The organism is Fodinibius sp. GM108, assembly GCF_058386985.1.
In genome coordinates this window covers 173,015-403,700 of sequence record NZ_JBYEIR010000001.1, presented here as the reverse complement: position 1 = coordinate 403,700, position 230,686 = coordinate 173,015, and the positions used below count along the sequence as shown (strand labels likewise).

Genomic DNA, 230,686 nt, shown 5'->3' with positions numbered 1-230,686 from the left:
AATTCCGTATCAATCTTCTTCTGCGACATATTGTTCAAGTTACTTTACCGGATATATTCTTCACCAAAATAAAGATGAAATTCGGGAAAAGATACAGGATCTGCTAAGACTATTATGCACGTTTTTTGTGAGCTGTCCGGCGAATAGCAAGGAGATTGCATGTTGTTTCAAGCGTGGACGCTTGAAACAAAACGGGGATCAACCTCACCACTCGTGCCATTTCGAACGAATCCCGAAATATTTCGTATGAAGTGAGAAATCTTTGTTTTACTCCTACATCAAAACAAAGATCTCTCCCTCCGGTCGAGATGACAGGTTAGTTTAAATCTGATGTTAACTCTAAAACATCCCCTCTTTATCCTCTTCGCAGACATCTTCCACGATCTGGGCTACATTTTCGGCCACACGCTCGTCAAAAGCACTGGGAATAATCTCTTCAGGGGTAGGATCGTCTACGCAATTAGCAATGCCGTACGCCGCTGCCACATACATTTTATAAGAAAAATTTTCAGTTCGAGCATTCAGGGCTCCACGGAAAAGTCCGGGAAAAGCAAGAACATTATTGATTTGGTTCGGAAAGTCCGAACGTCCTGTAGCCACAATACCCGCTCCGGCATCATGGGCATCCTGAGGCATAATTTCAGGAACCGGATTGGCCATCGCAAAGATAATGGGATTGGGCCTCATTCTCTTGATCATATCTTTGGTCAACACATTAGGCACCGAAACACCAATAAATACGTCCGCATCCTCGAGAGCAGTTCCAAGTTTCCCTTTTACCCGCTGACGGTTAGTAATTTCAGCCATCTCCTGCTTTACGTCATTCATCTCTGGACGTCCACGATACAGGATACCGCGACTGTCACACATCAAAATCTCATGCACACCTACATGCTGCAATAGTTTAACAATAGCTACACCAGCAGCTCCAGAACCGTTGATAACAATTTTCAAATCATTAAGATTACGTCCTGTCACCCGCATCGCATTGATCATGCCGGCCAATGTTACGATAGCTGTTCCGTGCTGATCATCGTGCATAACAGGCACGGGCAGTTCTTTTTTTAGACGCTGTTCAATTTCAAAACAGCGCGGTGATCCAATATCCTCCAGATTTATACCACCATAAGTTCGTGCGATAGCTTTTACAGCTGTGATAATTTCATCCGGATCTTTTGTATCTAAAACCACCGGCACAGCATCTACGCCTGCAAACTTCTTAAAAAGCACACATTTCCCTTCCATAACAGGTAGCGAAGCTTCGGGGCCAATATCCCCCAGTCCCAGCACGGCAGATCCATCCGTAACAACTGCTACGGTATTGCCTTTCCACGTATAATCATAGGCTTTGTCGCGATCCTTATAAATTTGGCGGCAGGGTTCAGCCACTCCCGGTGTATAGGCGATACTCAGATCTTCGCGGGTATCCAATGGCATTTTGGATTTGATGCTTATTTTGCCACTATATTTTTTGTGTGCTTCAATGGAGAGCTTATCGTAATCTTTTTCTTCAGAAGAAGACATAAAACGTAATTTACTACTTTTTAACAATAACGATGCCCGGGTTGGGCATTCCTAAAGTAAGAAGTTTTTAATTTGGAAGAGTGTAAAAATTTTTGATCGTGGAAGGTAAGCAGAGTATGAAAAAAGAAAAAGCTTTTTAATGATTTAAAAGCCCGGGATTACTCCCCGGGCTTCAGGCCTATGAGCCTTATTCTGTACTGAATTGGTTCATATATTTATCAAGATTAATGATATTATTCTCACGGTTTATATCAGCCATTCGTTTTGATGGATCAATCTCTATGCTGTGTATATCAGAAGATGGTCTGTCAATTTCGAGCGTATATGTTGGATTTACCCATGGCCAGTCGGGCTTTATCGTACGCTGAACATCCGGAAATTCATTGGGTTTATTGTTCCTCATAATTCTCATTGGGATATAAACAAGCTCTTTGCTGCCATCTTCATAGGTTACCATCAGGTCGATTGGCATAGGCATTAAATCTTTACGCTCAAGCGTTACATAAGTAGATTTATCATCGCTGAGAACAGAGACAATGCCATAGTCAATCGTTTTGGTGGTTTCAATAAAATACTCGTAATACCAGTCCAGAATCATACCTGATTCCTCTTCGGCAATGCGCAGAAAATCGCGGCCGTCGGGATGTTTGAATTTCCAATCCTGAAAGTAGTGGTTCATTGTTTGGTTGAGAGTCTTATCGCCGATAATATATCCCAGCTGATGTACAAAGATAGCGCCCTTGGAGTATGAGGCCACACCATAGGCCCGGTTTGTCTCAAAATGATCTGCATGAGTATCAAGCGCTTCTTCCTGTCCATCTTCAACAATATTAAAATAGGAACGATACGAACCCTGGTGCGGATCACCATTTTGTCCGCCATTGAATAGATGATTCATTGTCTTTGATGAGACATAAGAAGTAAATCCTTCGTCCATCCATGCATAGCGGCTTTCATTAGTGGCCAGCACTCCCTGATACCAGGCATGCAACAGTTCATGCACGCTGACCCCAACCAAACTCCGTAGCGATCGATTTCCGGTGATCAGAGTCCCCATAGGATATTCCATACCTCCATCACCACCCTGAACAAAAGAGTACTTGTCATAGGGATATTCACCATAGTTTTCACTTACATACTGGAAAGCCTGTGAAGCATATTCAGGTAGTTGCTTCCAGTTTTGCAGCAATTGTTGCTGTCTGTTAGCATCGGCATTTTCAGCAACGGGATCGGTCTGATAGAAAAAGTGCAGCATGGGTCCACCCGGTACCTGTTTTTGAGTATGCGTAAAATCAGGATCGGCGCCCCAGAAAAAATCGTGCACGTTTTCAGCCTGCCAGTGCCAGGTTAATTTTTGGGATTGAGGACGTTCATAGTCATCGGCATAGCCATGGCCAATTTCTTCGGGATTTTGCAGATGACCTGTAGAACCAATTACATACGAACTGTCGATAGATATTTTTACATCAAAATCGCCCCATACACCATGAAATTCACGAGCTATATACGGGTTGGGATGCCAGCCATCTTCGTCATATTCCGAGATTTTGGGATACCACTGACTCATCGAAAATTCTACACCCTCTTTATTCATCCATCCGGTACGACGTATCTGGCGCGGCACCTGGCTTTCAAAATCCATATTAAATACAGCAGATTCACCCGGTTGAATAGGCTCAGCAAGCGTAACTTCCAGAATAGTACCCTCTACATCGTATTCAACTGATTGACCATTTTGCTTAAGACTGTTGATATGATGATAGCCAATCTCATCATCCGGCAGTTTCTGGATGCGATCCATAACCCGGCTGTCGGGATCCTCAATTGTACGCGACCGCACATCCATCATGCTGTTTGGTTGAAAAGCATTGAAATAAAGATGATAAAAAACGCGATTCAACGTATCCGGCGAATTATTATAGTACGTAAGCTCCTGCGTGCCGGTAAATTGATGATTTTCCACATCGACATCAATCTCCATGTCGTATTCAACACGTTGTTGCCAATAATTCTCATCCTGAGCATATCCGGCAATAGAAATCAAGAAGAATAAGATACAGAGGGTAATAGCTTTGATTTTCATGCTAAAATATTTTGTTTCGATTTATTAAAAAGTATTGCGGCTGGCAAAAGCTCGTCCAAGCGTGGCCTCATCAATAAACTCGAGTTCCGTTCCCATCGGAATTCCATAAGCGATTCGCGTGACCTTTACGCTGTCAAACGGCTTCAGCAATTTATTGATATAGTACGAAGTGGCTTCACCTTCGGAGTCGGGATTAAGAGCCAGGATGACTTCGTCGATCTGCTCGTCATCGTCATTGATACGCTGCATCAGTTGTTTTATGCGTACGTCATCCGGCCCGATATTATCAAGTGGTGAGATAACCCCACCGAGTACGTGATATCGCCCCCGAAACTCATTCGTTTTTTCAATCAAGAAAACATCTTGCGATTCCTCAACCACGCATATTTGCCCCGTCTGCCGTTTGGCATTGCTGCAGATAGAGCAGGGATCACCGTCACTGATGACCCCGCATGTTGAGCAACGGGTAATCGACTTTTTAAGGTTCACAAGTGCCTCGGCCAGCTTCATAACAGATCCTTCATCCTGTTTGAGCAAATAAAGTGCAATACGCCGCGCCGATTTGCGTCCCGTACCCGGGAGCTTGGCCAGCTGCTCAATGGCCTGCTCCAGTATTTCCGAAGTTCCTTCCATATATCTAGTTAAAGGTTGAATGTTACATGTTGAAGGTTAATGTAACCTTCAACTTTAAACGTGCAACATTCAACAATTAGAGTCCTAATTTGCTGAGATCCATCCCGGGAAGTCCGCCGCCGGGCATCATATTTTTATAGGTATCCTGCATTTTCTGCTGCGCAGCCTCTTCAGCTTTTTCCAGCGCCTTATTAACACCGGCCACGACAAGATCTTCCATCATTTCAGCATCATCGGGATCAATAACATCCTCATCGAGCTCAATACTTAAAATTTTGCGCTGTCCATTGGCTCTGACTTTAACCATACCGCCGCCCGCTTCAGCTTCAACTTCGAGCTTCGAAAGTTCCTGTTTTGCTTCTTCCACTTTTTCTTGCAGTTCGGAAAACTTCCCGAACATGTCGGCCATATTCTGATTCATAACACTAGGTTTTAGATTAATAAGACTTTTTAAAACTATATCATCCTGATTTTATTTCAGTTCTTCTATCCCCCTAAAAACCAAAACAATTTCAGCATGGTATAGATCAATATTTAGAACTATCGAGTTATTACTGGTTCAAATTGTAATCAAGTTCGGCTCCAAATAGTTCAACGAGCTTTTTAATTTTCGGATCGCGTTCCTGGAGCTGTTTAAAGCGCTCATAGGGACTCATATTCTCTTCCGCATCCGATTCTTCTTTTTTCACGATGGATCTGAAATTCAGAAAAGCCCCTATTTCATCCTCTAAAAACTTACCGAGACGTCGTTTATTCTCATCCACAATTTTCTTCGCAAAATCATCATTGCAGCGCAAAACAAGCTCTCCCTTTTCCAGCTTAATGGGATCCACCCGCTGCATCTGGAAATATAACATTTGAGGCACATGCTGTCGCAGATCATCCAGATAATCATCCCAATATTCTTCAATCTCCTCAAGTGACACATCCTTCGGAGCCCGCTTTTCAGCCGTTGCCGTCTTCGTTTCGGGCTGTTGATTGGCTTTCGATTTCGATTTAGATCCATTTGAAGATTCATTACTTTCCAGAGACGATTTCCCAAACAGATTTTTAAAATCATCATCCTCATCTGTTTGCTCCTCTTCAATCACATGTACGCTGGAATCATCTGTACTGCCTACAGCTTCCTCAGTACTTTGATTACCATTCGTATCTTCCTGTGTTTTAGGATTAGACGGAGCTTTTCCAGATGTATCAGCTTGATTTACCGATTGTTGTGACGGCTCCTCAGCAACCGATGGGGCAGAATCATTCTTTTCTGATGATGAAGAAACTGTCGGTTTTGGCTGATCCTGATCTATTTCAGTCGTTGCTGATTCGAAATCCGGATCAGATGAAGCTTTTTGTTGCTCCTCTGTGGAGTCAGGAGATGAGCCATTAGAATCCGAATCTACTAATTCTTCCTGATTATTGAGCTTTTTTTTTAAATCCTCAAGCCCCGTCAGCAGCGTATTGAGATTCTGCGTCCGCTCCATATGAATGAGCTTCAGCAATGTAATTTCGAACTGTATTTTCGGCTGATGCGCTTCCTTGATTTTGTACTGTGCCTCACTAACGATATGCAGCATGCGCATCAGATCATCCTCAGAAAAAGCTTCGCAGGCCTTTTTATACCGCTTTTTGGTTTCGGGTGAAGCCTCCACCAAGTGCATCTTTGCGGAACTTCGCGCCACATACAAATTTCGAAGGTGTTCAGTTAATCCCACCAAATATTCCTGGATATCATATCCTTCCTGCAGTAGTTCATTGATGAGATCAAGTCCCCGGCTGGCATCCTGCTCTTCAACAGCGTCCATAAAATCGAACATACGCTCGGTGCTTACCACGTTCAGGGCACGCAGCAACTCTTCATGCTGAATTTCATTACCACAAAAAGCAATGGCCTGATCCATCAGTCCCAGAGCATCGCGCAGTGCGCCGTCGGCCTTTTTCGCAATTACATGCAGCGATTCTTCATCGATATTGATGTTTTCTTTCCGGGCTACCTCATCAAGATGTTCTACAATTTGATCTACGCTGATGCGCTTGAAGTCAAAACGCTGAACGCGCGACAGTATAGTTGGAAGCACTTTGTGTGGCTCGGTCGTGGCAAAAATAAAAATCACATGATCAGGCGGTTCTTCCAGCGTCTTCAGCAGGGCGTTAAACGCCGACTTGCTGAGCATGTGCACCTCGTCAATGATATAAATTTTGTATCGCCCGTTTTGCGGGGGAATGCGTACTCGTTCACGGAGATCACGGATATCATCTACGCTGTTATTCGAGGCAGCATCAATCTCAACGACATTAAGCGTCTGATTGAGTGATTCTCCATCTACCTGCTGATCTATTTCGTTTACCGTACGCGCCAGTACACGCGCCATCGTTGTTTTACCCACGCCCCGCGGACCGCAAAACATATAGGCATGGGCCAGCCTGTTTTTCTTGATCGCGTTTTTCAACGTGCTGCTGACGTGCTCTTGCGATACAATCTCATCAAACGATGTGGGGCGATATGTGCGAGTTAACGCGCGATAGTGATCAGACATCCGGAGATCTTGTTGAGCTGGAAGTTATTGCTATAAACAACGGATTAATCTACAAAAAATGAAGCCCAATTTCGCGGTAAATTTGGTGCTGGAATTGATCAATAGGGCTTTGCAAAAATACCTAAGTGAATCTGTTATCCAATCCGGCAAGGCGGCGGATCGTGGGTCTATAGCAATAACACGATCTTAAGAATATGATTTAAGAACAATGATTAACGATTGGTAATTTAAGAGGTACCAAATCTCTAAATCGTTATCTTCAATCCGGCTGACTCTGCGCCCCCCCCGATTGTTCCACGTGGCTGGCGGTCATAGATCACCAGATGCAGAGCGTCTTCCCCTTTGTTCCGACGCAGAGCATCAGAACGAGATAATTTATCATTTGGGCGAATAATCTATTGGAAGATCATTCGCCATTCTGCTATCCGCCCAATCCTCAAAAACTCGTACAGAAGCAGGGTCTTCTAAGATTCCACCTTCTTTCAGGTAAAATAAATTATCCTTTTTTGCAGGTTCGATCGCCGCTTTTTTTCGCAGTCGACTAGATACGGACTCTTCACCAACCTGATACTTTAGAATCCGACTATATCTGATTTCGACTCTTCCATTCAATCTGTAAGCTTTCATCCCTTTTGGCAAACTATATCTTCCTCTTCCGGATGAGAGGAATTCAGATTTTAGCTTACTTTCTGATATTCGATTCAGGTTATGATCATATCTAAGAGAAAAGCGACTATCTTCAAGAGCATTTTTGTAAAGAGCTTTATAAAAGTGAGATTTAGAACCGTAATAGGCCGATACCCTGTTCCTTATCCACTTTATCTTTTCATCTTTATTCTCAGGCTGCAGCTCCTCAAACTGAGTATAAACTTTATAAATGCCCGTCCGTCTTCTGGTATCCCATTTAAACTGGACAAGTTCGGTATGGATTTTATATCCCAAAGCACGATTTATGATGACCAGCGGTTGTTGGGCAGTAGCGGTTAATGTGTTGTTGCTCCTATCAAAATCTAAAACCCAAGGATTTGTAATCTCTGTTTGATTTGAAAAATCGGTTATTCCAATAAACTCAGTTTCAAAATATTTATAGTCTTGCTTCCATTCTTTATTGGAAGAAACAACTTTTAATTCCTCTAAATTTACTGTCTGGGGCTCCAGCTGGCTATCAAAGCTAAGGGTGTCCCCCTTACTGACTTCAACTGTTCGTGAGTCCGTTTTGTATCCCAGGAAACTAAAAACCAGCCGTTGATCACCAGTCAGAGAGGTGTGAAAAGTGTACTTGCCTAATGAATCTGTCGAACTACCAGAAGTACTACCGTCTAAGAAAACATTGACGCCCTGTAAAGGCTCCCCTGTTTTGGAATCAGTAACAGTACCGGAAAAAACAGAAACGGAAGTTTGGGCCGACAGGTTTGAGGAGATTAAAGTCAGGAACGACAAAACTATGGCTACTCTGATGATTAGCATATAAGAAGGTTCTGTTCATTGGCATACAAAAGAGTACTTAAATACAGGAACTATATCAACGAACAGTCTTTGGAATCCGCAGCACTATAATCTCAAGCAACCTCAGCGGGGTCCAAGGCTTGAATTTTGTGATATTTTCCTTCTGTAAGCACATGAAATTCCTGTTCGGGAACTCCATATTTTTTTCTGGCAGCAGCCAAGTCTTTAATCGGCTCTTCCATTCCATCATCAGCCATTGGAAAAGTACCGATATGCATTCCAAAGCTCTGTTGCGACTGCAATTCACGATGGGCTTTTACGGCCTCTTCAGGCGACATGTGAATCGACTTCATAAACCAGCGTGGCTTATAGGCCCCAATAGGCAGTAGTGAAGTAATCATGGGACCAAACCGGTCTCCAATCTCTTTTACAAAATCATCATAACCTGTATCTCCTGCAAAATAGATATTACCACGCGAGGCATGCAGCACATATCCGCACCAAAGAGTCTGGTTCCGGTCAAACAATCCACGACCGGAAAAATGTTGAGCCGGCACTGCTGTCAATGGAAGGCTATTGCTTATTTCATGTTTGCCCCACCAATCCAGATGAACCGTTTTGCTAATCCCGTGGGAGTGCAAAAATTTCTCAACGCCCAGCGGTACAATAAACTCCGGATCGTGTTGTTGCTGAAGCCGCTTTATGGTCGTTATATCAAGATGATCGTAATGATTGTGGCTGATTAGTACTGCATCTACAGGAGGCAGATCATCGAAAGCAATACCCGGTGGACGCATTCGCTTGGGGCCGATCCATTGATAGGGACTGGCACGGTAGCTCCAAACAGGATCGGTAAGTATATTAAGCCCATCCGCCTGTAACAAAAAGGTCGCATGATTGACAAACGTAATTCGGTATTCGCGTCCGTTGACCTTTTCTTTTGGGGATTCGAACCGGGGCAGATTGTGCTTTTCCAGTTTTTTCCACACCCCTTTATCATTACCGCTGAACCACCATTTTAGCACCTCACCGAAGTGATGGGTTCCGTTTTCATTGGGATTTTCAAATGTTCTGCCATTAAAATGGTCAGACGTATCATCGACATATTTCGGCGCAGAGAGTAGCATATCCACTACAAAAAGCGCAACCACTACAGTACCTACAATGGCAAGAGAGAAAGTCATGTACTAACTAATGTATACTAGATTATTAAGAAACAGTTAAAACCCTTAATTATTGTTATTTGGTTCCAGTCGGCATCATTGTGCTCGAAGTACTGCGAAGGTGTTCTTCAAAGAATTTATAAATGCGCGTATACTCATCGTACCAGGCATCGGAATCTCTAAAACTGTGTCGTTCGGATGGGTACATCATCATATCAAAATTCTTGTCACCGGCATTTATCAGCTCATCAATATATTGGGCTGCATCCTGAAAGCCAACATTATTATCGATCAGTCCGTGTAAAATAAGCACCGGATCTTCCAGCTCATCAACGTAACTTATGGGGGAACTGCGTTCATAATTCACTGAATCTTCTTCAGGTATCCCTAGTCGTGGTTGAGTGTACCAGGGATTGGTGTGATAATAATTCTCCCAATTAGTGACAGCACGCAAGGCCGCAGCGGCATCAAAATATGAGGGCTCTGTGCTGGTGGCATAGAGTGCCATAAATCCGCCGTAACTGCCACCGTAAATTCCGACACTGCTGGTATCAGCATCAGGATGATGTTCCGCCAGATATTCTATGCCGTCCACAATATCCTGCGTTTCGTATCTGCCCATCCAATTGGTGACATCTTCGCGGAAATCACGTCCGTACCCGGTGCTGTGGCGGTAATCCACTTCGATCACATAATAGCCGCGAGCATTCAAAAACTGGTGGAACATATATTCGCGGTAGTAGTTGTTCGACCATCCCTTGTAAACGTTTTGCAGCGAGCCGGCGCCGTGCACAAAAACAACGACGGGATTCTGCTCCTCCTCCTGACAATCATGCGGTTCTAATACTGACATAGAAAGTTCGGTTTCACCATCGCGACCGGTAAACCGGATGTAATCTTCTTGCTGCCAGTCAATATCATAGAATCGCTCGGGAATAGTCTGCGTAAGACGAGTCTCTTCTTTGGGATTCTGCAGATTCAGTGCATACAGCTCAAATGGTTCGTTGAAGTAACTGTACACATATACCAAATGCTGATTATCACGACTGAGTTTAAAATTCTGACGAAAACCTGTCATCGTCGTCAGCTTGCTGACGCTATTATTTTTAATATCCAGCTCGTAGATATGCCGTTCCCCGGGATCCACTTCCGTAGATGCAAAGATAACTGAGTTGGGGCCTGTCCATTCTGCCCATGGTACTTCATAGTTCCCTTTCGTGTGCTGCCTGAGATTACTGCCATCGGCATCGACGGTATAAATATGATTCCAGCCGTCTTTTTCGGATTGGATCATCAGCTTATCACCCTCGGGTGCAAATGCCAGATCGGTGCCGAAGAGCCAGCCATCAGTGGAATCCTCAAAAACAGTAGTCCAATTGCTTTTTTCGAAGTCCAAAATCTTGGTCGTGCGTTTTTTCATCGACGGACCCATGGCATCAACAGCCAGATAGTTACCGTCGGCACTTATGCTGGTGTTCACGTATCCTTTTTTTTCATATAGCTCTTCAACGACATTTGTATCGAGTTTTGCTACTGAAATAATGCGGCGAGATACGCCCCGGCGTGTTGTGCCAGGTTTAACATATTTACTCACGTACTCAGGAAAGTAATATTCTTCATAATCCGAAGTATCGCTCTGCGAAAGAATAAGCTTATTTTCTCCCGCCCAGTCAATAATGCTATAGCTGGGATCATCATCTGTTTTGCTGGTAACCTGGATAAGCATGGCAGAATCAATATCAATAATCCAGACATCGCCGTTCTGGACAAAAGCCAATCGCTGACTGTTGGGTCCCCAGGTAATACTATATTCCCGGGATTCAGATTTTACGAGCTGCCTTTTGTTTTCAAAATTCGGATCAGCCAGCCAGATATCTCCCTGTTCGGTGTAAGCAAGTTTTTTCTTATCGGGAGATATTCTATATCGATAGTTGATATCTTCAGGCGCCTTTTCTCTGTTTTGCCCCTTCAGATCAACTTGGTAATATACTTCTTTTGACATTGATGAATCGTTAGCCTGATAATAGACGCGAGATAAATCCGGAGAGAAAGTAGTAAAATCCGGTCGGTTGCCTGCTAATAACGGATCATAAAATATTGATTCCAGACTAAGCGTATCGAGCCCGGCCTGTCCGTTACTAGTACTGGTGAATGATAATAGCGCGAAGAGCGCCAGAAAAAGTGTCGAGAGCTGTTTCATTTGTTGTCCATCCGTTCTTTTTGTAACGGAAATAAATAAAGGATTTGTGAGAGGGGCAAGGAAGCAACAAATTTTTACCAGGGTATCTTCTAACTTTGAGGGAGCTGCTCCGGCGATTGTTTTAACCAATTGGGAATGCAAAAGTAAGAGCTGACAACATAGGAATGAGGAAATTTAAACGCTGGTATAATCCTGAATAGGATTTAAAGTTATTGCCGTACGAGATTGCGGATCACCCCCACCGAATACACCATGTCCGCAATGACCCCCAGGAGAGAGAGCGTTTTTTAAGGGAGCTCTGCTCTCGCTTTCACTCAAGCTGGAATTTTGAAGCTACCCATTCTCACCCACGGATGAATCCGTGGGCTAAGAATTCATTAAAAGCTCACTAAAGTGAACTTCGGTTTTGCTTCTTAGCCTGATGATTCATCTTCAGGCGTTAAAGCTACAATCTCGTCACGACGCTCTGCCCCAAGACGAAAGCATAACACGTTTATGTTTTGCAGCGGAGCAGCACAACGAGATAAGGTTGTTATCTCCTCTCGTCCCGATGCTCTCATATGTTAGAGAGGGAGAAGCATGTTGCGCTCCGCATAATAATAGTCTATCTTAAAAATTAAATGATAGAACGCAGAGCGTTCTTTTAACCTTCAGGCGCAGAGCGACTGAAGGGAGATAGGATGGGTTATAGTTTCCGCAATAGTACCCAAGAGAGATCGTCGTTTTGAGGGAGCTCTGCTCCGGCTTTCAGATATTCAGCACAAGCGAACGCTTGCACCCGAGTGGGTTTTATTAATGAGCTTAAAATTCTACTAGTCCAGGCGTCCACGCCTGGACTCTACCGCAAGGAAACGAAGGCGAACCATCCACCTCCTGAATTGAAAACTATTTTAACCTATCCAAATAAGTGGCATTGCCCAGAAAATCCATATACTGTAGTACCCACATCCGCCGCTCCATCATATAATTTGAGGGATTTGCCAAATCGTACCGTTTAGGTGCCGGAAGGGCGGTAACCATCAAAGCACTTTGCCATTCCGAGAGCTCTGCAGGAACGGTATCAAAAAAAGCTTGGGAGGCAGCCTGTACGCCATAGATCCCATCGCCAAATTCAATAATATTCAGATACATTTCCAGAATCCGCTCTTTCGGCCAAAATAATTCCATGAGAAGCGCAAAGTAAGTTTCAATACCTTTTCGAAGATACGACTGACTCGGCCAGAGAAATAAATTCTTAGCTGTTTGCTGTGTAATAGTGCTCGCTCCACGCAACCCCTCTCCGCGTTCATATTCATCAATCGCCTTTTGAATAGAGTTGATATCTAATCCCCAGTGTACAGCAAAATTTTGATCTTCGGAGGCGATGGCGGCCATTTTTATAGCCGGTGAAATACTCCCCCATTCCGTCCACTGATACTGCAGTTCAAAATCTTCTTCTGCCCTCCAGGCTTCGATTTGACGCTGAACCATAAATGAGGTTGTAGGCGGATCAATCCAGCGAAAAGCCAATACAAGAAGTATCGATAATAAAAAGAGGAAGAGTGCCAGGGAGGTTAATCCTGAAAGAAACTTATGCATATAAGACTTTTCATCTATAGCAGGCCGAAAAGTCGGAGAGCTAGCTTGGCTGAATCCTTGCAAATCACTCATAGCATCCGGTAAGGTTCTAATCACTCCTTTAACGAAGATACTCGCTACCGATAAAATACCTTGTCTTTTTTATCAGTAGCAATCATGGCAGCCCCTACGATACTGGCATCATTTTGAAAACTGGCTGGTTTAAAAGTAGTCGTAATTTTTATATACGGAAATGTCTTTTCGGCTTTTCGACTTAGTTGTCCGCCCAGGATAAAAAGATTGGGATGAAATATTTTTTCGAAATGCTCAAGTACAAGCTGTAGTCGTTTGGCCCACGTTTTTTTTCGGATGCCTTCTTCTTTCCGGGATTTATTGGATGCTCTTTCTTCGACTGTAATTCCTCTGATCTCCATCAAACCAAGCTCAGAATTGGGTACCAATCGTCCATCCATAAAAAGTGAAGAGCCAATACCTGTACCCACAGTAAGTACAATAGTAAGACCATCTTGCTTCTGTCCGGCACCAAAATTCATTTCAGCAATTCCAGTGGCATCGGTATCATTAATAACTGAAACAGGATTATCGGTAATCTCGGAAAACAGCTGTTCGGCGTCGGCATCCACCCAGGAATCATTTATCCGCTTGGCAGACAGTACAATTCCCTTGTTAACCGGAGCCGGGAATGCACAACCGACGGGTCCATCCCACTGAAACTCCTTTTTAACAATCTGGTGCATCTTTGCCAAGATTTTATGCGGCGTGGTATCCTGAAGTGGCGACGTACTTTTTCGTTCAGATATAATTTCACCCTTTTCGGTATCTACAATGCATCCTTTGATACCATAACTGCCAATATCTATTCCAAGTACCTCCATACGTTAGTACACTCAACTATTTCTCAATAAGCACCCAGCTGTCATCTTCGATCATACGCTTAGCTTTTTTCCATTTTATATCGATGACTTCGCCGCTGCTCATATTCTGAATTTTTACATAATCGTTACGGCCCGGTTCTTCTTCCACTGTCACCGGTTGTGGTTTTTGGTCGCTTCGCTGTTGCTGTTGTTGACCACCGTTCTGCCGTTCTTGGGCATTTGTTTTGAAGCCCATATTCGTAGCATCAGAATGTTGTGTTTCGGCTCTGTTCATATCTACTTTGGCGCGTTCCTGGGGTGCTTTTTTCAGTTTCTCCTGGTCGGCCTGCATTTCAGGGATAGCTTTCCAGATCAGTGAAATAGCTTCCTGATTGATTTCATCGAGCAGCTGCTTGAACATCTCAAACGCTTCGCGCTTGTATTCCAGGAGCGGATCTTTCTTACCGAAAGCACGCAAACCGATACCCTCCTTAACGGCATCAAGTTCACGCAAGTGATCCATCCATTTATTGTCGATTGTAGAGAGTACAGCTGTTCGCTCAAGTGCCCGGGCGACCTCACGCCCCTCGTTTTCATAAGCTTCGTCTACATCAACAACTACACGCATACGGCGGATGCCGTCGGTAAAGATAACTTGTACCTTTGAGGGTTTATCTTCGGCATCTGAATTCTTAATGTTTTTAATGACCTCGTAAAGAGGTTTTGAGATCATTTCCTCTTTCTGGCGGTACACTTCAAATGCCCGCTCAATAATATGGTCGATAAGCATGTCCGGACCTTTTTGTCCCATCTCTTCTCGGTCGAGCTGAATATCGACAGCCAAAAAGCGTAAAATTTCATCACGAAGCTGATCTAACTCGCCTTGCGGATAATGCTGTTCAACCACGCTTTCGACGAGATCTTCGAGCATGTCATAGATATCGCTGCGCAATTCGTCACCCTCCAGCGCGTGCTTACGGCGTTTGTAAATAACTTCACGCTGATTGTTAAGCACATCGTCATATTCCAGCTGCTTTTTACGAATGCTGAAATTGTTCTGCTCAACTTTAGACTGTGCGCGTTCCAGTGACTTAGTGATCCATGAGTGCGTAATAACTTCGCCCTCTTCAAAGTTGAGACGATCCATGACACTGGCTACACGATCCGATCCGAACAGCTGCATCAGGTCGTCCTCAAGAGAGACAAAAAACTGCGATTCACCGGGATCTCCCTGACGACCGGAACGTCCGCGCAGCTGCAGGTCAATGCGCCGTGATTCGTGACGCTCTGTGCCTAGAATTGCCAGCCCACCTTTCTCTTTGACGCCGGGTGCCAGCTTAATATCGGTACCACGACCAGCCATGTTGGTAGCCACCGTAACGGCACCGGGCTGACCGGCATTTTCTACAATTTCGCTTTCGCGCGCATGATGTTTTGCGTTTAATACATTGTGAGGAATGCTTTCACGTTTCAGCATTCTGCTAATGGTCTCCGACACATCAACGCTGGTTGTACCAACAAGCACCGGTTGACCTTTCTCGTGATATTCTCGAATCCGCTCAATTGCAGCATTGTACTTTTCGCGTTTAGTGCGGAATACAAGATCCTCTTTATCATCGCGTATAACCGGCTCGTTTGTCGGAATGATAACAACATCCAGATCATAGATCTCCTGAAATTCTCCTTCTTCAGTTGCAGCCGTACCGGTCATACCGGCAAGCTTGTTGTACATTCGGAAATAATTTTGCAGCGTAATCGTAGCGTATGTTTGTGTTGCCGCTTCAACGCTTACATCCTCTTTGGCCTCAATTGCCTGGTGTAAACCGTCGGAATAACGGCGACCGGAGAGAACACGTCCGGTATGCTCATCAACAATCTGAACCTTGCCTTCCTGCACGATATATTCCTCTTCACGCTCAAAAAGCGTGTATGCTTTCAGCAGCTGATTTACGGTGTGAATTCGATCACTGCGCTCTGCAAAAAGCCGGTGCAGCTCATTCAGACGCCGCTCCCGCTCTTGTTCCATTTCCTGTTCAACATCTTTAATCTTCTTCTCTTTATACTCGTCGCTGAACTCGTCATTATCTTTTATCTCCTGGATCTTCTCTTCTTTGAGCTCATCGATTTCCTCATTGAGATCAGTTGTTTCGGTACCGAGATCGGGAATTACAAAAAAGTCTTCACTTTCATCGGATTTTGTTATAAAATCCTGTCCTTTCTCCTGTATCTCGATGTTATTCATTTTCATGTCCACCGAGTAGTAAAGCTCTTCGTCAACTTCGGGCAGTCGGCGCGCATTATCCTGCAGATAGAATGATTCGGTTTCCTGTACCAGCTTTTGATTAGCCGGTATCTGCATCATTTTACGGAACTTTTTGTTTTTTGGGAATCCGCGCTGTGCACGGTAGAGCGCAAGACCGGCCTTTTCTCTGTTGCCGTTATCCAGTGCTTCCTGTGCTTCTTTTACAAAATTGGCGACCAGCTTTTTCTGTGCTTTTACCAGAGATTCGACTCTCGGTTTTAGCTCCTCAAATTTCTGGGATCGCGTATCTTCTGGTACCGGACCAGATATAATAAGCGGTGTACGGGCCTCGTCAATAAGAATTGAGTCAATCTCGTCAATGATAGCAAAGTTATGATCGCGCTGTACCAGCTGTTCAGAATTCACAACCATGTTGTCGCGCAGATAGTCGAACCCGAATTCATTGTTGGTACCATAAGTAATATCAGCTTTATAAGCCTCGCGACGCTGTTGTGTGTTAGGATCATAGAGATCAACACAATCTACTTCGAGCCCATGAAAATTGAACAATGGTTCATTCCATTCGGCATCTCGTTTTGCCAGGTAATTATTCACGGTAACGATATGCACGCCGCGACCGCTCAGTGCGTTCAGATATGCAGGCATGATAGCGGCCAGCGTCTTACCCTCACCTGTTTTCATTTCGGCAATTTTTCCCTGGTGCATAGCTATAGCCCCGGCCAGCTGAACGTCATACGGTACCATGCCCCACTCGTTCATATTGCCACCTACCATCCACTTTTCACCCAAAAAACGACGGCAGGTATCTTTCATTACAGCGAATGCTTCGGGAAGAATCTCATCGAGAACATCTTCGATAGTATCCGTCTTCTCTTGTTCTAGCTCTTCCAGTTCTTCGGCTAGTTCGCGCCGGCGATTAACTGAAAGTTCTTCACTGCTGTTCAGCGTATCTTTTATAGCCTCAATATCCTGGGCAATTTCTTCTGTGGCTTCACTTATCTTTTGACGAAAATCTTCTGTTTTCTGCTTGAGCTCTTCATCAGAAAGCTCCTTCATGCCCTCGTAGTGCTCATTAATTTCTTCAACGATGGGCCAAAGCCTTTTCAGGTCCCGTTCACTTTTACTTCCGAAAATGCTGGTAAGCAAATCACTTACCTTATCACCAATAGTATCCAACATAGAGATAGAGTATTACTTGACTCGTGCAATTTTTATGATTTATGAAAGTTACAGTATAAGCAGAGCCTGTTCAAATTTATTAATTATAAAGACGGCTTCTTGCTGTTCCTTACTGGCTCCACACTCTATTTAACCGATAATTAATGGTTCTTATTGTCTAAATTTATTTTTATGTTATGGGACTGTTTTGAGAACTGGATATTTAATAAAAATTATCACCTATGAAACGCACGTATCAGCCAAGCAACAAGAAGCGCAAGAAAAAGCATGGTTTTCGGAAGCGTAAGAAAAGCAAGAACGGAAGAAAAGTGCTGAAGAACCGTCGCAAGAAAGGACGTCACAAGTTGACAATTAGTGATGAAAAAGGGCCGAAGTAAACGTCCTTTATTTTCAAAAGATGATTTAAGCTTACCCAGAGCAAAGATCCTGCGGGGCCGGAAGAATTTTAAGCGTCTGTTCGAGCAAGATGCACATATTCACAGACGCGGATTGGTAAATTTACGATATCAAATTGTTAATAAGTCATCTTTCGGTCTCCTCATGGGATTTATCGTAAAAAAAAGTCTGGGTAAAGCAAATAAGCGAAATCGTATGAAACGGCTTCTCAAAGAAGCATACCGCAAAAATCAACACATGTTATCTGCACCTTTGCAGGAAGCCCAAATAACATTTCATGGGGCGTTGATGGCCACCACGGTGGGGGCAACCTACGCCGAAGTGGAAAAAGATGTTGTAGCTTTACTAAGTGAAGTTAAAAATCAACTCCCTGCCATTTCTTCTGGTAATTCATGAAGTATTTATTTATAGGACTTGTCCGACTTTATCAGCTGGTCATATCACCCTGGATGCCCAGCAGTTGCCGCTATCATCCTACATGTAGCCAGTATAGCATTCAAGCGTTTCGCGAACACGGAGCGTTAAAAGGACTATGGTTGACTATAAAACGTATCGGGAGATGCCATCCCTGGAGTAAGGGCGGACATGACCCTGTACCTAAGCAAAAAAGTTAAATTAGAATTTAGACTGAGGATTTCTTTTGGATCGTAATACCGTAACTGGATTAATTTTAATTTTTATTGTCATGGTTGCATGGGCCTATTTTACCATGCCATCGCAAGAAGAATTACAGCGTCGACAGGCCGAACAGGCTCGTCAAGATAGTATTTCTGCTGCCCAAGCCGATAGTCAGGAACATGAGGTGGATACACTTGCGGAAACACAGAAAGCTGGAGAGCAGCAAACAGAAGAGAACGAACCAGAATCACTGCGTCAGGAAGGAGAAGAACAGCAGGAAATGGGAATGTTTTCTGCTGCCAGTATCTCGGATACTTCCAAAGTAACTGTAAATACACCACTGTATGAAGCCACATTCACAAATGTAGGAGCCGGCCCTTCAAAAATCCTTTTCAAGGATTATGAAACCTGGAATCATCAACCTGTTCAGCTCATTAAAGATACGACCGAGTCTACTTATTCACTGGGGTTCCTTACGACCGAAAATTATAACGTGGAAACTGATGAGCTGGTTTTTGAACAACTGACGCCGGAGAACGAATTGTCGATCGGCGAAGACGATTCTGCGCAAGTGCGATATGCGCTGAATATCAGCGACAATAAGCGGTTGGTTTATACCTACACCCTGTATGGCGACTCACATCAGATGGAGCTCGATATATCCTTCGAAGGGCTCGAGCAAGATATTATCGGTCAGGAGTTCGACTTTGGTTGGAAATCGCCGCTCAACTTTACAGAAAAGAATCCCGAAACAACGGAAGCCACCTATGCTTCTGCGTATGTGTATACCGGTGGCGTAATGGAGCAGCTTAAGCTCAGCGAAGCCGGACGTAATACCCAAAACTTCAATGGCACTATTGACTGGGTGGCAACGAGGACAAAGTTTTTTGCTCAGATTATCAAAACACCTAATCCTACCCAAGGCGCCCTGCTGGTTGGAGAACAATCCGGGGCTACTGATCTTTCTACCACCGACCACCGCTATCAGTCGTTTATCACGACAGATATTTCGCAACAGGGCAGTGCCCAGTTTGATCTTTTCGTAGGTCCGCTGGATTATCATTCACTACAGGCTTATAACGGCAGTACATATGATATGGTCGATACCGGCTATAGCTGGATTAGCTGGATTTCTGATCCTATAGTTAAATACTTGATCATCCCCTACTTTGGCCTTGTAGATAACTACATGGGATACGGACTGGCAATTATCCTTTTTGCTATCCTGATTAAGATGGTGCTCTATCCGCTGACCAAAAAGAGCTATCGCAGTATGGCGGCCATGAAAGAGCTGCAGCCCAAGATGCAGGAGATCAAGGAGAAGTACGAGGATGACCCAGAGAAGCAGCAGAAAGCTACCATGAAGCTGTACAAAGAAGAAGGGGTGAATCCGCTGGGCGGTTGTCTGCCGAACCTGTTACAGCTACCTATTCTGATTACACTGTGGCGATTCTTTCAGAACTCTATCATGATACGTCAGGAGGAGTTTCTATGGGCTAGCGATCTTTCAGCTCCGGACTACATTTTGAGCCTGCCGTTCAGCGTTCCGTTTCTGGGCGATCAAATTGCCGGATTTGTTTTGTTAATGACCGGCGCGATGATCGCACAGAGTAAACTAACCGGTGGTATGGGTCCCGGAGGCGGTGGCGGAGCTGCTCCCGGGGGAATGAACATGAAGGCGCTACAGTATATTTTCCCATTTATGCTGTTATTTATCTTCAACAATTTTGCAGCGGGGCTCAGTCTCTACTACCTAATCTACAACGTTGTTTCAATTGGACAACAACTGATTATCTATCGGCAGATGGATAAAGAGAAAGAGGCCAAAGAAGCAGCTGCGGCGTAATTTTGTTAGAACGCAGATAACACAGATTCTACAGGTTTCCACAGGCTAAGTATCTGTGGTCATCTGCATTATTAGTGTTATCTGTGGTCTATTGCTTTGTTGGCTGTTCATAAAACATTCCTATCTTTGGCTTATGAGTATTGCTACACATAACTATCCCCGGATTGTATGGCGTGATCGAACAAAAAAGCTATGGAATCCCATCCACAAAAAAGCGCTGAAAAATCGCCCCGAAGAACGGGTACGCCTGCGTATAATGGAGTCACTTATTCAGCGGGGATGGTCTCGGCACCGTATCTCTACAGAGGAAGCTATCGGTGCCCTGGGAGACAAATCGATGCGAACGGATATTATTTGCTATACCCAGCAATTTGAGCCGCGGCTCTTGGTAGAATGCAAGGCAGAATATGTACCCATATCATCCAAAACAGCCGAGCAGGTGGCGCGTTATAATCAAAAAGTAGGGGCCCCCTATCTGTTGATGACCAACGGTGTGGCCGACTACTGGTATGCTATTGATGAAGAATCAGCAAAGATCAAAGAACTGAACCAGAGCCCCGGAATTCTGGATGATAATCCGGGAATTCCGGGATATAACCTGGAAGATTGGAAGGAACGTGGCTTTATGGGATCAAAAGCATCGCCCGACCTCCGTGTTTGGCTGGAGAAAATCCTCCCGACAATTTGGTTTCCTGAAGAAGCTAATGCAATCAGGTTTTTAAGCTTCAGCAATAGCCCGTCTGATGTGGATCTGAATCATTATTACCATGTCAAATCTGTTGCTGATCAACGCCGGCTTGCCCTCACAACACTATGTACTGTTTATGGAGGCAACCGAATGATTATCATTTTGAATAGAAATGGAGAAAACCGAGCCGTGCTGGAAATAAACCTGGATCTATTGTTTGCCGATAAAAAAGGAAACAGTTCTATTTATTCCAGGGAAGGCATCCGCACTTTCGATTTAAATAATTATCTTGATTTGACCTCTATGGAGAATATTGGACAGATTTTTAGTTCCGCAGATAAATTATTTACCGAGTATATTGAATAATTATCACTCGCTGTTTACCGACTATATTTTTTCCTGTAAATTCAATGACTCATTTTCATAAAATTATTGCTTATGCATCATTTACACCGTCAAAAACTTTTTTCTCTGCTCGATGAAGAAAAATCCGGAATTGTTTACATGAAAGGGGCCGAGCTTATGTATCGCTACGATACAGATTATGAGTTCCCCTTTCGTCAAGAATCGAACTTCTGGTATCTGACGGGAGTGAATGAACCGGATTGTCATCTCATTTTAGATCTTCAAAAACAAGAATATCACTTGTTTGTCCCTAACCGGGACGCACAGTATGCAGTGTGGCACGGACGCGTGAAGTCTAAGGAACAGTATCAGAAGGAGTATGAGCCCGATCATCTCCATTACGAAGGGAAACTGCCCGAAGTGCTTAAGGATTTGAATCCCGAAAAAATTTACTGCATAGATGAAGAACAGGCAGAATTTATTGAAGAGTTTGAGCGGGATCTGCCGATAGATCTGGATGCTTTGGATGAAGCCATCACGCATTGCCGTGTGTTTAAAACCGACTGGGAGCTAGATCAGATCCGTGAGGCGGCACGCGTTAATAACATTGCTCATAAAGCAGTGCTTGAGGCACTGGAGCCGGGTAAGTACGAACACGAAATGAAAGCCGTCTTCGACTATCATCAAATCAAGAATGGCCTGATGCAGGATGCTTATAATGGTATTTATGCATCGGGAGAAAACAGCGCTATCCTGCACTATGTAGAGAATAACCGTGAAATTAAGGATGGCGACCTCTTTCTCATCGATGCCGGATATGAATGTAATGGATATGCTTCTGATTTTACGCGGACATATCCAGCTAACGGAGAATTTACGAACACACAGGCTGAAGTTTATGAAGCCGTACTGGAAGCTTTGAAGCAGGTACTTGAGACAGCTAAGTCGGAGGTTAAAATGGAGGATCTCCATATACTGGCGGCTCGCATAATGATGCAGGGACTAAAAGATGCCGGAATCGTGAAGGGTACGGTTGATGATCTCATGAAAGAAGATGTATTTGCCTTATTCTTTCCCCATGGCTTAGGTCACTTCATTGGTCTTGACACCCATGATGTGGGTGGATATCCGAAAGGTGTAGAGCGGAGCGATCGACCAGGCATTAAGTATCTGCGGACACGCCGCACTCTGCAACCGGATATGGTGCTGACCATTGAGCCGGGGCTCTATTTTGTACCCGCGTTGCTGAAACCAGCCCTGGAAGATGATGACGTTTCTCAATTTCTAAATGCCGATAAACTTAACGATATGATGGACTTCGGCGGCATTCGTATCGAGGATAATATCATCATTACTGAAGATGGGTGCGAAAACTTAACGACAGTCCCGAAAGAGCGTGAGGAAATTGAAAAGGTGATGGCTGGGGTGTAATTGTTGATTGACTGACTTGTTGAATTGTTGGTTATTATCCAATCAATAATTCAGTCACTCAAACCTTCACTCAAACAATCCTTCAACCATTCAATCATTCATTAAACGTGTCCGGCAAGTCATTTTCATACAGTACCACATCACCTTTTTGAGCGTAATCCTGCATTACACGATTGGCCTCGTAAAGGCTTCGTACAGTCTGTACTTTTTCCATATCAAAACCAGTTGATTTGATTCCTTCCTTAATAGCTTTTGTCTGGTTTTCTCCTACGAGAAGGACCAAATCCAGACCGGCTTCTCCTATTTGCTGACCAAACTCCCGGTTTTTTTCTTCCTGAAGCTCACCCAGCTCAATCATACCGGGTGTAATAATAATTCTGCGTCCACTGTTGAATTCAGCAAGCATTTCAACAGCATTTTTTGCACCTACCGGATTAGAGTTAAAAGCATCATCAATAACGGTGATATCCCCCTGCTGTTTCAGCTCCAGACGATGTTCTACCGGCTCCATCCGTGCGGCGGCCATTGCCATCGTGGTGAGGCGGAGCCCCAATGATTTAGCTACGCCTACCGCAAACAGCATGTTCTGGGCATTATGAGCTCCCAGAAGCTGCATAACAAACTTTTCATCCTCCTCACCTGTAGTTACGGTAAATGTCATTCCATCAGGCCCGTATGCTATATTCTCGGCACGAATATCTCCCGACTCCAAACCTACTTTGGTGATCTCCAGATCATCGCGCAAATCCGCCATTGCTGATACACGCTCGTCATCCGCATTGAGAACAGCTTTACCACCAGATTTAGCCCGCCTAACCAGTGTGGATTTCGTTCGTGCAATAGCATCCTGAGAGCCAAACGTTTCGAGATGCGCTATGCCGACATTTGTCACAACGGCAATATCAGGCTCGGCGATGTCGCAAAGCTCATCGATATTTCCTTCGTAACGCGCGCCCATTTCGAGCACTAACACCTGGTGACGCGCCTCCAGGTCGTTATTAATAACTTTGCAAATTCCCATGGGAGTATTGTAACTGCCGGGTGTAGAACAGACTGCATAGCGTTCACTTAGCAAGTCGCGAATCATAAATTTAGTACTTGTTTTACCGTAGCTTCCTGTGATGGCAATAACGGTAAGATCCGGCATCCGGGCCAGTTTATCCTTGGCCAGCTTTATAAAATGACGATGAACATACGCTTCGACAGGTTTCATCAACAATCCCGCCAGAAAAATAAAGAAAGGGACCAATGCATTACCCAACACCCACCCAAAAGCAAGCAGGTAAATATCCGCTGCGTACAATACTGATTGTTCGATCTGGTACGGAGTAAACGGAATATGCCCGGTATAGGCGATATAAGTAGCAAATACAGGAATAAGCAGAATAAAAATAGCAAAAGGAATTGTCAGACGAATCATCCTCGGCGTAAACACGAGCGGTTTTTTGGTTTCTTCGCCGCCATAATAATTAAACGGACCAAACCAGAAGAAGCCGAAAGTGGACAAGATGATAATAGCGGCACTGCCTGTAATCACGTTCGACATGAAGAAAAGCAGCACAAATATGATGATGTTGTACAGCACGTGCTCAGGTGTAATCACCCGCTGATTCCAGTTATCAAAAAGCCAGTGCCAGTATTCGTTGAATTTATATCCCTGCTGCTGAAAGATGTGCAAAAAATAACGTCCCCGAAGAAAAGTATGCCGCGCCAGGACAAGGACAAAGGCCAGAATCAGGATATCTACAAAATCTGTGTACCAGTTCAAATTAGATGTTCTTCATTTATGAGTATTGCAGTGAGGAGCGGTCGCTAAAGTATGGAACTTCCGTTATATTAACGCGCTAACAAAATAGGTAAACTTTCATCTAAAATTCGTTCAAATATATGAAATTAATAATCCCAATGGCAGGCCGAGGTACAAGAGTCCGGCCCCATTCGCACACCGTTCCCAAACCATTATTGCCCGTCGCCGGAAAGATGATAGTGGAACGAATCGTAGAGACGTTTGCACGCACACTTGATCGCACTATTGATGAAATCGTATTTATTCTTGGTCCTGATTTTGGTCAGGAGATTAAAGATGCTCTTAAAGCTATGAGCGACCGCCAAAATGCCGAGGCGCGATTTCGCGTCCAGGAATCGGCCGAAGGAACAGCTCATGCTGTATACTGCGCCGAAGAAGATCTTAGCGGCGAATGTATCATTGTATTTGCGGATACTATTTTTGACATGGAAGGTTCCGTATCCATTGAGGATGCCGACAGCGTTGTCTGGTTAAAAGAGGTAGATGATCCTTCGCGTTTTGGCGTGGCCGTCGAAAAGGATGGAAAGATTACAGATTTTGTAGAAAAGCCCGACGAGCCAATATCAAATCTGGCCATTATCGGGGTTTATTATTTTAAAGAAGCTGAACAGCTCAAAAAAGAGATAGAATACCTGCTCGAAAATAATATTCGTGGCAAAGGTAATGAATTCCAGCTTACGGACGCGCTAGACCGGCTGCTTAAAGATGGCAAGCTGTTCCGAAAGGCTACCGTCGATCAGTGGCTTGATTGCGGCACCCTGCCGGCCTGGCTGGAGACGTCGGGTATCATTACCGAAAAAGAATACGAGGAGATCGATGAAGACCGCTTCCCCGATACGAAAATTATTCCTCCCGTATATATTGGGAATGAGGTTGAGCTTGAAAATTGTATTGTGGGTCCGAAAGCCAGCATTGCCGAGGGCACCACACTCAAGAAGTGCACTATTAAAAACAGTCTGGTTCAGGAACAGTCACACCTTGAAGATTGCAATATCGAAAATTCTACGATCGGCCGACATGTTGAATTAAAGGGTGTTGATCAGGAAGTGCATTTGGGTGATCACTCGAAGATCGGAATTGAAGTTTAATAGTCTTGAGTCATGAGTCTTGAGTTATGAGTTTTTGTAAACCTATCCTCAAGACTCACGACTCATAACTCACTACTGCAGTTAAATAAAATCCTCGAGCGGACGGTTTTGGTCGGCGTCTTTTAGTGTATCATGTACATCTTTATGATGGCCTTCTGGTTCGAGATGAATAGTAACAATTACATCGCCGTCAACAGCATTGATGAGTCTTTTTTCCAAGAGCGTAGCATCGCTATGTGCTTTTTCAAGATCTACCTCTTCCTCAAAAACCGCATGCAGCTCGATCCATGTGGTGTTACCGGTCGTACGGTGTCGGAGATTGTGAACGTCTGTCATTGCCCCGGGCAGCTCTTTATTCAGCTCTTTTCGTATAGCTTTATCCACCTTCGGATTACGCGAATCCATAAGCCCATCGACAGAATATTTTAGCAGCTTAAAGGCTTCGTACATGATGTATAAAGCAAGTATAGCCGCAACAATGGAATCGAGCAGAATGAAATCGGTAAATCGAATGATTAACAGCGTAGCCACGGCACCGGCACTCGTCCAAACATCGGTCAACGTGTGTTTCGCATTGCTGATAACCATCATGTTATTTTCGCGGCGACCAACTCTAAGCAGATAGTTGCCGAGAATGAGATTGACAACCCCTGCTCCACCAATTAAGTAAACTCCGTTCATCAACTGCTGCAAATCATGTCCATACAGATAGTTAGTTACCGACTGATAAATAATTGTGATGCCGGCTAACGTAATGACGGCCCCTTCAATCCCTACGGATAAGAATTCAACTCGCTCGTGACCGTATAGATGCTTTTCGTCGGCGGGTTTGTTGCTGAGCAGTAATCCGTAATACACAAATGAAACAGCAAGAACGTGAATCACCGATTCTGCTGCATCAGAAAGGGCAGTAGTAGAGCTGGTAATCCAGAATCCGCTGACTTTGAGTCCCAGCGAAATAAATGAAACCAGCAGGCTAATGCGCAGCGCAGCTTTGGCGGGAGACGATTTCACAATTATTTTTTGTTCAAATAGTGATTAAAATATTATGCAAACAATACCTGAAAGCAAGCTTATTTGTTATTATTTTTACGCTCGTTTTCAGCTGACATATAACCAACGAATTTGACGTGCAAGATATTCATCCTGAACATAAAAAAGTATTTGATGTTATCGCTGATGCCGGCGAAGACGTAGGGCAAGATGTATACGTTGTGGGAGGCTATGTGCGGGATTTTTACCTCGACAGAACTAAAAACGCCGAAGATCTGGATATCGATTTTGTGACGATAGGGTCGGGTATTGAACTGGCCCGAAAGGTGGCTGAAAAGTTAAATACTGACAACTTTTCAATCTTCAAACAGTTCGGCACCGCGCACATCAAATACCAAAACATGGACCTGGAATTTGTCGGCGCACGCAAGGAAAGTTATCGCAGCGACTCCCGTAAGCCAATCGTTGAAGACGGTACGATGGAAGATGATCAAATGCGTCGCGACTTTACCATTAACGCGCTTTCATGGTCGCTGAATAAAGAAAATTATGGTGAACTCATCGATCCCTTTAAAGGTATACAGGATCTCAAAAAACAGCTGATTCGAACGCCGGTAGATCCGCTCGAGACGTTTGAGGATGATCCCCTGCGGATGATGCGTGCTATACGTTTTGCTACCGAACTGCAGTTTGATATCGAGCCGCAGACATATAAGGGAATAGAGGAGATGGCCGAACGGATTGAGATCATCTCCAAGGAGCGGATTATCGAGGAGCTGAACAAAATTATAATGGCACCGAAACCTTCAATCGGTTTTGATCACCTTTTTAAAACAGGACTGCTGCACCATTTCTTTCCGGAGATGGTAGACCTGCACGGTGTGGAAGAAGTGCGCGGGGTTCGTCACAAGGACAACTTTTGGCATACGCTGAAAGTACTCGATAATGTAGCTGAAATGGGCGGTGACCTTTGGCTGCGATGGGCGGCCATCATGCATGATATTGCCAAGCCGGCGACGCAAAAATTTGTCCCCGGCACCGGTTGGACATTCCACGGTCACGATGCTCTGGGGGCAAACTGGGTAGAGCCGATATTCCGTCGCTTAGGGCTTCCGCTGGATGAACGGATGCGATATGTCCGTAAACTCGTTCGTCTCCACTTGCGTCCGATTGCGCTGGTTTCTGACGAAGTGACCGACAGCGCAGTGCGGCGTCTGATTTATGAGGCCGGTGACGATATCGACGACCTGATGATGCTGTGCCGGGCCGACATCACCAGTAAAAATGACTATAAGGTTAAGCAGTACAATAAAAATTTTGATTACGTAGAGAAAAAAATCGAAGAGGTCGAAAAGAAAGATCGCATTCGTAACTGGACAAATCCAGTGAGTGGTGATGAGATTATGGAAGCTCTCGATCTTGATCCTGGTCCGGTGATCGGAGATATCAAAGATGCGATTAAAGAAGCAATTTTAGAGGGCGAGATCCCCAATGAACACGATGCCGCTTTCGATTACATGATGGAGATAAAAGATCAGTTTTTAGATCAGGAATAACTTTAAGAGCTTTGAAAAAAATGTGTGTCATCCTGAATTTATTTCAGGATCTACAGATAAAACATGATTTAGAAGCTATAAATAAAATTTAGCAATAGATGCTGAACCAAGTTCAGCATGACATGGTATTTTTTTAAAGCTCAGATGCTTGATTCAGCCTTAAATGCAAAAAAGTTAAAATGAGTAACGAAACTTGGATTGCCGATTCTTATGCCAAAATCAATCTTGGATTGCATGTGCTGGAGCGCCTTCCCACCGGCTATCATGCGATAGAAACGGGCTTCTGCTTTCTCGACTGGCGCGATCATTTTGAAGTGCGTAAAGCCCCCGAAATGAAGCTTGATCTCAGTGATGAAGAAATTCCCACCGATGAAGGCAATCTAATTAACAAGGCTATAGAAGTGCTCGATCGTTATGTAGGACTCAAAAGCAATTACCTGATCCGTGTAGATAAACGAATACCGGCCGGCGCGGGACTCGGCGGCGGCAGCAGTAATGCCGCACTGACGCTCCGAATGCTCAACAAGATAGAACAGATGGGATTAAGTGATGACGAGCTCATCGATTTGAGCCGGGATTTGGGTGCTGATGTGCCTTTCTTCATCAAAGGGGAAACCGGCATTGGCAAAGGCATAGGTCATCAAATAGAAGAGCTCGATATTCAACCCAATCACTGGATTGTGGCCTGCTACCCGGATGAGCCAAGCAGCACAGCCGAGGCCTACAAATATTGCCAGCCGAACCCGGAACCGGATTTTGATCTCAAAAAAACGCTTACGGAAACCGAGATTGACGAGTGGCAATATATGCTGACCAATGACCTGGAGAAATCGGTATTTCCACGCATTCATGTGGCAGGCAATCTCAAGGATCAGATGTATGAGTTTGGTGCTGTTTACGCCTCCATGACCGGTAGCGGATCGGCGGTGTACGGTATTTTTGAGCAAGGCTTTGTAGCCACTGATGCATATAAAGGATTTCTTGATCTTGATCTGCCATCCAGCCTCACTAAACCCGGATTCAAACCTGATTACGGCATCTACCGCAAAGGGTAAAATCTAACACACCTATATCCTTAACCCTTTTCCCTCATACCCACACCTCCTACAGAAATGCCCAAAATTCTTCTCTTTTAATTTTAATAATTTCATCATTACTTACTGCATAAATTACTTCAGCAATTTAACCACCACGTAATGCCTACAGATACTACCGTCAACCCCCGCACCGGTATGGATGTCGATTCGTTTCGGGAAGATATAAAACAACATCTGCACTTCACGCTGGCCAAAGATGAGTTTTCATCCACCGAATGGGACCACTACCGCAGTGTGGTAATGGCCGTAATGGATCGTCTTCATGAACGCTGGATAAAAACCCAGCAGCGGTATTATCAAAATAAATCAAAACGGGTGTATTATCTGTCGATGGAATACCTGATTGGCCGGCTGTTGGATAATATGCTCATCAATCTGGGACTGCAGGATGCCGCTGCCGATGCGATGGAAGATCTCGGCCTGGATTACGACAAAGTTCGTCAGGCCGAAGTGGATGCAGGACTTGGCAATGGCGGACTCGGTCGCCTGGCGGCTTGTTATCTTGATTCAATGGCAACATTGGGAGTTCCGGCAATCGGCTATGGCATTCGCTACGATTATGGCATTTTTGATCAGGATATCGAAAATGGTTGGCAGATCGAAAAGCCGGACCTGTGGCTGCAGTATGGCTATCCATGGAGCGTCGTTCGCCCCAAAAAGAAGTTTAGCGTCCCATTTTATGGAGAGGTGCATACGAGTAAGGGAGAGAATGATCGTCTGCATTTTGAGTGGGTGAATACGCACAATGTGATAGCACTGGCTTATGACACCCCCATCCCCGGTTTTCGTAATGAAACAGTGAATCATTTGAGGCTTTGGAAAGCTACCTCTGATGAGGGATTTGACCTCAAAAGCTTTAACCAAGGCGATTATATTGATGCGGTGCGAAATAACCTGCTCGAAGAAAATATTTCGCGTGTGCTGTATCCCAATGATAAGGTGTTTAAAGGTCAGGAGCTGCGCCTGAAACAGGAGTATTTCTTGGTTTCGGCCTCGCTGCAAGACGCGATGAATCGCTTTAAAAAGCAGTTTGATGATTTTCGCAAGATTCCGGACCAAATGGCCATTCAGTGCAATGATACCCATCCCAATTTGGCTGTGCCCGAACTTATGCGTATGCTGATGGATGAGGAAGGCCTAAAGTGGGAACCGGCCTGGGATATTGTCAAGCAGACGATAAATTATACCAATCATACGCTAATGCCGGAGGCACTCGAAAAATGGCCGCTATCGCTGATGTCGAATCTGTTGCCCCGTCACGTACAGATCATCCGTGAAATTGATCGCCGCTTTTTGGACAGCATAGAAGTTAAAAGTGAAAATGATAAGCGGGATAAGAAAAACCGGATGCGCATTATCAGTAATGAAATGGATGCACGAATCCGGATGGGTAACCTGGGAATAGTGGGCGCCAATAAAGTGAATGGTGTTTCAAAGCTGCACAGCGACCTGATGAAAAAGACGATTTTCAAGGATTTCAGCGACCATTATTCCGATAAGTTTACCAATGTAACCAACGGCATTACACCCCGGCGTTGGCTGCGACAATGTAACCGGGAGTTGGCTGATCTTATTACCGATCGAATTGGAGATGATTGGGTTACGCATCTGGATCAGCTGAAAGAGGTAGAGCAGTTTGCCGCAGATGAATCTTTTCAGGAAGAGTTTAAAGCCATTAAGCTTCGTAACAAGCAGAGCCTGGCCGATTACATCAAAGAAACACAAGGCATCACGGTAAATCCGGAATCGATCTTTGATATACAGATTAAACGAATTCACGAGTACAAGCGTCAGCTGATGGCAGTAATGTACGCTATCACGCTGTACAACCGCATCAAGGATAATCCCAATGCGGATATTGAACCTCGTACACTGTTGTTTGCTGGAAAAGCTGCACCGGGTTATACAATGGCAAAGATGCATATCAAGCTTATTAATAATGTAGCCGATATTATTAATCACGACCCGGAAGTTGCGGACCGATTGAAGGTGGTATTTTTGCCAAACTACAGTGTGTCGCTGGCTGAAAAGATGATTCCGGCTGCTAACCTGTCAGAGCAAATTTCGACGGCAGGAATGGAAGCCTCGGGCACAGGGAATATGAAGTTTGCACTGAATGGTGCGCTCACGATTGGCACGCTTGACGGCGCAAACATCGAGATCCGCGAGCAAGTGGGCAAAGAAAACATCTTTATTTTCGGACATACCGTAGATGAGATAGAAGATGTCCGTGCCCGGGGTTATAATCCCCAGGATATATATGAAAATGATGAAGAGCTTAAACGCGTAATCGACCAGATTCACGACGGTTTCTTTAGTCCCGATGAACCGGATCTCTTTCATCCGATTACCAATGCGCTCTTAAATCAAGGCGACTATTTTATGGTGCTGGCAGATTATCGGCGTTACGTGGATAAACAGGAAGAAGTAGCAGCCAATTATCGCAATGAATTTGATTGGAATAAGAAAGCCATAATTAACGTCGCAAATATGGGACATTTTTCCTCCGACCGCTCAATCCGCGATTATTGCGAGCGGATATGGGATGTAGAGGTATGATTGAGACTTCGTCGGACGACTGGGTTTGTCGTCCGATGAATAATAACTAACCCGTTTGCACCAGAGATATGTAATTTGATAACCTTAGAGCGCGCTTAGTGCCTTAGTGGTGAAATCATCAACCGCCCCGAATCGCTTTGATCCGCTCGAGCACGGGGGGATGCGAATAATTCTGAAACACATAAAACGGATGCGGCGTCAGATTCGACAGGTTATCTTTGGATAGCTTCTTTAGGGCATTGATCATCGGCTCTTTTTTGTAGGTGGTAGAGGCAAACTCATCAGCCTCAAACTCATATTTTCGCGATAAAATCTGCATGAATACCGACACGATCATATCGATAGGTGCATAGAGCATCCCGAAGAAAATAAGCCCGGCATAGACCGACATCTGCTCCATGTAGAAGGCATCATACAATCCTTCTGAATTCAAGAATATGGAGAGAAGAAAGAACATGATTCCTGTTTGAGCGATGCTGATAGACATATTTTTTATGATATGCTTCTTTTTATAGTGGCCGATTTCATGAGCCAGCACAGCCACCAGCTCATCCTCCTCGTGATTTTCGATCAGCGTGTCGTAGAGCGCAATACGTTTATTTTTACCAAAGCCGGTAAAAAAGGCATTTGATTTACTACTTCTCTTGGATCCGTCCATTACATACACCCCTTCCATAGCAAAATTTACCTTGTCGGCATATTCGCGAATTTTCTTTTGCAGGTCACTCTCTTCGAGCGGCTCAAAATCATTGAAAATTGGCATGATCCAGGTGGGGGCAATGAACTGGATAAAGAGCGTAAAGGCAGTCACCGCTGCCCACGCGTACAGCCAGGCATACTGATCAATGAAGGTGAAAAACGCGAGTATTCCCGCCAGCAGCGGACCTCCGAGCACAATACTCAATCCTAACCCCTTTACTAAATCCAGCACAAACGTTTTGGGCGTGGTTTTGTTAAAGCCGTACTTTTCTTCAATCACAAAAGTTGAATAGATACTGAATGGCAACGACAGGATGCTTTTGGCAAAAATCAAAATCCCGATATAGACCAAGCCGGTCCAGATAACACCAAGCTCCCAGCTGCGGACGATCTCATCCAGCCATTGAAATCCACCGGCAAACCAAAATACCAGCAGTACCGCCAGGTTAAAGGCGGAAGTAAAGATACCAAATTTCGTGCGCTCCTTTGTATATCGCTGGGACTTGTCATATGTCTCCTCGTCATATACATCACTGAATTCATCGGGCAGTCCCTTATCCAGCGACTGGAGATTCAGATAGTCACTGACCAAGTTCAGAACAAAATCGATGGCCAGAGTTGCTAAAATAATTACCGCAAAAATATTCATATTTAGGTATTCAGTATTTAATCTTCATTTGGTGTTACACTTCATAAGTAAACAAATGCAAGTCATCCACTCGTTCAAAATCCTTATCCGCAGATAAAAAAGGTAACTGCTCGGCAATAGCCGATCCCGCAATAAGTGCATCCGGCAGCTTCAGATCAGTATTCTTATGGATTGCAATCGCCTGTTTCTTAATGGGAACAGTAATATCAATAATCAGACAATCATCTATGAACTGTTCCATCTTCCTCTGATTATCGCTTGTTAATTCAGGATAGGAAAGCAGCTCCAGCTCTGAGACAAACGACAAATGCAGAACCACATTATCAAGCAGACCAGCTAATTTCGGATCTCCGCCTAACAAGTAAAGAGCGATATTGGTATCAATGAGCAAACTCACTTAATTCCACTCATTTCTCTTTTCCTTCTGATAGACTCTCGGATCCTCCCTTATTGTTATAGAGCCGGAATATTTTTCAGTACTAATACCACCCATATCTTTTTGAGCACGCTGAAGCTTTCTATTCAATTGCTCAATAGTTTCATCTTTCCTTAGATAAATGACCTTAGCCATACAGATTTATACTTAATTCGCACCACCATCTAAGTCAAGCACAACTGTTCCCCATCCATCATAATTGCCGTTATTGCCGGCCGCCAGCTTCTCCAAAAAATTGCCCAGTTCAACCAGCCGCTCTGTTTTGGGTTTGATCTTCTTTGTTGCCAGGCACAGCCATTCATCAGAATGATCAGAATAATTCACAGAAGTATTAAACTGCAGGTTTATCAGTTGTGAAGCTGCCACATAAGCATCCCACTCAGTGGGGAAGTACAAGAAAAACTCCATGGGACGATTTTGATCCGGGCCAGCTCCCAGTGCGTGCATTTTTTGGAGAGCGGCATCTTCCGCTTTTTCTCTGCTCGACATAAAAATGGATTTTTAAGTAAGATTATAGCTTACTATCTGTCATTGATACCAGAAACAAAGGTACTGAAATATATAATAGGATTAAATGAAACATTCCTATCGTTTCCCGTAGTAATCCATGCTGCTATACAGCCGCTTCATCAGCTGAATTTGTCCGATATGATAGGCGTCATGTACCGTAATCCCAACAAGCAGCTGGCTGTAAGTCCACTCTTTTCCCGAATCAATTTTGTCATATAATCGACGCTCTGGAAACGAATGGATAGCCAACATCAGCTTATCATGTTCCTTATTTATCACAAGCTTATCCTTTTTCCAAGCTTCTTCGGACCGGTCGCTTATTTCGGGAAAGTTGGCTGGCGAACGCGGAAATCCTTTTTCCGAATCAGGGTCGAAATAACGTCTGACCCTGTACCTCCAGTAGGCAATATGCAGAGCCAGCTCCCATATGGAGTGCCGATCCGGCGCCGGCTTCCATGCGGCCTGATCAGCCTTTACACCACGCAGAGCGCCCGACAATGTTGGCCCGCCGTGCCAGGGTTTAAAACCGGGCGGTGGATTCAGCGTTTCTAAAACATCTGTTAAATGAGAATCATCCATGGATTTATTCTTTTAAAAAGAAGATATATAGCATAATACTATTTCTATTAATCAAAAGAACTCTATTATCGGTAAATCAGTTGTGATCTGTGTTAAAATTTGTAGTTTAACAGCTTTCGTAATTTTCATCCTAATTAGTTCCTCACAACTGCTTTTATGGCTGAACAAACAGGAGATCAAGAACTTGCCCGCGACCTGGGTTTTCTGGAAGCCTATACCATTGGTGTAGGCACAATGATTGGCGCCGGTATTTTTGTGCTGCCGGGTATTGTAGCAAACAATGCCGGTCCTGCAGGCATGATTTCATTCGCAATCGGTGGAGTTGTATCACTATTAACAGCCCTTTCTCTCTCCGAATTAGCTACCGGAATGCCAAAAGCGGGAGGAAGTTATTATTATGTAAATCGTGCCATGGGTAGCTTCTTTGGGTCTGTCGTTGGCTGGAGTATGTGGGCAGGCCTTATGTTTGCGACGGCTTTTTATATGCTGGGCTTTGGGCAGTATCTGACTTTTTTCTACGGCAATATTCCTGTTGCCTGGTCAGCTCTGGGAATGGCGGTCTTGCTCATTGCCGTCAATTATCGCGGGGTAAAAGAGGCCGGCGTTCTTCAAAATCTTATTGTGATCCTTTTGATCGGATTTATCCTCGTTTTTCTGGCTTTCGGCGTCTTCAATATCGACTGGAGCGTCTTTCGCCCGTTTAATCCAAATGGATGGGGAGCAGTAGCATCAACAGCCGCTACCGTATATGTTTCATTTATCGGCTTTGAGGTAATCGCCACCAGTGCCGAAGAAATAAAAGATCCAGGCCGAAACCTGCCGCTATCAATGATCGCCTCGGTACTTACCCCAATGGTATTTTATGTTTTGGTGATGTTGGTCTCTACAGGAGTGTTACCTGTCGCCGAACTTGCCGACTCTTATATTCCGGTGGCCGATGTGGCTAGTGAATATCTGGGCACCATCGGAGCATTAATGATGGTTATAGGAGCTCTGTTAGCCACCGTTTCGAGCGCAAATGCGTCTATACTTTCCGCGGCCCGGGTTAATTTTGCCATGGGACGCGATAAAATTCTGACGAGCTGGCTTAACAAAGTTCACAGCAAGTTTCGTACTCCATTTCGTGCTATATTAATCACCGGTATAGTCATTCTTGTGCTGATAGGAATGGGAGTAGGTATCGAAACCCTGGCTGATGTGGCCAGCTTTCTCTATCTGATCACTTATGCGCTTGTACATGTAGCAGTTATCGTACTGCGCAGAGCCGAGCCGGAAGATTATAATCCGGATTTCAAATTATCTTCCTGGGCTTATCCTACTATACCTCTGCTTGGGGCGATATCTTGTCTGGTGATTGTGGCACAAATGCGCCCTATTGTTCTTATGGTCGGCGGTGGTATCGCCATTGTTGGAGTACTATGGTATTTCGGTTATGCAGCCAGCCGGGCTATAAAACCAAGCCTTGTAGGTGATGCCATTGCAGCTCGTACTCGAACTCCTGCTCCCAATGAACGATACCGCGTTGTTGTTCCAGTGGCCAATCCTGATACAGAACAACATCTTATACAAATAGGCGGTGCTATTGGTGCCAGATATGGGGAAGCTGAAATTGTAGCGGTTAGTGTGCTGGAAGTGCCACGTCAAACATCGCTTGAACAGGGTATTCAATACGAAGATGAGCGGGTTCAACGACAACAGAAACTTCTTTCGAAAGCACGATCGACGGCTGAAACAGCCGGAATGGGCCTTCGAACCCGATCCATAGTTGCACACAGTGTTAGTTCGGCGGTACTCAATGTGATTAGTGAAGAACGGGCACAGCACCTGGTGTTGGGTTGGAGCGGCAGAAGGAAACCCTATCAACTATTTTAGGCTCGAATATTGATCAGATTGTGAAAGATGCCAGCTGTGAAATTACGTTGGTTAAGGCCGGTAATAAACCGATACAAAATATCATCGTCCTCGTAGGTACCGGACCCAACTCGGCCTTGGCGGTAAGACGTGGCCAACAGCTAGCTTCGAATTTTGAGGATTCTTCTCTTACACTTGTAACGGTGCAATCTCCACAGACAGATGAGCATATTGATGCTGAAAAAGAAGGGAAAGGGCTCATTACATCCCTTGCTCATGAAGTTGGCTTGCAACCTGAAAGCTATTCCGCAGAAGTCATTGTATCTGACGATGTAAGAGGGTCACTTTTAGAAGCTGTGAAAAACTATGATACGATATGCATTGGGGCCACCCGCAGTACAGCGGTACGACAAGCCTTGTTTGGATCAATTCCCGAAGAAATAGGAGAAAAATCTGACGATACCGTGGTTATAACGCGGGGACGAGAATATAAACCACGTACTGTAACGGAGGGCATTATTGAACGGCTTTCTCGGTAATCAATCTACCTTATTCTCTATATTCCTCCATAAACTTCTTCTCATCATCAGTGGTACCGACCAGTACCAACTCACTTTGATCAGGAATCTGGAAATCAGGTTTGGGGTTCACAATCTGCTCACTGTCTTTTCTAATGGAAAGAATGTTACAACCGGTATGTTGCCGAACATCAGATTCCTTAATCGTTTTTCCAACTAATTCCGAAGGTGCATTGACAGTAAATACATTTAAGCCCTCTGCTACAATGGCGATGTCATTGCGTTCCAGAATATTAAAGATCGCATTTGCTCCCATCGTTGCATAGGAAAGTACAAAATCGGCCCCGGCCCGATGCAATGTAGAAACATTACGCTGCAATGTTGAACGACTGATAATTTGAACATTGGGCCTCAAATTCCGCGAATAGATCGTCAGATAAATATTCATATCATCATCATCATGTGTGGTAATTAAAATACATGGGGCTTCGCGGATGCCCGCTTTCTCCAAAACGCTAAAGTCTTCGGCCGATCCCAGGATGTAGCGATCATCATCTTTTATACGATCCGGATTTTTGTCAACAATCCGGTAGTCAATCCCGCGCTCATCAAAAGCCTCGGCAATGCTACGCCCCACACGCCCGGCTCCGATAATGATAACCGGATTTTCGCTCGACCGGTAGATCGCCATGCTTTCATCATAGCTTCGGAGCTGATCAGCAGAACCCGCCATAATTAGAACACTTTCCTCTTTGATTTTCAGCTCGGGATGCGGTTTTATAAATTTTCCTCTTTCCCATATTCCAACCAGATTGATACCTATCTTTTCTCTTAATCCGCTTTCCAGCAAAGATTTACCAACAAGCGGCGTTTGGTAGGCCATTGCTTCGGCCACAACCAACTGATCAAAGCGTCCGATTACGTGAACACGACTGTCTTGCCCAATTGTTCTGCGGGATAGAGCCCGCCCCAGCAAATCTCCCATGCGAATAACATGATTACATCCGGCCATCTTGAGCAGATCGATGGAATCGTGAGAGTCAGCCGTAGCTACAATAATAACATCCTCATCAAGTTCACGAACGGTATTTGAAAGATTTGAATTCACCATATCTGAACCCATCACAACTACCATAGCAGCCTGCCTGACCCGTACCTTCTCATAGGTTTCCGGATCATCTATCTCTCCAAAAACCACGCTGTATCCTTCGTCATGATATTCAAGAGCTTTTTCCAGTTCATTTGCCAGAAGGACATAGGAATAGTCATACTGTTCCAACTTTTCCATTAAAGCTCGAGTTACTGGATTATAATGAGTAATAATAATATGATCCTGGGTTTCCTCGGGCAATTCCCTCGGGGCACGTGCTTTTGATTGCGCCTCCAGCCAGGGTGCGTAGAAAAATTGAATAAATGTAAAAGGAAGCAGTACAAGAAGTGATAACATCCCGGTTACAAGAACCAACACTGAAAATGCCCGTCCTAAATCAGAGGTAAAGGTAATATCACCAAATCCCAACGTAGACATTACCGTTAGAGTCCAGTAAAAACCGGAAATCCAGCTGTAATCCCGCCCCTCGTATTCCATTATAAAATGGAAAAGGACCGTATATAACAGAATGATAAATAGTAGAATGGCCAAAAAGCGCCCCAGCCGTTTAAGGTTATACCGGGTATCAGGACTGGATATAATATGAGCAAGTTGTGAAGTAAAAAATTTCAATGATCAGCGTTACCTAAATGGTTGAATGTTGTTTATCTTATCTTCATTACTCTCGATGAGTAGCATAAATATCAACATACATAACAAGTAATTTCCTCTCAATACCTAGTTTCTTAGTAATTTTATAGAAAACATGTAAAACTGATTATCTTTTTAGGGATAAAGACCATCCATTAACAGAAAAATCTTTTAAAGTATGAGGGTTCAACCAGGCATCAATTTTCTCCTAACAAAAGTACTAATCCTTTCCCTTGTTTTGCTCGGTATTATATCCTGTACTCAGAACAACAAAAGTACACTCGGCGAAAAGCAAAAAAATGATCAGGTAACTGATACCTTAGATTTTATATCATATAGCTCAGAAGCGATTAGTGGAGAGACAGTCTACGTTCCTGTTTACTCTCATATTTATCAACGTAACAGACAACGTACTTTTAATCTTACAGCAACTCTCAGTATTCGAAATACCGATTTAGAATCTTCTATAACTATTTCCAAGATTTTTTATTACGATTCCGATGGAAATCTGGTCCAAAGATACCTTGATGAGCCTGAATTATTAGCTCCTCTCTCATCTACTTCATATGTAGTAGAAGAAGAGGACTTACGGGGTGGTGTTGGAGCTAACTTCCTGGTGCTTTGGGAGGCTGAACAGACTGTAAATAAACCTGTTATCGAAGCAGTTATGATTAGTACAGCCAATCAACAGGGAATATCATTTATAAGTGTGGGAAGAACGATAGACAGTGTGAGCCAAAATCAGTCTGCCTCTTGGTAATTTTTCCAACAACTCTAATTTGTTTCCATCATCTTATCTACGTCATCTTTATGTCCTACTAACAACAACCGATCCTTTTGATGGATCTCAGTAGTGGCATCGGGAATACCTATGGGACGATATTTCTCGGGTAAACCTATTTTCTTATCGCTTTCGCTAAGCCGTTTTATCGTAATCAGATTCAATTGATATCGCTTTCTTAAATCCAGCTCAGAAAGAGTGTATCCCACCATTGAATCCGGAGCTTCAACCTCGAATATCGCCAAGCCTTCACCAAGATCGAAGACATCCGACATGCCACGCCGGACCAGCGAAATGCCCATACGCTCGGCCACCTGCCGCTCGGGATGGATGACATCGGTAATGCCTATCTGCTTGAGAATCTGCTCCTGGGTGTAAGAACCCGCCCGGCCGTACACTTCTTTTACGCCTGCATTTAGCAGGTGCATAGCTATAAGAACAACCGGCTCAAATGTCTCTCCAATCGAAATAATAGCTACATCTACGTTGGTAATTCCATGCTCTTCCAGCAGGTCGGGATCTGTACCGTCAAAACAGATGGCATCCGACACATAATCCTTTACCTGCTCGATATGCTCCATATTATTATCAATAGCAATAACGTATGCTCCCTCTTCAGAAAGTTTCTTGGCCAAAGCACTGCCAAAGGCGCCAATTCCAATAACTGCAAACTGCAATTCAATTCGTCTTTTCATATGTAATTCATTTAATGATGAAGAACTTTGAAAAATGAAAATGTCACCCTATTCGCCAACTGACCCGTAGAACCCTTCGGATGTTCCATGAGGCTGACAGATCATGGTCTGTTGCAAACTTTTAGCTTTAAAGAGTAATTGCTTCAGATGCTGAAACAAGTTCAGCATGACATAAAGCTTTTGCAAAGTTTTTTGATGTTTAATGTTACGAGACCATAATGCTTTCCTCTGGGTAACGATACTTCCGGTTGTCAGCCCTGCTAGCAAAAGCCGCCATGAAGGTCAAAATACCTACACGTCCCACAAACATCGACATTATAATTATTGCTTTACCCCAAGAGGTCAAATCACCTGTAATACCACGGGATAATCCCACCGTGGCAAAAGCCGAAACCTCTTCAAACAATATATCTATAAAAGCATGATCTTCTATAATCATCAGCACAATGGTACTTATGCTGATCCAGGAAACGGCCAGCAGAATTACCGTCATTGCCCGAAATATTATAGTGTGGGGAATGGTACGTTTGAATATCTCCATACGATTTTTGCCCCGGAGTGTCATTGTCATTGAACGGATGAGTACTGCAAATGTCGTAGTTTTGATACCGCCCGCCGTTGATGCCGGCGATCCGCCAATCAGCATTAAAATGAGCATTCCCAAAATAACCGGTATACCCATAGCTCCGGTATCTACGGTATTAAAGCCCGCTGTTCGTGTGGTTACGCTTTGAAAGAGCGACAGTAATATTTTATCGAGAGCAGAATGACCTTCAAGCGTACTATTCCACTCCAGCAAAAGAATAACGACTGTTCCCACAGCTATTAAAATGAGCGTAGTAACTACCACGATCCGTGCATGAACAGACAGACGGCGGCGCCAAAGCTTTTTCTCTGTTTTGCGCTGAATGATCTCCCAGATAACCGTAAAACCGAGCCCGCCAAGTATAATCAGTAAAATCGTGGTGATATTGATTCCCCAATTTGTAGCATTATGAGCATCGGCCAGGCTGTTGGTAAACAACGAAAATCCGGCATTACAAAAAGCAGAAATAGCATGAAAAACTGAGAATAGGAATCGCTGCCCCTGGGATGAGAACTGCATATCCCAAAAAATATAATACGAGACAACGGCAACAGCTTCCACCGCAAATGTAAAACCAACAACTTTTTTCAATGTGGCGGTAACAAGATTGGTGTTCTTTTCCGCCACCATATCTTTAAGAGTATTCATCTGTCCCACGCCTAACCCGCCGCTGATAAAAATGAACAAGAAGGTAGCAAAGGTAATAATGCCGATACCGCCGAGCTGAAAGAGCGTCATAATCACCAGCTCCCCAAAAAGCGTAAAATGCGTAGCGGTATCCACCACAATAAGACCTGTCACACAAACGGCGCTCGTGGCGGTAAACAGGGCATCGATAAAGACCAGCCCCTGTCCATCCTGCGTGGCTCCGGGCAGCATCAGCAAAAGAGTACCCGCGGCTATGAGCGACAGAAAGCTGTAAACCAGAAATCGCCCTGTATTTTTTTGATCCTCGAGAAGCTCGGGCAGGTACTGGACAAACTTAACAATGACAATAAATAGCAGATATCCTTTTAAAAACTGCAAGAACAAAGCATCGGGATCTGCAGCAAAAAAGAAGAGCAGTTCAACGACTGGTACCGTAGCAATAATATCAACCAATATTAATGTCGAAAAAATCGAAAGCACGCCCTCGAACCAACGCTTTTGCAGGAAATCACCACGATTGCTGGTTAATATCAACCGCAACAGAAAGTTGAATACAAAACCGAATAAAAGCCATCCTTCAATCTGCTGATTCAACTGTCGCATTTCGGGTGTTACCTCAAAACCCAGCGGGATAAGCAGACTGGCGATAACCAGCAAAATAAGCAATCCGGAGAAAGCCCGAAGATAGGGCTGGGCAACCTGATCTATTTCATAAAGATCATCCTGGATGTGGTGAAAGAAAAGATTGGCTCTTTTTTTAAAATCGCGCCAGCGCTTAAGTAGCCGGATCCACTTCTGTTTCCAGTCATGAGGTATTTTCATAGAAACCGAAGATAGGAAAAATTAGCAAATCCTAAATAACTTAATTCAGTGATCATCAATACTAAAATGTGCTGGTAATAATCACACTTTTTTAATTCTTATAGCAGTCTCTGAATCCGACTGATCGTTTTCCGCTTGCAGTATACAGAATGTCTGGATGGGCTGATTCTCGTTTGAGTATTTAGAAACTTTTATACTGACACCGGCTACCGGTATTAATTTTTGGGCTTGCAGCTCGAGTGCAGAAAGCTGGCGCTCTAATTTCATAGTCTTAACTTCAATTTGCCGGAGCTTATCCTTGTAATTATTCAACTTTTCTCCAAACTCAATGGATTCTTCATAGGATAAGTTCTCTTTTTCACAAATGGGTTTTTCTTTCTTTAGCTCCTTTTTCCGATCTTCAAGTTCATCGAGCTGCCTGCGAAGATCAATAATTCGCTGGGCCTTTTCCGCCAGTTTGTGCTCGTTATACTGCACATCGTCCATAGTTGCTAACATACTTCGTTTGGTAAATAAAGTAGTTTCTAAATTGATTCGAATGACTTTAAATCATGTTCGATCAAATAACGATCGATTTTCTTTTTGATTTTTTTCACCGCTTGTTCCCGGCTTGGGGCCTCTTCTTTAAAATCAATCTGCAAATTTTCCTGATCAGAGCTCACTGCCTTCGCTACGATTTTTGATTCTAACAATTGCTCTTCGGAAACCTCTGAACGGACAACTTCAAAAATATCTGCCCCCCGATATGTTTCTAATGGTTTAATCACTGCTTCAAATGCGATTGACTTATCTCTATAACACAATAAGAAAATACTGTGCCACAACAATGTCTTGCGGCAACAGAAACAAAAACAGGATGGTAAATGGCAGATGTTTTTTTACTCTCCCATTATGAAAGAGTCGAATTTTCAAAGTGGGATACCTCTACAGCTCTCCAAGTTTATCACGGCTCATCTCGTGATCTTGCAACATTAGATATTGTACTCCTCGATCTTTCGATACAGCGTACTAGTACCGATATCCAGGATTTCGGCTGCTTTTGTTTTGTTGCCATTCACCTGATTCAACACCCGTTTTATATGATTGCATTCAACCTGTTTCAGGGAGCTTGAGGATGAAACAGGTGTGGCAGAGGTATCATCATGATGAAATTCGGCAGGCAATAAATCCGGTGTGATCACAGATCCTTCGGCCAGGATGGCCGCTCGCTCGATGATATTTTTGAGCTCGCGAATGTTACCCTGCCACGGATACGAGATCAGAAGTTCCATGGCAGCTTCATCAATCTGCTGAACCCTTTCATTCAGTCGCTGAAGAAAGAAATTTGCCAGCAGAGGTATGTCGCCGTCCCGATCACGAAGGGGCGGTATCTCGATTTTGAATCCCGCCAGACGATAATAGAGATCATCCCTGAAAGTGCCTTCCCCCGCCTCCTTTTTTAAATCTTTATTGGTGGCGGTAAGAATGCGAATATCGACTTTCCGTTCTTTGGTCTCTCCGAGTTTGGTAAACTTCTTATTCTCTAAAAAACGAAGCAACTTGGCCTGCAAATCTATATCCATTTCACCAATTTCATCTAAAAAAAGCGTGCCGCCGTCGGCCTCCTCGATTAATCCCTTTTTGGATTCGGTGGCCCCTGTGAATGCGCCTTTTTTAAATCCAAACAACTCCGACTCCAGCATATCTTTGGGAAATGCACTACAGTTGAGTGCCACAAACGGCCCTTTTTTGCGGGGGCTTGCCTGATGAATAGCCTGTGCAAACAGCTCTTTACCAGTTCCTGTTTCGCCCTGCAGCAACACGCTCATATCAGAGGGCGCTACTTTTTTCGCCATCTTGATGGCTTCTTTAATCTCTTCTGATTCTCCCACTATATTTTCGAAACCATATTTGCTTTCAACTCGCTGTTCCAGATGCTGCAATTTTGCATTCATGGATGCTTTTTCAGCGGCCCGTTCAACCACCACATGGATATGATCGTCCTCGTCGCCTTTGGTGATGTAATCAAACGCTCCCTGTTTCATGGCATTCACCCCATCCTGAATAGTGCCAAAAGCGGTAATTAATATCACTTCTATCAGCGGATATTCCTTTTTTATCCGCTCTAAAAGGTCCATTCCATTTCCATCCGGCAGTTTTACATCCGTAACCACCACGCTTACCGGCTCCTCATTCAGAATATTGAGTGCTTCCTTCACATTTTCAGCCTGTAAAACTTCGAAACCTTCCAGTCCTATAATTCTGGATAAAAGCTTCCTGAATCGTTCTTCATCGTCAATAACTAATATTTTTTCACTCATAATTACTTCACGGCTGTAATTCAGTCTGTTTAATGTAAGACCCTTACAGAATTCCAAAATTCAGAAGCCAAAATTCCGTTTTCTGCCCCAAATGTGTAATAAATGTAAGATCCATGCCACTCAGACTTTGGGAAGTGTAAAATAAAACGTACTTCCCTTGCCAAGTTCGCTTTCAACTCCAATTTCTCCGCCCTGTGCATTGATAAATTCTTTAGCGATAGCCAGTCCCAGACCGCTGCCTCCGGCACCGTCCTGTTCGCTGTGTATCTGGAAATATTTCTGAAAAACTTTCTCGCGATATTCTTCCGGAATGCCTTTACCATTATCGATAACCGAAAATCTAACAACCCGCGGCTCATCTTCAGCTTTCATTGAGATCGTACCTTTCGGCGGACTATAACGCACTGCATTAGAAATCAGATTAACCAGCACCCAAACCGTTTTTTGCAGGTCTGCTTTCACTGCAGAAAGATCTTCATCACCGATTATCTCGATAGAGATATCTTTTTGATTGGCTTGCATAATCATAGTTTCCAGAGCATATTCCATAAGATCCATCGGACGAGCCCGTTGGCTGTTCAAATGAATATTGCCTGTTTCAATCTTAGAAATATCCAGCAGTTCTGCTGTTGTTTTTTTCATTCGTCTGACATCGCTTTGAATGCTGCTGACAAGTTCAGATTGTTCTTCGTTCAGTGATCCAATCCGATCATCCTTCAGCAGCCGCAAGCTCATATTTATTGATGAGATAGGGGTTTTAAGTTCGTGTGATACCACCGATATGAAATTTGTTTTGGCCTCACTCATTTCCTGAAAGTGAGTCACATTTTTCAAGGTGATAATCGTACCAATCTTTTTCTTCTCATTATCTTCATCATTCATCAATACCGGGAGAATCTCTTTAGAGTAATAAACAAGACGATCCCCAGCCTCAACTTTCAGCAGATTTGGTTCTGCATTTTGAGTTTCATCATACTCTGCTGTGTCAAAATCTTGTATTAGCTTCTTCATCAATTCATTTTCCGAAGCTATTTCCGAGACAAACTCACCAATTAGTGCCTCCCGATCAATTCCGATAAGTTCTTCAGCCTTGGTATTGATGAAAAGTATATGATAATCCTTGTCCAACCCCACCACAGCCTCATTCATTTGATTAATGATCGCTTCGATGCGCTGTTTTTCATTTTTCAGCTTAGCCAAATTGCTTGACTCATATTCCTGGAGTCGTGTTGCCATGGTATTAAAGGCTTTTGCCAATTCTTCATATTCATCACCAGTCTCAAATTTCAGCTGCTGATCATAGTTTTGATCCGCAATTTTCTTGATTCGATCGATCAGTTCACGGATTGGATCTATAATATAATTGGGATACTTAATCAGAAGACCCGATGCCAGCAACGTACTAACGATTCCGATAATCGTCATATACCAAATCACATTAGAAGCTGTCTGCTGAGCCCGCTCATTCTTTTGATGGATGGCATCCAGGTTTAGATAGGTTATTTGCGCCAGCAAATCCTGTATTTTACTGTAATTTTCAGTCATTTCATGGTAGGGATCAAGATCAGAAGAGCTACTCGCTTGAAACCGGTCAAACTGCTCAAAATATTTCAGAAGCCTTTCCTGTAATTGATTGCTAAGATCAGCTTCTCCTTCTTCAGTAATATTCTGTTGCTGACTCTTTAGATTAGTAAACAGTTGCTCTTTAAGCGAATCTACATTCCATTTCTTCAGATTAATCTGCTCATCTTCAAATTTCTCAGATGCAATAAGGTGAACATGCGTTAATGCCTGCTCCATATTCTGCATATAAGTTACTGTACGATTATTATTCCGGATAATCGCACCTGAATTCTCAGCCAGCGTATTAATAAAAATCAGGCTGCTGCTCCATAGCAATACTATTACCAGTGCCAACAGGCCCAGTCCAATATAAAGTTTAGTTTTAATATTAAGATTCATCAATATGAGTTCCTTCAGACCCTAACCATAACTATTTCTGTAATGTAGCTTTTTGTATCTGTTTGACAACTAACAATAAGGATAACTCTATTATTTATAGCTTTATAACGTTAAACCAATTGTATTTATATTCTATTAAACAACCATCAGATACTATTGTATAATAAGCTTATCCTTTCAACGATTAAAAATATGTTGAAACCCTTTTAAGAAGTGGATACGTAGCCTGTATGAAGATTGCAAGCCCTTAGTTATCGGCTGTTCAAAAAATATTTGTGCTGGCAAGTTAGCTGTTTACTGGCCGGCTAGTGTTAACTGTCTTCGATCCTTCTAAATAGTATACGTTAATACAACTCTCAACTCCGGATAATCATCTATTTGTTCTTTTGCACATTGATTATATTATTCTCTCATCCAGCAAATAATTAATTTATTCTATCTCAGCTGTAGTTACTTTGTTAATAAACTCTGCTCCACAAGGATTTCAACTGGACAGGCAGTATCTCTCTTAAGCTGGAATAAGAATTTTACAGAAATGCTCTTCAAATAAATAGTAACTAATGATTTTTGCCGTAAATCTCCCCTTTTTGACCGAACTTGTTTCCCTTTTTACGGTTAGTGTTTTTATCGCCTACCTCTGTTACCGTTTTAAGATCGTGCCTATAGTAGGATTCTTGATTGCCGGCGTGATTATAGGACCTAATGCATTGGCGCTGGTGCAAGATCAGGAGCTGGTGGATATATTGGCCGAAATAGGAATTATCCTGCTGCTGTTTACTATTGGGATAGAATTTAGCCTGGAAAAGTTATCACGCATAAAAAAAGCAATCTTTCTGGGCGGCGGGCTTCAAGTGGGTATTACCACAGCATTGGTGGCACTATTGCTTTCATTGTGGGGAGTTGACTGGAATGCGGCTATCTACACCGGCTGCCTGGTAGCACTCAGCAGTACGGCTATTATTCTGGGATTATTAAGCGACGAAGATAAAACCGATACGCCTTCCGGACAACTTTCGCTGGCGGTACTTATTTTTCAGGATCTCATAATTATTGCGATGGTTTTAATGGTTCCGATCTTAGCGGGGGAATCACAATCGCTTGCAGGCATAGGCTTAATCCTGGGTAAAGCAGCATTACTGATAGTACTGATACTGGTTTTAGCCCAGCGCATTGTCCCCTGGATTCTGGAAAAAGTAGCGAAGACGCGCCGCCAGGAACTCTTTTTGTTAACCGTTGTCGCCATCTGCTTCGGTACGGCGGCCTTAACAAACATGGTAGGCGTAAGTCTGGCCTTGGGTGCCTTCTTGGCCGGACTTGTGGTGAGCGAAAGCCATTTCAGCGAACAGGCTATCAGCGAGATACTGCCTCTGCGAACCATCTTTAACGCTGTCTTCTTTGTCTCCGTAGGCATGTTGCTGGATCTTAACTATGTCCTCGAAAATCCTTTGATTATACTGGGTACGGCACTGGCAGTGGTTGCCATAAAATTCATTATTAATACAGCAAGTTTATTAACGCTCAAATATCCCATTCGGATCGTGGCTGCTTCTGGATTTACGCTGGCTCAAATCGGCGAATTCTCTTTTGTGCTGGAACGTGTGGGACGTGCGGCGGGAATATCTCCGGCGGGAATGGGTGAGCCGGGAGCTCAGACCTTTATTGCCGTTGCCGTGCTTCTGATGATAGGCACTCCTTTTATGCTGCACAAAAGCACTATGGTTGGTGATCTATTGCACAAAACTCCGCTCCGCCATTTAGCCAGAGCCACAAAGTCTAAATACAAGTCTGAAGAAGAGAAAGTAAAATTAGAAGACCATGTTATTATTGTCGGGTACGGACCTGCCGGTCGTCATCTGGTACAGGTATTGCGAGATACCGGGATTCCATTTGTTGTCATTGAAATGAATCCCGATTCGGTAGAGGAGATGCACAAAAATGATATTCCTGCCATTTTTGGAGATGCAAGCCGCCAACACATATTAGATCTGGCATCGGTTAGAAGGGCAAAGCTTTGTGTAATTGCCACCAACGACCCGGAATCCAGCCCGCGTATTGTACAGCGGGCGCGGCACTTAAATCCCACACTACAAATTATTGTCCGAACCCGCTATCTGAATGAACTCGAGAAGTTCGAAAATCTCGGTGCTGATGTTGTTGTCCCCGAAGAGATGGAAACAACAGTGCGAATTTTTTCACACGTGTTGGGTGCCTATCGTATTCCGGAGCAAGAAATAAATGAACATGTGCATTCCCTGCGCGCCCATGATTATGAAATTGTACGCGGAAGCATACAGGAAGCACATCTGATGGTGTTGCAGGGACTCGATGAAGAGGGCCTGCATACCAGGGCCGTGGCAGTACGGAAAAATTCTGCAGCTGCCGGCAAAACACTCCAGGAACTCAAACTGCGCAACCGCTACGGATTAACGGTACTGGCGGTAAAGAGAGATGAAAAAACGATAGGAAATCCCTCAGCTGACTTTGAACTTGAAGCCGATGATCGCCTTGTACTAATGGGTGATGCCGATCAATTTGTAAAGTGTGCAGAATTATTTCGGCAGAACTCCAGTTAAATCTTGTGATTACAGTGAATGTAAATTGCCTCAAAGATGTTGCTTAGTTCAATATTAAACGAAAATTTTAATCACTATTAGTATGAATTTAAGTGATCATCATTTCATCGTCACCGGAGGGGCTGGCTCACTGGGTACAGCTGTTGCTCAAGCTTTAATTGATGCTGGAGCAAAATGTAGTGTTCCCTGTTTTAATGAAGCTGAGTTGGAATCATTTAAGCTCAAATATGAAGAGCATATTTATGCCGTGGCGGGGATTGACCTTTCGAATGAAGAGCAAACACAATCTTTCTATCGAAGAGCCATCGATGAACAAGGACCGCTCTGGGGATCAATTCATATTGCCGGCGGATTCGGAATGGGAGCTATTGATAAATCTTCCAAAGCTGATTTTATGAAGCAGATAAATATGAACCTGGTTACCTGTTACAATAGCTGTCGCACTGCTGCACAGCATTTCAAAACGCAAGAAAGCGGCGGACGTATTGTCAACGTTGCCGCACGTCCCGCTTTGGAACCGCGCCAGGGAAAAGGGATGACTGCCTATACGACATCCAAAGCCGGAGTCGCGGCTTTAACCGAATCACTGGCCGCTGAGGTGGTTGACGATGATATTTTAGTCAATGCCATTGCACCTTCGGTTATCGATACACCGCAAAACCGCGAATCTATGCCTGATGCCGATTTTGATAAATGGCCCAAACCCGAACAGCTGGCGAAGCAAATCGTCTATTTGGCATCTCCTGAAAATGAGGTGACAAGAGGTAGTATTGTGGCGGTGTATGGGAAAAGTTAGATAAAAATCTTCCCTCCAGGGAAGTCCTTTGGTATGGTTTTGTACCGAATTTTAGTAAATGAATAGACCTGGTGAGTCTTATTCACCAACAGCCTGAGGTTAAAACCATCAAGCTAGAAATTTTCAAGCTTTCATAAGCAACCTTTGACAATATTAGCCTACTGTATTCATCGGTAGGCGGTTAGAAAATAACACTCAAACAATAAAAGCGGCCCGAAAGCCGCCTTTATTTCACTGAACTTGTCTATTCCTACTATGGACACGTACCCCAATCCGGCAGCTTATTGATATTGCCTTCAAAATCATCATGTGTCCCCACATCAAAATCATCAGGCTTTGAAGCGATCTTCTTTACGCACCAACCGCTGAGGTCTTGATTGAAGTCACTCGCAAGCCAAAACATCTTATCCATGTTTTGAACACTGGACACATCCCAATGGCTTATATCTTGGTTGAAGAGATCAACACCAGTAAACATGCGATTCATACGGGTTACGCTACTGACATCCCAGTGGGTGATATCCTCGTTAAAGGAGCCGGCTCCGTCAAACAAATAACTCATATCCGTTATGCCAGAGGTACATGTAGTCGACGCATTATTTGTCGTAATCTGATCGGCGGTGCGTTTGGTGTATTCTTCACCATCAACCGTTCCTGTATCACCCACTTCAGCGTCCTCACACTTTATGGTCACTCCGTTTTCGGCCAGATAGAATTTTGGTTTCTGCTCAAAGACAGCTGTCACTTCTTTTTCTTTATCCACAGTTATCTGAACAGGATTATCTGTAGTGACTATAGCGCCGGTCCACTCTGCAAACAGATGACCAGATTCCGGTACAGCCTCTAACTCCACAGTCGTTCCATATTCATAGGTTGACTGATCAGGAGATCTTGTTATTGAACCGCTTCCATTTGTACTTGTAGTCAGGGCAAAACTCTTCTTCTCAAAGACGGCCGTAATCTCTTTCGCCTTATCCATCGTAATCTGAGCTGGATTGTCTGTTCCGGTGATATCTCCCTGCCACTCCACAAACGTATATCCTTCGGTGGGATCAGCTGTGAGTTCTACCTCTGTGTCATACACATAGGTAGATTGGTCCGGGTTTTTCGTTACTGATCCCTGACCAGACGTTTCTACTGTTAAGGCATAATTCTTCTTCTTAAAGACGGCTGTCACCTCTTTGGCCTTATCGACGGTTATTTGGGAAGGATTATCGGTGCCTGTCAAATCCCCTTTCCATTCCGCAAACTCATATCCATCAGCTGCATTAGCCGTTAATTCCACAACTGTGCCATGCTCGTAATCCTTGGATTTCTGTTGCACTATCTCTTCGGTGACTGCTCCCTCTCCTTCGATATTCGTTGTCAGCGAGTAACTCTTCTTTTCAAAGACGGCTTTCACCTCTTTAGCAGCATCAACTGTAATTTGGATGGGATTATCAGTCCCCTCTGCATCACTGGCCCATTCCTTAAATACCCAACCTGTTTCAGGAGAAGCCGTGACTTCTACAATAGTTCCATATGCATACTCTGACTGATCCGGATTCTTGGCTAATGACCCTTCCCCTTCAGTACTTACGGTAAGGTCATACTTTTTCTTTTCAAAGACAGCCGTTACTTCTTTGGGATCGTCAATGGTAACTTCAATGGGATTATCTGAGGTTGTATTATCGCCTTGCCAGCCTGCAAACTTCCATCCTTCGGCAGCATTGGCAGTAAGCTTAACAACAGTTCCAAATTCATAATCAGTAGTCTTTTGCTGAATAACCTCCTCACTTACGGCCCCTTCTCCATTGGTATTCACCGTCAATTCATAACTTTTCTTCTCAAAGACCGCTGTCACCTCTTTAGGATCATCAATGGTAATCTCGGCAGGATTATCAGTACCATCAATATCTCCCTTCCACTCAACAAATCTATATCCCTCTGCAGGATCAGCAGTTAATTCTACAACTGTACCATGTTCGTACTCTTTGGACTTCTGCTCTAACACTTCTTCTTTAACGGCACCTTCTCCTTCGGTATTTATGGTGAGTTCATAATTTTTCAGCTCAAAGTTTGCCGTCAGATTATAATCTTGGTCAACGGTAAGAGATATAGGGTTATCCGAGCTTTCTATATCTCCCGTCCATTCAGAAAAAAGGTACTCGTCACTGGGATCAGCCTGCAATTCAATTTCTTCCCCCTCTTCATAAGTATCATCCCCGGAAGGTGTTGTGGTTCCTGCATCCGACGGAGTCACATCAACAGAAACGGAGTAGGTAGACGTTTCACTGCTATTTTTGTCTTCGTTGTTAGTATCAGGACCCGTACTGGAATCACTACAGCCAATTAAGGAAACAGTTATGATTATAATGATCGAAAGCAATAGTAGTCGTCTCATGATATTTTTTCTCTTGAATATTTAAAAGAATCGAACCAACGTTCTCTTTCGCTAAAAAGATAATTTTAAAAGAACATAAAATGATTTAACTAACTTCTAAAAGTCTGGGCTTGGACTTCTTCTCACTGATAAAATTAGACTTGCCTTAACTTTTTCACCCCTTCTGTTAGTTAATGCGTTACATTATAGTAAAATGGTTCACTTGTATGATATTTTCTGGTTTTTCTGTATTACAGAAGTCGAAATAGAGAGGAATAAAACTTAATTTAACCTTGAACTAATTAGAAGTTATTACGTTTTTCAGAATCGATAAAGAAGAAAGTAATTCATGGTAAAAAAGGGCATTCATCATATAACAGCAGTTGCCGGAGATCCCCAGCAAAATTATAACTTTTATACTAATGTCTTGGGATTACGACTTGTAAAGAAAACGATCAACTTTGACGATCCTGCAGTTTACCATCTATACTATGGAAATGAAACAGGTGAGCCGGGAACTATTCTCACATTTTTTCCTTATGAACATCTGCAGGATGGTAGTCCCGACCAAGGTCAAGTTGTAGCCGTTTCGTTTTCTGTCCCGATTGATTCTAAGTCCTTTTGGCTTGATCATTTGAATGAGCATAATATTGATATCGAAGATCCTTTTTCTCGGTTTGGCAAAGAGATTATTGGGTTGCAGGATCCCGACGGACTACATCTTGAACTAGTTTTAGATCCCAAGGCCAATTCAGTGGCGGGTTGGGATGGCAGATCTGTTCCGAAGAAGCATGCTATTCACGGCCTCCATGGAGCCACACTGGCAGAAAAAGATTATTCTAAAACAGGACGCTTGCTAGAAGAAAACTTGGGATTTAAACTAACCAATCAGTTAGATAATAGATATTTATACGAAACTGACGCACAATTTGGCTCAATCATCGAAATTATAGATCAGTTCGATTTAAACGGGAGACCGGGAAAAGGAACGGTTCATCATATAGCTTTTCGCTCTGAAAACGAAAAGGAGCAGAAAAAAATGAGTAATAATCTCAAGAATAAAGGGTACTTTCTCACAGAGGTTAAAGACCGACAATATTTCAAATCGGTCTATTTTCATGAACCAGGAGGCATTCTGTTTGAAATTGCCACGGATTCGCCTGGTTTTTTGATAGACGAGGAAGAGGAAAAGCTGGGCAGCTCGCTTCAGCTTCCGCAATGGCTTGAACACGACCGGCAGACTGTAGAAGAAGAACTTCCAAAGCTAACCAGTTAATTAGTTATGACTATGTCAAAGCACAGAGGCATTCATCATATTTCTGTAATTGCCAGCGACCCGCAGGATAATTATGATTTTTACGTTAAAAAGCTGGGTATGCGGATGGTAAAGAAAACTGTAAATCAGGACGATCCTACAAAGTATCACCTGTTCTATGCAAACTCTGAGGGTAGCCCCGGCTCCAGTTTAACATTTTTCCCGTGGCCCGGTGCCCGTCAATCCACGACAGGTTCCGGAGAAGCTACTGTTGTATCGTTAGCCGTACCTGAAGACTCAATGGATTTCTGGCAGCAGCGCCTGAAGGATCAAAATATCCGCTATAGCGGGCCTAATAAAAAGTTTGACAAGCAATATTTATCCTTTAAGGATCCGGATGGTCTTAGGCTACGACTGGTATTTGAAAACAGAAAGAATGATCTAAAAGAATGGGCAAAGTCTCCGGTACCACAAAAGCATCAAATCCAGGGTTTCTGGAGTACTACTCTCCAACTGCATGATGCTGAATACACTCTTAAAGTTCTTACCTCTGTTTTGGGATTTGAAAAAGTTGCCACGGAAGGAAATGCTACACTCTATCAAACGGGCAGCGAACTAGGGCACTCATTAATTGTAGAAGATGTACCTGCCAAACAGGGACGAAATGGTGCAGGATTTGTCCATCATGTCGCCTTCCAAAGCAAAGACGAAGAAGATCTTCAAAAGATGAGACACGAAGTACTGCGGATGGGGCTGCAGCCGACAGAAATAATTGATCGTCATTATTTTAAATCGGTTTACTACCGCACTCCTTCGGGCGTATTGTTTGAAATGGCTACGCATGGTCCGGGTTATTTTGTTAATTCAGATCCCGAGGAAGATCAGGCTGAAAAGCTGGAGCTGACGCCCTGGCACGAACCGAAACGCGATCAGATTGAAGCAGCACTCCCAGCGATTAATACGTAATTTGTAATGCGTAACAGAAACACCAAATTACGCATTTATGCATCACCAAAATTTACCTGATATGTCACTATTCCGAGTTGACCCCGAGAATCCATTCAACGGGCCCCACCAAAACCAGCAGGTAGCAACAGCCGGCGTTGACGCTGAAAAGGCCGAAGTTGCTATGATCTTGATTCACGGCCGCGGTGCCACAGCACAAAGCATGCTCATGTTTGCTGATGAATTTCAGACAGACGACACCCATTACCGGGCAATACAGGCCAGCGGACATACTTGGTATCCCCGCTCATTCATGGCACCTAAAAATATGAATCAACCGGGCATATCAAGCGGCCTACAGGCTATTTATGATCAAATAAGCGATTTAAATGATACAAATATTCCTACGGATAAGATTATTTTATTAGGATTTTCCCAGGGTGCATGCCTCACAACAGAGTTTGCGGCCAGACATCCCCAAAAGTACGGTGCTATCGTTGGATTCAGCGGTGGACTCATTGGTGAGCAAATTTATCCCGAAAAATACAATGGCTCACTGAATCAAACACCTGTTTTCCTGGGATGCAGTGACCGTGATCCACATATCCCCAAAGAGCGTGTGGATGAAACTGAGCAGGTATTTAAGCAACTCAATGCTGATGTCACTAAACGTATTTATGAAGGGATGGGACATACGGTGAACAAAGATGAAATTGACTTTGTACGTTATCTTATTGGCGAACTACTAAAATCATAGCTGCTGATCTCTGCAGAAAACCTGTACAGCTATATCTTATAACCGATAGATTTTTCTTCTATAACATAACAATGGATATTCTTTGGATCGGAGTTGCTTTTATTTTCGGGATGCTCTTCTCCCGTATCAAACTTCCACCATTAGTCGGCTATCTGGCAGCCGGTGGAATCCTCTCGGCCTATGGATATGAAGCCGGTACTGCCTTAAAGGAGATAGCTCATCTGGGGGTACTCTTTCTACTGTTTACCGTTGGTCTGCATCTTCGGCTTAAAAGTATTTTCCGCTCCGAAGTACTTGGAACCGGTGGAATACATCTGCTTGTTACTACCGGGATATTCTTGCCGATTTCGATGGCTCTCGGATACCCCTTTATGGCTTCCCTAATTATCAGCATAGTACTTGGATTTTCGAGTACAGTACTCACAGCTAAAAATCTGGAACGACGCAGGGAGCTGGAGGCTTTTCACGGTCGAGTTGCTATCGGAATCCTCATCTTCCAAGATGTTGTGGCCATTATTTTGCTTGCGCTTACCAGTGGTGTCGCACCGTCACCATGGAGTCTTGCTTTTTTGGGATTACCGCTTGTCCGGCCGGGCATTATTAAGATAGTAGAGCTCACTGACGAAGACGAATTAAAGTTGCTTTTCGCCCTGATGTTGGCACTGGGCGGTGGTTCCCTGTTCGAGGAAATGGGACTCTCTTCAGAACTTGGCGCCCTTATTGCAGGAATGCTGCTGTCCGGCCATGAAGTAGCAAACGACCTGTCCAAAAAATTGTGGGGATTAAAAGAAGCATTCCTGGTTGGTTTTTTTCTTGAAGTTGGACTTGCCGGTTTACCAGATCTGCAGGATTTTTATCTCGTATTGATAGCACTTCTAGTACTTCCATTAAAATCAGTGCTCTTTTTTGTTCTGATGATGCTATTCAAACTCCGGGCACGTACCTCGTTCATTGCAACCGCCTCACTTACTTCATATAGTGAGTTTACGCTCATCGCTGGTACGGTTGCTGCATCGGCTGGATTTATTTCTGAAAGCGTAGTCGTTGCTTTTGCTCTGCTGACGGCCTTTTCTTTTGCACTTAATGCTCCTCTCACCATCTGGGAAGAACAGTTATGGCAAAAAATGGAATCAAGCCTAATTCCACTCGAGAGGGATGTTGTGCATCCAGATGATCAACGAATATCACTCGGATCGGCCGAATATCTGGTTGTTGGTATGGGAAGAGTTGGACAAGCTGCCTACGACCGGCTCCGTAAAGAAGATAAGCCTGTCGTAGGTATGGACATTGACCCAGCCCGTATCGAACAAAACATTCAAGAAGGAAGGCGCGTAGTTTACGGCGATATGCAGGACATTGAACTTTGGGAAAATATGGATCTTAGCAATATGCGCGCCGTAATTCTGGCTATTGATAAACTTGAAACCAAAATTAACGCTGCCCGATATCTCCGCGAAAGTAACTACAAGGGATCTGTGATCGCACTCACCATGCAAGAAGAAGAGCAAGAAATCATCAGAGAAGCCGGAGCCACCGCTGTTTGCCTCCCTGTTACACAAGCGGGACGAAAATTGGCCGAATTAAGTATCTCTGATGACGACAAACCCGGAGAGATGACACTGGATTCTCAACTAACAACCTGATCTCCCCAAAGCACCTTGCAGCAAATTCCCACCTTAAGCGACAAAACTAATATTCTTACTATCCTTCCAGCAACTTGTCATTATCCAAATATTTATTGAAGATTTAGAAGGTGTATAGTCAATAAATAAAACCAAGCAATCATGTATAAGAAAATAATTATCCTTTGTCTGATGGGTTTTCTCTTCGGTTGTAACTCGAATGAATCTGTTGAGGCCGATAAAGTTATAGTGGATGTTCATGTCATCTCCATGAGTGACAATGATGAAGATATTCAGCAAAATCACTCGGTATTTATAAAAGATGATCGTATTGTAAGAATTAGGGAAGGGGAACAGTATGAGTTAGAAAATGATGCTGAAATTATTGACGGAGAAGGAGGATATTTGATCCCCGGCCTTTCCGAAATGCATGCTCATATTCCCTCCGGGGATGCCGATCAGGAATATATTGATGATATGCTTTTTCTCTATCTGGCGAATGGTATCACCACAATCCGAGGCATGCTCGGCGATCCTTTGCATCTTGAATTGCGAGACAAAGCTGCCCAGGGAGACTTTCAGAGTCCGCGCATTTATACCTCGGGACCGGGATTTGGCGGCAATTCTTTTAATTCTCCCGAAGAGGCACGACAACAAGTGCGTGACCAGCATGAAGCGGGTTATGATTTTCTAAAAATATTTCCGGGTTTAACTCTCGAGGAGTACAACGCTATAGCGGATGAAGCAAATAGTGTGGGAATTGAATTTTCCGGCCATATACCTTCTTCGGCAGGGCTTGAGCGGGCGCTCGAAGCGGGACAGAAAACAATTGATCATCTCGATAAATATCCTGAAGCTCTTGCTGCTGACAATGTAAATCCTGATGAAATAGATAATCCCGGTGTTATCTATTTTGGAATGCACCTGACGCCGCACATAGATCAGGATAAGATTTCGGAAATTGCTTCCGAAACAAAAGAAGCCGGGGCATGGAATGTACCCACTCAGGCTCTTCTTGAGCACGTATTGGGTCCCGACTCACCTGAAGAACTGGCCCAGCGTCCTGAATTTCAGTACATGCCGTCCGAGACCGTACAACAGTGGATAGAAAGCAAGAAATCGATCACCGGAAATGAAGCATATAATGAAGAGTTAGCACAAAACTACCTGCGACTCCGTCGCGATATCATAAAAGCCCTGCACGACGAAGGCGCCGGACTGCTGCTTGGATCAGATGCCCCCCAAATATTTAACGTGCAGGGATTCTCTGTTCACCATGAGTTGCAATATATCGTTGATGCTGGTCTGACACCTTACGAAACATTAAAAACAGGCACTTACAATGCTGCCGAATATTTGGGTGACCTTGAGAACATTGGGACTATAGAGGAAGGCAAAATTGCTGATATGGTTTTGCTGAAAGAAAATCCGCTTAAAGATATTTCCAACTCAAATACTATTTCTGGCGTCATGTATCGGGGAAACTGGCTGGATGAGGAAACAATAGAAAATAAGCTGAATGATATTGCTGCAAAAAATAAGTAAGGTTATTGTTCCTCAATAGCGTTAAGAATCATCTCGGAAAGAACAGAAACATATCTTTCGCCAAGCTGATCGCGTTTCTCTTTCAGCAGCAATTGCCATTTCTGTTCAATTTCTTTAGCCATTTCCTCGCCACCACTTGTACATACAATTGCTGTTGCCCTTCCTTTTGATTGTCGCTCGACAAGCTCACGACGCTCTAATTTTTGAACCAATCTGGTAATGGTGGACGGTTTCAAATGTAACTTTTTAGATAATTGGCCCGGCTGAATTTCTGGATTGCTCTCAATTAACAGCAAGAGCAGGGCATGAGAAGAAGAGAGTCCTATACCCGCAAATGCCTCATCAGCTTGTTTCGTGAGCTGCCGTGATAGCGCAGAACTCAGGAAGAACAGGTTGTTTTGAAGAAGTTCATCAGCCATATTAGATTAATTTGCTTGAGCATACAATTAACGTTATAGCTTTTATTGGTTCTTTGCAAAAATAAAGATTCCCATAGCTCGAAATTATTTCGTGTGAGCGAGAAGCAGTGACTGGCGACATTAGATTTGGGAGCAGAGCTCTTCCTAACTAAGCCAAGATGTCACCTCAACTAGTGGGGGAATTCTTTGTTTGATTTGTGGTGAGAAACAATGCTTTCTCATTTCACTACGCTCAAACCGAAATGACAAAAGGGATAAAGATTCCCCGTTTCGCACCTCTGGTGCGAAACGGTTGGGGTCATTATTCGTCTGGTAACGAAGCCTCACATCTGCTCGGGTGCGCTGATTCCCAGAATACCTAAACCATTGGCCAGCACCTGTGCTGTAGCTTTAGCCAGAGCCGAGCGTGCCTGAACCAGCTCCTCCTCTTCTCCTAAAATACGGCAGTCATGGTAAAACGAAGTGAAATGAGATGCCAAATCATTCAGGTAATTGATCAGGCGGTGTGGCTCTCTGCTTTCGGCGGCGCTGCGAATCATCTCCGGAAACCGAACCATACTCTTTATCAGTTTCGTCTCTGATTCGTGTGTAAGAAGCTGCAGATTCGGGGCCTCATCAAATGAATACTGCTGCTCAACTTTTCGCAGGATGCTGTGAATTCGGGCATGTGCATATTGCAGGTAAAATACGGGATTCTTTTCTCCCGCCTCTTTCGCTTGTCCCACATCAAATTCCAGGTGTGTATTGGGATCACGCATCTCAAAGAAAAAGCGCGTGACATCGGCGCCGACTTCATCCATCAGCTCATCGAGTGTCACGAAATTGGCTTTTCGCGTACTCATCTTAAACGGCTTTCCATCTTTAACAAGCGTCACAAATTGATACACAACCACATCCACCTTTGAGGAATCATAACCCAGCGCCTCGATACCCGACAACACATCGGGATAGGTATCGATATGATCAGCACCAAAGACATCAATGCACTTGTCATAACCGCGATCAAGCTTGTTTACATGATAGGCAATATCGGGTAAGCGATATGTCGGCTCACCACTGCTTTTGATCAGTACTGTATCCTGATCCTTTCCAAATTCGGTAGTACGGAACCAGGTGGCACCATCCTTATCATAGGCAAGGTTTTTCTCCCGAAGCGTTTCTACCGCCTTCTCAATTGAGCCATCATCATACACTTCCTGCTCGTTGAAAAATGAATCCATCTGAATATTCATTCGCTCCAGCGTAGCCTGAATATCCTCAAAAATCAATTGCTCGGCTTTGTCTTTAAAGGGATCGATCTCATTGCCTTCAACAAGGCTCTCACCCTCTTCATCAATCAATATCTGCGCAATATTTTTTATGTATTCACCTTCATATCCATCCTCAGGCATTTCAGCATCGTATCCTAAAAGCTGGAGGTAGCGTGCTCTGACGCTTTCTCCCAGCATACGCATCTGACGCCCGGCATTATTGAAATAATACTCGCGATCTACATCGGCGCCGATCCATTCCAGCAGATTCGCAATAGTGTCGCCAAGAACCGCATTTCGTCCGTGTCCGACAGTCAGCGGCCCGGTAGGATTGGCACTGACGAATTCCACAAGGATACGCTGCCCTTGCAACAAATCTGACTTTCCAAATTTTGCACCTTGCGACAGAATTTCTTCCAGTTCATCAAAAAGATAATTCTCTGCGTATCTAAAGTTGATGAAACCGGGTCCCGCGATTTCTACTGATTTGAGTTTGCGCTCGTCGTAGTCCAGACCATCTACAATTTGCTCGGCAATTTTCCGCGGATTCATTTTCAGCACGCTGGCCAGATTCATTGCGATATTGGAGGCTGCATCGCCGTGCTCGGGCTGATTAGGTTTCTCGATCTGAATTTCGGGAATGTCAGTTTCAGAGAGATCAAACTGCCGCAGTGATTCTCTGATAGTCGCGCGTAAATAATCCTTCATGAAATAATTTTAAGCCGAATTTAAATTAGCCGTAAATATAAGACTTTTGAATAACGAATATCGAACAAGGAATTTCGAATGATGAAGTTGTCCAAAATCTATTTTGAGTTCTTTTTTGCTGTTGATATGCTCTTTACAAAAATAGATATAAGTTCATTGTTTTCAGCAATTATCTCCTTTAGAAAAGTTGTTTCTTTAAGCATTGGCTTCCTAAGAATAATCTGCAGACACACATAAGTTTCACGAAGTTCCTTAAAGCCATTTTCATCTTGTGAATAAAATCTTTTCTGGATTCTGCACTTTGTGCTTCGCCATAATTTAAAGCGGGTGAAGTGCCGGATCTTACTAATTGCCCTGCAAAATGCTTACCGGCATATGATGAAGGGAGCATTTCAGTAATTCCCAGAATTTTGACAGCAAATTCGATAAGCCGTTCCTCGAGATCAAAATTATGCGACTTGCTTTTACTTTGGCATTTCCTGTATGATTTTTTCATTATTCTAAATTCCTTGTTCAATATTCTGCGGTTCATTTATAATCCGCCTCATTTGGGTTCTATTAATTCAGTAGACCTTTTGCCCGAAAGCTGGTATAGCCGTCGCCGGCAATAATGATGTGATCATCCACCGGAATGCCCAGCAGCTTACCCGATTTGGCAATACGATTTGTAAGCTGGATATCCGCCTTAGACTCGCTGTTATTCCCGCTGGGGTGGTTGTGCAGCAGCAAAATGCTGTTGGCTTCATTCATCACCGCCTGACGCATTACCTCCGCAGGATCCACAATTGTAGCAGTAGAACCCCCTGAACTGACTTTTTTGTAGCCCGTTACAATCTTGGCATTATTTAAAAAAGCGACCATAAACACTTCTTTTGTAAGATCACGCAGTTTGGGTCCGAAATAAGCTACCGCATCCTCAGGAGAAGTAATTTGCACCTGTTCACCCAGACTTGCCATCTGTATTCGCCGCGACAACTCAAAAACAGCCTCCAGCGTCAGCGATTTCACCTTTCCCATTCCCGGAATCACCTTTAAATCCTGCCAGTTTTTTCTTGCCAGATAACGCAAACCGTCAAAGTGATCGAGTAGTGCCTGCGCGGTCTGGATCACATTCATCTTACGACTGCCTGTACGTAATAAAATAGCCAGCAACTCCGCATCCGACAGGCTTTCCGCACCATAATTGGTTAGTTTTTCGCGCGGTTGCTCATCCGGTTGCATCTCCTTAACGGTTCGCTTTATAAAATTATCAGCTTCAAAATTTTCCTGATCATTCATAATTGTACCCTCTTGATATATTGTTTTAATAGTAAGACTGATTTAGAATCAAATCCTTACAAAATTTCAGAATATATTCTTTTGCAAGGTGAATCTTTAACAATCTTTTATTCACTTAATATCGCTGTTATCAATATCTTTGCGCTGTTTTTGAACGAAACAAAATTCCTTTGTTTCGTATCATCACATCCTACTAAACAGAAAATTGATAATAGTTTTAGTTGTATTCATGAACAGTATTACCAATCCTGTTACGATTATTGCATTTTGCTTTCTTTTTGGATTTCCCCTTCTTCTTACGGCCCAGTCGCCGTCAGACACAACAAGATTTGTTTATGAACCGCTTAAGATCAGCGAAGATTTTGATATCACCGGTACGATGGATCATCCATCCTGGGATCAAGCCTCCCCTACCTTGATTGCTAATCAATTTCAGCCCTTTGATAATCGACCGGCGCCCGTACAGACTGAAGTAAAAGTGTTATACAGCAAAAATAATCTGTATGTAGGATTTATCAGCGATGATCCTGCTCCCCAAAAAGTTCGCGCAAACGTTACCGACCGCGACAGTTATTTCGGTGACGACTACATCGGCATTTTCCTCGATACATACAATAACAACCAGAATGCCTACGAATTTATGGTGAATCCGCTCGGTATTCAGATGGATGCCATGCGATCGGGTAACTCAGAAAATATGAATTTTGATGCCCTTTGGTATTCCGAAGCCAGCCTTACTGATTCAGGATATGTCGCAGTGATGAAGATACCGTTCAAAAGTATCAACTTCCCAGATCGGGATGTACAAAGTTGGTCAGTTCAATTTTTTCGCAACTATCCCAGAGAAAATCGCTACCTGTTGGCATGGACGGATGTACAAATAGATAATTCTTGTTTGCTCTGCCAAAGTGGAATGCTGGCAAACTTACAGGATGTGGAAAGTTCGAATACCGTGGAGCTGCTACCTTATGCGGTCACAACTCAGAGTGCTGGTATAGATGATCCGGCGGATCCGGAATCCGGGCTTAATAATGGGCCACTTGAACCAAAGATCGGTGGTAGTATCTCCTATTCGCCTACTTCTATGAGCTCAGTGGATGTGGTTGTTAACCCCGATTTTAGTCAGGTGGAAACCGATGCCGCCCAGATTAGCGTCAACGAAACTTTTGCCCTGTTTTATGATGAAAAGCGTCCGTTCTTTGTAAAAGGATCAGATATGTTCGACACACGTGAAAACCTGTACTATTCGCGAACGATCAACAATCCATTGGGAGCCGGAAAGTTTACCAAAAAAGGAGATGATTTTAGCATTGCCTTTTTAACGGCCTATGATCGCGACACACCATTTATTGTGCCCGGTAAAGAACAGAGTTCGCAGATACGATCCGATCGGAATTCGTTTAACAATATTCTCCGCGGAAAATACAATGTGGGTAATGAGTCACATATTGGCGGGCTGCTGACAACCCGGAATCAGGAAAATGGATATAACTATGTGGGAAGTGTGGACTGGGACATCCTATTGTCTGACAACTACTATTTCCGCGGACAAGCCGGCTACTCTTACACCCGCGAGCTGGATGATTTGGAGCTGCACGATGATCCGCGGACATTCGGCTCGACTTCTTATACTGCCGCTTTTGACGGCGAGCGGTATGGAGGTACCCTGCTTAGCACAGAGTTGGCAAGAGAAGCGAAATACTACAACTTTTCGTTTGATTATGAATCCTTTTCACCCACGTTCCAGGCTCAGCCGGGTTTTATCAATGAGACAAACCAGCGGAGCATCGGCGGAAGTCAAAGCCTGTCATATTATCCTGATACTGATATCCTTACCCAGGGTTCTCTGAGCGTGAGGGGCAACTGGCGCTACGACTTTTCGGGCGAATTTCAGGAGCGGTTTTTATTTGTTCGATTCAGCAATAATTTGGCTGGTCAAAATAGATTGAGCATTAATTTTTTACCTCTCAATGATGAGCGGTTTCGCGGGAGCATGTTTCGCAATCTCTATCGCGGTACAATCAGCTTTAGTTCCGATACCTGGGATGCATTTTCGTATGATGTGAGGGTTGAAATGGGACGTGATATCTATCGTACCGAAAATCCCACACAGGGGACTGGATATAGCATTTCGGCTGATGCTACCATAAAACCAACACCGCGTTTTCAGCTCACGATGGACTATAGTTATTCCAAATTGTCAGAGCAAGATGGTCCCGAAACGTTTTATGCCGGGGATATTTATCGTTTAAATACCCGGTATCACTTTACACCAAAATTATACACGCGTTTGATTACCGAATACAACTCATTTAGTGATGAATTTCAGGTGTATCCATTGGTGTCGTATAAAGCTAATCCCTTCACCAAATTTTATATCGGCATGACCAGCTATATGACAGAATTTGATATCTCAGACAAAGGTGGTTTCAGAGATTACCGCCAAACCAGCCGCGAATTTTTTGTGAAGTTTCAGTATTTGATTAGAAGTTGATTGTGGATTGAGGAATGGAACACTGATCACAACAGATTTAGCGGATTTTTCGCAGAACTTATTTAAATTCTTTTTCTTCGTATTCCAAAATATCACCCGGCTGACAATCGAGAGCCTTACAAATTGCATTTAGTGTTGAAAAACGGATGGCCTTGGCTTTACCGGTTTTCAGGATAGAAAGATTTGAGATAGTGATCCCCACTTCCTCAGATAGTTCAGTCAGTGACATATCGCGCTTCACCAGCATTAAATCCAGATTTACTTTGATAGCCATCTATACCGTTAATTTTAATTCCTGATACATCTCCCGACCTTGTTCAAAGACAGCCGCAAGGGTATAAATCAATAGCCCGATAAACCAGTAGTTAAAAGCAGGATTACTGGTGGCAAGACTTACCGACACTGATGAAACCCCGGCAAATAGTGGTCCAAAGAAAAATAATGGAAAATCCAACTAAGGGAATCCACTAAAAAGATCAGAATTGCAATTACTTTTATGCGGATAATATTTTTTCGGCTGAAGACTTCATCATCAATTACCGCCTTAAGTAGTTCCTTTAGTTGAAAAAGGCCAGTCAGAATAAATCCCAATAAAGTAATGCTGTAAAGGGACCAGCTTAAATATGCATCCGGGAAATGAAGAGCAAAACCAGATATATCTAAATTTGCTTTAGCTATATCTGGTGAAACGAGAGAATGCACAATGTTATCATTAAATTCAATTATTTCCGGATTTATCGGAATGGTCAGCTGAAAGTTTAATTGCTTCGGCAGGCTTCCGACATAAGCCAGTACTAAAACTATTGGAGCCAAAACACCAATAATTAGAAAGAAATACCAGCTTAACCTGGTAAAAAGTAAACAAACCCGGGCAACAGATTTCTCTTTCAAAGGTTTCATAAGAAATGCATGGTTAGTTTTTGTCTTCAGACAAGCGTTCTTTAATCATTTTGTAACCATAATCTATCGCTTTCTTGATGCTTCAGTTTATCAACAAATAAAAATAATTATTGAAAAGCAATAATTATTTATTGAATTACGGCAAATAATAAACATAAGTTACTCTTTAGGTATTGTTCCGCAAGATTAGTCTGTTGAATTTTCTAACAAAAGCGGGTAGATAGCAGATAGAAACGGCAGGAGATTACGTATTCACCGAATCACGCATTACGAGCCTAGTCCTCATCCGGGCCACCCATCAGTGGCTCGTTCATTGCGCGGATACTGGCGTTAGGCAGCCCCTCGGGATAGGTCTCCTTGCACATGTTCAAAACCTCTACAGCCATCTCGATATGCAGCTGTTTCGAGTTTTCATAAAACTTTTGTGCCTCATTACTGAGCTTCGGTTTACCGTGCAGCGGCTTGTCACTTACACACAACATTGTGGCATTGGGGATGCGATAGCGATAGCCGTTGGTGGCCACCGTCGCTGATTCCATATCCACAGCAATACTGCGGCTCATATGTATTTTCTCCACCGTGCGTCGTTTGATAAACTCCCAGTTACGATTGGCCGTGGTGAAAATCGTCCCCATTCGGTGATTGCGGTTATACTTACCAAGCACTTCCTTCAGAAATACATTCATCAAATAATTCGGCGTAATAGGAATATTGAGCGGCAAAATGTTATCGAGCACGCCATCATTCCGCATAAAACCCGTCGCCAATACAAAATCTCCGATATCCTGGTGATTCCGGAGCCCGCCGCAGTGACCCACCATAATCATGGCATCGGGGCGAAGTACTGCCACATGATCGGTAATCGTTTTGGCGTTTGACGGTCCTACTCCAATATTTACAAGTGTAATACCTTTGTTATTCTCCTGTTTGTGATGATAGGCCGGCATCTGTACCCCTTCACGTGCGGGTGTTACACAATCAGGAAATTTATCGAGGAAAACATCCACATGCATATCATAATTGGTAAAAAGAATATAGCGTTGGAAATCTTCGGGATTGGTGCCGGTATAATGTTCAAGCCGATTTAGCGAAATTTCAATACGTTCGGGACTGAATAGAAAAAGTTTTTTCTGGGTAATATCCCAGTCATCTTCGTCGGTATTGTCGAGCAGATTAGGATCATTAAGCGGCAGTCGATCGCGTGAAGGCATAATTTTTATGACTGCGCCTTTTTCGCCCAGCTTTTTTAGTTCCCGCAACAAATACCACCGATAGGCCTCAGGCTTGGCCATCTCACCAGTAATAATAGGATTGTGTTTGGACCATGACCGCTTGACCAGTACTTTGGGATATTCACCATTATTATATATTGATTCCATGGTATCACAGGCTGTGACCATGCGCTCATGGAGTTCTTCCTCAGAGCTTATTTCTTCTGTCTCAAATTCAAATCGATCTGCCATAAATACTGACTAATTAATCTTATGAGTAAAAAATCGTTCAACTATACCGTTATCCCGTGGACGGTTATCCATGAAAATAAGGAATATCAGACACCAATTTTTAATCTTTTACATCGCCGTATGCGGCTTGATTCCGGAGATGAACCGATCGAAGGTAACTTCTATGTTTTGGATGCGCCCGCATGGATTAACGTAATTCCTATCACTACCGAAAACAAAGTTGTACTGGTTGAGCAGTATCGATACGGCATTGAAGAACCTACGCTGGAAATCCCCGGCGGCATGGTGGATCTGGACGAAGATCCCATAAGTGCTGCCAAGCGAGAGCTGCGTGAAGAAACCGGTTATGAATCCGAAAGCTGGCAAAGCCTGGGGAAAGTGAGTGCCAATCCCGCAATAATGAATAATTATACTCATATCTATTTAGCAGAAAACTGTCGTTTTGAAGGAGAGATCATAACAGACGACAAGCACGAGCGCATCAATGTACATTTATTTGCAGTTGAGGATTTTTTGGATCTCGTAGCTGATGGCATCATTGATCACAGTATTGTGGTTGCGGCGGTTGCAAAGTATTTGTTGAGGGGCAGACGGCAAACGGCAGAGATGCATGATACGTGATGCAAACTATTGAATACGGATTACGAATTACGTATTACGAGTTTGTCATCTGCCGTCTCACGTTTGCCATCTGACAGCTTCATCTAATCTTCAATTATAACCGGTACCTTCGCTGATCAAAAGATTTATTGCAGTATCACGGCGATCACTTTATTATAAAAGATCCCCTGCAGACCGGAACGAATTAATAGTACACATAATTACACTGTATCATTATTTAGATAGATATGATAGAAACAGGACAAAAAATTAATACGGATTTTACCCTTGATATAGTTAAAGATGGTCAAGAACAAACAGTCAAATTTGCCGATTTGTTGGAACGTCCCACAATCGTATCGGTATATATGAGGAATAATACCTCAGGTTGCGACAAGCAGAACAAAAGCCTGGCTGAGCATTCAGACTGGTTCGACGAACATGGATATAATCTTGTAGCTATTAGTAAAGACAGTTGCGGCTCGCACAAAAATTATGCTGACAAGCTGGGCATTAATTATATACTGGCCTCCGACCCCGACTATAAATTCGCCAAGGCCACCGATTCAATTGTAGAAAAACAGATGTTCGGCAATAAATATGAGGCCCCTTCACGTTCTGCCTATGTCATCGATACCGATGGTACTGTAAAAGCCATCGTTAAGAAAGTTAATACCAAAGATCATGCTGCTGAACTCAAGGAGCTGATCCAGAATTTGCAAAACTGATATATGAAATCTTTAGTCATTGTAGAGTCACCTACAAAAATTAAAACTCTGAAAAAGTATTTACCCAAGGATTATGTGATCGATTCATCGATGGGGCATATCAGAGACTTACCGGCAAGTGCCAAAGAAATCCCCAAGAAATTTAAAGGCGAAGACTGGGCTAACCTGGGTGTGAATACGGATGATGACTTCGATCCGATTTATGTGATTCCATCAGGCAAAAAGAAGGTTGTAAAACGGCTTAAGAAGGAGCTTAAGGATTCTGATGAGCTTATTCTTGCAACAGATGAAGACCGTGAGGGTGAAGCCATTTCATGGCATCTGACGGAGCTTTTGAAGCCCGATGTACCGGTTAAGCGCATGGTGTTTCGTGAAATTACCGAAGAAGCGATTAAAGAGGCCCTGAACCATTTCCGGGATATAGACATGGATCTGGTTAATGCCCAGGAAGCCCGCCGCATTATCGACCGTCTGGCGGGATATACGATTTCCCCGCTGCTCTGGAAAAAAATTGCCCCGGGACTCTCGGCCGGACGCGTGCAGTCGGTGGCTGTACGATTTCTTGTTGATCGTGAGCGCGAGCGGATGAAGTTTCGCTCGGCCCGCTATTGGGATTTGAAAGCCAAGCTCCACAAGCTGAAAGATAAGCACATCTTCGAGGCTGACCTCACTCATCTGGATGGCAAGCGCCTGGCCTCAGGTAAAGATTTTGATGAAAATACCGGTAAGCTTAAAAAGCCGAAAAAGGTAGTATTGCTAGATGATGAATCAGCAGCAGAGTTGCGCGATGATCTGGATGAAGCCGAATGGAAGGTTTCTGAGGTCAAAAAGAATCGCCAGAAGCGAAATCCATCGCCGGCTTTTATTACATCTACTCTTCAACAAGAGGCCAACCGGAAACTGAATTTTTCAGCTAAACGTACGATGAGTGTGGCTCAAAAATTGTATGAATACGGACACATTACATATATGCGTACCGACTCGGCGCGTCTGTCGGGCCAAGCGATTAACGCGGCGCGGAATGCAGTAAAAGATGAGTATGGAGAAGATTATCTGTTCGAACGAGTAAGAAATTATTCCGGTGGATCGGGATCACAGGAAGCCCACGAGGCCATTCGTCCGGCCGGCAGCTATTTTAAGAAGCCGGAACAGGCAGGACTACGGGGCGATCAGTTTAAACTTTACGACCTGATCTGGAAACGGACAGTTGCCACACAAATGGCCCAGGCTGAGCTTGAATTCACAAATGTCACTATTGAGGCTAAAGCCGGTGATCAAGTAGCAGAATTCAAAACAAGCGGAAAGAAAATCGTCTTTCCCGGATTTTTCCGTGCCTATGTTGAAGGCAGTGATGATCCCGATGCGGCGCTGGAAAACCAAGAGCGCTTTTTGCCTAAACTGGATGAAGGAGAAGAAGTGGTTGAAGAGGGAATTGAGCCCATTTCCCACGAAACACAGCCGCCGTCGCGATATACCGAGGCTACGCTGGTAAAAGAGCTTGAAAAGCGCGGTGTAGGCCGACCAAGTACATACGCTACTATTATCAGCACCGTACAGGATCGCGGCTATGTTGAGGCGGAAGGCAAAACTCTAATCCCCACTTTCACCGCGTTTGCCGTTACGGAACTGCTGGAGAAAAATCTGGAAGACCTTGTCGACAGTGACTTTACCTCTGAAATGGAGACCAAACTCGATGAAATTGCTCGCGGAAAACTCGATACCAAGCAGTATTTGAGCGCTTATTATAAAGGCGAGAAAGGATTGAAAGCCAAAGTTGATCAGCAGGAAGATCAGATCGATCCACAGGAAGCACGTAAGCTTACCCTGCCGATTCCCGGTTTAGATGATATTCAGGTATTTGTCGGCCGGTATGGTCCCTACATCAAGAAAAAACAAAATGGCGAAGAGCTTACAACGTCGATTCCGGAAAGCTGGAAGCCCAGCGACATTACAGTCGAAAAGCTGGAAGAACTGATTAAGACTGAAGAAGAAGGTCCCAAGCCTATCGGTGAGCATCCCGATACCGGAGAACCGATTTATGTGCTAAATGGACGCTACGGCCCTTATGTGCAGGTGGGAGAAGTAACGGAAGATAATAAAAAGCCTGATCGTGCCTCACTGCTCAAAGGCATGAAGCCCGAAGATGTGGATCTTGATCTGGCACTGCGCCTGCTGGAACTTCCCCGGCCGCTGGGTGAACATCCTGAAACTGGAAAAGTGATTAAAGCCGGTGTTGGGCGTTACGGCCCATTTGTGGTTCACGATGGCACGTTTGCTTCTCTAAAGCGCAGCGATAATGTGCTGGATATTGAACTTGATCGGGCAGTAGAATTATTGGAGGAAAAGAAGAACAAGAAATCCCGAAAGAGCAATGTGATTAAAGAGCTTGGGGATCATCCCGAAAACGGGAAAAAGGTACGGGTAATGACTGGTCGGTACGGACCCTACATCAAGTACGGCAAGAAGAACATTAGTTTACCCGACGATTTTGATCCCGAGGATGTAAATATGGATATTGCTGTGCAGTTGATTGCTGAGAAAGGGAAGTAGGCAAACGGCAGATAGCAGACGTGAAACGGCAGACGTAAAACGTGAAGTGACAGATAGTAAAAAATGTGGAATAAATCTATAAGATTCGTAACGCGTTATGCGTAATGCGTGATACGGAGTAATTGAACACGCATTACGTATCATGTATTACTCATTGGGAAATAGCTTACGTACCATATTTCACATTTGCCGTCTCACATCTTACGTCTGCCTCCCGCCGCTTGCTACCATCTTCGGCTAAAGATCCTGAATCAAGTTCAGGATAGCCGAATTAAAAATTCAGGCTAATTTTAACATGATAATAAGGTTCCAGTTTTCTAAATTGGAGCGTCATGGAAAAAACATCAGATAACTACTTCGATTATCCACCTAACTTGCATGAGCTGGATTTAGCGACATTGGTTTCAATGTATCGCGATCGGGGAATACCCAAAAAGACCAAGCCGGGTGAATACTTCGCGTGTGCTGGTACTGGCCGCCTCATTAAGGAAGGCAAGTGGTGGTTCGGACTATATTACAGCCAGAAAGCCTGGGATGAAACGTTAACGAAAGGCTCCGAAGGCTATCCGCTGACCGAGGTGGAAATGAATGTGTTAGGGCTGGTTTTTTCAGCTGATGAGGAAGCGCCCCGCCGCGATTACGTGGAACAGAACTGTGGTGCTGTCAGTAAGCTGGCCTATATGATTGTTAACGATCTCAAAGAGTTTGGTTTTTTAACGCTGGACGATCATGACCGGCTGTTTATTACCCCCCGCGGAGAAAAGGCGTTGCACGGCATTTCTAATCGTCTTTACGGGAAGAAGTTTAAACCTGACATGCTGAAAATAAATCAGGGCGAAATTACCAATCCGAAAATTGAGCGCGCCCCGAAAGAAGATAGTGAGCAGGCCAATCTTTTCTGATCTATTATAGTTTTTTCCTGCTCCGTCATTTTGAATGGAGCGTAGCGAAATGAGAAATCTTTGTTCAAAACAAAGATCTCTCCGCCGACCTAAGTCGACTTTGAGATGACAACTGGCTTCGTTTTGAGACAATCGATTCTAATGCGCTTGCTTTTTGAGATTTCCTCTAAACTTCACAGCGGGATAACGGTAAGATTTTTACGGATGCGTAACAAGCTATCGCGCGCAAAATAGATTACCCATGTGACAATACCGTAAAATTTAAATCCCTCTTCTATCAGGTAAACCATTTCACTATCCTGGGGCAACAAAACATCTGCAACTATTGATAATCCCAAAAAGAAAATGGCAATGCCGAGTAACTTATATTCGCCCTGCCATATCTGCTTGTTAAAATAAACAAGCCAAGCCATAGCTATAAAAATATATATGACATAAACCCACATCTCAGGAATTGATAAATATGTGGGAATCAACTCTTCGTGGAGCAAGAAAAAGTCATCAAAAAGTAACAGAATGGTCAGCAATCCTGAATATAGGATAAATGAAGTGTCTTTATTCTGAATAAATCTTATCAAATAGAAATAGGTAAACAGACAAACCACAGCTGCCGCACACCATAATAAAACTCCCAGATTTGAAACAACTCCAACCAGGGGATGAAAATCGAGCAGATAAGCAGGATCTGCAGCAAAATTTTGAATGGGTTTTCCTGCTTGACTACTAACTCCTAAAATCCCCAGAAAAAAGAATAATAATAGCAGATAAACTATAATCAAGAAAACAGTGGGGAATGATTGTGCGGATTCATTGTCTCTCTCTGAATCTCTCATGATATTAACTCTAAATAACTATACCGACTTGTCATTTGAACCTCCCTCTCTTGTTGCAAGTTATGTATAGTAGAAACAGGCAAAAATGATCCCAATACTTAAGAACTCAGCTCCAATAGAAGCTTATGCAGGAATAAGCTTTGTAAAACAGACAATGCCTTTTGCAAACTGATCAACGATACTAAAACCTGCTCGTTCAAATATCGCATTGCTCTCATCAATCGTCCAGAATTTGAGACCGCTGAAACCGGCCGAATCCTGAAGCAACCGGGCATACCAGGCATCAGCTTTAATCAGATGCATCATAAAGAAAACGCCATCTCTTTTAACAACGCGACGGGCTTCGTATAAAACTTTCAGCGGATCGGAGAGCTCATTTAATGTGCCGCCCATAGTTAATCCATCAAAGGTATTTCCAAAGAAAGGCAGGTAACGGGCATCGGCACGCAACAGGTACTGATCTACTTGTTCGGCCTCCGATTTCAAGCGCGCCTCTTGCAGCATCTGCCGGGAAAAATCGAGTGATATAAATTGGCAATCAGGTTGTGCTTTCTTGACCAAACGACCGTACAGCCCGGTAGAGCTACCGATATCCAAATACAGCTTATCGGGCCGGGGATTCAACCAATCGATCAATAGCTCACGCTCCTTCTCAATTGGAAATTCATCGCCGGTTAATACCGAGAGCGAACGTTTGCGCCAGATATCCTCATACAAAGCAGCCGTCAGCTTCCAGTGATTCGAGCTCTGTGCCCACGACATGTTCAGGGGATCATCCCCAAGTAAATCAATAATATTATTTGTAATCTGATATTCATCGCCCTTATTAGAGCAGATCGTGCCATTGAAACTTTTCTGCAGATAGGCTACTTCTGCCGGGATAGTAATCGAGGCACGCTCATATTTGGGAGACCGTATTTCAAGGGACATAATATTCTTCTGAAATTACAAGGATAAATCCACGGGCTTTTCAACAGTTACTGTTGATGAAGATTCATACGGCGAATCAGGAATGGTGTTACGATTCCTCCTGACTTCCTTTTTGTAAAATTAGTGAAATTTGCGCTCCTTTTTGAACACCCAGCATCTCTTCCGCATTACCTTTATTGATAGCAATTTCCAGCATTCCCGAACTGCCAATATAAGCCACTGGTTCTCCCTCTGGCACAGAACCAAAAGTAGAAGCAATGGTATCCAGAATGGTATTGCCCACGTATATTTTAACATCCTTATCGCCGATAACCTCATCCAGCAGCGATTCAGAGATATTTGTAATCAAATTCCCAAATTTATCGATGTGAATGATCATACCCTCGAGTCCGTCTTTGTCAGCGATAGGTACAGTCCACCGGTAGGTCATCAGATCATCCAGCGGTTCGCCGAGTTCTTCCAGCGGTACACCGGCGCTAAGATGAGCTGAAACAGGAGCAAAGATATCGCGGCCGTGAAAGGTATTAGAGGCATCATCTCTCCAGTATTTTTTATTGGTAAGCGCTACTGCCCGATAATCCTTACCTTTGGCCAAAAGTGAAAAGATGCCGTTGTCGGGTCCTACAAAATATTGATCCTCAATTTGGAGGGCGATGGCTTTGCGATCTGTTCCTACACCCGGATCCACAACAACAGTATGCACCGTTCCGGGTGGAAACATCATAGCGGAATTTTGAAGGATCCACGAACCAGCCATGATATCCTGAGAAGGAATCTCATGGGAGATATCTACCATACGCACATCCGGGGCGATATCAATAATCACCGCCTTCATGGCGCTTACATAATAATCCTGCAGGCCAAAATCTGTCGTTAGGGTAAGTACCTTACGCATAGGTATTAAGCATCACCGGCATAACGAGCATGAGTATCTGTTCACCCTCATCTTCTTCGGAAGGCTTCACAATTCCGGCCCTGTTGGGAGTAGAAAATTCGAAGTAAACCTCATCGTCGTCCACATTACCGAGCACATCGGCCAGATATTTGGCATTAAAACCGATCTCCATTTCTTCATCGGCATATTCGCAGGAGATGGTCTCTTTTGCCTCGCTGCTCATGTCGATATCTTCGGCGCGAATGGTAAGCTTGTCGGGATTCATCTGCAGGCGAATCTGACGGGTTGTGGAGCTCGAAAAGATTGATACTCGTTTTACCGTCGCCAGCATCTGTTCTTTGCTAATGACCAGTTTCTTATCGTTATCCTTTGGAATTACCGACTCGTAATTGGGATACTGCTCATTTATCAGTCGCGTAATTACGATCGTATTTCCGCTTTTGAAACGTGCATGGTCTTCAGTAATAGTAAGATTGCATGCTTCATCGTGAAGCGCTTTTTTGACCAAATTGAGCGCTTTCTCAGGGACAATGAAATCTACTTCTTGATCACTTGTCAGATTCTCTTTTATATATTTAACCAGCCGATGCCCGTCCGTAGCCACAAATTTACTCTCGTCGGGACCGATGTCAAAATATACGCCCATCATTGCGGGGCGCAGATCATCATTCGATACGGCAAACAGCGTTTTATCAATCGCTTTGGTGATAACATCCTTTTCCGTCTCCAAAGTATGACCTTCATCCAGGTTGGGCACTTCGGGGAACTCATCAGGGTCTTCACCTACCAGCTTATACGTACCCTTATCGGTTCTGAATTTAATATTGAATTTATCATCCACTTCAAAGGCCACAGGAATATCCGGCAGCTGACGTAACGTCTCAATAAGCCGATGGGCCGGTATTGCCACGGCACCGCCTTCATCAATATCGGCAGTCATCGATTCAATGATAGAGATCTCAAGATCGGTAGCCGTCAGACGCAACTGATCTCCGTCACTTTCAAATAAAATAGTTTCAAGAATGGGAAGGGTAGCTTTATTCGGTACTGCCCCCGAAACGGCAGATAATGCTTTAACTAATTCGCTGCTCGATACGTTAAATTTCATAAATAAATATTTTTAGCTAAGCGTTTTACAGAGATCGACAAATAATCCAATTTATAAGTACCATATACTAATAAATCCTCACTCTCTTAGCAACCAAATTAGTAATGAAATATAGAATAAATTGTGTCACTAAATTTGCAATAAAAATCAACTTGTGAGACTGTTAAAGTACATTTTCATCCTACTTACCTTCAGCTGATAAAGCGGCTAAACAGTGTCACAAAAATCGCCACTCACACTCAAAGAAGTGCTTAAAATTGCTTATACTTTAACTTCTATAAATTGTAGAAAAACAGATATTTATACGTGCGCATACTGTTACTGGGGCCCACTGCTGTAGGTAAAACCAGCCTGTCCATTAAACTTGCCAATGAACTTGATGCTGAAATTATTTCTACCGACTCTCGGCAGTGTTACAAATATATGAACATCGGTACTGCCACTCCAACTAAGAAAGAACGCGGCAATGTTCCCCATTATAACCTTTCGATTATCGATCCCGCAACAAAAGACAGCGTAGTAAACTTTTACGAGCGGGCTATGGAATGGGAAAAGGAGATTGAATCCCGTGGTAAAAATGTGCTTTATGTCGGAGGCAGTACACTGCATGTACAATGCGTGATTCAGCCGCTTGATGATGTACCCGAGGCTGATGAAGAAAATATCGAACAGCTTGAAAACCGAATTGCCGATGAGGGAATTGAATCACTCTACGAACAGTTGCAGGATGTTGATCCCAAATACGCCAGGAAAATGGACGGCATGAATACGCAACGGATCGTCCGGGCACTTGATGTATGGATGCAAACCGGCCAGCCGTTCAGCTCTTTTCACTCCGATAACAATACCATTAAAGTACCAGATGATATGCTCGTTTTTGGATTAAAACGAAATCGGCAAAAATTATACGATCGCATCAATCAACGCGTTGAAAATATGTTTGATCATGGATTCCTTAATGAAGTGAAATCGATCATTGATCGGGAATATTCGCTTAACGATCCCGGACTTAATACGGTTGGTTACAAAGAAGCGATTGCATTTTTAAATGATGAAATCAGCCGAGATAAGATGGTAAAAGATATGAAAACCCAGACCCGGCGCTATGCTAAACGACAGCTTTCATGGTTTCGGCGGTGGGATTTTATTGACTGGATTGACATCGAAAAATCTTCTAAAGATGAGGCTGTGTATTATATCGTACAGCAGTTAGCAGCTAAGCCAAATAAAGATTAACTTTAGCCTCATTTCAAAATATACTCAATGTTAAATCAAACAATGTATAAAGCAACTGTAAACGTAACGCTTCGGAAATCCATTTTAGACCCAAAAGGCAAAGCAGCCCATCATGCTCTGAAAGATCTCGGATTATCCGAGATAAACAAGGTACGCATCGGCAAACGGATTGAGCTGGATATTGATGCCGATGACAAAGAACAGGCGTTTAAAATTGCCGAAACGGCATGCACAAAACTGCTGGCCAATGAAGTGATGGAAGATTTTGAAATAGAGATCCACGAAAACTAAAATAGCTAAGTTTATGAACGATCTGCTTTTTAGTATCCGGGGATCCGATCCCGGGGTTGAGGAGGAAGAAAAACCGGATGTCGATGTTGATGTTCTAGAAGAAGAACTGGAAGATGAGGAGGAAAAAACCCCGTGGAGAGTCATTCTTTACGATGACGATGTCCACACATTCGACGAAGTAATTGATCAGCTCATGAAAGCGCTGGGATGCAATAAATCTCACGCCGAAGAGCTAACTTATAAAGTTCACAATGAGGGCAAAGCCGCTGTCTACGAAGGCAGTTTTGAAGAATGCTTCGAAGTCAACGGCGTGCTCAAAGAAATACAACTTGTCACCGAAATAAAAGGATAATACTACTGTGTCTGCTAACTTTGGAGTAATTGTTTTTCCTGGTTCTAACTGTGATCACGATGCCTATCACGCATTGGCGCACGTGATGAATGCCGAAACGAAATTTTTGTGGCATAAAGATACCGACCTGTCAGGTATCGACTTTCTGTTGATACCCGGTGGATTTTCTTACGGAGATTATCTGCGTTCGGGTGCCATAGCTCGTTTTTCGCCCATTATGCAATCGGTTAAGGATTTTGTCGAACAAGGGCGACCTGTTCTAGGTGTTTGTAATGGATTTCAAATTCTGCTTGAGGCAGGACTGCTTCCCGGAGCAATGCTCCACAATCAAGAGCTACGTTTTATCTGCAAGCATACCTACATTCGCTGCGAAACATCTAATTCGCTATTCACCCGCAATATCGAAGAAGGAACTGTTTTAGATATCCCGATCGCGCACGGTGAAGGTAACTACTTTACCGATCCGGATCAGTTAAAAGAACTGCAAGATAACGATCAAGTCGTCTTCCGCTATTGCGACAAAGAAGGCCGCGCTACCGAAGAGGCCAACTGCAACGGCTCGGTGGATAATATCGCCGGTATCTGTAACAAGAATCGGAATGTACTCGGTATGATGCCACACCCCGAACGGGCAGTCGAAGAAATTCTCGGATCCGATGACGGCAAAATGATTTTTGATTCTGTGTTAAATGAATTAGCAGTTGCATAAGCCGCAATTAAAGTAATCCGTAATGGCGGACCAGCCCAAAAAAACGCTTCACAGTCGTGGATTAACCAAGAGCTACAAGAAACGTACGGTAGTTTCGGATGTGTCTATCGAGGTGACGCAGGGCGAAATTGTGGGACTTCTCGGACCAAACGGCGCTGGCAAAACAACGACGTTCTATATGTTTGTAGGATTGGTCACGCCCGATGACGGGGAAATTTTTCTGGATGACCGCAATCTTACGGGCATGCCGATGTACAAACGAGCCCGACTTGGTGTAGGTTACCTGTCACAAGAGGCCAGCGTCTTTCGAAATCTTACTGTCCGCGAAAACCTGGAATCGATACTCCAATTCTTTGATCTCTCTGATAAAGAAATTGATGATCGCGTAGAACAGCTTATTGAAGAATTTGGATTAGAACGAGTCATCGACAGTAAAGGCTACAGTTTGTCGGGCGGTGAACGGCGGCGGACAGAGATTGCACGAGCGCTTGTTACAGATCCAAATTTTATTCTGCTTGATGAACCATTTGCCGGGGTTGATCCTATTGCGGTCGAAGATATTCAGGAAATTGTCGCTGAACTAAAATATCGAAATATCGGGATTTTTATTACCGACCATAATGTGCACGAGACACTGGCTATAACCGATCGTGCCTACCTGATGTTTGAAGGCAAAATACTGAAAGAGGGTTCAGCCGATCAGCTGGCCGAAGATGAGGAGGCGCGCCGGCTGTATCTGGGCAGCCAGTTTCGACTGGATCGCTACGGTCCACAGCGGCAGGAAGAAGAATAAAATGTGTAGAGACGGACTGTCCGTCTTTTTATATGAAAATTAATTATTAGACGCATGCAATTCGTCCCTACAAAAAGTAAATGATTTATGGAAGAAATTACGGTACAAGAATTTAAGAAAAAAATAGAATCAGAAGGCGATGATGTTTTTCTGCTTGATGTGCGTCAGCCTTTCGAGAAATATCAATCCAACATTGAATATGATAACTCAACACTCATTCCGGTGGAAGAACTGGGCAATCGCCTGGATGAGATCGCGGATAAAAAAGAAAATGAGATTGTCTGCATGTGCCGCAGCGGCAGTAGAAGTGCAAATGCATGCGAGCTACTTGAGAAGAAAGGGTTTTCGAATGTTAAGAATCTAAAGGGTGGCATCAATGAATGGGCACGGGAAATCGATAACAGCCTGCCGGTGTATTAGTCGTGAGTTATGAGTAGTGAGTAGTGAGAAAAACCATATTTTGGTAATTCAAATAGAGGCTTCATGATTCATTACTCAATCATCATCCTGATATAACTTCAGCAGAAGCTAGAAAAGTGAACTCAAGAATTGAAAATTCGAGTCGAAGCTTTCGGGATAAGATCCATTGCAAAGCTTCATTAATAACTTTGAGAGAGCGGTTGCTAACAGATGCTAAAAGTTCCTTAATCAGGTTCAGGGCTTATTCCAGGACATAGGCAAATTCTTCTCAATACTCATTACTCAATACTCAGATACTGTCCTTAAACCATTGCCGCAATCTGGTTGAGAAGCTCTTCATTGCTGTCGGTGTTTTTGAGCACCTTCAACAGACTCTGCATTGACTCTTTGGGGGATTTTTTGAGCAAGTAACGACGCACCATGTTTCGCTCTTCCATGGAATCGGTGATGAACTTATCTTCATTACGGGTGCCGGAGGAACTGATGTTAATCGCCGGGAAAATACGGTCATTAGCCAACTCACGATCCAGCACTAACTCCATATTACCGGTACCTTTGAACTCTTCGAAAATCAGGTCGTCCATTCGAGAGTTAGTCTCGATAAGGCAGGTAGCGATAATCGTCAGCGATCCGCCGCCTTCAATTTTCCGCGCCGAGCCAAAAATCTTTTTTGGGATTTCCAGTGCCCGGATATCAAGTCCGCCCGACAGCGTACGTCCGCTGCTTTCCTGAATGTTGTTGTACGAGCGTCCCAGGCGCGTAAGCGAATCGATAAGAAGCACTGCATCATCGCCCATTTCGGCTTTTCGCTTCACATAACCGAGCGCCAATTCTGTAATACGAATGTGGCTCTCTGTAGGCTTATCATTGGATGAAGCAAATACTTCGGCATCGGTTGAACGCAAGAAATCGGTTACCTCTTCCGGGCGTTCATCGACAAGTAAAACACCCGTATTTATATCAGGATGATTTTTTGTCAGCGATTCAGCAATTTTTTTAAGCAACACGGTTTTACCTGTGCGTGGCGGTGCTACGATAAGAGCACGCTGTCCCTTGCCGATAGGGGCCACCAAATCCATAACCCGCATTTCGATATTTTCGGGATCATTGCCAAGTTTGATATGCTCAACCGGCATTATAGGTGTCTGAAGCTCAAAACGAGTGGCGCGCTGCCATTCCATCGGATCTCGTCCATTAATCTTTTCGATAGAATGGATGTGGCGGTGGCCATTATCGTCTTCTTCATATTCACCTTCAATTTCCAATCCCGGACGGAGGTTATGATGTTTTACTTCGTCGGGCTTCAAAAAGGGATCATTTGGCTCATAACTGAACTCAAAATCCTTTTTCCGGGCAAAGCCGTAGTTTTTGGCGTTAATTTCTACAACGCCCTCATACTCTCCGGCAACCCGGACATTTTGATTTTCATTAAAGCGTGGAACAAATACATTTTTCTTGTTCCTACCGCGATTATTATTGTTTCGTGAACGTCCCATTTACATCTGTTTTAGCTTGATATCTGACATCTCCGGGTCAATCCAGAAGTTACCCAAAAATGTCGGAGTTGAAATTCAATTTAGCGAATCGAGAGGAAGAAAAGCAGCATAGCGATCAGGCTATGCTGCCAGCGAATCAAAAGTTAAGATAAGAATGTTTACTGATATTTAAAATCTATCGAACCGTTGTTGTTTCATTAATCCAGCCGTAGCATTCATTCAAGTCGGCATCAATTTTAAAGTCCTCCCCATCTTCCAAAGGCGGCTTCCAAAAGAATTTATCTGACTTTGATGGAATTACCGGCTCATACGACTGATATTTGCGATCTACTTCATTCGACACACTTTGATCAACCGATTCGGCTTTATCTAAATAATCCAGAACTAACCAGTAGACGGCACGGTCTTCAGGGGTTAACTTTCGATCGCTTGTACATTGACTGATAGTCTCTGCATAAATATCAGCAATCTGTATATATGGTTTGCCCCAGTCGCTGTCATACTCTATAGCTTCTCGGGCAAATCGGCGTGCATTTTGCACATCCTCTTGGTTAAGATACGCATCAGAAATTTCGAGAGCTATTTCCGCTTTCTGTTCATCTTCTTCGGCCTTTTCGATAGATTCTTTTAAATATTTAATAGCCTGGTCGTAATTAGCATTACTTTGTGCAGCCTCGGCCAAAGCCATGGTATTCTCAAAATTACTGTTCAGCTCATAGAGCTTTTTGCTGACTTCGCTAGCTTTTTCACTCATACCCTCCTCTTGGTATAAATCACGCAATTGAGTGAGTATCTCTTCGTTTTCCGGATCCTCCTCTAACTCACCTTCCAAAAAGGTGATACGCTCCTTTGGTGAATCAAACAATTCATTTCGGGCGTCGTCGTAATAATCTGTGAGACTTTCAGGGGCATATCCTTCTGTTTTTTTAATAATGGCCAATGCTTCATCCTTCAATCCCTCGTCAATCATCTCTTCCAGCATGATCTGCATATAATAACCGTCACCTCGCTGGGTAAACTCTTCAGGCTTTATTTTGTATGCCTCGCGATAACTTTCAGCCGCTTTACTCAGTGCATCGCTAATAACGCTGGAGTGAGTCTGATAGAATCGACCTTGTTTTATACTCCAATCATAGATAAAATCCTCATCGGTGCCATATTTTTCAAAGGCATTTTCGAAAATAATCAATGCTGTATCTACATAAGCTTCCTGCAGTGAAGGGTCACCGGTTTCTTCAGCCAAATTACTATACGAGGTAATCAACCGGTCGAGATTCCTTTTTAGATCAAACTGAGAATATCCTTCCAGCTTTTCTGGCATCCCTTTCCAAATCCAGCGTCCAAATTTTACCGCCCTGTCATAAGATTCTGCTCTGTAATTTTCATAAAAAATAGAATAAGCTTGCAACTCATTCATTCCACTTGGTGGTGATGCCGGAGACTGTGCCATTACCCAGCTACTGCTCAGCAGCAAAAATGCAGATAATGCTATTAACTTTCTCATAATTCTAATGATTTACTAAGTGTTCAGGTTTAAAACTAATTCAGAAGCAATTTATTATTGGAGTCTGGGCCTAAAGAACATTATTTCTGCTAAATTAAGCGATAGCCGAAGACCCCAAATTTGTTCTTCAACCAAATTCGAAGATGTCGTTCCTCTGATACCATACTCAAAACTAAGGTCAACCGATGAATTTGATGATGGCGATCGAATGCCTAAGCCTAAAGAAAATTTTAGTGTATTGATTCTTGTTCCTTCTAATTTTAAGTGCCCGCTATCGTAAGATGTTCCAATTCGATATTTAAAACTAGATAAGAACTTATCGGATCCGGTAACATAAGGAAAATACTGCATTCCCAAACCTAGTTTATAACGATCTACAAAAAGTTCTTCCTGGTTGGGTTCAAAATCATTCCTATAATTTGACCATCCCTGGTAGAAACCTTCAGCTCCCACCATCATCAAGTTACTGGGGCTATAGCTCAGCCCTCCACTAACTTTCACAGGCATTTTAACAGTTCCTTCACCATTCTGCAAATCCTCACTTACGGTAACCCCGCTGGTTACAACAGTACCCGTTTGCTCCCGTTCAGCATCTAAAGAAACCGGCAATGTAACAGTGGCTCCAAACCCCAGCTGGTCATTATTGCGGAACAAGCCAGGTAGTTGCAAAGAAGCACCGAAACGATTCCCAAAACCGTAACCATTCGTTTCAAGGGTAAAATTCGCCGGTCGATAGGGAGATTGCGGAAATACGGCTAAAAATGAATCATCTACAGACATAAATACCAGTGATGCCGCATATCCAACCGAAATATTTGAATTAATCTTCCATCCGAACCCAAGTTCGGCACGATTTACACCACCACTGCCTTGATTTTGTATTCCATATCGTACCGAATCTTGTGCTGCACCTTCTCCTATATACTGGGTGCCTTCTTCAAAAGTTCGAAAACTAGCATTGGTAACGGGCGCAAAAGAGCCAGAAATACCCAATCTATCTCTTATTATGGGCAGTTGTAACTGAAATTGATTTATTGAAAAGTTTGAATTTATGACACTTGCTGTGGCGTTGCTGGCGTTATAAGATTCTAATCCGATTCCACCTACACCAAGACCATAAACTGTTCGTCCCCAATGAGCCGGATTGGCATAGCTACCGACAGAAGTTTCATTATAAGATATTCCCAATAACCCCATAGACTGAGAGGCAGTATTAGCAAGATCTACCGGATATCCAACCCCTAATTTTGAATAAGTCGACCCACTTCTGGCCTTTCCATCATCGGATTGTGCAAGTGCAGCAGATCCCAACAGACTAAAAAGAATCGATATTATGGCTACCTTCTTCAATGCTACTTATTATTGTTTTTTAATGATGTGATTATAATTTGTGGTCGCTTATCCTTTGGCACCTGGTCAGAATCGGTGTAAATAAGACCTGATTTTATCACGCCGTTGTTAGGTGAGGTCATAAAAAACTGACGACCTTCGGGAATTCCGGCCTGGATAATTCGATCCGCCAGATTTGTAATATTAAATCGATAAGTACCGTCGCTGGCAGAGTATGTCCCTTCAATTCTGTTAACATTGTCGACCTCACCCACAGGATCAATATTGTCGGGAACTGCTGCTGAATCTACAAAGTGCAAATATACTGTGGATTCCTGAGGACGTCGAACATTTGTAGGCTCCGACTGCAGACTTTGTTCCATGGCCGCATTGTTCTGGTGGAAAACCAGTTCGGCTCTGGAAAAAGCAGAAGCTTGGATATCAAGATCAGCAATTCCCAGGTTGTTAAAGTTTATCACACTTTCATACGTACTATAAAATGGGGCAGAACCTTCTGGGATATCAGAATTTTGATCACGCTCCAAAACATATCCTGATTGGTTTAATGCAACATCAAAAGTATCAGCTTCGGGATTTTGCACTATAAAGCGAGTTGAGTCGCGGCGTATTGGGATAATTTTGCTGTCATTTTCAGGAACTATAGCCAATCCATGAAAATTATATCTGTATAACGAGTCAGCATTATTTTCATTATTCGTAAATTGACGATACTTAGTCACCCAACCTGAAGGCAGCTCTATATCCAAAGAGTCTTCATTTTCTACTGTAAACCCTTTGAGTTTGGATTCAATCTCTCCATCTTCTTTTTTTATCTGGATTTTATCATAAATTCTCAAAGCCCGACCGCGCCACAGCTCATCGACTTCATAAATTCCAAACTCCTGGGGCGCTGATTCATTTCCATATATTTGATCATCGTCAAGCAAAATTCGCAGGATCATTTTAGAATCGGTCTTCATATCATTATCACCGGAAGGCAAGCTGGGTTTTAAGAAAGAAGTAGCTTCCATATCCCCGAATAGCGGATCGTTATAATGGCCGGCCGAGAAGAACGACAGGTCTCCAGAATATGTAAGGGGTTCAATGGTCTGAATACCTTCGACAAAAATAGTATCGGTTATAACATCAGCATCCGGACCTTCCAATCCGGAACCTACAGATCCCGGGTTTTCGCAACCATTTAATCCCAAAAAAATACTGCATATAACAATCGCAAAGATTAAGCGTGGATTTCGAAAGGGTTTGTACATTACGTTCTGCAACCAAATGCTGCTAAAAATTTATTAGGATTCTTCGTTTTCTTCTTCGGTTCCTGCAATCTCATCATAATAACTAGCGAACTGATCAGAGACTGCCTCAGGCGATCCCTGTATTTTTTTCGGAGTAATCTCTAGAGTATCAAATAAATCATCTAACTGATTAGTGATATGGTTACCTGTTACCACATGATCGCTATATTTTAAGCCAATTGTACGTAAGTCAACGTTCTCCCCCTCAATAAGATTGCCCCGATCAAAAGAATCTGGCAACCCAACCAGATCCAACAGTTTTTTATTGAAAATGCCGTTGTTTTCCGGATGATGAATATTGTAAATAACTTTTGTGTCCTTAAACAGATCCAGATCATTATATTTCTCTTTTACCAATAAAGGAATAAGCCCGGCCGGCCAGTCGTGGCAGTGAATAATATCCGGCTCCCATCCCAGCTTGGCTACTGTTTCAAGCACGCCCTTGCTATAAAACACTATCCGCTCATCATTATCATCATAATGCTCATTGGTATCCGGATTCATGAACATAGCCTTTCGTTCAAAGTAGGTATCATTATCCAGAAAATAGACCTGCAGCTTTGCATTAGGTATACTTGCCACTTTTATGCGCATGCTTTCGATCTTGTCACCTACCTCAACTTCAATCCCTGACAGTCGAATAACCTCATGAAGCCGGTTTCTGCGATCATTAATAGTACCGTATTTAGGAAGCAGAATACGAATCTCATATCCTTTGTCTTGTAGGGAAGCCGGCAAAAACCGCAACAGATCAGCGGTGTGCGTCATTCTGGCAAAAGGAGATATCTCAGCAGCGGCATATAAAACTTTCATAGTTAATGGCTAATGAATTCGTTGTTTATTTAAATAATTTATTCGTCAGATTCGCTGTTTTCCTGACCTAGATAGAGCTGGTCCATTTCTTCATCATCAAGAGAATAGAAATCAAAAAGTGTATCACTTCGTAATCCCAGACGCAAGGTCTCGACAGGAATTACTTCTGAAGGCTGTACGTTACCCAAATTTACGTTACTTCCAAATTTTCGGATAAACCAGACTTGTTGTTCTTTTTGAGGAGCTTCGAAAATCAAGTTTTCAACAGGTACCTGATCTGCTATTTCATCAATAAGACCAGACCGCACTTCGCCGTTTGGTCTGAAAACGCCAACCGTTCCACTTTCCCGGGCTTCACAAATGATTTTCCAGGCACCAGCATCAAGCTCGCGTTCAATCATCTTTACCCATTTATACGGCGGAATAATATCGTTCGGATTTTTACTCCCGATTTCTGATAAGATTGTGAAATGCTTACTCATCTTCTGGATAATTTCAACTTTCCGCTGATCGGAAAGCCAAATTGTTCCATTCGAAACTTCGGCATGCTCTATATCAAATCGATCGAGCAACTTCATGTATGAGTCAAGCTGATCACGCAGTACATACGCCTCGAAAAGTGTTCCCCCAAAATATACAGGTATGTCAGCGTTAGAATATACTGCTAATTTCTCTTCCAGATTTTGCGTTACATAACTGGTACCCCAGCCAAGTTTTACAATGTCTATATGATTAGAACAGGATTTGCAAAAATCTTCAACTTGCCGGACGTTAAGACCTTTATCCAAGACAAGTGTCATTCCTTTTTCACGAGGTTTTTCGGTACGCTTGGGAAGATGATTTAGTTTAAAAGCCATTGAGGGATTCTAAGTTTGACAATTTAAACGGACAAAGATACTAAAATGAAGCCTGTTAATAAAGTTTTAAGCAATCTTATTTGAGAAAGCACTCAGGACAATAACGCCTGAAACTACCAATTGTTTAATTTGTTTTTGGTTTTAAGATCAAAGCAGAATAGGGGGCTATCCAAATATGCTGCTTCCCGTCATGTCGGCCATGCCCGCCATAATTACCACCGCCATAATATTTGGAATCACTGTTAAAAATAAGCCGATACTGCACGCCTTCAAACGGACCTAAATAATATTCACCTATTCTTTGGCCGGAAAAGTTAAACACACAAAGCAAGTGATCAGAGGGATTTTGTGCTTTCCGCAAAAAAGCGAAAAATGATGATGTCCGCTGACCCACTTCGATCCATTCAAATCCATCGGACTCTTGATCCTGTTCAAATAAAGATTTCTCACGTGTATACAAGGCATTTAAATCATCCATTAACCGTTTAACTCCCTGATGCCGATCATGGTCTAATAAATGCCAATGTAATGCCCGATCTTCCGCCCACTCGCTGGTTTCTGCAAATTCGCCACCCATAAAAAGCAGTTTTTTTCCAGGATGGGTATACATATAAGAAAACAATACGCGCAGGTTGGCAAACTGCTCCTTTTCATTACCCGTACTTTTCCATACCAGTGGTTTTTTCAAATGAACAACCTCATCGTGAGATAGCGGAAGTACAAAATTCTCCGAATAATTATACATCATCGGAAAGGTAATCTTATTGGGATCATACTTCCGTTCCTGGGGGCTTCTCTTCATATACTGCAGTGTATCGTTCATCCAGCCCATATTCCATTTATAATCAAATCCCAATCCACCATGATGAACAGGCATTGTAACACCCGGCCACGAAGTTGATTCTTCGGCAAAGGTCAGGGTGCCGGGAAATTCCCTGTGGATAATTTTATTGAAATCCTTCAAAAACTGAATAGCCTCAAGGTGTTCATTGCCACCATATTTGTTTGGGGTCCATTCGCCTTCCTCCTTGGAATAATCCAGATATAGCATCGAGGCCACGGCATCAACCCTCAACCCATCGATATGATATTTATCGCACCAATACAGAGCATTGGATAGCAAAAAATTGCGGACACCTGCCTTACCGTAATCAAAAATATATGTTCCCCAATCCTTTTGCTCCCGTTTTTTAGGATCCTGATACTCGTATAGGGGCGTGCTATCGAACATCTGCAGACCCTGCTCATCTTTAGGGAAGTGGCCGGGCACCCAATCCATAATAACCCCAATTCCCTGCTTATGGCATTCATTTACGAAATACATAAAATCCTTGGGCTCTCCGAAACGACTGGTTGGAGCAAAATATCCCGTCACCTGGTATCCCCAGGAAGGATCATAGGGATGTTCTGCAATAGGCATAAGTTCGATATGTGTGAAGCCACAGTTTTTCACATAGGGAACAAGCTCGTGAGCCAACTCCCGATAGCTCAAATACTCATTGTTCTGCTCACCTTTTCTTTTCCAAGAAGCCAGATGCACCTCATAGATAGATATCGGTTTTCGAAATGACTGTCGTTCGCTCCGGTCTTGCATCCATTCTTCATCATCCCATTCAAATCCATCCAGGTCATAAACCAACGAGGCTGTTTTGGGGCGTACCTCCATAGCATAAGCATAGGGATCTGATTTCAAAAAAGGAGGTGCGTCTTCGGCTGTTTTAAGCTCATATTTATATAGCGTCCATTGCTTAATACCCGGAACAAATGCAGTCCAAATGCCCGTAGAATCATCTTTCTCCATGGGATTTTCGCGCCCATCCCACTTGTTAAATTCCCCGACCACACTGACGCTGTGGGCGTTAGGAGCCCAAACAGAAAAATAAGCTCCATTCTCGGTAAGATGAGCACCCATATGCTCATACGCCTGATGGTGATCTCCCGCCTCCCATGCCTCTTTGTTATTATTCGTCAGTATATTTTGCACATGTAAGAATTTGATGATAAATCATGTTAACAGATACTATAGGTTAAGGGAAAGAAATGCAATGGCAAGGATATTTAAATCCCACCCATATTTTCTTTTTTGATTTATTTAACATCATCCTCCTTTTCCCCAGATATTAAGAGTGCCATCGAAATGTGCTCGTGATGAAGACAGCGGTTTTACCTAATGACGTCATCCCGATTGTAGCCGGCCATCGGGAGGCGGAACAGAGGGATCTAAATTGGCTGGAAATAAGCCACTTGCCATGATAGATTTCTCCGCTACGGTCGAAAAGACGTTGAGGAGAGATTGGTTTCTGGTTAATTTGAATTTATTTCAGGGCCTGTTGCAAAGGTTGCTTTAAAAGCTTTTTTAAAGCACAATGCTTATAGATGCTGAAGAGATCCTCAATCAAGTTCAGGACAGGGTTTAGCATGACACATAGACGATTCTTTTTCATCTCATTCCCAAGCTCTTGCCTGGGAATGCTTATCCCAGAGCATTTTTCGTTACGAAGCAGGAGCCCGCCTTCGCCGAAGCTTTTCTAAATGGACTGCCTTATTTTTAATCGGCTACGCGCAGGCAGACTTCGTAACGGGATCTAAATTCAGGGTGACATCTAATTATAAACGCCGTCTACTTCTTAAATTCAATAAACGCCTCTTCAATATTTTCAGGCTTTTTCGTAAATCGGCTGACCAACCAGGTTGCCAGCAAACTCAATATAAATGCAGGAATAAGCTCATATAGATTATCCTTCAGAACCGGGATATAGTACCATACAATAGTTACTACCGTACCTGTAATGAGACCAGCAAAAACACCCTTTCGGGTGGTACCTTTCCAATACAGTGCCAGAATTGAAGTCGGTCCGATAGCGGCCCCCAATCCCGCCCATGCAAAAAGGACCAGCCAAAACACAAGCTCCTGCGCTACCAGGCTAAATAGCAGTGCTATGACCACCAACAGTACAACAATAATTCGGCTGTAGAGTACCAGCGTTTTTTGTGGGATCTCTTGTCCTTTCTTTATGATTCGATCATAGACATCGCGCACCACCGCCGATGCTGCCACCAACAGCTGAGAATCAGCCGTCGACATAATGGCCGCAAAGATAGAGGCTACAACCACTCCGAATATCACAGGATGCAGATGCTGCTGTGCCAGTGCCGGGTACAGGTTTTCTGTATCACTGGCAGGCAGGAGGTCCGCTTCGGGAAAATATATTCGTCCTGCCAGCCCGATAAAAATCGCGCCCCAGCCCATAACTACATTCCAAATAGTACCTATCACTGCCGACCAGCGCAGCTGCTTTGGATCGTCGATCGACATGTATCGAGAAAGGATATGGGGATTCCCCGGCGAACCGAGACCAATTCCTATGAAGCCTAACAGCCCGCCGAAACCGATGGCAAGAGGATCCACAAAACCTGCCTCCGCAGCACTGAGTTGTCCAAGCACCTCCGGCAGGCCTCCAGCGTTCCAAATTGCAATAAATGGCAACACAACCAGCGCAAAAATCATAAAGATAGCCTGGAACATATCGGTAAGGCTGACGGCCCAAAATCCCCCAACAACGGTATAAGCCATAATAATGATTGCAGTGATGATAATGCCGTTGGTTTGAGTCAATCCAAAGCTGGAGGCAAAAGTTTTTCCACCTGCAACAAACTGGGCTGAGACGTAGCCCACCATGAATATTAGGAATACAATGACAAGAGCTATTCTCAGGTATCCATTTTTGTCGTTAAAACGTTCGGCAAAAAAATCGGGTACGGTTATACAATTATAGGCTTCTGAATAGTTTCGGAGCCGGCGGGCGTAATAGAGGAACAAGAAAAGCTCCACGATGATGTAACCCATCACAGCCCATACGGCCGAGGCCCCTTGCGAATAGGCCATTCCGGTGACACCTACCAGCAGCCAGGCACTGCGCCCTGAAACTACGGCTGAAAGGGCAACAACGAAACGATTAATCTCACGTCCGCCAATAAAAAACTCACTGATGCCTTTCGAAGAAAAACGCGTAGAATAGACTCCAATCCCAACGAGTAGAAGTAGGTAACCTATAAATGCACCTACTGCATATTCATCGACGGCAATAGAGATGACTTGCGTTTCATCCATTGTCGCGGAATTTTATCCGATAGGAAAGTGCAATTGCCAGAGCAATAATCAGTACCGGCACAACAAACATTATCGTATAGAAAGAAAACATCTGATCCCTCAATTCTTAGTCGCTATCATGGGAAAATACCCATCTGCTCGTACATAATGCCGATTTTGTTTGTCGCACTCAAAAAAGCAGCGGTACGGAGATCAATATCGTGCTTTTTGCGCAGCTCATTAAGCTCGTTATAGGCATTAATCATCGTCTCTTCCAGACCAGAATCTACCAGCTCGTATTCGCCAGCGCCCTGGGCCAGGTTTCCCATCTCTTGTTCCGTAAATGTGCGGTCAGAGATATTTTCTATCGTCTTTAAAATTTTGCGATAGCTTGTCTCCTCAGATCGTTTTTCCATCCGTCCAAATCGGACATGCGACAAATTTTTTAGCCATTCAAAATAGGAGACCGTTACGCCTCCGGCATTCAGATAATTATCAGGAATGATCAGGGCTCCTTTCTCTTTTAAAATGTTATGAGCCTCAGAAGTTGTGGGTCCGTTTGCAGCCTCACCTATAATTCTGGCCTTAATATTTGGTGCATTTTTTTCGGTAATCTGATTTTCAAGTGCGGCCGGAATCAATATATCGCATTCGGCCTCTAGAACCGAGGTATTACTTTCGAGGCTTTCAGAATTTCCAAAGCCGAGGATGGTATCATTTTCTTTGCGGTATTCCATCAGCTTTTCCAAATCCATGCCGTCTGGGTCATAAATTGATCCTTCAATCTCGGCCACGCCAACCATTTTTGCGCCGGCTTCGGTCATATATTTGGCAGTGTGATATCCAACATTCCCCAGTCCCTGTACAACAAATGTCTTACCCTCGAGACCGGGCTCCATACCAAGATCCTTCATGTCTTCTTTATTCCGACATGCCTCGCGGATCCCAAAATAGACTCCGCGCCCGGTGGCTTCGGTCCGCCCCCTAATACCGCCCTGAGGTATTGGTTTACCGGTTACACAACCCTCCGCATTCAGATCAGATTTCAACTGCCGATAGGTATCCATGATCCAGCCCATCTCTTTGGCGCCCGTTCCATAATCCGGAGCAGGAACATCAGAACCCGGTCCCAAAAACTCTTTTTTGATGAGTTCATAGGTATATCTGCGGGTAATTCGTTCCAGCTCTCGTTCCGAGTAATTGGATTTATCAATTTTAATACCGCCTTTTGCTCCTCCAAAAGGAACATCAACAACAGCACATTTATAGGTCATGAGAGCTGCCAGGGCCATTGTTTCGTCTTCGTTCACCATCATACTAAAACGAATACCGCCCTTGGTAGGCAGTTTGTGATGACTGTGCTCCACACGCCATCCATGAATCACCTCAATAGAACCGTCATCGCGCTCGAGCGGAAAGGTAACATGATAAATATTATTGCAAATTTTTATCTGGTCTAACAGCCCTTGATTATATTGAGAATATTTAGCAGCTGAATCGAAGGCCTTATTTACCTGGTCGAAAAATTGATAATCAGACATGAATGTATCATTTCTTTTCGTGAAAGAGCAGCCTTTCACACATTTCTAAATTGATGATAAATGACAATCGTAATATTATTACAGAGTGTCAACAATTTTTATCTAGGGGGACTATTCAAAATCACCTTATAACATTATATCATCGCGCCTGCCCTGAAATACTCAGCTTTGTGGCAAACCGCAGCCCGCCTTGAAAAAACCGGGCTACGAACAAAAGCAGAAGCTGTCTGAAGACAGCTGAGAATCAAAAATAATAAAAAGCGTTGTCATCCCGAGGATAGAAGAAACGAGGGATCTCAGCCGTTGATGGAGCTTTCGATCATCTAACATAGCTTGCTTTTTTGATACACTTGAGATCCCTCTCCCAAAGTATCGGGATCGGGATGACAACCTGGGTAGTACGGGCAGGTATCGCACTTCGAATGGAAAAGATCTAAAGAATAAAACAGAAAGGTTTTTTGCAGTACGAGGGGATGTTTGCTATGATTTCTTATCCTTTTCTGCCATAAGTCTGCGACGTGTGCCGGGCTACTTAGCACTAGTTGCCGCTTTGCCCAGCCTTGAAAAAAACCGAAAAGAAAAGCAGAAGCTGTATGAAGGCAGCTGGAATCAAAAAAAGGCATGTCATCCCAACCATAGCCGAGGGATCTCCTAGAACCGCCTCAAGTAGGATCTAAAGGATAGACTTGTTACGTAGCTGCGAGCTAACTCAGTGATATTCTTCGACTCCAGCCTTAAATCACAGACTTTCGCTCTCCCGATTGCCTTCAAAATCGGATGACAAACAGGTGTTGCCGAGGCAGGAGAATTGATAAAATCTAATTATAGCATCTCGTACTTACCAGTAGTCATTTGAACATTTCCACAGAGACTTGTAAAAATATCATGCAACTCTAAAACATAGCGGCATGTACTTTGCGCCACTTATCGGGAGTACCATCTGTTTGCATTAGTACAATTTTTTCAACCGGAAACCGTATGTAAAACTCACGCCCAATGTTGTTCAAGATTTTTTCTTTCTGTTTTTGACTAAGGTTACCGTACAACAAACTTAGATGCGGCATATACTCTTCATTCTCGATATCAAACAACCTACAGGCATTGTTTCTTAATGACTTCAGTTGGTTAGTTTCTTTAACATGGATGAACAAAGCTTGGTAAAAGGTATCGAGATAGCCGGCCTTTGTTAGCTCCAGCTCAAAAGGTTCGACAGAAGAAACTAATGTATTTGTTATTGGAATCATTTTAGTTTCGGTGGCCGATACTCCTCCCAACAATGTAACATGAGGTGAAAACAGAGGAGTACCATATTTTTCGCTCAAATTCTTTATCCGCTCTTGAAGTTTGTATGCGATTTGTCCGCTCGGCTCAAGCCATAGCGAATAAGTAGCCGATTTTGTCATAGCTGTTTAATCATATCTTATTTAGAAATTTCGTTTACCCAATTATCTGATATTATTTATCTCAAAGGTAAGACAGAGCCATTATTCATTCAATGGCAGGTAGACATGTAGGTGGTCTGTTGTTCCCACATGCCGCATTGTCTTTAATCCAGTTAATTTAAAAGCCGTGCTCATCAGCCAGTTTTTCCATTCGGGTCGGCCTCTCGTTCGTAAATCCACCGCATGGACATATCCATTTGATTGAATATAATGCAGCGATTCGGGATTCTCCGGCAGACCCATTTGAGCATAATCTCCAGGCTCACGCTGGATATCCGTAACTATTAAATCACTGTCGGCCAGTGTTATCGTTGTCAACGCCACCCTCATTATGGGATGCAGCGATCGATAATAAGAATTAATTTCATCGGTTTTTGTATGTAAGCTCGAATAGTAAAGTGCCCCGTAAAGGGTATAAGCCAACACAAGGGAAATGATACCTCGAGTTACATATTTGTTGATTCGAAACCGCTTCTGATATCGGTAAGCCACAAACATGTAGTAACCCAAAAGTAGTAGAATTGTAGCGGCTACTCCCATAGCGAGAGCAAACCACCCGCTAAGTTGGTATGTTAGATAGAGATAAGCGGATGTTCTAACCAGCACCACGAATGGAACTATCGAGGCTATGACAAATAATAGCAACCAGCCAATAGTTCTTTTCCAACTGGGAGCAGACTGGGAGAGTTTCTTTGCAGATCCTTTGCGTGTATACCTTTCAAGCTGGCGATCAAACTTTTTGTTTAACTCAACCAGTTCACTGAAATCCAGATCTTTGTGCCTTTTCTCCGCTGACATTACTTTGCATTTTGATGGAAAACTAACTTTTATTTCACGCTCATCTGCCACCAGAGTTACAAAAAGGAATAGCCCCAAATTAAAAAAGGGTTCCGGCCAGAACCGGAACCCGTACATCTCATCACAATCCCTAAGCTTAATTTAAAAAAAATGAATTAAGATGCCACTTTTTCTAACATTAATATTTACAGTAATTTAGCAGATAATTTATCTCACTGTTATACGTAAGACCAACAGATGGGTGTGCGACTTATCTCCAACAAAACATGGGCAATTACTACTCTTAATGAGCGGGTTCAGACTCCTGTGCATGAAAAACATTCAGGATAAACAGAATTGATATACTTCCCACCAAGGCAAAAATCAAGCTACCGGGAAACTCGAGATATACACTGATAGCCCCCACGACCACTGCACCAAGTACGCCGGCGACAAGATTTGTTACCAGCTTCACTCCTCTATTCCAAACAAGAACCTTTGTTAGAGCTCCCACTACTAACCCAACAGATATGAACCAAAATACTAAAGTACCACTTAAAGCTTCCATTCGAACGATATTATTTTCAATTTGAATTGGCAGAGGCAAAAAATATACTTTTTTATCCACTTTTGGAACCGGATTCTATACGATTTCAAAATCTCTGTTGTATATTTTAACTAAGATCTGTAAAAAATAAATATAGCTGTTACAGCTTTCGCTGTTCATGGATAATCCCGATACCAGAAAAATAATACACATCGACATGGATGCCTTTTATGCATCCGTCGAGCAGCGGGATTTTCCCGAGTACCGCGGCAAACCACTTATCGTGGGCGGATCGCCGGAAGGTCGCGGGGTAGTGGCCGCAGCGAGCTATGAAGTTCGAAAGTTCGGCGTACATTCAGCCATGCCGGCAGCCAAAGCCATTCGTTTGTGTCCGCACGCTATATTTGTCAAACCGCGGTTTGAAGTCTATCGTGAAGTATCAAATCAAATACGGGAGATATTTTTCCAGTTTACAGATTTAGTCGAACCCTTATCACTTGATGAAGCTTATCTCGATGTCACCGAAAATCACCTAAACCTACCATCGGCGACCTTGATTGCGAAAAAGATACGGCAGCTCATCAAAGAAAAAACAAGGCTGACTGCCTCAGCCGGCGTAGCACATAATAAGTTTTTGGCAAAAGTAGCATCCGACCTTAATAAGCCTAACGGGATGGCCGTAATTGTGCCCGAAGATGCCGAAGAATTTCTCGAACAGCTGGAGATCGGAAAGTTTCATGGTGTTGGTGACGCTACGGAATCAAAGATGAAGTCGCTGGGCATACACACGGGCAAAGATCTGAAAGCCTGGTCAGAAATTGAGCTGATTGAAGAGTTCGGCAAGACTGGCCGGTACTATTACAACATTGTCCGCGGCATCGATAAGCGGCAGGTAAAAACGCATCGTATCCCCAAATCGATTGGCAAAGAGCGGACATTTACTGAAGATATTGACGACCTAAACTGGATCCATAATTTCCTGTCCGAGCTTGCCGGCAAAGTTGCAGATCGCATGGAAAAGAAAGGTGCGGCCGGCAAAACTGTTACCCTCAAGGTACGTTATGATGATTTTGAGACCATCACCCGAAGTATTTCTTTAGATCATTATATTGACAACCCTGACGATATTTCTGATACGGCTATTTCACTCCTGGATGAAACCGAAGTCGGCGACCGAAAAGTACGGCTTCTGGGTATTACTATGTCTAATCTTAACCTGAACGAAAAAGGATTTTTTAAACAGCTGGAGATTCCTTTTGATAATAGTAGTGAGTAGTGAGATGAAGATTGGTCAGTTGGCTTCGCTTCGTATGGTGGCACATAAGGTTTTAAATGCTTCATTCTTTGAAAGGTATGCCGATGCACCAGCTCTTCGAATGCTATCTCCCACTCCTTTATCATCATGAAGAGATAATCCTATTACCTTTGCATCAGGCATTGTGGATAATATCTCATTCGTTGCTTCAATACCATCCATATTGGGCATATTAACATCCATAATGATAACATCAGGTGAGAACTTTCGAGCTAACTTAACAGCTTCCTCACCATCAGAGGCCTCTGCTACCACTCTCAAATCATCTTCTTCATCGACGATTTCTTTGAGTCCCTTGCGCATCATCTCGTGATCATCAGCAAGCATGACCTTTATGACCTCAATATCTTCTTGGGGAGAGTTTTTAATTTCATCCTCAAGAGACTCTTCCTTTAATTCAGACTGTTTGATCTCCTTCACTGGAGCAGTAAGCTTCACTTTTGTTCCTTCTCCCGGCTCAGAATAAATTTCTGTGCTGCCTCCAAGCAGATCTATCCGCTCACGGATATTAAAAAGTCCAAATCTACCTTTTTGAGTTGCCGTTGAAGTTTCAGGATCAAAACCCTGTCCCTTATCCTCTACCACAATTTGTACTTGATCATCCATCCGAGACATCTCTATGCGAGCCTTCTTCACAGCAGCATGTTTAAGCACATTAAAAAGTAATTCTCTTGTACATTGCAGTAATGTCGTGCGAATTTCTTCACTGGTTCTCTTCGGCTGTTCATCATCATCAAGAATTATCTCAAGATCATGCTGATCCTCCATCTTTTTAACCAGCCATTCTATAGTGGCTCTCACATCTTCTTTATCGAGAGCAGGAGGAGGCTTCAGATTCGACATCAGATTGCGAGTATAAGAAAGAGAATCCTCAATCAATCCTTTTAAATTATCCAATTCAGAGGATACTTCTTCGGATGGCTGTTCTTTTTGTAAGGCATCGATCTTCATCTTTCCCATCACAAGAATCTGTCCTAAATTGTCATGAAGTTCGGTAGCCAACCGTTGACGCTCCTCTTCTTCAGCCTTACTCAACTGTGATGCCAATGAGCGTAACTGGTCCTGATAGGAAAGTAAAGATTCCGTGCGCTCCTCCACTCGCTCTTCGAGTGTTTCATTAATTTCCCTGAGTTTCTCTTCAGCACGTTTGCGATCTGTCACATCTTTTGCCGCCCCGAACCATTCGACAATTTCATTGTCATCATCAAGAATGGGAATCGCCCGGGAATGGGTCCACCCTATCGATCCGTCACTCTGCCTAACGCGATACTCCAGCTCAAACATACTCTTGGTTTCAATGGCTTCATTAATAGCTTCCCTAACTCGCTCCTGATCATCCGGAGGAATATATCTATCAAGCCATGTACTGCTTGGTTCCTTCGTGTCGGCAAAAAAATCCCGGCCGTCTAGATGGCGCATTTCGGACCAGTCGGGGCTCATACGATATACTATATCAGAACTTGCCGTCACTAATGCCCGAAAACGTTCTTCGCTCTCACGCAGAGCCTCTGCCGACCGCTTTCGTTCAATTTGCCGGGCTGCCTGTTGTGTATACAGATCGAGAAGCTGCAGCTCCTTCTCGTTGGGATGGTGCGGATTATCCCAATACATGGTGAACATGCCCAAAAGCTGATCATCATTTCCATAGAGCGGAGTAGAGAATGCGGCGCGGGCGTTGTAATCTTTAACTGTTTGGTAAAATTCGGCATAATCAGGTTCCTTCGAAAGATCCTTAACAAGCACCTGTCCCCGCTTCCTCAAGGCTGCGGCACAGGTAGTGATACTATCTGTATCGACTGTCTGAAACTGTTGGTCGAAGTTTTCGTCGAAGCCGAAACTGCTGACCAACTTCAGTATTTCGTCTTGTTTGTCGTAAATCTGTGCGCTGCATTTATCTGCGTGTAATAATTCGGCAGAGGCCATCATCACTTCATGCAGCGCTTTTTCAACATCCTCTTTCATCAGCAGACGCGTGCTCAAATCGTGCAATCGTTCCAAATCGTCTCCCCAGGAAACAAGACGATCTTTGCTCTCGCGCAGCGCTTGTTGCGAACAATCACGTTCAAAAGCAATACTCGCAATATGAGCTCCAAACTCAGCTATACGATGTTCCCATTCGTCAGGCTCTCTTGTTTCATCAAAACAGAGCATAAATGAACCTACTGCTTGTTCATCTTTATTGTATATCGGCTGTGAAAAACAAGCTTTTATATCGTGTGATAAACATAAATTACGCCATTGGTCTGACCATTTGTTATCCTTTGCGATATTCTTACATATAACCTTTTGATTTTTATATACGGCCTCTCCACAGGTACCGATTGCAGAATCACTTATAGGAGCGCTCTCAAGTTCCTCGGCATATGAAGGCGGAAAATCGGGAGTGATGGGCCGATTAAATAACTGCCCCTGTTCATCAGCAAACATGACAGATACTCTAACGCCCGGACTCAGACGAGAAATGGTATTGCTCAGAGAAGAAAAGCATTTCTCTAAGGGAGCACCCGAAGCTATTAACTCTAATAATTTATTTCGCTCTTTATGTAACTTCTCGGTTCGCTTCCGTTTGGTAATATCACGAGTAAAGCAACGAGTGTGGATAAATTCTCCGTCCTCCCAGTACACGTTGGAACTGATAATAACATGTTTAATTGTACCATCCTTGCAGCGGAGCCTGGACTCGTAATTATCTAACTCCTCACCTGATGACAATTTCTCTAAAATATCCTCAATCTTATCCTGGTCCACATGGTGATCAGCTATATGGCTTCCTATATACTCCTCGCGGGAATATCCGACTAAATCAAGTTCGGCCTGATTCGCCCGCTGGATTATCCCATCCGGTCCCACCAAGTGTATACCGACCGTAGCGTTGTCAAAGAGATCAGTAAATTTCTGCTCGTTTTGAGAAGATTGCTTCTCGGCCTGCTTGCGCTCTGTTATATCCACCAGCATATTAATACCACCCCTGATATCACCTTTATCATCACGTATTGGAGTAGGGTAAGCTTCAATCCACATACGCTCACCATCAGGACGCTCTGCAATAGCTTTGGCACCATTAATACTTCGTCCTTCCTGCAGCGATTTCGCCATAGGACATTCATCATGTGGCATAGGTGTACCGTCAGGATAATAAAGCTTCCATGTTACACACCATTGATCGGAACCAAGCTGAGGTTCACGGCCAGAAAACTCCACAGCTGCGGAATTGTAGTATGTGAGAAAACCTTCAGCGTCGGTAGTGTAAATAGCTGCAGGTAGCGTATCCATCATTTCTCGGAATTGGCGTCCATTTGCTTTGGAAAATAAATTATCCAACTCCATTGAACTCGGTGTTACTTTTCTTTGTGAATAAATTGAAGGGATTGCCAATAGTCATTGATGAGTTACAACAAATCATCTCCGCAAAACATTGCTGCCTTATACCTATTTATTAATTAACGGCAGAACAAAAGTAAAGGAATAAGATAATTAATTTAAAGATCTAAATTCAGCGGTTTAGGATAAAATACAGGCGTATTTTTTATACCTTCCATCGTAAAACCGAATTACTTTCACGATACCAATTTCAGTCATAAATATGAGCTTTACCCTATCCGATTTCGATTATGATCTGCCCGACGAACTGATTGCCCAGGAGCCGGTCCAGCCGCGCGACCATGCACGTCTGTTGGTTTATGATCGCAAAAGTGGCAAGATCACCGATGATTACTTTTATAACTTGTTGGATTACCTCCCCTCTGACACCTCGATGGTGATAAATAACAGTAAAGTAGAAAAATGTCGACTGCTGTTCGACGAGGGTACTAAAGAGGTATTCATTCTGGAAGCTTTAAATGATACCACAGTCCGAGCCCTGGTACGTCCGGGCAAAAAATTTAAGAAAGGACGTGCTGTTCAGCTATCCGACGAAATTTCTGCCAAAGTCATCGACATTGATGAGGAAGGTATTCGTACGCTCGAAATGAGCCCGTCGCTTGCACAATCGATTTATAATCAATACAAGTACACGCCTTTTCCTCCCTATATCGAGCAGAACGAATCACTTTCTGATGAATACCAAACGGTATATGCCAAAGATCTTGGAAGTAAGGCTGCACCTACGGCGGGACTTCATTTTACTGATGAGCTTCTCGATAAAATTGATAACTCAAATATTGATCAGGCCGAGGTTACGCTCCACGTGGGGCTGGGGACTTTTGCTCCAGTCAAATCTGATCGTATCGATGATCACACGATGCATTCGGAGTGGTTTGAGATAGAAGATGATGTGGCGAAACAACTTAATGAGGCTAATCATATCACTGCGGTAGGCACTACAAGTGTTCGGGTGCTGGAAACTTGTCTTCGGCGACACGACAAGTTTGTTTCCACAAGAACCGAAACTGATATTTTTATCCGACCGGGATTTAATTTCAGAGCTACCGATGCGCTGATTACCAATTTTCATCTCCCCAAAAGTACACTGCTAATGCTTGTGGCAGCTTTTACGGGATACGAGGAGATGCAAGAAATTTATCAGCACGCTATTGACGAGGAGTATCGCTTTTATTCTTTCGGCGATGCTATGCTGCTTCTTTAGTGTTTACCACTGAGGTACAAAAGAAATCTTTAGATTATTTATTGCCCACAGAATTGAACGAATGTAAACTGATCTAGATACTAATGGGAAGCATCTGTTTGTGCCGCTCCCAGCTTGCTTAGTTCCGAGGGAGCTCTGCTCCCGAAGAATAATTTTAAGCTATAGCAACTTGTTGTTCTGCCACAGATCTGTACAGGTGTAAATGATTTGTTATTGATGGTTTCAACGTTTGAGATCCTTCTTCGTTATCCCGACAGGTTTCGGGATCTCTCGTCAAATGACACAATAGGTATGAAGTAGAAACACGTTTTGTTGTCACTGGCAGCTGAGCGATGGTGTGCTAAAACAATTAATCACAAGTCATCCCTAGTGAATGTGCGAGGGATCTCAAATTTTATTCAAAGCAGTCAACTTTAGTCAAAACTAAAGTTAAAACATTTCACGTTTGAGATCCCTCATCCGCCAGTTGGCGGATTCGGGATGACAATGGTAGGAAGAGCCGAGACGGCACGATAAAAATCAACGCTGGACGACTGACTTAGTTGTGAGAGGTTTGTACCCTCGAACAACATATCCTTTCATTCCGATAGGCCGGAAGAGAGCGGAAATCTCCTGCACGATATCCCAACAGATAAAGCGATGGTTTAAGCAAAATTATCTCGATATCAGGTATTTAGCCCAGTCTTTAAGGCTAGGTTAAGGACTGAAAGCGGATATCAGATCGCTCCGCACCAGAGGTACGGAACGAGAGAAATCCCTCCAAATATACCGATGCAGAGGTTTGGCACGAGAAAGTGGTCTACGAGTTGGGTCATTCCTATTCGCCGGACGACAACGCAGTCGTCCGACGAAGTTCTTCTAAATAAAGAAAGCAGCGTCTGTCTATAAACAGAACGCTGCCTTTCAATTCCATTGGCGGCTATAAAGCCGCAATGCAAAAACTACGATTCCGGATTATTTTGCTGCTGTTGCATCTGTTGCTGCATCTGAGCTTGCATATCATCACTGTCGACCATTTTCACCTGGTTTTTCAGTGAGGTGGAAAGCTCTTCGATGTCATCTTCTGACAGCACTTCATCCAGATCATCAATGCCAACTTTTTGCAACAGGTTATAAACCATGCGATTGAACAACATCTGTTGAGCTGCAGAACTAAGCTGCATCAGTTGCTGTTGCGGAACCTGCGCGCCGGACAGTTTGATCTTGTTCATTACCGGCTCAAGCAGAGATTCAATCTTCTTTGACATCTGCTGTTCTAACTCCTTCGCATCTGCATTTTCTTTACTTGTTACTTCATTCCCGTCTGGATCAACTAGCTTCATATTAAATAGTAATCTTAGTTATAAATTTCTTCACACGTTTAACAATGCTTGGAAGGATATCGTTTATCTGGCCATAAATCAAAATAAGCTGGAAAACGTTAAGTTGGACTATACATCTTCTAATGAAGTCCGGTAAACATTCCCCATTGACAGATCCGTCATATATAATGTGTTGCCCGAAGGATCCAAAACAAAATTGTTAAAGCTGCTTTCATCGCTGTCGATACGATAAATCGTTTCCATACTGCCGTCCTTATCAAAATGGATCAGCATTTCTTTCTCATCCTCCGGAACATTCATCATTACATAAAGAGCATCCGACGTTACCTGCATTGCAGAGGCATATGTAAGGGGATAGATGGCATTGCCCTGCATATCCTCGTTTCGCTGGATGGCTTGCTCAAATATTTTATCCTTGATCGGCAGATCTATTGTTGCCTCCCACAGCAATTCGCCGCTTCGATTATATCGCTGAAGCTTTCCGTAGGATTGCAGAAAGGCATAGTAGCTCACATCGTCAAAATCGGTCAGAACCAAATTCTTAAACATATCTGGGACTTCTTCATTCCCGATCTGCTTTTTAGCCTTCTCAAGATCTATCGTCTCCATCTTTTCGGCTTCAGCTTCACCAAAATAAAAACTACTGTCTGCCGAATGGGATAGTTGTAAAAGAGAGCCTTCCACACCATTGGCCGGTATAAGATAACGTTCGGAATCTATAATCGAGGTTTGAGCAAATCCTATACTTTCTCCTTCAAAAGAATGCTGTTCAACAAAGTTGCCTTTACTATCAAACTCACTGATACCAAAATCGGCAAAATCAAAAACATAAATTCGATCACTGTTTATCTGCAACTTACCGGGACGTGCAAACTCTCCGGGTCCTTTTCCTTCTTTGCCAATGCGGTTCACGAAACTGCCATTGGTATCATACAGCAAAACCGATGTTAGCTTATTATCAAATATTGCAACAGTATCTGCGTTTAAAATCGCGATATCAGCCGGACTCGCGATACTATCGGACTCGAACTCCAAAAATGTCTCCAGTTGATCAAAACCAATATCTTTCTCTGTGATCGTTTGTTGAGCAGTATCTTGTTCGGAACACGATATTAATAAGCCAAACAGAATTATCAGTAAAACGTCTGGAACTCTTGAGTTCATAATCGATTATTTATTGAAATGAAAATGTATGTAACTAATAATTTTCCACTAGCGCAAATATCCCCCTTGGAACGATTGTCTAATCCAATCCATTTATTTAGTTCAACATTAAACTAAATAAGAAATAAATAACTTAATTAGGTTATATGACCCATACAGATACAGAAGAACGAACGATCAAAGAAGCAGACACTAACTACCCCATACATGATCTTTTGCAGAAGCGCTGGAGTCCACGCGCTTTCTCTGACAAATCAGTTGATCCAGCCCTCCTGAAACAAATTTTTGAGGCGGCACGCTGGGCTCCGTCATCTTATAATGAGCAGCCCTGGCACTTTATTGTTGCCCGGCAAGAAGAAGAGGAAGCATTTGAAAAATTGGCGCAAGTCCTTAACGAGTTTAACCGTGGCTGGGCCAAAGAGGCGCCGGTATTAGGCCTCGGTCTTGCCAAACAGACATTTGATATTGATGGACGGTCCAATCCTCATGCCGACCACGATCTGGGTCAGGCTATAGCACACCTTACTTTTGAAGCTACGCGGCACGATCTGTATGTGCATCAAATGGCGGGAATTCTGCCTGACAAAGCAAGAATGCTTTATGATATCGGAGGAGATTACGAACCTAAAACAATGTTTGCCATCGGTTACAAAGGAAAACCCGACCTGCTGGAAAAAGATCTTCAGGAGCAAGAGGAGGGTTCCCGCAGTCGGAAATCACTCGGTGAAATCTTATCGATGGATGTCAGTTAATATTTAACTATACAGAATCATCCCGAATCCGCCAGTTTGGTGGATTCGGGATTTCAAATATATCAAATAATCAAAGCTTGCAATACTGCAAAAGCCCTGTCAACGGTTGAGATCCCTCGTCTCTACGATCCTGGGGATGACAAATCTTTAGAGGTTGATTTCCTCCTACTTCAGGTGCTCGTTAAAAAAGGCGATCGTTTTTTCCCAAGCATCTTCCGCTGCTTCTTCGACATACCGGTCACCCGATGGATTAGCAAAAGCATGTCCGGCATCCTCATAGATATGTATAGAGTTTGACACACCAACCTCATTCAGCGCCGACTCAAACTCTTCGACATCCTCCGGCGGAATACTTTCGTCGTCCTCTCCAAAAATTCCGAGGATCGGCATCTCCAGCTTTTTGAGCTCATCGGTATCGGTTTCTAACCGTCCGTAGTAAATAACCGTGGCGTCAATTTCACCAGGATGAGCAAGGGCTGTCTGCAATGACCAGGCTCCGCCAAAACACCAGCCGATGACTCCTATATTTCCGGCTCCTTGCTCTTCAGTAAGATAGTCATAAGCCTGTGAAAGATTATCCAGAGCTTCATCATCATCAACTGATCCGGCTAAATTACCCGCAACATTAGATGATTCAGCAACTTTTCCCTTATACAAATCAACAGCCAGTGCTGTATAACCTTCACCAGCCAACTTATCTGCCATCTTTTGAATATTGGTATTCAATCCCCACCACTCGTGGATCACAATAATGCCCGGCATATCGCCGTCTTCAGCATTCTCCGGCTTCGCCAAATATCCGGTAACATCCTCACCATCTATGGTAGCATACGTAACTTTCTGTCCCGATACTTCTACAGATTGATCCATATCTGTAGAAGCATTTTCAACCGGTTCTTCTCCCTCATGCTCTTCAGCCATCCGATCGACAAAATCGCCATCTTCTCCGGAACCACATCCGAGTAATAATATCAAAGCAAAACTTAAAAACAGACTTCCAATGTTTTTCATATCCCCAGTTATTTATTGCGATTTAATTATTAAAATAGGATACCGCAGAAAAAAGTTGCATGAAGATATTTTAATCCAGCAATTGATGTGGCACAGTCACATTTATCTTAATCGGGAAGAGCAAAAGCTACATATTCATCGCCGGATTTGGCCCCAAGTTTACCACCACCGCAGGCAATCACCACATATTGTTTTCCCTCTACTTCATATATGCTGGGTGTAGCAAAACCTGCTGCCGGGAGATCCTCTTCCCATAACAGTTCACCTGTTCGTTTGTGAAAAGCCCTGATTTTTTCATCCAATGTGGCTGCAATAAAAACAAGTCCGCCAGCCGTAACCACGGGTCCTCCGTAGTTTTCTGTCCCAGTCGGTGGAATACCTTTTTTGTTCAGATGTGGATATTCTCCCAGTGAAGTACGCCATTCATATTCCCCAGTATTGAGATTAATCGCATTCAATGTACCCCAGGGTGGGCTATTAGCCGGATATCCGTCGGGAGTTTGAAATTTCTGATAACCGGTCATAGCGTAAGGTACAGAACTATCGTCACCTGTTACTTCTCTGTTATTTTCTTCTGGGATATCATAATGCTGCTCTTCTAATAAATAATTGACGATCGCCTTTTTGTCTGACTCTGGAAGGTGATTAAAACTGGGCATCATACGGCGCCCGCTGTTTACAAGTTCCAGCATCTCGTTCGGACTATATTGCTCATCTACATTAATCAGCGACGGATTATTTCCACTACCTTTTCGATCCGGACCATGGCAAGCCATACAGTTTGCCAGATAGGCTTGCCTCCCAACTGTAAAAGGAGTGGACTGTTGATCATTTGAAACTGCTGAATTTTTAAAACCCGTCGGCACCATTGTCATGATCCATGGTACTTCGTTACTATTGACATATAATATTCCGGTCTCCGGGTCATAAGCATTACCGCCCCACTCTGATCCGCCATCAAAGCCGGGAAACATCAGCGTGCCACGCAGTGAAGGAGGCTCAAACATATGATCGCTGTTTAAACTGCCAAGCTGCTTTTTAAGCTCCACTTGCACTTCTCTAGATGCATAAGGATTGATATCCAAGCTATCCATTTTCTGCCTGATAAAAGGCTCCGGTTTCACCGGCATCGGCTGCGTGGGCCATGGCTGTTCTCCCTCCAGATTGGATTTTGCGGGTACGGATTTTTCCTCAATTGGGAATAAAGGATCACCTGTTTCGCGATCAAATAAAAAGACAAACCCGGTTTTGGTGGTCTGTGCCACTGCATCCACCTGCCGTCCATCGTGACTGACCGTTACTAAACTGGGCGGCGACGGCAGATCGCGATCCCACAAGTCGTGGTGCACCGTCTGATAATGCCAGATTCTTTCACCCGTGGAAGCATCCAGCGCCAACAGTGTATTGGCAAACAGATTCTTTCCTTTTCGGTTGCCTCCATAAAAATCCGGCGCTGCTGATCCTGTCGGCACATAAACAATTTCCCGCTTCTCATCGAGCGCCATTCCGGCCCAGCTGTTCGCTCCGCCAGTGCGTTTCCAGGCATCTAGATCATCCCAGCTATCATAACCGAATTCACCGGGACGTGGTATAGTGTGAAATGTCCACAGCAGCTCTCCGCTCCGAACATCAAAGGCTCTAATATCTCCCGGTGCCGCATCCGCCCCTTCCGACACCCGCGAACCAATGATAATAAGATTGTTATAAATAATCCCAGGCGATGTAGCTGATACATGCAGATCCTCCGAACGTTCGCCCAATCCCTGCTTCAGGCTTGCTTGCCCTTTATCCCCAAAACTTTTTATTGGGGATCCATCTTTGGCATCAAGGGCATAAAGGGTGGGACCTGCCGTAAACAATATCCGCCGATCTTCTCCATTTTCCCAATATGTGACCCCGCGATTTACGTTTAGCCAATGAACGATATCCGCCGAATCCGGAAAGGGGTTGAATACCCACCGCTCCTGGCCCGTTGCTGCATCAAGGGCAAAAACTTTCAAACTAGGAGAGGTGGCATAGAGCGTTTGATCGATAATTATGGCATTGGCCTGAATCTGGGAACTCTTGGCTGTGTCCGCATCGCCCGTATGATAGGTCCATGCTTTTTCGAGTTTATCTACATTTGAGGTATCGATCTGATCCAGTGAAGAAAATCGAATTGAAGATTCAGTGCCACCCCGAACTTCCCAGCTGCTATAGTCGGGCTTTGAAAATTCAGAGGTGCATCCCAAACAAATTATAATAATAGCCAACCAGTATGATTTTATAGTTTTCAATCCCATCACTGTAGACTCCTGCACCATACTCCTACTGTAGATTATAGTATATTATAGACGAAAAGTAATACAGAATGGTACAAGCAGAGCTTGCACCATTCTATTGGTAATAGCTTAGCAGTTTGCAAGCATCTAAATAAGAAAGATATTTTAACTCTTCATCATTCAGTACCCTTTTTAGGAACAATTCGCTGAATACCATTCCCTTCAGTAGCCACATATATATAGCCGTCAGGCCCCTGTTTTACATCCCGGGTACGGCCGATATTCTCAAAAAGAATCTCGTCGCTGACAATGGTATTATCTTCCACATCACAACGGACGATATAACCAAACTTCAGAGATCCCACCAATACATCCCCCTGCCATTCCGGATATCGTTCGCTGGTCACAAAGGTCATTCCCGACGGAGCAATCGACGGATCCCAATACCACACAGGCTGCTCCATACCAGCTTTGGCGGTATCTTCAGCAAACTCGGTTCCACTATAATTGATACCAAAACTGATTACCGGCCAGCCGTAGTTGTTGCCAGCCTCGATAATATTCACTTCGTCGCCGCCGCGCGGCCCGTGTTCATGCTCCCAGAGCTGTCCTGTTTCGGGATGCATATCCATACCCTGCGGATTGCGAATGCCGTAGGCAAAAATCGCTTCCTTGGCGCCCGCCTCTCCCACAAAAGGATTGTCCTCGGGAATGGCCCCGTCATCGTGCAGCCTGTATATTTTTCCGCCGTCGTGTGTTATATCCTGGGGATTCTCATCGCGATTTCCGCGATCCCCAATTCCAAAATAAACATGACCTTCATCATCAAACTCAATACGGCTGCCAAAATGCTGTCCGCGCCCGGTATTAGGTTCAGCCTTATACAATTTCTCCTGATCGATCAGGCTGGTGCGGTCATCATTCAGCCTGGCACGCATAAGCGTTGTATTGGCGCCAGAACCTCCCTCAGGATCGGAATAGGTAAAATAGATCCATCCGTTTTGCTCATAATCAGGATGCAGTGTAACATCTAAAAACCCACCCTGTCCACGCGCCCAGACTTCAGGAACCCCTTCTATATTTTCATTTACTATCTCATCATTACTAACCAAATACAGCTGTCCTTCGCGGTGGGTAACCAACATATCGCCGTCGGGCAGCCACGCCATACCCCAAGGAAGAGAAATATCCGTCACCACTGTTTCGGTCGTATAATTTAGGTCTTCTCCTTTTTCAATATCAGCCTGGGCCTGCATCGCCAGCGGAACGGCAAGTATTATACTAAAGACCAGCAGTAGACTAAGTAGGAATAGTTTCTTCATAGATAGCGGAAAATTATAATTATATGTTATCTAATAGAGATCTTAATCTATTAGTATGCTTCTTTTGCTGCAACTTTCCAATAGCTCTTTTGGGCCACAGCTGATCTGTAAAACACTTTTTGCTTTCATGATCGCAATCTTATTTATTTGAAATGATATAAAGAAAAAAGACTTATCAGAGGGTAATATTAAACTTAAAAAGGGGTACTTATGAGTTTTGATTTTAAAAAAGCCAAACAATCTTTCGATAGCCTATCATTTAAAAACCGATCTAAGGCAATCTTAAATCTGATAAAAAATACTTTTACCATAATCGGGCGTGATAAAGATATCGTAGCACCATGGATACGGATGGCTATTTATAACTTTGTTATGGTCACAGCCTTTTTTACTGCATGGTTGGGGTATGAGTATAATTTTTCGGTAGTGACAATAGGTTGGTTATCGGCTCTGTCAATTTTGCTGTTTCTTTACAAACACTTTTATCACAACCGCCAGGAAGTTCGGATGAGCTGGACGGTCTATGAAACAATTATCGGGAATGATCCATCGTACAAAGGCGCCAAAACAGCGAGCAAAAAGGTAAAATCGCAGACCCGCAAACTGGCCTGGATGGATATCGGTATGGGTCTGGCAAAAAATGCCAAATCCAACGAAGGCGGTTTGGTAAATAAGCTTATAAATATGTTTATAGAAGGGATTGAAGAGGTCTGGGATCTGATCAATCATTACCTGTTGCCGTCGGTGGCTGTTGACAATGTGGATATTTCACCGGGGATTAAGAAAATGAAGAAACTGAAAGACCAGGTGCCTGAAACCCTGCTTGGTGTGTTTGGAATTGATTTTCTCGGTGATGTCGTGAAGCGGATTACGAGGCCGATTTATACTGGACTCACAATTGTAGCAGGGCTGCTTATGTACTTTGCCGCAGGGCACTTGCCATCGTATGAAGTGCCAGATTTTTCATTTACCCTCTCATTAGTGCCACTTATAGTTGCCCTCTTTATTGGCAAGTTATTCAAAAATCTGTTGGAACGTACCGTTACCTCAATCAAGGTAATCTACTTCACGATCTTCTATACAAAGATTACCCATCCCGACAGAATTGCTGACGAAATGCAGGAAGAGCTACTAACCTACTTAAAACTTGATCAAGTAGAAGAGGTGGAAAATCTGAAAGATCAACCGGGTGGTGCACCGGAACCCGCTACTACCTGATAAGCCTTTCTACTAAACTGGAATTAATAGTTAATAGCCGGTTGTTATTTACCCAATGAAGCGGGATATTTAGGGTCGCTTGAAAATGATCAAGCCGATGATATTCCACCAATGCGCCCGTAGCTCAACTGGATAGAGCGTCTGACTTCGGATCAGAAGGCTGAGGGTTCGAATCCTTCCGGGCGTACACCTCTAAAACAGTACATAAACCCCGTTTATTTAATTATAGACGGGGTTTTTTGTTTGTATTTAGCCCATCTTCCTACCCCTTCTGCATGAAATATTTTCATAATTCATACATATTTTACTGGACTGATGTAACATATGATGTTACATTACTCTCCAACCTTAACTACTCATATGAAAAATTATGGCCAGTCTAAGAAAACGAAATAACTACTACTCTATCGTTTTTGCCACGCGGGTTGATGGCGAACTCATTCAAAAAGCTTATGCACTTGGTACCAAGTACAAAAAGATAGCCGAGCAAAAAAAACATCAATACGAAAAATTATATGAAGCTGGTGAGATAAATCCATTTGCTGATGATTGGAATCTTCAGGAGTATGAAAAAATGCAGGAGTTGAAAGGCACTTCTGTTGTAAGTCCCATCTTAAATGAACTTCAAAAGAAATTTTTAAGAGAAAAGACAAACGTAACTGCTAAAACCAAGAAAACTTATAAGTACATCATACGTCAATTTATGGAAGGAGTAGGCTATACAATGCCCGTCACAAGAATTGATGCTGATGATATTCGTGCTTTTTGCCTGCGAGATGACTTAGCCAATGCTTCAAAAAAGAATTACCTAAAACACTTGAAAGTATTCTTCAACTGGCTGGTCGCAGAAGAATACATAGAAACCAATCCATGCGATAAAATTGCCTTGCCTAAGGTTCGAGATAATCTTGTTGATAAGATTATTGAAGAGGATGACCTTGATTTAATTTTTAAAAAATTTCGAGAGTATCAGTTAAAACACAAAAAAGCTCGTGCTATCCAATCCTCAGATCAGATGCAGCTTTGGTTTAAGCCGCTAATCACACTGGCTTTTTATACTGGTATGAGACGTAAAGAAATCATCCAGTTGCGCTGGGAGCATATCAACCTTAAAGAGGGATTTATTAGAGTTACTGATACTAAAAACGGTTCTGAACGAACTATACCAATCTTTGAAACTTTATATTGGCGTTTAATTGCCTGGAAAAAACTTATGGGCAATCCTAAAAAAGGATTAGTTTTCCCGAGTCCAAAATCAACGCCTGATCGAGAAATTGCAATGACGGGAGATAATGTCTCCAAACGTTTTAAATTCTATGCCACTGAGGAAGCCGAGCTAAAGGACACTATTAACTTCCACGGGCTCCGCCACTCTTGTGCAACTTATTTATTGCGCATTGGTTTTAATGTCATAGAAGTAAAAAATATGCTTGGCCATAAAAGTCTTGAAGTTACCAATCGCTATGTTCACTTGGTGGCGAAAGATCTAATGCGTTCTGCAAACCGAAATGGTAAAATGAATTATCTGAATGAAGCATAAGATACCGGTTACAAGATTTGACTCCTTATCAAAGAGAGATTTGTTACTTAAGCTTACAGCTGATCGGTTTTCCAAACTCTCCAATGATTTAAATTTTGAATCAGATATTAAACGATATCAAGCTACTAGTATCACAGCCATAGCATACCTGAAAGAGACCAATCAATATCGCAGGCAACTTCAGCTCTGCCTTAAAAATTTCGCCGGTAGAACAGCCGAGACCTTTCGCCCGGAGTTTATTTCAGCTGTTAAAAAACTGTACCAGCAACATTTAATAAATCTTGGCCGGGGTGTTATTGAATTCTCTGAGCAAAAAATAAACAGAAAGAAGTTCCTGGATTTAGATTTCAGTGGTGCTAAAATTAACAATGCCCACTTCTCAGGGATCCTGGAGAATCTTTTTAATGAGTATGGAGAAGGTGTTCTTAATCTGGACCATGCTCCCTGGAGATGTAGAATGGCCCGCATCTATAATTGCTCAAAAGATACCATGAACCGTTTGGAAGGTAAGCTTCGAACCATTGGGCAATTCGGTTGCCTCGATGATGCTATTTCATTCTTAGAGATCCGCATAGGCTTGCACGGCAAGTATACCTTTAAGGTTTTAGTCAATGATTTAGATGAACTAATCAATGATTTACTTATTGACAGCTCCAACGGGCATATCAATAAAGTGAAAGCTCAAAAACCAGTTGACGAGCTTGTAAAAGAAGCAGCCGGGAAATACGAAGTTCTAAATTCGCCTACCTATCTCGTTAATCCAAAAGCTTACAAGTCCATTCTCAAACACCGGATCAAATCCACTCTGAAAAACAGATAGTTTTCTTAAAACAGGTTGAAATCTGTATAAAAAAACCTATCCTTCTGTCAATTAGAGCCTGGTTTTTCAAGAACAATTACAGATTTTGATTTTCAGTACCAAAATCCCCTGTTTATTTTCAAAATCTGTTTTTTCTTGGAAGTGTTTTTAATAAGGGATTGCCTTTTCTTTAGTGCCATAAAATTTTTGCAACCCCAAAGATATCATCTATGAATCCTCCAGACCCCAAAGAAAATATCATGGCAACTATAGCCATTCTTGATGCCAAGTTAGATACCATCCTTAATATGCTGAATGCAAAACCTGATAAATCAAAGTTCATGACAGCTAAAGAAGTTGAATCTCTAATTGGATTACATCATCGCAGCATTCTCAATAGAAGCAACCTGCCTCCTGAAGACAAAAACTTTGTACCATTTCACCGGTTTGGAACACGCCGAAAATATTTTGAGCGCAAAGTCATAGAAAAAATATTTTTGCCATAAGTGTAACAAATCACGACTAAAATACTCTTGTATATATTTATTTTTGTAACTAAAAAATAAGTCAAGTAGGAGTGACCTATGCTCAATACCAGTGAACCAACATTACGGGGCCCAAATACAAAACAGATCAACAGTAAAAAGAAAGTGCTTACTCTTATCGAACAGCTTTCTTCAGTAGTTCAAGAAGTGCGCTCTGAACATCCGGATCAAGCCGCAGGTGCGGTTGCTCAGATAGCTGATCTTCGATATCACTTACAAGCTTCTTAATCTCTTTCATGCGGTTATCAAGCAACTGCTTTTCTTTCAGCTCTTCGCTAATATCGGCCATTTCATTAACGGTAAATGGTGCGCCCTCTGCCGTTAGTAGCCAATTAAGATTTATCCCTGATTGTGCAAACCGTATTAGCGTGGAGCTGTTTACTTCTGTCTTCCCTCCATTTTTTATCTCTGAAATCACAGACCGATTTACGCCCGTCTCCCGCTGCATTTCAGACACATTTCCATCGTAATACTCTTCCAGCAGATACCGGACATTATCTTGTAATATTTCGCCAGATTTTTTTTCCAAAATTCCTCTTTTCCTATCCTATTGGTTTTGATATGGTTAACGTAATGTCCCTTTCTTTTTAAGTTACGTTCACACCATATTTAATTGTTTCGTTGTTATCACATCACTACTTTAGCCCTGTAGGTAACGGTAATGTTTACGTGTAACCATCCGATTATACTACTTACCCTTTAATTTTAAAAGACAGAAGTACAATTGTGAACGGACCAATAACAAAACATGAAATTAACCGGCTACGCCTAGCCGTCATAAAAGGCCAGATAATGGAGCAATATGATACCTATGATGATTTTCGCAAAATCCTATTTCCTGATATAAAGCTAAACACCTTCCGACAGTGGTTCAAAAAACCCTATTACATTTCGGATCATCGCTTGTGTAAAATGGAACGAGCATTAGGGATTTCGGAGCAGGTTCTTACCCTCATTCTCAACAAGAAATTTGGTCTCCCCATGGGAGCTCTTTGTAAGATCAAAGGCATTCGACTAACCCTTTAACCAATCGCAACCTATGGCCAAAATACGTACTCGCTATACCCTTGGGGATACCATCCAGTTCATAGACAGCGATGGTAACAAACGTAAAGAAATCGTCCGCATGATCGAAACACAGATCGTAGAAGGTTACGACCTCTGGGTGATTTACGGATATGGAGACAATCTCTATGAACTCAACCATGTAAGTGAACACAAAATTCTAAAATCTCAACGACAAATAAATGAGCAGCAACACTCGGGAAGAGTCCTTAACACTCCTATCACCAAACAACCAGCAACAACCCGATGACTACGGGCCAACAGTATCCAATTCTCAAAATGAACCGTTCGAATATGTCGACAGCTCCGATCCGTTGGATTTTGGCTGGTATCGCAATGAAACCGATGGCACCAGTCGCCGGATCGGCACCTTCGATATCGAAATACATTCCAAGATCATCCGCTATAATCCCGAAACACTGAAATGGGATTCGACGCTCTATGAATGCCAGGTGAGCTGGCTGACCCCAGAAACCCGAAAACTTACACAGAGCGAGCTGTTCGTACTGGAGCCGGAAGACCTGCTGTCCAAGAAAGCCTTCCAGATTCAGATCTTTAAGCATTCTTATCAGTCGGCTCGCTTCAAGTCTGATGATGAGATCCTCTTCTTTATGAGCTTTTTGTGTAACCGCTGGCAGCCGCAAACGGTCTATGAGTTCAACTATTATGGCTTTATAGAACACCATGGCTACACCTTTTATCTGACCCGCAACGCCTTAATTAATATTCCGGATGATCACCTTCGGGAGCCCCAATACATGATAGCACCTGACCGAGACTCTGGCCTATTCCCCATGGTAGCTGCCGACACTACCTTTTACGTCAAGCCCGGCCGCATTGAACCCGCTCCGTTGTTAGATCTTCCTTCGCCCACAGATGGCTTTTATAGCGATGAAGAGCACCACCTGTATGTTGATAAAGAGCTACACTATTTTATCGATACGGTGCGGGATAAATTTGGAGAGCTTATCTCCGGACAACAGCCCGAAAAAAAGGCGGAAGGGTATTTCATCTTCTCCTATATGCTTTCCTTTCTATTTTTTGATGAGATCTACAATGTGTTTAAACATGTCGTGTTTCTATACCTATTTGGAGAACCATCAACCGGTAAGGGACAACTGTCTCAAATCATGCTCAATTTCTTTGGCCAATCCTTTACGGACGTAGATTCCAATCCTACGCTCAAGTCCGCCGAAAACAAGCTAGCCAACCACAGCAAGATCCCGGTCATTATGGATGAGTTTGTCCCCGGAAAAGGCAAGATCACGCCACAAGTATTTAACATGTGGTACGAATTGAGACAACGTGGGGTAAGCGCCTCCCACGATCGGACCAAAAACGCCTGGAGCCCCGTGCGTTCCCAGCTGATGTTTATCTCCAACTACAAACCCACCGAGGACCACTTCCGATCGCGGTGTATTATGATCGAATACGCCAAAGACAAACGTGGTTCGGTGGATAATCTTTGGTGGTTTGATAACCACAAAAAAGAGATGCAACGGCTCTTTCTATCTCTGCTGTACAAGTTTAATGATTTCAATCGCGAGTTGTTCAAAAGTGAGTTACTCTGGACCAAACGCCTGCTTACCGAAGCCGTCGAGCAAGAACTGGGGCGACGAAGTGACCAGGAAGGCGTGCGATTTCAGATTAAGGACCGGCAAATCGAAAATATGGCGGCCCTTATTACGGTGGATCTATTTGTTTGTCGACCCAATGACGTACAGTTCGCGGAATTTGTTAGCCAATCAGCCCAAGAAAATCGAAACTCCAAGGTAAGCGAAGAGGACCTCCGGGAGATGCAGAACCTGCTTCGGGATTCGCGCGTATCCACCGAAATATTTCGTTATGGCGTGGAGTTTCTAGCCAATTCCGCTGAGCGTGAAGTGCACCAAACCCCACTTCAGCAGTTCCTAGCCAGCATTGAGATTATGAATGATAACGGGGAGCTCCCGAAACGATACTACGGCTGGAACAGCAAGGATGGGCTGGTAATGTACTGGAGTGGCATTTGGGACGCCTACACCAACTATAACAAAGGCCGGGAGTATATCAGCCAGGATATTATCCGAGAAGAAATTGAAGCATTGGACCTGCACGGAAAGGCAAAAACCAATTATTACAGCTACGAGGATCCGGTGAAGGGTACCGTCAAAGAAAGCCGACATGGCTACCATATTCCCCGCAAACATCTAACGCCAACCTGGCTACGCGCCTTTGGTAAGCGGGAGGAGGCGAACATCATGTTGGAAGAGCAAGGCCGCCAGCCGGCCACCGAATACCAGACAAGCACCGGTGATAGCTCGCCACCATTTTAGGCGAAAATTGGAGAAATCTATGATTTTCTAAGAATTTGAAAACACCGTCTTATTTTCTTAGAACTTCCTTTTCTTCCCCAAACAACACCCTGTAAGTATAATAATAATAGTTAGTTAGTAAATAATAATATATCTAAGAAAACCACTAAGAACGGGCTAAGAAGTCTAAGATCGGTCTAAGATATCTAAGATGAATCTTTGCCAATTTCTTAGACACTTAACTTATAGTTTTTACTGCACTTAACCTTGGCTTCTAAGAAAATAAGAAAGACTATGTCTAATTTTGAAAATCCTGAAAATACCACCAACCCAACGGGCAACATGTCCTCCAACAATGAAGATTTCATGACGATTGGCGAAGCGATCAGCTATATGTGTAAAAAGCTGGGACGCATCTCCCGGACCACTTTTTACCGGTGCGGCTATCGCAAAATGATAACCGTGCGCAGTTACGGGCGGAATAAAAGTACCGGCCGTGAAGCCGTTAAGCTGTGCCGCAAGTCAGAAGTGGATGAAATCATTCAGACCATTCAGGAGAATCCCCATGCCGAAAACATCTAACCGCGTAGATGAAATGCCGATTACCAGGCAAAAAGTGATAAAATCATCTATATCTACTGAGTATCTGACAGCAAAAGTAGATGAAATTAATCGCCAGTATCATGATTACAACAAACTTCATCTATCTATAGATGAAAATAACCAACGCATTCAGATTAACTATATAAATGAGGATGGTTTTGAGGTTTCGCTAACCAGTTGGCTCGATATGGGACAAGTTGGGACGTACCTTCAAAACTACCTGCGTATGTTCTGCCTGGATCCCAACCGTATAGATCGTTTTTTCGATATAGATGAAGCTACAGTTATTCTGCCTATCGACTGGCTTCGGCCTACGAGGAAACGCCCAAAAGGTATTGCGAAAGGGTTTGTCTACATGAGACAAGCTTATCAGGGATTAATACCCCGGCGAAACCCTATTTCTGTTAGACTAAATGTAAAAGAAAAAGGTCTTTTTGATATTGTGGATGGAAATTCTACCTATTTTGTCGCAAAACAGATTGGAATAAAATCGATGCCAGTAAAACTTATATAATTACTATTATTTTTTAATAGTCTTTGCTCTTTCTCGGCCTAGTCCTTAGAATAAATGCAATTATAAAGTTGGTTTTTTATAAATAAAGGCGTTAATACAATCTTTTCACGAACAGCCACCATTAAATCCTAATGGAAAATAGAGACTTCAAATGGGATATATATATCAAGAAATAGAGACAGATAAGTTAAGCTTGGATTTCTTAAATCCTCGTTATGAAAAGGCAGAAAATCAAAGAGACGCATTACAAAAAATGCTTTCAGACCAAAAAGATAAACTAGTTAATCTTGCTGAAAGCATAATCGAAAATGGCCTAAACCCATCAGACATACCAATAGTTATTAATGGTAGCAACAGTGATTATACAGTTTTAGAGGGTAATAGAAGGATTACAGCACTTATCCTCATGTCCCAACCAGACATCATTGACTTAATTACTGATTCAGGGATAAAACGATCATTCAAAGAACTTCATGAGCTATATCTTGAGGATCCAATCAAGAAAATTAGATGTGTCCTGTTTGATAAACGGGAAGAAGCAAATATTTGGATAAACCAAAAACATTCAGGAGAACAAGATGGTGTTGGCATTGTAAAATGGGGTGCAAAAGAAAAGGCTAGGTTTCAAGAACGCAGTGGAGAAATTGACCCCAGATTATATGCATTGGAACTGGTCAAATCACATGCAGAACTAACCGAATCTGAAAAAGAACTAGTTGATGATGTTGCCATTACAACACTTGCTAGAATTCTAACTGACAGCAATATAAAAGATACTATAGGAGTAGGCATTGTAGGCGACAAGCTTGTATCTAAAACTGAGCTGGCAAACTATATTGACCCATTAACCAAAATAGTTTTAGACCTTGCTTATAAAAGGATAAAAGTAACTGATGTCTATTATTCTGGTGATAGAGAAGGGTATTTGCATACTTTTGATGATGATATTCTGCCAAATAATGACAGTTTAGGTGAAGAGTTCGAAGAGGTTGAAGTTGATATTTCATTAACGGAAGAGACTGAAGAAAATACAGATTCAGAGGATACCTCAGAAGAAGATTCAAAAGACGAGGATTCAAAAACTAATGATACTTCTAAAAGATGGAATCTAATTCCAAGAGATTTAGATTGGAAGATTGAAAACAAAAGAGCTCTTCAAATTTTTAAGGAACTACAAAAACTGAATATCAAAGCTTACAAAAATTCAATTTCAGTAGTTCTTAGGGTTTTCCTAGAGATTAGCATGGATCATTTTATAGAAGAAAAAGAGCTAGACAATGTGTATGAACATGAAAAGTTTACTAAAAAAGTTTCTAAAATTGCTGACTATATGCAGGAAAATGACATTTTGAATAGAGATCAACTGAAGGCACCCAGAAATGCTGCAAGTAATCCCCATCACTTATTTTCTGTAGATACTTTTCATAGTTATGTGCATAACCGCTACCTAATTCCCTCACCAAATGAATTAATCATTACTTGGGACAACATGGAACTATTTGTTAAAAAACTCTGGGAAAATTAATATGAGATTTATATCACCACTCAGGTATCCCGGAGGAAAAGCTAAGCTAGCCCCTTTTTTTCACAACCTAATTAGTAAAAATGACTTATATGATTATGAATATGTAGAACCGTATGCAGGAGGTGCGGGAGTCGCCCTAGATTTACTAAGTAAAAAATTTGTTAAAAAAATTCATCTGAATGACTTAGACTACTCTATCTATAGCTTTTGGCATTCAATTCTCAATCATCCCGATAAGTTTTGTGAGGAAATAAAAAAAATACCAGTTAGTCTTGATGAATGGGAAGAACAAAAAGAGATTGTCACCAAACCAGACAATCATAATATCTTTGAAGTCGGTTTTGCCACATTTTATTTAAATCGTACTAATCGATCAGGGATTATTAATGGCGGTGTAATAGGCGGAAAATCCCAAGAAGGAAAATGGAAAATTGATGCCAGGTTTAACAAAAAAAACCTTATAAAAAGAATAAAGTTTATAAGCCTTTACAGCTCACAAATAGAGATTTATAACAAAGACGCTGCCCAATTCTTACAAGAAACAATTAGCTCAATCAATGACAAAAGTCTGATTTACCTTGACCCTCCTTACTATGAGAAAGGAAGTAAACTATATGAAAATCATTATTTGCACGATGACCATCTAGAAATTTCTAACATTATAGATGAAGTCAAAAAATATTGGGTTATATCGTATGATAATAAAGATCCAATCAACAATATGTATGAAGATTATGACAGATTATTTTATGACTTACACTATAGTGCACAAAAGAAATATTTTGGATCTGAAGTTATAATACTGGACCCAAGATTAACCTTCCCCAACATTGAAGAAATTAATATCATTAAAAATCCTACCAGGATATCTGCAAATTAAAGCTTTATTTCCCTCTTCCAATCCAGCAATTCCAATCCTACTGACACAAAGTTGTCAGTAACGCAGTGTATATTTCATCTACTTTTTCTTTATAACTAAGGAGAGCAATATGATTACACTCAAGATTGGAAAAGAACAGAGAAAGAATGATGATATAAAAGAGCGTTGGATTGCCCAGCAAATAAGGAAGAGACAGAAGGATGATCAGCCCATTTGTGTAAAAGCAATCATTAATGAAGGAGATGTTAATGTAAGCTTTTCAACTGCTGCCTGTACAAGTACTGGTGGCGGCGGTGGTCGTGCCCCAAATCGGAAAGAACGCAAACTACTTGATCTTTGGAAAAATAAAGGTTTAAAAAAAGAAGATATAAATGCAGGCATGATCATCTCCTTCCTTAACCAATATGATAAATATCTATAATTAAATTGGAAGGCGCATAGTATTGCGCCTTCCATTATATTCTCACATCTTAATAGCCAAATTCAAACATCAACTTGTAGCATCTCCATGCCAGAAAGCCGTCAAGAACTCCGCACTAAACTACAAAAGAAGCTTCGGGAACTTTTTCAGTTCAATAAGTCAGATCTAAATTTTGGTATATATCGCATTCTCAATCGTAAAAGAGATGAGATTGAAGCATTTATTGAAGAAGATCTGTTAAATGCTATTGAAAAGGGACTGGAAGAATATACCCAGGATGATGTGTCTCAGCTTGATGAGCTAAAACAGGATATTAAAAATACGCTGGGAGAACAGGCCTTTGAAAATGGAGGTCTTGCGGAGCAGTACGAAAATACTCCTTTAGGTAAAAAGTATCTGCAAGCTAAAGAGAAGGCCGAAAAACAAGAAGTCGGTGAAGAAATTGAGAAACGTATATACCAAGATTTATACACGTTCTTTTCGCGCTACTATGACGATGGGGATTTCCTCACCCAGCGACGTATTAGCACACGTGACTCCAAATATGCTATTCCCTATAACGGTGAGGAAGTAAAGCTGCACTGGGCCAATAAAGACCAGTACTATATTAAAACCGGTGAACACTTTGCGAACTATAAATTTGAGGCTAATGACCTGAATATATGGTTTAAAGTACAGCAGGCCGAAGTAGAGAAGGACAATGTGAAAGAAAGTGATACGCGATACTTTGTGCTCCGTCCGGATGATCCTATCGAAGTTAATGAAGAAAAAGATACGCTTACGCTTTGGTTTGAGTACCGTCCACTGAAGGATGAAGAGGAGGAAAAGTGGCTCGAAATTTACAATGAAACTGCAGGTAAATCACTTAAAACGATAGATAGAGAACGCCTTTGTACTGCTTTTGATGACTTGGTGCGCAGTGAGGTGACTGGCCGCTGGCGCGATGCTTTATCTACCATGCCGGATGACAAGGAGCATTCTCTGCTGTACGAAAAGCTGAATCATTTTACGGCCAAGAATACAACAGATTATTTCATTCACAAGAATCTGAAAGAGTTCTTGGAACGGGAGTTGGAATACTATCTGAAGCATGAAGTAATACAAGTAGATGATTTTATTAAAGCCGATTCTGAGCAGCCACTACAAACGGCGTTAACGCGGGCAAAAGTGGTAGGTGATATCGCGCAAAAAGTAATTTTCTTCCTGAAACAAATTGAAGAATATCAGAAGAAACTTTTTGAAAAAAGAAAATTTGTAGTAGACACTCACTACTGCGTAGCGTTGGATAAGGTCCCCGAAGAACTTTATGAAACCATCTTAGAGAATGAGAAGCAGCTGGCCTACTGGGAAGACTGCTATAGTATGGACCAGTGGGAAAAGAACCTGGAGTGGAATGGCGAGTGGACGAAAGCAACGTTAAAGAGCCATCCACATATGATGATAGATACCAAGTTTTTTGAGGCTGATTTCAAATATAAGCTATTAGCCTCTTATGATAATTTGGAAGAAGAGTTAGGTGGGTTGTTAATCAATGGAGAAAATTTTCAAACGGTAAATCTTCTCACTGAGAAATATAGAGAAAAAATAAAAAGCACCTATTTAGATCCACCTTATAACACAAGCGCATCAGAAATTCTATATAAAAATAGTTTCAAGCATTCTTCTTGGCTTGCATTAATAGAAAATCGCCTTGTTCGAGGAGATAATCTACTTAAAGAAGATGGCATATTATGTATTACAATTGATGATGTAGAATACCATCGTCTTTACGCACTGCTTAAAAATTTGTATGGGGAAGAGAATATTGCGGGTGTTTCAGCTATAAAAAATAACCCTTCAGGCAGATCCACTGTTACCGGCTTTTCTATTTCTCATGAGTATGCAATATTTGTTTTGAAATCGAAAAATTCTTCAGTGGGCAGATTAGAAAGAAGCAAAAGCCAAAAAGAAAGATATGATGAAGAAGATGAAAAAGGTAGATTTGAATGGGTAAACTTCCGCAAACATGGAGGTACAAGAGATGAAAGCCCCAAAATGTTTTATCCGATTTACATAACAGATTCAGAAATAAGAGTTCCTGAAATGGAATGGAAAGAAGAAAAGCAAGAATGGGTTACCCAGGAAGATCCAAGTGATGATGAGAAAGTTGTTTATCCTATTGATGACAATGATCAAGAACGAAGGTGGAAGTGGGGAATCGATCGATTTTTAGAAAACCCTGATGAATTTAGTGTTCGAGAAGATGTTCATGGGAATAATGCAGTATATATGAAAGCCCGGATGAATGAAGAAGGAATTCTACCACCAACTATATGGGATAAAACAAAATATTCATCTACTGCCTACGGTACCAACTTACTAAAAAAACTCTTTAAAGAATTAGGGGCATTTTCTTATCCAAAATCAATTCATGCAGTTGAAGATTCACTTCGTGTTGCTGATTTAGGGCCAAATGACATCGCTTTGGACTATTTCGCCGGTTCAGGAACAACAGGACATGCAGTTTTAAATTTTAATAAAGAAGATAACGGTGAAAGAAAATACATTTTGGTAGAAATGGGTAAGTATTTCAATACTGTACTCAAGCCACGCCTTCAAAAGGTAGTATTTTCTGACGATTGGAAAGACGGTATTCCACAAAATAAAGACGGCCAATCACATGCCTTCAAGTATCACCTCATTGAATCCTATGAGGATGCCTTGAACAACATCGATTTTAAAGAAAAGAAAGATGTTCAGCAGGCGATGGAGTTTGACGATTATATGCTCAAATACATGCTGGATTTCGAAACCAAAGGGGTCAGCGCTACGCTGTTAAAAGATGAGGCCTTCGAAACGCCCTTTGACTATGAGCTAAATATACAGCGCGGCCATGAAAGTCCTGCTCCTGAAAAAGTTGATATGGTAGAAACCTTCCATTACCTCATTGGACTTTGGGTACAAACGCTGCATCGATATGAGCATCAGAACAGGAAGTATATTATCAGCAAAGGAGAAATTCGTGATGAGGATGCTATTGAAGATGTGCTTGTGATTTGGAGAAGTACCGAAGAGTTGGATTTAAATGAAGAGGCTGCATGGGTTACTGAGGAAATTATAGGAGATAATACTTTTGATAGAATCTATGTCAATGGAGCAAGTAAGATAAAAGACGCCGAACCCACGGAGATCACCTTTCGGGAAAAAATGTTTGAGGGAGTAGCATGAAATTAAAGAAACGATTATCGCTTTTAGGATATTTACGCAAGCAGTTTGGGGTTTACAATATCCATGATCCCAAATCTATCCAGCGCTATTACCAGGAATTAAGTCGGGACACCGAAGGGGCCGCTTATGATGCCGATGGCATTAGTACGCTGTGCAAGGTGTTGCAGAGCCACGGCCGCGTAGAAGTAGATAATCAGAAACTTCGGGAATATGATCAGAACATATCTGCTCATACAGCAAAGATAAATGAGAATCGCCAGCAGAAAGATCATATTGTATTCAAATACTTTCAGCTGTTAGCTGGTTTTTATACCGAATATTATCTTGATCAGATAACAAGTGATAAAGAGGCATTTTTAGATGAGCTGAATACTTTTGTTTCTGAGCAAGAAGACAAACACCGCTCCAAGGTACAGTACACCAATTTTGAAGCGGATGATCTAAACAAGCTGGCTTTTTGGATGGCCACCGGCAGTGGCAAAACACTGATCATGCACCTGAATTATTATCAGTTTTTGCATTACCAGCCTAAGATGAATCAGAAGCCAGACAATTTTCTTTTAATAACCCCCAATTCTGGCCTTACGCACCAACATGCTAAAGAGCTGGATATGAGTGGAATCCCTAATCAATATTATTTGGATTCCGACAGTGGCTCTGGAGTTGATCCCGAAACGGTAAAACTCATTGAGATAACAAAATTTGTAGATGAGAAGACCGGAGACGGTGATAGCATAGAAGTTTCTTCCTTCGAAGGAAATAACATGGTTTTTGTTGATGAAGGGCACAAGGGGTCCGGAACGGAAGGATCTCAATGGATGCGCAGACGTAAAGCTATTGCGAAAGAAGGGTTCACTTTTGAATATAGTGCTACCTTTGGCCAAGCGCTTAATAAAGCCAGTGCAGGTGTTCAAAATGAGTACGGTAAAGCTATTGTCTTTGATTATTCCTATCCCCGATTCTATGATGACGGTTATGGGAAAGACTATCGTATTTTGAATCTCAAGAAGAAACAGAAGTTTGAAGCTGATCAGCAGCAGGTATATCTGTTAGCTAACCTTCTGACCTTTTTTGAGCAACAGCATGTCTATCAACAACATCCCGAGGCTTTTTACAAGACCTGGAATCTGCGCGAACCTCTGCTCACCTTCATTGGACACAGCGTACAGGCCGGTCGAACGCAATCAAGTTGGCGCGTTGATGAAGAGCGAACGGTATCGGATGTACAAAAACTGATATTATTCCTAAACAAAGTATTGCAGGATGACGACTGGTCAATACATAACATTCAGCGAGTCTTGAATGAAGATTCAGGAGTCAAACGTGAAGATGGTAGCGACCTGTTCGAAGACAGCTTTTCGGTATTGCGCAATACTTACAAAGGGCAACCCGAGCAGCTTTATGTCGATTTGTTGAATAAGGTTTTTCACCTGCAAGCACCGGCTCCCTTAAAGTTAACGAACTTAACCTCTGCCGAAGGCGAAATTGGCCTGCGAGCCGGGAATAGCGATAACTTTTTTGGGGTTATCAACATCGGGGAAGACAGTAATTTTCTTTCCTACATCGAAGAAGAGTTGACTGAGCTAACCGTTGAGGAACCGAATGCGTTTGAGGATTCATTGTTTCAGAAAATAAATACCCAGCATTCGGATGTGAACGTGCTGATAGGGTCTAAGAAGTTTATCGAAGGATGGAGTTCCTGGCGCGTATCGTGTATGGGTTTGATGAATATTGGTAAAAGTGAAGGTCCGCAAATTATACAGCTCTTTGGACGTGGCGTTCGATTGTTAGGAAAAGATCGAAGTCTTAAACGATCCTCAGAGATGAAAAATATTCAGCGTCCACCGCATATTGAGCATTTAGAGACACTTCAGATATTCGGTATGAATGCTGATTACATGAAGCGGTTCCAAAAGTTTCTTAAAGAAGAAGGCATTGATACTGATCGAAGAATTGAGCTTAACCTTGATATTAAGGTCGAAGATAATCTTGATGGAAAAGGACTGCTGGTAATCCGTCCTAAAATCAGAGATGATTTTAAAGAAGTTAAGCAATTAATACTCGAAGTTAGTGACGAGATAACTCCTAAGATAGATTTAACGAGCACTGTTGAGGAGGAAACTTCCGATAACCGCGTGGAAGATCAAGCGGTAGCAGTCAACTCTGTAGAAAAGAAATATATCCCAACTAAGCTTCTGCCTTTATTAGATACCGATAACTTATATCGAGAGGCTTGGTATTATCGGAATCAGAAAGGCTATGAAAACCTCAGTTTCACCGAATCAGATATTAAAGACATTCTGCAACAGGAGCAGTACGAGTTATACTGCGAAGATTCTATTTTTGATGTCTCCTCGTTTGAAGATATACAGAAGGTAGAGCAGGTTGCCTTGATTATCGTCCGTAAATACATCGATACCTTCTATAAAAAGAAGCAACAGGAATGGGAGTATCAGCAGCTTGAGTATGAATCCTTTGATTCAGAGGACAATAACATTCCCCGAGTTGATGAGGATAGGCCGGGATATCAGCTTCGTGTGAAAGAAGGAGCTGTAGAAGAGCTGGAAAAAGAGATTAAAGCCCTATTCGAGGATCAAGAACTCTTTGAAAAGACAGTTAAAGAGAAAAAGGAAGGTAAACTACCAAGAATCTATTTTGAGAAGCATTTGTATCTTCCTCTCTTGATTGAAGATAGAAGAGAAGATAAAATTATTGAATCCACGCCACATGGCTTAAATGTTGGTGAATGGAAATTTATACAAGATCTAAAGGATTTTTTCGGTGAGCCAGAAGCGAATGAGCTACTTGGAGATTATGAAGTGTATGTGCTTCGAAATCAGTCACGGGGTCATGGCATAGGTTTTCTATTAGAAGGTGAACGGTTTTTCCCAGATTTCATAGTTTGGGTTAAAAAAGATGACGAACAACACATCTGCTTTATCGATCCTCACGGACTGCAGCATGAAATCAATGTACATGAAAACAACAAAGTACAGTTCTCTAAAGACATCAAAGAGTATGAGGAGCAGTTAAATGAAAAGAGTGGTCGAAATAATATTTTCCTCCATTCTTTCATTATTTCAGAGACCGACTTTGATGAGGTCAAAAGACTCAACAAAGTTGAGACCAAAGCCGATTGCCATGAATTAGGACTCTACTTCCGGGAAAAGGATGATAGTCATATTGACGAGATATTTCGGGAAGTATTAAGTAAAGAGACCGAAGTCAGCTATTAAATAATCTAAAATTAATGGATATACATGGATAAACATGAAAAACTACTGAAAGAGAAATTTCCTCACGTTGAGGAAGATTTGTTAGTTAATCAAAACGGGAAACAAAATTGGAGCCTATTCCGCACCAAAAGTGGTGGAGTTACAATATACTATCACGACTCGGACGATTTTTATATCGTAAATCCTAAAAAGGCTCAACACTATTCTTTGAAGGAGATTGCCGAGAGCTGGGAACCGATGACAAATACAATGTTTGCCACAAATTAATCATTTAGAGAAGAAGTAAGAGTTGAATCGCTACTGTACCCTTCCCTTTTTTCGAACCACACCCTATACTAAATCCCGATTATTTAAATAAATAATTTATTAAATCCCGAAAGTTTAATAAATTGCGTGAAAAAGGTAGCTTAAATGGCAAATTTTTTAGATGACATGCCGGAAGTATTCGTATCCCATACGGATATTTCTTCCCAGGTATCGCAGGCAGCAGCACGCGGAGAACTTAAAAAAATCGGGTCCCGCCTCTACACAAAAAATCTGACCGATGATCCCGAAATTATTGTCAAACGGCATTGGGTCGATCTGCTGTCTGAATATTATCCCGATGCGCTGATTGCCGATCGGACAGCATTGGAAAACAAACCGGCGGCGGATGGATCGGTATTTATCGTATCATCCAAAAAGCGTATTACCGAAATTCCCGGCTTAATTTTCAATCCGCGAAAAGGACACGAGCCACTGGACAGTGATCGTCCTTTTATCAATGGTCTTTATATCAGCTCCGAACCCAGAGCCTATCTTGAAAACATGCGCCCTTCCCGAGCCCGCAAAGGATCTGTTCCAAGAACCCTTCGGCAAGAAGAAATGGAAGAGCGCCTGGATAAACTCTTTCGGGTTCGTGGGGCCGACCATGTCAATAGTATCCGTGACCGTGCCCGGGAAATCGCCCAGCAGCTGGACATGCAAGAAGAATACGAAAAGCTTGACGATCTTATTGGCAGCCTGCAGGGCACGCGCAACTCTAATATTAAATCAGATGTCGGTAAAGCCCGGAAATCTCAAAAACCGTATGACCCCGATCGCGTAGATCTTTTTCTCAAACTTTTTGAAGACCTGTCGGATTTCGCTCCTCACACGCGTTCTGCGGCCAACCTTTCGCAGGACGAACGAATAAACCTCTCATTCTTCGAAGCCTATTTCTCCAATTTTATTGAAGGAACCGAATTTGAAGTAGATGAGGCTGCAGATATCGTTTTTAACAATGCGATACCAGCTGAACGTCCCGAAGATGCTCATGATGTAATGGGGACCTATCGGATTGTTTCCAACTATTCGGAGATGGCAAAAACACCTGAAGACTTTGACGGGTTTATTGCCTCGTTAAAGAATCGGCATTCTACCGTAATGGCTCTGCGGAAAGACAAAAAACCGGGTGAATTTAAGACCAAAGTAAATATAGCCGGAAGCACCCAGTTTGTGAAACCCGAACTTGTCATGGCGACCCTGGAACGAGGATTCGAAATGTATCGCGGCTTGGAATATCCCTTCCAGAAAGCGGTATTTATGATGTTCCTGGTTAGCGAAGTGCACCCGTTTACCGACGGCAATGGCCGGATAGCTCGCATAATGATGAATGCAGAACTCGTCGCAGCTGATCAACAAAAAATTATCATCCCTACGGTTTACCGAAATAACTATTTAGCTGCATTAAAGGCTTTGACTCACAACCAGCAACCCGATGCTTTGATCCGAACTCTCGACTTTGGTCAAAAGTATGTGCAGGCTATCACTTGGGACAAGTACGATGAGGCACGAGCTCAGATGGAAGCTACCAATGCTTTTATGGACCCAACCGAAGCTGACCAAGAAGGTTTTCGATTGCGCCTGCCTTCTTAGACAATATGCGCCTCTTAAACCCCGATAATTTAAACTAATCGGGTATTAAAACCCGAAAGGTTAATATAATTCACTTGTACCCTTGTTAAACGCTGAATCTATCTCTAGGAGGAAATTGAAAAGCCCTATCAGGGAGAGCCCTTCTACTCAACATTTATTTCCCTCAACCTTAGAGTAGGTTGAATTGCAGAATTAACTGAAATGCTATAATAATGGGTTGTGCCATGACGATTTTTCTTTCTTCCATTTGTAAGAGTTAATATTCTGATGCTCTAGCGCAAACTTTTTTTCATTTAAATCCATTAATGTTACTTCTACATTCAATTCATCTGCAATCTCAATTAAATCATCAATAATGTTGGGTTCCATTCTACTTCCCAAGTAAATATGTTTTATAAAAGGAAAAGGAATTTTATTATTAAAATAGCTACTAATACGACCATCTAAGATGATTCTCCATTCTTTTTCATAACTCCATTTAGTAGATTTAGTTATAAAAGCCTTATATAAAATCTCATCTATCCCAATTTTGTTAATAAGATTTCCATCTTTATCTATCGTTAGCTTTTCAAGCTTAGTCCTTGGAATACTAACTCGATATGAGGCATAAATAATTGGGAATAGACCAGCAAGAATAAGAAGATTTATATTGTTTTCAGGCGAATATGACTCATAACCGTTTTTATTTTCATAAGCTTTTAAAATATTTGCTGGCTTTAAGCTAGATATATCATATTCAACACAGAAACCTTTGTGATTATCTGCATAATGTGCCCACATTTGAATCATTCTTTCCAGATCATTTCTGCCTGGTGGATAATTGTTTGATTGTAAATTCGCAAATGAGGAAATTCTGATATTAGTCTCACGAATTTTGTCAATTTTTTTACTTACTTCTTTGTTTGTCCTTCTCCTTATTTCAGTTATTTCTTTTTCAAAATCATCGCTTTTCTTTCTCGAAATATTGAAGATTACGGACGAATAGTCTTCAATTTTACTCAACGGGTGTGGAAAAACATCTGGTTTTGAATCAGCTATTCGTCTATAATCTTTTTTTGAAAAGCCATCAGATTTTTCTGTAAATCCAGTTTCGTCAATATGTTTCAATAATGAATGTTTTTCATAGTTTTTATAGTCTACCCCAACGTGGCAATCAAAAGGGTCATTGAATGAATTTGGGTGAGATAACCAAAGTCGCTTTTTTCTTATATCAAGTATGTTATTCGAAGTTGGTGCATAAAACTTGAATAGAGTTTCGGGAACTCTCTCTTTCTTTGATTTAACCAGTTCGGGATTTTTAAATACTATTTTAGAAAATGAATTAAGAGATTCATTTTTTAAAGAAAATACATCTCTAATAAAATGCTTTTGCCATCTACGTTTTGTCATTGAGTGTTATATAAAGTAGTATGATTATAAAAGTAAAAATATAGAAATATTCACTTTTTGAGAATTCTGAAAAATCGAAGCTATTGCTCGAGGGTGACTTTGATTCTTTTTACCAAATTTATCCAAGTTTGAAGATTGCTTGAAAATGCCTGATCAGGTAAAGGAAGAGCTGAAATTAATTCTGATAATTTTTGAGAGTATTCATAATTATTAATCTCTAGATTTAAAATAGGTTATACCAATTTGTTGAGGTGTGAAAAAGCATTAATCCATAAGCATAAAAAAGTTGGGCCAAGCCCATTGATAATGCTTTACGATCGGAGATTTTATAATGGAGATAAACTAAATGTAGTTTTAAAACGGACTTTTGAAATTCGCTGATAACCAAAAATTAATTGCCGTGTTTTTTGAAGACATGTTTCGGCTTCTTGTAAAGTCGGTCGAAATGCACTTTGGTGAACTACGTTATTTCTAAGCGAATTTATTTTAACTTCTTTAATCTCAATTAAGATTTCAGATAAATCTGGCTCTGCCATTTCTCTAATTTTATCATCTGAGGGAGTCTCTTGATATTTTCTCTCACTCAAAGAACTGACAGCATTATTTATATCAGAATAACTCGATAGATCTTTTTTAAAATTTGACCTTAGAAAAAGATTTCTAAGTTTATCAAATCCTAATTTTGATATAGAATTCGATACTTCGTCAGCCAAATCATTTAATTGACCAAGTGAAATAATTTTATTTTGAAAAGGCTTGTAAAGATACTTGCTTCGTATAGCTAAAGAGAAAAAAGCTTCGAATGATTGTGAGCAATTCAAGATTACGAACATGTATTTTTTTTCTTCTAAAAGCTCATAACAATCATAAATCAAGTACTTATAGATATTACATGCATAGTCACAATTTATATTGAATGATTTTCCACAACTCTGACAAGAGACTTTTTTAAATAAGATAAATCTAAAAGTCTCTAAGTCAGTAGCTCTATTAAAAATATTCTCAAATCCACAATCTTCATATGGACAAACAGCTATGAAGTTTTCAAATGTTGGCTTTGTTTCTTCGGAATAAGGAATCATGAAACGAATAAAATTATGGTACCTAACGACACAGTTTGATCTGAATTAATGTCCAATCGCAATCCAATTCACTGAGATGCTTTTAGGGAAATCTTCGCTTGTCATCACAAAATATTCATGTGTGACCTTTTTAACGGCTATAATATCTGGTTGAAATACATCAGCTTTTCCGGAAAAGAAATCACCTTGGCTTGTTGCGATAACTATTGGAGCTTTTGAGAAAGAATTTTCAAACTTTATCCTTTCATTGATTTTAGAGTTACCAAATTCTATTAGAAAATGATCTCCATCTTTATCTGTAAACTCTAAACCACTACTTGAAACCTCATAAGGAATGTTTTTGAGCATTTCGAATTGTTTGAGCCGTTTATTTATCCTTTCGTAATTCTGGTTCATTTGTTTGACTTTTGCATTGAGAGAATCCAATACGGAAGTTTGAAAATCTTTCGAGGATACTAATTCTTCTATATAACTATTTGCCTTCTCCTGCATATAATTTTCAATACCAAAAGATACAGATAAAGAAACAACTGTTACTATAAAGGTAACCCAAGTTATTACCCACCATTTTCCTTTCTTTTTCACCCTTAGCCAAATATTTTCATACTCTTCTTGACTTAATCTATCACTCATTGATTAATATTAATTTAAAAATTAAAAGCCACCTAGTGACATTGCGCATAGGCAGGCGCCAACGTGTTGAAAAATTATTAATAAATGAAAGGTTAACTATAAAATGGGAGGTTGGCAAGAATAGGCCCATCCGCTCAATGTGTTAGGTGGCTGAATCGCTTTGGATACGATCAATTAAATCTATGCCAAGTTGTGTTATTTCAGCTAATTCATAAGGTCTTGCTCCATATTCAATCCCTCTATCAATAATTAGTCCTTTATTACCCAAATCTTGTACTAAATAGAAGAATTCATAACCTTCACATCCATAGGTTTCAGGATCATATAATTCTTTACTTGGCTCAATATTTTTTTCGTTTCTTTTGACTCTTTTTTCCAGTTTATTCTTTCTTCTCTTAAGTCGTTGTAAATCCTCATCTTCAGAAGCTTGGATTCTTGGCTCATCGTACCAATTGCATTTATCTTTTATCTTTCTTTCAATTCCTTCTAATTCTCTGTTTGCACGGATTATTTCACCTCTTGATTCTACATAGCTAGCTGAAAACCCTTGGTAAAAACCACCAAGTATTAAAATCTGTTTTTCTTTTAATGAGTTTAGAATTTGAAGATAGAGCTCTGAATATTCGATTTCTTTAGGATCTGTCAGCTGTTTTAATAATAGTTTTCTGAATCTATCAATTTTTTCTTCTGAAGCAGAGTTTGATACATTTATTAGCAGCTCTTCAAAAAAATCACTGAAATGTTCTTCCTTAATTTGGCCAATATCTAAATCCTCTTCCTGAAATTTGGAAATTGAATCTTTGAAAGACTCAATAAAACTTTCAATTCTTTTTTGTTTGAGGCTTTGTCTATATCCAAAAAGAGTTTCTGTGAATACTTGACCCACGTAGGGGACACTTCCAAGTAAACCTTTCAATGCTGATTGTGTTGCTAACTTTTTATCCATTTAAATACCTTGGAGAAAATGTGTTGACGATAATTTGATTAATAATTTTTGAGCTATTTTAAAGGGAATATCCTTACCTCTTTCTTCAAGAACATTTTTGAATTTTTCAAAAACGGTGTCATTTTCTAAAGCATCTAAAAATTCGTGTCCTTCCCAAGTAATTTCTAAAAATATTGCTCTATCGTAAAGCGGGCCTGTAGTGCTTTTCGGGAAAGTTCCTGTAATTAATCCAGCCTGTTCCATCAGATATAGATGATAACCAATTTTTTCTTGTGAATACCCTTCTAAGTTTATTTGCTTACCGTAAATATCTTCATGATCTGATTTGACTATTTTGCGTAAAATTTTAAAGATCAATTCAATATCTCTTTCTAATTTCATCTTATAAAAATGAGTCTAGGTTTTAATGAATACATAGAAATGGAAGACGATCAAATTTTAGCACATATAAATTCCCTTAAAAACTCAGAGCTTATTTCAGAAATTAAATCTGAACTAAAATCTGAAATTGTTTCTTCAACATCAGATTTCACTGGTGTCAAATCGAAAGAGGGTAGTGCCATAACAGGTGAATTCCAGACAATAAAAATTGAATTAAATTCAAATAGCGTAAGAATATTAAAAGCACTTGCAAATAAATATGAGTTTAATATTCACCAAAATTAAGTTTCAAGCCACCTAATCTTGTCTTATACATACGGCTCAAATACTATTCATTGTCATCATAACATGCAAAATTGACCTTCAAATTTAACAAATATATCATCATATAAGACCTTTTCAGACAAATAACACTTACACATATTTCATCTGAAAATTAGCCCATCCTGTTTCTTCTTTTCCCATTCTGTCCCAATCTCTGGCAGTTTATTGCAGGCTATTCCAGCCCATCCCGGGGTATTTCTCTTGATTTGAAATAGTGTTACGTTGACATCGGTGATTGCAAATAGTGATACAATCACGACATATTAACCAAGCCTGGCCCGATGCCTCAGCACTTGTCAAATACCTTAGAAGACCCCCAACGCGATTATGCCACCACCCTCCAGGAACTGCGAGAGGGCATGCCTATTTTCGGGCGTATTACCGGCCGGACCGATGATTTCATCGACGTCGAAAAGGATATTCCGTTCAACATTCGTTCTCCATTTAAAGTGGCCAAGTCCATGTGTCGCCTGGAGCCCGGCATCTATACCCTGCATACCGGCGACGACCATGATATCGAAATCAATTTCCGGATTGACGATCCAAACAAGCAGGCTGACGTAGCCGCTGACCTGTTTGGGCAATCAACGGGTTCCACCCAGACCAAAGACGAAGACTATTACAGCAATCGTATTCTTCGGCTGGAAGGGGAGCTTCACGATGCGGACCGCAAGATCCGCCAGCAGGTTGATGAGATTATGAATCTTAAGCGGGAGCTTGCCGAGGACAAAACCACGACCCTGCTCACCCACCAAAAAGAGCTGGCCGACCTCAAGGAATCACATCGCAACGAGATTGACCGGCTCAAAGAAATCCAACGAAGTAACCTCAAAGCCCTCGAAAAAGAGCTCGGAGAACTGGAAAAGGTAAAGTTCCGCATGGAGATGGAACAGCGGGCTGGCGGCAGAGACGCCGGAAGCCGCATGCTGGATATGCTGGAAGAAAATGCGCCGCTGTTCTTTAGCGTCATCTCAGGACTCTTTGCCCAACGGGCCGGCAGCCAAGGCCAACTAACTCCCGAGCAAACCGAAGCATTTAAAGCCGCAGTCGCCCAGAAGATTCAATCGCAGAACAATTCTGATCTACCCCAACAAGATGCCCACCTACAAGAAGAAGCCGAACAATCCAAAGGTGCCGGGGAGGAGACTCCTCGGCACCTTCCCGCCGACGGACCCGATATCCCAGAGACCCTGCTGGATGGCGCAGGCGGGCCGACTCTAAACGGCAGCTTTTCTTCACCCGAGGCAGGTGGCCATCCCGAATCATCCATGACCATATAACCAACTTTGAACAACCCCGCCATGAATCCTAATCATATTCCCTTGCTCAAGATGGCCCTCGAATATCTTGGCGACCACCCGCAACCCTACGGGCGCTATGCCAAACGCATCAAATCACAGCTGGCACTGATGCAGTCTTACGGGCGCCCGATTACGATACAGGATTGGACACGCATGGCCAAACTACTTTCCGAAGAAGCGATAAGCAGGGATATCGGAGCCGAACGCATTGCAAAAACGATATATCCCCTTGTGGATGGATTAGGGCAACACGCAACTACGCTCTGCTATATCCCTGCCCCCTTCGCTTGCCAACAGCTGCTGAGTTTTACTGGCATATCGGTGAGTAACCAAATAAAGGCGCTCCTCACGGAAGTCATTATCGAATTGCAAAAACTTGTCACGTCCAACGGACCCAAATCTTAGTTAACCCCTATGCCCACCATTACCCAACAACCCGTCACGAGCCTTCGGGATAATATCTACAAGGAATTGGATACCGCAGGAATAACGACCATCACGCGCTCCCGGCAATTTGCAGGCGTACTTATCAGCCTGGGCGACCTTGACCCAAAACTAGCGAAGCGCTTGTGTGATGTAACAACGCATAATCCCGAGCATGGGGTGCAACTTCTGCTTGACTATATCACCTACCGCTCTTGAGCAGCCATTATCCTCATATCACCTCTTCCCGTAACGCAGTCACTACCGACGGTTTAGTGATGAGCAATAAGGCGGCAGCAAATCCCCTACAAGGTAATGCTGCCGCCCCTATTATTTCCCGACGCCGGACGTATCCGGGTATTGAACAAGTGCTTAAGGTAGCCTCCCAGCTTGTAACCAAATACACTGGTAGGGATGATATTCGCAACCTTGCCTTAAAAATCACTCGTAGGGTTCCTAGGAATATTAGCACCGGCCTTCCTGACCTACGAAATGTAGATCAGATTGCCGATTCTATCTACAAGTGGATGACCCGCAATATCAACTACGTTCGTGATCCCTGGAACATTGAACGCATTCAATCCCCGGATGTCACACTTCGCCAAAAGGCCGGAGATTGCGACGATCATGCGATCCTGTCGGCAGCCCTGCTTCAAAGCCTGGGCATTCAAACCGGATTTCGGATTGTGAGTCGGACGGGACGAAACTACGATCATATCTACACCGTCTTTCGCTCTCCGAGCGGATGGAAATCTTTTGATACCACCGTGGCCAAATATCCCGGGTTCGCCTTCGACGAAACCCTCATTAAAAAATCCAAACATCTGTTCAACAGGATGCCCGATCAGTTGGGCATCGATCCGGTAACTGCTGCCGCAGCGGCAACTACCGCCTTACAAACGGGCATCACCATGAAAAGCATGTTTTCCAAATGGTTTGGCGCCAAGGATAAGGGCGAACGCACCCAGCGCGGGCAATGGCGAGACTATCTGATGGCCCGAGGGGTCCGCTCGGATGTCATTTCGTTTTCCCAAAAGGATAACGCGGTCCTCCAGCAGTATGCTATGGTTATCCAGGAACATGGCCAACCGGCCGTTGATTACCTGAATAGGTTCGGAAGCCTGGACAACAGCTTTCTGGCCAACCAACAACAATCCCGAAACAAAAAATGGCTCCTGTACGGCGGACTCTCGGCCGGGCTTTTGACGCTTGGCGGAATCAGCTACTGGACCCTTAACCACTCCTAACCTTATGAGTAGTGCTTACTTACAACCTATAGCGATAACAAACGACGATGATCAGTTGATCATACCTAATAGCCTACGTAGTGGCTTAGGCAGCTGGGAAGAAGATGATCCCTGCCGATATGCCAACCAGAGCTGTAAGGGAAAGATGTTCGGCAAGCTCAAAAGCTGTCGGCGCAAGCGCGAAAAATCACAGGCCCTCTGTAAGGCCCACGAGCGCAAGCTGGCTGAAAAGAAGAAAATAGAACAGGAAAAACAGCAACTCATGACAGCCCTACAGCACAACGTCACCGATACAGCTGCCAAACAAGAGACCGCAAGTACGGCCATGATTGCGGGCGCAGCAGTTGGTGGAGTTGCTATTCTGGGAGCTGCCATCATGCTTATCGCCAAAAAGAAAAAAGCCAACGCTAAACCCAAGTAGAGGTACACCTATGAACAGCAGCTCTTTTGATCAGTTAGATTTCCTGCAAACCACTCGTCCGTTCAGTTATAATCTTACCCAAAGCACGCTTCCCCCGGTGAGCTCGGAGCCAAAGAAAACCAAATTTGGCAGTATCCTAAATGACTTGTCCAGCTTTTTGACCACAGCGGCCGATACCGCCGTGACCGTGGACGGGGTTATCAATGGCAGAAAAAATAACTCCAGTGGCAGCGGCCTGACCCCCCAGCAACAAATGGCGCTCCTGCAAGCCCAAAAATCGAGCGGCCCCAATATGACAAGCATTCTGCTTATTGGCGGCGTCGTTGCCGTTGGGGGAGGACTCATGTACACCTTACTAAAAAAGAAATCGTAATATGATAGAAGCCACTTATCCCGCCCATCCGGTAGGAATTTCTCATTATCTCGATGGTCATATTCCCAACGGGCGCTACCCAAATCCCTCCCGGTCGGAGGAAAAGGTGTACCTGCAACCGACCATCCAGCTGCAGGAAGTCCCAAAAGGGGCAGAGGTTGAAGCCTCTGAAGACCAGTCGATCTGCCAGCGCCTCTCAGCCGCCCGACCCTCCGAAGAGCTCCGAAATTGGTTTGACCAACACAAGAAAACCCTGGGATGGATTGCCGGTGGATATCTTGCTTTTAGAATCTTAACCAGACGAAGATAACATGACCCAGACCCAATCTGCATATAGCGACAACGGATTAGGATCCGCTGGCATTACCGGAAATATTATTAGCTCTGAGGCGGGCGAAGTTCGCATTATCGGCCGGTATCCCGAGCGCGGGGTGCCCAAAAACGGGGTTCCCTTCTCCGTTGATATCGAAATCGACCGGTACCGCAACTTCTGGAACTCGTTTCTACTTATAGCATGTCCGGATGCGGTCATCGCGGCCCTGGACCCGCAATCCCGAAAGGTACTGGCCATATCCCGAATCCTGACCAGCATGTGGGACGGCTGTCGCGGGCAAACCCGGCTGGTGTTCGGGCGATCTTTTCGTCCGGACCGTAATCACCCGGTCATCTTTGAGCTGCATCCCAGCAATGTTACCGAAGCCAATATCTCCGAGGCTAAACCGCTTGCGGCCTCCAAGGTCATGACGCTAGATCTGGATATTGACCAAGGCCAACAGAGCGGGGTATATGCTCCACCCACCGAACCGTGGTATCAGATTAGCTTGCCGAATCCGCAAAGCGCGTTCAGCGGTGTTAACAATACGCTCACCAAAGCATTATGGCTGGTGGGCATCGGAGCCGGAGCGTATTTCCTTGGCCCGCTTATCCCCGGCATGCGAGACAGCTTGAAAAACATAACCAACCCTGCCACCGGCCGGGAGGAAAACCGAGATGCGTGAGCTTATTGAAGGACGGGACTACCAGATCGTCGATGACGGAATGGGTGATCTCAGCAGTTACCTGCGCCAAACCGGAAAAAATGCGTTTCGCAAAGCCATTAGCCTTGCCGACCGCGCCCTAAGCGGCAAGAAAGGAAAAGCCGCAACTACGGCTATCATCATGGCCGACCTTACGACCGATAAAGACGGCCTAAATACCATCTACCGCCAACATGCCGGGGTTATCAACCGGTACTTCGAATATCTGGACCTGCAGGCTGTAAGTGATCTTATCGGTCTTGAAGAAACCATTGCAAGTAGCAAATCCGCGGCGGCACTGAAACATGCCGGCTTTCTTTCCATGGGCATCGCCATTGGAATAGCCAGTCTCACCTTCATAAACCGAAAACGATCTTCCCAATGACTCTCAAAATAGGTGATAAAGGACCGCAGGTCATGCACCTGCAATCAGCACTCAAAGCCGCCGGTATGGACCTGCCCAAATATGGTGTCGACGGAATATTTGGCCCGGAGACCCAGCAGGCCGTCCGCCAAGCCCAACAACATTTTGGGCTTCCGACCAGTGGCATTGCCGGTCAGGGGCTACTACAAAAATTAGGTATTAACCCTAAGGCCATAACCCAGGGGCCACCACCGGCATCGGTAAACCGGAAGGTACTGCTGTTTGGCAGCCTGACTATTATCGCCATTGGAATCGCAATTAAAACAATCAGACGACAGTAATATGGAATCAATGACTGCCCAGCAGCTATCCAAACTTAATATCAAAGGCATTACCATTGCCCAACCCTACGGGAGACTTCTCGGTGAGCCCGAAAAGAATGCCGTCATTTTTATTTGGGGCGAAAAAGGTGCCGGTAAATCCACCATGAGTCTGGGACTGGCTGATGCCTTAGCCGAACATGGCCGCATCGAATATATCCCCGCCGAAGAGCATTTTGGCAAAACCCTGGTCGACCGCGTCAAACGCCTGGGAGCCACCCACCGGAACCTGAATTTCACCAAATGGAAATCCATTCAGGGCCTCAAAGAGATTCTGCTCAAGAACCGGTCCTTCGCCTGCATCCTGGATTCCATTTCGGTAATTGATGCCAACGCCAAGGAAACCGTGGAGCTGGCCCAGTGGTGCCGAGAAAATGGGATCATGTTTGTGATGGTATCACATGCCACTAAGGACGGACAGTACAAAGGTAACACCAGCATTGCCCACGAGTGCGACATCGAAATCAAGGTCACCAAAGAAGGCGGAGCCGAAACCGAAAAAAACCGCTACCGGGAGCTGACTGCCATTGCCGTACCCTTTACGGCCGCCGACCGAAACATTTCCCCAAAAACTACCCCAGCGAAACAAAAGGCTCCAGCCAACCGCGAAAATCCCGTGAACACCCCTTTTAAAATTACCCTCAAAGAATTAGACACCCTCCACAAAATCCGCTCATGGAAGCGCATCAACTCCATGTTCGGCAGCAAGATGCCTTGCTACGCCCCTCGGCATTCCGGGGAATCCGAAAACGCCCACCTGTCGATCCGCTACACCGCCGACTATCCCAAAAAGCGATATGTCTTGGACCTGCTGCTGGACGGCCACCTCCAGTACCAGGCCTGTACGGAAGGTAAAGCAGGCGGGCTAAAAGCGTGTTGGAAAAAGCTGATTAGAAAATATGGCGACCTGGAAGTACGCATATTCAAACAAGATCATGCCAAGGTCGTTTTGGGCGCTAAAGAATATAAGCGACAGGAACGAGCGTTTGCCAAGAAGAATAAGAAATCTTCTGCAAATGAGGCGCCAACGCCAAAGGCAAAACAGAAGCCTGCTAGCAAAGATAAACCGACCCCAGTCACCCAGCCCGCCGACACTTCTACAGATGAGAAACCGGTAACGAGTGACACCGACTCGGGGCCGGAAACCCGGCAACCCATCGACATTGAAGCCGCCAAACAAAGCCAGGACAAACTGGATGCCTTCTTAACCAAAATACTGGGCTAGCCTGATGCGAGACAATCCGACTGTTACTCCTTTTGACGACATTACAACCGATGATTACCCCGGTATTTTTGGCGATTTCGATGGCGACGGTATCCCCAACGCCGACGATCCCAACCCGCAGCTAGCCGGGGACACTGATACCGTCGAAGAGGTCAAACTCACCGAGGAAATCAAACAACTGATCGAATTGCGAGGTGACTACCAGCAGGCCTTGGACCAGGTAATAGCAAAGCTCACCGGCTTGCAACCGGAAGCCACGATAAAGGGGCGCGTAAAATCTCCGTACTCGGTCATCAATAAACTCCGTCGCAAGCGTATTAAAAGAGATATTAAGCAGGCTGGCGCTGGCGAATACTACATGCAAGGCTTAACCGATATGGCCGGATGCATGATCGTGTTGTCTGATCAAAAGGATCTGGATCAAGTAGTAAAACAAATTGATTCAGGAGCAATCGGAAAAGTGTTTGAGCATGAAGACAAATACGCTAGACCCGTTGGAGGATATCGCGCTCACCATTTTGTCGTAATGGCAGGTCCGACCCGAGATATTCCGGTCGAGATTCAGGTAAAAACTAAGCGTATGGCCCAAATCGCTGAAGCGGCTCACCAGCCTTATAAATCCAATACACTTAACACGAAATGCATGCAACAGCTAACCGATCTAGCCTGGAAAGCTGACCAGGGAAATAAGGAGGCTGCTAAGGAAATAGATGATCTTCTGGGCAACCCCACGAAATTGAACCAACAGTTGACGACCCGTAACAATCCTACCAACCAGTTGCAGGCACTCCAAGACTCCTTCACCGAAACGGTAAAGAAATTAGCACTGGCTTTTTCATTAGACAAATTTCCAACCGAGTATCGCGATCAGGCGCTGCAGCTATTTCGCGACCATGGAGAAGTTATAGGCGTCAATTTTGACCAGGTATTTTTAGAGGCCCAAAGGCAAAGTAAACCTGCTGAAATTAATAACGATTCATCATACCAACCTACCCGAGATCGTGCGGGAGAAGCCAAATATGAAAGCGATTTTTCTGGCCTTACATTGAAAAATTACGATCCGATCAAATTATCCAAATCCGAGCGTCGCCGGGCCAACGAAGCAGCGCTGGCCGTATTGGAAAAAGAAGACCGTGCTATCACCGAATCCGACCTGGACACCCTTCGCCGGTATACCGGAGCTGGTGGATTGGGGTACGGGGAGGATCGCACCGGCACCGAGCGCGGGCTACTCAACGAGCATTACACCTCCTACCCGCTGATACAGCTTATTTGGGATAAACTCCAGACTATGGGCGTGGACGGGGGCAACATATTAGAGCCCGGCTCAGGCATTGGCAACTTTGCGGGATTTCTGCCCAATTCTGGTAACTATCGCATGCTGATGGTTGAGCGGTCTGCGGTAAGCGCGCGTATTGCCAAGCTTTTATATCCTAACCAATTAGTTAAGCACCAAAACTTTGCTGAGACCGATCTATCGTTATACAATCTTACCGGCGCCATAGGCAATGTCCCCTTTGGAGATATAAAAATTCATACCCAGCGCGACCCGCTGGCTCACCTAAATCCACGCATCCACGACTACTTTATCTTAAAGTCTCTGGACGCTCTCCAGCCCGGCGGTTTTATGGCAGTAATCACCTCAGTCGGTACGATGGACAAAAAAGATCCGGCCATCCGACAGGCCATGGTCCAGCGCGCCCGATTTGTTGGCGCCTACCGGCTGCCCTCAACCGCTTTTAAAGATAACGCCGATACGCTGGTTACTACCGATCTAATTCTGTTTCAGAAGTATCCCGACTTTGACGGGGAGCAGCATCCGGATGTCAACAGCGAATTAAACCGGCTGTTTGCCCACCAGGAGCTGGCCGTATCCACTACGGAATATAATGGTGAGTCCTACGGGGCCTACTATAATCCTTACTACCGGAAGTATCCCCAGCAGGTGTTAGGTGAGCATATTCAAGGCCACGACATGCAGTTTCTCACTCGCATGGGCGTAAAAGGCCAAGTGGACAGCCAACTTACCGACCGCGTGCTGAAAGATGACCTTCAGTTTCCCTACGAGCTCCCAACCACCATGGAATTCTACCGCATCCCCGATGAGGGAGTCCGGTTGAATACAGCAAGAGATTATCACGCTGGGAATATCATTCACCATGATGGAAAATTCTATGAAAAGCAGCGCCACTATTTTAAACCTATTGCTGTAGGAAGCAAGGACAAAGCAGGCGAAGGGTTGCGCGAAAAAATCGCCTCGGCCTGCCAGATGCTCGATACCTATGATGATTTCGTTACCGCACTGGCCCAAGACAACGAGCAGAAAGAGTCGCTTCGCGGGGAGTTTAAGGAGCTACTCGAAAGCCATATCAATGCCTACGGAATTCCAGACGAAGACGAAGACATTCGCGAGGTATTCCGCTACGACAACCGGTTGTATAAACTGACGACCTTTGTAAAACGCGATCCCATCAGCGAAGACCTGGTCTATGCCGATATTATCGACGCCGACTCGATGTTCAACCGTAATTACGTGCCTGCGGTCTCCGACTCCGATGACCTGGCCGAAATTGCCATGTACGGTCGTTCCATCGGCGAAGAGCTCTCGCTGGATTTCTACCAGTCAACTTACAAAGGAGGTACGGCCAGCCGGGATGAACTCACAAAAGCGATCGAGAATCACCCTGACTTCTTCTACAATCCGGAGTCCAATACTTACGAGTTTCGTTATCAATACCTGGCCGGCAACGTTCGCCAGAAACTGGAAATAGCCGAAGACAACCAGCTGGAGAAAAATACCGAGGCCCTGAAGGCGGTTCTCCCTGAGTGGATTGACGCTTACAGCATCACCGTGGATCCCCGCCACATTTTCACCTATCTGCCGACGAAGGTGCTCACCCAGTGGATCAAAGATGAGCTGAACTACCGGGACGTGCATATCGGACTCGTTAAAGATAAAGCCGAACTCGGCAACCGTTTCTATATGAAGCTCCGTAAAGGCGGACGATACATTAAAAATGGTGAAGAGACGGCTGACGACTGGAACCAGGGTTGGGGCGAGACGCCGTTCAGCAAGATCATCAATAATTACATTCAGGATTCAAGCTTTCCGCTGGTCTTCTACGACGAGGACGACAACGTGCTCCCGAATATGACGCTCAAACGAGCCGAAGAAAAAGGCTTTACAGCTTTGATCGAGCGTTCCCGAGCCAAACAGCGGACCCATAACGACCAAATGCTCACGCGCGTGCCCCAAAAATTCAACCAGTGGGTGCGCACCAAGGCACCAGGCGAAATTCGCGAGCTGATCGAGCAGGCCTACAATCACGAGTATAATGCCCATATCAACCCGCAATTTGACGGGGCCACCCTTCGCGTTCGTGGGATGTCGGACACCTTCTATGGCGTCAAAGGTTTTGCGGTGTACAAACACAACCGCGCGGTGGCCGAAAAGTTAGTCTGGAACGGACGCGGGGCCAACTGCCACGACGTGGGCGCCGGTAAGACGCTCTCGGCTATCATCACTTCCCAGGTTCTCCTGCAACAGGGCGCCTGCCGAAAACCAATGTTTGTGGTACCCGGAAAAGTGCAGGAAAAATGGGTTGAAGAATATTCTATGCTATTCCCCGATGCGAAAATCCTCAACATGAAGATGACGGGCTCCGAACGCCATAAGGAACTGACCATGGCCCAACTCTACAACTGGGATGCGATCTTTATTGCCGACCACGCCTTCAAGAGCCTGCCGCTCTCTCCATCGGTGCAGCAGGATATGTACAGCGAGCGCGTAGAGTATTTTGATCAGATGATCGAAAACTTTGACGCGCTTATCGAAGAAGACGATGCGCTCAGCTCCACGGCCAAAAAGTCGATGGTGACGCGGCTGGAAAAAATGAAAGAGGAGTGGGAGGCCAAGCTGCGCAACGTAGCCAGTGCCAAACGATTAGAGACTGACATCTTTTTTGACGAGCTCGGCGTAGATGCCCTCTTCTTTGACGAAGCCCACTTCTACAAAAATGCCCTGGGGAGCGCCAAAGCCACAAAACTGGGTATTGCCGCGAACAAACCGTCTCAACGCGCGGAAGACGCGCTTCAAAAAACAAAATGGCTGTTTTCGAAAATAGGTTTTAAAAACGTCTTTGTCCTAACGGCCACGCCGGTTGTTAACTCTCCGGTGGAGGTATGGCACATGCTCAACCTCTGCGCCCCGGATCTGCTCGAAAAATACCAGATTGCCAACCTCGACAACTTCATCAACCAGTTTGTCCGCGAGGAAGAAAAGATCGTCAAAAAGACCAACGGCGAATACCGAACCGAGCGCGTAGTTGCCGGATACTATAACCTCCCCGAGATGCGGGCGATTATTGACGAGGTGATGGACATCAAAAGCTATGATCAACTGGTGGGATTCTACGAAAAGTTTCCAGACCTACTCAAAGATGAATCCGGAGATGTAGTAACCGACAACCAAGGCAATCCCCAAACGCTCAAACCAAAGTTTCGACGCCCCGAGGCCGAAACCAAACAGCAGGTGATTGAACCCAGTGAAATTCACAAGCTGCTCTTTGACGATATCATTCTCCGGGCAGACAACATTCTCGACTGCATGCGCCAGCGCGGGTGCCAGACCAAAGACAATTTCCTGGTCATTACCGGCGATGGCAGCAAGATCGCTACGGATCTTCGCGTCTATGACCACAGTTTCGCAGGTGTAGATGGCAAGTTTCTTAAATTGGGAGCTCTGACCCAAAACGTAGCCGAAAGTTACACTTACCGCGAAAACCCTGCTCCTAGTAGAGTACCGGAAAGCATCTATGGCGATTACTTTTCAAAAGTATCCCCCGTGAGGGAAAACCCGAACCCTTACGATGGACAGTCCCGCCACAAACTTATTAAGGAGCTAAAAGCGCTGGGTCACTTTGAGGAGATTGCCAGAGAAATTGAAGCCATCGAAGGCAATCTCCACGAGGTGCCCGTCGGCAAGCAGTTCCTATTGAATAAAATCGAGAAGCAGCGCGAGAAACTGTCCGATAGTAGCGACCAGATGGAAGAAACCTTCGACCGGGCGGTGATGATTGTCGAGGCCCTGTATGGGACCCGCGAAAATCCAGCTGCCCCAACCTTCCGCAACCAAATTATTTTCTGCGACTGGATCTCCGTGGAAGGCCAAAAAGGCGGTAGCTATCATCAACTGATAAAAGAGGAGCTGGCCGAAGCCGGTATCCCGACCAAACAAATCGCCATTATTAACGGCTCGATTATTGGTACTGATTCTAAAGGTAACGACTATTTCGTCTCTTCCTCTGATGATAAAGAAGCACTCAAAAAACAGGTTCAGGACGATTTTAACCTCGGCAAATACCGCGTGCTTATTGGGAACCAGTCTATCGCCGAAGGCATGAACTTGCAAAAATGGACGACCGACCTACATCACATGGACGTGCCCTATACCCCTTCGCAAATTCAGCAGCGCAACGGGCGCGGGCTCCGGCAGGGAAACCAACATGGAAAAGTGAACATCCATTTTTATCTGATGAAGGATTCTTTTGATCAGTACCGCCTGGAGCTGGTCAGCAAAAAACAAAGCTGGATTGATGAGCTCTTCTTCGGTGACGGACGGGAAACCTCTGCTGACTCAGACGGAGAGTCCCTGGAATATGAGCAGATGGTGGCCGCCACCAACTCCGATCCCCGAGTCAAAGAATTCTTCCAATCCAAAGCCCAAACAAAGGTCCTGAAAAGTCGCATTGAGTCCTTGCTCAGTGAGACTCAGCGCCTGGAGTCTTCCCTGGGGCAAGCAAGCGGGGACGTAACCAAACGCTCCGAGCGTATGGAATCTGCTATTGCCCGAGAGCAAGCCCTTATTGATTCGGAGCTTCCAGCCTCGGGGGCCGAGGCTTTGGAGCAAGGACTTATCCGCGTGGGATGGCTGGATTACAGCGGAGAAGTTGGGACCATCGAAAATAACCTGTCTTCGGACGGTAAGCGCATTCCCCGGTTCCGCCACGAGCTTACGCTTGAAGTCCCAAAAAATAACGCCAACGGGCGGGTGCTGTTTAATCTTATCCCTGACCCCAACGCTCCCAACCGAAGCTTCTACAACAAGATCAAATGGAGCTCCATCAAGCAGATGGCCGGTGACCAGCTGAATAAGGAATTTAGCTGGAGTATGGACGAGCCGGTGCAGTCGGGCCGAAGCCTTGCCGGTAACAAGGGTAATATCATCGCCGATGAAGAAGATTTTTACTCCTTTTACGAAGTAGATATTGAAGCTGAAAAACAGGCTACAAACCCAGATGGGACAGAAGTGACTTTTGATCACATAAAACAGAAGCTGGGCATGTACAAAACCCATCGCTGGCTGCCTATCATTAAAAACAAACTGGCCGATCTTTTCCTGGCCCTCGAAAAAGGATGGCAGCAGTCCGCCCAGGCCCGCATCCAGCAAATAACCGCCGAGCTGGAACGATCCAAGAAAACTCTTAAGGAATTGGAGATAACCCACGAGCAAACCCGCAAGGAGTTGGAGCAGGCTCAGGCAAACCTGAAATCCAACCAAGAAACGGTCACCCGCCTGCAAGATGTGGTCAACGAGCTGGTCAAAACCAAATTCACCGACCGCGCGGAGCTCTATGAAGAACTCAATCGCATAGCGCCCACCTATGGGATAAAAGGAACCGTTCGCGTGCGTGAAGTCGGTATTTATCGCGACACGCCAGAACCTGACAATATCCGTCCCAACAGATCAGCACCCGGAAAAAACAGGGCGCTTCCCAGACCGCTCAAAACCTTATATGAGGAACCCCTGGCGTATGCTGGAACCGTGGGCGAATTGGAATTCATCGACACCAAAGGGTTCATGCAGCGCATTCTTTCAGAGAATCAGGATCTGGCGATGATCATCGACGCCGAAGGAAACACGCTGTTCGCCTTTCCGACCACCCGCATGAAACTGATCAAAGGGGCCTACGCCAGCGACCAGGCTGAGCAGATGTATGAGGAGTTCCACCATTTTCCGGCCGACGGCTATGACTACGAACTCTTTCCACCTGGTGAGGCTGAGCTGGTTTCCATCGGCCACGCTGAGCGCATCATGTACGGCAGCGACAAGGTAATATACCCCGGCGACAAGAAAGGTGAGAATCACCAGTACTATCACTACTTCGATGATGGCAAGCGCCCAATCTTCCAATATGGAGACGTGTATATCATAACCAACCTAAATATCGACGGACGAGGAATTCTCAACTAATCCCAACTACTGATCCTATGACCCAACGAATATTTGCAAAAAATCCAACCCACTTGGATATAATCGAAAACCCAACAACCCCAAAACCTGCAACTATGGCAAAACAAACAACAACCGAAAAGGCTGTCGGCGAATTCAAGCAGCAGCTTATCACTGCCGGATATATTGTGGGCGGCCAGGCAATTGGTGCGCAGCTTAACGGGCTGGCCGTTCCCGCTATTCTTGGCGGAAGCTCAGCTACTGTCCAGCAAGCGGCCCGCGTTGGCCTGCCCCTTACGCTCGGCATGGTCTTCACCATGTTTACCAAGAACGCTCACCTTCGCGGTCTAGCCATGGGTCTCGGCGTGCAAGGCGTGATGGAACTGATCAAGTTCGTCATGCCCGACTGGACGCCCTCCCAAGGCCTGATGGAAGGAAGCGAATACCTGTGGGATGACCAAGACATTCCCTCACCAGCCGCGCCTGCGGCCTCGCTTCCCCAGCAAACCGGCCACGTATCCCAAATCGAAAACATCATTGAAGATACCGTGGAGGTGTAATCGGCATTCCATTTTTCTCATAGCTCTCACTGACTAGGGACTGCCTGCGGGAACAAGCAGTAGGCCAAAGCGGCCCCAACCTAAAACACCCTTTTAACTAACAACGAACTATGAGTAACCAAATTTCTAAAAAAGCTATTGTCCCCGCCAGCGCGCGCATCAAAACTTATTTTGATACCCAGCAAGTTACCCAAAACGGCGCTGTCGTAAACTTCTTTCCGCCCAACTCCACGCGGAAAATCACCCGCAACAATTACGTCGGCAATCCCTTCCCGGGCGAACTCAAGCGACGCATCCTCGCGCTTTCCTTCGAGGTGACCAAGCAATTTATCGAGGACGATGAGGCCAACGGCATTGATGCCCGCGGGATCGTCAACTCGCTGAAGGATGCTGGTGTCATTTTGCAGGCCGATAATGACAACAAGGAATTCCTGCGCGTGCCCATCTCCAAGCATTCCAACTTCTCCGGCACGGACGTGCAGTTGGTAGCCGGCACGGCGAATACCGTAGATGCCCCGGTGGTCTTCAAACGCATCGCTGCCCTTCGTTCAGCGGACGAGTATCGCCTGGCCGATCCCTTCGATCTGGCGGTCAATCAAACCTTGTCGCTGTCAGTTCACTTCGAGGATTCCTCAGTGTTCCCGAGTGACGAGAACTGGACAACGTCCGGCCAAGGACTGCTGTACCTGCGCGCCAGCATTGTCGTGGCTGAAATGAAGCCCGAAAAATAACCCCTCTAACCGGCAGCGGCCATCGGGTCGTTGCCGGCTTTTTTATTGCCCTAACTCCTAGCTGACCAACATGAAAATTGTTAAGAATTTTATTCCACCTACTGAATCTACTCCTTTTAATCCGGCCAAAGCCATTGAAATCCCAGCCGGTGGCACCCGGCACATTATGATGAATGGCATGGGCGGGGAAAGTTTTGGCGTCCGAAAAATATTGCCCTATGCCCCTGACATGAATAAAGTGTTTGTCTCCGCTCGACTCAACGAAGATCTATACCTGTTTCGCGACCTCCAATTATCGGTTGTTCATCAGCTGTTCCGCCACATTGATGGATTGTTAGCCCCATTCATTATCCAAAAAAGTAACAGCCTGGTCTTCGAGCTGACCAATACCCACAACGCGGCCCAGACGGTCAACATCCAGCTGGTAGGCTACGATCATTACAGCCTAACCAAACTACTAAATATCTATCGGGAAATTGGCAGTCCGATGCCACAGCCCCGCTTCCTTTACGGCCAAGCTACGCTGGCCCCGGGCGCGGTCAACATCGATATGGGCGTCAAAGCCAAAAGCATTGACGTAGAAGCCCGACGCCTGGCCATGAGCAGCGACCGACCGGGCGATATCACTGCCAGCCTGAAAGTCTATAATACGACTATCCGCAACGAGGTCTTCCTGGAGCAGATTAACGACGAGTTCGGCCAGTTCTATGCCAATGTCCCCTTTATCATTGGCTCCAACATGCCGTTTCAGGTGTACGCTTCAAACAAAGGAGCGCAGCAGGCTAGCGTAAGTTTCCTCTGTGAGTCATACGTGGTGCAGAAGTCCGATGCCAACCCGCTGGAGGTATAACCAATGTGGAACAACCTCATCCAGTCGCTTTGCGAGCTTACCAAAAAAATGGATAGTCTACTGGATCAACTCAAGGTAAATGCCCCTTCCATCGGGATCGGACCCGCCGGACGTATCGGGACCTCTATCTCCCCGGTCCTCAAGCAGGGAACCCAGCCGGTAAAACTGGTCAACGGCAACCCCATGCGCCTTGGAGTCATCATCCAAAACAGCAGCGACGGCGAATTCATGATTGCCTTGGACGAGAATCGCATCGACGAAATGTATTATACTTTTCGGCTTAAACCCGGCGAAACCTTGCACATGGACGAGCGACAGTTCAAAGAACTCTACAAAGGTGGCATGATGGGCCTGTGGGATGAAGATTCCGGAGCACTGGAGACCTCAAAAGCCCTCGTAACTGAAATCTTCTGGACCACCTAGCATGAGCGAAATCACCGGCAAAGAGTTCTCCGAAGGATTTAAAATGCGCGTGGTCAGTGGCATGCTGGTCGATGGCTCCATCCAAGTCTCATGGGCCACCGGCAAAAAAGCCTCGTCCCAGATGGATTGGGGCCTAGATCCCGAGAATCTGGCTACCACCCCTGAATATCATCGGGAGCCTGCGGAGATGGTCCGTTACCATACGCTTTATTTTCCCATCACCTACTTGGATGCTCGGCACTACTTCCGGGTTCGATCCAAGACCGAAGGTGAGCAGGTCGGCCAATCACGCATTTACTCGGTTATCACTCCTGATGACGTACAGAAAGTCAACGAAACGCCATTCGGGATTGTCCACCTTGATATTACTCCTATCGACGCTAACGAATTTGAGTTCCGTCCGGCGGCCTTCACTACTCCAGCGGTGAATTACGAACCCATCTCCCACACCGGTCCGATATCAACAACCCTGCAAACCGACTCGGCAATTACGGAAGAACAGCGTCCGGAAACCGGAAACGCCCACACCAACATTATTACCACAATCTCTTAACTATATGGATACCATTAATCATACTTTATCAATTGGGACCCCAAAGTCCGGTATGGACCTTTTCTGCAACATTCGCTTGGATGGCAAACACCTAATGCGCCTCCATAGCGAGTCCTTTGTCGGCGGATTTCTTCGCGATGTCCACGGGATGATGCACGGCGGCCGAACCAAGCGACTCATATCACCGCTGGAGCAGTATGTGCCTGACTACACGATCACCAGTATTCACATTGTGGATGGCGCCGTGGAAATCTATCGCAGTTATCTGCGAAACGTATTCAGCGGTTCCCACTCTGGAAACCCCAATGGGGACCAGCCGGTATGGGTTCATATTTGGGGATGCCAGTCGGTACCCGAACTCAACGGCACGTGGGAAGTCGAAAGCGCCCATACCAACAATGATTACGTCCGACTTATAGGTGTACCTACGACTATTGACCCTTCGACCTACGTCCCCGATGATGCAACCTGTATCTCGAAAACCTACAAGAATATTGCCACAACGCAACGCTATTGTATGCCCTTCCGGAAGGTATATCCAACGGTAGGTGCAGGAACCCGTCCGATAAGTATTTCTGACGTGGGGCTACATAATCCTATTGATGCCCTCCTGTCGCGCGGAGCCGTATCTGTTTCCGGTGTCGTTACCGACCAGGAGAAATCGATCTTTACGATCTCTGCTCCTTTTACCAACGCTACCGGTGGGGATATCACCATTCGTGAGATGGGGCTGGTTACCTACATCGATGTCTCCCGTTACGCCCTCAAGACGATTGCGAACCTACATGCCCGGGATATTCTCCAATCTGCAATTAACCTGCCAGACAGCAAAACGCTCACGCTCGATTACGAATGCCGATTCGAGCTGGAAAACTTTAATCAGGATACGGACCTGAATGGAACCAATGGCGGATTCCTTGCCGAATTTGCCAAAGCGTTGCGCCGGCAAGCTGTTGAAACCACCCATACCGGATGGGCGCGAATGCTCATGTGTATCGGAGGCGGCGGTACGTCCATGTCTTCCCTTAATGCTGATGCTTCAACCAGCGACAAGGGATGGCAGCTTGGCCTTCGGCTTGGAGAGAGTAACAAATTCGTCTCAATGACCGACACTGATCTTTCCCCGGATGCTAGTCCCGAAACCCCATACAATTTAGGTGGAATTACGCATGGCTCCGAGAACGGCCAACTCCTGTATCACGGGATGATGATCGATGACCAAGTGACCATTGATGAAACCAACAATGAAGCGTATTTCAACCTCTCCCGAGTATTTGAAAATCGCGGTGCCACTGATATTACCGTTAAAGAAATTGGTCTATACGCGAAAAATGACGACAGCACCAACCGGTTCCTGCCTAAGCTCATTGCCCGCAAGGCGCTTGCCCCAGCCGATCAATTTACCATCATGGCCGGCCAGATGCGGAAAGTTAACTACAAGATCAAGATGGTGGCCTGATGACCAGCTCTTTTTCCATATCGGCCGAGCTTACCTACGCCCGAATTCGTGGCCTGATGGGATATTTCTCTGATGCCTCCAGGCGATATGGCGTGCCCTTGACACTGCTGCTGGCAGTAGCTTCCCGGGAAAGCCGAATGGGACTTGCCCTTTCTCCCGATGGCACCGGCGACCATGGCAACGGCATCGGCATTATGCAGATCGACAAGCGGCATCATCCCAACTTTACCGACCGCCATAGCCACTTTGACCACCAAGCCAATATTGATTATGGAGCCCAGTACTTGGCAAAACTGCTCCAACAGTTCAACGGAAATACCACCCGGGCCGTTGCCGCCTATAACGCCGGGCCTAATAAAGTACGAACTGCCATTTACGCGGGCTTGCCACCGGATTCGGTCACCACTGGCAAGGATTACAGCCAGGATGTGCTGGAGCGAAAACAGCTCATCGTCCAGCTGCTCGGTCTCTCCAAAGCAACCAGCTTATCCATATATGTCCTTCCGATGGCCGCTATCGCTTTTGCAACTTATAACTATATGACCACCCAACACCCATGAATACCGAATCAAGTTATATCTACGAAGAACCTACAGAAGCGCGAGGACTAGGACGGATGCCCACGCGTCCGGTAATGCTTCGACCAGTTCTGGATGAACCAGCCCCTCGCAATCGAACCCAGCAAATAAGGCCACGAGTACGGCCGCGACCTACTCCAAAGCCAAAGCCTGTGCTTATACCTCGGCCTGTCATTGACAAAAATCCGGTACCTGCTCCTCCAAAGCTAAATATCAACACAGTTAAGAAACCCACTACTAAGCAGTCGAAACCGACCTCTAAACCCAAAACCACAAACAAATCTGCCAGCAAGCAGCAGCCTAATTCCCACAAGGATATCCTAGCGGGCACTTTTAGTATTGGCGGCATGCAGGTAAAGAAAACCCATGCGGCAATGGCAGGTGGGGGGATTGCAGGCGGCCTGCTTCTTTGGAAAATCCTCTTTTAAAAACTCAAAACATTCAGGTGAAATACTATGGAAACCTCTTTTGTAAATGAATACCCCTGTGGATGCTCCGGTAGTGGACTTTCGGGCGGGACTAGCGCTACTCAATCCGGTTGCGGCTGCAGCGGAGGACTTGGGGAAGCACAAGCCCCCGAAACACAGAAAGATCTCATCAATGAAGCTAAAAAGTACATAAACAGCGAAATACCAACGCCAATAAAAGTTGTCGGCGGGTTAGCAGCCCTTGGCCTATTACTTATAGCCACAAGAGGGAAGAAGTAATGAATACCCAGGATTATAACGCACTGCTGGACAGCTACGGCAACCACTTCTCTATCGGCGAACTCGAAATCCAAGGTCCCGGAACCGTCAAACGCATGGACATTGGGTTTTTACGCTCCTTTTTGGCCTGGCGCCGGTGGCATGACCTGTCGACCCTTATTAGCTCCGCCTGGCGAAAAGGAGACCAAAAATCCCACGGCCACGGAATGGCATTTGATGTACTACTTTTTGACCAATGGCTTGAAAGTCAACCTTCCGCTCTCCAACACTGGCTACTGGCCACCACTTGGGGATTTAACGGCGTAGGCTTGTACTTTGATTGGAGCTACACCAACAAAGAAGGTAACAACATACCGGCTATCGGTTTGCACGTGGATGGATGGGCAGGGAACAGTCATTCCCAGCGTCCGCTACGGTGGCTACGAATTGACGGCCACTATTACTACCAATCACTTGCCAGTGGCATCTTCCATTGCAAATCCAATAAGCAATCCATTACGCTGGATGAAGCGTTAAGGAGGTACGGCCCATGAACAACTCCCAAGAAGATGGCTTTTTCCAAAAATACAAGGAACTGATTGTCACCACGATCATTTGCCTGTTTTTGACCGGCATCTACGATTCCATCAATAATCAGACCGCCGAAATTAAGAAATGGTATGAGCTGATGATTAGCATTAACGAGAAAGTGAAGGTACAGGCTGATAACCTAAGCAAATTGGAAAAGAGCCTGGAAACCCATGTCCAGCGTACGGACAGTCGCTTTGACGATCATAACCAGCGAATTCGATCTATCGAATTTGAACTCATCCCACGCCGGATCAACCTATTAAAATCCCCAACCTCAAAAGACACTACTGATGCACAAAATACTAACTCCGATAATTAAGGCGGTCCCCACCTTAATTGGTCTTTTCAAAAAAAGAACGCCCGAAAAAGGTAGGAGAATCGTAAAAAGCGGGATAGCCAGTCTCACCATTTCCGGACTACTGTCGACAGGTAGACTCTCTGCCTCTAGTATTGATACCACCCTACTGCTCATTCTCTCCATCCTGGAGATAATCGGATATCTCTATGGGATGGTCGCTATCTCATCGGGGGCCACGCAGACCTATCCTGTTGATGAGCTACTAAAAGGAAAAGGCGATGGCTTATCCGACCATCAAGCCAAGGTTTTAGGGCAACAGTGGCTAAAACAAATGCAAAAGAATCAAAGTCACAGGATTCCCGGTAACTCCTTGTTTGATGATGACTACTCTGATCTAAAAGTCAAAGTCGAAGATATTTCCCACTACAAATCCCATAAATCAAAGAAAAAACGATGATTACAATTCTATCTTTCTTATTCATTTTAGTTCTACTCAGTACAGATTGGCTATCAGGCCTACTGGTTCCAAATAATTTGGCCGAAATTGGGGTGGTTATCCTCGGCATGATTGCACTGTCTGCCTCGGTTCAAATCCGTGCCTTATTTGAAAAAGCCCAAAGAATTCTTCGCTTGTATGCCCAATACACAGATCCTAAAAGCGAGAAAGGAAGCAAGCTCTCTCCCAAAGAAAAAGGACGCCTGCTAGATCTGTTCCTACATGAACTGCGAATTACAATTGATCAGTTTGGTGGAAAAATATTGATCCGTGTAGGGGGATTAATTCGGAAGGTATTTAATAAATTATTTGGGTAACATAATCCCTTCTTAAAAAAGGCAGTCTCATTTAACAAAGACTGCTTTTTTCCCTCTCAGCTATTCCGTAACTTTGGGTTTGATTTAAAAGATTTCACAAATGCAGCAGATTAAATCCACATACAAGAAAAGCCTCAAGGGCATAACGCTTGCCCTCCTTTTCCTGTTTGGATTGCATTTTTTAAGCATCCACGGATTTGTTGATAGCCTTGTTTATTGCTTTGAAGAAGATGGGCAAATCAATATCGAGTCTGAGGCCGGCTCCCTCTTGAGCATTCCTTCTGAAGATGTGATACACGCCAAAGATGCACATCAACATACTACTCCTACTCTAAAGGCAGATCTCGACAACCATCATGATTTACCGTTGTCGCTGAACTGTGCAAAAGAACAACAAACAACACGTTTTGATCAGGAACGCACGCTCAAGTTTCTTGATGGAATTTTGAACAGTAAGGTTGAAAACCTCCCGCAATCACGGGTCTTTCAACTTGTTTCTTACGTCCCTCCCTTGATTGAGGATACGATAACAGCTTCGCTCAAGACGGTTGTCCGTATTCTATACAACTAAGTAGTTCCAGCCCTTTCCATATCGCCATTTCACTTGCAAGTCATGTAATCAGGTAAGGAATAGTTATATCCTGCCGGTTCTGCTTGCCCCTCTATAACAGCAAAAATTGGCTGGAAACACATGAAATTATTAAACCCACTACTGGCCCTCGGCATGCTCGTGCTTGCTGCCGGATGTGCCACAGAAGAAACCGTTATTGAACCACCTTCAGAAAGCATGCTGGGAGACCAAACCTATGAGACGTCTCCCGCCTTAAATCAGAATGTGAACCCACAGGATACCGCATCCAGGGTCACTATTTCGGATACATTGACCTTCTCGGATGCGCTGTCCAAAGCCCTGCTCGAAAATCCCCGGCTGCAAAGCTACGGCTGGCAGGTGCGCGTGAAGGAAGCCGAACGCATTCAGGCTTCGCTGCTTCCCAACCCAACGCTCAACGCCGAAATGGAAAACTTCGGCGGCACGGGTCCCTTTGAAGGCTATGACGGCCGAGAAGTAACCGTCAAGTTGGGACAAAAAATCCTGCTGGGTGCCGATCGCCTCAAGCGCAAGCGGCTGGCCGACGCGGACAAAGGACTGGCCGGATGGGATTATGAAGCGCAACGGCTGGACGTGCTGACCGGCGTTACCAAATCTTATATCTCAGCACTGGAAGCTCAGCGCCAGTGGCAGCAGCAAAAAGAGTTGGTCAGTGTTGCCCAAAACCTGTACAACTCCATATCTGCCCAAGTTAAAGCTGGAAAAGTCTCCAAGCTGGCACAGACCAAAGCACAGGTTGAACTTTCCCGCGCAAAAATTGACTTGGAAAATGCCCGCAACCAATGGGAGTCCGCTCGTAGTTCACTGGCCTCTTATTGGGGGAGCGAGCAACCACAATTCAAGCAGTTAAAAGGTCAGTTGAGCATGCCTTCTGACATCCCCGAATACGCCAAGGTGCAAACCTATATCCAGCGCAATCCGGATGTAGCGCGGTGGGCTACCGAATTGCAGCAGCGCGAATCAGCCCTTGACCTGGCACAAGCCCGAGGCATTCCCGACATAACCGTGAGCGGCGGATACAAACGCGCGGAGGATTTGGGTGCCAGCGCTGCTATTGTAGGCGTATCTATCCCACTACCTTTCTTTGATCGCAATCAGGGGAATATCAAGGCGGCGAAATATGAGCTGAGTCGCGTGCAGACCCAACGGGAAGCGGCCGTCACCCAAACCTACAAGGCCCTGCAAACGGCATACAACAGACTGGATGCAGCTGCTCACGAAGTCAATCAACTGCAAGAACAGGTATTACCCGGAGCCAAAACGGCTTTTGAGGCGTCCCAAACCGGTTACCGGCAGGGTAAATTTGATTACCTGGAGGTGCTCGATGCCCAGCGAACGCTGTTTACCAGCCGCACCCGCTACATCCAGGCCCTGGCCGAATACAATCGGGCCGTAGCCGAAGTAGAACGCCTCATCGGCACGCCTCTCTCTGAAATTTCTGCAAACTAATTTTTTGAATGAATATGGAATCACCAACCATGAAGAATTTAACTGTATTATCGCTTATCGGACTTCTATTGGGAAGTCTTTTGACAGGCTGTGGATCTAATTCAGGTTCCCAAGCCAACACACAAACCGAACAACATCAACAAGAATCGCAACACAACGAAGAAACCCAACAACATGCTCGTGAAGTACACCTGACCGAGAAACAAGAAAATAGCCTGGGCATCAACGTAGAAACATTGACCAAGGGAAGTGCTTCCTCGACCATTTCACGCCCAGCCAGCGTTGGATATGATCTGGATCAAATTGCCAAAGTTGGTCCTCGGATCGAAGCAAAGGTAGTGAAGGTCATAAAAGACTTGGGAGATCGTGTCAAACAGGATGAACCGATTGCGCTGATGAGTAGTGTAGGCTTGGGTAAAGCCAAGGCTGAATATATTCGGCTACGTACCGAGTTAAAAGCTGAAAAAGCACACTATGAACGAGAAAAATCTCTTTATGAACAGGAGATATCGAGCCGTGCCGAAATGCTGCAAGCGGAAGCCCATTACCAAGAAGCAAAGGCTTCTTATAATGCGGCAGCCGAATCACTGCGTCTTTATGGACTAAGTAAAGTTGATGTTCAGAATATTGAAGCAGGCAGTGATCAGCCCCTGTCCCACTTTTACCTGACGAGTCCGCTCGACGGAGTGATCCAGGAGCGAGATATTTCGCCCGGGCAAACAATCAGTCCTAGCGAGACGCCCATCCACGTAGCGAACCTCTCCAAAATGTGGGTCATGATCGATGCCTATGAGCAGGATATCCGGTATCTGGACAAAGGACAAAACGTAAGCCTTTCGGTTCGAAGCATCCCCGGAGAAACCTTTGAGGGAAAAACAGACTGGGTCTCTTATAGCCTCGAAAAGCAGACGCGCACCATGCCGGTTCGCGCAGTTGTTGAAAACCCTAATCGAAAGCTACGGGCCGGAATGTTCGGCACTGCTCGTATATCAACAGGGAAAGAACGGAACGTAGCCATGATTCCCATTGACGCCGTACAAACGATTGAGGGTGAGCAAGTGGTGTTTGTCCCTGGCAACGAGAATGGCAGCTACAAACCGGTCGAGGTCATGCTGGGCAGTGAAAATGAGGGCTATGTGGAAATTGCATCGGGCCTGAAACCCGGCCAGCAAGCTGTTATTGCCGGCGCCTTTGACCTGAAATCTGCCCTTACTGCTCAGGGACGAAGCGCATCCCACGGACATTAACTGCTCGTTGCAATATCGAATTTCTTAACTGACAGACTTATGCTTCAACAAATAATTGACAACGTATTAAAGAATCGTTTGACCATCCTCATTCTGGTGGCGGCCGTTGGCGTCTATGGATACTTCTCTTTTGAGGATGTCCCCATTGACTCCTTCCCGGACGTATCGCCCACCATGGTACAGGTGTTTACCTCTAGCCCCGGCCTTTCTCCGGTGGATGTGGAGACGCAGATCAGCTACCCCATTGAAATCTCGATGTATGGGCTGCCCAAGCTGGATCGCGTGCAGAGTACCTCCATCTTCGGGCTTTCGCGCGTAAACATATACTTCGAGGATGGCACCGACATCTATTTTGCCCGAAGATTAGTCATGGAACGACTCTCCAAAGCAAAGGAATCCATTCCTGATGGGCTGGGACAACCACAACTGGGTCCCATTACTACGGGACTTGGGACGGTCATGATGTACGAAGTGACCAACACCGATACCGCCGACCACTCCCTGATGGAACTTCGCACGGCCCAGGACTGGATCGTAAAACCTCAACTGCGCACGGTGCCCGGGGTTACCGGTGTGCTTTCTTTGGGTGGGGATGTCCGACAGTTCCAGGTCAATGCCGATATGAACGCCCTGATTTCACGCGGGCTTACCCTGGGGGACCTGGAAAAAGCCATCAATAGCAACAACCGGAATGTGGGTGCTTCCTTTTTGGAACGAGGAGGCGAAGAGTATCTCGTCCGCGGCTACGGCTGGATTAAGCCAGACAAGCAGGGGCTGGAGGATATCCGAAACATCATTGTCAAAAACTCTGATGGTACGCCCATTTACGTCAAGGATGTCGCCAAGGTGGAATTCGGCTCCGAGATTAAACGGGGCACTCTTATTAAAGACCAAGAGGAATCGGTGGGAGGCTTTGTGCTCAAGCTCATTGGCACGAACACGCAAGACCTGCTGGCCCAAGTGGATCAAAAGATCGATGCCATTAATAAAGCACTGCCTGACGGCATGGTTATGAAGCCCTTTTACTCGCAGGGACAGCTCGTCAGCAAAGCCGTGGGTACAGTCAGCAATGCTCTGTACATCGGGGCCATTCTTGTGCTGGTCATCCTCTACTTTTTTATGGGGGACCTTCGCTCGACACTTATTATTATATCCACCGTTCCCATTGCATTTTTGATTGCCTTCATTGGGATGAACCTCATGGGCATATCGGCGAACCTGATGAGTCTGGGGGGCTTGGCGATCAGCATTGGTATGATCGGGGATAGTGCCACCGTGATCGTGGAAAATACCTATCGCCTGCTGGAAGAACGGGATACTGAAAATGTATCTCTGGTGCGGGTGGTAGGCGAAGCTGCACGCGAAGTGATACGCCCGGTGATCTTTGCGACCAGCATTATTATTATCGTATTCATCCCGCTCTTTTCGCTGGAAGGCGTCGAGGGTAAAATGTTTAAGCCCCTGGCCTATACCATTACCTTTGCACTGGGCGGAGCCATCTTTCTAGCCCTGACTTACATCCCGGTCATTTCCAGTTTCATCCTGCCGGATAAGGGGATGGACAAAGAGCCGTGGTTGGTCCGCAAGGTGAAAGGATACAGCCGCCCGCTGATTGAAAAAGCCACGAAATTCCCCAAGATGGTCTTTGGTGGAGCTCTCGTGCTGTTTGCCGCAAGTATGGCGGTATTCCCCTTCCTGGGAACCGAGTTTCAGCCGACCTTGCGGGAAGGTACCTTTGCAGTACGCTCTGTACTGCCACCGGGCGCTAACCTTCCGACCACCAAAGAATACACGAAGCGTATTCAGGAGTCGATGCAAACCTTTCCCGAAGTGCAAGGGATCTATTCCCGCGTGGGACGTGCCGAAGTAGGCGGCGATCCCGAGCCGGTGAACGTGGTCTTCAATGTCGTGAACCTAAAACCCCTCGATGAGTGGGAAGCCGGACGCAGCTATGAAGAGCTGCAGTCGGCGATGGCTGAAAAACTGCAGGAAGATCTGCCGGGCGTGGCTTCCAACTTTTCTCAGCCTATCCAGCTTCGTACGGATGAGCTACTCAGTGGCGTTCGCGCCCAGGTCGTTGCCAGCTTGTATGGTGATGATCTCGATACCCTGGCTCAAAAGGCCCAAGAGATTGCGGAGGTTGCCAAAAGCGTAGAAGGAGCCGTGGATGTCCGTGCCCAACAACAGGGTGGCAAACCACAAATCCTTGTGCGACCCGATCGCGAGCAGCTGGCACGACTGGGCATCAGCATCGACGACTTTCTGAAAACCGTAGAAACCGGTATTGGGGGCTCGGTAGCCGGTCAGGTATTTGAGGGTATTCGCCGCTTTGATATCTTCGTTCGCCTGCAGGAAAACCAACGCAAACGCATTGAGCAAGTGCGAGAGTTGCCCGTTCGAACGGCAAAAGGTTCCCTAATACCGCTCTCCCAGATCGCAGATGTGGAGGTCTTTACCGGTCCCAAACAAATATCCCGCAACAAGGCCAGTCGACGTACATACGTGCAACTGAACGTACGCGGTCGGGATATGGGGAGCGTCGTCAACGAGATTCGCCAAAAAGTAGACCAGCAAGTAGATCTGCCCGCCGGGTACTTTACCGAATACGGCGGACAGTTTGAAAACCAACGGCGTGCGATGAACCGGCTGATGGTGGTGGTTCCCATTACCCTGGGACTAATCTTCTTTATGCTGTTTTCCACCTTCGGCAGCTGGCGCTATGCGGTGCTTATCTTTCTAAACATTCCGTTTGCTACCATCGGGGGGATCTTTGCCCTCTGGGTCTCCGGACTGTACCTGTCGGTACCGGCAGCGGTAGGGTTTATCGCGATCTTCGGAATTGCGGTACTCAACGGGCTGGTTATTGTATCCTATATCAATCAGCTGCGAGAGGAAGGCATGTCCACCGAGAAGTCAGTCGTACGGGCTTCGCTGCTGCGCCTGCGTCCCGTACTGATGACCGCCTTGACCACCGGTTTGGGCCTGTTGCCGCTACTGCTAGCCAATGATATCGGCTCCAACGTGCAGCGCCCGCTGGCGGCCGTGGTTGTAGGTGGATTGTTTACCTCTACCCTGCTTACGCTGGTCGTACTGCCGACCATCTACAAGTGGTTTGCCGAACCAGTCGAACATGCCGAACTGTAAATTTAAAACAACAGACCTGTTAGGTTTTCGAGACCTGACAGGTCTAATTTAACTATCAAATATTATGAAAGAGATTAAAGCTTTTATTCGAACCAACATGATTGATTATGTTATTGACACCCTTGAAAACCTTGAGGATGCCCCCGGTATTACGCTGAGTGACGTGCGCGGCTGGGGTCATGCCCAAGAAAAAGAAGCAGCCCAACTGGTTCAGCGTATTAAACTGGAAACGGTTGTACCTTCCCATCGGATGGATGAAATTATCTCAATAATTGTTGAAAAGGGACAGACGGGTAATTACGGAGACGGAAAGATATTTGTATCCAACGTAGAACAAGCTGTACGAATCCGAACCGGGGAAACCGATGACGATGTCATACGATAACCAACGTCCCATCACTATCCCCGAGACTGTCACTGTTTGACCGCAGTGACAGTTTTCTCAAATTATTATACCTTTTAAGTTATGGATCACAAACATTTTCATATTAAAAACATGGTGTGCAGCCATTGTGCTGAAGTTCTGCAGGAAAAACTCACCGATGCCGGCTTCGATGTCCAAAAGATTGAACTCGGCGAACTTTACCTATCCGAAACTGTTACCGAAAAAGATTATGAGCGATTGGTATCCATTATTCACAACAATGGCTTTGATATTATCGATGATGAAAACAGCCGCACCGTAGAACAGATTAAGCAGCTTATTATCCAGCAAGTCCGATCAGAAGAACCATTAGAAAAGAACCTGTCCGATTATCTCTCTGAGAACATTCACAAAGACTACCAGCACCTTAGCCGCCTGTTTTCGGGAGTCGAAGGCAAGTCTATCGAGCGGTACTTTATCCTGCAGAAAGTTGAACGGGCCAAAGAACTCATTGTCTATGATGAAAAAACGCTTGGCCAGATCGCTTTGGAACTGGACTACAGCAGCCAACAACATTTTTCCAGGCAGTTTAAAAAAGAAACCGGATTGTCACCCTCCCATTTCAAAGAGATCAAAGAGAACAAACGAAATTCAATTGATCGGCTATGAGCAACGTACAATTAAAATCAACAATTACCTGCCCTGAATGCAGAGAAGAAGCAACCGAAACTATGCCAACCGATTCCTGCTAATATTTTTGGCAATGCCCCAGCTGTGGCAACCTACTAAAGCCCAATAAAGGTGACTGTTGCGTATTTTGCTCTTTTGGAGATGTACCGTGCCCTCCTGTTCAACAGGATGAGCAACATTGCTGTTAACAGGATCCGCTTCTGTTCAAACCACTGTCGGGCCTGCTGTCCGCATGACACCTTAAAACCCGCTGCCCCAAACTCATTGTCCGCATAATTTTGCACAAGATTCACATAAAGATGCAAGCACTCTTTGCGACCGGCAGTTATCTTGGAAGTAGAATTTGAAGTCGAAGAAAACAATTTCATGCTATGATTGAAGTAAATGCTCATACTAATGACGACATTCTTGCCATCAAGGCATCCGGCAAGCTTTCAAAAGAAGACTTGGATGACCTAGAACCGGCTTTAAACAAGTTTGCAACTGCATCTGATGACCCCCATTTAATCATGATACTGGAAGATTTTGGGGGATGGCAGGATACCGCAGCATTTTGGAAAGACTTGCAGCTTGATGCCGAATACATTGGATATTTTGATCGAATTGCGGTAGTGGGAGATAAAAAATGGCAAGAGTGGGGTACGAAGCTCGTCGATCCCATCACCAAGGAAGAGATGCAATTCTTTCCCATTGATCAAGCCGAGAGTGCGTGGGAATGGCTCAAACAAAATCACAACTGAATAATCATGACATTTATAAAAAAATATAAAGAGGCCATTGCCAGCGCCCTGTTTTTAGCAGCGGCCTTGATTGTTGAACACGCGTTTTCGTTTTCCAGTCAGGCCTATGTGTATTTGCCACTATATGGACTTTCATATATTGTTGTCGGCGGACCGGTGTGGATGAAAGCGTTCAAGTCTATAAAAAGCGGCACCATATTCAGTGAGTTCTTGCTGATGGGCATTGCCACTGTTGGTGCTTTTGCCATTGGCGAATATGCTGAAGGGGTAGCCGTCATGCTCTTCTACATGGTAGGCGAATACGCCCAGGATGGAGCGGTGAACCGGGCAAAGCAATCCATTAAGAGCCTAATAGATCAACAACCGGACACGGCTACGGTAGAGCGCAATGGGACAACGGAAAGCGTCCATCCCTCCAAGATTGAAACAGGTGAAATCATCCAGGTAAAACCCGGCGAAAAAGTACCACTTGATGGCGAGCTCCTTACCGAAAAGGCTTCCTTTAATACCGCAGCCCTGACCGGTGAGTCAAAACCCATGAGTAGGGAATCGGGTGAAGAGGTATGGGCCGGTTCAATCAACCAGGACCGACTGGTCCGCATTAAAGTAACCAGCGGCTATGAGGATACAAAGCTATCCAACATTTTAACGATGGTCCAGGAAGCTTCCAAGCGAAAAGCCCCGACGCAACGGTTTATGACGAGGTTTGCCAGTATCTATACCCCCATCGTCGTTTGGCTGGCGGTAGCTCTTACATTCGTCCCGTATTTTGTGGTTGAAAACTATGTCTTTCAGGATTGGTTTTACCGAGCCCTTATTTTCCTCGTTGTCTCTTGCCCATGTGGATTAGTTATTTCCATTCCCCTCGGTTATTTCGGTGGTATCGGGGCAGCCTCCCGAAACGGCATTCTGCTTAAAGGTTCGGATTTCCTTGATCAGCTGCGAAAGATGAAAACCCTGTTCATGGACAAAACGGGCACGATGACCGAAGGCAGCTTTGAGGTTCGCTATATCCATCCCGTGAATGGATATAGCCAGGAAGAATTGCTTAGACTGGCCGCTTCCCTGGAACAGGACTCCACTCATCCGATAGCAAAAGCGATCCTCAACCGCACCAATGGGCAACAGCTGCACCCCGTAGAAAATCAGCAGGAAATTTCCGGCAAAGGATTAAAAGGCAGCGTCAACGGGAAAACTGTTGTCGTCGGAAACAGTGATCTATTAAAACAGGAGGGTATCAGCATTTCTTCCACCGATGTTGATGATCCTTATACCTATGTACATGTGGCCGAGGATGGCATACATGTTGGTACCATCAGCATTGCCGACCAGATCAAGGAGGATAGCAAGCAAGCTATTGAGGACCTTCGAAAACATGGTGTCAACGAAATCGTGATGCTGTCCGGAGATAACCAAGAAGTGGTCGACCATGTATCTCGAAAGCTGGGGTTGGATCATGCGTATGGAAGCCTGTTACCTGACGAAAAATATCGACACGTCGAGCAAGCGCTAAGCCCATCCAAAACAGTAGGGTTTATTGGAGATGGGGTCAATGATGCTCCGGTCATTACACTGGCCGACATTGGTATAGCCATGGGCGGCATTGGCTCGGATGCAACTGTCGAAACGGCTGATGTGGTTATTCAAACCGACCAGCCATCCAAGATACCATTGGCTATTGAGATCGCAAACTTTACGCATCGCATCGTATGGCAAAACATTGGTTTTGCATTAGGGATTAAAGTCCTCGTGATGGTTCTGGCTACCTTTGGCATGGCCACTATGTGGGAAGCTATTTTTGCTGATGTTGGTGTGGCTCTTATTGCCATTGGCAACGCCATCCGCATCCAGAATAAGTACTCCGATAAGGGATTTAGCCTTACTGCTAAAAGCGATTCTACAAGTCAAGTAGAAGAGCAAGCTAACGCTTGTTGTGAAATCTAAGAATTTAGCCATCAATCGGGAAACCCTTTCCCCTTATTCCCCTTCGGTACTACAAATAGTACTATTTAACACCACGCGAAATTTTGATTAAAAAACAGATAAAAATCCTGTTTGAACTAATCATTGAATATTTTGTTATATTATCAGATCTAATTTTTGACAGACAGTAATTTTCTTGAATATTCCCAAAAAGACATATCGTCTGATTGCAGCGCTCACGATGGTGCTATTTGCTAGCACCATCGCACTGCCTGCGGGACTGGCTGCTGCCAGCCTTACCTGTGATATGGAAATGTCTCACACTGTTCATGCTTGTTGTAATTTTGCAGACATAAATAGTCATCACGAAAAGAAAAAAGAGTCACAAAATTGTCAGCAACAAGCTTTCTGCCAGCAGACCATTGGCAGCAATCTCTCTGATATACCAGCCATTACGCAACACACAAAAATTGTAATAGCTGCGAAGCTACTGGAGGAGTTAACAACTATTCAGGAAGACAGCGATCATCCACCTGCAGTCAAAGATGAATCGTCATCTCTTCATTATCACCCACCTATCTTTCTGCTGAACAGCACTTTTTTGAATTAGCCACCACCTTTAGGGTTCAGACTGTATTTTAGCTGGACCTTTGCCTGAACACCAGCGATTACACTGGATTATAGTTCCAGTCTTTCCACAGGCATAAACCGCTTCCAAAAAAATTTTACACACCTGAGTAGAAAATGCGAATAAGCATTTCAGATTATATCGGGTGATTAACATTGGCAAGCTTTTATTGGCTAATTCACCGCTATCATGTTAGACAAAACGATACGCTTTTTTCTCGAAAATAAACTAATCGCAGTGCTTCTGCTGAGCGCTATGGTCGCCTGGGGGATCGCCGTCGCACCCTTTTCCTGGGATATCGACTGGCTGCCACAGGACCCCGTGGCTGTGGATGCGATTCCCAATCTCGGTCAAAACCAGCAAATCGTCTATACCTCTTGGCCCGGGCGTTCACCACAGGATATCGAAGACCAAATCACCTATCCGCTGACTACTCAACTGCTGACCGTGCCCGGCGTAAAAACGGTGCGCAGCAGTTCTATGATGGGGACATCCAGCATCTACGTGATTTTTGAAGAGGATGTGGATTTTTACTGGAGTCGCTCGCGCATCCTCGAAAAGTTAAACTCACTGCCCTCCGGCACGCTTCCACAGGGCGTGCAGCCTACGCTCGGGCCCGATGCCACGGGGCTTGGACAGATTTTCTGGTACACCTTGGAAGGACGTGACAGCAACGGCGATCCTACCGGCGGCTGGGATTTGCAGGAGCTACGAAGCATCCAGGATTTTTACGTGGGATATGCGCTATCCTCAGCCGAAGGCGTGGCGGAAGTAGCCCCAATCGGAGGTTACGTTAGCGAATACCAAGTCGATGTGGATCCCGAAGCCATGCACGAATATGGCATTGCGATGACGGATGTATTCAAGGCCGTTAAAGAGAGCAATGCCGAAGTTGGTGCGCGGACTATCGAAATGAACAACGTGGAATACTTGGTTCGTGGACTCGGATATATCGAAAACCTCGAAGACCTCGAACAGGCGGTGGTTAAAGTAGTGGATAACACGCCTGTTCGCATCAACAATGTGGCGAATGTTAGTCGAGGCCCGGCCCTGCGGAGGGGGGCGCTTGACAAAGGAGGTGCCGAAGTGGTCGGAGCCGTGGTCACGGCACGCGAGGGTGCCAATCCCATGCAGGTCATTGAAAATGTAAAAGCCAAGATCAATGAGATTGAACCCGGTCTGCCTTCCAAAAAACTGGATGACGGTAAGCAGTCAAAAGTTGAAATTGTGCCGTTTTATGACCGCAGCGAGCTGATCCACGAAACCCTCGGCACGCTTGAAGAAGCTCTCACCCTGGAGGTGCTGATTACCATTATCGTCATTATCGTGATGGTGCTGAACCTGCGCACCTCGATCCTGATTTCAGGGATGCTTCCGGTGGCGGTACTTATGACCTTCATCGCAATGAAACTGGCTGGGGTGGATGCCAATATTGTCTCGCTTTCGGGTATTGCCATTGCCATTGGGACGATTGTAGATATGGGGATTGTGCTCTCAGAGAATATGCTCCAGCACATGGAGCGGGCCGATCCTGATGAATCCCTGTTGGAAGTGATCTACCGGGCCTCCAGTGAGGTGGCTCATGCCATCGTTACCGCCATCACCATGACCATTGTGAGCTTCCTGCCGGTCTTTACAATGGTAGCTGCCGAAGGAAAACTGTTCCGACCCTTAGCATTTACCAAAACGTTCGCGCTGGTGGCGGCAATCATTATCGTGATTACGCTCATTCCGCCTTTCGCCCACTGGTTCTTTTCCCTGAAGATTAAGAAACGTCCCATTCGCATGGCCTGGAATGGACTGTTAATTGGAGGTGGGCTATACATAGCCATTACCGCTGTAGCATGGGCCGGGTTGGTACTTATAGCTTTTGGACTAATTAACGGAGCGGCTCTATTTATTGATGACGAGCGATATCAGCGCAACCTGCCGCGCATGAATATGGCCATCATTGTGCTGGGCGTCACCTGGCTGCTTACCCGCACGTGGCTGCCGTTGGGTCCAGGCGTGGCGTTTGCTTTTAATTTCATCATGGTCGCACTGCTGCTGACGATCATCATGGGCGGCTTCTGGCTGGTGATTTACTACTATCGTCCCATCTTGGATTGGTGCCTCAATAACAAAGGGCTCTTCCTTTCGATACCGACCTCGCTGGCTGTACTGGCGGTGGTCATCTGGCTCGGCTTCTCCTCGGTATTTGGATTTGTATCCACTGGCTTTAACGCGGTGGGCATTGATATCGAGGAAACCGCCCCTTGGCAGGCCGCCCAATCTACTTTTCCCGGTTTGGGTGAGGAGTTTATGCCGCCGCTGGATGAAGGCTCATTTCTGCTGATGCCGACGACCATGCCGCATGTGGGGATTGAAGAAGCCAAAGACATTATGCAAAAAATGGATATGCGGGTTTCTTCTATCCCCGAAGTAAAAACGGCCGTTGGAAAGATGGGACGCACCGAGTCGGCACTGGATCCGGCCCCGGTATCTATGTATGAAACCATTATCACTTATAAAACTGAGTATAAAACCAATGAAGATGGTCACCGGGTGCGATACAAGGTGGATTCAGAAGGCAAATTTGTCCGCAACGAAAACGGAGAGCTGGTCCCGGATCCCAACGGACAGTATTACCGGCAGTGGCGTGACAAGATTCAGTCGCCGGATGATATCTGGAATGAAATTGTCAAAGCCGCTGATATTCCCGGCGTGACATCAGCGCCCAAACTGCAACCGATCCAAACGCGACAGATTATGCTGCAGTCAGGGATGCGCGCGCCCATGGGCGTCAAGGTGAAAGGACAAGACCTGCAAACTATTGAAGACTTCGGACTTCGTTTGGAGGAAGCCTTACAAAATGTGCCTGGTATTAAGCCGTCATCGGTGTTTGCCGATCGGATCGTGGGCAAACCGTACTTGGAAATCGATATAAAACGAGACAAGATTGCCCGCTACGGCATTTCCATGCAGGACGTCCAGCATTATCTGGAAGTGGCACTTGGCGGGGTGACGCTGGCGAAAACGGTCGAAGGACGTGAGCGTTATCCTATTCGCGTCCGATATGCCCGGGAGCAGCGCGATGATCCCGATAAAATACGACAGATGCTGGTGCCGACCGGAATGGGTAACCAGGTTCCACTTGGTCAACTAGCTGAAATAAAGTACCGGCAAGGCCCACAGGTGATCAAAAGCGAAAACACCTTCATGGTGGGCTATGTCATCTTCGACAGTATGGATTCGGTCGCCGAGGTGGATGCCGTACAGAACGCCAAGAATTACCTGCAGCAGCAGATTGAGTCAGGTGAGCTGACCGTGCCTTCCGGCATTAGCTACGAGTTTGCGGGTAACTACGAAAACCAGGTTCGGGCTTCAAAACGCCTGTCGGTTATTTTACCGATTGCCATGCTACTCATCTTCCTGATCATCTACTTCCAGTTCCGTTCGGTTCCCACGTCGATGATGATATTCAGCAGTATCTTCGTGGCTTGGGCAGGTGGATTTATCCTCGTTTGGCTTTACGGGCAGGGTTGGTTTATGGATTTCAATATGTTTGGCACCAATATGCGTGAGCTGTTTCAGATGGGGACAGTCAACCTGAGTATTGCCGTTTGGGTTGGCTTTATTGCACTCTTCGGCATTGCCGCCGAGGGTGGCGTAGTCATGGCCACCTACCTGGATCAAGTGTTTGAACGCGACAATCCTCAAAGTTTGTCAGAAATTAACGAAGCCGTGCGGGAAGCGGCCGGGCGACGTATTCGTCCCACGATGATGACGACCGCCACCACCATTCTGGCGCTGATTCCGGTACTGACTTCCACCGGACGAGGAGCGGACATCATGGTACCGATGGCGATCCCCAGCGTGGGCGGGATGTTCCTGCAGATTATCACGCTGTTCGTGGTGCCGGTCCTCTACGGCATGTGGAAGCACTGGCAACTTAAACGATCCACAGAAACAAAGGATACCGAGGTGCAACATGTTAACTCTTAAGAAATTCAGTGATATGAAATCGCTATCAAAATTATTCACACCGATAGTTCTCGTATTGTTATTAGTAACGAAAGGGATTGGACAATCTACGGAAACCGAACATCAGGCAATCAGCCAATACCTAAAACAAGCAGCTGAAAACAATCCCGAGCTGAAGGCCCAGTATCAGCAGTATTTATCTACACTGCAGCAAGTGCCGCAGGTCAACACCCTGCCCGATCCTGAACTTTCGTTCGGGTATTTCATTAATCCGATCGAAACAAGGGTTGGCCCACAGCAAGCCCGGTTTGGCCTGACCCAAATGTTTCCCTGGTTTGGTACGCTGGGTGCAAAAGGAGAGGCTACCACAAAGATGGCCAAAGCCAAATTTGAGGTGTTTCAAGACACCCGGAATCAGCTGTTTTACCAAGTACATAAGCAGTGGTACAAGCTGTATCAAATCGATCAATCCATCCAGATTCTGCGAGAAAATATCGAGATACTGGAGACTTTCGAATCCCTGGCCATCCAGCGTTACGAGAATAATCAGGTTGGTCAGGTAGATGTGCTTCGCGTGCAGATCGAAAAAGAGGATCTAAAAACGCGGCTCGAGCTGCTCAAGGATAACAAAACGGTTGAAATTCAAGCGTTCAACGAGCTCTTAAATCGTTCGGATGAAAGGGGAATCACTATCGCCGATACCCTCAGATCTCAACCTCTGGCAATGTCAAAAGCAGAAATTGAACAATCCGTACTTCAGCACAATCCCAATCTAACGAAAATAGATTTTCAGGCTTCTTCAGCACGAAGCTCAATCAAGGCAGCCCGCAAAGAAGGGTTGCCCAAGTTTGGTCTCGGACTCGATTATGTCGTTACCGACGAGCGCAGTATGGCAATGCCTGATAATGGGAAGGATGCGATCATGGCTCGCGTGGGAATCCAAATTCCGCTGTACCGTAAGAAATACCAGGCAAAAGAGCAGCAGGCTCGCATTGAGCTTAATGCGGTTCAAAGCCGTCGGTCAGCTGCAGAAAACCGCCTTCAAACCCAGCTGGAAAAAGCACTTCGTGACTACCGGGACGGGAAACGTCGTGTTGGGCTTTACAAAGACGTACAAATCCAGCGTACCCTCCAAGCTATTGATATCCTCACCCAACAGTATGCCACAGGAGATACGGATTTTGAGGAGCTATTACGGCTCCAGCGCAAGCTGCTGGACTACGAACTTTCGCAGGTGGAAGCAGTCGTTGATCAAAACAGCGCTGTAGCACAGATCGAGTACCTGTATGGAAAGTACAACATCAGTTCTGAAGAAATTGAACATACAAACTAAATCCACATAAAGAGGCCTATTAGTTGCAGGCCTATAAAAGATCATACCATTATGAAGACATCTTTTAACTATAAACAAATCGCACGAACAGCCGGGATACTGCTGGCAGGATTACTGCTGGGTTGGTTGCTATTTGGTGGCACATCCACTGACCAGTCAACCGACATGGAGCAGCATATCAGCGAAACTCACACGAATGAGCAGGGAGAAGTCGTTTATACCTGCAGCATGCATCCCAGCGTGCGTCAATCGGAACCAGGAAATTGTCCAATCTGCGGGATGGAATTGATCCCCGCCAATCAGGAATCATCGGCAGAAGCTGCGGGTCCATATGAGATGCAAATGACCGAAGCAGCTACCCGACTGGCCCAGGTACAAACAACGGAAGTTGTTAAGAAAGTAGCCACCCAAAAAATCCGCATGCCGGGCAAAGTGGTTGTTGATGAACGAAAAACCGCAAGCATTTCAGCTCAATTTCCGGGTCGTATCGAGCAGTTATATATTGATTTCACCGGACAGCAAGTTTCCAAGGGTGAAAAGCTGGCTTCGATCTATTCCCCCCAGTTGGTGACGGCCCAAAAGGAACTGCTTGAAGCAGCAAAACGAAAAGAGACAAATCCTACGCTTTATCGTGCAGCACGAAAGAAACTGGAGCTTTGGGAACTGCCCAAATCAACGATCAATGAGGTTGAACAGAGCGGTAATATTCAAACAACCGTCGATATTGTATCGCCGGTAGATGGCGTGGTCACCGACCGGAAAGTGGCTCGCGAAGATTACGTTAACACGGGCAGCCTAATGTACAGAATTGCCAACCTCTCCACTGTTTGGGTCATGTTTGATGCGTACGAAAGCGATTTGGCAGGCCTGCGAACGGGCGACCAGGTATCGTTCTCGGTACAAGCCTACCCCGGCGAAACCTTCAAGGCCGAAGTAACCTACATCGACCCCATTTTGGATCCGCAATCGCGGACCGCCAACATACGGGCCGAAGCCGAAAATACTGATGGACAATTAAAACCCCAGATGCTGGCTGAGGGCATTATTTCCTCTAATGTAGAAGGCGGTAAAGAGCAGATTTTAGTTCCAAAATCAGCGGTGCTGTGGACCGGAGAACGTTCCGTCGTGTATGTTCAAAAACCGAATACTTCGCAGCCCACATTTGAGTTTCGGGAAGTGATTCTGGGTCAGCGCGTAGGTGACCAGTATGTAGTCAAATCAGGTGTAGAACCTGGGGAAGAAGTAGTTACACACGGCAACTTTAAAATTGACAGCGCCGCCCAACTGGCCGGGAAAGCAAGCATGATGAATCAAAATCCGGACGGCAGCAAGCCGGCTGGACACGATCACGGCTCGATGGAGATGGAGGGGGAAACTTCCAAAGCTGATAACACTGAGGAACCCCACCAGCACGCCGAGCACTTGGATACACTAGTTAAAAGCTATTTGAATATGAAAAGCGCATTGGCCAATGACAGCTTTGACAAGGCTCAATCGCAGCTTGTAGATTTTCGTGTTGAAGTAACACAGAGTGCTGCAATGAATAACCATCCCGAGCATTCCGAAATGCATCGAAAACATCACGCAGCTATGGTTGAAGCGGTCAACGCCGGGTCTAACGCCAAAACCTTAAAACAACTACGGTCTGCGTTTATCGCTATTTCTGACAATCTTGTGAACGCCGTTGAGAATCAAGGTTTCGATAAACAGGAACTTTATCTCCAGTATTGCCCAATGGCTGATAATAAAAAGGGAGCTACCTGGATTAGTAAGAACAAAAAGATATCAAATCCCTATATGGGGCAAAGAATGTCTACTTGTGGTAGTACAGAGAGAACAATTCCCCAAGAACCATAATGATACATGACGACAACGGACCCAAAAATTTTATAACAATTATCCAGAATCCTGTAATATAATACGTCATTGAACCTTTTAGGTTGAGATAGAAATACATTGAACCTATAAATAAATCTGTTATGAGCACACAACAAGCGACAACTGAACAAAAAACTATAAACATTGGTGGAATGGGATGTGCTGGATGCGCCAACACCATTCGAGATGCACTTGAAAATATGGAGGGAGTAATTGAGGCAGCGGTAGATCTCGAAAGTGATACGGCGACGGTAACATATGATCCTGAAGTTGTCTCATCAGATCATTTCAAAGAGGCAGTTGAAAAAGCGGGCTATGATTTTATAGCTATCAGATAATATTTCTTAATACAATTAATAGTATAATACCGAGGATTCCTCATGAATCACGATCAGCATAAAGATCATACTCATGATCAGTCAGAACAAAATAAAGATTCTGGCCACGATGATCATGAAGAGCATTCGCATCACGACCATCACAAAATGATGGTTGCGGATTTTAAATTCCGTTTTTGGTGGGTGCTTGCGTTAACGATACCCATCATGGCGCTTTCCCCGATGATTCAACACTTTCTGGGGGTGGATTGGCGTTTCGGCGGGGATACATGGATTCTTGCCACACTGTCAACAGTGGTGTATTTCTTTGGCGGATGGCCTTTCCTAACCGGTTTGGTGGATGAGCTCAAAAAGAAACAGCCGGGCATGATGACACTGATTGGTTTGGCTATCTCTATTGCTTACCTCTATAGCACGTCCGTGGTATTCGGCTTTGAGGGTGATCTCCTTTATTGGGAGCTTTCCACATTGGTCGGCATTATGCTATTGGGTCATTGGATAGAAATGAAATCGGTAATGAGTGCTTCTTCCGCGCTAGAAGAGCTGGCTGAACTATTGCCCGGTGAAGCACATCGCGTCAAAGAAGACGGCTCCACCGAAGATATTCCGGTAGAAGAACTTCAACAAGGCGATAAAGTACTTATCAAACCCGGAGAGAAAATCCCAGCTGATGGAAACGTGGTAAAAGGGGAATCGAGCGTAAACGAAGCCATGCTCACCGGCGAATCCAAACCCGTAAATAAAGCCAAAGGGGATGAGGTCATAGGCGGGTCGGTCAATGAAAAAGGATCGCTGACAATCGAAATTTCTAAAACCGGCGATGAATCCTTTTTGTCTCAGGTGATGAACTTGGTGGAGGAAGCTCAACAAAGCAAATCGCGCACCCAGGATCTTGCCAATCGAGCTGCTTTTTGGCTTACAATATTGGCTATTACCGCCGGACTCATAACCTTCGGAGCATGGATATTCTTTACCGGTCAAAGTTTTGATTTTGCTATGAACCGAACGGTAGCCGTGATGGTCATTACCTGTCCACACGCACTGGGACTGGCGATCCCGTTGGTTGTTTCGAGATCGACCAGCATTGCTGCCACAAATGGCTTCCTGATTCGCGACCGTGCCGCTTTTGAACAGGCCCGAAACCTGGACGCCGTTATCTTCGACAAAACCGGAACACTGACCGAGGGAACCTTCAGTGTAACGGATATTCTGAATTTTAATGAACAGTTTTCTGATGAAGAAATTCTGAAATATGCCGCTTCGCTGGAAACCAATTCCGAACATCCGCTGGCCAAAGGAATTCTGGAAAAAGCAGGAGAAACTTGGGAGCCGGAGGAATTTAATTCTATCACCGGGAAAGGAATTGAGGGAAAAGTAAACGGTAAACCGGTTAAAGTGGTGAGCCCAGGTTACATTAGAGAACAAGAAATGGAATATCCGGAAGACGAAGTAGACAACATTTCATCCCAGGGCAAAACAGTTGTTTTTGTGATTATCGATGGCAAACTGACCGGCGCCATTGCATTGGGTGATGAGATTCGGGAGTCTTCCCAAAAAGCCATTCAGGCCCTGCATGAGATGGGCATCGAATGCATTATGCTTACCGGCGACAATCAACAAACTGCTGAATATGTGGCTAGCGAATTAGGCATCGATCAGGTGTTTGCTGAAGTGCTCCCCGATGAAAAAGCAGATAAAGTGAAAGAGGTTCAGCGGCAGGGCAAGAAAGTAGCAATGACGGGCGACGGCGTGAACGATGCCCCGGCCTTAGCACAAGCCGATGTTGGAATTGCGATTGGGGCCGGTTCGGATGTAGCCGTGGAAACCGGTGATATTGTGCTTGTGAAAAGTAATCCCCAAGACGTTACTGCACTGATCAAACTCTCCAAAGCTACCTATAGAAAAATGGTGCAGAACCTGTGGTGGGCATCAGGCTATAATATTGGAGCGATCCCACTGGCTGCCGGGGCGTTATACACATTTGGGATCATATTAAGTCCTGCGTTAGGAGCGATTCTGATGTCGCTAAGCACAGTGATTGTAGCTATCAATGCTCGTTTTCTTGAGATAGCGAATTAACAACTTGTTGGTATAACAAAAAAAGAAATACAACAAAGCTGACTCAAAGTAGCAATAACCATCAATGGCATGAATAATGCAGTCGCCACTATTAATTCGCATACAATTTAAGATTGCTTTAAGGATCTTGGTTGTATCTTGAGACAGATAGATAAATTTCAAAAAGCACAAACTACAAAGGTGACTACTATGAAACGATTAACAATGATTCTATCCTTCATGCTACTCTTTACAACTATGGGTACGGCCCAGCAAAAGCAGGGAGACATGACACAAAAAAGGCAACAAATGATGGAGATGATGCAAGACTCCACCATGCGTGCCATGATGATGGAACATATGGCCCAGAATCCCCAGATGCGCCACCAAATGATGCAGCAGATGATGGGTTCGATAAACATGGACAGTACCATGATGATGGGCAATATGAAGAAGATGATGGATAATCCTCAGATGAAAGAGCGTATGCAAAAACACATGAACATGATGCAGTCCATGATGCAAGATGGAGAAATGGACCACTCTAAAATGATGGAGATGATGGGTGATTCATCCATGATGAAAATGCATATGATGTGCATGCAAATGATGCAGGGCAACATGATGGATGGAAAAGGAATGATGAATAAAAAAGGCGGCATGAAAGGCAAGAGCCACGAGCAACATCACAATTGATCATGATTACACGAAATACCCATTAAGCTACGGCTTAAAGTAAGAGTTTCACCGGACCCGCACATGTAATGCTTGGCGGTGTTATTATGTGGTTTAATCGGACTATTCAATTACTTTTAATCAATACAAATTAACGGGAAAGAAATATGCATGATTTTAATTTCTTTGGAGGGGGATGGATGATGTTTGTCTGGTGGTTTTTAATTATCGCACTGGTCGTATTTGCTATTCGGGCGGTTATGAACGCTGGTCAATCTAGTCACCGTAAAGAAACACCAATGGAAATCCTTAAACGCCGGTATGCTGAGGGCGAAATTGATGAAGAAGAATTCCACAGGCGGAAACAAGAATTACAAAACAACTGAAATGGATAGAAAAGCGTTCTTAAAGTATACTGGTGCCGGTGCTGGTTTCTTATTGACTCCTTCTGTTATTACCTCCTGTATGAATGCCAGTAGTAATGAATCGGATATCTATCGCTATCCCCTACAATTTCCCGATCCCCTGGACAGTGATCAGCTTCGGGCTTTTCGCGACGATCTTACGATTGCTGAACAATATACGTTAGACTCCCTTCAGTTTAATGGAAGCCTGCCAGGTCCGACTGTTCGCATTGAAAGAGGAGAGCAATTCCAGGTTCAGTTTCAAAACGACATTGGGCAGGAAAGCATTATCCACTGGCATGGTGTGATCGTACCTCCCGATATGGACGGTCATCCCAAAGACGTTATTTCGGAAGGCAGCTATTCCTATAATTTCACAATCAATCAGCGAGCCGGGACGTATTGGTATCATCCACATCCCCACAAAATTACAGGCCCACAGGTATATCGAGGCTTAGCGGGATTTTTCATTGTAACAGACGATGAAGAGCAGGCATTAAATCTGCCATCCGGGGATTATGAACTACCGCTGGTCATCCAGGATCGTAAAATAGATGACGCTGGCAATATTTACTATAATCCTTCTATGCCGGAGCGTATGATGACCGGCTATTTAGGGGATCATATTTTGGTGAATGGCATTCCCAATCCCTATCACCAGGTGAAGCCACGCCCCTACCGGTTGCGATTACTCAATGGCTCAAATGCCCGAATCTATAATATCGCTTTTCGCAACGAGCAATCGTTTACGGTGATTGGCTCCGACGGTGGACTTTTACCTCAGCCCGTAGAAACTAAAGAACTCCTACTGGCTCCCGGGGAACGTGCGGATCTGTTGGTGGATTTTTCCAATGGGTTTTCTGGCAGTTCTGCGGAATTAATCAGCAAGGAATTTTCGGTCCCTTCAAACGGTGGCATGATGGGCAATATGTCGCAAATGATGGGAGGTGGTGGGCCAGATCAAGGCAGCGAATTTCCACTGATGGAGTTCCGCATAAATAAAAACTCCAGCACCTCCGGCCCTATCGATCTTCCCCAACAACTTTCTGAGGTTAATTTCCCAACTGAAGATGACGCCGTACGCACCCGAAGAATAGAATTAAACATGGAAATGATGACTGGCCATACCATAAATGGACGTCTTTTTGAAATGCTTCGGGTAGATGAAGAAGTAAGCCAGGGAGATACAGAAATATGGGAGTTCGTAAACAACTCCGCCGTCCCTCATCCCATGCATATTCACGCGGTGCAATTTAAGGTACTAAGCCGCAGCGGAAGCCGGGGCCTGCTCCCAACCGAGACCGGGTGGAAAGATACCACCCTAGTTATGCCGGGTGAACGAGTTAGAGTCATTATGCGGTTCGATGCTCCCAAAGGATTATATGTATTTCACTGCCATAATCTTGAACATGAAGATGCAGGGATGATGGCGAACCTGGAGATCACCTAAGTAATAATAAATCAATAATTTGAATTGATTATTGACCATAAATGGAAACTTTTATTCAATCTTTTGACCAACTAGCTTTAGTTGAACAAGATTTCCCTAGAATCCCAGTTGGTTGACCTAGCAAAACAAACGCTATCTCAAAGATCATAAAATGAAGTTAATGGATATAGAAAGTGGTGGAATAGTTAAGAAAATCGCTTTACCACTTTTATCATTATTGACGTTTTAGGATTTTCGCATTCGCTTATATGCAACTGTTATAATTAATAGAAACTCTTGTCATGGAATTGATTCCTGAATGGGCACCTAACATACACCCGATCCTTGTTCACTTTCCCATCGCCATTATTCTACTGGCTGTGTTGATGGACTTGCTAAACTTTTTTCTACCCGATAAATGGTGGGATGATCTAACGTCTACCATCCTGTATAGTATTGGTGCAATATCAGGTATTGCCGCTTACTATACTGGGACCCTTGCGGCCGACAGCGTATTCTTGCCATCTGGAGCGCAGTCGGTCTTAAATGAACATGCTGACTGGGCTCTGTGGACCGTCTGGTTCTTTGGAATTTATGCCCTGCTAAGGATTCTGCTCCACTGGTATCAAAAAATGAATCAGCAGACCATTCGAATCGGCCTGTTTGTCCTCGCCTTACCTGGAATATTCTTCCTTTATAAAACAGGCGATCACGGCGCCGAAATGGTATTTGGTTATGGAGCGGGTACCGGTCAGCTAGTAGAGCAGCAAAGCAATACCTCCATCTCTACGGATAGTTTGCAACAAGATGAATCAACATTTAACGTCAGTGATAATGGCAACTGGTCGTGGAAGATCGGTTCGAATGGGGTAAGCACCTTGCTTTCTGGGTTCCAGTGGCTGGAAGGTTCTGCCCCGGAACTACAGCCAACCGTTGTTAAAAACGGCAATAATCACCTGCTTAGGATATCGGCTGACTCTACCACGAATTTCTTTGTAGGAAAGGACTCATTTCAAAACGTGCAGGTCGATTACTACCTGAATCTGTCTGATTTCAATGGAGAGATCTCGCTCGTCAACCATGTGCAAGATGCCCAAAATTATGACTATGTAACGCTCTCTTCTGAGGGCACCATATCCCAGGGACGGGTCAGCGAAGGTAACCGTGAAGTCTTTGCTGAAGAATCTTATTCAGCCTCAGGAATGCTGTTTATTCGTACCGTCGGTAACGGCACTCACTTCCGGGGCTATATTAACAAAGAGATGGCGATCCATGGACATGGTGATGCCCCCGAGGCTGGAAGTGTAGGGCTTCGGATAAATGGAAGTGGAACCATACTTATTGATCGAATGACCTTAACGCAACTCAATTAATCATTTTAAAACTATATTATGTTTACACGAATATCATTAACTGCAGTTTGTCTGTTTATAATTGGAACATCCATTGCTATAGGACAAGATTCTCCTACAGAGAAAAATGTAATTAAGACGCTTGATGCATTCCACCAAGCTATTATTGATAATGACAGCCAGGCAGCCCAAAACCTACTATCAGAATCAGTACGAATCCTGGAAGGTGGGAATATCGAAACTAAGGATGAATATTTGTCTCATCACTTTCATTCTGATGGGAAATACCTGAGTGCTATGAAACGGGAAGTTGAATCACGAAATGTTACTATTGAAGGCAATACTGCCTGGGTCTCAACTCTAACCCATACCTGGGGCACCTATAGCGATAGAAAATTAGATCTTAACAGTCTCGAACTGGCTGTTCTTAAGAAAGAAGGAAAAAACTGGAAAATCACCGCGCTTCACTGGTCGTCACGAAGTAAAAATTAAATATCATCAACTTAATATACTTTCCATATAGATAGCAGCGTTTTTTCCTTATAACAAACGGGAATTAACGTTATAAAGAGAGGGAAAATTGGAAAAGAAAATAAAGGCCGAGCTCAGAACAAATCCATCTGTAGCTAAGGCCAATAAACCTGTAGAACTTATTGTAACTGTCAGAGATAGCGATGGGTCAGTTTTACGTGACTTTGTACTCAGTCATGAAAGGCTCATGCATTTCCTTCTGGTATCTAATGATCTGCAAAATTTTGATCATCTGCATCCAAAACAAAACCGAGATGGGAGTTTTAGTGTAACACATACGTTTCAGTACGGCGGAAATTACTGGCTATACGCTGATTTTGTCCCGTCTCATGAAATAGGGCCTTCGATTGAACGTTTTGACCTTTGGGTAAAAGGGGACAAGTCATCGGACCAAGAACTGAAAAGTGAGACTAACAAAACCGGCAAAGCAGATGGTTTGGTTGTATCCTTAAAACACGACATGCCCTTACATCCCAAAAAGGAAATGCAACTTTCCATGCTCGTGACTGAAGAACAAACAGGAAAACCTGTCAAAGACCTCCAACCTTATTTAGGAGCCTTAGCTCATATTGTAATTATCAGCCAAGACGGTTCTGAATTTCTTCATACCCATCCCATAGAACATGCTATGGCGGATCACGGGCACCAGTCACACTCCAAACACACTGCTAGTCATCAAGAAACAGACTACCAAATAGGGGCATTAACTCAATTTCCAAATTCCGGAATCTATAAAATGTGGGTACAACTCCAACGGAGTAATAAAGTGATTACTGTGCCCTTTGTTTTAAATGTGAACGATTAAAAAAAGTTCTTGACTCTGGACCATGGTACAGGGCTTATATTACAGATGAATTACATTCTGTAATAATAAGGAGGTATTGTTATGCCACTCAAAAAAGGAGAAGTTTACCGGTGTCCCGATGAAAGTTGTGGTTGTGAAGTTACCGTAACCAAAGGGGCGCCCAGCGACTGCTCGGGCACTCAAAACCCGACCTGTTGCTGTAGTAAAACAATGGTTAAGAAATAATTTTATTCTAGGACACCATCACTTTAAAGTGATGGTATCTAAGCCGGAGATCTATGAGAGAAGATATGGACGAAAAGTACGACGGCATCGTCACCTATAAGATCGGAGAGGTAGCCAGCCGGGCCAATGTCAACAAGGAAACAGTACGCTACTATGAAAAACGAAAACTCATTCCTAAACCGGATCGCCGCCGGTCGGGTTACCGTATTTTTACCAAACGACATATTGACCAGATTAAGTTTATTAAACGAGCTCAAGAGCTGGGTTTTACGCTCAGTGAGATTAAAGAGCTTCTTGAGCTACGATTGGATGAAGAGTCATCTTGCTCCGAAATCAAGGAAGAGGCACAGCAAAAGTATCAGGATGTCTCAGAGAAAATTGATGATCTACTACGTATCAAAGAAACATTGACCAATCTTATTGATTCCTGTTCTAAAGATAGGCCGATCAGAGATTGCCCTATTCTTGAAGCTTTAGAAGGAAAGAATAATACCGGAAAGCAACTTAGAAAATGAATAACGCTGACCGAAAAATTAAACTTCAATCAACAATCACTTGTCCAAATTGTGGACATGAGTCTATAGAGACAATGCCAACCGACTCCTGCCAGTATTTTTGGGAGTGTTCAAATTGTGGTGAGATTCTCAAACCCCAAAAGAGAGATTGTTGTGTGTTTTGCTCATATGGTGATATCCCATGTCCCCCTGTTCAAAAAGAGAAATCCTGCTGTTAATCAGTAAATTGATTCGAATAAATAGCCTGTAACCTTTCGGGAAACCTTTTCCCACACTTCCCCTTCGGTACTACAAAAAGTACTACATGAAATTCCAAAATCGCGGCTCATTTCACGCACAGGAATATATCGCATAGATTACGGATCAGGGGGCAACTATATCCAATGAATAGTTTTCACAGCTTTCCTACTCGTTGTTACACATGATGTAACATGACACCTCAAAATCAACCTCTATGAATCATAAAGCCATATATCAGTTTGGTTTCGGATCTGAAAGTTGTGGGTTCGAGTCCTACCGGGCGTACTCAAGTAAAGTGCCCGTCATATTTTGGCGGGCACTTTTTATTTTAGTTTCATTTTATCCTAACTGGGAAAGCTCATCTTTTCTCCATCCTGATGTAACAAATGATGGTACACCATAATGGGGTAATTAGTAAAAACTGCATTTTCAGAAATTAAAAATTTAAAAAATACTCGATTTGACTCTCGACCATGGTACAGGGCTTATATTGTAGGTGAATTACATTCTGTTAATCTGTTAATAAAAAGGAGGAATTGTTATGCCACTCCAAAAAGGAAAAGTTTATCAGTGTCCAGACAACAATTGTGGATGTGAGATCACCGTAACAAAAGGAGCACCCAGCGACTGCTCGGGAACACAAAAACCGACCTGTTGCTGTGGTAAAACTATGATAAAGAAAAGCTAACCTTGATTAATCCAGGGCTAATGCCCTGGATTTTTAAATAAACAGGATTGTCAAACACGCAATTCAGTATTATAGGATGAGAACAACATATTATGTTTGAAGATATGGAAGAAAAGTACGACGGCGTTACTACCTTCAAGATCGGTGAAGTGGCCAGTCGTGCCGAGGTCAACAAAGAGACCGTCCGCTATTATGAAAAACGAAACCTCATTCCCGAACCTGACCGAAGGCGATCGGGCTACCGGATTTTCACAAAGCGTCATATTGATCAGATCAAATTCATCAAACGAGCACAGGAACTGGGCTTCACACTCAGTGAAATACAGGAACTGCTGAATCTGCGGATGGATGAGGACACCACTTGTTCAGAGATCAAAAGTGAGGCGCAAGAAAAATACCAAGATGTCGTTGAGAAAATCGAAGATCTACAGCGAATTAAGGGGACCCTGCTTGAGCTGATCGACTCATGCGCGGGGGAAGGACCGAAAGGTGATTGCCCAATCTTGAGCGCCCTGGAAGGCGAAAGTAAGACAGGGGAGAACCTAAGATAATCATGTAAAATCCGCGTTGCTCTAAAAGAGGTCTTTATTTAAGTATTTAATTAAATAATATATTTCTTATATTCGTGTTGTATTAATGAAACACAACTAACCCCCAACAATCATGAGTAAACAAGAATGTATTCGTGAGGTCGCTGACCTCAATCAGATCAACCGGTGCATTGAGTCCCTGGACGAAGTAGAAGAATCTATTGACCGGTTAACTGATATTCTGAAACTGGCGGCCAATGACGTACGCCTGAAGATCCTTTACCTGCTTAGTAAGGAGGATGAGCTTTGTCCCTGTGACTTGAGTGATATCCTGGACATGAGCGTCCCTGCCGTCTCCCAACACCTGCGTAAGCTTAAAGATGGTGGACTGGTGGAAACCGAGCGGGACGGCCAAACGATCTTTTACTCGCTCAACCCACTGTTTAACGAAATTCTTTCTCCCAATTTTAATCAACTCAAGGACAATAATATTTTGGAGGTATTAGCCGCATGAAAAATCAACAAAATAACAACTCTGACACAAAATGGATGGGTGCAGGTATGATCGCTGCTTTTACAGCATCCCTGTGCTGTGTAACTCCCGTGTTCGCATTTCTGGCAGGTATCAGTGGTGCAGCTTCCACCTTTTCCTGGATAGAGCCCTTCCGCCCCTACCTGATTGGACTTACGGCACTGCTGCTGGGCTTTGCCTGGTATCAAAAGCTCAAGCCGCAATGGGATCCCGAATGTGCCTGTGAAGAAAACCCCTCCTTCTGGAATACTAAGGGTTTTCTGGGCGTGATAACCATACTGGCTGCTGTGATGCTGGCTTTCCCGTATTATTCCGATGCGTTTTACCCAAAACAAAACAACCAGCAAGTAGTGTACGTAAATGAAAGCCAGGTGCAAACCATTACCCTGAATATTGAGGGCATGACCTGCACGGGCTGTGAAGCCACCGTAAAAAATGCTGCAGGCAGTATAGATGGCGTACTTGAAGCGGATGCTTCCTATGATACCGGACAGGCAACCGTCAAATACGATCAGAGCAAGACTAGCCGGGAAGCAATTATTGCTGCTATTAATAAGACCGGATTTACGGTAGCCGAGAAGCAGGCCAATTAGCAGTAGCCGTATTACCTGATTTGACCATAACCGAGCATTTTATTTTATCATTAATTTAAGAATTTTCTTAAATAATAAATATTATGAAAGAACAAACTCTAAAAGTATCCATTAGCGGCATGACCTGCGACGGTTGTGCCCGAACCGTGGCCAACCAATTCAACGACAAAGAGGGGGTGCTGGATAAAACCGTCAGCTACCCTGACGAAAAAGCCGAGATCACCTACAATCCGGAAAAGATTACCAAAGATGACATTATCGATGCCATTAACGCCACGGGACACTACAAAGTGACCGGCGAAATCGGTCCTTCTGAAAATGGTCAAAACCGGTATTCGCTGGTCATTATCGGCGGGGGGTCGACCGCTTTTGCCGCGGCCATCAAGGCCAGCGAGCTGGGCGGCACCGCCCTCATCATCAACAAAGGACTACCGACCGGCGGCACCTGCGTGAACGTAGGATGCGTGCCATCTAAGACCCTGATCCGCACCGCCGAAGCTCACCACCGGGCAAAGAATCCCGGCTTTGAAGGTATCGAGAGCCAAAGCCGTATTGTCGATTTCAAGAAGATCATCGACCAGAAACGGAAGATGGTTCAGGATCTGCGCCAGCAAAAGTATATCGACGTGATCAAGGACGATCCCAACATCACCCTGTTGGAAGAACGGGGGACCCTGGTTGACGAACATACCGTCGAGGCAGGTGGCGAAACGTACCATGCCGATAGCATTCTGATCGCTACCGGGGCATCCACTTTTGTCCCGGACATGCCGGGACTGGATGAGACCGGCTACCTGACCAACGAAACCGCCTACGAGCTGGAAGAACTCCCCGAACGTCTGATTGTCTTCGGCGGTGGCTATATCGCCCTGGAAAATGCTCAGCTCTTTGCCCGGCTGGGATCGAAGGTGACCATCGTGCAACGCTCGGCGCACGTGCTCAGCGATCAGCCCGAAGAACTGGCACAGGGCCTGACCGGATACCTGGAAGACGAAGGCATCACCGTGCTGACAAACACTGATATCCAAGAAGTCAAATCAACGGGTAATGAGAAAGTAGTAAAACTGACCGTGGACGGCGAAGAAACCACGCTCAAGGCCACGCACCTGCTGGTCGCCACTGGGCGGCAAGGCAATACAGAAGGCCTCGGACTTGAACAGGTCGACATCAACACGGTCGGCCGCGGCTACCTGTCCGTGGACGAAACCATGCGCAGCTCCGTTCCCAATATTTTTGCCGCAGGCGACATAACCGGCAAGCATCAATTTGTCTATACCGCCGCCTACGAAGGCAACCTGGCTGCCAAAAATGCCCTGCGTGGGGCTTCCCGAAAAGCCGACTATTCGGTGCTGCCCTGGGTGATCTTTACCGATCCCCAAGTAGCTGGTATCGGCATGGACGAGCTGCAGGCGCAGGAAGCCGGTATTGAGTACGATACAGCTAAACTCATGCTGGATAATGTGCCCCGCTCCATTGCCGCCCGTGACACCCGTGGTTTCATCAAGCTGATCCGCAACAAGGAAACCGACCAGCTGGTGGGCGCTCGCATCCTGGCGCCCGAAGGCTCGGAGCTGCTGATGGAACTGGCCCTGGCCATGCGTCACGGCGTAACGGTTAAATCACTTATTTCGGAATTCCACCCGTACCTGACGCTCTCGGAGGGCATTAAACTTGCCGCCCTCACCTTCGACAAAGACGTTAAGAAACTGAGTTGCTGTGCCGTTTAATTAAACTCAAAGTAAATAAATCATACAAGATTATGTCTCGATTCGATTTCCTGAAAAACAGGTATGCCCAAGTCGGCTTCTGGGGTACCCTGGTTGCCGCCTTATGTTGTTTTACGCCAATATTGGTATGGGGATTTGCTGCTGTCGGACTAGCCACCTTTACCGCCTACCTGGACTATGTACTGCTGCCGGTTCTCTTTATTTCCCTGGCACTTTTGTTATTTGGATATAATCAGTACCAAAAAAATAAAACGTTAAAGCAAAAAGTTGGAGAAGACTGATCACACGAATAACAATCAAAATAACTGGTCGGATGCCTGGCCAGCGCTGATACTTCTCCTGCTGCATGCTATCTGTTGTATTGGAGTTGCCTTGCTCGTATTGCTGGGAGGTATAAGTTTGTCGGCACTTCTGGCCTACACAGGATTTTGGCTTGCGGCCGCAGCGGTTGTGTTAATCTCTTTCATTGGATATTGGTTTTTCAAACGAAACAAATAATCGGGGAAACCCACGAATTCCAACAAGAAACCGCATTTTAACTTTAAAATCACAGAGCCAACTATGAATACTTCACCGAAAGACACCAAGCGCTCGCTTCTCATCCTGCTGGCATTGTTCTTCGGCGGAGCCGTACCCATCCAACTGGTGACGCTCTCGACCGGTTATGCCCAGTTTGTGATGGGGAAAATCAAAGGACCGGAGATGATCGTGACGGCGCACCAGTTTGCCAGCGGATATATTCCATTTGTCTATATTCCGGCTATTCTGGGATTAATTGTTATAGCGTGGTACTGTAAAAAACACTATCCGGATATCTATCGGCGCATTGTGGTCGGTTTCGGAATTGGAGCACTGGCTACGGTAGGGTTAGACTTTTTCCGGCAAATGGCAGTCATCTACCAATGGCTTCCCGGTGATACACCTCAAATGTTCGGCATGATTGCTACCGGCAGCAAGAATTTTGCCTGGTACTACTCGGTCGGCTTCTTCATCCACTTCCTAAATGGCGCCAACTTCGGATTGATTTATGCTTTTATGTGGGGCAAACGACCCAGCTACAAAAGCGCCATCGGTTGGGCTGTGGCCTGGCTTACGGTTGTTGAGGTCGGCATGATGACCCTGCCCCCCATGGAGCCGATGGTCGGACCCTTCGGCATTAACTATGCCTGGCCCCAACTCTTCCTGATTACCCTGGCCGCGCATATTGCTTTTGGGATAATACTGGGTATTGGCGTGCAGTACTTTCTGAAGACACAAGACAAACGGTGGTTCGGACCTTTTTTGTTGGATAAATCAATAGACAGTCAAAATAAATAAGCAACTATGGCAACATCTAATTTCGACCTCATCGTTATCGGAACCGGATCAGGCGGCTCAACGGCTGCCGGTAAATGTGCTAAAGCAGGCTGGGATGTCGCCCAGATCGACTCGCGCCCCTTCGGGGGCACCTGTGCCCGCCGGGGCTGCGACCCCAAAAAAGTGCTGGTCGGTGCCGCCGAACTGATCGACTGGAATCACCGGATGAACGGGCACGGAATTTCCGGTACGTCAGAGATCGATTGGAAGGAGCTGATGGCCTTCAAACGCACCTTTACCAAGCCCGTTCCGGAAAACCGGGAAAAGGGTATGAAGAAGGCAGGCATTACTCCTATCCACGGTCGAGCATCTTTTGTTGATGAAGAAACCATCGAAGTAAATGGCGAAACACTGAAAGCCAAAAACTTTGTAGTCGCCGCCGGAGCCAAACCAGCTCCTATCCCCATTGACGGTTTTGAACATCTCATCACCAGCACTGAGTTTCTGGAGTTGGAGGAGCTCCCTGAGACCATCGTGTTCGTTGGTGGTGGGTTTATCTCGTTTGAGTTTGCCGATATTGCAGCACGAGCCGGAAGCAAGGTCCATATTGTGCACCGCGGGGAGCGTCCGCTCGAAAACTTCGAAGCAGATATGGTTGATATCGCACTCAAAAAAACTGAAGAGTTAGGGATACGTGTTCACTTGAATTCTGAAGTGCAGTCGGTAGCGCAAGCCGACAACGGCTTTACCGTTACTGCTAAAACGGATATAGAAACACAGAATATAACAGGTGATTTAGTTGTACATGGCGCCGGTCGTATTCCCGACATCGATGACATGAACCTTGAAAGGGGAAATATAGAACGGACTACAAAGGGAATTATCGTCAACGACTTTCTGCAGAGCCCTAGTAACCCCCGGGTGTATGCCGCCGGGGACGCCGCCGACACCAACGGTCTGCCCTTAACCCCGGTGGCTGGTTTTGAATCGCATATTGTTGCTTCAAATCTGCTGGATGGAAATCATAGGGAAGCAGAATACCCGGCCCAACCCACCGTCGTGTTTACCGTACCACCTCTGGCGATGGTCGGGTTGACCGAACAACAGGCTCGGGAAGCAGGTCATGTAATACAGGTTAACTTCAAGAAAACAGGCGAATGGTATTCCTACCGGCGAACCAACGAAAAGCCTGCCGCTTTTAAAACCATCATCAACAAGAATAACGGACAACTTTTAGGGGCGCACGTGCTGGGCAGCAAATCCGAGGAAATCATCAACCTGTTTGCCATGGCCATGAACCAAAACCTGAAAGCAACAGCACTGAAAAAGATGGTCTATGCTTATCCGTCCCATGCTTCCGATATTCCGTATATGATATAGCTGCATCAACTCGCCATTAGCCCATGACTATTGCGAATAGATTAGTTAGTCTGGAATAAAGCCATTACCTATAATCTCCACCATATACATTATGTAGTTCTTTTATATACAAGTTTTGTTACCTAGGACAAATAAGATTAAATAGAAATGAATTGCCTTCCCAGCTTTCATATAAGTTGTTACATATGATGTAACATGCCATCCTAAAATCAACCTCTATGAATCATTAAGCTATATATCAGTTTGGCTTCGGATCAGAAGGCTGAGGGTTCGAATCCTTCCGGGCGTACACCTCTAAAACAGTACATAAACCCCGCTTATTATTGATAGGCGGGGTTTTTTGTTGGTATTTGACCCATCGTTCTGCCCCTTCTCCATGAATTATTTTCACAATGTATTGTTACGGAACCTTTTATCCAATGCTATAAAGTTTTCTAAGGATCAGGACCACCCTACCATTGTAGTTGGATCAACAGAAAAAGATGAAACCCTCATTTATTTTATAAAAGATAACGGAGTAGGTTTTGATCCCGCCCATTCCTCAAAATTATTCAAAGCCTTCAATCGCCTGCATACTCAAAAAGAGTTTGACGGTACCGGCTTAGGCTTGGCCATAACGAAACGTATTGTCAATCTTCATGGTGGTGAAATTTGGGCAGAAAGTTCACCGGGGGAAGGAGCAACATTCTATTTTTCGCTGCCTCGATATTAACCAGTAAAATTTAAATTTATAAGCATTATAGTAATGTCAGAACCCTATATATTTCTAGTAGAAGATAATCCTGATGATATAGAACTCACAAAGTTGGCCTTTAAGAAAAATAATTTTGCCAATGAAATTATTGTCGTCGAAGATGGTCAAGAGGCGGTAGATTTTTTGTTAGATGACGAGGACGGCGGGGCATCTAGTCGAGGATATCCTACCGTCATCTTATTAGATTTACAATTACCAAAACTTAACGACACACGAAGTACTCAAAAGGATAAAAAATAATGAGGAGACCAAGCGCATACCGGTTGTTATTTTAACTTCTTCTAAAGAGGAAGAAGATATCCTAAAGGTCTATGAGCTTGGCGCTAACAGTTATGTCCGCAAACCGGTCAATTACCAAAATTTTGTTGAGGTCGTAAATAACATTGGTGTGTATTGGCTGGCTATTAATCAACCCAGCAATGAAACTACTCAATAAATCACGTTACAAGTTATCCCTAAACTCCATACTAATGGCGAATAGCTATAACATATTAGTTATTGAAGACAGTGACGCCGATGCGGAACTTATCCAATTACAACTGCAAAAGTTGGATATACCTATTAACATATCAGTATTACACCGCAAAGAGGAGATATTCTCTGGCTTACAAGACTCTACGTACGACCTCATTATCTGCGACTATAACCTGCCCAAGTTAAACGGCATGGAAGTTCTGAAAAAAGTCAGTGAAATAGACAGACGTTTGCCCTTTATACTAATATCTGGCTATATCGGGGAAGAAAAAGCGGTTGATGCCATGATTGAAGGAGCTGCGGATTATGTATTAAAAGATAATTTAGCCAGGCTGGGACCAGCCGTAGAAAGAGAGCTCACGCATGCCAGGCAACGACATCTGACAGAAGAGGAACTCGATAAGTTATCTATGGTTGCCCGGAAAACTCAGGATGGGGTAATTATTATGAATCCTGACCTACAGGTTGAATGGGTTAATGAAGGATTTACAGAGATCACTGGGTATTCTTTATCTGATATTAAGGGGCAAAAACCGACAAGCTTTTTACATGGGCCAGATACAAGTAATGATACAGAAGCACAAATTGGGAAAAAACTACGAAATAAGAAGCCCTTTAAGGGGGAAGTTTTATACTACACCAAAAATAATAATGAGTTTTGGAACGAGATTGAAGTCATCCCGGTCTTTGATGAAGATAAAGAAGTAAAATATCATTTTTCTATTCTAAAAGACATTACCGAACAGAAATTGGGGCAACTTCTTGGAGACGTTAATGAGATGGCTCGCATTGGTGGATGGGAAATAGATATAATTGAGAAATCGGTTAATTGGACCTCCTATACCAAGCAACTTTTGGGCGTACGCCCAGATTTTGAACCAGACCCTGAAACGGCTATCAATTTTTTTAAAGAAGGGAAAGACCAAGAACAATTCGAGCAGGTTATTAATGAAGCAATTGAAGATGGGAGTTCTTACGACCTGGAATTGAAAACTGTAATAGCAAATGGGGAAGAGCTCTGGGTTCGACATAAACTAAAGGTAGGGATGGCTCGGATACAAACCATCGCAGACATACATGAGTTACTGTATCAATCAGATAGTTTTGCCCGATTGAACTTTGATGAAAACCTGAAAAATCTCCTTTCTAAAATTAGAGATACCTTTAAAGTTGATTCACAAATTGACATTGATTTAAATCTGGATCCGGTGCAGTTAAATGTTAATCAAGCTATTCCCTGTTCATTAATTATAAACGAGGTTTTTACAAATGCTTTAAAACATGGGTATCCAAATGGCAAGAACGGATCTGTGCTGGTAAGCCTAAAGGAAGAGGATGAAAAAGTTGAGATATATGTTAAAGATGATGGAGTAGGACTACCAGAAAATATTGACCCCAAAAGCTCATCTCTCGGTTATCAACTAATAAAAACATTGACAAACAGCTTAAAGCTGAAAGCAAATACCAGCCTTATTCTCAAGGTACAGAGTTTAAACTTCAGTTTAACAAAGAATAAGTAAAAGTATAGGATGCACTCATCCCCGAAAACGTAATCACTTGTAAATAGCAGTTAAGGTGACTTATCCGTCAGAGACGAGAGGGGCAGCCTACCAGCTGCGGACCTACTCGGGATAGAAAGCAAGATCTAAGTGATATGTTTTGCTGTTCATGTACCAATTACTCTCTAAGAGATAATTAATTTCTGGCAGCAGAAGCTTCTGCCCGGATCGTTTCACTGAGTGTTTCAAACGCTTCATCCTTTTTCAGGTAGGCCGAAGCACCAGCGCTGTGCATGCCATCAATTACACCTTGGCTTTTATGAAATGATATACCGATGATCCGCGTAGTTGGCAACTGCGATTTAATTTGCCTGGTCGCTTCAATACCGTTTATCTCCGGCAGATTCACATCCATAATGACAATATCTGGGCACTTTTCTCGAGCTAATTTCACGGCCTCTTTTCCGTCCGTAGCCTCGCCAACTACCTTCATATCTTCTTGGGTGTTCACTATTTTACAGAGCCCTTCTAGCATCATTTTATGATCGTCTACCAGCAGTACAGTGATCTTGTCATCTTGTTCCTCCGTCGAAGAAGCACGTTCTTCCCGATGCTGGTCGGGCTCTAATTCCTCCTCATCTTCCAGCGGTGCTCGCAAGGTAACTTCTGTTCCCTTACCCGGTTCGGAATCGATACCTATGCTACCGCCAAGTGCATCTATCCGCTCCTGCACGTGGTATAGTCCAAACCCGCGATCTTCGAGATCTATCTGATCAAGGCTTGAAGGAACAAATCCCTTTCCGTTATCTCGGACGATAATTTTGGCCTGACCGTCCTCGCGTGACATCGAAATATCCGCCTTATCCACATTTGCATGTTCAACCACATTGAAAAGCAGCTCTCGCACGCTTTGAATCAGTACCGTCCGCACTTCTTTCCGGGCCCGTTTGCGGTTCCCGTCATCATCAATGGTAACCTCCAAATCATATTTGGCCATCTTGTCGGCTACCCACGTTATGCTAGCTATCAGATCTTTTTCATCCAGCGTAGGCGGTGGTTTTAAGTCTGACATCAGCTCACGCGTATAATCGAGGGCATCATCTATCAATGTTTTTAAATCATGTAGACCATTCGCCCTTTGGTTTGGCTGCTCGCCTTGCAACGTACCCACCTTCATTTTACCAATGACAAGCATTTGGCCGAGATTGTCATGCAATTCAGTAGCCAGACGGCTGCGTTCTCGTTCTTCAGCTTCGCTCAGCTGACGAACCAGATTCCGCAGATGATCCTGGTATCCCTTAAGCGTTTCCGTCCGCTCTTCCACCTGCTGTTCCAGCGTCTCATTTAATTCCTTTAATTCTTGTTGGGCTTTTTTGCGCTCCGAAATGTTAAGGAGCATATTGATGCCGCCAAAAATATTACCCTCTTCATCGCGTAACGGTGACGCATAAGCATCGAACCAGAAACGTTCCCCATCCGGCCGTTGTATAATCCCTTCTTGTCCTGCGATCTTTCGGTCTTCCCTTAAAGCCACCGCCATCGGACATTCCTCATGTTCCATCAGACTCCCATCGGGATAAAAAAGCTTCCATGTGAGAAACCATAGATCACTGCCCAGCTTCGGTTCCCGTCCTGACAGTTCCATTGCGGCAGAGTTATAATAGGTAAGACAGGCTTCGGCATCCGTGGTATAAATTGCTGTTGGGAGCGCATCAATTATTTTTCGGAAATACTCGTTTTCGAAGATTTTCTTTTCTCTCTCCATCACATCCTTTTAGAGGTTATCGTTATCTCATTAGCTCCAACTAAGGAATAACATAGTGTATATATAATCTTTGAACTCACTGGGTTCCATAAAATAAGCTCATTCATAACCTTGTCTGAGAAATAACCCAAGTTTTTTAGTAGCTCCAGTAGTTCTACGCTGCACCTCCGGCGCAACGGGCAATATAGGTGAGGACTATCTGCCTGACATATTTCTTTTTAATGGGTTATTTCCCTTTTTCCTGTTTGTACTGTAGATCTGCACTAAAGCGTTCTGTTTCAAAAGCAGCATCATGCACCGTCCGGGCTTTATCTGCTGTTTCTTCGGCTTTTTGCAGGAAATTGTCAGCCATATCAGTATTTCCTGCGTCTTTTATTTCGTCTCCGATTTTCCGGAGCAGCATGGATGTCTCCTCAAGGCCCCGCATAGCCTGCCAAAGGATTTCCTCCACAGATTGAGAGATACCTGCTAATAAAGCACTTGCGGTGAAGGCATGGCCTGTATGGCATCTATATCGCAGCCGAACATCTTCTTTAATGCGGACAAGGGCACCATTACAGCTTGGACAGGTAAAAGGCGATACCTCTCCCATTTCCATAATTCCTCTTTCAAAAGCATTGTCGGATGTAGCAATTTTAACTTCTAAAGCCAGGCGGTCTAGTTCTTCTTGAGGGACCTCTTGTTCTTCTGCGGCGTCTTCTGAAACCAACTTATTAAAAACAGCTCCCATTTCAGATATTGGGAGAATATAATCTGGTTCCACATATTTCTGCACGCTTTGCGACATTTCTGGGAAAGCAGCTTCCTCCGGATCTTGACAAATCGCAATGCCTCCCATTCGTTTAATTGTCCAAAGGCCGGAAGTGCCGTCATCAAGAGCGCCTGATAACACAACTCCGATTACCCGTTCTTTATAAGTATAAGCTGCCGAGCGGAAAAGCGCATCAATGGAAGGCCTGAAGCGGTTTTCTTTCGGCCCTTTCTTTACCAGCACATTATCTTCCTCTAAAATAAGGTGATGGTCGGGGCAGGCCACATATATTTTTCCCGGCTCTACCTTCTCCGTGTCTTTGGGATGTACGGCTTCCAAAACGCCTTCACTACTAAGTATATCCGGCAGTTTGCTGGGAGAAAAAGGAGGTACATGCAGGACGATAAATACAGATGCCGAAAAATCTTTGGGAAATGAATTCACCAATTGTTTTAGAACTGATACTCCCCCTGCCGAAGCACCAACCACTAAAATGTCTCTCTTTGCCATTGCAGGTTATCTGTTTTTTTCATCGGAGTACGTATTGTAATTAACGCAATTCTCATCAGGCTGGTTCCTATAAATCATCTCTAGGTTGAGATTGTTTTTCCTGCCCTACAGCCAGAGATTATCTCTATTTTTAATAATTGATATTTAATCCTCTTCCAAAAGTTTTAGGTGTAATTTTTTAATTAGGGCATACTTTTTGTAATAAGCTCTATGATACTGCGGTTCATTTCTATCTAGTCGGCTTCACCGACAAAGATACCAAGCAGTTTTGAATCGGGATTGCGTTCAATAGCCTGAATGATTTAAAATATACGTGTAATAATAAGACCGGTCCAGGCAGCAAAAAATCCGATAATAAGACTAAGACCCCCGTATAAAAAACCAAACAAAAACTGGGCATCCTGCAGCAACATAATCCCTTCATAAGAAAATGTAGAGAATGTTGTGAATCCACCGCAAAAACCTACGCCCAGTAGTAGGCGGTATTCAGGTGCTATATCAAATCGGTTGCTCAAGCCGAAAAGCAGACCAATAAGAAAACAGCCAAGAATATTGACGGCAAAAGTGCCATAGGGGAAGGAGGATAAAATCTTCTGCTCTATGTAAAAGGAGAGCATGTAGCGAAAGTAACTTCCAATAAATCCACCAATACCTATCAGTAAAAAGGTTTTCATATTCTAACTCCTGTCTAATAATTTGTATTAAAGTTTTGACAGGAGTCATCAGAATTGATCGAAAAAAGATCAAAACGGTTATAGGCGAACTCCATCGCCGAACCAAATATAATTGACCGTTTGCTATTTTCTAAATTATTGAGAGAAATATCGACCCACTTGTACCGAATTGGCCATGAAGCAACTAAAAATGCAGCTGTCCACGGAGATGCTGAAAATGTCACAATTTCCTTAAAAACGGATAAGGATTATCTGTATCTCAATATTGAAGATGACGGCACCGGCTTCTCGGGTTCCGAAAAAGAAGAAGGAGGAATGGGTATTAATATCATGCGTCACCGAGTTTAATTAATTGGTGGCATACTTGAAATTAAAAACACGTCCGGTTTCGCAACCAAGGGCGCCACCATTTCTTGCAGGCTTCCGATACAAGAAATATAAAAATGGCTGAATGCGTTACAATCAATTAGCATTACATAAGTATAAAGTCCTGTCGTGGATTTATTAGAATAGGTCTAAATCCTCAAGTGCTAACATATATAATCCTACTGCAAAACAGGTATTATAACGGATCACAATAATTTAGCTTAAAAACTAAATGTAATCTCTATGGCCCCAAAGGAAAAAGAAGCGTCGAATGAATCTAAACAGGAACTGGCGGAGGATCGCACTGACCGCGCCCATGAGCGTACTGATTGGGCTCAGGAACGAACGCTTTTAGCTAAAGAACGTACCTTCAGCGCATGGGGACGAACCGGACTTTCAGCTATGGCCGCAGGTCTGGCGATAGCTCGATTACTGAACACAGTAGAATCGCAGTGGATTGTCCGCACTGTGGGTATTCTGTTGATTATTACAGGCGGAATGAGCTTTCTTATAGGTTTCATGAGCTATCGTAAAGCACTGAAAAAACTGGCAGAGAAAGGTGTGCGAGGCACATCACTTTGGGTTATTGGTGTAATTACGCTATTCCTGCTGTTAAGTGTTCTGCTGGCTCTAATGCTTATTTTTAAAGAATAGCGATCCCGGCAGCAGCCATATTTTAGGATAATAGGCTTCAGCTCTTTTTAAAGATCACGACATCATAGTGTTGAAGATTCCAGAGTAAGGAAATCTTCCATTAATGGTGTAAAGCCAACATTACCAGCTTTTAATACCCTGAGACTAACGTTTCAGGGTATTACTATTTAAGATGAGGATGGGTTAATCGAGATCTTGCGGATTCTCACAAACATCTCCCCGCCTTTTCAAATCAGGCATCCATTTTAAGGGTAAGATATCGCTTAGTAGCTAGTTTAACAGAGCTAATAGCCGTACCGGTTATTACGCTCCAAATTATAACTTTTTTCCAGTTAATTTCTTCAGATGGATGAGTTGTGGGGGGTTCTTCATCATACACATCTTTCCATTTTTTTTGGGCCAACTGTTTCAATGTATACCCAACAACGACAGAGGCACTGCCTATGATTAATTTTTTTACTGTACCTTCATTCATAATGTTATCTTTTAAAGTTTATATATCAAGTCTAACTTGCCGCAGTTCACATAGTTCCTTTAACTAGCATATCTATTCAGTTTTTGCGAATCTTTCCATGAGAGGTCTTGCAGAAACGCCATGAACAAAAACAGAGGCAGCCACAATAAAAATTGTGATCGCCCATAACTCATCAGACTGAGGGAAATCAGCCATATAGATTCCGTAGGAGAGGTAGTACAACGAACCAATCCCTCTGATTCCAAAAAATGAGACCATCCATTTTTTATGGTTAGGCAGATCACTTCCTGTAAATGCGATTAACCCACTGATTGGTCGGACTAAAAAGATGACCGCAAGAGAGACTGCTATCATGGGAAAGGTCAAGGGTTTCAAAACCCCAAACACAAGATACCCGCCAATAATAAACATCAGTATTCCTTCCAACAAACCCTCCATTGTGATCGAAAATTGGTGAACCCTTTTTTGATAGTCATGCTCAGGCCTTTTCTGCCGAAAAATACATGCGGATACAAACACAGCAATGAAACCGTACGATGACATCAATTCTGCAACCGCATATGGGAAAAGTACAAGGGCGATCGCAAATACATCGTCTGTGATTTTCATGTTTTCTTTTACCGGGAGTTTAAAGAGTAAAAACCCTAAAAGTTTGCCACAAACGAATCCCACAATTCCACCTACAATGATTTTATAGCACACATCAATAAGCAGCCAGTCAACAAACCACTCCGAGGGTGCCAGCCCCAGCACAGCAATGGCAATTGCTAGGTTGGTGAATGGGAAAGCAAGGCCATCATTTAAACCGGCTTCCGTAGTCAATGTTAAGCGAACAGATGAAGCATCGGCTGTTCCCGGATCTGAAGTTTGGACATCATTTGCAAGAACTGGATCTGTAGGTGCAAGGACGGCTCCCAAAAGTATTGCCGATGCCGGGACCAGACCCACAACCCACCAGCCCAGAAAAGCTGTAACAGCAATCGTAAGAGGCATTGTAACCAAGAGTAATCTTGCACTGGAACTCCAGGTTTTCCATGAGAAAGGATCGTTAATTTTAAGACCTGCTGAAGCAAGCGCAACAATTACCCCAACTTCTGTGATTCGCTTCAATATTACGGGCTCATCAGTCACTTCAGGTAAATCCCAGGGAATTGGAAGCAGGAATAGTGCCATACCCAGCAATAAAAAGAAGATAGGCGTGGTAATATACTTTTTTGATTTCACAAGGGGCGCCACTATCAGCATCAACAGCACTATGGATGCTATCAGAAACAACTGTACCACATAGAAATCAAATACAAAAAATTCAGGGTATGAATTTTCCATGTACCTTAATTTATGTTATCTGATGGGGTCATTATTTAAGGCCTTCTTACATTATCGCGATGCGCTGCCAATGGACCTCAGGTTCATCCATCACCAGATTGGTGGTATAATCAAATTGATGAAATCTGGTTTCATAAAAATGCATCTCAGTATAATATCTTGTTCGCGGCAATAGCCTCCGGTAAAAAAACCGGAGAGGAAATAGCCAAAGTTTATAACGTCCCTCAGTATCACAAAGAGTAACTGTGAATATTTTGGAACCAGCACTAACTCAACTATGTGGAGTTGGCTGCCGCCGGGAAGCCGGCAGCCAACCATACTTTCACGACCTCTTCATAGGTTCTATCTCATTGACAGCCGGATTTGACTCTGCAGCCATCATGCCTCCGCCGTAGGCAGCTATTGCACCAAATAAAAAGACGAAAAATGAAACCAGGCTTACGGTCGCCATTGTATCGGCAAGTTGAGCGCTAAACTCTTCGATCTGTTGTTTCGTCTCCTGATAAAGATCCTCGACTTCGGTTATGGCCTGATCAATATTTTGGTTCCATTGATCAATTCTTTGTTCTATTTCCTGCTCACTCAAGTCGGTGTTTTGAACCAGGTAATCTTTTATTTCCTGCCGGTTAATATATTCCCCGTCAACGGAAATATTCAAATTACCATCGTCAATGTTAACAGAAAGGTCATTAAAGAATTCGGCTATATTTCTATCAAGATTTTGCTCTTGCCACATATTTTGAATGTCGGCTATTCCTTCATTTAGCGTCTCTCGCACCTGTTCAGCCGTATTGCCGGGCAGAATATCATATTGTTCGGCTTGTTTAATCAGCTGCAAGAACTCGTTTTTAATGTTGTTGAAGGGTAATCCCTGCTGACGCTGCGCCTGTTGTTGCTGCTGATTATTTACCTGGATTACAGTTTGTTGGTCACTTCCCATTCCCAAAACGGATGAAAAGGTTCCTGTAACTCCACCAATTATAGAACTGATGGTAGTTGTTACAAAAAACAGTAAGACGACAGTGTACAAACACCAGCTTAAAAAACCATGGAGCCCTCCATCGGTCTTTGATATAAAACCGGCCATTCTTCCGGCCACCATTCCCCCTAAAAACAGGGCAATCAAATTACTTACAATCCACCAGATGATGGTTCCGGTACCCAACCCTGAAAAAGGATCGGACTCCGCTACTGGATTAATGGCTGTAAAGCCAAGGCCAATACCTAACAAATTGAGTATAACGGAGATTGCTAATGCCGTGAGACCTCCCCCGAGAATGGCACCCCATGATACGCGTGGTATTTTTTGTACTACCTCATCATTATCTTCTCTCGATTGATTCATAACTATATATTAAGATTGAAGTTTTTATTTAAAACAAACAGATTCACACTAAAGATCATTTTAATGAAGTCATTGTGAATGTTATACGTCTCTGTCGCTGGTATCCTTGGTATCTCCACTATTACTGTTATAGCTGGATATACCCCACGTTGCCAAGGCAATTACGGCGACAAGTATTATGATAGCGGTCCAAAAACCAGCCTGGAAAATGGCAGTTATTACACCACAGCCCGGCAGAAATAGGAGTGAACTAATTAATAGGATGAGGAATGGATTAAAATCTCTCATGATACTCTTCCTTTGATGAATTTGATTGTATAACAAAAAATCAACGAATGGAAATCCATCTCTCCCTAATTTTTAAACTCGCACCTCCACTCGGGAAAAACCGCAAGGACCAGCGAACGATTCGGAGTTGTTCATATTTCAGCTCCATCAACAAAGCGCTCATCGAGGTCACGATCCAAGAAAAATCCATATCCGTCTCTCCGTTATTATCTATAGTGGAACAAATAATTAAAACGGATAGTTTGAATTAAAACAAGGTCAATAATTTACACAGCTATCATCTCGGGAGTTTTATAAATGAATGAGAAAAAAGAATCCGGCAGAAAATGGCAAAGCGAAGCCTTAAAGGCAGATGCCCGCCGTGCTGCGTTAGGCGGATTCTTAGCCGCTCTGACGATTATGGGCGGGAGCTGGATGATTGGTCAAATTAGTGGTTCAGAAGCTCAGTTCTTGTTGGAAACAGTCTTGCCAAGCGTACGTGCATTTAGTGGCACACTCATGCTTGCACTGATAACCGTACTTGCCCTTATGCTTACCTTGCTGGGCTTAAGCAGTTCTAGTGAAACCAAACTCAAATGGGTTCATTATCAACGCATTAAACAAATTGCCCTCGTTGATATGGTTACATTTATTGTAGCCGTGCTTTTTTACCTGTTGTTAAACGTGCCAGTTCAAGAAACCGATTCCGGAACCCTTCGATGGTTCTATTTTCTTTATTATGCTGCATTATTCATTTCATCTCTACTGGCGGGAGCAGTTATTACCGTCGTGCTTATGCTGTACAATGCGGTTCTTCATATTATTGATGCTGTTGGACCTGAAAAAGAAAACCAACCCATTCGTACCAAAGAGGACGAATAAAGCGGAACAAGACATGGAAGAGCAAACAGAAATAAAAGTACTACTTGTCGATGATCACAAGATGATACGTGACAGACTCCGAAATGCCATTGACAAGGAGCCAAGCCTACAGGTCATCGGAGAGGCATCGAATGGTCAAGAAGCCATTGTATTTGCGGAAAATAATGTTCCTGATGTAATTGTCATGGATGTGGGTATGCCCGTAATGAGTGGCGTTATAGCCACAAATATTATTATTTCCAATTTTTTACCAAACGTAAAGATCATTGGCTTATCCGTGTATGAAATTCAAACAGTGAAAGAAGAGATGCTCAGGGCTGGTGCCTCAGCTTATATAACCAAAGATGAAGCTTCTGATAAATTATGTGCCACTATCCGAAAAGAAGCAATGCGAAAACGTAATCATCAGTAAATAGCAGTGTAATATCACTCACCTGCAAGAGATTCTAAAGAAAGTGAACAGGTAACTTTAGCTAGGAAAATCTGCTTGCAGGTGGTAGAATAAATTAGCAGCTTGATTCATCGAAACTAATCAAGAGCAGAGTTATTGAGTGATAGAAATGCAGTTCTTTAGCAAAAAGTCGGACGATAGCTAGCAGGTATTTAAAGACAAATACCATCGCATAAAATCAACAGGTAGGTAATTGGGTTAAAATAGCTAGATGAAAATTTTCAAATTAACCTCCCTCTTTGTTCTGATAACACTACTTGCCCTAGGTGTTTGGGGTTTTATTATTGAACCCCGTTTTCTCCTTGATGTACAGAGACATGATGTAGAGGTGCCAAATTTAGGTTCGGAGTGGGAAGGAAAAAAGGTGGCGCTGCTGGCAGATTTTCAGGTGGGCATGTGGTGGGGCAATACGGGGATGATCAAAAAAACTGTGAGAGAAACCGTGGAAGCAAAACCTGCCATGGTATTAATTGCCGGTGATTTCGTGTACAACGCTGATTCCTCAGTTGTAAAACGAGCCGTATCATTGCTTCAACCGTTAATGGAGTCAGAGGTACCCGTTGTGGCGGTACTTGGCAACCATGATTATTCTCTTTCAAAAGATAACGGTGAAGTGAATGACCCCATTGCGGCTTATTTAAGTTCCTCTCTTGAAGATGTTGGCATAACAGTACTTGAAAACGATTCTTATTCCTTGACAAACGACAGCGGCTCCACTTTTCATGTTATTGGTTTAGGTTCGAAATGGGCGGGCCGAACTGATATAAAGAAGGCCTTTGGCAAAATACCTGCTAGTGAACCGCGGGTGGTACTCATGCACAATCCCATTATTTTTAGGGATATTCCGGCTGGTCATGGGACTTTTACCCTGGCCGCCCATACGCATGGAGGGCAGATAAGCCTTCCACTGTTGCCTTCTGCAAGCTGGCTGGGTATTGCTTTACCAAGGGAGGTCATCGCCGAGGGATGGGCTGCTGAAAGTATTGGTAAAAGGAATAACCGACTTTATGTTAATCGGGGAATCGGGTTCAGTCTGCTTCCGATCCGGATCATGTGTCGGCCGGAACTAACCATTTTTAATCTTTCTCAAACACGCGACACTTTGGCTCAGCCAGATCTCGGATAAGAAAGTGATTTGTCATTTTAAAAAATATGGTAGAGAGCCAATTTATGGATACACAGGCGAAACCTGTTCTTTCAATACATGAGTAAAATTATCTGTCCCTAACCCTATAAACTAAACATACCTGATTATGGATTATAGCTGGCTAACTACTTCCTGGTCTTCCATCCTGATGGTAACTCTTACAACCATCGGAATTTATGTAACCCTGATAACCTACACGCGCCTGGCAGGACTTCGCTCCTTCTCGAAAATGTCGGGCTTTGACTTTGCGGTGACCGTTGCCATCGGCTCGTTACTTGCAAGCACTGTTTTAACGAAAGATCCCCCTTTAATTCAGGCGATGGTAGCCCTGGGGTTGCTTTATATTCTTCAAGTGACTATAGGAAAGTTAAGGGGCAGATCAAAGTGGGTAACTTACGCCGTTGATAATCAACCGTTGTTACTCATGAGGGGAAGTGAAATCCTGGATGATAACTTAAGAGAGGCCGAAGTAACCCGCGATGATTTACGGGCAAAATTACGCGAGGCCAATGTCACCCAACTCAGCCAGGTAAAAGCTGTCGTGATGGAAGCAACCGGAGATGTTTCAGTACTGCATAACGAAGACCCGGCCCATGAGCTCGACTCCTTACTTCTGAAAAAGGTACGCGGTTGGAATACGGACTAAAGCCGGTAGTTCAGTAACTTCAACTTTGCCAAGTATCAAAGTAGGCGCGCTTATAAGCTTTTTTCATGGCCCGGCTCGTTTTACGGGCAAATGAATAGTTGACGGTTGCCCCAACCACGCCACCGAATATCGGAACCAGTCGGCCCGCGCGCTTGGAAGAGATATTCTTGCCCATCGCCTTTCCGATATTCACAATGGCCCGCAGCACCAGACTATCGGATGCATGGCGGGTACCTGCTACGGCGCTTGCTTTAAGCAACTGATGTTTAAGTGTAGCTTGGGTAACGCCATTGAGGCTTAGCGACTCGAAATAAATATTGATCATTTTATCCTGGTGCAGCGGTTTACTGCCGTCAAATCCATTCAAAATGGCAAATCGCTGGGAGAGCCGGTACAGCTGCAACGACAGCGAAATAGTATCGACCGTGGCAAATGTTATCGACGTCATGAGCCCGCCGATCCCCGTCGTTAATCCTCCTAAAATGCTGGTATTTGCAAAGGATGAGCGATAGCTGTCCATCATCGATTCGATGCGGTCATAGTGGGGCGCCATTTGTCGAAAATCCTCGATGGATGTCACGTCTAAATCCTGGTCTCGAGCATACTGTACGAGCATACTGTATTACATCTTCAGGATAAATGTTAATGATTGTGTCTTTAATAGCTTGAATCATAATAGGGATGAATAGATAGCGGTTTAGAAGTGTTTTATACTAACTCATTTCCCTATATCGTGTTCCAGCCTCAAACGTTAGATTGGCCTTCCCATCGGCAGGTATAAATAGCTGTCGTCAGCGCATCAATGATTCTTCATACTAAAGGAGAAAGGTCATGAGAAATCAAATTCATACTCAGGATCAGAATAGGTAAATTCCGGATCACCGAATTTTTTAAGTGTGCGATAATGGGAGGCTACTGCTTCAAAAAAGGTGTCATGATGGTTGTAGGGAATGTCAAACTCTTTGGCCGTCTCTTCCACAATATGACTAATGGCCGGATAGTGCACGCTGCATATTCTCGGAAACAGATGATGCTCAATCTGAAAATTTAGTCCGCCGACAAACCAGCATAATGGTTTATTATCGCGTGCAAAATTATTGGTAGTCACCATCTCGTGAATCATCCAGTGTTCGTCAATCATGTTTTCTTCGTTCGGCTCCGGATGATCGGTTTCCTCCACAACATGAGCCAGCTGGAAGATGATACCCAGTATCAGGCCGGCCGTCAGGTGAAGTGTTGTAAATCCAATCAGCAGGTGCACCCAGGTAATATCGAGCAGAAGCATGGGTAGCACCAGCATGTAGGTATAATATATGCCTTTCGTTACAAAAAGAATGATCCATTCGCTGAGGGGATGACTTTTGTTTTCGTATGGACCGAGATTCTTTTGGAGGAAATACTTGTAATCTTTGACAAACACCCAGAAAAAGGTGGCCAGGCTGTAGGCAAAAAATGCCAGAATATGCTGAACGCGATGGATCGGCTTATACTCAGAATGCGGTGATAGCCGGATAAATCCTGCCACCTCCAGATCTTCATCGTGTCCGTGAATGTTGGTGTAGGTGTGGTGGATAATGTTGTGGGTTATTTTCCAGATATACCCATTCGCTCCCAGCAGATCAAAGGTAAATCCCAGGGCCCTATTGATATGCTTGTTTGAAGAATAAGCGCCGTGAAGGGCATCGTGCGATATCGAGAATCCGATCCCGGCCATTCCAATGCCCATCAAAAAGGTTAAAAACCACATGAAGCTGAGAGAAAACTGTCCCGAGATGATCAGTGCATACGACCCGAAATAGAGGGTCAGCAATACAATGGTTTTGACTACCATCTCCACGTTGGCATGCTTGGAGAGATCACGCTCCTCAAAATATTGATTGACCCGCTTTTTTACTGTTTTGCTGAATTCCCGACTGGTGCTATTATTGAATGTAACTTTTTCGACGGAAGACATCTTCTTTAGCTACTTAAACTCAACTTATAACAATAACTAAAAACCTCTCTTATAATGTTAAAAAATAAAAGAGTTTCCCTAAAGAGAAGACTCTAAAGCTAGATGCTCCATATTCCTCCCTTTTAATCAAGTAATAAAGTATAGTTAACTAATAGTTCAAGAGGAATAAAATAAATTTCCTTTTTAATGTACTGCATAATAATAGGATAATGTAAAAAATAGCTAACCCATACGGCTACCTGTGATTTGAGTGTATACAGCTTCTAGAAAGAAGTTAGTCAAGGAGGATCAATATATAACAGTTTATCTACTGACTAAAGCTGAAAACCATCAACAGGAATTAATTTAATAGGGTCCAAAGGGAAAATAACATACTTGCTGATCTGCAGCTTATTATCCGCATTGGGACAGGCTAAGAAGAGTTGCCACACCTTGTATCAAACCGATATGATCCTAAATCCTCAACCCGAGAGATCTAAACTTTTCCGGTAATTAGTCTACTGTAAATAAATTTACTATTAAATAAAAAGAAGGGAAATCTTTTTCCACAGTTCCTCTTAGGTACTACAAAAAGTACTACATGAAATCTCAAAATCGCGGCTCATTTCGCGCACAGCAATATCTCGGACTGGCTTCGGATCATAATCAAACAAATTCGGGCTTGACTGAAAGGAAATGCTGATTATCAAGTAAGTATATTGTGAATGGTATCATTACTTAGCTTAGCTTTATAATTTAGAGAAATAGAGTCTCTATAAGCGCCCGTAGCTAAATTGGATAGAGCGTTTGGCTTCGGACCAAAAGGTTAGGGGTTCGAGTCCTCTCAGCGTACTCTTACCAATGTGCCCGTCATTTTTTGGCGGGTACATTTTATTTATAATTCTTTCCTGTCTCAAGAATTTCTCAAGCTGGTGCTACAAATAGTACTACATGGATACATATAAAATAGAATTAAAAGCTTATTCTTCGCTTATATGTTCAATATCTTAATCTTCCTACAGCAAAAAGAAAGAATGTTGCACCTATTTTTAAATGAGCTGCGGATAGTAATAGTTTTGGTGAGAAGTTTTTAATTCGAATAGGAAGAAGAATTCGAAGTTCTTTTAGACTTACACAGAAGAGCACCTTTAGCCCCTAGTCTTTAAGGCAACTTTAAAATAAGCTGCCTTTTTTATTGAAACAACATGAATACAAATACCACTATTTAAGCTTAATTTAAGCTCATAGCTTTTATAATGGAATAGACAACTAGCAGAAATCATGTTTCTATCATTTAGTCGCTTTTAAATTATCCGGATGCAACCATGAAAACCTCTCACGGAAACATGGAACACGGTCACGACCACGATTATAAACATCCCAATCAAAAGGAGCATAAAGGCTCCGGCAGACATGCCGAACATCATGCCCATATGGCCAAGGATTTCCTGAAGCGGTTTTGGATCTCAATTGCGCTGACCATCCCGATACTGATTCTGTCGCCGATGATCCAGGAGTTTCTAGGATTGGGCGAATCGCTTCGATTTGCCGGAGATCTATATATATCATTTGTACTGTCAAGCATCGTATTCTTTTACGGCGGCTGGCCATTTCTAGAAGGACTTTATGATGAAGTGAGTGACCGCCAGCCGGGAATGATGACCCTGATCGGTATAGCCATTACGGCGGCTTACATATACAGCACGCTGGTAGTATTTGGTGTAGAGGGACAGATTTTCTTCTGGGAGCTGGCAACGCTGGTCGATATCATGCTGATCGGCCACTATATCGAAATGAAATCAGTGATGAGCGCCTCGCGGGCGCTGGAAGAGTTGGCCAGGCTGATGCCGTCGGAGGCGCACGTCATCCAGGAGGATGGTTCCACGAAAGATATCCCGCTTGAAGAGCTTCAAAAGGGATTTAAAGTACTGGTAAAACCCGGCGAAAAGATTCCAGCCGACGGAGTGGTTGTGGAAGGAAAAAGTTCGGTCAACGAGTCGCTGATGACTGGCGAGTCAAAACCAGTATCCAAGCAACCGGATGACGAAGTAATCGGCGGATCCATCAACGAAGAGGGCTCCCTGACCATAGAAGTGGACCGAACCGGAGAGGATTCCTTTTTATCGCAGGTTATAAATCTGGTCCGCCAGGCGCAGGAAAGCAAATCGCGTACTCAGGATCTGGCGAATCGCGCCGCTTTCTGGCTGACAATGATTGCGTTAGGTGCCGGTACGCTCACCTTCTTCGCCTGGACCTTCTTTACAACAGAAGATTTTGTTTTTGCTCTAGAGCGAACAGTAACCGTAATGGTGATCGCCTGTCCCCATGCCCTGGGGCTGGCCGTGCCGCTGGTTGTAGCCGTATCCACAAGTCTGGCCGCTCAAAACGGCTTCCTGATTAGAAACCGAACAGCCTTTGAACAGGCTCGTAATATCGGGGCCGTCATTTTTGACAAAACCGGAACGCTTACCCACGGTGAATTCGGCGTGACCGACGTGCTCACTTTCAACGGCTTCGCCGATAAAGAACAACTGTTGAGCCTTGCCGGCTCGTTGGAGCAGAACTCAGAACATCCCATTGCCCGGGGCATCGTAAAATCTGCCAACGGCTTGATGAAAGTAGAGGAGTTCAACTCCATCACAGGAAAAGGCATTGAAGGACGCGTAGATGGCAAACAGATCAAAGTAGTAAGTCCCGGCTATCTACGTGAACAGAATATAGAACTGCCGGGTGAACACTATGAAGAGCTTTCCGGTCAGGGCAAAACGGTAGTTTTTGTAGTTATTGATGACCAGCTGCGGGGGGCTATTGCACTCGGAGACAGTATCCGGAAAGATTCCCGCGAAGCTATCCAAAGCCTGCACGAGATGGGAATTCAATGTATTATGCTGACGGGTGACAACCGGCAAACGGCTGCCTACGTGGCTAACGAGCTCGGACTGGATGATTTCTTTGCCGAGGTACTGCCTGAAGAAAAAGCTGCAAAAATCAAAGAAGTTCAGCAGCGCGGACTCAATGTTGCCATGACCGGCGACGGTGTGAATGACGCTCCTGCCCTGGCCCAGGCCGATGTAGGAATAGCCATCGGCGCCGGCTCGGATGTGGCGGTCGAAACCGGAGATATCGTCCTTACCCAGAGCAATCCCAAAGATGTAGCTTCTCTGATCGCACTGGCCAAAGCCACCTACCGCAAGATGGTGCAGAATCTGTGGTGGGCAACAGGATACAACGCTTTTGCCATCCCGCTAGCTGCCGGTGTACTCTACACCTATGGAATCATTTTAAGTCCGGCATTGGGTGCCGTATTAATGTCACTGAGTACGGTCATCGTAGCTGTCAATGCTCAGTTTCTCAATATCGAACGCTAAAAACAGAGGTTATTATGAAACTCGTCAAAGCGTATATCCGACCGATGCTATTGGAGGAGGTTTACACTGCACTTCGCAAGGAAGGCTACTGCTGCATGACTGTCTTCGAGGGCGAAGGAACCGGACGGTACAGCGACCCCTCCGATCGACACGGATCTCTGAATTTTCCGGCTATGCATACACATGTAGCAAAAATTGAAATCGCCGCAGGAGAAAGTGACGTCGAACCAATCTCCGAAATCATTCAGGAACACGGGCGCACCGGCCACAAAGGAGACGGCCTCGTCTTTGTCAATCCTATTGAACAAGTAACCCGAATACGAGACGGAGAACAGGGCGCCGCTGTTCTCTAGCAATTCAATCTCGATACTTTAAGGTTGCTTTAAGCATGTAGATGCTATTTTGCTATCAGATGGATAAACTATCTGATGAATTTAATCAAACAAAGGTAACAGTTATGAAACGCTTAACACTAGTCTTTTCAATTGTTCTTCTGTTAGCCGGAACGGGAATAGCCCAGGATACGCAGGAAGATATGAGCGAGAAGAAACAACAGATGCAGCAGATGATGCAGGATTCGACCATGCGCGCTATGATGATAGAGCATATGGCCCGAAATCCGGAAATGCGACAGCAGATGATGCAGCACATGATGAAATCCGAAAAGATGGATCCCTCAGCCATGATGGCACACATGCAACAAATGATGAACGATCCCGAAATGAAAGAGCGCATGCAGAAGCATATGGAAATGATGCAAGCTATGATGGAAAACGGCAAAATGGATCACTCCAAAATGATGGAGATGTCCGGCGACTCTACGATGATGAAAAAACATATGATGTGCATGCAGATGATGCAGGGAGATATGATGGACGATAAAATGAATGACCACGACCATCAACAACACCATTAATCATGGAATGGCTAAACGCTCTGAATACTCATTGGGCCCCGGTGCTGTGGATTTTATTGGCCGGGGTCTTTCTTCTTACCTGGTATCTGGCCCAGCGCAGAAAGCACCGGCTTGAAATCAGAGAGGCGGCCATTGAGGTTCACAGGAGGCGATTGCAAAGCGGTGACATATCGGAAGAGGAGTTTAACCAGCTCAAAAGTTCGCTAACCGACAACAATCCTTTCACCTAATGAGCAAGCATACTCATGCGGTGTCCCGCTACTGCTTCTTTTCTTCGCTCCTTCGCTGGGATTGAGCAGTGACGTAATCTTTTTTCTGTTCGTCATAGCCATATTCTTATGCCATATCCTAATGCTGGGTCACCACCGGAAAGGTCCGAACATCAGATCTGTAAGAAACTTTACCAAGCAGTTATAAAATTTTTCCCTCCTATTTTAAGCTTGGTTTAAGGCAACTCCTCTTACTTTATTAATAGCAAGTTATTCTGTCTGACATACTATACTTGTGAATTCAAAAATGTGGAGGCTATATGTTTTTTGACCATCATTTTATAGGCATGCATTGGATATGGTGGATCATTGTAGTTGCTGTTATCCTGCTGGTGATTTTCAACATTCTTCCATATCAATCCAAAGCAGAGCTAGAAGAAGATGCATTGGATATCCTAAAGAAAAGGTTTGCCCGTGGGGAAATTGAACAGGAGGAATTTGAAGAGCGGAAGAAAATTCTAAAGCAAAATTAGCACCAAAAAAACTTAACTCCTTTTTCCTTCCACAAGCGGCAGCTCCACCACAAAAGTACTGCCTTTGCCGGGACCGTCGCTATAAGCACGAATCTTTCCATCATAAAGTTTAACAATGGCTTTTACCAAGGGCAGCCCCAATCCACTTCCGGAACTTTCCTGAACATCCTTGTGGTTAGCCCTGTAGAATCGCTCAAACAAGTGTTTCTTAGTTTCTTCATCAAATCCAATGCCGGTATCACTTAGGTGGATAACAGCTTTTCCACTGGTGTGCTTCAACTGTAGTTCTACGCTTCCTCCTTCGGGAGTATATTTTAAGGCATTTCCCAAAAGATTATTGATAATCTCTTCGATATAAGCTCCATGCGCCCGAACATGCAGGTCCGGATCAATCTCCATATCCAAATCGATATTCTTTTCATAAGCCTTCTGTTGATGTTCTTCTGATACTATTCCAGTAATGCGACTGATATTAACAACTTCCGGCTGAGAACGATGGACCGATTCTACTCTTGACAACTGAAGCAGCAGATGCACCATCTCACTCATGCGACGTGTTTCCGTTAGCATTCGCTGTATAGTTTCGCGATACTCGTCCTTCGAACGGTGTTTCCGCAGCATAATTTCAGCATCACTCCTCATGGAAGATAACGGTGTCATCAGCTCGTGGGCTGCATCCGATGTAAAGCGTTTCTCCCGTTCAAATCCCCTTTGCAACCGATTGAGCATCATGTTAAAGGTTTCGGCCAAATCCGTAAGCTCATCCCTAACCTGGTATTTTACGGGAATTCTTTTATCCAGGTCTGTGGCCGTAATTGATTTGGCAGCATCAATAATCGAAGATACCGGGGACAATGCCCGCAGTGACAGCCAATATCCTCCAAGGATAGAAAAAGCGACACTGATAGCAATCAAAACCAACAAATATTGTCTAAACAGGCTCAATTCTTCATGCAACGTCCATTCAAAGCCGGTAACCTCCAGCCATCCGCAAAGCTGGCCACTATTATCTCTAATCGGATAAAACAATGTTCGGGCGGGCAGGTCCTGCCACTGGCTACTGAACGAATATTCCTCAGGCCGGTCGGGGATCTCTTTATCCAGCGGCTGTTTTACATCCGCGAAGTTAGGGCTTTTGTAGATCAGACTGCCTTTCTGGTTGTACAGCCGAACATACGTTCCATACTCGACACCACTTTCGAGTGCAGCGTTCCTGCTGTAATCGGTAAGATCAATAGAAAGCGTATCTTGAGTGGTATCGATATGCGGAAGAAGTTGCTCGGCCTCAAACCGCAGATGGCGATCATAGTTATGATGGATCGACTGATGAAAGGATTCATATAAAAAATAGCCGAAAGCACTTAGCATGATAAACAAACTCAACCCATACCAAAATGCCAGCTTTTTAGAAATCGACAGCCGATCAAAAAAGCTCGACAAACTACTTTTCATATTACTCATCTTCGTTAATTAAGTTGCCATTCAGTCGATACCCTGCACCGCGGATGGTTTCAATAGCTTGGGAGTTGTCTTCCAAAAATTCTTTTCCACACTCTTCAAACGATTCGGCCAGCTTCTGACGCAGCGTTGAAATCGTAGCCTCTATCGTATTATCGCTCACGTGATAGGCTGATCCCCAAACCCGCTCTGCCAGCTGGGTCTTAGAAAACACTGTTTCCGGTTCGCTCAGCAAAAGTTCCAACAGGATAAATTCCTTGGGCCGAAGCGATCGTTTAATACCACATACTTTTACCCAGTGTTTGCGCGAATTCAGTTCAATAGGACCCACCGAAACCGCCTCATTATTCTGCATCTCCGAAGATCGCCGTCCCAATGCCCGAACGCGGGCCAGCAGCTCTTCAAAAGAGAATGGCTTGCTCATATAATCATCGGCTCCCGCATCAAGTCCGGAAACCTTGTGATCCAGATCCCTGAGTGCCGTCAGCATAAGCACCGGGAAGGTCCGGTCTTCCGCGCGCCAGTGCTCCAGGATTTGCTTGCCATCACGACTGGGCAGCCGCCAGTCCAGGATGACTATATCGTAATCATTCACCAGTCCCTGCAGCTCAGCCTCTTCACCGTCATGCATCACCTCAACCACATGCCCCTCCTCTTCGAGTCCCCGTTTAAGAGAGTTGGCCAGCTGTTTTTCATCTTCCACTAAAAATATCCACATACCACAAACTTACTGATTATTAACAAAACGGTCTTAAGATATAAGATACAGACCAATAATGTTTTAAGCTTGATTTAAGGTTCCTCTGTTATATTTCAGCTCTATGTTGAAATCATATTTTCTAATGCTGAACAAAGAGACAAACAACCAGCTATGAGTGAAGACAGTAACAACATGACACGCCGCCGATTTCTTCGTTATACTGCATCAATGGCGGCCATGGCAGGGGTAAGTTCAATCCTCCCGGCATATGCGTTTGCCGGGTTTAATGATCGAGAAGTACTGACCCCTAAAGGACCTGACAATGTCATTGATTTGACCATTGGCAAAATGCCTCATAAAGTTGATGGAAAGCAGGGCGAAGCAATTGGAATCAATGGTACGGTGCCCGGCCCCCTCATTCGGCTAAAAGAAGGGCAAGACGTTATGTTGCGAGTAACGAATAAATTGGATGAAACAACCTCCATTCACTGGCATGGGATCCTGCTGCCCTTCCAGATGGATGGGGTGCCCGGAGTAAGTTTTGACGGTATTGCACCCGGCGAAACGTTTGAATATCGATACCCAGTCCGGCAAAGTGGTACGTACTGGTATCATAGCCACTCGGGGTTGCAGGAACAGCTAGGACACTACGGACCCATGATCATCGATCCGGCCGATGAAGATCCTGTAGAGTATGATAGAGAATACCCGGTCGTGCTCTCTGATTGGACGTTTGAAGATCCTTATGATGTGTTAGCACACAGCGTAAAACAGGAAGGTTATTACAATTACCAGAAGCGAACGATTGGAGAATTTTTTAAGGATGTAAAAAGCGACGGCTTTGGTGATGCCGTAAAAGATTATCTCTCATTTGGCAAAATGAGAATGAGTGCAACGGACCTACTCGATGTTACTAGTGCCACCTACACTTATCTTGTGAACGGTCGTGGCCCGGACTCCAACTGGAACGCCTTGTTCAACAAAGGCGAAAAAGTACGTCTTCGATTTATCAATGCTTCGGCCGGTACTACGGCATTTGACGTTCGCATTCCCGGCCTGGAGATGACCGTAGTACAAGCCGACGGCCAAAATGTAGAGCCGGTGCCCATCGATGAGTTCCGAATTGGTATTGCCGAGACTTATGATGTCATCGTAGAACCCAAAGAAGAAAAACCCTATACCATTTTTGCCGAATCGCTGGACCGCGGCGGCTACGCTCGCGGCACACTGGCACCAAGAGAAGACATGGAAGCCGACGTACCTGATCTTCGTCCCCGACCCAAACGAAGCATGAAAGACATGGGCATGGCAATGGACATGGACAATATGGATATGGAGGGTGATGACATGGATGGCATGGACCATGGGGATATGAATCACGGAGATATGGATCATGGCAACATGGATATGTCCAAAGATAAAAAATCCCCAGTCAAACATGGTCCCGACACACACGGTATTGGTGCAGCCGCAATAGCCCAAAACCAGTTTGACCGCCTCAATGAGCCGGGCATAGGACTAGGCAATGACGGACGTAGGGTACTGGTGTATAATGACCTAAAAAGCCTGCGTCCCAACAAAGACAAACGTGATGCTCAGCGCGAAGTGGAGCTGCACCTTACAGGCAACATGGAACGCTACATGTGGTCCTTCGACGGCAAGCAGTTTCACGAAGTTGACGGCCCCATCGAGTTTACACACAACGAGCGACTTCGGCTGACGCTGGTCAATGACACAATGATGGAGCATCCGATCCATCTGCACGGCATGTGGATGGAACTGGAAAACGGTAATGGGCAGTACAACCCCCGGCAACATACTCTACTCTTGCAACCGGCCCAACGTATTTCTGCCCTTGTTACGCCGCACGACAAAGGACGGTGGGCATTTCACTGCCACATTCTTTATCACATGGAGCGCGGCATGTTCCGCGTGGTCCAGGTAGCTGATGAAGACGGCAGCATATATGGACAGGACTATTCATAAACAGATCCAACAAGCCTATACAAACGAATTCTACCTGACATATAAATTCGCATAATGATGACTATGATAAAACGCGTATCAATATTCGTTACCACTGTTTTTGCTCTCTTTGTAATGATCAGTAGCCCAGCACTTGCCCAAAAAGCACCTGAATTCAGCAACGACTTAATGATGGACGATAAAACATATGTCTATATGATTGCTGAAAAGCTGGAATATCGTAGCGTAAACGGAGTAAATCCTGTCATGTGGGAAGTACAGGGCTACGTGGGCAAGGACTTAAACAAATTCTGGTTTAAGTCTCACGGGGAAGCTTTGACGACCGAAAGTGAAGCTGAAATGGAATTTCAAGGATTATATAGTCGTGCGATTGGTCCCTATTTCGATGCTCAGGCCGGTGTACGATATGATCTTGCCTATGAAGGCGATGGTAACAAATCAAGAAGCTTTGCAGTGATAGGCCTGCAAGGTATGGCACCCTACTTTTTCCATGTCGATGGCGGGATGTTCATTAGTGAAGACGGCGATCTATCTGCCTCCCTGGAAGCTGAATATGACCTGCTATTTACGCAGCGACTGATCGGTCAGCCGATCTTCGAAACCAGTATCGCCCTTCAGGATGTGCCAGAGTGGGGGATTGGATCCGGATTCAACGATATCGGACTTGGTTTCCGCCTTCGTTACGAATTCGCCCGAGAATTTGCCCCCTATATCGGTATTAACTGGGAGCGCAAGTTGGGCGAAACCGCCGACATGGCTCGTACAGGAGATGGTCACGTCAGCAACCTTAGCATGCTCGGAGGCGTTCGCATGTGGTTTTAACTACTGGAGTTAATAGAATAAACAAGCTAAATTTGATAACTTAAAAAAGTACAAAAAGAGAGATTTTTATGGAAAACATGAAAAATGAGCACGGGAACTATTGGAAGTTTCTGGTAATGATAGCAACATCTATCATTGTGATGTTTTTCTTAATGTACGTCCATTCGTACCAGATACTTGATCATGCCTGGTTCAGCGAAACCAGGGTTTTTATGGCTTTAATTATGGGCGGAGCTATGATGATAATCATGTTGTTATACATGCTCGACATGTATACAAGTACAAAACTTAACGCAGCTATACTAATCAGTGGTGCTCTTTTGCTGGCTCTGTCTATCGGATTGGTTCGCAGCCAACTCACTGTGGATGATGTGGACTATATGGAAGGGATGATTCCGCACCATTCGATTGCTATATTAACCAGCGAACGTTCTGCGATCGGAGATCCACGGGTACAAAAACTTGCAAAAGAAATTATAGAATCACAGCGCAGGGAAATAAAAGAAATGAAGTGGCTTATTGAGGATATCAGAGCTAATGGGATAGCAGACACTCCCGAAGAAGCACAGAATAGACCAGTTCCCGATTTTTCGGGAGATCCTGAATAATAGTTGCTAAACGTAAACCTTCAATCAATCTTTTTTACAATGGAGCTAATCCCCGAATGGGCACCCAACTTCCACCCGATGGTGGTGCATTTTCCTCTCGCTCTCTTATCGGTTGCTTTGCTGTTTGACCTGTTGACCTTTTTTCTGCCGGAAAGAGCAAAACGATGGGGACGATCTACTACCCTTTCACTTTATGTAGTAGGGACTTTATCGGCCATTGGTGTTTATTTCACCGGACAAGCTGCGGCTGACAGTGTTTTCATGCCTGCCGAAGCACAATCCGTGTTAAACTCGCATGCGGACTGGGCACTGTTGACCATTTGGTTCTATAGCATATATACTGTACTTAGATTATTAGCGGTATGGTTGTTAAGCAGAACCCATCGCATAAAAGTGCACGTTGTGTTTTTTATCCTCTCGATGGTGGGCGTGTTTATGCTGTATGAGACTGGCGAACACGGGGCGCAAATGGTCTTTCAGCACGGGGTAGGTGTGCAGGTTTCGCAAGAAACAGAGGAAGAGCCGACAGCATCCGAAGCCGATAAAGAGGTGGCAACAGCTTTTGAAGTACAAGAAAATGGGGATTGGAGCTGGAATATTGATGAAGGTGCTCTGCAAACGCTGAAAGAGCGTTTTAGATTCTTGGAAGGAGGTGCTGAAGATATTGAAGCTGTAGCAACAGAAAATGACGGGTCTTACATCCTTCAATTTTCATCAGGAAATCTTAACCAATTTATTGTGAGCCAAGAAACCTATCAGGACGTGCAGGTTGACTATTATCTTGATCTGTCGGAATTCGAAGGCACAGTCACGCTGGTTAATCACCTGCAGGACAGCACCAACTACGATTTTGTCTCTGTCACCGGCGACGGTACCGTTGAGCAGGGACGGGTTATCGATGGGGAGATTGAAGTGTTTAAGACGGGAAGTGCTGATGTCTCGGACCCCATTTTTGTGCGAACAGTAGCCAACGGTACTCATTTCCGTGGATATATGGACAAGGAGATGATCGTCCATGGACACGGAGATGCACCCGATGCCGGCTCCGTAGGCTTAAAACTGGATGGCAGCGGCACCTTGCTGCTGGAAAGAATAGAACTAACTCAGCTAAGTGAATAATATCTTAATGCAACCAATTACCTATGAAATATATACTTATAACTGTTTTGCTGTTATTCGTATCAATAACCGCCCTTGCTCAAACCACCGATAAAGAAGAGGTTGTAGAAACATTGGAGGCATTTGAACAAGCCATTGTTGATAATAATCAAGAAGCCGCTTCTAAGTTGCTTTTGGATGAAGTTCGCATCGTCGAAGGAAGTGTCATTGAAACTAAAGAGGAATACTTATCGCACCACTTTCATTCCGACGGTAAGTTTTTAAAGGAGATGAATCACTCCACGGATGATCAAACCATCTTTATAGAGGGCTATATTGCCTGGGTTACCACCAAAACACATATGCAGGGTACTTACAATGAAAGTGAGCTAAATTTAAATTCTATGGAACTGGCGGTACTGAAAAAAGAAGCTGACATTTGGAAAATAGCAGCTTTACACTGGTCATCGTCTGAACGCAACTAAATCAGCACCCATTAATTATGTAATAGGCTAAAGCAAAAGAATCCCAACCTGTGATTTTTGGCCGTAACAAGATTAACACTTCTACCTTAGTAATTTCTCATGATTGATTCTTTTGTACTTTTAATAGTTGGAATATTTATTGTCTGCTTCACAGCCTATGATTTTTTCTATACTACATTATCCTTTAATGGGGCCGGTGTCATGAGTAAAACTACCACAGGGGTCCTTTCTTCTTTTTTTCTTTATTTGAACCGTCATACTTCCAGCAGGGCAATTTTGAAATTATCGGGTTTAGTTCATGTTCTGGTCTCATTGTTATTGTGGATTGGTCTGTTATGGGTTGGTTTGTTTTTAATTTTATCCAGTAGCAGTACATCAGTTGTTCATGCTACTTCTGGGGAACCAGCCAACCTCGTCAACATCTTTTATTTCAGCGGATACACTCTTTCTACTCTTGGTATGGGTGATTATGTACCTGCCGCTGAAGGGTGGCAGGTTGTAGTAGCTATTTTCTCGTTTAGCGGATTTATTTTTCTTACCACAGGCTTGTCCTATTTATTAAATCTTACCTCGGCTGTGTTGCGCAAAAGAAGCCTTAGTCTGTACATTTCCAACCTGGGCGATTCTCCGGAAGAGATCGTAGCTAATGTTTATGATGGCGAAAACTTTTCCCGGTTAACTTCGCGTGTTTCCACTCTACAGGAAAAGATAAACAAGCATAATCAAAGCCATTTTGCCTATCCCATTTCCCACTATTTTTACAGTACATCAAAATCGGAGTCTTTGGCTATAACTCTCACTTCTTTTGATGAAGCTTTAACAATTATTCAACATTACGTTAAAAAGCGAGGATCTGTAGAAGATGATATCCGACCCGTTAGAGACGCCATTGACAGCTTTTTAAATACAGTACAATATGGATTTATGACTAAACTTGAAGATCAAAAAGGAATTTCTCCTAACATGGATAAGTTGCGAGGACAAAACATTTCCCTAAAACAGTCCTCATCCATAGACGATGATTTGCTGGAAGAAAGAAGGTCGTTACTTTCTGGATTTCTGAAAAGCAGTGGATGGAACTGGAATGATATCTATACGCAATAAAAACCTGAAAAGGTACAATGTCTAGTATTTCAAACTATCAGATCGTTATAAAAAATTATACCCTGCTACTGCCCCGATACCAAAAACAATATGAGCTAACATAAGGTGTATATAATACTCTTTTAGATCTATTTACGGTACTTTAATCCTTTAATTGTTTCAAAAACCTAAGTAAGGAAAGGAGGAGTAAGATAATCTCAGACAGAATATTTAATTAAATAATTTCATAGCCTTAGTTGTTTTTTAGATAGCAAGTTTAGTCTCACTGCTCTCGAATTGTGCCAGCAGGGCTGGAATAACAATCATGTTAAGCAGGGTGGAACTAATTAGACCGCCTAGGATAACCTGCGCCATCGGCGACTGTATCTCATTCCCGGGCTCACCGGCAGCCAGCGCCAACGGAATCAACGCGAGCCCAGCAGTAAGGGCCGTCATCAAGATCGGGTTGAGTCGTTCCATGGCGCCTTGACGAATTGATTCCATAAAGGATTTACCTTCTTCCCACCGCAGATACTGGTAGTGGGAAACGATCAATATTCCGTTTCGGGTGGCGATGCCAAAGAGCGTAATAAACCCAACCAGGGAAGCAATGGAAACAATACCGCTGGTAAACCAGACGATAAAGATGCCACCGATAAGGGCAAAGGGCAGGTTCACCATCACCAGCAGTGCTGTTTTCAAAGAGCCAAATTCAAGGTACAGCAGCATGAAAATGAGCAGGATGGCAACGATACTCAGCAGCGAGATAGTGCGAGTCGCCTGCGCCTGACTCTCAAACTGCCCACCATATTCCACAAAATAACCTTGTGGAAAGTTGACGTTTTCAGAGATATTGTCACTAATCGCATTCACTGTACCACGCAGGTCGCGCCCGGACACGTTGGCCGAGACGACGATTTTACGCTGCACATTTTCACGGCTGATGGTGTTGGGACCACTGCGTGATTTGATACTGGCCAGCTCCGCAAGGGGAATCACTGTTCCATCTTTAAGCGTCAGATCGGCATTTCGCACAGCCTTAATGCTGCCCCGGTGCTCTTCATGGTAACGGACCATCAGATCAAACAACTGGTCACCTTCGATAACCTGAGAGACTGTCTCACCAGCAAAAGCCACATCTATCTTTTCCGACAGGTCACTGATGTTTATTCCATAGCGCGCCAGGGCTCGGCGGTCGGGGCGGATCTGGATTTGTGGGACGTTCTGTTGTTGTTCAACCGATAGATCCACTACTCCTTGTATACCCCCCATCTGGCCTCGAACCTCCTCAGCCAAGGTTCGCAGTCGATACAGGTCAGGACCAAAAATCTTTACAGCAATATTTGCCCTGGTTCCCGAGAGCATGTGATCTATGCGGTGACCAAGTGGCTGGCCAATCGTGATATTGGTCCCGGAAACTACGCTCAGGTCGGAACGCAACTCTTCGAGGACCTGCTCCTTGGTCTTGCCTTCTGGAATGTCTAAATCTGCATTTATTTCTGATGCGTTGACTCCCTGGGCATGCTCGGACATCTCCGCACGGCCCGTCCTACGAGCTGTACTTGTGACCGCCGGGTGCTCCAACAATATATTCTCTATCCGTTGACCTATTTCGTTGGATTCATCCAGACCGGTACCGGGAATAGTGACGGCGCTGATCACCAGCGTACCTTCATTGAATTCAGGCAGGAAAGAGCTTCCTAAGTACGGTACTATAACTAACGTACCCAAGAACAGTACCAATGTGCCACTTAGTACACTTTTCTTATAGCGAAGAACGCTATCCAGTATCCGGTTATAGCCTGATTTAAGCTTTTTGGTAAACCAGCTTTCCTCCAGCTTGCCTTTCGCTGCTTGTCTCGGCAGCAGGTAATAACACAGCACAGGGGTTACGGTCATCGCAATAACCAGGGAGGCTCCAATGGATACAATATAAGACAATCCCAGCGGCTGGAGCATACGTCCCTGCAGCCCACTTAAAAAGAAGAGCGGAATAAACACAATCATGATGATGAGCGTGGCATTAATGATCGAGGTCCGTATTTCTTTGGATCCTTCAAAGACCACCTGCATCGCCGACTTTTGTTCCGACTCCGGAAGCTTGGCGTTCTCCCGAAGTCGCTTGAACACGTTTTCGACATCAATGATCGCATCATCTACAATCACCCCGATGGCAATAGCCATCCCACCCAAGGTCATGGTGTTTATAGTGATATCGAAAAACTCCAGTACGAACACCGATGTGATAAGTGCCAACGGTATGGCCGTTAGGGAGATCATTGTCGTGCGGATATTAGCCAAGAAAAGCAGCAGAATAATCACTACGAGTATAGCACCATCCCGCAGGGCTTCAATAACATTGTCAATGGCAAGGTCGATAAAGTCAGCCTGTTGAAAAATATGACTGTTGATTGTAAACCCTTCGGGAAGGTTTTGCTCAATCTGTGCCAGCGTTTCATCTACTCGCTCTGTTAGCTCAAGAGTATTGGTATCCGGCTGTTTTTTGATGGAGATAATCACGGCCTGATCTCCATTGACAGAAGCATCACCTATCTTTTGGGCAGCATCAATTGTTACCTTGGCGATATCGCCAATCGTTATCGGCTGGTTATTGCGCTGGGCCACCACCGATTGCTTGATATCTTCGAGCGAGTTAGCCCGCCCAATACCTCGAATCGTGTACTGCTGGCTGTATTCTTGGAAGAAACCGCCCGAAAAATTCTCGTTAGAGGACTCGGCGGCATTCATCACCTGGTCCAGTGTTATATCGTAGGCTTTCAGTCTATCAGGATCCACGCGGACCTGGTATTGTTTTACTCCCCCACCAATAGGCACCACCTGGGCCACCCCGGGAATCGCCTGCAGGCGCCGCCGAATCTCCCAGTCGGCTGCAGTGCGTATTTCCAGCTCCGAATGGCGGTCACTCTCAACACTCACCAACATAATTTCACCCATAATAGAAGTGATAGGAGCCATAACCGGCGGTGGTACTTCTTCGGGCAGACGGTTGCTCACCATTGAGAGTTTTTCGTTGACAATTTGGCGGGCCTGGTAGATGTCGGTCCCCCATTCGAATTCCACCCAGACGATGGAAAATCCTTTTGAGGTAGCCGAGCGCACCCGTCGCACGCCACTGGCACCGTTAGTAGCTGTTTCAATTGGCAAGGTTACCAGCTGTTCGACTTCCTCCGGGGCCATGCCGTGCGCTTCGGTCATTACTGTAACGGTGGGTGCGGTCAGATCGGGGAATACATCCACGGGCATAGTGATGACCACATACGCACCGGCAAAAAATAACACGATGGAGGTCATCACGACAACAAGCCGGTGCCTCAAAGATCCTTTAATAATTGCATCTAACATATCAGTAGGATTAAACTAATTTAAATTTCTTAGCGTATTTAGTGAGTATGCCCGTGGGAAGGTGCCTCGGATGAAAGCGAAGCTAATTTCACCTGATACGCATTTTCGGTCACCACATGTTCTCCACCTTGAAGGCCGGAGGTAATCTCCACCCATCCGCGGTACTCAATACCGGTGGTAACACGCTGCTTTCTAAAGGATTCACCCGAGACATGGATATACACATTGTAATTTCCTTCTTCTTCAATTAACGCTGACTGAGGAATGGCCAGCACATTCTCTTTGGTACTAGTATTGATATGTACCGTTGAAAACATGCCCAGCGGAAGCCCGTTTTGGGTGTTATCGAGCTCATAAATCAAAGACAGAGTTCGGGTCTGCGGGACAACACTGTTGGCTCTGCTAATTAACCGTCCATCCAGCTCACTAACTTCATACAGTCGGTCATCGCCCTGCACCCGGAAGGTAGCCTGACCGGCATTGGCAATGCGACTTTGATTGGCGGCCGGGACATTGGCCTTAAGCCACACTTTGGAGGCATCCGCCATGCTGTACAGCGGCTGACCAGCCTCGACCTGCATGCCCGGCGTGACGAAAGATTCAACGATCCTGCCATTAATAGGAGCTTTGAGTGCAAACCGGAAGGATTCGGCTGATTCTCCGTACCCTTCAATGGCTGCGGTATCCACCTGGATTACCTCATTGATGGTCTGATAACGCGTCAACGCCTGACGGTATTCGATACGAGCCTTCTGAAGTTCAGTTTGTGGAATGGCTTCCTTTTCATACAAGCGCTTGGATCGCTCCAGGTTGCCCTTGGCTAGTTTCAGTTCTGATTGCGCATTAATAAACTGCTGGGCATAATTATCCCCGCCACCCGATTGTATTGCAGGATTCAATACCGCCATTGAGGTTCCTTTTTGCAACTGCTGTCCAATTACCGGTAAATTTCTGTTCTGGCTGGACAGAATAATGCCTGAAAAAGGAGCGGATACAACGGCCTGACTATTTTTCGCCGCCATGATTTCCCCGGTGGCATCTACTGTTTGCGTAAGCGTTCGCTGTTGCACCTCTTGGGTAGCAAAAGAGATATCCCATTGCTGTTCCTTTAAAAAAGTAATCAGGTTGGGATCTTCCTCGGCATGGGATTGAGGGATTTCATCAGCTGAATTATATACCGGGATGCCATCTACCTGAATTGTGTCGTTGACCATACCGTAAATTTCGATGGTCAAATCATAACGACCGGCCTGCTGGAACGTAACATCCGGACCATAAATGCCAGCTGTTTGTACTTGAGTTTCTCTCCTGGATACCTCGGTGCCATCATCGGAACGGAAGGTAAAATACACCTCGGAGTTGGCTATAGGGCTGAAGTCAGATAGCCGGGTTAAATGCACTGCAAAAGTAGCCTCCTGACCAACGACGATTTCAGGATATTCCATAAAGAGTTCGGTCTCATCGGTCCATTGTGTAACGGCACCACTGCCTTCCCGCTGTGAACCCTCGCTTTCAGTAGTGGACTCTTGACCGTGTTGGTGCTGATCTTCGCCCTCTCCGTGCGTATGTTCCTGTTCACTTTGGCTGGCTGGGGCTGTTTGCTCGTGGCTGTGATCAGCTCCTTCACCATGGCTGTGGCCCTCATCACCGGAACTACATCCGGCTATCACAAATCCTGTGGTTATCAGTATAAGTATGACTAAACGTTTCATCGGTCTTCAATAATTTTGAGTTAAAATAAAGCTATACGGTTTGCTGATGATACTAGTGCTCATGATCAGCGTCTTCACCGTGGGTATGCCCGCTGCTCCCCATTTCAGAATGGGCGCTCCAGCTGTCGAATGTTTCTCCAGCGGCATCCAATTCAACCGAATGGCTTTCACCGGCAGCAAGATCCACCGGACTGGTGGGGCCAAGTTCGGACCCGTTTGACAATGTAACTCCAACCGATACCGCTGGCAGGACATCTTGAGTGGTGTTTTCTACCGTGCCGGTAAAAGAGCTGGTTCCGCTGTCGTATGACAAGGTCAGGCGGACTCCTTTTCGGACTTGCTCATAGGTCTGGTCAAGTCCCAGCATCGCACTTGCCTCTTCATCATGACTATGTGCTTCTTCACCGGAGTGGGAATGCTCTTCCCCGGTCTCAGAGTGATCGTGACTTTCCTCCCCTTCATGCTGATGGGCCGCTTCTGTGCCCTCACCAGAGGCATGCTGTTCAGTTTCGTGCGTATGCGTGTCTTCGCCATGGGTGTGGCCCGAATCATCCGAACCACATCCTGTTATCATTAATCCTGCTGCGATTGAAAGAATAAGAAGTAAGCGTTTCATGGTATTAGTTGTTTTGAGTGTTAGAAATTCGTCCTGCGGACTGCAAGTCCAGTTCAAAAAGTGCCTGGTTGTATTCGGCTATAGTCTCGTAGAGCATGCTCTGTCCATCGACATAGGCCTGGGTAGCATCGAGCAGCTCGACCAGGGAATACCGCCCTTGCTGATAAGCATCCTGGGCCGCCTCCAGCATCGACGCCTCTAAACCATTTTCCTTCATCGACTGCCATTGCTCTAAAATAAGTTCCACTCGCTCATAGGAGGTTTCTACCTGGTTGCGTACCTGCTGCTGCTTTAAAGTCAGTTCAGTCTGCCGCGAACGTGTCTGTGCTTGAGTAATCGTTACATTTCCTCGATTCTGGTTAAAGATGGGAAGCTTGATGGACCCACCGATAACAAATCCCTCAGCGCCATCTGACTGCTGTTTATATCCGACATCAATATTCAGATCGGGCAGGCGGTCCCGTTTTTCCACTTTGTGCTCCAATTCCGAGGCATCTGCCAGCTGCTGCAAGGCTGCCAGATCCGCCCGATTAGCCAATGCATACTGGATGAGGACCTGTTCCTGAACATTGATAGGCTCAACCATCAGGCTATCCGAAGGTTGGATTTCACTATCCAGCTCCTGGCCCGAAAACAAATAGATGGTCAACCGATTGCCTGTCCGCTTACGATCCATCTGAATCTGGTCGCGTTGCTTTTTGTACCGGCTGAGTTCCACATTGAAGCGTTGCACCTGCAGGCCGGAAAAGGAACCTTCGGCCTGTCGTTCCCTGGCCGACTCCCGCGCATTCCGAATCACTTCCAATGCCTGATTGTAAACCTCCAGCTTTTGTGACAGCTGCCAGTACTCGGCGTATAACGATTTTACCTGCCGAATCAGCTGTAGCCGATCGTACTGAAATTGTAGTTCGGCCGCCTTTTGAGACTTCGAAGCACTTTGATTCCGGAGAAAAGGTTGCCCCAGTAGTTCAACAGGCTGGGAAACCATGTAGGTCGTCTCCTGATAATCAATGGTTCCGGCATTTAGCTGCTCGCGATTAACGCTAACCTCAGGATTTGGATATGCTTTGTACCGGATCGCTTGTCCCTGCTTGCGCATCTGGTCATATCGAGCCAGTTCCTGCTGCAGGCTGTTCTGTTTGAAAAGCTCGACGGCTTCATCAAGTGAAATAGATGTTGATTGTGCATGGACCAAAGCCGGAAATAATACCAGCAATAGAGTCCACCGGATATACCTTGTCATGGTGGATAAATTGTAATTAATTGATACAGTTAGGAAAGGAAGTCCCTAAAAAGGGAAAATTAAGCTATAGGAGGGCCGCGACGGGAAAAAGAAGAGAGATGATATTGGTTCGGCACCGGCCTTGGTGGCGGCAGGTCAAATAGTGTCGGGGACTGCTGAAGAGTAAGATTAAAAGCATCAGATTCAGCATTCAGAACAAGAACTATAAATGACTGTATGTCTGGACTCACTTGATATGGGGAGGTTAACGTCCCAATAATATCGGAGGCCGTGCTCACCTCATGCTGGTGGGTATCGTCTGTATTGTGATCGGCCTGCATTGGCTCATCATTACTTTCATGGGCATGTAGGTGAACATGAACATCAAAATGGCTGCTAAAATGAATGCCTAAATCATGAAGATGAGCCCCTTGACCAAAGAGTACGCAGAAAAAGGTAGCTGCTATGATTAGCAGACCGGTAGTAATTTTGACGATATTTTTCTTACTCTTAAACACCTTAAAGAATAGGTAGAAAGGGGGTTAATATCAAAAGTGTAAACAGGCGGCTCTGAAATCTTTAGTCCGGTTCGGAAAAGTGCATCTAAATCTATTTCATTACAATATGACTGTTGTTATCCTAAGGTTTAGACCTCAAGCTCTATTATATAATTATCGTTACACTTATCAATATATGTAGAGGTTTTTATCCAAAATTTCGGGAAACTGTTTCCCACAGTTCCTGCTCGGTACCACATATAGTACTACATGAAATCTCAAAATCGTGGCCCATTTCACGCACAGCAATATCTCGGACTGGCTTCGGATCAGAAGGCTGAGGGTTCTCCCGAAAGCTTTCGGGACGGGCGTACATCTCTAAAACTCTTCAAAAACCCCGCTTACTTAACGACAGGCGGGGTTTTTTGTTGGCATATACACTAACTACCACCTCTCCTTTTCGGGAAAACTTTCCCACATAAACCTCATTTTCCTTGTGCTACAATTTGCCTGTAAGATTCTCATAGAAGAATTCTAAAAAAGGACCTACATTTGTGGAACAAGTAAAAAGTACTTATCCACAGAAAGAGAAATTCTTCATGACCCCACTTTGATAAAAGTACCACACCCATCCCTGATATCTTTACTTTTTATCATTAAAGTAGAGCAGCGCCAATGCAATGGAAAATATACCTGCTGAGAGCAGGGGATTTTTAACAACTGTGTCATGTAGAGAAAATTTTCGCACATAATAAAAGTCCTCCTCATCCCGTATTCGGGCTTCATGATCTACCGGTTCATGCAGTTCATCTACTCCCCGCGGCTCTCCTTCTATTCGTTCCAGCTTCCAGGCCATTTTTTCCATTACTATTTCCCATAACCTCGGAAATATTTTCGCCCCAAGGGTCATAATCTTTCCGGCTCCCCCCACAGTAAAAGAGCGCTTGGGATTTTCGGCACAGTACATAATAGCATCTGCGGCTTGCTCAGGGTCATATACGGGAGGCGGCAGTGTCGCTTTTTTGTCCAAAATATTTTTTGAATGTTTCACGATAGGGGTGGCGATGGCCGAAGGCTTAATTAAAGTTACATTAACTGGAACATCTTCTTTTTCAAGCTCCATTCTCAGCGCTTCAGTATAAGCTTTTACTGCATGTTTAGAAGAACTGTAAATACCTTGAAGGGGTACAGCTAATTCCGAATCGATACTCCCTATATTAATAATAGTTCCACCGGCCTCCTTCATATGTTCAACGGCTACTTTGCTCCCGTTAACCACACCCCAGAAATTCACGTCAAACAGCCGTTGTGCATCTTCCATAGGTGTATCCAAAAGTTCCCCAACAATGAATACTCCGGCGTCATTGATCCAGGTATCAATGCGGCCAAAGGTATCTTTAGCAAATCTCGCAACTTTTTGAAGCGCTTCAAAATCCGATACGTCCGCCGGGATACCTTCCACTCTAACTCCTTCATCCTCTAGCTTTTTTCTTGCGTCCTTCAGTTCGGTTTCATTATTTGATGTGATAACCACACGTGACCCACGGGAACCGGCTTTTTTAGCACATGCCAGTCCGATACCGCTCGATCCGCCAGTAATAACAACAACCTGCTGACTCAAAGGTTTTTGTTTGTACATCGCCTTCATCGCAACCTCCTTTTTTTAGGTATAGCGGATTATTTGTCTTCGCCCACTTCCCACAACTGTGTATTAACATCTTGTCTCTTTGAAACAAGTAAAAAAAATAAGCCATTCGGCGGCAGGACCATAATATCCTTTATTATCTTCTCATACAGAGCCGCAAAAAGATGTGACAGAACGTACTACTTCGTAAAGGATTCTTTTCAGGCAGGAGCAGCGAATTCAAAAACTTTTTTGCTGAACGCCTCGGTGCTGTCAGCTGTTTAGGATTTAAAATATTCATCGCTGTAAAAAACTCACCATTCTTTATGATACTAAAGATCCTGCTTGGTGCCATTGTCGGAACATCTCTGATGACCCTATTCAGCTATATAATTGCCGAAGTAACAGAAAAACAGTTCAAGGAACCGGTACTATTAAATAGTCTTATTGATCAATCTCCCGCTCTTGGAGTAGCAGTACGTTCAACAAGTCTTATCGGCTGGATTTTGCATTACGGGATGGGACTATTTTTTATAATCATCTACTACTTCTTGTGGCAGTATACTCTTATAGAGCCCACCATTCTACATGGGGCTTTGTTGGGATTTGTTAGTGGAATAGCAGGTATTTCAGTTTGGGAATTGATATTTATCACTCATTCTAACCCACCCCAACTAAATCTCAAAGAGTATTATATACATCTTCTGTTAGCTCATATTGTTTTTGGTATCGGGGCAGTGGCAGGATACACTATCCTATAAAAACTTGCTGATACAGTATCAGTCCTTCAAAATTTATTCTGGAAGGGCTTCAGATTCTATCCGTAATTTTATTGCTATACGAAATTTAAAAATTACCGATCCAGGGGGAACAACAGAAGTGTATTCCAGTATTAATTAATCAAAAAACTAATAAAATATTTAGCTATGGCTCATCAAGAAAATAAAGACCTTATACAAAAACTATCCTATTGTCAAAGTGCATGTGAACACTGTGCAGATGCCTGTCTGACAGAAGATAACATTTCTAAGTTGGTGGAATGTATCCGCCTTGACAAAGATTGTGCAGATATCTGTAATCTTGCTATCAAGTATGTCTCCAGAGATTCCAAACGAGCGTCTTCTGCTCTGGAATTATGTGCAGATATTTGTGAGGCATGCGCTGAAGAGTGTGAAAAACACGACCATGCCCATTGTAAAGATTGTGCAGAAGCGTGCCGCGAATGTGCAGAAGCATGCAGGAGTAAAATGACTGCATCTGCATAAGATTAAACTCTTTGTTGAAACATTCGCTGACTATGTAAGAATCAAGAGACGTGAACTCAGGAATGCCATGGAAAGCAATACCTCAAATAGTAATTCCGGTGAGAGTCACGATCACGGGGGAATGGGCAAACGTGGTACGACAAGACCTATGTCAGGAGGGCATAAAAGTGACGACAATGGTGGAGGACATAAAATGGGGTCTGATCAGCGTCGCCAGATGTTGCATATGCATCACAAGCAGACGCTGTGGATATATTGGACGCTGATTATGCTCGGTGCCTGGATGGTACTGTCGCCACTGACCTTTAGCTATGCCGTGGGCACGGTAGAACCCAGCGGGGGACGGGAAGTCTGGCTGTCACTGGATGCACGTATTACCGCCATGAAGTGGAGCGATATTATCAGTGGTATTTTGCTAATTATCTTTGGGTGGCGCTCGCTGCGTCCCAACCGCCCGGTCAGCCTCTGGATCTGTTGCTTTATAGGCATCTGGATCAGTATAGCGCCGCTCCTGTTCTGGGCGCCTACAGCAGTGGCGTATCTTAATAATACGTTCGTAGGGATGTGGGTTATTGCTCTGACCATTTTGATTCCCGGGATGCCCAACATGATCATGTATATGAAAATGGGTTCGGAAGTACCGCCGGGGTGGAGTTACAATCCCTCAAGCTGGCCGCAGCGATGGATCATGATCCTGACCGGATTTTTGGGATTGATTGTCTCGCGGTATTTAGGCGTATTTCAGCTCGGGTATATCGAATCGGTATGGGATCCTTTCTTTGGTGAAAGTAGTGAAAAAGTACTCAACTCCGATATGTCGCACATGTGGCCCATATCTGACGGTGCGATGGGCGCTCTTGCCTACACCTTTGAGTTTTTAATGGGTTTCATGGGCAGTCCCTCTCGCTGGCGCACGATGCCTTGGATGGTTACCATCTTCGGCATATTGGTTATACCACTCGGACTAGTACATATTGCACTCGTAATCTCACAACCGATTGTCGTGGGTTCCTGGTGCACGTTCTGTCTTGTGGCCGCTGCTATCATGCTGCCGATGATTCCACTGGAGATTGATGAAGTCATTGCCATGGGGCAGCATATGGTGCAGAGAAAAAAGCGCGGCGATTCGCTCTGGCACGTGTTCTGGAAAGGCGGGGAGCCCATCGAACAAAACTCTGACAAGCGTTCTCCCGAACTGATTGACTTACCTAAGAAGCCCGGCAAAGTTTTTATGTCTTCAATCTGGGGGATGAGCTTTCCATGGACACTCACCTTGTCAACAGTGATTGGAATTTGGCTGATGTTCTCTCCGGGAGCTTTCGGAGTAGAAATGCAAACAGCACCTTCAAATATTAATCATTTAGGCGGAGCGTTGGTTGTTGTTATCTCTGTAATTAGTATGGCAGAAGTTCTGCGTACCGGACGTTACCTTAATATCATTGTGGGCTTGGTTGTCGCTGTGTGGCCTTGGTTCTTGCAGGATATCCCCACGGAATTACTGATCAGCAGTACAGTGAGTGGAATTACTGTGCTACTGTTATCCATACCGTTTGGCCAAAAATTGGAAGAATATGGTCTTTGGGAATCATACATCAAATAAATCGAGTTCCTGATACGGGCAGATGTTAGAAAAGGAATGATTCGTTACTACGAAAGCTCATTCCTCAAACAGATCGTCTCGGTCAGGGGGCCTATTTACACAGTAACATGTTAGATATTGATCAGATTAAATCCATCAAGCGTGCCCAAGAGTTAGATTTTATTCTCACTCCCAGCGACTTAGTATGAGAACCTAAACTGTCATTAGATTCAGAATTATAACGGCATTGCCGATCTTTGCGAAATTCCGTAATAGTGGGCGACTTATTCCACTATGGAAATAACTGCCTCCATATTAATCCTGCTTATGTTTGCCATGGCATTGCCCGATCGTGGCCTCGATCATCCCGCTTTCCATGCTGTTCGCGTTTGGAATGATGAACCTGTTTGACGTGATGAGCCTTCGAGCTATTGACTTCGGGATTATCATCGATGGGGCGGTGATCATCGTAGAGTCACCTTGTATCAGAATATCTCACCTTCGTGATATCTCCCAATTAGACACACATAAACCAAATAAAAAAGGCTCTTTCTCTTCGTTTGGCTCAGGATAAACCGACTATTCCTTAGCAGTGGCTTCTGCTCGAATAGAAGAAACTAAGGTTTTAAAAGCTTCTTTCTTGCTTATAAATGAAGAGGCACCTGCTTTGCGCATTTCCTGGCCAACTTCTTTATCATCCTGGACAGATAATCCGATGACTCGAATTTTCGGATCTTCTTTCAAAATTTTTTTAGTTGCTTCAATTCCATTTATCTTTGGAAAACTGACCTCCATAAGGATGATATCCGGGGAGGGACTGCTGGCTAATTTTACGGCTTCTTCTCCATCATCTGCCTCACCGATTACTATCATATCATCCTCTTTCTCAATAATACTTCGCAGGCCTTCGCGCATCATGTGTGGTTCATCTGCCAGTAAGATTTTTATCATTTCAGACTTTTCGGGTCTCTGCGATTTTTCGTGGGAACGAGAATCCACAAAATCTTTGTCTTCTAAAGGCACGTAAAGATTTATTTCGGTTCCTCTTCCCGGTTCTGAGTCAACATCCATTCTGCCACCGAGCATATCTATTCGCTCCCGAATGCTGAAGAGACCGAATCCCTCTCCATGATCTGCTTTGAACTCTTCATACCCCGGATCGAATCCCTCCCCCTTGTCTTTTACAGTTATTTGAACGTGATCGTCGAGACGTTTTAAAATGACAACTGCTTTATTTTCGGAGGTATGTTTGATCACATTAAAAAGCAGTTCTCTTACACATTGCAGAAGTGTCATCCGAACTTCTTTATCCAAGGGTTTCGGGTGTTTATCATCCTCAATTATAACCTCCAGATCATGCTTTTGCATCTTTTCAGCCACCCACCGAATATGGGCTTTCAAATCTTCCTCATCCAGCGAAGCCGGTGGTTTCAGATCAGATGTTAACTCACGAGTATACGTGACGGCATCTTCAATTAACTCTTCCAATTCAACTAGGTTTTCCGCTGCGC

General features: G+C 44.4%; 209 protein-coding genes, 1 tRNA gene, 3 pseudogenes and 1 riboswitch (2 of these 214 cut by a window edge). Of the genes and pseudogenes, 132 read left to right on the top strand and 81 right to left on the bottom strand.

What is annotated here, in order from left to right; all coding sequences use genetic code 11:
* From sigZ to secA, 12 genes are all read right to left on the bottom strand, one after another.
* Nucleotides 1–29: the 5' portion of an RNA polymerase sigma factor SigZ gene (gene sigZ, locus ACT3ID_RS01875; RefSeq protein ID WP_491540276.1), read on the bottom strand. 583 nt of this gene lie to the left of the window's left edge; the window shows 29 of its 612 coding nt (coding positions 1–29); it begins with the start codon at nucleotides 27–29; the stop codon falls past the left edge of the window.
* A gap of 310 nt (nucleotides 30–339) precedes the next feature.
* Entirely contained in the window at nucleotides 340–1,524 is a 1,185-nt protein-coding gene (locus ACT3ID_RS01870; RefSeq protein WP_491540275.1) for an NAD(P)-dependent malic enzyme, read from the bottom strand.
* Nucleotides 1,525–1,711: 187 nt separating this feature from the next.
* Nucleotides 1,712–3,607 carry a M1 family metallopeptidase gene (locus ACT3ID_RS01865; protein WP_491540274.1) on the bottom strand — a complete coding sequence of 632 codons (1,896 nt, stop codon included), beginning with the start codon at nucleotides 3,605–3,607 and terminating at the stop codon, nucleotides 1,712–1,714.
* Between the two features lie 24 nt (nucleotides 3,608–3,631).
* Nucleotides 3,632–4,240: a recombination mediator RecR gene (gene recR, locus ACT3ID_RS01860; protein WP_491540273.1), complete on the bottom strand. Its 609-nt coding sequence runs from the start codon at nucleotides 4,238–4,240 to the stop codon at nucleotides 3,632–3,634.
* 76 nt (nucleotides 4,241–4,316) lie between these two features.
* A complete protein-coding gene (locus tag ACT3ID_RS01855) occupies nucleotides 4,317–4,661 on the bottom strand; it encodes a YbaB/EbfC family nucleoid-associated protein (RefSeq protein WP_491540272.1) in 345 nt (114 codons plus the stop codon).
* Between the two features lie 130 nt (nucleotides 4,662–4,791).
* The gene (dnaX, locus tag ACT3ID_RS01850; protein ID WP_491540271.1) at nucleotides 4,792–6,768 is read right to left on the bottom strand and encodes a DNA polymerase III subunit gamma/tau; all 1,977 of its coding nucleotides are present in this window, start codon (nucleotides 6,766–6,768) and stop codon (nucleotides 4,792–4,794) included.
* Between the two features lie 378 nt (nucleotides 6,769–7,146).
* Complete coding sequence (locus ACT3ID_RS01845) at nucleotides 7,147–8,235, bottom strand: carboxypeptidase-like regulatory domain-containing protein (protein WP_491540270.1); 1,089 nt, start codon at nucleotides 8,233–8,235, stop codon at nucleotides 7,147–7,149.
* Nucleotides 8,236–8,327: 92 nt separating this feature from the next.
* On the bottom strand, nucleotides 8,328–9,398 hold the full coding sequence (locus tag ACT3ID_RS01840) for an MBL fold metallo-hydrolase (protein ID WP_491540269.1): 1,071 nt from the start codon (nucleotides 9,396–9,398) through the stop codon (nucleotides 8,328–8,330).
* A gap of 55 nt (nucleotides 9,399–9,453) precedes the next feature.
* Nucleotides 9,454–11,577 carry an alpha/beta fold hydrolase gene (locus tag ACT3ID_RS01835; RefSeq protein ID WP_491540268.1) on the bottom strand — a complete coding sequence of 708 codons (2,124 nt, stop codon included), beginning with the start codon at nucleotides 11,575–11,577 and terminating at the stop codon, nucleotides 9,454–9,456.
* An 885-nt stretch (nucleotides 11,578–12,462) separates the two neighbouring features.
* On the bottom strand, nucleotides 12,463–13,227 hold the full coding sequence (mtgA, locus tag ACT3ID_RS01830; RefSeq protein ID WP_491540267.1) for a monofunctional biosynthetic peptidoglycan transglycosylase: 765 nt from the start codon (nucleotides 13,225–13,227) through the stop codon (nucleotides 12,463–12,465).
* A 44-nt stretch (nucleotides 13,228–13,271) separates the two neighbouring features.
* Nucleotides 13,272–14,030 carry a polyphosphate--glucose phosphotransferase gene (ppgK, locus tag ACT3ID_RS01825; RefSeq protein WP_491540266.1) on the bottom strand — a complete coding sequence of 253 codons (759 nt, stop codon included), beginning with the start codon at nucleotides 14,028–14,030 and terminating at the stop codon, nucleotides 13,272–13,274.
* Between the two features lie 16 nt (nucleotides 14,031–14,046).
* Complete coding sequence (secA, locus tag ACT3ID_RS01820) at nucleotides 14,047–17,451, bottom strand: preprotein translocase subunit SecA (protein WP_491540265.1); 3,405 nt, start codon at nucleotides 17,449–17,451, stop codon at nucleotides 14,047–14,049.
* Between the two features lie 221 nt (nucleotides 17,452–17,672).
* On the opposite strand from secA, the gene rpmH reads away from it, so the two are divergent.
* From rpmH to ACT3ID_RS01790, 6 genes are all read left to right on the top strand, one after another.
* Nucleotides 17,673–17,828, top strand: a complete 156-nt coding sequence (gene rpmH, locus ACT3ID_RS01815; protein ID WP_491540264.1) for a 50S ribosomal protein L34 — start codon at nucleotides 17,673–17,675, stop codon at nucleotides 17,826–17,828.
* Nucleotides 17,809–18,243, top strand: a complete 435-nt coding sequence (locus ACT3ID_RS01810; protein ID WP_491540564.1) for a ribonuclease P protein component — start codon at nucleotides 17,809–17,811, stop codon at nucleotides 18,241–18,243. Before rpmH ends, ACT3ID_RS01810 begins: the two co-directional genes overlap by 20 nt.
* Complete coding sequence (yidD, locus tag ACT3ID_RS01805) at nucleotides 18,240–18,461, top strand: membrane protein insertion efficiency factor YidD (protein ID WP_491540263.1); 222 nt, start codon at nucleotides 18,240–18,242, stop codon at nucleotides 18,459–18,461. Before ACT3ID_RS01810 ends, yidD begins: the two co-directional genes overlap by 4 nt.
* Before the next feature lie 26 nt (nucleotides 18,462–18,487).
* Nucleotides 18,488–20,311 carry a membrane protein insertase YidC gene (yidC, locus tag ACT3ID_RS01800; protein ID WP_491540262.1) on the top strand — a complete coding sequence of 608 codons (1,824 nt, stop codon included), beginning with the start codon at nucleotides 18,488–18,490 and terminating at the stop codon, nucleotides 20,309–20,311.
* A 133-nt stretch (nucleotides 20,312–20,444) separates the two neighbouring features.
* Nucleotides 20,445–21,365 carry a type I restriction enzyme HsdR N-terminal domain-containing protein gene (locus ACT3ID_RS01795; RefSeq protein ID WP_491540261.1) on the top strand — a complete coding sequence of 307 codons (921 nt, stop codon included), beginning with the start codon at nucleotides 20,445–20,447 and terminating at the stop codon, nucleotides 21,363–21,365.
* Nucleotides 21,366–21,437: 72 nt separating this feature from the next.
* Nucleotides 21,438–22,775 carry an aminopeptidase P family protein gene (locus ACT3ID_RS01790; protein ID WP_491540260.1) on the top strand — a complete coding sequence of 446 codons (1,338 nt, stop codon included), beginning with the start codon at nucleotides 21,438–21,440 and terminating at the stop codon, nucleotides 22,773–22,775.
* 94 nt (nucleotides 22,776–22,869) lie between these two features.
* Here ACT3ID_RS01790 and ACT3ID_RS01785 read toward each other — a convergent pair whose 3' ends face one another.
* Nucleotides 22,870–24,543 (bottom strand): UDP-N-acetylmuramoyl-tripeptide--D-alanyl-D-alanine ligase, encoded by a 1,674-nt coding sequence (locus ACT3ID_RS01785; protein ID WP_491540259.1) that lies wholly within the window; start codon nucleotides 24,541–24,543, stop codon nucleotides 22,870–22,872.
* A gap of 119 nt (nucleotides 24,544–24,662) precedes the next feature.
* Between ACT3ID_RS01785 and ACT3ID_RS01780 the strand changes: the two genes are divergently transcribed.
* Complete coding sequence (locus ACT3ID_RS01780; RefSeq protein ID WP_491540258.1) at nucleotides 24,663–25,670, top strand: sugar phosphate nucleotidyltransferase; 1,008 nt, start codon at nucleotides 24,663–24,665, stop codon at nucleotides 25,668–25,670.
* Nucleotides 25,671–25,751: 81 nt separating this feature from the next.
* On the opposite strand, the gene ACT3ID_RS01775 is transcribed toward ACT3ID_RS01780, so the two are convergent.
* Nucleotides 25,752–26,684, bottom strand: a complete 933-nt coding sequence (locus ACT3ID_RS01775) for a cation diffusion facilitator family transporter (RefSeq protein WP_491540257.1) — start codon at nucleotides 26,682–26,684, stop codon at nucleotides 25,752–25,754.
* 116 nt (nucleotides 26,685–26,800) lie between these two features.
* Here ACT3ID_RS01775 and ACT3ID_RS01770 point away from each other — a divergent pair, with 116 nt between their 5' ends.
* The 3 genes from ACT3ID_RS01770 to ACT3ID_RS01760 all read left to right on the top strand — a co-directional run bounded on the left by ACT3ID_RS01770 (nucleotide 26,801) and on the right by ACT3ID_RS01760 (nucleotide 31,875).
* Entirely contained in the window at nucleotides 26,801–28,219 is a 1,419-nt protein-coding gene (locus tag ACT3ID_RS01770) for a CCA tRNA nucleotidyltransferase (protein ID WP_491540256.1), read from the top strand.
* Nucleotides 28,220–28,398: 179 nt separating this feature from the next.
* Nucleotides 28,399–29,274 carry a 4-(cytidine 5'-diphospho)-2-C-methyl-D-erythritol kinase gene (gene ispE / locus ACT3ID_RS01765; protein ID WP_491540255.1) on the top strand — a complete coding sequence of 292 codons (876 nt, stop codon included), beginning with the start codon at nucleotides 28,399–28,401 and terminating at the stop codon, nucleotides 29,272–29,274.
* A gap of 141 nt (nucleotides 29,275–29,415) precedes the next feature.
* Nucleotides 29,416–31,875, top strand: a complete 2,460-nt coding sequence (locus tag ACT3ID_RS01760; protein WP_491540254.1) for a glycogen/starch/alpha-glucan phosphorylase — start codon at nucleotides 29,416–29,418, stop codon at nucleotides 31,873–31,875.
* Nucleotides 31,876–31,993: 118 nt separating this feature from the next.
* Here the strand turns inward: ACT3ID_RS01760 and ACT3ID_RS01755 are convergent, their stop codons facing one another.
* The 5 genes from ACT3ID_RS01755 to ACT3ID_RS01735 form a co-directional block, all read right to left on the bottom strand.
* Nucleotides 31,994–33,223 (bottom strand): M48 family metallopeptidase, encoded by a 1,230-nt coding sequence (locus ACT3ID_RS01755; protein ID WP_491540253.1) that lies wholly within the window; start codon nucleotides 33,221–33,223, stop codon nucleotides 31,994–31,996.
* Nucleotides 33,224–33,257: 34 nt separating this feature from the next.
* Nucleotides 33,258–33,620, bottom strand: coding sequence for a type II toxin-antitoxin system VapC family toxin (locus tag ACT3ID_RS01750; protein ID WP_491540252.1), 363 nt, complete (start codon nucleotides 33,618–33,620; stop codon nucleotides 33,258–33,260).
* Nucleotides 33,621–33,794: a hypothetical protein gene (locus tag ACT3ID_RS01745; RefSeq protein WP_491540251.1), complete on the bottom strand. Its 174-nt coding sequence runs from the start codon at nucleotides 33,792–33,794 to the stop codon at nucleotides 33,621–33,623.
* Nucleotides 33,795–33,806: 12 nt separating this feature from the next.
* Nucleotides 33,807–34,148 (bottom strand): ribonuclease E inhibitor RraB, encoded by a 342-nt coding sequence (locus tag ACT3ID_RS01740; RefSeq protein WP_491540250.1) that lies wholly within the window; start codon nucleotides 34,146–34,148, stop codon nucleotides 33,807–33,809.
* 96 nt (nucleotides 34,149–34,244) lie between these two features.
* Entirely contained in the window at nucleotides 34,245–34,748 is a 504-nt protein-coding gene (locus ACT3ID_RS01735) for a DinB family protein (protein ID WP_491540249.1), read from the bottom strand.
* Nucleotides 34,749–34,904: 156 nt separating this feature from the next.
* On the opposite strand from ACT3ID_RS01735, the pseudogene ACT3ID_RS01730 reads away from it, so the two are divergent.
* Nucleotides 34,905–37,138, top strand: a pseudogene (locus tag ACT3ID_RS01730) (amino acid permease).
* Between the two features lie 10 nt (nucleotides 37,139–37,148).
* Here ACT3ID_RS01730 and ACT3ID_RS01725 read toward each other — a convergent pair.
* Nucleotides 37,149–38,840, bottom strand: coding sequence for a potassium channel family protein (locus tag ACT3ID_RS01725; RefSeq protein ID WP_491540248.1), 1,692 nt, complete (start codon nucleotides 38,838–38,840; stop codon nucleotides 37,149–37,151).
* A gap of 196 nt (nucleotides 38,841–39,036) precedes the next feature.
* Here ACT3ID_RS01725 and ACT3ID_RS01720 point away from each other — a divergent pair, with 196 nt between their 5' ends.
* Nucleotides 39,037–39,618, top strand: coding sequence for a DUF3124 domain-containing protein (locus tag ACT3ID_RS01720; RefSeq protein ID WP_491540247.1), 582 nt, complete (start codon nucleotides 39,037–39,039; stop codon nucleotides 39,616–39,618).
* 14 nt (nucleotides 39,619–39,632) lie between these two features.
* Here the strand turns inward: ACT3ID_RS01720 and ACT3ID_RS01715 are convergent, their stop codons facing one another.
* The 6 genes from ACT3ID_RS01715 to ACT3ID_RS01690 form a co-directional block, all read right to left on the bottom strand.
* Nucleotides 39,633–40,334, bottom strand: a complete 702-nt coding sequence (locus tag ACT3ID_RS01715) for a potassium channel family protein (protein WP_491540246.1) — start codon at nucleotides 40,332–40,334, stop codon at nucleotides 39,633–39,635.
* A 205-nt stretch (nucleotides 40,335–40,539) separates the two neighbouring features.
* Nucleotides 40,540–42,390: a TrkH family potassium uptake protein gene (locus ACT3ID_RS01710; RefSeq protein WP_491540245.1), complete on the bottom strand. Its 1,851-nt coding sequence runs from the start codon at nucleotides 42,388–42,390 to the stop codon at nucleotides 40,540–40,542.
* Nucleotides 42,391–42,471: 81 nt separating this feature from the next.
* Nucleotides 42,472–42,888, bottom strand: coding sequence for a hypothetical protein (locus tag ACT3ID_RS01705; protein WP_491540244.1), 417 nt, complete (start codon nucleotides 42,886–42,888; stop codon nucleotides 42,472–42,474).
* A gap of 26 nt (nucleotides 42,889–42,914) precedes the next feature.
* Nucleotides 42,915–43,157, bottom strand: a complete 243-nt coding sequence (locus ACT3ID_RS01700) for a hypothetical protein (RefSeq protein WP_491540243.1) — start codon at nucleotides 43,155–43,157, stop codon at nucleotides 42,915–42,917.
* Nucleotides 43,158–43,361: 204 nt separating this feature from the next.
* Nucleotides 43,362–44,690, bottom strand: a complete 1,329-nt coding sequence (locus tag ACT3ID_RS01695; protein WP_491540242.1) for a sigma-54-dependent transcriptional regulator — start codon at nucleotides 44,688–44,690, stop codon at nucleotides 43,362–43,364.
* Between the two features lie 120 nt (nucleotides 44,691–44,810).
* Nucleotides 44,811–46,652, bottom strand: a complete 1,842-nt coding sequence (locus ACT3ID_RS01690; RefSeq protein WP_491540241.1) for an ATP-binding protein — start codon at nucleotides 46,650–46,652, stop codon at nucleotides 44,811–44,813.
* A gap of 560 nt (nucleotides 46,653–47,212) precedes the next feature.
* Here ACT3ID_RS01690 and ACT3ID_RS01685 point away from each other — a divergent pair.
* Nucleotides 47,213–49,225: a monovalent cation:proton antiporter family protein gene (locus ACT3ID_RS01685; protein ID WP_491540240.1), complete on the top strand. Its 2,013-nt coding sequence runs from the start codon at nucleotides 47,213–47,215 to the stop codon at nucleotides 49,223–49,225.
* Between the two features lie 82 nt (nucleotides 49,226–49,307).
* Complete coding sequence (locus ACT3ID_RS01680) at nucleotides 49,308–50,021, top strand: SDR family NAD(P)-dependent oxidoreductase (protein WP_491540239.1); 714 nt, start codon at nucleotides 49,308–49,310, stop codon at nucleotides 50,019–50,021.
* A 253-nt stretch (nucleotides 50,022–50,274) separates the two neighbouring features.
* On the opposite strand, the gene ACT3ID_RS01675 is transcribed toward ACT3ID_RS01680, so the two are convergent.
* Nucleotides 50,275–52,404, bottom strand: coding sequence for an InlB B-repeat-containing protein (locus ACT3ID_RS01675; RefSeq protein WP_491540238.1), 2,130 nt, complete (start codon nucleotides 52,402–52,404; stop codon nucleotides 50,275–50,277).
* 328 nt (nucleotides 52,405–52,732) lie between these two features.
* Here ACT3ID_RS01675 and ACT3ID_RS01670 point away from each other — a divergent pair, with 328 nt between their 5' ends.
* The 5 genes from ACT3ID_RS01670 (at nucleotide 52,733) to ACT3ID_RS01650 (ending at nucleotide 58,507) form a co-directional block, all read left to right on the top strand.
* Nucleotides 52,733–53,659: a VOC family protein gene (locus tag ACT3ID_RS01670; RefSeq protein ID WP_491540237.1), complete on the top strand. Its 927-nt coding sequence runs from the start codon at nucleotides 52,733–52,735 to the stop codon at nucleotides 53,657–53,659.
* A gap of 12 nt (nucleotides 53,660–53,671) precedes the next feature.
* Entirely contained in the window at nucleotides 53,672–54,604 is a 933-nt protein-coding gene (locus ACT3ID_RS01665) for a ring-cleaving dioxygenase (RefSeq protein ID WP_491540236.1), read from the top strand.
* A 61-nt stretch (nucleotides 54,605–54,665) separates the two neighbouring features.
* Nucleotides 54,666–55,340 (top strand): alpha/beta hydrolase, encoded by a 675-nt coding sequence (locus tag ACT3ID_RS01660; protein WP_491540235.1) that lies wholly within the window; start codon nucleotides 54,666–54,668, stop codon nucleotides 55,338–55,340.
* 71 nt (nucleotides 55,341–55,411) lie between these two features.
* Entirely contained in the window at nucleotides 55,412–56,983 is a 1,572-nt protein-coding gene (locus ACT3ID_RS01655; protein ID WP_491540234.1) for a cation:proton antiporter domain-containing protein, read from the top strand.
* A 141-nt stretch (nucleotides 56,984–57,124) separates the two neighbouring features.
* Nucleotides 57,125–58,507: an amidohydrolase family protein gene (locus ACT3ID_RS01650; protein ID WP_491540233.1), complete on the top strand. Its 1,383-nt coding sequence runs from the start codon at nucleotides 57,125–57,127 to the stop codon at nucleotides 58,505–58,507.
* Between the two features lie 2 nt (nucleotides 58,508–58,509).
* Here ACT3ID_RS01650 and ACT3ID_RS01645 read toward each other — a convergent pair whose 3' ends face one another.
* The 4 genes from ACT3ID_RS01645 to radC all read right to left on the bottom strand — a co-directional run bounded on the left by ACT3ID_RS01645 (nucleotide 58,510) and on the right by radC (nucleotide 62,162).
* Nucleotides 58,510–58,926, bottom strand: coding sequence for a MarR family winged helix-turn-helix transcriptional regulator (locus ACT3ID_RS01645; protein WP_491540232.1), 417 nt, complete (start codon nucleotides 58,924–58,926; stop codon nucleotides 58,510–58,512).
* Nucleotides 58,927–59,249: 323 nt separating this feature from the next.
* The gene (gene argS / locus ACT3ID_RS01640; protein WP_491540231.1) at nucleotides 59,250–60,884 is read right to left on the bottom strand and encodes an arginine--tRNA ligase; all 1,635 of its coding nucleotides are present in this window, start codon (nucleotides 60,882–60,884) and stop codon (nucleotides 59,250–59,252) included.
* A gap of 178 nt (nucleotides 60,885–61,062) precedes the next feature.
* Complete coding sequence (locus tag ACT3ID_RS01635) at nucleotides 61,063–61,275, bottom strand: four helix bundle protein (protein WP_491540563.1); 213 nt, start codon at nucleotides 61,273–61,275, stop codon at nucleotides 61,063–61,065.
* 167 nt (nucleotides 61,276–61,442) lie between these two features.
* Nucleotides 61,443–62,162, bottom strand: a complete 720-nt coding sequence (radC, locus tag ACT3ID_RS01630) for a RadC family protein (protein ID WP_491540230.1) — start codon at nucleotides 62,160–62,162, stop codon at nucleotides 61,443–61,445.
* A 229-nt stretch (nucleotides 62,163–62,391) separates the two neighbouring features.
* Here radC and ACT3ID_RS01625 point away from each other — a divergent pair, with 229 nt between their 5' ends.
* Nucleotides 62,392–64,656, top strand: a complete 2,265-nt coding sequence (locus ACT3ID_RS01625) for a sugar-binding protein (RefSeq protein ID WP_491540229.1) — start codon at nucleotides 62,392–62,394, stop codon at nucleotides 64,654–64,656.
* A gap of 58 nt (nucleotides 64,657–64,714) precedes the next feature.
* Here ACT3ID_RS01625 and ACT3ID_RS01620 read toward each other — a convergent pair whose 3' ends face one another.
* From ACT3ID_RS01620 to ACT3ID_RS01610, 3 genes are all read right to left on the bottom strand, one after another.
* The gene (locus tag ACT3ID_RS01620; protein ID WP_491540228.1) at nucleotides 64,715–64,930 is read right to left on the bottom strand and encodes a helix-turn-helix domain-containing protein; all 216 of its coding nucleotides are present in this window, start codon (nucleotides 64,928–64,930) and stop codon (nucleotides 64,715–64,717) included.
* Nucleotides 64,931–65,049: 119 nt separating this feature from the next.
* Complete coding sequence (locus tag ACT3ID_RS01615) at nucleotides 65,050–65,556, bottom strand: hypothetical protein (RefSeq protein ID WP_491540227.1); 507 nt, start codon at nucleotides 65,554–65,556, stop codon at nucleotides 65,050–65,052.
* Between the two features lie 275 nt (nucleotides 65,557–65,831).
* Complete coding sequence (locus ACT3ID_RS01610) at nucleotides 65,832–67,019, bottom strand: phosphorylase family protein (RefSeq protein ID WP_491540226.1); 1,188 nt, start codon at nucleotides 67,017–67,019, stop codon at nucleotides 65,832–65,834.
* 21 nt (nucleotides 67,020–67,040) lie between these two features.
* Between ACT3ID_RS01610 and ACT3ID_RS01605 the strand changes: the two genes are divergently transcribed.
* From ACT3ID_RS01605 to ACT3ID_RS01590, 4 genes are all read left to right on the top strand, one after another.
* A complete protein-coding gene (locus ACT3ID_RS01605) occupies nucleotides 67,041–67,640 on the top strand; it encodes an NUDIX hydrolase (protein ID WP_491540225.1) in 600 nt (199 codons plus the stop codon).
* Nucleotides 67,641–67,867: 227 nt separating this feature from the next.
* On the top strand, nucleotides 67,868–68,347 hold the full coding sequence (locus ACT3ID_RS01600; RefSeq protein ID WP_491540224.1) for a peroxiredoxin: 480 nt from the start codon (nucleotides 67,868–67,870) through the stop codon (nucleotides 68,345–68,347).
* A 3-nt stretch (nucleotides 68,348–68,350) separates the two neighbouring features.
* Complete coding sequence (gene topA, locus ACT3ID_RS01595) at nucleotides 68,351–70,897, top strand: type I DNA topoisomerase (protein WP_491540223.1); 2,547 nt, start codon at nucleotides 68,351–68,353, stop codon at nucleotides 70,895–70,897.
* Nucleotides 70,898–71,229: 332 nt separating this feature from the next.
* Complete coding sequence (locus tag ACT3ID_RS01590; protein ID WP_491540222.1) at nucleotides 71,230–71,799, top strand: hypothetical protein; 570 nt, start codon at nucleotides 71,230–71,232, stop codon at nucleotides 71,797–71,799.
* 173 nt (nucleotides 71,800–71,972) lie between these two features.
* On the opposite strand, the gene ACT3ID_RS01585 is transcribed toward ACT3ID_RS01590, so the two are convergent.
* The 4 genes from ACT3ID_RS01585 to dnaN form a co-directional block, all read right to left on the bottom strand.
* The gene (locus ACT3ID_RS01585) at nucleotides 71,973–72,632 is read right to left on the bottom strand and encodes a DUF8692 domain-containing protein (RefSeq protein ID WP_491540221.1); all 660 of its coding nucleotides are present in this window, start codon (nucleotides 72,630–72,632) and stop codon (nucleotides 71,973–71,975) included.
* 123 nt (nucleotides 72,633–72,755) lie between these two features.
* Nucleotides 72,756–73,562: a class I SAM-dependent methyltransferase gene (locus tag ACT3ID_RS01580; RefSeq protein WP_491540220.1), complete on the bottom strand. Its 807-nt coding sequence runs from the start codon at nucleotides 73,560–73,562 to the stop codon at nucleotides 72,756–72,758.
* An 88-nt stretch (nucleotides 73,563–73,650) separates the two neighbouring features.
* Nucleotides 73,651–74,457, bottom strand: coding sequence for an SAM hydrolase/SAM-dependent halogenase family protein (locus ACT3ID_RS01575; protein WP_491540219.1), 807 nt, complete (start codon nucleotides 74,455–74,457; stop codon nucleotides 73,651–73,653).
* Nucleotides 74,450–75,565 (bottom strand): DNA polymerase III subunit beta, encoded by a 1,116-nt coding sequence (dnaN, locus tag ACT3ID_RS01570; RefSeq protein WP_491540218.1) that lies wholly within the window; start codon nucleotides 75,563–75,565, stop codon nucleotides 74,450–74,452. Before dnaN ends, ACT3ID_RS01575 begins: the two co-directional genes overlap by 8 nt.
* Nucleotides 75,566–75,871: 306 nt before the next feature.
* Between dnaN and miaA the strand changes: the two genes are divergently transcribed.
* The 6 genes from miaA (at nucleotide 75,872) to ACT3ID_RS01540 (ending at nucleotide 79,366) form a co-directional block, all read left to right on the top strand.
* Complete coding sequence (miaA, locus tag ACT3ID_RS01565) at nucleotides 75,872–76,801, top strand: tRNA (adenosine(37)-N6)-dimethylallyltransferase MiaA (protein ID WP_491540217.1); 930 nt, start codon at nucleotides 75,872–75,874, stop codon at nucleotides 76,799–76,801.
* A 27-nt stretch (nucleotides 76,802–76,828) separates the two neighbouring features.
* Nucleotides 76,829–77,092, top strand: a complete 264-nt coding sequence (purS, locus tag ACT3ID_RS01560; RefSeq protein ID WP_491540216.1) for a phosphoribosylformylglycinamidine synthase subunit PurS — start codon at nucleotides 76,829–76,831, stop codon at nucleotides 77,090–77,092.
* Between the two features lie 13 nt (nucleotides 77,093–77,105).
* Entirely contained in the window at nucleotides 77,106–77,444 is a 339-nt protein-coding gene (locus tag ACT3ID_RS01555) for an ATP-dependent Clp protease adaptor ClpS (protein WP_491540215.1), read from the top strand.
* A 7-nt stretch (nucleotides 77,445–77,451) separates the two neighbouring features.
* On the top strand, nucleotides 77,452–78,153 hold the full coding sequence (gene purQ, locus ACT3ID_RS01550) for a phosphoribosylformylglycinamidine synthase subunit PurQ (protein ID WP_491540214.1): 702 nt from the start codon (nucleotides 77,452–77,454) through the stop codon (nucleotides 78,151–78,153).
* A gap of 22 nt (nucleotides 78,154–78,175) precedes the next feature.
* Entirely contained in the window at nucleotides 78,176–78,946 is a 771-nt protein-coding gene (gene lptB, locus ACT3ID_RS01545) for an LPS export ABC transporter ATP-binding protein (protein WP_491540213.1), read from the top strand.
* 87 nt (nucleotides 78,947–79,033) lie between these two features.
* On the top strand, nucleotides 79,034–79,366 hold the full coding sequence (locus tag ACT3ID_RS01540; protein ID WP_491540212.1) for a rhodanese-like domain-containing protein: 333 nt from the start codon (nucleotides 79,034–79,036) through the stop codon (nucleotides 79,364–79,366).
* Between the two features lie 302 nt (nucleotides 79,367–79,668).
* Here the strand turns inward: ACT3ID_RS01540 and rho are convergent, their stop codons facing one another.
* The 12 genes from rho to ACT3ID_RS01480 form a co-directional block, all read right to left on the bottom strand.
* Nucleotides 79,669–80,862 carry a transcription termination factor Rho gene (gene rho / locus ACT3ID_RS01535; RefSeq protein ID WP_491540211.1) on the bottom strand — a complete coding sequence of 398 codons (1,194 nt, stop codon included), beginning with the start codon at nucleotides 80,860–80,862 and terminating at the stop codon, nucleotides 79,669–79,671.
* Nucleotides 80,863–81,037: 175 nt separating this feature from the next.
* Nucleotides 81,038–82,366: a tetratricopeptide repeat protein gene (locus ACT3ID_RS01530; RefSeq protein WP_491540210.1), complete on the bottom strand. Its 1,329-nt coding sequence runs from the start codon at nucleotides 82,364–82,366 to the stop codon at nucleotides 81,038–81,040.
* Nucleotides 82,367–82,420: 54 nt separating this feature from the next.
* Nucleotides 82,421–83,716 carry a hypothetical protein gene (locus ACT3ID_RS01525; RefSeq protein ID WP_491540209.1) on the bottom strand — a complete coding sequence of 432 codons (1,296 nt, stop codon included), beginning with the start codon at nucleotides 83,714–83,716 and terminating at the stop codon, nucleotides 82,421–82,423.
* Between the two features lie 2 nt (nucleotides 83,717–83,718).
* Entirely contained in the window at nucleotides 83,719–84,906 is a 1,188-nt protein-coding gene (locus ACT3ID_RS01520; protein WP_491540208.1) for a hypothetical protein, read from the bottom strand.
* Between the two features lie 93 nt (nucleotides 84,907–84,999).
* A complete protein-coding gene (locus ACT3ID_RS01515) occupies nucleotides 85,000–85,818 on the bottom strand; it encodes a glycogen/starch synthase (RefSeq protein WP_491540207.1) in 819 nt (272 codons plus the stop codon).
* Nucleotides 85,819–85,856: 38 nt separating this feature from the next.
* Complete coding sequence (locus tag ACT3ID_RS01510; protein WP_491540206.1) at nucleotides 85,857–86,675, bottom strand: phosphosulfolactate synthase; 819 nt, start codon at nucleotides 86,673–86,675, stop codon at nucleotides 85,857–85,859.
* A gap of 124 nt (nucleotides 86,676–86,799) precedes the next feature.
* Complete coding sequence (gene glgB / locus ACT3ID_RS01505) at nucleotides 86,800–88,659, bottom strand: 1,4-alpha-glucan branching protein GlgB (RefSeq protein ID WP_491540205.1); 1,860 nt, start codon at nucleotides 88,657–88,659, stop codon at nucleotides 86,800–86,802.
* A gap of 636 nt (nucleotides 88,660–89,295) precedes the next feature.
* Nucleotides 89,296–90,786: a sodium/proline symporter gene (locus tag ACT3ID_RS01500; RefSeq protein ID WP_491540204.1), complete on the bottom strand. Its 1,491-nt coding sequence runs from the start codon at nucleotides 90,784–90,786 to the stop codon at nucleotides 89,296–89,298.
* A 116-nt stretch (nucleotides 90,787–90,902) separates the two neighbouring features.
* A complete protein-coding gene (locus ACT3ID_RS01495) occupies nucleotides 90,903–92,306 on the bottom strand; it encodes a Glu/Leu/Phe/Val family dehydrogenase (protein WP_491540203.1) in 1,404 nt (467 codons plus the stop codon).
* Between the two features lie 893 nt (nucleotides 92,307–93,199).
* Nucleotides 93,200–93,709 carry a 2'-5' RNA ligase family protein gene (locus ACT3ID_RS01490; protein ID WP_491540202.1) on the bottom strand — a complete coding sequence of 170 codons (510 nt, stop codon included), beginning with the start codon at nucleotides 93,707–93,709 and terminating at the stop codon, nucleotides 93,200–93,202.
* A gap of 81 nt (nucleotides 93,710–93,790) precedes the next feature.
* Nucleotides 93,791–94,546, bottom strand: coding sequence for a hypothetical protein (locus ACT3ID_RS01485; RefSeq protein WP_491540201.1), 756 nt, complete (start codon nucleotides 94,544–94,546; stop codon nucleotides 93,791–93,793).
* Nucleotides 94,547–94,829: 283 nt separating this feature from the next.
* Nucleotides 94,830–95,153: a hypothetical protein gene (locus ACT3ID_RS01480; RefSeq protein WP_491540200.1), complete on the bottom strand. Its 324-nt coding sequence runs from the start codon at nucleotides 95,151–95,153 to the stop codon at nucleotides 94,830–94,832.
* Between the two features lie 97 nt (nucleotides 95,154–95,250).
* Between ACT3ID_RS01480 and dinB the strand changes: the two genes are divergently transcribed.
* Nucleotides 95,251–96,348: a DNA polymerase IV gene (gene dinB, locus ACT3ID_RS01475; protein ID WP_491540199.1), complete on the top strand. Its 1,098-nt coding sequence runs from the start codon at nucleotides 95,251–95,253 to the stop codon at nucleotides 96,346–96,348.
* Between the two features lie 15 nt (nucleotides 96,349–96,363).
* Here dinB and ACT3ID_RS01470 read toward each other — a convergent pair whose 3' ends face one another.
* Nucleotides 96,364–99,714, bottom strand: coding sequence for a PAS domain S-box protein (locus ACT3ID_RS01470; protein WP_491540198.1), 3,351 nt, complete (start codon nucleotides 99,712–99,714; stop codon nucleotides 96,364–96,366).
* Between the two features lie 256 nt (nucleotides 99,715–99,970).
* Between ACT3ID_RS01470 and queA the strand changes: the two genes are divergently transcribed.
* A complete protein-coding gene (queA, locus tag ACT3ID_RS01465) occupies nucleotides 99,971–100,972 on the top strand; it encodes a tRNA preQ1(34) S-adenosylmethionine ribosyltransferase-isomerase QueA (RefSeq protein WP_491540197.1) in 1,002 nt (333 codons plus the stop codon).
* Nucleotides 100,973–101,913: 941 nt separating this feature from the next.
* Here the strand turns inward: queA and ACT3ID_RS01460 are convergent.
* Both ACT3ID_RS01460 and ACT3ID_RS01455 read right to left on the bottom strand, forming a co-directional pair.
* Nucleotides 101,914–102,294: a hypothetical protein gene (locus ACT3ID_RS01460; protein WP_491540196.1), complete on the bottom strand. Its 381-nt coding sequence runs from the start codon at nucleotides 102,292–102,294 to the stop codon at nucleotides 101,914–101,916.
* Nucleotides 102,295–102,402: 108 nt separating this feature from the next.
* Complete coding sequence (locus ACT3ID_RS01455; RefSeq protein WP_491540195.1) at nucleotides 102,403–103,458, bottom strand: 6-bladed beta-propeller; 1,056 nt, start codon at nucleotides 103,456–103,458, stop codon at nucleotides 102,403–102,405.
* 146 nt (nucleotides 103,459–103,604) lie between these two features.
* Between ACT3ID_RS01455 and ACT3ID_RS01450 the strand changes: the two genes are divergently transcribed.
* Nucleotides 103,605–104,210: a nitroreductase family protein gene (locus tag ACT3ID_RS01450; RefSeq protein WP_491540194.1), complete on the top strand. Its 606-nt coding sequence runs from the start codon at nucleotides 103,605–103,607 to the stop codon at nucleotides 104,208–104,210.
* A 165-nt stretch (nucleotides 104,211–104,375) separates the two neighbouring features.
* Here ACT3ID_RS01450 and ACT3ID_RS01445 read toward each other — a convergent pair whose 3' ends face one another.
* The 3 genes from ACT3ID_RS01445 to ACT3ID_RS01435 form a co-directional block, all read right to left on the bottom strand.
* Nucleotides 104,376–105,221, bottom strand: coding sequence for a dienelactone hydrolase family protein (locus ACT3ID_RS01445; RefSeq protein ID WP_491540193.1), 846 nt, complete (start codon nucleotides 105,219–105,221; stop codon nucleotides 104,376–104,378).
* A gap of 107 nt (nucleotides 105,222–105,328) precedes the next feature.
* Nucleotides 105,329–107,524 (bottom strand): outer membrane protein assembly factor BamB family protein, encoded by a 2,196-nt coding sequence (locus ACT3ID_RS01440; RefSeq protein WP_491540192.1) that lies wholly within the window; start codon nucleotides 107,522–107,524, stop codon nucleotides 105,329–105,331.
* Between the two features lie 134 nt (nucleotides 107,525–107,658).
* Nucleotides 107,659–108,804: a PQQ-dependent sugar dehydrogenase gene (locus ACT3ID_RS01435; RefSeq protein ID WP_491540191.1), complete on the bottom strand. Its 1,146-nt coding sequence runs from the start codon at nucleotides 108,802–108,804 to the stop codon at nucleotides 107,659–107,661.
* Nucleotides 108,805–109,014: 210 nt separating this feature from the next.
* Between ACT3ID_RS01435 and ACT3ID_RS01430 the strand changes: the two genes are divergently transcribed.
* The 5 genes from ACT3ID_RS01430 (at nucleotide 109,015) to ACT3ID_RS01410 (ending at nucleotide 112,867) form a co-directional block, all read left to right on the top strand.
* Nucleotides 109,015–110,022: a hypothetical protein gene (locus ACT3ID_RS01430; protein WP_491540190.1), complete on the top strand. Its 1,008-nt coding sequence runs from the start codon at nucleotides 109,015–109,017 to the stop codon at nucleotides 110,020–110,022.
* Nucleotides 110,023–110,135: 113 nt separating this feature from the next.
* A tRNA-Arg gene (locus ACT3ID_RS01425) sits at nucleotides 110,136–110,209 on the top strand.
* Between the two features lie 183 nt (nucleotides 110,210–110,392).
* A complete protein-coding gene (locus tag ACT3ID_RS01420; RefSeq protein ID WP_491540189.1) occupies nucleotides 110,393–111,562 on the top strand; it encodes a tyrosine-type recombinase/integrase in 1,170 nt (389 codons plus the stop codon).
* Nucleotides 111,552–112,382 (top strand): hypothetical protein, encoded by an 831-nt coding sequence (locus tag ACT3ID_RS01415; RefSeq protein WP_491540188.1) that lies wholly within the window; start codon nucleotides 111,552–111,554, stop codon nucleotides 112,380–112,382. The genes ACT3ID_RS01420 and ACT3ID_RS01415 overlap by 11 nt, the downstream gene beginning before the upstream one ends.
* Nucleotides 112,383–112,591: 209 nt before the next feature.
* Nucleotides 112,592–112,867, top strand: coding sequence for a hypothetical protein (locus ACT3ID_RS01410; RefSeq protein ID WP_491540187.1), 276 nt, complete (start codon nucleotides 112,592–112,594; stop codon nucleotides 112,865–112,867).
* Between the two features lie 154 nt (nucleotides 112,868–113,021).
* On the opposite strand, the gene ACT3ID_RS01405 is transcribed toward ACT3ID_RS01410, so the two are convergent.
* On the bottom strand, nucleotides 113,022–113,435 hold the full coding sequence (locus ACT3ID_RS01405) for a hypothetical protein (protein WP_491540186.1): 414 nt from the start codon (nucleotides 113,433–113,435) through the stop codon (nucleotides 113,022–113,024).
* Between the two features lie 263 nt (nucleotides 113,436–113,698).
* Between ACT3ID_RS01405 and ACT3ID_RS01400 the strand changes: the two genes are divergently transcribed.
* The 12 genes from ACT3ID_RS01400 (at nucleotide 113,699) to ACT3ID_RS01345 (ending at nucleotide 128,547) form a co-directional block, all read left to right on the top strand.
* The gene (locus tag ACT3ID_RS01400) at nucleotides 113,699–113,932 is read left to right on the top strand and encodes a hypothetical protein (RefSeq protein WP_491540185.1); all 234 of its coding nucleotides are present in this window, start codon (nucleotides 113,699–113,701) and stop codon (nucleotides 113,930–113,932) included.
* 13 nt (nucleotides 113,933–113,945) lie between these two features.
* Nucleotides 113,946–114,221, top strand: coding sequence for a hypothetical protein (locus ACT3ID_RS01395; RefSeq protein WP_491540184.1), 276 nt, complete (start codon nucleotides 113,946–113,948; stop codon nucleotides 114,219–114,221).
* Entirely contained in the window at nucleotides 114,154–116,286 is a 2,133-nt protein-coding gene (locus ACT3ID_RS01390) for a hypothetical protein (RefSeq protein ID WP_491540183.1), read from the top strand. The genes ACT3ID_RS01395 and ACT3ID_RS01390 overlap by 68 nt, the downstream gene beginning before the upstream one ends.
* Before the next feature lie 273 nt (nucleotides 116,287–116,559).
* The gene (locus ACT3ID_RS01385) at nucleotides 116,560–116,847 is read left to right on the top strand and encodes a hypothetical protein (RefSeq protein WP_491540182.1); all 288 of its coding nucleotides are present in this window, start codon (nucleotides 116,560–116,562) and stop codon (nucleotides 116,845–116,847) included.
* Nucleotides 116,831–117,382, top strand: a complete 552-nt coding sequence (locus tag ACT3ID_RS01380) for a hypothetical protein (protein WP_491540181.1) — start codon at nucleotides 116,831–116,833, stop codon at nucleotides 117,380–117,382. The genes ACT3ID_RS01385 and ACT3ID_RS01380 overlap by 17 nt, the downstream gene beginning before the upstream one ends.
* A 151-nt stretch (nucleotides 117,383–117,533) precedes the next feature.
* Nucleotides 117,534–118,907 carry a hypothetical protein gene (locus tag ACT3ID_RS01375; protein ID WP_491540180.1) on the top strand — a complete coding sequence of 458 codons (1,374 nt, stop codon included), beginning with the start codon at nucleotides 117,534–117,536 and terminating at the stop codon, nucleotides 118,905–118,907.
* A 1-nt stretch (nucleotide 118,908) separates the two neighbouring features.
* The gene (locus tag ACT3ID_RS01370; protein WP_491540179.1) at nucleotides 118,909–119,787 is read left to right on the top strand and encodes a DNA adenine methylase; all 879 of its coding nucleotides are present in this window, start codon (nucleotides 118,909–118,911) and stop codon (nucleotides 119,785–119,787) included.
* Between the two features lie 109 nt (nucleotides 119,788–119,896).
* On the top strand, nucleotides 119,897–120,208 hold the full coding sequence (locus tag ACT3ID_RS01365) for a hypothetical protein (protein ID WP_491540178.1): 312 nt from the start codon (nucleotides 119,897–119,899) through the stop codon (nucleotides 120,206–120,208).
* Between the two features lie 87 nt (nucleotides 120,209–120,295).
* Nucleotides 120,296–123,415: a site-specific DNA-methyltransferase gene (locus tag ACT3ID_RS01360; RefSeq protein ID WP_491540177.1), complete on the top strand. Its 3,120-nt coding sequence runs from the start codon at nucleotides 120,296–120,298 to the stop codon at nucleotides 123,413–123,415.
* Complete coding sequence (locus tag ACT3ID_RS01355; RefSeq protein ID WP_491540176.1) at nucleotides 123,412–126,651, top strand: DEAD/DEAH box helicase family protein; 3,240 nt, start codon at nucleotides 123,412–123,414, stop codon at nucleotides 126,649–126,651. The genes ACT3ID_RS01360 and ACT3ID_RS01355 overlap by 4 nt, the downstream gene beginning before the upstream one ends.
* Before the next feature lie 24 nt (nucleotides 126,652–126,675).
* Nucleotides 126,676–126,918, top strand: coding sequence for a hypothetical protein (locus ACT3ID_RS01350; protein ID WP_491540175.1), 243 nt, complete (start codon nucleotides 126,676–126,678; stop codon nucleotides 126,916–126,918).
* Between the two features lie 144 nt (nucleotides 126,919–127,062).
* Nucleotides 127,063–128,547, top strand: coding sequence for a Fic family protein (locus ACT3ID_RS01345; RefSeq protein WP_491540174.1), 1,485 nt, complete (start codon nucleotides 127,063–127,065; stop codon nucleotides 128,545–128,547).
* Between the two features lie 204 nt (nucleotides 128,548–128,751).
* On the opposite strand, the gene ACT3ID_RS01340 is transcribed toward ACT3ID_RS01345, so the two are convergent.
* The 5 genes from ACT3ID_RS01340 to ACT3ID_RS01320 form a co-directional block, all read right to left on the bottom strand.
* Nucleotides 128,752–129,936, bottom strand: a complete 1,185-nt coding sequence (locus tag ACT3ID_RS01340) for a DUF2971 domain-containing protein (protein ID WP_491540173.1) — start codon at nucleotides 129,934–129,936, stop codon at nucleotides 128,752–128,754.
* A 326-nt stretch (nucleotides 129,937–130,262) separates the two neighbouring features.
* On the bottom strand, nucleotides 130,263–131,018 hold the full coding sequence (locus ACT3ID_RS01335; RefSeq protein WP_491540172.1) for a hypothetical protein: 756 nt from the start codon (nucleotides 131,016–131,018) through the stop codon (nucleotides 130,263–130,265).
* Nucleotides 131,019–131,063: 45 nt separating this feature from the next.
* The gene (locus ACT3ID_RS01330; protein ID WP_491540171.1) at nucleotides 131,064–131,651 is read right to left on the bottom strand and encodes a hypothetical protein; all 588 of its coding nucleotides are present in this window, start codon (nucleotides 131,649–131,651) and stop codon (nucleotides 131,064–131,066) included.
* Between the two features lie 142 nt (nucleotides 131,652–131,793).
* Complete coding sequence (locus tag ACT3ID_RS01325; protein ID WP_491540170.1) at nucleotides 131,794–132,597, bottom strand: hypothetical protein; 804 nt, start codon at nucleotides 132,595–132,597, stop codon at nucleotides 131,794–131,796.
* Nucleotides 132,598–132,978: a DUF2513 domain-containing protein gene (locus ACT3ID_RS01320; RefSeq protein WP_491540169.1), complete on the bottom strand. Its 381-nt coding sequence runs from the start codon at nucleotides 132,976–132,978 to the stop codon at nucleotides 132,598–132,600. It abuts the gene before it with no gap.
* Nucleotides 132,979–133,017: 39 nt separating this feature from the next.
* Between ACT3ID_RS01320 and ACT3ID_RS01315 the strand changes: the two genes are divergently transcribed.
* The 32 genes and pseudogenes from ACT3ID_RS01315 (at nucleotide 133,018) to ACT3ID_RS01160 (ending at nucleotide 162,517) form a co-directional block, all read left to right on the top strand.
* Nucleotides 133,018–133,263 carry a hypothetical protein gene (locus ACT3ID_RS01315; RefSeq protein ID WP_491540168.1) on the top strand — a complete coding sequence of 82 codons (246 nt, stop codon included), beginning with the start codon at nucleotides 133,018–133,020 and terminating at the stop codon, nucleotides 133,261–133,263.
* Nucleotides 133,264–133,583: 320 nt separating this feature from the next.
* The gene (locus ACT3ID_RS01310; protein WP_491540167.1) at nucleotides 133,584–134,582 is read left to right on the top strand and encodes a hypothetical protein; all 999 of its coding nucleotides are present in this window, start codon (nucleotides 133,584–133,586) and stop codon (nucleotides 134,580–134,582) included.
* A gap of 21 nt (nucleotides 134,583–134,603) precedes the next feature.
* On the top strand, nucleotides 134,604–135,008 hold the full coding sequence (locus ACT3ID_RS01305) for a hypothetical protein (protein ID WP_491540166.1): 405 nt from the start codon (nucleotides 134,604–134,606) through the stop codon (nucleotides 135,006–135,008).
* Between the two features lie 233 nt (nucleotides 135,009–135,241).
* On the top strand, nucleotides 135,242–136,273 hold the full coding sequence (locus ACT3ID_RS01300) for a transglutaminase-like domain-containing protein (protein ID WP_491540165.1): 1,032 nt from the start codon (nucleotides 135,242–135,244) through the stop codon (nucleotides 136,271–136,273).
* A 4-nt stretch (nucleotides 136,274–136,277) separates the two neighbouring features.
* Nucleotides 136,278–136,694, top strand: a complete 417-nt coding sequence (locus tag ACT3ID_RS01295; RefSeq protein ID WP_491540164.1) for a hypothetical protein — start codon at nucleotides 136,278–136,280, stop codon at nucleotides 136,692–136,694.
* Nucleotides 136,695–136,704: 10 nt separating this feature from the next.
* Nucleotides 136,705–137,067: a hypothetical protein gene (locus ACT3ID_RS01290; protein WP_491540163.1), complete on the top strand. Its 363-nt coding sequence runs from the start codon at nucleotides 136,705–136,707 to the stop codon at nucleotides 137,065–137,067.
* Between the two features lies 1 nt (nucleotide 137,068).
* Nucleotides 137,069–137,377, top strand: coding sequence for a hypothetical protein (locus ACT3ID_RS01285; protein WP_395259445.1), 309 nt, complete (start codon nucleotides 137,069–137,071; stop codon nucleotides 137,375–137,377).
* Between the two features lies 1 nt (nucleotide 137,378).
* Nucleotides 137,379–138,065: a hypothetical protein gene (locus ACT3ID_RS01280; RefSeq protein WP_491540162.1), complete on the top strand. Its 687-nt coding sequence runs from the start codon at nucleotides 137,379–137,381 to the stop codon at nucleotides 138,063–138,065.
* A 40-nt stretch (nucleotides 138,066–138,105) separates the two neighbouring features.
* Nucleotides 138,106–138,468 carry a hypothetical protein gene (locus ACT3ID_RS01275; protein ID WP_491540161.1) on the top strand — a complete coding sequence of 121 codons (363 nt, stop codon included), beginning with the start codon at nucleotides 138,106–138,108 and terminating at the stop codon, nucleotides 138,466–138,468.
* Nucleotides 138,465–138,788: a peptidoglycan-binding domain-containing protein gene (locus ACT3ID_RS01270; RefSeq protein ID WP_491540160.1), complete on the top strand. Its 324-nt coding sequence runs from the start codon at nucleotides 138,465–138,467 to the stop codon at nucleotides 138,786–138,788. Before ACT3ID_RS01275 ends, ACT3ID_RS01270 begins: the two co-directional genes overlap by 4 nt.
* Before the next feature lies 1 nt (nucleotide 138,789).
* The gene (locus tag ACT3ID_RS01265) at nucleotides 138,790–140,052 is read left to right on the top strand and encodes a hypothetical protein (protein WP_491540159.1); all 1,263 of its coding nucleotides are present in this window, start codon (nucleotides 138,790–138,792) and stop codon (nucleotides 140,050–140,052) included.
* A 4-nt stretch (nucleotides 140,053–140,056) separates the two neighbouring features.
* Nucleotides 140,057–147,304: a helicase-like domain-containing protein gene (locus tag ACT3ID_RS01260; RefSeq protein ID WP_491540158.1), complete on the top strand. Its 7,248-nt coding sequence runs from the start codon at nucleotides 140,057–140,059 to the stop codon at nucleotides 147,302–147,304.
* A gap of 95 nt (nucleotides 147,305–147,399) precedes the next feature.
* Nucleotides 147,400–147,843, top strand: coding sequence for a hypothetical protein (locus ACT3ID_RS01255; RefSeq protein WP_491540157.1), 444 nt, complete (start codon nucleotides 147,400–147,402; stop codon nucleotides 147,841–147,843).
* Between the two features lie 110 nt (nucleotides 147,844–147,953).
* The gene (locus ACT3ID_RS01250) at nucleotides 147,954–148,574 is read left to right on the top strand and encodes a hypothetical protein (RefSeq protein ID WP_265767910.1); all 621 of its coding nucleotides are present in this window, start codon (nucleotides 147,954–147,956) and stop codon (nucleotides 148,572–148,574) included.
* Between the two features lie 70 nt (nucleotides 148,575–148,644).
* Complete coding sequence (locus ACT3ID_RS01245) at nucleotides 148,645–149,424, top strand: hypothetical protein (protein ID WP_491540156.1); 780 nt, start codon at nucleotides 148,645–148,647, stop codon at nucleotides 149,422–149,424.
* 3 nt (nucleotides 149,425–149,427) lie between these two features.
* Entirely contained in the window at nucleotides 149,428–149,847 is a 420-nt protein-coding gene (locus tag ACT3ID_RS01240) for a hypothetical protein (protein WP_491540155.1), read from the top strand.
* 121 nt (nucleotides 149,848–149,968) lie between these two features.
* Nucleotides 149,969–150,400, top strand: coding sequence for a hypothetical protein (locus ACT3ID_RS01235; RefSeq protein ID WP_491540154.1), 432 nt, complete (start codon nucleotides 149,969–149,971; stop codon nucleotides 150,398–150,400).
* Between the two features lie 4 nt (nucleotides 150,401–150,404).
* Complete coding sequence (locus ACT3ID_RS01230; RefSeq protein WP_491540153.1) at nucleotides 150,405–151,859, top strand: hypothetical protein; 1,455 nt, start codon at nucleotides 150,405–150,407, stop codon at nucleotides 151,857–151,859.
* Complete coding sequence (locus ACT3ID_RS01225; RefSeq protein ID WP_491540152.1) at nucleotides 151,859–152,419, top strand: transglycosylase SLT domain-containing protein; 561 nt, start codon at nucleotides 151,859–151,861, stop codon at nucleotides 152,417–152,419. Before ACT3ID_RS01230 ends, ACT3ID_RS01225 begins: the two co-directional genes overlap by 1 nt.
* Nucleotides 152,416–152,865, top strand: a complete 450-nt coding sequence (locus ACT3ID_RS01220) for a hypothetical protein (protein ID WP_095606380.1) — start codon at nucleotides 152,416–152,418, stop codon at nucleotides 152,863–152,865. The genes ACT3ID_RS01225 and ACT3ID_RS01220 overlap by 4 nt, the downstream gene beginning before the upstream one ends.
* A gap of 27 nt (nucleotides 152,866–152,892) precedes the next feature.
* Nucleotides 152,893–153,144 (top strand): hypothetical protein, encoded by a 252-nt coding sequence (locus ACT3ID_RS01215; RefSeq protein WP_095606381.1) that lies wholly within the window; start codon nucleotides 152,893–152,895, stop codon nucleotides 153,142–153,144.
* A gap of 95 nt (nucleotides 153,145–153,239) precedes the next feature.
* A complete protein-coding gene (locus ACT3ID_RS01210; RefSeq protein ID WP_491540151.1) occupies nucleotides 153,240–153,677 on the top strand; it encodes a hypothetical protein in 438 nt (145 codons plus the stop codon).
* Complete coding sequence (locus ACT3ID_RS01205; RefSeq protein ID WP_491540150.1) at nucleotides 153,674–154,033, top strand: hypothetical protein; 360 nt, start codon at nucleotides 153,674–153,676, stop codon at nucleotides 154,031–154,033. The genes ACT3ID_RS01210 and ACT3ID_RS01205 overlap by 4 nt, the downstream gene beginning before the upstream one ends.
* The gene (locus ACT3ID_RS01200; RefSeq protein WP_491540149.1) at nucleotides 154,005–154,469 is read left to right on the top strand and encodes a hypothetical protein; all 465 of its coding nucleotides are present in this window, start codon (nucleotides 154,005–154,007) and stop codon (nucleotides 154,467–154,469) included. Before ACT3ID_RS01205 ends, ACT3ID_RS01200 begins: the two co-directional genes overlap by 29 nt.
* Nucleotides 154,466–154,825 (top strand): hypothetical protein, encoded by a 360-nt coding sequence (locus ACT3ID_RS01195; RefSeq protein ID WP_095606385.1) that lies wholly within the window; start codon nucleotides 154,466–154,468, stop codon nucleotides 154,823–154,825. The genes ACT3ID_RS01200 and ACT3ID_RS01195 overlap by 4 nt, the downstream gene beginning before the upstream one ends.
* A gap of 100 nt (nucleotides 154,826–154,925) precedes the next feature.
* On the top strand, nucleotides 154,926–155,396 hold the full coding sequence (locus ACT3ID_RS01190; RefSeq protein ID WP_095606386.1) for a hypothetical protein: 471 nt from the start codon (nucleotides 154,926–154,928) through the stop codon (nucleotides 155,394–155,396).
* Between the two features lie 153 nt (nucleotides 155,397–155,549).
* On the top strand, nucleotides 155,550–156,884 hold the full coding sequence (locus ACT3ID_RS01185) for a TolC family protein (protein ID WP_491540148.1): 1,335 nt from the start codon (nucleotides 155,550–155,552) through the stop codon (nucleotides 156,882–156,884).
* A 29-nt stretch (nucleotides 156,885–156,913) separates the two neighbouring features.
* Nucleotides 156,914–158,131: an efflux RND transporter periplasmic adaptor subunit gene (locus tag ACT3ID_RS01180; RefSeq protein ID WP_491540147.1), complete on the top strand. Its 1,218-nt coding sequence runs from the start codon at nucleotides 156,914–156,916 to the stop codon at nucleotides 158,129–158,131.
* A gap of 39 nt (nucleotides 158,132–158,170) precedes the next feature.
* Entirely contained in the window at nucleotides 158,171–161,275 is a 3,105-nt protein-coding gene (locus ACT3ID_RS01175; RefSeq protein WP_491540146.1) for an efflux RND transporter permease subunit, read from the top strand.
* A 64-nt stretch (nucleotides 161,276–161,339) separates the two neighbouring features.
* Complete coding sequence (locus tag ACT3ID_RS01170; RefSeq protein WP_491540145.1) at nucleotides 161,340–161,660, top strand: P-II family nitrogen regulator; 321 nt, start codon at nucleotides 161,340–161,342, stop codon at nucleotides 161,658–161,660.
* An 81-nt stretch (nucleotides 161,661–161,741) separates the two neighbouring features.
* A complete protein-coding gene (locus ACT3ID_RS01165) occupies nucleotides 161,742–162,308 on the top strand; it encodes a helix-turn-helix domain-containing protein (protein WP_491540144.1) in 567 nt (188 codons plus the stop codon).
* Nucleotides 162,305–162,517: pseudogene (locus tag ACT3ID_RS01160) on the top strand (GDCCVxC domain-containing (seleno)protein). The gene ACT3ID_RS01165 and the pseudogene ACT3ID_RS01160 overlap by 4 nt, the downstream one beginning before the upstream one ends.
* Here ACT3ID_RS01160 and ACT3ID_RS01155 read toward each other — a convergent pair.
* On the bottom strand, nucleotides 162,425–162,697 hold the full coding sequence (locus ACT3ID_RS01155; RefSeq protein ID WP_491540570.1) for a hypothetical protein: 273 nt from the start codon (nucleotides 162,695–162,697) through the stop codon (nucleotides 162,425–162,427). The pseudogene ACT3ID_RS01160 and the gene ACT3ID_RS01155 sit on opposite strands and share 93 nt — an antisense overlap.
* Before the next feature lie 3 nt (nucleotides 162,698–162,700).
* Here ACT3ID_RS01155 and ACT3ID_RS01150 point away from each other — a divergent pair, with 3 nt between their 5' ends.
* The 29 genes from ACT3ID_RS01150 to ACT3ID_RS01010 all read left to right on the top strand — a co-directional run bounded on the left by ACT3ID_RS01150 (nucleotide 162,701) and on the right by ACT3ID_RS01010 (nucleotide 190,860).
* Nucleotides 162,701–163,069 carry a SpoIIAA family protein gene (locus ACT3ID_RS01150; protein WP_095606391.1) on the top strand — a complete coding sequence of 123 codons (369 nt, stop codon included), beginning with the start codon at nucleotides 162,701–162,703 and terminating at the stop codon, nucleotides 163,067–163,069.
* A gap of 6 nt (nucleotides 163,070–163,075) precedes the next feature.
* Nucleotides 163,076–165,013 carry a heavy metal translocating P-type ATPase gene (locus ACT3ID_RS01145; RefSeq protein ID WP_491540143.1) on the top strand — a complete coding sequence of 646 codons (1,938 nt, stop codon included), beginning with the start codon at nucleotides 163,076–163,078 and terminating at the stop codon, nucleotides 165,011–165,013.
* 175 nt (nucleotides 165,014–165,188) lie between these two features.
* Nucleotides 165,189–165,602 (top strand): hypothetical protein, encoded by a 414-nt coding sequence (locus ACT3ID_RS01140; RefSeq protein WP_491540142.1) that lies wholly within the window; start codon nucleotides 165,189–165,191, stop codon nucleotides 165,600–165,602.
* A 207-nt stretch (nucleotides 165,603–165,809) separates the two neighbouring features.
* Entirely contained in the window at nucleotides 165,810–169,604 is a 3,795-nt protein-coding gene (locus ACT3ID_RS01135; RefSeq protein ID WP_491540141.1) for an efflux RND transporter permease subunit, read from the top strand.
* Nucleotides 169,605–169,617: 13 nt separating this feature from the next.
* Nucleotides 169,618–170,916, top strand: a complete 1,299-nt coding sequence (locus ACT3ID_RS01130; RefSeq protein WP_491540140.1) for a TolC family protein — start codon at nucleotides 169,618–169,620, stop codon at nucleotides 170,914–170,916.
* A 51-nt stretch (nucleotides 170,917–170,967) separates the two neighbouring features.
* Nucleotides 170,968–172,773 (top strand): efflux RND transporter periplasmic adaptor subunit, encoded by a 1,806-nt coding sequence (locus ACT3ID_RS01125; RefSeq protein ID WP_491540139.1) that lies wholly within the window; start codon nucleotides 170,968–170,970, stop codon nucleotides 172,771–172,773.
* 122 nt (nucleotides 172,774–172,895) lie between these two features.
* The gene (locus ACT3ID_RS01120; protein WP_491540138.1) at nucleotides 172,896–173,132 is read left to right on the top strand and encodes a heavy-metal-associated domain-containing protein; all 237 of its coding nucleotides are present in this window, start codon (nucleotides 172,896–172,898) and stop codon (nucleotides 173,130–173,132) included.
* 42 nt (nucleotides 173,133–173,174) lie between these two features.
* Nucleotides 173,175–175,211 (top strand): heavy metal translocating P-type ATPase, encoded by a 2,037-nt coding sequence (locus ACT3ID_RS01115; protein WP_491540137.1) that lies wholly within the window; start codon nucleotides 173,175–173,177, stop codon nucleotides 175,209–175,211.
* A gap of 189 nt (nucleotides 175,212–175,400) precedes the next feature.
* The gene (locus ACT3ID_RS01110) at nucleotides 175,401–175,886 is read left to right on the top strand and encodes a hypothetical protein (protein WP_491540136.1); all 486 of its coding nucleotides are present in this window, start codon (nucleotides 175,401–175,403) and stop codon (nucleotides 175,884–175,886) included.
* A gap of 146 nt (nucleotides 175,887–176,032) precedes the next feature.
* Nucleotides 176,033–176,251 carry an SHOCT domain-containing protein gene (locus tag ACT3ID_RS01105; RefSeq protein ID WP_491540135.1) on the top strand — a complete coding sequence of 73 codons (219 nt, stop codon included), beginning with the start codon at nucleotides 176,033–176,035 and terminating at the stop codon, nucleotides 176,249–176,251.
* A 1-nt stretch (nucleotide 176,252) separates the two neighbouring features.
* Complete coding sequence (locus tag ACT3ID_RS01100; protein ID WP_491540134.1) at nucleotides 176,253–177,719, top strand: multicopper oxidase family protein; 1,467 nt, start codon at nucleotides 176,253–176,255, stop codon at nucleotides 177,717–177,719.
* Nucleotides 177,720–178,000: 281 nt separating this feature from the next.
* Nucleotides 178,001–179,071 (top strand): DUF2231 domain-containing protein, encoded by a 1,071-nt coding sequence (locus ACT3ID_RS01095; RefSeq protein ID WP_491540133.1) that lies wholly within the window; start codon nucleotides 178,001–178,003, stop codon nucleotides 179,069–179,071.
* A gap of 18 nt (nucleotides 179,072–179,089) precedes the next feature.
* Nucleotides 179,090–179,542 carry a nuclear transport factor 2 family protein gene (locus tag ACT3ID_RS01090; protein ID WP_491540132.1) on the top strand — a complete coding sequence of 151 codons (453 nt, stop codon included), beginning with the start codon at nucleotides 179,090–179,092 and terminating at the stop codon, nucleotides 179,540–179,542.
* An 88-nt stretch (nucleotides 179,543–179,630) separates the two neighbouring features.
* Nucleotides 179,631–180,386: a DUF8832 domain-containing protein gene (locus tag ACT3ID_RS01085; RefSeq protein ID WP_491540131.1), complete on the top strand. Its 756-nt coding sequence runs from the start codon at nucleotides 179,631–179,633 to the stop codon at nucleotides 180,384–180,386.
* 81 nt (nucleotides 180,387–180,467) lie between these two features.
* Nucleotides 180,468–180,611, top strand: a complete 144-nt coding sequence (locus tag ACT3ID_RS01080; protein ID WP_491540130.1) for a hypothetical protein — start codon at nucleotides 180,468–180,470, stop codon at nucleotides 180,609–180,611.
* 53 nt (nucleotides 180,612–180,664) lie between these two features.
* A complete protein-coding gene (locus tag ACT3ID_RS01075; protein WP_491540129.1) occupies nucleotides 180,665–181,126 on the top strand; it encodes a MerR family transcriptional regulator in 462 nt (153 codons plus the stop codon).
* Entirely contained in the window at nucleotides 181,123–181,344 is a 222-nt protein-coding gene (locus ACT3ID_RS01070) for a GDCCVxC domain-containing (seleno)protein (protein ID WP_491540128.1), read from the top strand. Before ACT3ID_RS01075 ends, ACT3ID_RS01070 begins: the two co-directional genes overlap by 4 nt.
* A gap of 802 nt (nucleotides 181,345–182,146) precedes the next feature.
* Nucleotides 182,147–182,605, top strand: coding sequence for a MerR family transcriptional regulator (locus tag ACT3ID_RS01065; protein WP_491540127.1), 459 nt, complete (start codon nucleotides 182,147–182,149; stop codon nucleotides 182,603–182,605).
* 112 nt (nucleotides 182,606–182,717) lie between these two features.
* Entirely contained in the window at nucleotides 182,718–183,098 is a 381-nt protein-coding gene (locus ACT3ID_RS01060) for an ArsR/SmtB family transcription factor (protein WP_491540126.1), read from the top strand.
* Nucleotides 183,095–183,709, top strand: coding sequence for a mercuric transport protein MerTP (merTP, locus tag ACT3ID_RS01055; RefSeq protein WP_491540125.1), 615 nt, complete (start codon nucleotides 183,095–183,097; stop codon nucleotides 183,707–183,709). The genes ACT3ID_RS01060 and merTP overlap by 4 nt, the downstream gene beginning before the upstream one ends.
* A gap of 83 nt (nucleotides 183,710–183,792) precedes the next feature.
* On the top strand, nucleotides 183,793–185,436 hold the full coding sequence (gene merA, locus ACT3ID_RS01050; protein ID WP_491540124.1) for a mercury(II) reductase: 1,644 nt from the start codon (nucleotides 183,793–183,795) through the stop codon (nucleotides 185,434–185,436).
* Nucleotides 185,437–185,468: 32 nt separating this feature from the next.
* Nucleotides 185,469–185,717: a mercury resistance system transport protein MerF gene (gene merF / locus ACT3ID_RS01045; protein WP_491540123.1), complete on the top strand. Its 249-nt coding sequence runs from the start codon at nucleotides 185,469–185,471 to the stop codon at nucleotides 185,715–185,717.
* Nucleotides 185,704–185,934 carry a hypothetical protein gene (locus ACT3ID_RS01040; RefSeq protein ID WP_491540122.1) on the top strand — a complete coding sequence of 77 codons (231 nt, stop codon included), beginning with the start codon at nucleotides 185,704–185,706 and terminating at the stop codon, nucleotides 185,932–185,934. Before merF ends, ACT3ID_RS01040 begins: the two co-directional genes overlap by 14 nt.
* A gap of 63 nt (nucleotides 185,935–185,997) precedes the next feature.
* Nucleotides 185,998–186,753: a hypothetical protein gene (locus ACT3ID_RS01035; protein ID WP_491540121.1), complete on the top strand. Its 756-nt coding sequence runs from the start codon at nucleotides 185,998–186,000 to the stop codon at nucleotides 186,751–186,753.
* A 6-nt stretch (nucleotides 186,754–186,759) separates the two neighbouring features.
* A complete protein-coding gene (locus tag ACT3ID_RS01030) occupies nucleotides 186,760–188,112 on the top strand; it encodes a dihydrolipoyl dehydrogenase family protein (RefSeq protein WP_491540120.1) in 1,353 nt (450 codons plus the stop codon).
* Between the two features lie 376 nt (nucleotides 188,113–188,488).
* Nucleotides 188,489–188,824, top strand: coding sequence for a sensor histidine kinase (locus ACT3ID_RS01025; RefSeq protein ID WP_491540119.1), 336 nt, complete (start codon nucleotides 188,489–188,491; stop codon nucleotides 188,822–188,824).
* Nucleotides 188,825–188,857: 33 nt separating this feature from the next.
* The gene (locus ACT3ID_RS01020; RefSeq protein ID WP_491540118.1) at nucleotides 188,858–189,106 is read left to right on the top strand and encodes a response regulator; all 249 of its coding nucleotides are present in this window, start codon (nucleotides 188,858–188,860) and stop codon (nucleotides 189,104–189,106) included.
* Nucleotides 189,051–189,302, top strand: coding sequence for a response regulator (locus tag ACT3ID_RS01015; RefSeq protein WP_491540562.1), 252 nt, complete (start codon nucleotides 189,051–189,053; stop codon nucleotides 189,300–189,302). The genes ACT3ID_RS01020 and ACT3ID_RS01015 overlap by 56 nt, the downstream gene beginning before the upstream one ends.
* Complete coding sequence (locus ACT3ID_RS01010; RefSeq protein WP_491540117.1) at nucleotides 189,253–190,860, top strand: PAS domain-containing sensor histidine kinase; 1,608 nt, start codon at nucleotides 189,253–189,255, stop codon at nucleotides 190,858–190,860. The genes ACT3ID_RS01015 and ACT3ID_RS01010 overlap by 50 nt, the downstream gene beginning before the upstream one ends.
* Before the next feature lie 175 nt (nucleotides 190,861–191,035).
* Here ACT3ID_RS01010 and ACT3ID_RS01005 read toward each other — a convergent pair whose 3' ends face one another.
* The 3 genes from ACT3ID_RS01005 to crcB form a co-directional block, all read right to left on the bottom strand.
* A complete protein-coding gene (locus tag ACT3ID_RS01005; RefSeq protein ID WP_491540116.1) occupies nucleotides 191,036–192,604 on the bottom strand; it encodes an ATP-binding response regulator in 1,569 nt (522 codons plus the stop codon).
* Nucleotides 192,605–192,830: 226 nt separating this feature from the next.
* Nucleotides 192,831–193,865: a chemotaxis protein CheB gene (locus ACT3ID_RS01000; RefSeq protein WP_491540115.1), complete on the bottom strand. Its 1,035-nt coding sequence runs from the start codon at nucleotides 193,863–193,865 to the stop codon at nucleotides 192,831–192,833.
* A gap of 302 nt (nucleotides 193,866–194,167) precedes the next feature.
* Nucleotides 194,168–194,539 carry a fluoride efflux transporter CrcB gene (gene crcB / locus ACT3ID_RS00995; protein ID WP_491540114.1) on the bottom strand — a complete coding sequence of 124 codons (372 nt, stop codon included), beginning with the start codon at nucleotides 194,537–194,539 and terminating at the stop codon, nucleotides 194,168–194,170.
* A 32-nt stretch (nucleotides 194,540–194,571) separates the two neighbouring features.
* Nucleotides 194,572–194,647: riboswitch (Fluoride riboswitch) on the bottom strand.
* Between the two features lie 12 nt (nucleotides 194,648–194,659).
* On the opposite strand from crcB, the gene ACT3ID_RS00990 reads away from it, so the two are divergent.
* The gene (locus tag ACT3ID_RS00990) at nucleotides 194,660–194,887 is read left to right on the top strand and encodes an ATP-binding protein (RefSeq protein WP_491540113.1); all 228 of its coding nucleotides are present in this window, start codon (nucleotides 194,660–194,662) and stop codon (nucleotides 194,885–194,887) included.
* Between the two features lie 261 nt (nucleotides 194,888–195,148).
* Nucleotides 195,149–195,559, top strand: a complete 411-nt coding sequence (locus tag ACT3ID_RS00985) for a YidH family protein (protein ID WP_491540112.1) — start codon at nucleotides 195,149–195,151, stop codon at nucleotides 195,557–195,559.
* Nucleotides 195,560–195,791: 232 nt separating this feature from the next.
* Here the strand turns inward: ACT3ID_RS00985 and ACT3ID_RS00980 are convergent, their stop codons facing one another.
* From ACT3ID_RS00980 to ACT3ID_RS00965, 4 genes are all read right to left on the bottom strand, one after another.
* A complete protein-coding gene (locus tag ACT3ID_RS00980) occupies nucleotides 195,792–196,034 on the bottom strand; it encodes a DUF4235 domain-containing protein (protein WP_491540111.1) in 243 nt (80 codons plus the stop codon).
* A gap of 72 nt (nucleotides 196,035–196,106) precedes the next feature.
* A complete protein-coding gene (locus ACT3ID_RS00975) occupies nucleotides 196,107–197,360 on the bottom strand; it encodes a cation:proton antiporter (protein WP_491540110.1) in 1,254 nt (417 codons plus the stop codon).
* Between the two features lie 322 nt (nucleotides 197,361–197,682).
* The gene (locus tag ACT3ID_RS00970; RefSeq protein ID WP_491540109.1) at nucleotides 197,683–198,705 is read right to left on the bottom strand and encodes a TIGR04086 family membrane protein; all 1,023 of its coding nucleotides are present in this window, start codon (nucleotides 198,703–198,705) and stop codon (nucleotides 197,683–197,685) included.
* An 81-nt stretch (nucleotides 198,706–198,786) separates the two neighbouring features.
* Nucleotides 198,787–198,993, bottom strand: coding sequence for a hypothetical protein (locus tag ACT3ID_RS00965; RefSeq protein ID WP_491540108.1), 207 nt, complete (start codon nucleotides 198,991–198,993; stop codon nucleotides 198,787–198,789).
* A 297-nt stretch (nucleotides 198,994–199,290) separates the two neighbouring features.
* On the opposite strand from ACT3ID_RS00965, the gene ACT3ID_RS00960 reads away from it, so the two are divergent.
* The 4 genes from ACT3ID_RS00960 to ACT3ID_RS00945 all read left to right on the top strand — a co-directional run bounded on the left by ACT3ID_RS00960 (nucleotide 199,291) and on the right by ACT3ID_RS00945 (nucleotide 202,098).
* The gene (locus ACT3ID_RS00960; protein WP_491540107.1) at nucleotides 199,291–199,854 is read left to right on the top strand and encodes a hypothetical protein; all 564 of its coding nucleotides are present in this window, start codon (nucleotides 199,291–199,293) and stop codon (nucleotides 199,852–199,854) included.
* Between the two features lie 13 nt (nucleotides 199,855–199,867).
* On the top strand, nucleotides 199,868–200,266 hold the full coding sequence (locus tag ACT3ID_RS00955; RefSeq protein ID WP_491540106.1) for a response regulator: 399 nt from the start codon (nucleotides 199,868–199,870) through the stop codon (nucleotides 200,264–200,266).
* A gap of 250 nt (nucleotides 200,267–200,516) precedes the next feature.
* Entirely contained in the window at nucleotides 200,517–201,431 is a 915-nt protein-coding gene (locus tag ACT3ID_RS00950; protein WP_491540105.1) for a metallophosphoesterase, read from the top strand.
* A 127-nt stretch (nucleotides 201,432–201,558) separates the two neighbouring features.
* Nucleotides 201,559–202,098, top strand: coding sequence for a DUF421 domain-containing protein (locus tag ACT3ID_RS00945; RefSeq protein ID WP_491540104.1), 540 nt, complete (start codon nucleotides 201,559–201,561; stop codon nucleotides 202,096–202,098).
* Between the two features lie 19 nt (nucleotides 202,099–202,117).
* Here ACT3ID_RS00945 and ACT3ID_RS00940 read toward each other — a convergent pair whose 3' ends face one another.
* Nucleotides 202,118–202,714, bottom strand: a complete 597-nt coding sequence (locus ACT3ID_RS00940) for an EcsC family protein (protein WP_491540103.1) — start codon at nucleotides 202,712–202,714, stop codon at nucleotides 202,118–202,120.
* 213 nt (nucleotides 202,715–202,927) lie between these two features.
* Nucleotides 202,928–204,052: a fatty acid desaturase family protein gene (locus ACT3ID_RS00935; RefSeq protein WP_491540102.1), complete on the bottom strand. Its 1,125-nt coding sequence runs from the start codon at nucleotides 204,050–204,052 to the stop codon at nucleotides 202,928–202,930.
* 1,304 nt (nucleotides 204,053–205,356) lie between these two features.
* On the opposite strand from ACT3ID_RS00935, the gene ACT3ID_RS00930 reads away from it, so the two are divergent.
* The 5 genes from ACT3ID_RS00930 (at nucleotide 205,357) to ACT3ID_RS00910 (ending at nucleotide 209,057) form a co-directional block, all read left to right on the top strand.
* A complete protein-coding gene (locus ACT3ID_RS00930; protein ID WP_491540101.1) occupies nucleotides 205,357–207,399 on the top strand; it encodes a copper-translocating P-type ATPase in 2,043 nt (680 codons plus the stop codon).
* Between the two features lie 14 nt (nucleotides 207,400–207,413).
* Nucleotides 207,414–207,752 carry a P-II family nitrogen regulator gene (locus tag ACT3ID_RS00925; protein ID WP_491540100.1) on the top strand — a complete coding sequence of 113 codons (339 nt, stop codon included), beginning with the start codon at nucleotides 207,414–207,416 and terminating at the stop codon, nucleotides 207,750–207,752.
* 104 nt (nucleotides 207,753–207,856) lie between these two features.
* On the top strand, nucleotides 207,857–208,315 hold the full coding sequence (locus ACT3ID_RS00920; protein WP_491540099.1) for a hypothetical protein: 459 nt from the start codon (nucleotides 207,857–207,859) through the stop codon (nucleotides 208,313–208,315).
* A gap of 2 nt (nucleotides 208,316–208,317) precedes the next feature.
* A complete protein-coding gene (locus ACT3ID_RS00915) occupies nucleotides 208,318–208,545 on the top strand; it encodes an SHOCT domain-containing protein (RefSeq protein WP_491540098.1) in 228 nt (75 codons plus the stop codon).
* Nucleotides 208,546–208,844: 299 nt separating this feature from the next.
* Nucleotides 208,845–209,057: an SHOCT domain-containing protein gene (locus ACT3ID_RS00910; protein ID WP_491540097.1), complete on the top strand. Its 213-nt coding sequence runs from the start codon at nucleotides 208,845–208,847 to the stop codon at nucleotides 209,055–209,057.
* A 12-nt stretch (nucleotides 209,058–209,069) separates the two neighbouring features.
* Here ACT3ID_RS00910 and ACT3ID_RS00905 read toward each other — a convergent pair whose 3' ends face one another.
* Entirely contained in the window at nucleotides 209,070–210,518 is a 1,449-nt protein-coding gene (locus tag ACT3ID_RS00905) for a sensor histidine kinase (RefSeq protein WP_491540096.1), read from the bottom strand.
* Nucleotides 210,511–211,233, bottom strand: a complete 723-nt coding sequence (locus tag ACT3ID_RS00900; RefSeq protein WP_491540095.1) for a response regulator transcription factor — start codon at nucleotides 211,231–211,233, stop codon at nucleotides 210,511–210,513. The genes ACT3ID_RS00905 and ACT3ID_RS00900 overlap by 8 nt, the downstream gene beginning before the upstream one ends.
* Before the next feature lie 153 nt (nucleotides 211,234–211,386).
* On the opposite strand from ACT3ID_RS00900, the gene ACT3ID_RS00895 reads away from it, so the two are divergent.
* The 6 genes from ACT3ID_RS00895 (at nucleotide 211,387) to ACT3ID_RS00870 (ending at nucleotide 217,318) form a co-directional block, all read left to right on the top strand.
* Nucleotides 211,387–213,201 (top strand): copper resistance system multicopper oxidase, encoded by a 1,815-nt coding sequence (locus tag ACT3ID_RS00895; protein ID WP_491540094.1) that lies wholly within the window; start codon nucleotides 211,387–211,389, stop codon nucleotides 213,199–213,201.
* Nucleotides 213,202–213,264: 63 nt separating this feature from the next.
* The gene (locus ACT3ID_RS00890) at nucleotides 213,265–214,023 is read left to right on the top strand and encodes a copper resistance protein B (protein WP_491540093.1); all 759 of its coding nucleotides are present in this window, start codon (nucleotides 213,265–213,267) and stop codon (nucleotides 214,021–214,023) included.
* A gap of 68 nt (nucleotides 214,024–214,091) precedes the next feature.
* Nucleotides 214,092–214,631 carry a DUF305 domain-containing protein gene (locus ACT3ID_RS00885; RefSeq protein ID WP_491540092.1) on the top strand — a complete coding sequence of 180 codons (540 nt, stop codon included), beginning with the start codon at nucleotides 214,092–214,094 and terminating at the stop codon, nucleotides 214,629–214,631.
* A 39-nt stretch (nucleotides 214,632–214,670) separates the two neighbouring features.
* Nucleotides 214,671–215,750, top strand: coding sequence for a DUF2231 domain-containing protein (locus ACT3ID_RS00880; RefSeq protein WP_491540091.1), 1,080 nt, complete (start codon nucleotides 214,671–214,673; stop codon nucleotides 215,748–215,750).
* Nucleotides 215,751–215,773: 23 nt separating this feature from the next.
* The gene (locus ACT3ID_RS00875; RefSeq protein WP_491540090.1) at nucleotides 215,774–216,214 is read left to right on the top strand and encodes a YybH family protein; all 441 of its coding nucleotides are present in this window, start codon (nucleotides 215,774–215,776) and stop codon (nucleotides 216,212–216,214) included.
* Between the two features lie 201 nt (nucleotides 216,215–216,415).
* Nucleotides 216,416–217,318, top strand: a complete 903-nt coding sequence (locus tag ACT3ID_RS00870; RefSeq protein WP_491540089.1) for a potassium channel family protein — start codon at nucleotides 216,416–216,418, stop codon at nucleotides 217,316–217,318.
* Nucleotides 217,319–217,561: 243 nt separating this feature from the next.
* Here ACT3ID_RS00870 and ACT3ID_RS00865 read toward each other — a convergent pair whose 3' ends face one another.
* From ACT3ID_RS00865 to ACT3ID_RS00840, 6 genes are all read right to left on the bottom strand, one after another.
* The gene (locus tag ACT3ID_RS00865; protein ID WP_491540561.1) at nucleotides 217,562–220,609 is read right to left on the bottom strand and encodes an efflux RND transporter permease subunit; all 3,048 of its coding nucleotides are present in this window, start codon (nucleotides 220,607–220,609) and stop codon (nucleotides 217,562–217,564) included.
* Nucleotides 220,610–220,698: 89 nt separating this feature from the next.
* Entirely contained in the window at nucleotides 220,699–222,372 is a 1,674-nt protein-coding gene (locus tag ACT3ID_RS00860) for an efflux RND transporter periplasmic adaptor subunit (RefSeq protein ID WP_491540088.1), read from the bottom strand.
* Nucleotides 222,373–222,424: 52 nt separating this feature from the next.
* Nucleotides 222,425–222,988: a hypothetical protein gene (locus ACT3ID_RS00855; RefSeq protein ID WP_491540087.1), complete on the bottom strand. Its 564-nt coding sequence runs from the start codon at nucleotides 222,986–222,988 to the stop codon at nucleotides 222,425–222,427.
* 4 nt (nucleotides 222,989–222,992) lie between these two features.
* Nucleotides 222,993–224,231 carry a TolC family protein gene (locus ACT3ID_RS00850; protein WP_491540086.1) on the bottom strand — a complete coding sequence of 413 codons (1,239 nt, stop codon included), beginning with the start codon at nucleotides 224,229–224,231 and terminating at the stop codon, nucleotides 222,993–222,995.
* A gap of 59 nt (nucleotides 224,232–224,290) precedes the next feature.
* Nucleotides 224,291–224,728: a hypothetical protein gene (locus ACT3ID_RS00845; RefSeq protein ID WP_491540085.1), complete on the bottom strand. Its 438-nt coding sequence runs from the start codon at nucleotides 224,726–224,728 to the stop codon at nucleotides 224,291–224,293.
* A 622-nt stretch (nucleotides 224,729–225,350) separates the two neighbouring features.
* Nucleotides 225,351–226,346, bottom strand: a complete 996-nt coding sequence (locus tag ACT3ID_RS00840; RefSeq protein WP_491540084.1) for an SDR family oxidoreductase — start codon at nucleotides 226,344–226,346, stop codon at nucleotides 225,351–225,353.
* Nucleotides 226,347–226,657: 311 nt separating this feature from the next.
* On the opposite strand from ACT3ID_RS00840, the gene ACT3ID_RS00835 reads away from it, so the two are divergent.
* The 4 genes and pseudogenes from ACT3ID_RS00835 to ACT3ID_RS00820 form a co-directional block, all read left to right on the top strand.
* Nucleotides 226,658–227,092, top strand: coding sequence for a hypothetical protein (locus tag ACT3ID_RS00835; RefSeq protein WP_491540083.1), 435 nt, complete (start codon nucleotides 226,658–226,660; stop codon nucleotides 227,090–227,092).
* Between the two features lie 165 nt (nucleotides 227,093–227,257).
* Complete coding sequence (locus ACT3ID_RS00830; RefSeq protein ID WP_491540082.1) at nucleotides 227,258–227,596, top strand: four-helix bundle copper-binding protein; 339 nt, start codon at nucleotides 227,258–227,260, stop codon at nucleotides 227,594–227,596.
* A gap of 67 nt (nucleotides 227,597–227,663) precedes the next feature.
* Entirely contained in the window at nucleotides 227,664–229,196 is a 1,533-nt protein-coding gene (locus tag ACT3ID_RS00825; protein WP_491540081.1) for a vitamin K epoxide reductase family protein, read from the top strand.
* Nucleotides 229,197–229,524: 328 nt separating this feature from the next.
* Nucleotides 229,525–229,660 (top strand): annotated as a pseudogene (locus ACT3ID_RS00820) (hypothetical protein); the annotation flags it as partial.
* A 94-nt stretch (nucleotides 229,661–229,754) separates the two neighbouring features.
* Here ACT3ID_RS00820 and ACT3ID_RS00815 read toward each other — a convergent pair.
* On the bottom strand, nucleotides 229,755–230,686 hold the final stretch of the coding sequence (locus ACT3ID_RS00815) for a response regulator (RefSeq protein ID WP_491540080.1). Its footprint extends 988 nt past the window's final position; the window shows 932 of its 1,920 coding nt (coding positions 989–1,920); its start codon lies beyond the right edge, outside the window; it ends in the stop codon at nucleotides 229,755–229,757.

Bases quoted from the DNA above. Each gene is read 5' to 3' on its own strand.
- ACT3ID_RS01870 (WP_491540275.1), bottom strand. From the start codon at position 1,524: ATGTCTTCTTCTGAAGAAAAAGATTACGATAAGCTCTCCATTGAAGCA.
- ACT3ID_RS01865 (WP_491540274.1), bottom strand. From the start codon at position 3,607: ATGAAAATCAAAGCTATTACCCTCTGTATCTTATTCTTCTTGATTTCT.
- recR (WP_491540273.1), bottom strand. From the start codon at position 4,240: ATGGAAGGAACTTCGGAAATACTGGAGCAGGCCATTGAGCAGCTGGCC.
- ACT3ID_RS01855 (WP_491540272.1), bottom strand. From the start codon at position 4,661: ATGAATCAGAATATGGCCGACATGTTCGGGAAGTTTTCCGAACTGCAA.
- dnaX (WP_491540271.1), bottom strand. From the start codon at position 6,768: ATGTCTGATCACTATCGCGCGTTAACTCGCACATATCGCCCCACATCG.
- ACT3ID_RS01845 (WP_491540270.1), bottom strand. From the start codon at position 8,235: ATGCTAATCATCAGAGTAGCCATAGTTTTGTCGTTCCTGACTTTAATC.
- ACT3ID_RS01840 (WP_491540269.1), bottom strand. From the start codon at position 9,398: ATGACTTTCTCTCTTGCCATTGTAGGTACTGTAGTGGTTGCGCTTTTT.
- ACT3ID_RS01835 (WP_491540268.1), bottom strand. From the start codon at position 11,577: ATGAAACAGCTCTCGACACTTTTTCTGGCGCTCTTCGCGCTATTATCA.
- mtgA (WP_491540267.1), bottom strand. From the start codon at position 13,227: ATGAGTGATTTGCAAGGATTCAGCCAAGCTAGCTCTCCGACTTTTCGG.
- ppgK (WP_491540266.1), bottom strand. From the start codon at position 14,030: ATGGAGGTACTTGGAATAGATATTGGCAGTTATGGTATCAAAGGATGC.
- secA (WP_491540265.1), bottom strand. From the start codon at position 17,451: ATGTTGGATACTATTGGTGATAAGGTAAGTGATTTGCTTACCAGCATT.
- rpmH (WP_491540264.1), top strand. From the start codon at position 17,673: ATGAAACGCACGTATCAGCCAAGCAACAAGAAGCGCAAGAAAAAGCAT.
- ACT3ID_RS01810 (WP_491540564.1), top strand. From the start codon at position 17,809: ATGAAAAAGGGCCGAAGTAAACGTCCTTTATTTTCAAAAGATGATTTA.
- yidD (WP_491540263.1), top strand. From the start codon at position 18,240: ATGAAGTATTTATTTATAGGACTTGTCCGACTTTATCAGCTGGTCATA.
- ACT3ID_RS01795 (WP_491540261.1), top strand. From the start codon at position 20,445: ATGAGTATTGCTACACATAACTATCCCCGGATTGTATGGCGTGATCGA.
- ACT3ID_RS01790 (WP_491540260.1), top strand. From the start codon at position 21,438: ATGCATCATTTACACCGTCAAAAACTTTTTTCTCTGCTCGATGAAGAA.
- ACT3ID_RS01780 (WP_491540258.1), top strand. From the start codon at position 24,663: ATGAAATTAATAATCCCAATGGCAGGCCGAGGTACAAGAGTCCGGCCC.
- ispE (WP_491540255.1), top strand. From the start codon at position 28,399: ATGAGTAACGAAACTTGGATTGCCGATTCTTATGCCAAAATCAATCTT.
- ACT3ID_RS01760 (WP_491540254.1), top strand. From the start codon at position 29,416: ATGCCTACAGATACTACCGTCAACCCCCGCACCGGTATGGATGTCGAT.
- ACT3ID_RS01755 (WP_491540253.1), bottom strand. From the start codon at position 33,223: ATGAATATTTTTGCGGTAATTATTTTAGCAACTCTGGCCATCGATTTT.
- ACT3ID_RS01745 (WP_491540251.1), bottom strand. From the start codon at position 33,794: ATGGCTAAGGTCATTTATCTAAGGAAAGATGAAACTATTGAGCAATTG.
- ACT3ID_RS01740 (WP_491540250.1), bottom strand. From the start codon at position 34,148: ATGTCGAGCAGAGAAAAAGCGGAAGATGCCGCTCTCCAAAAAATGCAC.
- ACT3ID_RS01735 (WP_491540249.1), bottom strand. From the start codon at position 34,748: ATGGATGATTCTCATTTAACAGATGTTTTAGAAACGCTGAATCCACCG.
- ACT3ID_RS01720 (WP_491540247.1), top strand. From the start codon at position 39,037: ATGAGGGTTCAACCAGGCATCAATTTTCTCCTAACAAAAGTACTAATC.
- ACT3ID_RS01715 (WP_491540246.1), bottom strand. From the start codon at position 40,334: ATGAAAAGACGAATTGAATTGCAGTTTGCAGTTATTGGAATTGGCGCC.
- ACT3ID_RS01710 (WP_491540245.1), bottom strand. From the start codon at position 42,390: ATGAAAATACCTCATGACTGGAAACAGAAGTGGATCCGGCTACTTAAG.
- ACT3ID_RS01705 (WP_491540244.1), bottom strand. From the start codon at position 42,888: ATGTTAGCAACTATGGACGATGTGCAGTATAACGAGCACAAACTGGCG.
- ACT3ID_RS01695 (WP_491540242.1), bottom strand. From the start codon at position 44,690: ATGAGTGAAAAAATATTAGTTATTGACGATGAAGAACGATTCAGGAAG.
- ACT3ID_RS01690 (WP_491540241.1), bottom strand. From the start codon at position 46,652: ATGAATCTTAATATTAAAACTAAACTTTATATTGGACTGGGCCTGTTG.
- ACT3ID_RS01685 (WP_491540240.1), top strand. From the start codon at position 47,213: ATGATTTTTGCCGTAAATCTCCCCTTTTTGACCGAACTTGTTTCCCTT.
- ACT3ID_RS01680 (WP_491540239.1), top strand. From the start codon at position 49,308: ATGAATTTAAGTGATCATCATTTCATCGTCACCGGAGGGGCTGGCTCA.
- ACT3ID_RS01675 (WP_491540238.1), bottom strand. From the start codon at position 52,404: ATGAGACGACTACTATTGCTTTCGATCATTATAATCATAACTGTTTCC.
- ACT3ID_RS01670 (WP_491540237.1), top strand. From the start codon at position 52,733: ATGGTAAAAAAGGGCATTCATCATATAACAGCAGTTGCCGGAGATCCC.
- ACT3ID_RS01665 (WP_491540236.1), top strand. From the start codon at position 53,672: ATGTCAAAGCACAGAGGCATTCATCATATTTCTGTAATTGCCAGCGAC.
- ACT3ID_RS01660 (WP_491540235.1), top strand. From the start codon at position 54,666: ATGTCACTATTCCGAGTTGACCCCGAGAATCCATTCAACGGGCCCCAC.
- ACT3ID_RS01655 (WP_491540234.1), top strand. From the start codon at position 55,412: ATGGATATTCTTTGGATCGGAGTTGCTTTTATTTTCGGGATGCTCTTC.
- ACT3ID_RS01650 (WP_491540233.1), top strand. From the start codon at position 57,125: ATGTATAAGAAAATAATTATCCTTTGTCTGATGGGTTTTCTCTTCGGT.
- ACT3ID_RS01645 (WP_491540232.1), bottom strand. From the start codon at position 58,926: ATGGCTGATGAACTTCTTCAAAACAACCTGTTCTTCCTGAGTTCTGCG.
- argS (WP_491540231.1), bottom strand. From the start codon at position 60,884: ATGAAGGATTATTTACGCGCGACTATCAGAGAATCACTGCGGCAGTTT.
- ACT3ID_RS01635 (WP_491540563.1), bottom strand. From the start codon at position 61,275: ATGCTCCCTTCATCATATGCCGGTAAGCATTTTGCAGGGCAATTAGTA.
- radC (WP_491540230.1), bottom strand. From the start codon at position 62,162: ATGAATGATCAGGAAAATTTTGAAGCTGATAATTTTATAAAGCGAACC.
- ACT3ID_RS01625 (WP_491540229.1), top strand. From the start codon at position 62,392: ATGAACAGTATTACCAATCCTGTTACGATTATTGCATTTTGCTTTCTT.
- ACT3ID_RS01620 (WP_491540228.1), bottom strand. From the start codon at position 64,930: ATGGCTATCAAAGTAAATCTGGATTTAATGCTGGTGAAGCGCGATATG.
- ACT3ID_RS01615 (WP_491540227.1), bottom strand. From the start codon at position 65,556: ATGAAACCTTTGAAAGAGAAATCTGTTGCCCGGGTTTGTTTACTTTTT.
- ACT3ID_RS01610 (WP_491540226.1), bottom strand. From the start codon at position 67,019: ATGGCAGATCGATTTGAATTTGAGACAGAAGAAATAAGCTCTGAGGAA.
- ACT3ID_RS01605 (WP_491540225.1), top strand. From the start codon at position 67,041: ATGAGTAAAAAATCGTTCAACTATACCGTTATCCCGTGGACGGTTATC.
- ACT3ID_RS01600 (WP_491540224.1), top strand. From the start codon at position 67,868: ATGATAGAAACAGGACAAAAAATTAATACGGATTTTACCCTTGATATA.
- topA (WP_491540223.1), top strand. From the start codon at position 68,351: ATGAAATCTTTAGTCATTGTAGAGTCACCTACAAAAATTAAAACTCTG.
- ACT3ID_RS01590 (WP_491540222.1), top strand. From the start codon at position 71,230: ATGGAAAAAACATCAGATAACTACTTCGATTATCCACCTAACTTGCAT.
- ACT3ID_RS01585 (WP_491540221.1), bottom strand. From the start codon at position 72,632: ATGAGAGATTCAGAGAGAGACAATGAATCCGCACAATCATTCCCCACT.
- ACT3ID_RS01580 (WP_491540220.1), bottom strand. From the start codon at position 73,562: ATGTCCCTTGAAATACGGTCTCCCAAATATGAGCGTGCCTCGATTACT.
- ACT3ID_RS01575 (WP_491540219.1), bottom strand. From the start codon at position 74,457: ATGCGTAAGGTACTTACCCTAACGACAGATTTTGGCCTGCAGGATTAT.
- dnaN (WP_491540218.1), bottom strand. From the start codon at position 75,565: ATGAAATTTAACGTATCGAGCAGCGAATTAGTTAAAGCATTATCTGCC.
- purS (WP_491540216.1), top strand. From the start codon at position 76,829: ATGTTAAATCAAACAATGTATAAAGCAACTGTAAACGTAACGCTTCGG.
- ACT3ID_RS01555 (WP_491540215.1), top strand. From the start codon at position 77,106: ATGAACGATCTGCTTTTTAGTATCCGGGGATCCGATCCCGGGGTTGAG.
- lptB (WP_491540213.1), top strand. From the start codon at position 78,176: ATGGCGGACCAGCCCAAAAAAACGCTTCACAGTCGTGGATTAACCAAG.
- ACT3ID_RS01540 (WP_491540212.1), top strand. From the start codon at position 79,034: ATGGAAGAAATTACGGTACAAGAATTTAAGAAAAAAATAGAATCAGAA.
- rho (WP_491540211.1), bottom strand. From the start codon at position 80,862: ATGGGACGTTCACGAAACAATAATAATCGCGGTAGGAACAAGAAAAAT.
- ACT3ID_RS01530 (WP_491540210.1), bottom strand. From the start codon at position 82,366: ATGAGAAAGTTAATAGCATTATCTGCATTTTTGCTGCTGAGCAGTAGC.
- ACT3ID_RS01515 (WP_491540207.1), bottom strand. From the start codon at position 85,818: ATGAAAGTTTTATATGCCGCTGCTGAGATATCTCCTTTTGCCAGAATG.
- ACT3ID_RS01510 (WP_491540206.1), bottom strand. From the start codon at position 86,675: ATGGCTTTTAAACTAAATCATCTTCCCAAGCGTACCGAAAAACCTCGT.
- ACT3ID_RS01500 (WP_491540204.1), bottom strand. From the start codon at position 90,786: ATGGATGAAACGCAAGTCATCTCTATTGCCGTCGATGAATATGCAGTA.
- ACT3ID_RS01495 (WP_491540203.1), bottom strand. From the start codon at position 92,306: ATGTCTGATTATCAATTTTTCGACCAGGTAAATAAGGCCTTCGATTCA.
- ACT3ID_RS01490 (WP_491540202.1), bottom strand. From the start codon at position 93,709: ATGACAAAATCGGCTACTTATTCGCTATGGCTTGAGCCGAGCGGACAA.
- ACT3ID_RS01485 (WP_491540201.1), bottom strand. From the start codon at position 94,546: ATGTCAGCGGAGAAAAGGCACAAAGATCTGGATTTCAGTGAACTGGTT.
- dinB (WP_491540199.1), top strand. From the start codon at position 95,251: ATGGATAATCCCGATACCAGAAAAATAATACACATCGACATGGATGCC.
- ACT3ID_RS01470 (WP_491540198.1), bottom strand. From the start codon at position 99,714: ATGGAGTTGGATAATTTATTTTCCAAAGCAAATGGACGCCAATTCCGA.
- queA (WP_491540197.1), top strand. From the start codon at position 99,971: ATGAGCTTTACCCTATCCGATTTCGATTATGATCTGCCCGACGAACTG.
- ACT3ID_RS01460 (WP_491540196.1), bottom strand. From the start codon at position 102,294: ATGAAGCTAGTTGATCCAGACGGGAATGAAGTAACAAGTAAAGAAAAT.
- ACT3ID_RS01455 (WP_491540195.1), bottom strand. From the start codon at position 103,458: ATGAACTCAAGAGTTCCAGACGTTTTACTGATAATTCTGTTTGGCTTA.
- ACT3ID_RS01450 (WP_491540194.1), top strand. From the start codon at position 103,605: ATGACCCATACAGATACAGAAGAACGAACGATCAAAGAAGCAGACACT.
- ACT3ID_RS01445 (WP_491540193.1), bottom strand. From the start codon at position 105,221: ATGAAAAACATTGGAAGTCTGTTTTTAAGTTTTGCTTTGATATTATTA.
- ACT3ID_RS01440 (WP_491540192.1), bottom strand. From the start codon at position 107,524: ATGGTGCAGGAGTCTACAGTGATGGGATTGAAAACTATAAAATCATAC.
- ACT3ID_RS01435 (WP_491540191.1), bottom strand. From the start codon at position 108,804: ATGAAGAAACTATTCCTACTTAGTCTACTGCTGGTCTTTAGTATAATA.
- ACT3ID_RS01430 (WP_491540190.1), top strand. From the start codon at position 109,015: ATGAGTTTTGATTTTAAAAAAGCCAAACAATCTTTCGATAGCCTATCA.
- ACT3ID_RS01420 (WP_491540189.1), top strand. From the start codon at position 110,393: ATGGCCAGTCTAAGAAAACGAAATAACTACTACTCTATCGTTTTTGCC.
- ACT3ID_RS01415 (WP_491540188.1), top strand. From the start codon at position 111,552: ATGAAGCATAAGATACCGGTTACAAGATTTGACTCCTTATCAAAGAGA.
- ACT3ID_RS01410 (WP_491540187.1), top strand. From the start codon at position 112,592: ATGAATCCTCCAGACCCCAAAGAAAATATCATGGCAACTATAGCCATT.
- ACT3ID_RS01400 (WP_491540185.1), top strand. From the start codon at position 113,699: ATGGAGCAATATGATACCTATGATGATTTTCGCAAAATCCTATTTCCT.
- ACT3ID_RS01395 (WP_491540184.1), top strand. From the start codon at position 113,946: ATGGCCAAAATACGTACTCGCTATACCCTTGGGGATACCATCCAGTTC.
- ACT3ID_RS01390 (WP_491540183.1), top strand. From the start codon at position 114,154: ATGAGCAGCAACACTCGGGAAGAGTCCTTAACACTCCTATCACCAAAC.
- ACT3ID_RS01385 (WP_491540182.1), top strand. From the start codon at position 116,560: ATGTCTAATTTTGAAAATCCTGAAAATACCACCAACCCAACGGGCAAC.
- ACT3ID_RS01380 (WP_491540181.1), top strand. From the start codon at position 116,831: ATGCCGAAAACATCTAACCGCGTAGATGAAATGCCGATTACCAGGCAA.
- ACT3ID_RS01375 (WP_491540180.1), top strand. From the start codon at position 117,534: ATGGGATATATATATCAAGAAATAGAGACAGATAAGTTAAGCTTGGAT.
- ACT3ID_RS01370 (WP_491540179.1), top strand. From the start codon at position 118,909: ATGAGATTTATATCACCACTCAGGTATCCCGGAGGAAAAGCTAAGCTA.
- ACT3ID_RS01365 (WP_491540178.1), top strand. From the start codon at position 119,897: ATGATTACACTCAAGATTGGAAAAGAACAGAGAAAGAATGATGATATA.
- ACT3ID_RS01360 (WP_491540177.1), top strand. From the start codon at position 120,296: ATGCCAGAAAGCCGTCAAGAACTCCGCACTAAACTACAAAAGAAGCTT.
- ACT3ID_RS01355 (WP_491540176.1), top strand. From the start codon at position 123,412: ATGAAATTAAAGAAACGATTATCGCTTTTAGGATATTTACGCAAGCAG.
- ACT3ID_RS01350 (WP_491540175.1), top strand. From the start codon at position 126,676: ATGGATAAACATGAAAAACTACTGAAAGAGAAATTTCCTCACGTTGAG.
- ACT3ID_RS01345 (WP_491540174.1), top strand. From the start codon at position 127,063: ATGGCAAATTTTTTAGATGACATGCCGGAAGTATTCGTATCCCATACG.
- ACT3ID_RS01340 (WP_491540173.1), bottom strand. From the start codon at position 129,936: ATGACAAAACGTAGATGGCAAAAGCATTTTATTAGAGATGTATTTTCT.
- ACT3ID_RS01335 (WP_491540172.1), bottom strand. From the start codon at position 131,018: ATGATTCCTTATTCCGAAGAAACAAAGCCAACATTTGAAAACTTCATA.
- ACT3ID_RS01330 (WP_491540171.1), bottom strand. From the start codon at position 131,651: ATGAGTGATAGATTAAGTCAAGAAGAGTATGAAAATATTTGGCTAAGG.
- ACT3ID_RS01325 (WP_491540170.1), bottom strand. From the start codon at position 132,597: ATGGATAAAAAGTTAGCAACACAATCAGCATTGAAAGGTTTACTTGGA.
- ACT3ID_RS01320 (WP_491540169.1), bottom strand. From the start codon at position 132,978: ATGAAATTAGAAAGAGATATTGAATTGATCTTTAAAATTTTACGCAAA.
- ACT3ID_RS01315 (WP_491540168.1), top strand. From the start codon at position 133,018: ATGGAAGACGATCAAATTTTAGCACATATAAATTCCCTTAAAAACTCA.
- ACT3ID_RS01310 (WP_491540167.1), top strand. From the start codon at position 133,584: ATGCCTCAGCACTTGTCAAATACCTTAGAAGACCCCCAACGCGATTAT.
- ACT3ID_RS01305 (WP_491540166.1), top strand. From the start codon at position 134,604: ATGAATCCTAATCATATTCCCTTGCTCAAGATGGCCCTCGAATATCTT.
- ACT3ID_RS01295 (WP_491540164.1), top strand. From the start codon at position 136,278: ATGAGTAGTGCTTACTTACAACCTATAGCGATAACAAACGACGATGAT.
- ACT3ID_RS01290 (WP_491540163.1), top strand. From the start codon at position 136,705: ATGAACAGCAGCTCTTTTGATCAGTTAGATTTCCTGCAAACCACTCGT.
- ACT3ID_RS01285 (WP_395259445.1), top strand. From the start codon at position 137,069: ATGATAGAAGCCACTTATCCCGCCCATCCGGTAGGAATTTCTCATTAT.
- ACT3ID_RS01280 (WP_491540162.1), top strand. From the start codon at position 137,379: ATGACCCAGACCCAATCTGCATATAGCGACAACGGATTAGGATCCGCT.
- ACT3ID_RS01275 (WP_491540161.1), top strand. From the start codon at position 138,106: ATGGGTGATCTCAGCAGTTACCTGCGCCAAACCGGAAAAAATGCGTTT.
- ACT3ID_RS01270 (WP_491540160.1), top strand. From the start codon at position 138,465: ATGACTCTCAAAATAGGTGATAAAGGACCGCAGGTCATGCACCTGCAA.
- ACT3ID_RS01265 (WP_491540159.1), top strand. From the start codon at position 138,790: ATGGAATCAATGACTGCCCAGCAGCTATCCAAACTTAATATCAAAGGC.
- ACT3ID_RS01260 (WP_491540158.1), top strand. From the start codon at position 140,057: ATGCGAGACAATCCGACTGTTACTCCTTTTGACGACATTACAACCGAT.
- ACT3ID_RS01255 (WP_491540157.1), top strand. From the start codon at position 147,400: ATGGCAAAACAAACAACAACCGAAAAGGCTGTCGGCGAATTCAAGCAG.
- ACT3ID_RS01250 (WP_265767910.1), top strand. From the start codon at position 147,954: ATGAGTAACCAAATTTCTAAAAAAGCTATTGTCCCCGCCAGCGCGCGC.
- ACT3ID_RS01245 (WP_491540156.1), top strand. From the start codon at position 148,645: ATGAAAATTGTTAAGAATTTTATTCCACCTACTGAATCTACTCCTTTT.
- ACT3ID_RS01240 (WP_491540155.1), top strand. From the start codon at position 149,428: ATGTGGAACAACCTCATCCAGTCGCTTTGCGAGCTTACCAAAAAAATG.
- ACT3ID_RS01235 (WP_491540154.1), top strand. From the start codon at position 149,969: ATGGATTGGGGCCTAGATCCCGAGAATCTGGCTACCACCCCTGAATAT.
- ACT3ID_RS01230 (WP_491540153.1), top strand. From the start codon at position 150,405: ATGGATACCATTAATCATACTTTATCAATTGGGACCCCAAAGTCCGGT.
- ACT3ID_RS01225 (WP_491540152.1), top strand. From the start codon at position 151,859: ATGACCAGCTCTTTTTCCATATCGGCCGAGCTTACCTACGCCCGAATT.
- ACT3ID_RS01220 (WP_095606380.1), top strand. From the start codon at position 152,416: ATGAATACCGAATCAAGTTATATCTACGAAGAACCTACAGAAGCGCGA.
- ACT3ID_RS01215 (WP_095606381.1), top strand. From the start codon at position 152,893: ATGGAAACCTCTTTTGTAAATGAATACCCCTGTGGATGCTCCGGTAGT.
- ACT3ID_RS01210 (WP_491540151.1), top strand. From the start codon at position 153,240: ATGGACATTGGGTTTTTACGCTCCTTTTTGGCCTGGCGCCGGTGGCAT.
- ACT3ID_RS01205 (WP_491540150.1), top strand. From the start codon at position 153,674: ATGAACAACTCCCAAGAAGATGGCTTTTTCCAAAAATACAAGGAACTG.
- ACT3ID_RS01200 (WP_491540149.1), top strand. From the start codon at position 154,005: ATGCACAAAATACTAACTCCGATAATTAAGGCGGTCCCCACCTTAATT.
- ACT3ID_RS01195 (WP_095606385.1), top strand. From the start codon at position 154,466: ATGATTACAATTCTATCTTTCTTATTCATTTTAGTTCTACTCAGTACA.
- ACT3ID_RS01190 (WP_095606386.1), top strand. From the start codon at position 154,926: ATGCAGCAGATTAAATCCACATACAAGAAAAGCCTCAAGGGCATAACG.
- ACT3ID_RS01185 (WP_491540148.1), top strand. From the start codon at position 155,550: ATGCTCGTGCTTGCTGCCGGATGTGCCACAGAAGAAACCGTTATTGAA.
- ACT3ID_RS01180 (WP_491540147.1), top strand. From the start codon at position 156,914: ATGAAGAATTTAACTGTATTATCGCTTATCGGACTTCTATTGGGAAGT.
- ACT3ID_RS01175 (WP_491540146.1), top strand. From the start codon at position 158,171: ATGCTTCAACAAATAATTGACAACGTATTAAAGAATCGTTTGACCATC.
- ACT3ID_RS01170 (WP_491540145.1), top strand. From the start codon at position 161,340: ATGAAAGAGATTAAAGCTTTTATTCGAACCAACATGATTGATTATGTT.
- ACT3ID_RS01165 (WP_491540144.1), top strand. From the start codon at position 161,742: ATGGATCACAAACATTTTCATATTAAAAACATGGTGTGCAGCCATTGT.
- ACT3ID_RS01155 (WP_491540570.1), bottom strand. From the start codon at position 162,697: ATGAAATTGTTTTCTTCGACTTCAAATTCTACTTCCAAGATAACTGCC.
- ACT3ID_RS01150 (WP_095606391.1), top strand. From the start codon at position 162,701: ATGATTGAAGTAAATGCTCATACTAATGACGACATTCTTGCCATCAAG.
- ACT3ID_RS01145 (WP_491540143.1), top strand. From the start codon at position 163,076: ATGACATTTATAAAAAAATATAAAGAGGCCATTGCCAGCGCCCTGTTT.
- ACT3ID_RS01135 (WP_491540141.1), top strand. From the start codon at position 165,810: ATGTTAGACAAAACGATACGCTTTTTTCTCGAAAATAAACTAATCGCA.
- ACT3ID_RS01130 (WP_491540140.1), top strand. From the start codon at position 169,618: ATGAAATCGCTATCAAAATTATTCACACCGATAGTTCTCGTATTGTTA.
- ACT3ID_RS01125 (WP_491540139.1), top strand. From the start codon at position 170,968: ATGAAGACATCTTTTAACTATAAACAAATCGCACGAACAGCCGGGATA.
- ACT3ID_RS01120 (WP_491540138.1), top strand. From the start codon at position 172,896: ATGAGCACACAACAAGCGACAACTGAACAAAAAACTATAAACATTGGT.
- ACT3ID_RS01115 (WP_491540137.1), top strand. From the start codon at position 173,175: ATGAATCACGATCAGCATAAAGATCATACTCATGATCAGTCAGAACAA.
- ACT3ID_RS01110 (WP_491540136.1), top strand. From the start codon at position 175,401: ATGAAACGATTAACAATGATTCTATCCTTCATGCTACTCTTTACAACT.
- ACT3ID_RS01105 (WP_491540135.1), top strand. From the start codon at position 176,033: ATGCATGATTTTAATTTCTTTGGAGGGGGATGGATGATGTTTGTCTGG.
- ACT3ID_RS01100 (WP_491540134.1), top strand. From the start codon at position 176,253: ATGGATAGAAAAGCGTTCTTAAAGTATACTGGTGCCGGTGCTGGTTTC.
- ACT3ID_RS01095 (WP_491540133.1), top strand. From the start codon at position 178,001: ATGGAATTGATTCCTGAATGGGCACCTAACATACACCCGATCCTTGTT.
- ACT3ID_RS01090 (WP_491540132.1), top strand. From the start codon at position 179,090: ATGTTTACACGAATATCATTAACTGCAGTTTGTCTGTTTATAATTGGA.
- ACT3ID_RS01080 (WP_491540130.1), top strand. From the start codon at position 180,468: ATGCCACTCAAAAAAGGAGAAGTTTACCGGTGTCCCGATGAAAGTTGT.
- ACT3ID_RS01075 (WP_491540129.1), top strand. From the start codon at position 180,665: ATGAGAGAAGATATGGACGAAAAGTACGACGGCATCGTCACCTATAAG.
- ACT3ID_RS01070 (WP_491540128.1), top strand. From the start codon at position 181,123: ATGAATAACGCTGACCGAAAAATTAAACTTCAATCAACAATCACTTGT.
- ACT3ID_RS01065 (WP_491540127.1), top strand. From the start codon at position 182,147: ATGTTTGAAGATATGGAAGAAAAGTACGACGGCGTTACTACCTTCAAG.
- ACT3ID_RS01060 (WP_491540126.1), top strand. From the start codon at position 182,718: ATGAGTAAACAAGAATGTATTCGTGAGGTCGCTGACCTCAATCAGATC.
- merTP (WP_491540125.1), top strand. From the start codon at position 183,095: ATGAAAAATCAACAAAATAACAACTCTGACACAAAATGGATGGGTGCA.
- merA (WP_491540124.1), top strand. From the start codon at position 183,793: ATGAAAGAACAAACTCTAAAAGTATCCATTAGCGGCATGACCTGCGAC.
- merF (WP_491540123.1), top strand. From the start codon at position 185,469: ATGTCTCGATTCGATTTCCTGAAAAACAGGTATGCCCAAGTCGGCTTC.
- ACT3ID_RS01035 (WP_491540121.1), top strand. From the start codon at position 185,998: ATGAATACTTCACCGAAAGACACCAAGCGCTCGCTTCTCATCCTGCTG.
- ACT3ID_RS01030 (WP_491540120.1), top strand. From the start codon at position 186,760: ATGGCAACATCTAATTTCGACCTCATCGTTATCGGAACCGGATCAGGC.
- ACT3ID_RS01025 (WP_491540119.1), top strand. From the start codon at position 188,489: ATGAATTATTTTCACAATGTATTGTTACGGAACCTTTTATCCAATGCT.
- ACT3ID_RS01020 (WP_491540118.1), top strand. From the start codon at position 188,858: ATGTCAGAACCCTATATATTTCTAGTAGAAGATAATCCTGATGATATA.
- ACT3ID_RS01005 (WP_491540116.1), bottom strand. From the start codon at position 192,604: ATGGAGAGAGAAAAGAAAATCTTCGAAAACGAGTATTTCCGAAAAATA.
- ACT3ID_RS01000 (WP_491540115.1), bottom strand. From the start codon at position 193,865: ATGGCAAAGAGAGACATTTTAGTGGTTGGTGCTTCGGCAGGGGGAGTA.
- crcB (WP_491540114.1), bottom strand. From the start codon at position 194,539: ATGAAAACCTTTTTACTGATAGGTATTGGTGGATTTATTGGAAGTTAC.
- ACT3ID_RS00985 (WP_491540112.1), top strand. From the start codon at position 195,149: ATGGCCCCAAAGGAAAAAGAAGCGTCGAATGAATCTAAACAGGAACTG.
- ACT3ID_RS00980 (WP_491540111.1), bottom strand. From the start codon at position 196,034: ATGAATGAAGGTACAGTAAAAAAATTAATCATAGGCAGTGCCTCTGTC.
- ACT3ID_RS00975 (WP_491540110.1), bottom strand. From the start codon at position 197,360: ATGGAAAATTCATACCCTGAATTTTTTGTATTTGATTTCTATGTGGTA.
- ACT3ID_RS00970 (WP_491540109.1), bottom strand. From the start codon at position 198,705: ATGAATCAATCGAGAGAAGATAATGATGAGGTAGTACAAAAAATACCA.
- ACT3ID_RS00965 (WP_491540108.1), bottom strand. From the start codon at position 198,993: ATGAGAGATTTTAATCCATTCCTCATCCTATTAATTAGTTCACTCCTA.
- ACT3ID_RS00960 (WP_491540107.1), top strand. From the start codon at position 199,291: ATGAATGAGAAAAAAGAATCCGGCAGAAAATGGCAAAGCGAAGCCTTA.
- ACT3ID_RS00955 (WP_491540106.1), top strand. From the start codon at position 199,868: ATGGAAGAGCAAACAGAAATAAAAGTACTACTTGTCGATGATCACAAG.
- ACT3ID_RS00950 (WP_491540105.1), top strand. From the start codon at position 200,517: ATGAAAATTTTCAAATTAACCTCCCTCTTTGTTCTGATAACACTACTT.
- ACT3ID_RS00945 (WP_491540104.1), top strand. From the start codon at position 201,559: ATGGATTATAGCTGGCTAACTACTTCCTGGTCTTCCATCCTGATGGTA.
- ACT3ID_RS00940 (WP_491540103.1), bottom strand. From the start codon at position 202,714: ATGCTCGTACAGTATGCTCGAGACCAGGATTTAGACGTGACATCCATC.
- ACT3ID_RS00935 (WP_491540102.1), bottom strand. From the start codon at position 204,052: ATGTCTTCCGTCGAAAAAGTTACATTCAATAATAGCACCAGTCGGGAA.
- ACT3ID_RS00930 (WP_491540101.1), top strand. From the start codon at position 205,357: ATGAAAACCTCTCACGGAAACATGGAACACGGTCACGACCACGATTAT.
- ACT3ID_RS00925 (WP_491540100.1), top strand. From the start codon at position 207,414: ATGAAACTCGTCAAAGCGTATATCCGACCGATGCTATTGGAGGAGGTT.
- ACT3ID_RS00920 (WP_491540099.1), top strand. From the start codon at position 207,857: ATGAAACGCTTAACACTAGTCTTTTCAATTGTTCTTCTGTTAGCCGGA.
- ACT3ID_RS00915 (WP_491540098.1), top strand. From the start codon at position 208,318: ATGGAATGGCTAAACGCTCTGAATACTCATTGGGCCCCGGTGCTGTGG.
- ACT3ID_RS00910 (WP_491540097.1), top strand. From the start codon at position 208,845: ATGTTTTTTGACCATCATTTTATAGGCATGCATTGGATATGGTGGATC.
- ACT3ID_RS00905 (WP_491540096.1), bottom strand. From the start codon at position 210,518: ATGAGTAATATGAAAAGTAGTTTGTCGAGCTTTTTTGATCGGCTGTCG.
- ACT3ID_RS00900 (WP_491540095.1), bottom strand. From the start codon at position 211,233: ATGTGGATATTTTTAGTGGAAGATGAAAAACAGCTGGCCAACTCTCTT.
- ACT3ID_RS00895 (WP_491540094.1), top strand. From the start codon at position 211,387: ATGAGTGAAGACAGTAACAACATGACACGCCGCCGATTTCTTCGTTAT.
- ACT3ID_RS00890 (WP_491540093.1), top strand. From the start codon at position 213,265: ATGATAAAACGCGTATCAATATTCGTTACCACTGTTTTTGCTCTCTTT.
- ACT3ID_RS00885 (WP_491540092.1), top strand. From the start codon at position 214,092: ATGGAAAACATGAAAAATGAGCACGGGAACTATTGGAAGTTTCTGGTA.
- ACT3ID_RS00880 (WP_491540091.1), top strand. From the start codon at position 214,671: ATGGAGCTAATCCCCGAATGGGCACCCAACTTCCACCCGATGGTGGTG.
- ACT3ID_RS00875 (WP_491540090.1), top strand. From the start codon at position 215,774: ATGAAATATATACTTATAACTGTTTTGCTGTTATTCGTATCAATAACC.
- ACT3ID_RS00870 (WP_491540089.1), top strand. From the start codon at position 216,416: ATGAGTAAAACTACCACAGGGGTCCTTTCTTCTTTTTTTCTTTATTTG.
- ACT3ID_RS00865 (WP_491540561.1), bottom strand. From the start codon at position 220,609: ATGACCTCCATCGTGTTATTTTTTGCCGGTGCGTATGTGGTCATCACT.
- ACT3ID_RS00860 (WP_491540088.1), bottom strand. From the start codon at position 222,372: ATGAAACGTTTAGTCATACTTATACTGATAACCACAGGATTTGTGATA.
- ACT3ID_RS00855 (WP_491540087.1), bottom strand. From the start codon at position 222,988: ATGAAACGCTTACTTCTTATTCTTTCAATCGCAGCAGGATTAATGATA.
- ACT3ID_RS00850 (WP_491540086.1), bottom strand. From the start codon at position 224,231: ATGACAAGGTATATCCGGTGGACTCTATTGCTGGTATTATTTCCGGCT.
- ACT3ID_RS00840 (WP_491540084.1), bottom strand. From the start codon at position 226,346: ATGTACAAACAAAAACCTTTGAGTCAGCAGGTTGTTGTTATTACTGGC.
- ACT3ID_RS00835 (WP_491540083.1), top strand. From the start codon at position 226,658: ATGATACTAAAGATCCTGCTTGGTGCCATTGTCGGAACATCTCTGATG.
- ACT3ID_RS00830 (WP_491540082.1), top strand. From the start codon at position 227,258: ATGGCTCATCAAGAAAATAAAGACCTTATACAAAAACTATCCTATTGT.
- ACT3ID_RS00825 (WP_491540081.1), top strand. From the start codon at position 227,664: ATGGAAAGCAATACCTCAAATAGTAATTCCGGTGAGAGTCACGATCAC.